At 63.3% G+C, this 222543-nt stretch carries 233 protein-coding genes, 4 tRNA genes and 1 riboswitch (2 of these 238 cut by a window edge); of the genes, 160 read left to right on the top strand and 77 right to left on the bottom strand.

What is annotated here, in order from left to right; translation table 11 throughout:
- The 70 genes from AB6B38_RS01105 to AB6B38_RS01450 all read left to right on the top strand — a co-directional run.
- Positions 1 to 2897, top strand: the 3' portion of a protein-coding gene (locus AB6B38_RS01105) for a TonB-dependent receptor domain-containing protein (RefSeq protein WP_371393813.1). It extends 4 nt beyond the left edge of the window; 2897 of the gene's 2901 nt are visible here — the last part of the coding sequence; the start codon falls outside the window, past its left edge; it ends in the stop codon at positions 2895 to 2897.
- Between the two features lie 118 nt (positions 2898 to 3015).
- The gene (locus AB6B38_RS01110) at positions 3016 to 4824 is read left to right on the top strand and encodes a 2OG-Fe(II) oxygenase family protein (protein WP_371393815.1); all 1809 of its coding nucleotides are present in this window, start codon (positions 3016 to 3018) and stop codon (positions 4822 to 4824) included.
- Complete coding sequence (locus tag AB6B38_RS01115) at positions 4824 to 5792, top strand: class I SAM-dependent methyltransferase (RefSeq protein ID WP_371393816.1); 969 nt, start codon at positions 4824 to 4826, stop codon at positions 5790 to 5792. The genes AB6B38_RS01110 and AB6B38_RS01115 overlap by 1 nt, the downstream gene beginning before the upstream one ends.
- 142 nt (positions 5793 to 5934) lie before the next feature.
- Positions 5935 to 6010: transfer RNA gene (locus AB6B38_RS01120), tRNA-Trp, on the top strand.
- A gap of 10 nt (positions 6011 to 6020) precedes the next feature.
- A complete protein-coding gene (gene secE / locus AB6B38_RS01125) occupies positions 6021 to 6359 on the top strand; it encodes a preprotein translocase subunit SecE (RefSeq protein WP_371393817.1) in 339 nt (112 codons plus the stop codon).
- A 5-nt stretch (positions 6360 to 6364) separates the two neighbouring features.
- Positions 6365 to 6898, top strand: coding sequence for a transcription termination/antitermination protein NusG (gene nusG / locus AB6B38_RS01130; RefSeq protein ID WP_371393818.1), 534 nt, complete (start codon positions 6365 to 6367; stop codon positions 6896 to 6898).
- Between the two features lie 138 nt (positions 6899 to 7036).
- Positions 7037 to 7468 (top strand): 50S ribosomal protein L11, encoded by a 432-nt coding sequence (rplK, locus tag AB6B38_RS01135; protein WP_371393819.1) that lies wholly within the window; start codon positions 7037 to 7039, stop codon positions 7466 to 7468.
- A 6-nt stretch (positions 7469 to 7474) separates the two neighbouring features.
- Complete coding sequence (gene rplA / locus AB6B38_RS01140; protein WP_371393821.1) at positions 7475 to 8188, top strand: 50S ribosomal protein L1; 714 nt, start codon at positions 7475 to 7477, stop codon at positions 8186 to 8188.
- A 330-nt stretch (positions 8189 to 8518) separates the two neighbouring features.
- Positions 8519 to 9034: a 50S ribosomal protein L10 gene (rplJ, locus tag AB6B38_RS01145; protein ID WP_371393823.1), complete on the top strand. Its 516-nt coding sequence runs from the start codon at positions 8519 to 8521 to the stop codon at positions 9032 to 9034.
- A gap of 50 nt (positions 9035 to 9084) precedes the next feature.
- Entirely contained in the window at positions 9085 to 9465 is a 381-nt protein-coding gene (gene rplL / locus AB6B38_RS01150; protein WP_371393824.1) for a 50S ribosomal protein L7/L12, read from the top strand.
- Positions 9466 to 9696: 231 nt separating this feature from the next.
- Positions 9697 to 13776 carry a DNA-directed RNA polymerase subunit beta gene (rpoB, locus tag AB6B38_RS01155; protein ID WP_371393825.1) on the top strand — a complete coding sequence of 1360 codons (4080 nt, stop codon included), beginning with the start codon at positions 9697 to 9699 and terminating at the stop codon, positions 13774 to 13776.
- Between the two features lie 79 nt (positions 13777 to 13855).
- Positions 13856 to 18064, top strand: coding sequence for a DNA-directed RNA polymerase subunit beta' (gene rpoC, locus AB6B38_RS01160; protein ID WP_371393826.1), 4209 nt, complete (start codon positions 13856 to 13858; stop codon positions 18062 to 18064).
- A 354-nt stretch (positions 18065 to 18418) separates the two neighbouring features.
- A complete protein-coding gene (rpsL, locus tag AB6B38_RS01165; protein WP_036512005.1) occupies positions 18419 to 18790 on the top strand; it encodes a 30S ribosomal protein S12 in 372 nt (123 codons plus the stop codon).
- Positions 18791 to 18802: 12 nt separating this feature from the next.
- Positions 18803 to 19273 carry a 30S ribosomal protein S7 gene (rpsG, locus tag AB6B38_RS01170; RefSeq protein ID WP_036512006.1) on the top strand — a complete coding sequence of 157 codons (471 nt, stop codon included), beginning with the start codon at positions 18803 to 18805 and terminating at the stop codon, positions 19271 to 19273.
- Between the two features lie 39 nt (positions 19274 to 19312).
- Positions 19313 to 21388 carry an elongation factor G gene (gene fusA, locus AB6B38_RS01175; RefSeq protein ID WP_371393827.1) on the top strand — a complete coding sequence of 692 codons (2076 nt, stop codon included), beginning with the start codon at positions 19313 to 19315 and terminating at the stop codon, positions 21386 to 21388.
- Positions 21389 to 21444: 56 nt separating this feature from the next.
- Entirely contained in the window at positions 21445 to 22620 is a 1176-nt protein-coding gene (gene tuf, locus AB6B38_RS01180; RefSeq protein ID WP_371393812.1) for an elongation factor Tu, read from the top strand.
- A 120-nt stretch (positions 22621 to 22740) separates the two neighbouring features.
- Positions 22741 to 23493, top strand: coding sequence for a 2OG-Fe(II) oxygenase family protein (locus tag AB6B38_RS01185; RefSeq protein WP_371393828.1), 753 nt, complete (start codon positions 22741 to 22743; stop codon positions 23491 to 23493).
- Positions 23494 to 23731: 238 nt separating this feature from the next.
- The gene (gene rpsJ, locus AB6B38_RS01190; protein WP_371393829.1) at positions 23732 to 24046 is read left to right on the top strand and encodes a 30S ribosomal protein S10; all 315 of its coding nucleotides are present in this window, start codon (positions 23732 to 23734) and stop codon (positions 24044 to 24046) included.
- Positions 24047 to 24068: 22 nt separating this feature from the next.
- On the top strand, positions 24069 to 24869 hold the full coding sequence (rplC, locus tag AB6B38_RS01195) for a 50S ribosomal protein L3 (RefSeq protein ID WP_371395055.1): 801 nt from the start codon (positions 24069 to 24071) through the stop codon (positions 24867 to 24869).
- The gene (gene rplD, locus AB6B38_RS01200; RefSeq protein ID WP_371393831.1) at positions 24866 to 25504 is read left to right on the top strand and encodes a 50S ribosomal protein L4; all 639 of its coding nucleotides are present in this window, start codon (positions 24866 to 24868) and stop codon (positions 25502 to 25504) included. Before rplC ends, rplD begins: the two co-directional genes overlap by 4 nt.
- Positions 25504 to 25797, top strand: a complete 294-nt coding sequence (locus tag AB6B38_RS01205) for a 50S ribosomal protein L23 (RefSeq protein ID WP_127565799.1) — start codon at positions 25504 to 25506, stop codon at positions 25795 to 25797. The genes rplD and AB6B38_RS01205 overlap by 1 nt, the downstream gene beginning before the upstream one ends.
- 27 nt (positions 25798 to 25824) lie before the next feature.
- Entirely contained in the window at positions 25825 to 26661 is an 837-nt protein-coding gene (rplB, locus tag AB6B38_RS01210) for a 50S ribosomal protein L2 (protein WP_371393832.1), read from the top strand.
- Positions 26662 to 26678: 17 nt separating this feature from the next.
- A complete protein-coding gene (rpsS, locus tag AB6B38_RS01215) occupies positions 26679 to 26957 on the top strand; it encodes a 30S ribosomal protein S19 (protein WP_036512026.1) in 279 nt (92 codons plus the stop codon).
- Between the two features lie 4 nt (positions 26958 to 26961).
- Positions 26962 to 27342, top strand: coding sequence for a 50S ribosomal protein L22 (rplV, locus tag AB6B38_RS01220; protein ID WP_127565801.1), 381 nt, complete (start codon positions 26962 to 26964; stop codon positions 27340 to 27342).
- A complete protein-coding gene (gene rpsC / locus AB6B38_RS01225) occupies positions 27342 to 28046 on the top strand; it encodes a 30S ribosomal protein S3 (RefSeq protein ID WP_371393833.1) in 705 nt (234 codons plus the stop codon). Before rplV ends, rpsC begins: the two co-directional genes overlap by 1 nt.
- Before the next feature lie 27 nt (positions 28047 to 28073).
- On the top strand, positions 28074 to 28499 hold the full coding sequence (gene rplP, locus AB6B38_RS01230) for a 50S ribosomal protein L16 (protein WP_127565803.1): 426 nt from the start codon (positions 28074 to 28076) through the stop codon (positions 28497 to 28499).
- Between the two features lie 4 nt (positions 28500 to 28503).
- Positions 28504 to 28707: a 50S ribosomal protein L29 gene (gene rpmC, locus AB6B38_RS01235; RefSeq protein ID WP_127565804.1), complete on the top strand. Its 204-nt coding sequence runs from the start codon at positions 28504 to 28506 to the stop codon at positions 28705 to 28707.
- A gap of 3 nt (positions 28708 to 28710) precedes the next feature.
- The gene (rpsQ, locus tag AB6B38_RS01240) at positions 28711 to 28947 is read left to right on the top strand and encodes a 30S ribosomal protein S17 (RefSeq protein ID WP_371393835.1); all 237 of its coding nucleotides are present in this window, start codon (positions 28711 to 28713) and stop codon (positions 28945 to 28947) included.
- Between the two features lie 46 nt (positions 28948 to 28993).
- Positions 28994 to 29362, top strand: coding sequence for a 50S ribosomal protein L14 (gene rplN / locus AB6B38_RS01245; RefSeq protein WP_371393836.1), 369 nt, complete (start codon positions 28994 to 28996; stop codon positions 29360 to 29362).
- Positions 29363 to 29364: 2 nt separating this feature from the next.
- The gene (gene rplX / locus AB6B38_RS01250; RefSeq protein WP_371393837.1) at positions 29365 to 29679 is read left to right on the top strand and encodes a 50S ribosomal protein L24; all 315 of its coding nucleotides are present in this window, start codon (positions 29365 to 29367) and stop codon (positions 29677 to 29679) included.
- Positions 29672 to 30232 carry a 50S ribosomal protein L5 gene (rplE, locus tag AB6B38_RS01255; protein WP_371393838.1) on the top strand — a complete coding sequence of 187 codons (561 nt, stop codon included), beginning with the start codon at positions 29672 to 29674 and terminating at the stop codon, positions 30230 to 30232. The genes rplX and rplE overlap by 8 nt, the downstream gene beginning before the upstream one ends.
- A gap of 51 nt (positions 30233 to 30283) precedes the next feature.
- Positions 30284 to 30589 (top strand): 30S ribosomal protein S14, encoded by a 306-nt coding sequence (rpsN, locus tag AB6B38_RS01260; RefSeq protein WP_371393840.1) that lies wholly within the window; start codon positions 30284 to 30286, stop codon positions 30587 to 30589.
- Between the two features lie 13 nt (positions 30590 to 30602).
- Complete coding sequence (gene rpsH, locus AB6B38_RS01265) at positions 30603 to 31001, top strand: 30S ribosomal protein S8 (protein ID WP_371393841.1); 399 nt, start codon at positions 30603 to 30605, stop codon at positions 30999 to 31001.
- Positions 31002 to 31015: 14 nt separating this feature from the next.
- Complete coding sequence (gene rplF / locus AB6B38_RS01270) at positions 31016 to 31552, top strand: 50S ribosomal protein L6 (protein ID WP_371393843.1); 537 nt, start codon at positions 31016 to 31018, stop codon at positions 31550 to 31552.
- A gap of 14 nt (positions 31553 to 31566) precedes the next feature.
- Complete coding sequence (gene rplR / locus AB6B38_RS01275) at positions 31567 to 31929, top strand: 50S ribosomal protein L18 (RefSeq protein WP_371393845.1); 363 nt, start codon at positions 31567 to 31569, stop codon at positions 31927 to 31929.
- 9 nt (positions 31930 to 31938) lie between these two features.
- Complete coding sequence (gene rpsE, locus AB6B38_RS01280; RefSeq protein ID WP_371393846.1) at positions 31939 to 32535, top strand: 30S ribosomal protein S5; 597 nt, start codon at positions 31939 to 31941, stop codon at positions 32533 to 32535.
- An 11-nt stretch (positions 32536 to 32546) separates the two neighbouring features.
- Entirely contained in the window at positions 32547 to 32738 is a 192-nt protein-coding gene (rpmD, locus tag AB6B38_RS01285) for a 50S ribosomal protein L30 (protein WP_036512062.1), read from the top strand.
- A gap of 31 nt (positions 32739 to 32769) precedes the next feature.
- The gene (gene rplO, locus AB6B38_RS01290) at positions 32770 to 33246 is read left to right on the top strand and encodes a 50S ribosomal protein L15 (RefSeq protein WP_371393847.1); all 477 of its coding nucleotides are present in this window, start codon (positions 32770 to 32772) and stop codon (positions 33244 to 33246) included.
- Between the two features lie 88 nt (positions 33247 to 33334).
- Positions 33335 to 34684, top strand: coding sequence for a preprotein translocase subunit SecY (secY, locus tag AB6B38_RS01295; protein ID WP_371393848.1), 1350 nt, complete (start codon positions 33335 to 33337; stop codon positions 34682 to 34684).
- Positions 34681 to 35244: an adenylate kinase gene (locus tag AB6B38_RS01300; RefSeq protein WP_371393849.1), complete on the top strand. Its 564-nt coding sequence runs from the start codon at positions 34681 to 34683 to the stop codon at positions 35242 to 35244. The genes secY and AB6B38_RS01300 overlap by 4 nt, the downstream gene beginning before the upstream one ends.
- A 212-nt stretch (positions 35245 to 35456) precedes the next feature.
- Entirely contained in the window at positions 35457 to 35825 is a 369-nt protein-coding gene (gene rpsM / locus AB6B38_RS01305) for a 30S ribosomal protein S13 (RefSeq protein WP_188452987.1), read from the top strand.
- A 12-nt stretch (positions 35826 to 35837) separates the two neighbouring features.
- Positions 35838 to 36227 (top strand): 30S ribosomal protein S11, encoded by a 390-nt coding sequence (gene rpsK, locus AB6B38_RS01310; protein WP_371393850.1) that lies wholly within the window; start codon positions 35838 to 35840, stop codon positions 36225 to 36227.
- A gap of 117 nt (positions 36228 to 36344) precedes the next feature.
- Positions 36345 to 37364: a DNA-directed RNA polymerase subunit alpha gene (locus tag AB6B38_RS01315; RefSeq protein WP_127569311.1), complete on the top strand. Its 1020-nt coding sequence runs from the start codon at positions 36345 to 36347 to the stop codon at positions 37362 to 37364.
- Between the two features lie 45 nt (positions 37365 to 37409).
- The gene (rplQ, locus tag AB6B38_RS01320) at positions 37410 to 37826 is read left to right on the top strand and encodes a 50S ribosomal protein L17 (RefSeq protein WP_127565818.1); all 417 of its coding nucleotides are present in this window, start codon (positions 37410 to 37412) and stop codon (positions 37824 to 37826) included.
- Positions 37827 to 38132: 306 nt separating this feature from the next.
- Positions 38133 to 39575, top strand: a complete 1443-nt coding sequence (locus AB6B38_RS01325; protein ID WP_371393851.1) for a DegQ family serine endoprotease — start codon at positions 38133 to 38135, stop codon at positions 39573 to 39575.
- Positions 39576 to 39608: 33 nt separating this feature from the next.
- Positions 39609 to 40916: a replication-associated recombination protein A gene (locus AB6B38_RS01330; protein WP_371393852.1), complete on the top strand. Its 1308-nt coding sequence runs from the start codon at positions 39609 to 39611 to the stop codon at positions 40914 to 40916.
- Between the two features lie 95 nt (positions 40917 to 41011).
- Positions 41012 to 41389: a TonB-dependent receptor gene (locus tag AB6B38_RS01335; RefSeq protein ID WP_371393853.1), complete on the top strand. Its 378-nt coding sequence runs from the start codon at positions 41012 to 41014 to the stop codon at positions 41387 to 41389.
- An 80-nt stretch (positions 41390 to 41469) separates the two neighbouring features.
- Positions 41470 to 42624: a twin-arginine translocation pathway signal protein gene (locus tag AB6B38_RS01340; protein WP_371393854.1), complete on the top strand. Its 1155-nt coding sequence runs from the start codon at positions 41470 to 41472 to the stop codon at positions 42622 to 42624.
- Positions 42621 to 43079, top strand: a complete 459-nt coding sequence (locus AB6B38_RS01345; RefSeq protein ID WP_371393855.1) for a MarR family winged helix-turn-helix transcriptional regulator — start codon at positions 42621 to 42623, stop codon at positions 43077 to 43079. The genes AB6B38_RS01340 and AB6B38_RS01345 overlap by 4 nt, the downstream gene beginning before the upstream one ends.
- A 54-nt stretch (positions 43080 to 43133) precedes the next feature.
- Positions 43134 to 43517, top strand: a complete 384-nt coding sequence (locus AB6B38_RS01350; RefSeq protein ID WP_371393856.1) for a CrcB family protein — start codon at positions 43134 to 43136, stop codon at positions 43515 to 43517.
- Positions 43514 to 44497 carry a pseudouridine synthase gene (locus AB6B38_RS01355; protein ID WP_371393857.1) on the top strand — a complete coding sequence of 328 codons (984 nt, stop codon included), beginning with the start codon at positions 43514 to 43516 and terminating at the stop codon, positions 44495 to 44497. The genes AB6B38_RS01350 and AB6B38_RS01355 overlap by 4 nt, the downstream gene beginning before the upstream one ends.
- A complete protein-coding gene (locus AB6B38_RS01360) occupies positions 44494 to 45186 on the top strand; it encodes an HAD-IA family hydrolase (protein WP_371393858.1) in 693 nt (230 codons plus the stop codon). The genes AB6B38_RS01355 and AB6B38_RS01360 overlap by 4 nt, the downstream gene beginning before the upstream one ends.
- Entirely contained in the window at positions 45183 to 45923 is a 741-nt protein-coding gene (locus tag AB6B38_RS01365) for an ATP12 family chaperone protein (protein WP_371393859.1), read from the top strand. The genes AB6B38_RS01360 and AB6B38_RS01365 overlap by 4 nt, the downstream gene beginning before the upstream one ends.
- A gap of 56 nt (positions 45924 to 45979) precedes the next feature.
- Positions 45980 to 46426 (top strand): pilus assembly protein N-terminal domain-containing protein, encoded by a 447-nt coding sequence (locus tag AB6B38_RS01370; RefSeq protein WP_371393860.1) that lies wholly within the window; start codon positions 45980 to 45982, stop codon positions 46424 to 46426.
- 93 nt (positions 46427 to 46519) lie between these two features.
- Positions 46520 to 47065, top strand: a complete 546-nt coding sequence (locus tag AB6B38_RS01375) for a TadE/TadG family type IV pilus assembly protein (protein WP_371393862.1) — start codon at positions 46520 to 46522, stop codon at positions 47063 to 47065.
- Positions 47062 to 47853 carry a TadE/TadG family type IV pilus assembly protein gene (locus AB6B38_RS01380; RefSeq protein ID WP_371393864.1) on the top strand — a complete coding sequence of 264 codons (792 nt, stop codon included), beginning with the start codon at positions 47062 to 47064 and terminating at the stop codon, positions 47851 to 47853. The genes AB6B38_RS01375 and AB6B38_RS01380 overlap by 4 nt, the downstream gene beginning before the upstream one ends.
- Positions 47854 to 47911: 58 nt before the next feature.
- Positions 47912 to 48457 carry a prepilin peptidase gene (locus tag AB6B38_RS01385; RefSeq protein ID WP_371393866.1) on the top strand — a complete coding sequence of 182 codons (546 nt, stop codon included), beginning with the start codon at positions 47912 to 47914 and terminating at the stop codon, positions 48455 to 48457.
- Positions 48458 to 48589: 132 nt separating this feature from the next.
- A complete protein-coding gene (gene cpaB, locus AB6B38_RS01390; protein WP_371393868.1) occupies positions 48590 to 49390 on the top strand; it encodes a Flp pilus assembly protein CpaB in 801 nt (266 codons plus the stop codon).
- Entirely contained in the window at positions 49390 to 50862 is a 1473-nt protein-coding gene (locus AB6B38_RS01395) for a type II and III secretion system protein family protein (protein WP_371393870.1), read from the top strand. Before cpaB ends, AB6B38_RS01395 begins: the two co-directional genes overlap by 1 nt.
- Positions 50863 to 50866: 4 nt before the next feature.
- Positions 50867 to 51520 carry a CpaD family pilus assembly lipoprotein gene (locus AB6B38_RS01400; RefSeq protein WP_371393871.1) on the top strand — a complete coding sequence of 218 codons (654 nt, stop codon included), beginning with the start codon at positions 50867 to 50869 and terminating at the stop codon, positions 51518 to 51520.
- Positions 51521 to 51550: 30 nt separating this feature from the next.
- Entirely contained in the window at positions 51551 to 53113 is a 1563-nt protein-coding gene (locus AB6B38_RS01405; protein ID WP_371393872.1) for a CpaE family protein, read from the top strand.
- A gap of 16 nt (positions 53114 to 53129) precedes the next feature.
- A complete protein-coding gene (locus AB6B38_RS01410) occupies positions 53130 to 54620 on the top strand; it encodes a CpaF family protein (protein ID WP_371393873.1) in 1491 nt (496 codons plus the stop codon).
- A gap of 6 nt (positions 54621 to 54626) precedes the next feature.
- Complete coding sequence (locus AB6B38_RS01415; RefSeq protein ID WP_371393875.1) at positions 54627 to 55613, top strand: type II secretion system F family protein; 987 nt, start codon at positions 54627 to 54629, stop codon at positions 55611 to 55613.
- An 11-nt stretch (positions 55614 to 55624) separates the two neighbouring features.
- Entirely contained in the window at positions 55625 to 56602 is a 978-nt protein-coding gene (locus tag AB6B38_RS01420) for a type II secretion system F family protein (protein WP_371393876.1), read from the top strand.
- A gap of 59 nt (positions 56603 to 56661) precedes the next feature.
- Positions 56662 to 56955 carry a hypothetical protein gene (locus AB6B38_RS01425; RefSeq protein WP_371393877.1) on the top strand — a complete coding sequence of 98 codons (294 nt, stop codon included), beginning with the start codon at positions 56662 to 56664 and terminating at the stop codon, positions 56953 to 56955.
- Positions 56956 to 57031: 76 nt separating this feature from the next.
- A complete protein-coding gene (locus AB6B38_RS01430; RefSeq protein WP_371393878.1) occupies positions 57032 to 57403 on the top strand; it encodes a hypothetical protein in 372 nt (123 codons plus the stop codon).
- Between the two features lie 33 nt (positions 57404 to 57436).
- Positions 57437 to 57642, top strand: a riboswitch (cobalamin riboswitch).
- A gap of 112 nt (positions 57643 to 57754) precedes the next feature.
- On the top strand, positions 57755 to 58663 hold the full coding sequence (locus AB6B38_RS01435; protein ID WP_371393879.1) for an ABC transporter substrate-binding protein: 909 nt from the start codon (positions 57755 to 57757) through the stop codon (positions 58661 to 58663).
- The gene (locus tag AB6B38_RS01440) at positions 58660 to 59643 is read left to right on the top strand and encodes an iron ABC transporter permease (protein ID WP_217979606.1); all 984 of its coding nucleotides are present in this window, start codon (positions 58660 to 58662) and stop codon (positions 59641 to 59643) included. The genes AB6B38_RS01435 and AB6B38_RS01440 overlap by 4 nt, the downstream gene beginning before the upstream one ends.
- The gene (locus AB6B38_RS01445; RefSeq protein WP_371393880.1) at positions 59640 to 60395 is read left to right on the top strand and encodes an ABC transporter ATP-binding protein; all 756 of its coding nucleotides are present in this window, start codon (positions 59640 to 59642) and stop codon (positions 60393 to 60395) included. Before AB6B38_RS01440 ends, AB6B38_RS01445 begins: the two co-directional genes overlap by 4 nt.
- A gap of 21 nt (positions 60396 to 60416) precedes the next feature.
- Positions 60417 to 62342: a TonB-dependent receptor domain-containing protein gene (locus AB6B38_RS01450; protein WP_217979608.1), complete on the top strand. Its 1926-nt coding sequence runs from the start codon at positions 60417 to 60419 to the stop codon at positions 62340 to 62342.
- On the opposite strand, the gene AB6B38_RS01455 is transcribed toward AB6B38_RS01450, so the two are convergent.
- Entirely contained in the window at positions 62339 to 62911 is a 573-nt protein-coding gene (locus AB6B38_RS01455; protein ID WP_217979609.1) for a DUF3299 domain-containing protein, read from the bottom strand. The two genes, AB6B38_RS01450 and AB6B38_RS01455, sit on opposite strands and share 4 nt — an antisense overlap.
- 119 nt (positions 62912 to 63030) lie before the next feature.
- Here AB6B38_RS01455 and AB6B38_RS01460 point away from each other — a divergent pair, with 119 nt between their 5' ends.
- Positions 63031 to 64869 carry an ATP-binding protein gene (locus tag AB6B38_RS01460; RefSeq protein WP_371393881.1) on the top strand — a complete coding sequence of 613 codons (1839 nt, stop codon included), beginning with the start codon at positions 63031 to 63033 and terminating at the stop codon, positions 64867 to 64869.
- 265 nt (positions 64870 to 65134) lie between these two features.
- Here AB6B38_RS01460 and cutA read toward each other — a convergent pair whose 3' ends face one another.
- Entirely contained in the window at positions 65135 to 65482 is a 348-nt protein-coding gene (gene cutA, locus AB6B38_RS01465) for a divalent-cation tolerance protein CutA (protein ID WP_371393882.1), read from the bottom strand.
- A 63-nt stretch (positions 65483 to 65545) separates the two neighbouring features.
- Between cutA and queC the strand changes: the two genes are divergently transcribed.
- Positions 65546 to 66274 (top strand): 7-cyano-7-deazaguanine synthase QueC, encoded by a 729-nt coding sequence (queC, locus tag AB6B38_RS01470; RefSeq protein ID WP_371393883.1) that lies wholly within the window; start codon positions 65546 to 65548, stop codon positions 66272 to 66274.
- Entirely contained in the window at positions 66271 to 66900 is a 630-nt protein-coding gene (gene queE, locus AB6B38_RS01475; RefSeq protein WP_371393885.1) for a 7-carboxy-7-deazaguanine synthase, read from the top strand. The genes queC and queE overlap by 4 nt, the downstream gene beginning before the upstream one ends.
- 12 nt (positions 66901 to 66912) lie before the next feature.
- Here the strand turns inward: queE and AB6B38_RS01480 are convergent, their stop codons facing one another.
- The 5 genes from AB6B38_RS01480 to AB6B38_RS01500 form a co-directional block, all read right to left on the bottom strand.
- Positions 66913 to 67137, bottom strand: a complete 225-nt coding sequence (locus AB6B38_RS01480) for a hypothetical protein (RefSeq protein ID WP_371393886.1) — start codon at positions 67135 to 67137, stop codon at positions 66913 to 66915.
- Positions 67138 to 67431: 294 nt separating this feature from the next.
- Positions 67432 to 68130, bottom strand: a complete 699-nt coding sequence (locus AB6B38_RS01485; protein WP_371393887.1) for a pirin family protein — start codon at positions 68128 to 68130, stop codon at positions 67432 to 67434.
- Positions 68131 to 68238: 108 nt separating this feature from the next.
- Positions 68239 to 68793 carry a demethoxyubiquinone hydroxylase family protein gene (locus AB6B38_RS01490; protein ID WP_371393888.1) on the bottom strand — a complete coding sequence of 185 codons (555 nt, stop codon included), beginning with the start codon at positions 68791 to 68793 and terminating at the stop codon, positions 68239 to 68241.
- Positions 68793 to 69338 carry a disulfide bond formation protein B gene (locus AB6B38_RS01495; protein WP_371393889.1) on the bottom strand — a complete coding sequence of 182 codons (546 nt, stop codon included), beginning with the start codon at positions 69336 to 69338 and terminating at the stop codon, positions 68793 to 68795. The genes AB6B38_RS01490 and AB6B38_RS01495 overlap by 1 nt, the downstream gene beginning before the upstream one ends.
- A gap of 59 nt (positions 69339 to 69397) precedes the next feature.
- The gene (locus tag AB6B38_RS01500; protein ID WP_371393890.1) at positions 69398 to 70126 is read right to left on the bottom strand and encodes an exopolysaccharide biosynthesis protein; all 729 of its coding nucleotides are present in this window, start codon (positions 70124 to 70126) and stop codon (positions 69398 to 69400) included.
- A gap of 156 nt (positions 70127 to 70282) precedes the next feature.
- On the opposite strand from AB6B38_RS01500, the gene AB6B38_RS01505 reads away from it, so the two are divergent.
- The 6 genes from AB6B38_RS01505 to AB6B38_RS01530 all read left to right on the top strand — a co-directional run bounded on the left by AB6B38_RS01505 (position 70283) and on the right by AB6B38_RS01530 (position 75947).
- Positions 70283 to 70369 (top strand) — tRNA-Leu (locus tag AB6B38_RS01505).
- Positions 70370 to 70712: 343 nt separating this feature from the next.
- The gene (rfbC, locus tag AB6B38_RS01510; RefSeq protein ID WP_371393891.1) at positions 70713 to 71282 is read left to right on the top strand and encodes a dTDP-4-dehydrorhamnose 3,5-epimerase; all 570 of its coding nucleotides are present in this window, start codon (positions 70713 to 70715) and stop codon (positions 71280 to 71282) included.
- A 5-nt stretch (positions 71283 to 71287) separates the two neighbouring features.
- A complete protein-coding gene (rfbD, locus tag AB6B38_RS01515) occupies positions 71288 to 72175 on the top strand; it encodes a dTDP-4-dehydrorhamnose reductase (protein WP_371393892.1) in 888 nt (295 codons plus the stop codon).
- Between the two features lie 173 nt (positions 72176 to 72348).
- Positions 72349 to 73578, top strand: a complete 1230-nt coding sequence (locus AB6B38_RS01520) for a thiamine pyrophosphate-dependent enzyme (protein WP_371393893.1) — start codon at positions 72349 to 72351, stop codon at positions 73576 to 73578.
- 3 nt (positions 73579 to 73581) lie between these two features.
- Entirely contained in the window at positions 73582 to 74598 is a 1017-nt protein-coding gene (locus AB6B38_RS01525) for an alpha-ketoacid dehydrogenase subunit beta (RefSeq protein ID WP_371393894.1), read from the top strand.
- 2 nt (positions 74599 to 74600) lie between these two features.
- Positions 74601 to 75947: a dihydrolipoamide acetyltransferase family protein gene (locus AB6B38_RS01530; protein ID WP_371393895.1), complete on the top strand. Its 1347-nt coding sequence runs from the start codon at positions 74601 to 74603 to the stop codon at positions 75945 to 75947.
- A 324-nt stretch (positions 75948 to 76271) separates the two neighbouring features.
- Here AB6B38_RS01530 and AB6B38_RS01535 read toward each other — a convergent pair whose 3' ends face one another.
- The 7 genes from AB6B38_RS01535 to AB6B38_RS01565 form a co-directional block, all read right to left on the bottom strand.
- Positions 76272 to 77102, bottom strand: coding sequence for a toll/interleukin-1 receptor domain-containing protein (locus AB6B38_RS01535; protein ID WP_371393897.1), 831 nt, complete (start codon positions 77100 to 77102; stop codon positions 76272 to 76274).
- Between the two features lie 23 nt (positions 77103 to 77125).
- The gene (locus tag AB6B38_RS01540) at positions 77126 to 78625 is read right to left on the bottom strand and encodes a UbiD family decarboxylase (protein WP_371393898.1); all 1500 of its coding nucleotides are present in this window, start codon (positions 78623 to 78625) and stop codon (positions 77126 to 77128) included.
- Positions 78626 to 78837: 212 nt separating this feature from the next.
- Complete coding sequence (locus tag AB6B38_RS01545; RefSeq protein ID WP_371393900.1) at positions 78838 to 79149, bottom strand: GNAT family N-acetyltransferase; 312 nt, start codon at positions 79147 to 79149, stop codon at positions 78838 to 78840.
- A 28-nt stretch (positions 79150 to 79177) separates the two neighbouring features.
- Entirely contained in the window at positions 79178 to 79912 is a 735-nt protein-coding gene (locus tag AB6B38_RS01550) for an HAD family hydrolase (RefSeq protein WP_371393901.1), read from the bottom strand.
- An 11-nt stretch (positions 79913 to 79923) separates the two neighbouring features.
- A complete protein-coding gene (locus AB6B38_RS01555; protein WP_371393903.1) occupies positions 79924 to 80841 on the bottom strand; it encodes an aminotransferase class IV in 918 nt (305 codons plus the stop codon).
- Between the two features lie 3 nt (positions 80842 to 80844).
- Positions 80845 to 81636, bottom strand: coding sequence for an enoyl-CoA hydratase (locus tag AB6B38_RS01560; protein WP_371393904.1), 792 nt, complete (start codon positions 81634 to 81636; stop codon positions 80845 to 80847).
- 11 nt (positions 81637 to 81647) lie between these two features.
- Complete coding sequence (locus tag AB6B38_RS01565; RefSeq protein ID WP_371393905.1) at positions 81648 to 82865, bottom strand: acyl-CoA dehydrogenase family protein; 1218 nt, start codon at positions 82863 to 82865, stop codon at positions 81648 to 81650.
- A gap of 68 nt (positions 82866 to 82933) precedes the next feature.
- On the opposite strand from AB6B38_RS01565, the gene AB6B38_RS01570 reads away from it, so the two are divergent.
- The 3 genes from AB6B38_RS01570 to mutL are packed head-to-tail and all read left to right on the top strand — an operon-like array spanning position 82934 to position 86177.
- On the top strand, positions 82934 to 83710 hold the full coding sequence (locus AB6B38_RS01570; protein ID WP_371393906.1) for a TSUP family transporter: 777 nt from the start codon (positions 82934 to 82936) through the stop codon (positions 83708 to 83710).
- Positions 83707 to 84300: a GNAT family N-acetyltransferase gene (locus tag AB6B38_RS01575; RefSeq protein WP_371393907.1), complete on the top strand. Its 594-nt coding sequence runs from the start codon at positions 83707 to 83709 to the stop codon at positions 84298 to 84300. The genes AB6B38_RS01570 and AB6B38_RS01575 overlap by 4 nt, the downstream gene beginning before the upstream one ends.
- A 32-nt stretch (positions 84301 to 84332) precedes the next feature.
- Entirely contained in the window at positions 84333 to 86177 is a 1845-nt protein-coding gene (gene mutL, locus AB6B38_RS01580; RefSeq protein WP_371393908.1) for a DNA mismatch repair endonuclease MutL, read from the top strand.
- A gap of 177 nt (positions 86178 to 86354) precedes the next feature.
- Here the strand turns inward: mutL and rsmD are convergent, their stop codons facing one another.
- Both rsmD and AB6B38_RS01590 read right to left on the bottom strand, forming a co-directional pair.
- A complete protein-coding gene (gene rsmD, locus AB6B38_RS01585; protein ID WP_371393909.1) occupies positions 86355 to 86915 on the bottom strand; it encodes a 16S rRNA (guanine(966)-N(2))-methyltransferase RsmD in 561 nt (186 codons plus the stop codon).
- On the bottom strand, positions 86890 to 87855 hold the full coding sequence (locus AB6B38_RS01590) for a pseudouridine synthase (RefSeq protein ID WP_371393910.1): 966 nt from the start codon (positions 87853 to 87855) through the stop codon (positions 86890 to 86892). Before AB6B38_RS01590 ends, rsmD begins: the two co-directional genes overlap by 26 nt.
- Positions 87856 to 87893: 38 nt before the next feature.
- Here AB6B38_RS01590 and AB6B38_RS01595 point away from each other — a divergent pair, with 38 nt between their 5' ends.
- Positions 87894 to 88358 (top strand): nucleoside deaminase, encoded by a 465-nt coding sequence (locus tag AB6B38_RS01595; RefSeq protein WP_371393912.1) that lies wholly within the window; start codon positions 87894 to 87896, stop codon positions 88356 to 88358.
- A 134-nt stretch (positions 88359 to 88492) separates the two neighbouring features.
- Here AB6B38_RS01595 and AB6B38_RS01600 read toward each other — a convergent pair whose 3' ends face one another.
- From AB6B38_RS01600 to AB6B38_RS01610, 3 genes are all read right to left on the bottom strand, one after another.
- Complete coding sequence (locus AB6B38_RS01600) at positions 88493 to 89083, bottom strand: glutathione S-transferase family protein (RefSeq protein WP_371393914.1); 591 nt, start codon at positions 89081 to 89083, stop codon at positions 88493 to 88495.
- A 268-nt stretch (positions 89084 to 89351) separates the two neighbouring features.
- On the bottom strand, positions 89352 to 90278 hold the full coding sequence (locus AB6B38_RS01605) for a M23 family metallopeptidase (protein WP_371393916.1): 927 nt from the start codon (positions 90276 to 90278) through the stop codon (positions 89352 to 89354).
- Complete coding sequence (locus tag AB6B38_RS01610; protein WP_371393918.1) at positions 90275 to 91195, bottom strand: hypothetical protein; 921 nt, start codon at positions 91193 to 91195, stop codon at positions 90275 to 90277. The genes AB6B38_RS01605 and AB6B38_RS01610 overlap by 4 nt, the downstream gene beginning before the upstream one ends.
- Positions 91196 to 91343: 148 nt before the next feature.
- On the opposite strand from AB6B38_RS01610, the gene panD reads away from it, so the two are divergent.
- A complete protein-coding gene (gene panD, locus AB6B38_RS01615; RefSeq protein WP_371393919.1) occupies positions 91344 to 91709 on the top strand; it encodes an aspartate 1-decarboxylase in 366 nt (121 codons plus the stop codon).
- Between the two features lie 70 nt (positions 91710 to 91779).
- Here the strand turns inward: panD and AB6B38_RS01620 are convergent, their stop codons facing one another.
- Entirely contained in the window at positions 91780 to 92454 is a 675-nt protein-coding gene (locus tag AB6B38_RS01620) for a protein phosphatase CheZ (protein WP_371393920.1), read from the bottom strand.
- A gap of 49 nt (positions 92455 to 92503) precedes the next feature.
- The gene (locus tag AB6B38_RS01625) at positions 92504 to 92890 is read right to left on the bottom strand and encodes a response regulator (protein ID WP_127565869.1); all 387 of its coding nucleotides are present in this window, start codon (positions 92888 to 92890) and stop codon (positions 92504 to 92506) included.
- Positions 92891 to 93050: 160 nt separating this feature from the next.
- On the opposite strand from AB6B38_RS01625, the gene AB6B38_RS01630 reads away from it, so the two are divergent.
- From AB6B38_RS01630 to AB6B38_RS01650, 5 genes are all read left to right on the top strand, one after another.
- Complete coding sequence (locus AB6B38_RS01630; RefSeq protein WP_371393922.1) at positions 93051 to 93482, top strand: MaoC family dehydratase; 432 nt, start codon at positions 93051 to 93053, stop codon at positions 93480 to 93482.
- A complete protein-coding gene (locus tag AB6B38_RS01635) occupies positions 93479 to 94390 on the top strand; it encodes a bifunctional riboflavin kinase/FAD synthetase (protein WP_371393923.1) in 912 nt (303 codons plus the stop codon). The genes AB6B38_RS01630 and AB6B38_RS01635 overlap by 4 nt, the downstream gene beginning before the upstream one ends.
- 169 nt (positions 94391 to 94559) lie before the next feature.
- Positions 94560 to 97517 carry an isoleucine--tRNA ligase gene (gene ileS, locus AB6B38_RS01640; protein WP_371393924.1) on the top strand — a complete coding sequence of 986 codons (2958 nt, stop codon included), beginning with the start codon at positions 94560 to 94562 and terminating at the stop codon, positions 97515 to 97517.
- Entirely contained in the window at positions 97514 to 98059 is a 546-nt protein-coding gene (lspA, locus tag AB6B38_RS01645; RefSeq protein ID WP_371393925.1) for a signal peptidase II, read from the top strand. Before ileS ends, lspA begins: the two co-directional genes overlap by 4 nt.
- Before the next feature lie 94 nt (positions 98060 to 98153).
- The gene (locus tag AB6B38_RS01650; RefSeq protein ID WP_371393926.1) at positions 98154 to 98693 is read left to right on the top strand and encodes a DUF3035 domain-containing protein; all 540 of its coding nucleotides are present in this window, start codon (positions 98154 to 98156) and stop codon (positions 98691 to 98693) included.
- 142 nt (positions 98694 to 98835) lie between these two features.
- On the opposite strand, the gene AB6B38_RS01655 is transcribed toward AB6B38_RS01650, so the two are convergent.
- The 4 genes from AB6B38_RS01655 to ubiA form a co-directional block, all read right to left on the bottom strand.
- Positions 98836 to 99273 carry a MarR family winged helix-turn-helix transcriptional regulator gene (locus AB6B38_RS01655; protein WP_371393927.1) on the bottom strand — a complete coding sequence of 146 codons (438 nt, stop codon included), beginning with the start codon at positions 99271 to 99273 and terminating at the stop codon, positions 98836 to 98838.
- A gap of 38 nt (positions 99274 to 99311) precedes the next feature.
- The gene (locus tag AB6B38_RS01660) at positions 99312 to 99959 is read right to left on the bottom strand and encodes a methyltransferase (protein WP_371393928.1); all 648 of its coding nucleotides are present in this window, start codon (positions 99957 to 99959) and stop codon (positions 99312 to 99314) included.
- A 40-nt stretch (positions 99960 to 99999) separates the two neighbouring features.
- A complete protein-coding gene (msrB, locus tag AB6B38_RS01665) occupies positions 100000 to 100500 on the bottom strand; it encodes a peptide-methionine (R)-S-oxide reductase MsrB (RefSeq protein ID WP_371393929.1) in 501 nt (166 codons plus the stop codon).
- 72 nt (positions 100501 to 100572) lie between these two features.
- Positions 100573 to 101523 carry a 4-hydroxybenzoate octaprenyltransferase gene (ubiA, locus tag AB6B38_RS01670; RefSeq protein WP_371393931.1) on the bottom strand — a complete coding sequence of 317 codons (951 nt, stop codon included), beginning with the start codon at positions 101521 to 101523 and terminating at the stop codon, positions 100573 to 100575.
- Between the two features lie 83 nt (positions 101524 to 101606).
- Between ubiA and AB6B38_RS01675 the strand changes: the two genes are divergently transcribed.
- Together AB6B38_RS01675 and AB6B38_RS01680 are read left to right on the top strand one after the other, a co-directional pair.
- The gene (locus tag AB6B38_RS01675) at positions 101607 to 102374 is read left to right on the top strand and encodes a 16S rRNA (uracil(1498)-N(3))-methyltransferase (protein ID WP_371393932.1); all 768 of its coding nucleotides are present in this window, start codon (positions 101607 to 101609) and stop codon (positions 102372 to 102374) included.
- Positions 102375 to 102501: 127 nt separating this feature from the next.
- On the top strand, positions 102502 to 103875 hold the full coding sequence (locus tag AB6B38_RS01680) for a glutamate--cysteine ligase (RefSeq protein WP_371393933.1): 1374 nt from the start codon (positions 102502 to 102504) through the stop codon (positions 103873 to 103875).
- A 224-nt stretch (positions 103876 to 104099) separates the two neighbouring features.
- On the opposite strand, the gene AB6B38_RS01685 is transcribed toward AB6B38_RS01680, so the two are convergent.
- Together AB6B38_RS01685 and AB6B38_RS01690 are read right to left on the bottom strand one after the other, a co-directional pair.
- Positions 104100 to 105146, bottom strand: a complete 1047-nt coding sequence (locus tag AB6B38_RS01685) for a deoxyhypusine synthase (RefSeq protein ID WP_371393934.1) — start codon at positions 105144 to 105146, stop codon at positions 104100 to 104102.
- Positions 105147 to 105167: 21 nt separating this feature from the next.
- Entirely contained in the window at positions 105168 to 106418 is a 1251-nt protein-coding gene (locus AB6B38_RS01690; RefSeq protein WP_371393935.1) for a type III PLP-dependent enzyme, read from the bottom strand.
- A gap of 216 nt (positions 106419 to 106634) precedes the next feature.
- Between AB6B38_RS01690 and AB6B38_RS01695 the strand changes: the two genes are divergently transcribed.
- The 4 genes from AB6B38_RS01695 (at position 106635) to AB6B38_RS01710 (ending at position 112124) form a co-directional block, all read left to right on the top strand.
- A complete protein-coding gene (locus AB6B38_RS01695) occupies positions 106635 to 107435 on the top strand; it encodes a phosphonate ABC transporter ATP-binding protein (RefSeq protein WP_371393936.1) in 801 nt (266 codons plus the stop codon).
- A complete protein-coding gene (phnE, locus tag AB6B38_RS01700; protein WP_371393937.1) occupies positions 107432 to 109435 on the top strand; it encodes a phosphonate ABC transporter, permease protein PhnE in 2004 nt (667 codons plus the stop codon). The genes AB6B38_RS01695 and phnE overlap by 4 nt, the downstream gene beginning before the upstream one ends.
- Positions 109436 to 109562: 127 nt before the next feature.
- A complete protein-coding gene (locus tag AB6B38_RS01705; protein ID WP_371393938.1) occupies positions 109563 to 110702 on the top strand; it encodes a substrate-binding domain-containing protein in 1140 nt (379 codons plus the stop codon).
- A gap of 120 nt (positions 110703 to 110822) precedes the next feature.
- The gene (locus tag AB6B38_RS01710) at positions 110823 to 112124 is read left to right on the top strand and encodes a pentapeptide repeat-containing protein (RefSeq protein WP_371393940.1); all 1302 of its coding nucleotides are present in this window, start codon (positions 110823 to 110825) and stop codon (positions 112122 to 112124) included.
- A gap of 96 nt (positions 112125 to 112220) precedes the next feature.
- On the opposite strand, the gene secA is transcribed toward AB6B38_RS01710, so the two are convergent.
- The gene (gene secA, locus AB6B38_RS01715; RefSeq protein ID WP_371393941.1) at positions 112221 to 114980 is read right to left on the bottom strand and encodes a preprotein translocase subunit SecA; all 2760 of its coding nucleotides are present in this window, start codon (positions 114978 to 114980) and stop codon (positions 112221 to 112223) included.
- Between the two features lie 145 nt (positions 114981 to 115125).
- Between secA and AB6B38_RS01720 the strand changes: the two genes are divergently transcribed.
- From AB6B38_RS01720 to AB6B38_RS01730, 3 genes are read left to right on the top strand one after another with little or no spacing between them, the layout of a single operon-like run.
- Positions 115126 to 116169: a peptidylprolyl isomerase gene (locus tag AB6B38_RS01720; RefSeq protein ID WP_371393942.1), complete on the top strand. Its 1044-nt coding sequence runs from the start codon at positions 115126 to 115128 to the stop codon at positions 116167 to 116169.
- A 48-nt stretch (positions 116170 to 116217) separates the two neighbouring features.
- Positions 116218 to 116637, top strand: coding sequence for a (deoxy)nucleoside triphosphate pyrophosphohydrolase (locus tag AB6B38_RS01725; protein WP_371393943.1), 420 nt, complete (start codon positions 116218 to 116220; stop codon positions 116635 to 116637).
- Positions 116634 to 116801, top strand: coding sequence for a Flp family type IVb pilin (locus tag AB6B38_RS01730; RefSeq protein WP_371395056.1), 168 nt, complete (start codon positions 116634 to 116636; stop codon positions 116799 to 116801). The genes AB6B38_RS01725 and AB6B38_RS01730 overlap by 4 nt, the downstream gene beginning before the upstream one ends.
- 25 nt (positions 116802 to 116826) lie before the next feature.
- Here the strand turns inward: AB6B38_RS01730 and AB6B38_RS01735 are convergent, their stop codons facing one another.
- Positions 116827 to 117633, bottom strand: a complete 807-nt coding sequence (locus AB6B38_RS01735) for a DUF2306 domain-containing protein (protein WP_371393944.1) — start codon at positions 117631 to 117633, stop codon at positions 116827 to 116829.
- Positions 117634 to 117747: 114 nt separating this feature from the next.
- Between AB6B38_RS01735 and AB6B38_RS01740 the strand changes: the two genes are divergently transcribed.
- Both AB6B38_RS01740 and AB6B38_RS01745 read left to right on the top strand, forming a co-directional pair.
- Positions 117748 to 118755 (top strand): AraC family transcriptional regulator, encoded by a 1008-nt coding sequence (locus AB6B38_RS01740; RefSeq protein ID WP_371393947.1) that lies wholly within the window; start codon positions 117748 to 117750, stop codon positions 118753 to 118755.
- Positions 118756 to 118758: 3 nt separating this feature from the next.
- A complete protein-coding gene (locus AB6B38_RS01745; protein ID WP_371393948.1) occupies positions 118759 to 119343 on the top strand; it encodes a hypothetical protein in 585 nt (194 codons plus the stop codon).
- 6 nt (positions 119344 to 119349) lie between these two features.
- On the opposite strand, the gene AB6B38_RS01750 is transcribed toward AB6B38_RS01745, so the two are convergent.
- On the bottom strand, positions 119350 to 120276 hold the full coding sequence (locus AB6B38_RS01750) for a methyltransferase domain-containing protein (protein ID WP_371393949.1): 927 nt from the start codon (positions 120274 to 120276) through the stop codon (positions 119350 to 119352).
- Positions 120277 to 120323: 47 nt separating this feature from the next.
- Between AB6B38_RS01750 and AB6B38_RS01755 the strand changes: the two genes are divergently transcribed.
- The 4 genes from AB6B38_RS01755 to AB6B38_RS01770 are packed head-to-tail and all read left to right on the top strand — an operon-like array spanning position 120324 to position 122605.
- Positions 120324 to 121049, top strand: a complete 726-nt coding sequence (locus AB6B38_RS01755) for a ComF family protein (protein ID WP_371393950.1) — start codon at positions 120324 to 120326, stop codon at positions 121047 to 121049.
- Positions 121050 to 121089: 40 nt separating this feature from the next.
- Positions 121090 to 121356, top strand: coding sequence for a glutaredoxin 3 (grxC, locus tag AB6B38_RS01760; RefSeq protein WP_371393951.1), 267 nt, complete (start codon positions 121090 to 121092; stop codon positions 121354 to 121356).
- Positions 121356 to 122180 carry a carbon-nitrogen hydrolase family protein gene (locus AB6B38_RS01765; RefSeq protein WP_371393952.1) on the top strand — a complete coding sequence of 275 codons (825 nt, stop codon included), beginning with the start codon at positions 121356 to 121358 and terminating at the stop codon, positions 122178 to 122180. The genes grxC and AB6B38_RS01765 overlap by 1 nt, the downstream gene beginning before the upstream one ends.
- Positions 122177 to 122605: a DUF1178 family protein gene (locus tag AB6B38_RS01770; protein ID WP_371393954.1), complete on the top strand. Its 429-nt coding sequence runs from the start codon at positions 122177 to 122179 to the stop codon at positions 122603 to 122605. Before AB6B38_RS01765 ends, AB6B38_RS01770 begins: the two co-directional genes overlap by 4 nt.
- Before the next feature lie 58 nt (positions 122606 to 122663).
- Here the strand turns inward: AB6B38_RS01770 and AB6B38_RS01775 are convergent, their stop codons facing one another.
- A complete protein-coding gene (locus AB6B38_RS01775; RefSeq protein WP_371393956.1) occupies positions 122664 to 123335 on the bottom strand; it encodes a class I SAM-dependent methyltransferase in 672 nt (223 codons plus the stop codon).
- A gap of 227 nt (positions 123336 to 123562) precedes the next feature.
- Here AB6B38_RS01775 and AB6B38_RS01780 point away from each other — a divergent pair, with 227 nt between their 5' ends.
- The gene (locus AB6B38_RS01780) at positions 123563 to 125470 is read left to right on the top strand and encodes a peptide MFS transporter (protein WP_371395057.1); all 1908 of its coding nucleotides are present in this window, start codon (positions 123563 to 123565) and stop codon (positions 125468 to 125470) included.
- A gap of 45 nt (positions 125471 to 125515) precedes the next feature.
- On the opposite strand, the gene AB6B38_RS01785 is transcribed toward AB6B38_RS01780, so the two are convergent.
- From AB6B38_RS01785 to AB6B38_RS01795, 3 genes are all read right to left on the bottom strand, one after another.
- Positions 125516 to 127528 (bottom strand): TonB-dependent receptor plug domain-containing protein, encoded by a 2013-nt coding sequence (locus AB6B38_RS01785; protein ID WP_371393957.1) that lies wholly within the window; start codon positions 127526 to 127528, stop codon positions 125516 to 125518.
- 137 nt (positions 127529 to 127665) lie between these two features.
- Complete coding sequence (gene tldD, locus AB6B38_RS01790) at positions 127666 to 129090, bottom strand: metalloprotease TldD (RefSeq protein WP_371393958.1); 1425 nt, start codon at positions 129088 to 129090, stop codon at positions 127666 to 127668.
- A 335-nt stretch (positions 129091 to 129425) separates the two neighbouring features.
- Entirely contained in the window at positions 129426 to 130007 is a 582-nt protein-coding gene (locus AB6B38_RS01795; RefSeq protein WP_371393960.1) for a tetratricopeptide repeat protein, read from the bottom strand.
- Positions 130008 to 130221: 214 nt separating this feature from the next.
- On the opposite strand from AB6B38_RS01795, the gene coxB reads away from it, so the two are divergent.
- The 10 genes from coxB to AB6B38_RS01845 all read left to right on the top strand — a co-directional run bounded on the left by coxB (position 130222) and on the right by AB6B38_RS01845 (position 138380).
- Positions 130222 to 131088, top strand: coding sequence for a cytochrome c oxidase subunit II (gene coxB / locus AB6B38_RS01800; protein WP_371393961.1), 867 nt, complete (start codon positions 130222 to 130224; stop codon positions 131086 to 131088).
- An 18-nt stretch (positions 131089 to 131106) separates the two neighbouring features.
- Entirely contained in the window at positions 131107 to 132726 is a 1620-nt protein-coding gene (gene ctaD / locus AB6B38_RS01805; protein WP_371393962.1) for a cytochrome c oxidase subunit I, read from the top strand.
- A 29-nt stretch (positions 132727 to 132755) separates the two neighbouring features.
- Positions 132756 to 133742 carry a heme o synthase gene (locus AB6B38_RS01810; protein ID WP_371395058.1) on the top strand — a complete coding sequence of 329 codons (987 nt, stop codon included), beginning with the start codon at positions 132756 to 132758 and terminating at the stop codon, positions 133740 to 133742.
- Between the two features lie 6 nt (positions 133743 to 133748).
- Positions 133749 to 133913: a hypothetical protein gene (locus AB6B38_RS01815; protein WP_371393963.1), complete on the top strand. Its 165-nt coding sequence runs from the start codon at positions 133749 to 133751 to the stop codon at positions 133911 to 133913.
- Positions 133914 to 133920: 7 nt separating this feature from the next.
- Positions 133921 to 134505 (top strand): cytochrome c oxidase assembly protein, encoded by a 585-nt coding sequence (locus AB6B38_RS01820; RefSeq protein WP_371393964.1) that lies wholly within the window; start codon positions 133921 to 133923, stop codon positions 134503 to 134505.
- Positions 134506 to 134620: 115 nt separating this feature from the next.
- Positions 134621 to 135499, top strand: a complete 879-nt coding sequence (locus AB6B38_RS01825) for a cytochrome c oxidase subunit 3 (protein ID WP_371393965.1) — start codon at positions 134621 to 134623, stop codon at positions 135497 to 135499.
- Positions 135500 to 135506: 7 nt separating this feature from the next.
- On the top strand, positions 135507 to 135875 hold the full coding sequence (locus tag AB6B38_RS01830; RefSeq protein ID WP_371393967.1) for a DUF983 domain-containing protein: 369 nt from the start codon (positions 135507 to 135509) through the stop codon (positions 135873 to 135875).
- Positions 135876 to 135907: 32 nt separating this feature from the next.
- Complete coding sequence (locus AB6B38_RS01835) at positions 135908 to 136606, top strand: SURF1 family protein (RefSeq protein ID WP_371393968.1); 699 nt, start codon at positions 135908 to 135910, stop codon at positions 136604 to 136606.
- 41 nt (positions 136607 to 136647) lie between these two features.
- Complete coding sequence (locus AB6B38_RS01840; protein ID WP_371393970.1) at positions 136648 to 137226, top strand: GNAT family N-acetyltransferase; 579 nt, start codon at positions 136648 to 136650, stop codon at positions 137224 to 137226.
- A 17-nt stretch (positions 137227 to 137243) separates the two neighbouring features.
- Positions 137244 to 138380, top strand: a complete 1137-nt coding sequence (locus tag AB6B38_RS01845) for an EAL domain-containing protein (protein WP_371393971.1) — start codon at positions 137244 to 137246, stop codon at positions 138378 to 138380.
- Here the strand turns inward: AB6B38_RS01845 and AB6B38_RS01850 are convergent.
- Positions 138366 to 138947, bottom strand: a complete 582-nt coding sequence (locus tag AB6B38_RS01850; protein WP_371393972.1) for a YqgE/AlgH family protein — start codon at positions 138945 to 138947, stop codon at positions 138366 to 138368. The genes AB6B38_RS01845 and AB6B38_RS01850 overlap by 15 nt on opposite strands.
- A 143-nt stretch (positions 138948 to 139090) precedes the next feature.
- Between AB6B38_RS01850 and AB6B38_RS01855 the strand changes: the two genes are divergently transcribed.
- Complete coding sequence (locus AB6B38_RS01855; protein WP_371393973.1) at positions 139091 to 139573, top strand: peroxiredoxin; 483 nt, start codon at positions 139091 to 139093, stop codon at positions 139571 to 139573.
- Positions 139574 to 139750: 177 nt separating this feature from the next.
- Here the strand turns inward: AB6B38_RS01855 and radC are convergent, their stop codons facing one another.
- The 5 genes from radC to AB6B38_RS01880 all read right to left on the bottom strand — a co-directional run bounded on the left by radC (position 139751) and on the right by AB6B38_RS01880 (position 144774).
- A complete protein-coding gene (gene radC, locus AB6B38_RS01860; protein ID WP_371393974.1) occupies positions 139751 to 140434 on the bottom strand; it encodes a DNA repair protein RadC in 684 nt (227 codons plus the stop codon).
- Positions 140435 to 140440: 6 nt separating this feature from the next.
- Positions 140441 to 141250 carry a type I methionyl aminopeptidase gene (map, locus tag AB6B38_RS01865; protein ID WP_371395059.1) on the bottom strand — a complete coding sequence of 270 codons (810 nt, stop codon included), beginning with the start codon at positions 141248 to 141250 and terminating at the stop codon, positions 140441 to 140443.
- Positions 141251 to 141362: 112 nt separating this feature from the next.
- Positions 141363 to 142343 (bottom strand): hypothetical protein, encoded by a 981-nt coding sequence (locus AB6B38_RS01870; RefSeq protein ID WP_371393976.1) that lies wholly within the window; start codon positions 142341 to 142343, stop codon positions 141363 to 141365.
- A 184-nt stretch (positions 142344 to 142527) separates the two neighbouring features.
- Positions 142528 to 144144 carry a M28 family metallopeptidase gene (locus AB6B38_RS01875; protein WP_371393978.1) on the bottom strand — a complete coding sequence of 539 codons (1617 nt, stop codon included), beginning with the start codon at positions 144142 to 144144 and terminating at the stop codon, positions 142528 to 142530.
- Positions 144145 to 144264: 120 nt separating this feature from the next.
- Positions 144265 to 144774 (bottom strand): acyl-CoA thioesterase, encoded by a 510-nt coding sequence (locus tag AB6B38_RS01880; protein WP_371393980.1) that lies wholly within the window; start codon positions 144772 to 144774, stop codon positions 144265 to 144267.
- 108 nt (positions 144775 to 144882) lie between these two features.
- On the opposite strand from AB6B38_RS01880, the gene AB6B38_RS01885 reads away from it, so the two are divergent.
- A complete protein-coding gene (locus AB6B38_RS01885; protein ID WP_371393982.1) occupies positions 144883 to 145635 on the top strand; it encodes a competence/damage-inducible protein A in 753 nt (250 codons plus the stop codon).
- 197 nt (positions 145636 to 145832) lie between these two features.
- Here AB6B38_RS01885 and AB6B38_RS01890 read toward each other — a convergent pair whose 3' ends face one another.
- Positions 145833 to 146693, bottom strand: a complete 861-nt coding sequence (locus AB6B38_RS01890; RefSeq protein ID WP_371393983.1) for a hypothetical protein — start codon at positions 146691 to 146693, stop codon at positions 145833 to 145835.
- 203 nt (positions 146694 to 146896) lie between these two features.
- On the opposite strand from AB6B38_RS01890, the gene AB6B38_RS01895 reads away from it, so the two are divergent.
- The 3 genes from AB6B38_RS01895 to AB6B38_RS01905 all read left to right on the top strand — a co-directional run bounded on the left by AB6B38_RS01895 (position 146897) and on the right by AB6B38_RS01905 (position 147893).
- Positions 146897 to 147070, top strand: a complete 174-nt coding sequence (locus AB6B38_RS01895) for a hypothetical protein (RefSeq protein WP_371393984.1) — start codon at positions 146897 to 146899, stop codon at positions 147068 to 147070.
- A 91-nt stretch (positions 147071 to 147161) separates the two neighbouring features.
- Positions 147162 to 147785: an ATP-dependent Clp protease proteolytic subunit gene (locus AB6B38_RS01900; protein WP_371395061.1), complete on the top strand. Its 624-nt coding sequence runs from the start codon at positions 147162 to 147164 to the stop codon at positions 147783 to 147785.
- A gap of 19 nt (positions 147786 to 147804) precedes the next feature.
- A tRNA-Leu gene (locus AB6B38_RS01905) sits at positions 147805 to 147893 on the top strand.
- Between the two features lie 125 nt (positions 147894 to 148018).
- On the opposite strand, the gene AB6B38_RS01910 is transcribed toward AB6B38_RS01905, so the two are convergent.
- The gene (locus tag AB6B38_RS01910) at positions 148019 to 148924 is read right to left on the bottom strand and encodes a DUF4238 domain-containing protein (RefSeq protein WP_371393985.1); all 906 of its coding nucleotides are present in this window, start codon (positions 148922 to 148924) and stop codon (positions 148019 to 148021) included.
- 369 nt (positions 148925 to 149293) lie between these two features.
- Here AB6B38_RS01910 and AB6B38_RS01915 point away from each other — a divergent pair, with 369 nt between their 5' ends.
- The 4 genes from AB6B38_RS01915 to AB6B38_RS01930 all read left to right on the top strand — a co-directional run bounded on the left by AB6B38_RS01915 (position 149294) and on the right by AB6B38_RS01930 (position 155162).
- Positions 149294 to 152872, top strand: a complete 3579-nt coding sequence (locus AB6B38_RS01915; RefSeq protein ID WP_371393987.1) for a PAS domain S-box protein — start codon at positions 149294 to 149296, stop codon at positions 152870 to 152872.
- A gap of 21 nt (positions 152873 to 152893) precedes the next feature.
- Positions 152894 to 153286: a hypothetical protein gene (locus tag AB6B38_RS01920; protein ID WP_371393988.1), complete on the top strand. Its 393-nt coding sequence runs from the start codon at positions 152894 to 152896 to the stop codon at positions 153284 to 153286.
- A gap of 11 nt (positions 153287 to 153297) precedes the next feature.
- Positions 153298 to 154119 carry a sulfurtransferase gene (locus AB6B38_RS01925; protein WP_371393989.1) on the top strand — a complete coding sequence of 274 codons (822 nt, stop codon included), beginning with the start codon at positions 153298 to 153300 and terminating at the stop codon, positions 154117 to 154119.
- Between the two features lie 83 nt (positions 154120 to 154202).
- Complete coding sequence (locus AB6B38_RS01930) at positions 154203 to 155162, top strand: NAD(P)H-dependent flavin oxidoreductase (protein ID WP_371393990.1); 960 nt, start codon at positions 154203 to 154205, stop codon at positions 155160 to 155162.
- Positions 155163 to 155733: 571 nt separating this feature from the next.
- On the opposite strand, the gene ald is transcribed toward AB6B38_RS01930, so the two are convergent.
- Entirely contained in the window at positions 155734 to 156852 is a 1119-nt protein-coding gene (ald, locus tag AB6B38_RS01935; protein ID WP_371393991.1) for an alanine dehydrogenase, read from the bottom strand.
- Positions 156853 to 157048: 196 nt separating this feature from the next.
- Between ald and AB6B38_RS01940 the strand changes: the two genes are divergently transcribed.
- Complete coding sequence (locus AB6B38_RS01940; protein WP_371393992.1) at positions 157049 to 157555, top strand: Lrp/AsnC family transcriptional regulator; 507 nt, start codon at positions 157049 to 157051, stop codon at positions 157553 to 157555.
- Here AB6B38_RS01940 and AB6B38_RS01945 read toward each other — a convergent pair.
- The gene (locus tag AB6B38_RS01945; RefSeq protein ID WP_371393993.1) at positions 157513 to 159216 is read right to left on the bottom strand and encodes a cation:proton antiporter; all 1704 of its coding nucleotides are present in this window, start codon (positions 159214 to 159216) and stop codon (positions 157513 to 157515) included. The genes AB6B38_RS01940 and AB6B38_RS01945 overlap by 43 nt on opposite strands.
- Positions 159217 to 159276: 60 nt before the next feature.
- Here AB6B38_RS01945 and AB6B38_RS01950 point away from each other — a divergent pair, with 60 nt between their 5' ends.
- From AB6B38_RS01950 to csgH, 5 genes are all read left to right on the top strand, one after another.
- Entirely contained in the window at positions 159277 to 159477 is a 201-nt protein-coding gene (locus AB6B38_RS01950) for a hypothetical protein (RefSeq protein ID WP_371393994.1), read from the top strand.
- Between the two features lie 230 nt (positions 159478 to 159707).
- A complete protein-coding gene (gene queF / locus AB6B38_RS01955; protein WP_371393995.1) occupies positions 159708 to 160172 on the top strand; it encodes a preQ(1) synthase in 465 nt (154 codons plus the stop codon).
- A gap of 167 nt (positions 160173 to 160339) precedes the next feature.
- Positions 160340 to 160852: a curlin-associated protein gene (locus AB6B38_RS01960; protein ID WP_371393997.1), complete on the top strand. Its 513-nt coding sequence runs from the start codon at positions 160340 to 160342 to the stop codon at positions 160850 to 160852.
- A gap of 239 nt (positions 160853 to 161091) precedes the next feature.
- The gene (locus AB6B38_RS01965; protein WP_371393998.1) at positions 161092 to 161613 is read left to right on the top strand and encodes a curlin-associated protein; all 522 of its coding nucleotides are present in this window, start codon (positions 161092 to 161094) and stop codon (positions 161611 to 161613) included.
- A 31-nt stretch (positions 161614 to 161644) separates the two neighbouring features.
- Entirely contained in the window at positions 161645 to 162136 is a 492-nt protein-coding gene (csgH, locus tag AB6B38_RS01970; protein ID WP_371393999.1) for a curli-like amyloid fiber formation chaperone CsgH, read from the top strand.
- A 33-nt stretch (positions 162137 to 162169) separates the two neighbouring features.
- Here csgH and AB6B38_RS01975 read toward each other — a convergent pair whose 3' ends face one another.
- Positions 162170 to 162730: a nitroreductase gene (locus AB6B38_RS01975; RefSeq protein WP_371394001.1), complete on the bottom strand. Its 561-nt coding sequence runs from the start codon at positions 162728 to 162730 to the stop codon at positions 162170 to 162172.
- Between the two features lie 205 nt (positions 162731 to 162935).
- Between AB6B38_RS01975 and AB6B38_RS01980 the strand changes: the two genes are divergently transcribed.
- The 8 genes from AB6B38_RS01980 (at position 162936) to AB6B38_RS02015 (ending at position 172095) form a co-directional block, all read left to right on the top strand.
- Complete coding sequence (locus AB6B38_RS01980; RefSeq protein ID WP_371394002.1) at positions 162936 to 163619, top strand: TetR/AcrR family transcriptional regulator; 684 nt, start codon at positions 162936 to 162938, stop codon at positions 163617 to 163619.
- A gap of 71 nt (positions 163620 to 163690) precedes the next feature.
- On the top strand, positions 163691 to 164830 hold the full coding sequence (locus AB6B38_RS01985) for an efflux RND transporter periplasmic adaptor subunit (protein ID WP_371394005.1): 1140 nt from the start codon (positions 163691 to 163693) through the stop codon (positions 164828 to 164830).
- Positions 164827 to 167931 (top strand): efflux RND transporter permease subunit, encoded by a 3105-nt coding sequence (locus AB6B38_RS01990; protein ID WP_371394006.1) that lies wholly within the window; start codon positions 164827 to 164829, stop codon positions 167929 to 167931. Before AB6B38_RS01985 ends, AB6B38_RS01990 begins: the two co-directional genes overlap by 4 nt.
- 39 nt (positions 167932 to 167970) lie before the next feature.
- Positions 167971 to 168612 carry an NUDIX domain-containing protein gene (locus AB6B38_RS01995; protein ID WP_371394007.1) on the top strand — a complete coding sequence of 214 codons (642 nt, stop codon included), beginning with the start codon at positions 167971 to 167973 and terminating at the stop codon, positions 168610 to 168612.
- Positions 168599 to 169414: a serine O-acetyltransferase gene (gene cysE / locus AB6B38_RS02000; protein WP_371394008.1), complete on the top strand. Its 816-nt coding sequence runs from the start codon at positions 168599 to 168601 to the stop codon at positions 169412 to 169414. Before AB6B38_RS01995 ends, cysE begins: the two co-directional genes overlap by 14 nt.
- A 111-nt stretch (positions 169415 to 169525) precedes the next feature.
- Positions 169526 to 169753: a DUF3126 family protein gene (locus tag AB6B38_RS02005; protein ID WP_188451639.1), complete on the top strand. Its 228-nt coding sequence runs from the start codon at positions 169526 to 169528 to the stop codon at positions 169751 to 169753.
- 12 nt (positions 169754 to 169765) lie between these two features.
- Entirely contained in the window at positions 169766 to 170533 is a 768-nt protein-coding gene (locus tag AB6B38_RS02010; protein WP_371394009.1) for an ABC transporter ATP-binding protein, read from the top strand.
- Positions 170530 to 172095: an ABC transporter permease/substrate-binding protein gene (locus AB6B38_RS02015; RefSeq protein WP_371394010.1), complete on the top strand. Its 1566-nt coding sequence runs from the start codon at positions 170530 to 170532 to the stop codon at positions 172093 to 172095. Before AB6B38_RS02010 ends, AB6B38_RS02015 begins: the two co-directional genes overlap by 4 nt.
- A 115-nt stretch (positions 172096 to 172210) precedes the next feature.
- Here AB6B38_RS02015 and AB6B38_RS02020 read toward each other — a convergent pair whose 3' ends face one another.
- Positions 172211 to 172963, bottom strand: a complete 753-nt coding sequence (locus AB6B38_RS02020) for a PhoH family protein (protein WP_371394012.1) — start codon at positions 172961 to 172963, stop codon at positions 172211 to 172213.
- A 346-nt stretch (positions 172964 to 173309) separates the two neighbouring features.
- On the opposite strand from AB6B38_RS02020, the gene AB6B38_RS02025 reads away from it, so the two are divergent.
- Positions 173310 to 173831, top strand: a complete 522-nt coding sequence (locus tag AB6B38_RS02025; RefSeq protein ID WP_371394013.1) for a gamma carbonic anhydrase family protein — start codon at positions 173310 to 173312, stop codon at positions 173829 to 173831.
- A 126-nt stretch (positions 173832 to 173957) separates the two neighbouring features.
- Here AB6B38_RS02025 and AB6B38_RS02030 read toward each other — a convergent pair whose 3' ends face one another.
- The 3 genes from AB6B38_RS02030 to AB6B38_RS02040 all read right to left on the bottom strand — a co-directional run bounded on the left by AB6B38_RS02030 (position 173958) and on the right by AB6B38_RS02040 (position 175858).
- A complete protein-coding gene (locus AB6B38_RS02030) occupies positions 173958 to 174458 on the bottom strand; it encodes a DUF4339 domain-containing protein (RefSeq protein WP_371394014.1) in 501 nt (166 codons plus the stop codon).
- 172 nt (positions 174459 to 174630) lie between these two features.
- Positions 174631 to 175239, bottom strand: a complete 609-nt coding sequence (locus AB6B38_RS02035; RefSeq protein ID WP_371394015.1) for a PilZ domain-containing protein — start codon at positions 175237 to 175239, stop codon at positions 174631 to 174633.
- A 58-nt stretch (positions 175240 to 175297) separates the two neighbouring features.
- Entirely contained in the window at positions 175298 to 175858 is a 561-nt protein-coding gene (locus tag AB6B38_RS02040; protein WP_371394016.1) for a PAS domain-containing protein, read from the bottom strand.
- A gap of 178 nt (positions 175859 to 176036) precedes the next feature.
- On the opposite strand from AB6B38_RS02040, the gene AB6B38_RS02045 reads away from it, so the two are divergent.
- From AB6B38_RS02045 to truA, 5 genes are all read left to right on the top strand, one after another.
- Positions 176037 to 176912, top strand: coding sequence for a hypothetical protein (locus AB6B38_RS02045; RefSeq protein ID WP_371394017.1), 876 nt, complete (start codon positions 176037 to 176039; stop codon positions 176910 to 176912).
- A gap of 282 nt (positions 176913 to 177194) precedes the next feature.
- Positions 177195 to 178373 carry a pentapeptide repeat-containing protein gene (locus tag AB6B38_RS02050; RefSeq protein ID WP_371394018.1) on the top strand — a complete coding sequence of 393 codons (1179 nt, stop codon included), beginning with the start codon at positions 177195 to 177197 and terminating at the stop codon, positions 178371 to 178373.
- 120 nt (positions 178374 to 178493) lie between these two features.
- Positions 178494 to 179384: a LysR family transcriptional regulator gene (locus tag AB6B38_RS02055; RefSeq protein ID WP_127565946.1), complete on the top strand. Its 891-nt coding sequence runs from the start codon at positions 178494 to 178496 to the stop codon at positions 179382 to 179384.
- 4 nt (positions 179385 to 179388) lie between these two features.
- Complete coding sequence (gene fmt, locus AB6B38_RS02060; RefSeq protein ID WP_371394019.1) at positions 179389 to 180318, top strand: methionyl-tRNA formyltransferase; 930 nt, start codon at positions 179389 to 179391, stop codon at positions 180316 to 180318.
- 2 nt (positions 180319 to 180320) lie between these two features.
- Positions 180321 to 181082 (top strand): tRNA pseudouridine(38-40) synthase TruA, encoded by a 762-nt coding sequence (gene truA, locus AB6B38_RS02065; RefSeq protein WP_371394020.1) that lies wholly within the window; start codon positions 180321 to 180323, stop codon positions 181080 to 181082.
- Here truA and AB6B38_RS02070 read toward each other — a convergent pair.
- The 5 genes from AB6B38_RS02070 to AB6B38_RS02090 are packed head-to-tail and all read right to left on the bottom strand — an operon-like array spanning position 181052 to position 185434.
- A complete protein-coding gene (locus AB6B38_RS02070) occupies positions 181052 to 181636 on the bottom strand; it encodes a hypothetical protein (RefSeq protein WP_371394021.1) in 585 nt (194 codons plus the stop codon). The two genes, truA and AB6B38_RS02070, sit on opposite strands and share 31 nt — an antisense overlap.
- The gene (gene dapE / locus AB6B38_RS02075) at positions 181636 to 182802 is read right to left on the bottom strand and encodes a succinyl-diaminopimelate desuccinylase (RefSeq protein ID WP_371394022.1); all 1167 of its coding nucleotides are present in this window, start codon (positions 182800 to 182802) and stop codon (positions 181636 to 181638) included. Before dapE ends, AB6B38_RS02070 begins: the two co-directional genes overlap by 1 nt.
- A 43-nt stretch (positions 182803 to 182845) precedes the next feature.
- Complete coding sequence (locus tag AB6B38_RS02080; protein ID WP_371394023.1) at positions 182846 to 184618, bottom strand: sensor histidine kinase; 1773 nt, start codon at positions 184616 to 184618, stop codon at positions 182846 to 182848.
- Positions 184575 to 185174, bottom strand: a complete 600-nt coding sequence (locus AB6B38_RS02085; protein WP_371394025.1) for a sigma-70 family RNA polymerase sigma factor — start codon at positions 185172 to 185174, stop codon at positions 184575 to 184577. Before AB6B38_RS02085 ends, AB6B38_RS02080 begins: the two co-directional genes overlap by 44 nt.
- Entirely contained in the window at positions 185174 to 185434 is a 261-nt protein-coding gene (locus tag AB6B38_RS02090) for a NepR family anti-sigma factor (protein ID WP_371394026.1), read from the bottom strand. Before AB6B38_RS02090 ends, AB6B38_RS02085 begins: the two co-directional genes overlap by 1 nt.
- Positions 185435 to 185640: 206 nt before the next feature.
- Between AB6B38_RS02090 and AB6B38_RS02095 the strand changes: the two genes are divergently transcribed.
- Positions 185641 to 186429 carry a response regulator gene (locus tag AB6B38_RS02095; RefSeq protein ID WP_371394028.1) on the top strand — a complete coding sequence of 263 codons (789 nt, stop codon included), beginning with the start codon at positions 185641 to 185643 and terminating at the stop codon, positions 186427 to 186429.
- Positions 186430 to 186558: 129 nt separating this feature from the next.
- Positions 186559 to 186635, top strand: a tRNA-Arg gene (locus AB6B38_RS02100).
- 43 nt (positions 186636 to 186678) lie between these two features.
- Here AB6B38_RS02100 and AB6B38_RS02105 read toward each other — a convergent pair.
- Entirely contained in the window at positions 186679 to 187020 is a 342-nt protein-coding gene (locus AB6B38_RS02105) for a tyrosine-type recombinase/integrase (protein ID WP_371394029.1), read from the bottom strand.
- 162 nt (positions 187021 to 187182) lie between these two features.
- On the opposite strand from AB6B38_RS02105, the gene AB6B38_RS02110 reads away from it, so the two are divergent.
- The 8 genes from AB6B38_RS02110 (at position 187183) to AB6B38_RS02145 (ending at position 194952) form a co-directional block, all read left to right on the top strand.
- The gene (locus tag AB6B38_RS02110; RefSeq protein WP_371394030.1) at positions 187183 to 187335 is read left to right on the top strand and encodes a hypothetical protein; all 153 of its coding nucleotides are present in this window, start codon (positions 187183 to 187185) and stop codon (positions 187333 to 187335) included.
- Positions 187336 to 187441: 106 nt separating this feature from the next.
- On the top strand, positions 187442 to 188296 hold the full coding sequence (locus AB6B38_RS02115) for a sterol desaturase family protein (RefSeq protein WP_371394031.1): 855 nt from the start codon (positions 187442 to 187444) through the stop codon (positions 188294 to 188296).
- A gap of 337 nt (positions 188297 to 188633) precedes the next feature.
- Positions 188634 to 189680: an efflux RND transporter periplasmic adaptor subunit gene (locus AB6B38_RS02120; protein WP_371394032.1), complete on the top strand. Its 1047-nt coding sequence runs from the start codon at positions 188634 to 188636 to the stop codon at positions 189678 to 189680.
- 44 nt (positions 189681 to 189724) lie between these two features.
- Entirely contained in the window at positions 189725 to 190420 is a 696-nt protein-coding gene (locus tag AB6B38_RS02125; RefSeq protein ID WP_371394034.1) for an ABC transporter ATP-binding protein, read from the top strand.
- A complete protein-coding gene (locus tag AB6B38_RS02130; RefSeq protein ID WP_371394036.1) occupies positions 190420 to 191577 on the top strand; it encodes an ABC transporter permease in 1158 nt (385 codons plus the stop codon). The genes AB6B38_RS02125 and AB6B38_RS02130 overlap by 1 nt, the downstream gene beginning before the upstream one ends.
- A gap of 11 nt (positions 191578 to 191588) precedes the next feature.
- On the top strand, positions 191589 to 192767 hold the full coding sequence (locus AB6B38_RS02135; RefSeq protein WP_371394037.1) for an ABC transporter permease: 1179 nt from the start codon (positions 191589 to 191591) through the stop codon (positions 192765 to 192767).
- A 141-nt stretch (positions 192768 to 192908) separates the two neighbouring features.
- Complete coding sequence (locus AB6B38_RS02140) at positions 192909 to 194312, top strand: YfcC family protein (RefSeq protein ID WP_371394038.1); 1404 nt, start codon at positions 192909 to 192911, stop codon at positions 194310 to 194312.
- A 52-nt stretch (positions 194313 to 194364) separates the two neighbouring features.
- Positions 194365 to 194952 (top strand): hypothetical protein, encoded by a 588-nt coding sequence (locus tag AB6B38_RS02145; RefSeq protein ID WP_371394039.1) that lies wholly within the window; start codon positions 194365 to 194367, stop codon positions 194950 to 194952.
- 6 nt (positions 194953 to 194958) lie between these two features.
- On the opposite strand, the gene AB6B38_RS02150 is transcribed toward AB6B38_RS02145, so the two are convergent.
- The 5 genes from AB6B38_RS02150 to AB6B38_RS02170 form a co-directional block, all read right to left on the bottom strand.
- Entirely contained in the window at positions 194959 to 198225 is a 3267-nt protein-coding gene (locus tag AB6B38_RS02150; protein WP_371394040.1) for an error-prone DNA polymerase, read from the bottom strand.
- On the bottom strand, positions 198222 to 199781 hold the full coding sequence (locus AB6B38_RS02155; protein ID WP_371394041.1) for a DNA polymerase Y family protein: 1560 nt from the start codon (positions 199779 to 199781) through the stop codon (positions 198222 to 198224). Before AB6B38_RS02155 ends, AB6B38_RS02150 begins: the two co-directional genes overlap by 4 nt.
- Positions 199696 to 200415 (bottom strand): ImuA family protein, encoded by a 720-nt coding sequence (locus tag AB6B38_RS02160; RefSeq protein ID WP_371394042.1) that lies wholly within the window; start codon positions 200413 to 200415, stop codon positions 199696 to 199698. Before AB6B38_RS02160 ends, AB6B38_RS02155 begins: the two co-directional genes overlap by 86 nt.
- Positions 200416 to 200704: 289 nt before the next feature.
- Positions 200705 to 201727 carry a low specificity L-threonine aldolase gene (locus AB6B38_RS02165; protein ID WP_371394043.1) on the bottom strand — a complete coding sequence of 341 codons (1023 nt, stop codon included), beginning with the start codon at positions 201725 to 201727 and terminating at the stop codon, positions 200705 to 200707.
- A gap of 52 nt (positions 201728 to 201779) precedes the next feature.
- On the bottom strand, positions 201780 to 202511 hold the full coding sequence (locus AB6B38_RS02170) for a GGDEF domain-containing protein (protein ID WP_371394044.1): 732 nt from the start codon (positions 202509 to 202511) through the stop codon (positions 201780 to 201782).
- Between the two features lie 153 nt (positions 202512 to 202664).
- Here AB6B38_RS02170 and purE point away from each other — a divergent pair, with 153 nt between their 5' ends.
- Together purE and AB6B38_RS02180 are read left to right on the top strand one after the other, a co-directional pair.
- Complete coding sequence (gene purE, locus AB6B38_RS02175) at positions 202665 to 203168, top strand: 5-(carboxyamino)imidazole ribonucleotide mutase (RefSeq protein ID WP_371394046.1); 504 nt, start codon at positions 202665 to 202667, stop codon at positions 203166 to 203168.
- 10 nt (positions 203169 to 203178) lie between these two features.
- The gene (locus AB6B38_RS02180; protein WP_371394047.1) at positions 203179 to 204246 is read left to right on the top strand and encodes a 5-(carboxyamino)imidazole ribonucleotide synthase; all 1068 of its coding nucleotides are present in this window, start codon (positions 203179 to 203181) and stop codon (positions 204244 to 204246) included.
- Here AB6B38_RS02180 and AB6B38_RS02185 read toward each other — a convergent pair.
- Both AB6B38_RS02185 and AB6B38_RS02190 read right to left on the bottom strand, forming a co-directional pair.
- The gene (locus AB6B38_RS02185; protein ID WP_371394048.1) at positions 204232 to 205266 is read right to left on the bottom strand and encodes a hypothetical protein; all 1035 of its coding nucleotides are present in this window, start codon (positions 205264 to 205266) and stop codon (positions 204232 to 204234) included. The genes AB6B38_RS02180 and AB6B38_RS02185 overlap by 15 nt on opposite strands.
- A gap of 72 nt (positions 205267 to 205338) precedes the next feature.
- Positions 205339 to 205506, bottom strand: a complete 168-nt coding sequence (locus tag AB6B38_RS02190; protein ID WP_371394050.1) for a hypothetical protein — start codon at positions 205504 to 205506, stop codon at positions 205339 to 205341.
- Positions 205507 to 205736: 230 nt separating this feature from the next.
- On the opposite strand from AB6B38_RS02190, the gene AB6B38_RS02195 reads away from it, so the two are divergent.
- Positions 205737 to 206948, top strand: a complete 1212-nt coding sequence (locus AB6B38_RS02195) for a pyridoxal phosphate-dependent aminotransferase (protein WP_371394052.1) — start codon at positions 205737 to 205739, stop codon at positions 206946 to 206948.
- 128 nt (positions 206949 to 207076) lie between these two features.
- Positions 207077 to 207544: a Dps family protein gene (locus tag AB6B38_RS02200; RefSeq protein ID WP_371394053.1), complete on the top strand. Its 468-nt coding sequence runs from the start codon at positions 207077 to 207079 to the stop codon at positions 207542 to 207544.
- A 223-nt stretch (positions 207545 to 207767) separates the two neighbouring features.
- On the opposite strand, the gene AB6B38_RS02205 is transcribed toward AB6B38_RS02200, so the two are convergent.
- Complete coding sequence (locus tag AB6B38_RS02205; protein ID WP_371394055.1) at positions 207768 to 208838, bottom strand: phosphotransferase; 1071 nt, start codon at positions 208836 to 208838, stop codon at positions 207768 to 207770.
- The gene (locus AB6B38_RS02210; protein ID WP_371394056.1) at positions 208835 to 210139 is read right to left on the bottom strand and encodes an amidohydrolase family protein; all 1305 of its coding nucleotides are present in this window, start codon (positions 210137 to 210139) and stop codon (positions 208835 to 208837) included. The genes AB6B38_RS02205 and AB6B38_RS02210 overlap by 4 nt, the downstream gene beginning before the upstream one ends.
- 225 nt (positions 210140 to 210364) lie before the next feature.
- Here AB6B38_RS02210 and hppD point away from each other — a divergent pair, with 225 nt between their 5' ends.
- Together hppD and AB6B38_RS02220 are read left to right on the top strand one after the other, a co-directional pair.
- Complete coding sequence (gene hppD / locus AB6B38_RS02215) at positions 210365 to 211435, top strand: 4-hydroxyphenylpyruvate dioxygenase (protein WP_371394057.1); 1071 nt, start codon at positions 210365 to 210367, stop codon at positions 211433 to 211435.
- A 6-nt stretch (positions 211436 to 211441) separates the two neighbouring features.
- The gene (locus AB6B38_RS02220) at positions 211442 to 211927 is read left to right on the top strand and encodes a MarR family winged helix-turn-helix transcriptional regulator (RefSeq protein ID WP_371394058.1); all 486 of its coding nucleotides are present in this window, start codon (positions 211442 to 211444) and stop codon (positions 211925 to 211927) included.
- A gap of 11 nt (positions 211928 to 211938) precedes the next feature.
- Here the strand turns inward: AB6B38_RS02220 and AB6B38_RS02225 are convergent, their stop codons facing one another.
- The 13 genes from AB6B38_RS02225 to carB all read right to left on the bottom strand — a co-directional run.
- Positions 211939 to 213681 (bottom strand): cation:proton antiporter, encoded by a 1743-nt coding sequence (locus tag AB6B38_RS02225; protein WP_371394059.1) that lies wholly within the window; start codon positions 213679 to 213681, stop codon positions 211939 to 211941.
- A gap of 91 nt (positions 213682 to 213772) precedes the next feature.
- Positions 213773 to 214270 (bottom strand): hypothetical protein, encoded by a 498-nt coding sequence (locus AB6B38_RS02230; protein ID WP_371394061.1) that lies wholly within the window; start codon positions 214268 to 214270, stop codon positions 213773 to 213775.
- Positions 214271 to 214319: 49 nt separating this feature from the next.
- Entirely contained in the window at positions 214320 to 214802 is a 483-nt protein-coding gene (locus tag AB6B38_RS02235; RefSeq protein WP_371394063.1) for a hypothetical protein, read from the bottom strand.
- A 1-nt stretch (position 214803) separates the two neighbouring features.
- Positions 214804 to 215277, bottom strand: a complete 474-nt coding sequence (locus AB6B38_RS02240) for a hypothetical protein (RefSeq protein WP_371395115.1) — start codon at positions 215275 to 215277, stop codon at positions 214804 to 214806.
- 68 nt (positions 215278 to 215345) lie between these two features.
- Complete coding sequence (locus AB6B38_RS02245) at positions 215346 to 215570, bottom strand: ribbon-helix-helix domain-containing protein (protein ID WP_371394064.1); 225 nt, start codon at positions 215568 to 215570, stop codon at positions 215346 to 215348.
- Between the two features lie 389 nt (positions 215571 to 215959).
- Entirely contained in the window at positions 215960 to 216868 is a 909-nt protein-coding gene (locus AB6B38_RS02250; RefSeq protein WP_371394067.1) for a LysR family transcriptional regulator, read from the bottom strand.
- 31 nt (positions 216869 to 216899) lie between these two features.
- A complete protein-coding gene (locus tag AB6B38_RS02255) occupies positions 216900 to 218159 on the bottom strand; it encodes an ABC transporter permease (protein WP_371394068.1) in 1260 nt (419 codons plus the stop codon).
- Positions 218156 to 218863, bottom strand: a complete 708-nt coding sequence (locus AB6B38_RS02260; protein WP_371394070.1) for an ABC transporter ATP-binding protein — start codon at positions 218861 to 218863, stop codon at positions 218156 to 218158. Before AB6B38_RS02260 ends, AB6B38_RS02255 begins: the two co-directional genes overlap by 4 nt.
- The gene (gene trxB, locus AB6B38_RS02265) at positions 218860 to 219849 is read right to left on the bottom strand and encodes a thioredoxin-disulfide reductase (RefSeq protein ID WP_371394072.1); all 990 of its coding nucleotides are present in this window, start codon (positions 219847 to 219849) and stop codon (positions 218860 to 218862) included. Before trxB ends, AB6B38_RS02260 begins: the two co-directional genes overlap by 4 nt.
- A 61-nt stretch (positions 219850 to 219910) precedes the next feature.
- Positions 219911 to 220411, bottom strand: coding sequence for a hypothetical protein (locus AB6B38_RS02270; protein WP_371394073.1), 501 nt, complete (start codon positions 220409 to 220411; stop codon positions 219911 to 219913).
- Between the two features lie 38 nt (positions 220412 to 220449).
- Positions 220450 to 221385 (bottom strand): mitochondrial fission ELM1 family protein, encoded by a 936-nt coding sequence (locus tag AB6B38_RS02275; RefSeq protein WP_371394075.1) that lies wholly within the window; start codon positions 221383 to 221385, stop codon positions 220450 to 220452.
- A gap of 121 nt (positions 221386 to 221506) precedes the next feature.
- The gene (greA, locus tag AB6B38_RS02280) at positions 221507 to 221980 is read right to left on the bottom strand and encodes a transcription elongation factor GreA (protein WP_371394077.1); all 474 of its coding nucleotides are present in this window, start codon (positions 221978 to 221980) and stop codon (positions 221507 to 221509) included.
- Between the two features lie 88 nt (positions 221981 to 222068).
- Positions 222069 to 222543: the end of a carbamoyl-phosphate synthase large subunit gene (gene carB / locus AB6B38_RS02285; RefSeq protein WP_371394079.1), read on the bottom strand. Its footprint extends 2768 nt past the window's final position; only the last 475 of its 3243 coding nucleotides appear in the window; its start codon lies off the right edge, out of view; it ends in the stop codon at positions 222069 to 222071.

Here is a 222543-nt window from a genome sequence, read left to right on the forward strand (position 1 = left end):
AAAAGTGGAATAGAGAAGCTCTCTTGCGGACCTCGGTCCTCGCAGGCTTCGTGGCGGCTGGTGCTGCTGCGGCTCCCGCGATTGCGCAAGAAGAAGGTGCCGCGCAACGCGAAACCATTCAGGTCACCGGTTCGCGTATCGCACGTCCTGATGCGACCGCTCCGAGCCCGATCGTGTCGGTTGATGCGCCTGCGCTCGAAGTGAACAACACGATCAACATCGAAGACTACCTCAACGACCTGCCGCAGCTGATTCCGGGTTTCGACGCCACGTCGAACAACCCTGGTAACGGCACGGCCAACCTGTCGCTGCGCGGTCTGGGTGCGGGCCGTACGCTCGTCCTGCTGGACGGCCGCCGCATGGTGTCGGAAGGTGCTGGCCAGACGGTCAACATCAACACCGTCCCGGCCGCTCTGATCGAGCGCGTTGACGTGGTGACCGGTGGTGCCTCGGCCGTGTACGGCTCTGACGCTGTCGCCGGTGTTGTCAACTTCATCCTGCGTACCGACTTTGAAGGCGTCGAGCTCGACACCTCGCACCGCTGGTCGGAGCAGGGTGGCGGTTCCAACACGTCGATCTCCGCAACGATCGGTGGCAACTTCGCCGATGGCCGCGGTAACGCCGTGCTGAACATGTCGTACAACCGTCGTGAAGAGCTGTTCCAGGGTGACCGCGAGTTCTCGCGTAACACGCTGATCGATAACGGCTCTGGCACGTTCGGCACGACCGGTTCGGTTCTCATTGAAGAGACCCTGTTCGCTCCGGGCGGCGTCCTGATCGGTGGTCCTTTCGCTAACTTTGACTGGGCTGCCGCTGGTCTTCAGGATCGTTTCGATGATCGCTGCGTCGGCACGCCTGACACCTGCTGGGCATTTGCCGCGCGTATCGACGCCAATGGTCTGGCTCAGCCGTTCCGCACGTCTGGCCCGAACAATGACCGGTACAACTACGCACCGGACAACTATCTCCAGCTGCCGCAAGAGCGTTACAATTTCGCGGCGTTCGCGAATTACGAGATCAACCGGCACTTCGAAGTCTATGGCCGCGCGATGTACTCGAACGTGATCGTGGACAGCCAGCTGGCCCCGACGCCGGCCGCTCTGCGTTTTACCGTCTCTGAAGACAATGCGATCTTTGACGGCCACGCGGACGTGCTGGAGCTGATGCGCACCAACCCGGCGATCAATCTGGGCGACACCAATGGCGATGGCCTGGAAGAGTTCCAGTTCGACATTGGCCGCCGCTTCACCGAGTTCGGTCCGCGTAACAGCCTGCGTGACACCCACGCCATGCTGGTCGGCGGCGGTGTCCGCGGTGATCTGTTCCTGTCGGGCTGGACCTATGATGTCTACGCTCACTTCGCACGCACACGTGCGGACCAGATCCAGACGGGCAACCTCTCGGTTTCGGCCTTTACGGCGGAAGTCGAAGCTGGCCGTGCGCTGATCTTTGGTGGTCCGGGCGCACTGACTGACGACGTGGTGGCAGCCGCTACCCGTACGGGCGCGATCTTCGAAACCAACGAGCAGGTCCAGTTTGTGGCCACGACTCAAGGTGAGATCGAGCAGTTCCGCTTCGGCACGGCCAATACGCCGCTGCAAGTGGTGCTTGGTGTCGAGTACCGTGAAGAGTTCTCGCGCCGTCAGCCTGACTCGGTTCTTGGCCCGGATGTCCGAGGCTTCAACCAGTCGACCTTCATCGAAGGCCGGTTTGACGTGTACGAGTTCTTCGCGGAAGGCGTGCTGCCGGTTATCGAAGGCGGTACCTTTGCCGAGTATCTCGGTCTGAACGCCGCTTACCGCCGTTCGAACTACACGACCGTCGGCAACACCGACACCTTCGCCATCGGCGCTGAGTGGATCCCGGTCAGCGATGTCCGTTTCCGTGCTCAGTTCCAGCGCGCTGTGCGGGCTCCGTCCGTGTCCCAGCTCTTCCAGACGGACACGAATGGCTTCCCGGGCGTGTCTGACCCCTGCGCCAGCGGTCTGGGTGCCTGGGGCAACCTGTCGTCTGCGCAGCAAGCCACGGTTGAGGCTAACTGCGTAGCCAACGGTGTGCCGATGGGTGCCGTGCCGGTTGCCCAGGTCAACTCGCAGGTGGAAACCATTTTCCGCGGCGCTCGTGACCTGGAAGCAGAAGAAGCCGATACGATCACGCTTGGTGTGTCCTACTCGCCGTCCTTCCTGCCGGGTCTGACCGTGCGGGCTGACTACTATGACATCGAGATCGGTAACGCGCTGAGTGGCCCGTCCGCTCAGGAAGTGGTCAATGCCTGTACGCTGTTCGGTGTTCAGGCCGCCTGTGACCTCCTCGTTCGTGGTGGCGGCGGTACGCTGACCTTGATCGACTTCCTGTCGACCGAGAATCAGACCGGCCTCTTCGTCCGTGGTATCGACTATGGCTTCGACTACATTTTCGACGCTGGTGATATGGGTACGTTCGCTCTGGGTCTGAATGCGACCTGGACCGACACGAGCTCCTTCCAGTCGTCTCCGCAGACGACCCGGATCGAGTGCGCCGGCTTCTACGGTGCGGACTGTGGTCAGCCGACCCCGGTTCACAAGTGGCTGGCAAGCGCGTCGTGGATGTACGGCCCGCTGACCGCCAATGTGCGCTGGACCCACGTGGGTGAAGTCACGGACACGCTGACGCAGTTCTATGGCGCCCGCGCCGATCAGCTTGACGTGACCCACATCGGTTCGATCGACTATTTCGACCTGAACCTCAGCTATGACTTCACGGACAACGTGCGGTTCTATGGCGGGGTGCGGAATATGTTCGATCAGAGCCCGCCGATCGTCGGTGACGGCCCGCAATCCCAGCAGGCCAACACCTGGCCGGCGACCTACGATCCGTTCGGTCGTCAGTTCTTCCTGGGCGTGACCGCGCGTTACTAGGTCATCCCGATAACGGAAGTGAAGTGGCCCTCTTCGGAGGGCCACTTTTTTTGTGTAAACCTAGCTCTGAGCTTCAGTAAGGGTGCCCGCTTTCCGGGTATCGGGGAGGAGAGAGGTCATGAACGCAGCGCCGGGCCAGATGTTGCAGGAATCCCTGCGCCTCCTTCAGGCCGGGCAGGTTGATGCCGCTGATGGCCTGCTCGGGCGGTTGCGCGATACATGCCCCCACGAGGCCGATGTGTGGCGGCTGTCCGGCGCCGCCGCGCAGGCGCGCGGCGATTTTCCGGCAGCAGAGACCTATCTGCGCGAGGCTATCCGGCTCCGGCCATCGCACCATGAGGCTTCAAATGCCCTTGGGCTGGTCTTGTCCCGGCAGGGGCGCATAGGGCAGGCGCGGGAGGTCTGGGAACAAACCCTGGCAATGGCGCCCCAGCAAGCGGCAGCGGCGATAAATCTTGCACGTTCCTATCTGGATGCCGGAGAACCGCAAAAGGCAGCCGGGCTGGTGGCCCGTCATGCCGGGCGTGATCCGCTTGCGGCGCTGGTCCACGCGCAGGCGCTGCGCGCCGACGGCGACCCGGCGCGTGCGCTTGAAGCCTATCAGCGCAGGCTCCAGCTGGTGCCGGGTGATATCAAGGCAGCTTTCGGGATTGCGCTGTGCTGTATCGATCTCGGCCGTGCCGAGGAGGGTCTGGAACGGCTCGATAGCCTGCCTGCCGGGCGCGATCCACAGATCGAGTATGCCCGCTTCTCGGCTCTCGCCAGGATGGGGCGCCTTGACGCTGCGGAAAAGGCTGTAGAGACGGTGCTTAGCCTGAATCCTGGCGATCTCTCCGGGCTGGAGGGTGCGGCGCAGCTACTTTGCATGACCAGCCGGCCCGAAAAGGTGCCAGCACTGTTTGCACGCGCGCTGGAGGCGACGCGCTTCGCCGTGCCGGTAGAGCTGCAGTATATTGATACGCTTGTCCGTATGGGTGAGTTTGATGCCGCGCGCAGCGCCGTTGATGCGGCCCACAAAAGGCATGGCGTTCAGCCCGCTTTGCTGGACCGCGCTATCGCCGTTGAAGTCGAAGCGGGCGACAGTTCGCGAGCGTTTACGCTGGCGCGGCAGGCCGGGGAAGTTTTTCCGGCCGAAACCAGCCTGCTCGCAAACCGGGTGCGCGCCGCGTTCATGGCCGGTGATGCCCGCTATGCCGCGCCTCTGATTGACCAGGCCATGGCGACCATGCCGGAAGGACGGTTCTGGACGGCTATGGAAGCGACTTTGGCGCGACTGAGCGATGACGCTGACACGTATGAAACGCTGTGCGGTCCCCAGCTGGTTATGACGTCATCGCTGCAGCCCCCGCCTGCATATGGCGGGATAGAGAATTTCAACATGCAGCTGGCAGAGTTGCTAAGAGGGCTGCACGCATTTTCGGCTGCGCCGCTCGGCCAGTCTCTGCGGGACGGGACGCAAACCTCCTCTGATCTCCGCCATAATGAGAACCGTCTGATCGTGGACTTTTTTTCCATGGTTGAGCAGGCGTTTGACCGCTACCGCGCAAGGCTCAAGCCCATCGCCGGGCATCCGCTGCTTGGCAATATGCCAGACAGGATGCACGTCCAGGGCGCCTGGTCGGTACGACTGGGGCCGAATGGGCGTCATGTGAACCATGTCCATCCCGAAGGGTGGGTCAGCTGCGTCTATTATGTATCCGTCCCGCCGCAGATTGCCGGGTCGTCGAGCCAGGAGGGTTGGCTCAAATTCGGAGAGCCGCCGTTTGCAGTGCCGGGGCTCGGGCCGCATGATCACGTCGAGCCGCGTCCTGGCGAACTCACGATCTTTCCCAGCTATCTCTGGCACGGAACCGTGCCAATCAGCTCTGGCGAACGGCTGACCATCGCTTTTGACATCGCCCCTGGCAGTGGCCGGGGGAATACCTGATGAGCGGGTTGCAGCACCATTGGGATACTTACTGGCAAGGCAAAGGCGGCGAGTCCCAAGCCGTCAATGCACCGGAGATGGCAAGGGAGCTTGCCGCCTTCTGGAACACGCATGCCGGAGCTACCCTGCAGGGGCGGGGGCGCGCGCGTCTGCTTGACCTAGCATGCGGGGCCGGTGTGGTGGCACTGGAATCGGCACGCGCGGCGCAGGCGCGCTCGGTTGGCTTGCAGATCGTGTGCATGGACATAGCCCTTGAGGCATTGCTTGCCGCGCGAGAGGGCCTGTCAGGGGCGGACATTGTGTCGGTCATTGCCGGCGATGCTGGCGCATTGCCGTTCGCTGCAGGCAGTTTCGATCTCGTTTTCAGCCAGTTCGGTGTTGAATATGCGGGCCTGGACGCCTTGTCACAGGCGCCTGTTGTGCTGGCGGACGGCGGAGAGCTTGCTTTCCTGTGTCATTACAAGGACGGCGCCATCTACGCTGAGTCCCGCCGCAATCTGCGGGTTTGGGACGCGGTTGAGACGTCGGGCCTGCTGAACTTAGCGCTGGGCCTGCTTGAGGCGGCCTATAGCGCCGATGAGGGCACGGGCAGTCAGGAGGGCCTGCATGCCTGCGGCGTGGCCTACCGGCAAGCGGCCGAACAGGCCGGGGCGCTGGCTCAAAACTCCGATGGTGAAGCGGCCCAAAATGTCCTGCGTCTGTTGGGTGATCTTGCCCAGCTGATCCGGCGCCGTGCTGCCTATGATCGTGATGATGCTCGCGGCTGGATACGGGCCCAGGCGCGTTCCTGTGCGGCGGTACGCCAACGTCTGCAAGACATGACCGCGGCTGCTCTGGACACCGGGCAGGTACAAGCGGTGCTGGCCGTCTGGCGTGAACAGGGGGTCAATGTGCCCGATCCCGATGCGTTGAAGCTGGGTGATGACACAAGGCCGGGCGCGTGGTTGCTCAAGGCAAGCCGCACCTGATAAGCTGATTTTTCGTTCATTGGGCTTGCTTCGCGGCAGCTTTTTTTGCAGCGCCCTGTTTGCATATCGCTGCAGGCGATGTATTAGCTCCGTCCTCAACATCAAAAGAGGGGATGTGTGTCTCCGCTTTTCTGGTTGGTATAGGGGTGTAGCTCAGCTGGTAGAGCGGCGGTCTCCAAAACCGCAGGCCGGGGGTTCGAGCCCCTCCGCCCCTGCCAGTTGCAGGTTGTGCGCGATGATCCCGCGCACCCGAATTTGAGTTTGAAAGAGGCGATGGCAAAAGCAGGCAAAACCGGTCAGCCGGCACGCACAGGCGCAACCGGGCAGGGCAGCGGAACTGCTTCGGGTGGTTCGTCTGCGCCTGCGCGCAAGAAGACGACCAACCCGTTCCGGTTTCTTGGCGAGGTGCGTCAGGAGGGCCGCAAGGTCACCTGGACGAGCCGCGGTGAGACGATCGTGTCGTCCATCTTCGTGCTGGTGCTCTCGGTGATCGCCGCCATCTTCTTTTTCGGCGTCGATTCGCTGATCGGCCTGATTGTCAATTTCCTGCTCGGCCTGGGGGCCTGATACGCATGCCGGCCAAGTGGTATATCGTTCACGCCTACTCGAATTTCGAGAAGAAGGTCGCCGAGGCGATCCGCGTCGAGGCGGCGCAGAAGGGCCTGTCGGACAAGTTTGAGGACATCGTGGTCCCGACCGAAGAGGTCACCGAGATCCGCAAGGGCCGCAAGGTCAATGCCGAGCGTAAATATTTCCCCGGCTATGTGCTGGTGAAAATGGACATGACCGATGAGGCTTATCACCTCGTCAAGAATACACCCAAGGTGACGGGTTTTCTCGGATCGGGCAACCGCCCGCTGCCCGTTCCGGAAGGTGAAGTGCTGCGTATCATGGGCAAGATGGAAGAGGACGCTGAAAATCCGCGCCCGACCATTTCCTATGAAATCGGCGAGACTGTACGCGTGACGGACGGCCACTTCTCCAGCTTCAACGGGATCGTTGAGGAAGTGGATGAAGGCCGCTCGGTGCTTAAGGTCGCCATCAATATTTTCGGCCGGGCGACCCCGGTCGAGCTCGAATACAGCCAGGTGGAAAAAGCCAGCTGACTGTAAATCTGGTGCGGGAGGGTCCGGGAAAGTCCATTCCGGGTCCGTTCACCGCGCCACCCGCGTCTTGTGTGCCTCCCCAGGGGGCTAGCAAGGCATCTTGAAACCGGGGCAAGCCCCGCAAAGAGTGACAGGGATATGGCCAAGAAAATTTCCGGCTACATCAAGCTGCAGGTTCCTGCCGGAGCCGCTAACCCCTCGCCGCCTATCGGTCCGGCGCTGGGTCAGCGCGGCGTGAACATCATGGAGTTCTGCAAGGCGTTCAACGCCAAGACGCAAGAGATGGAAAAAGGGATGCCCATCCCGACCATCATCACCGTCTATCAGGACAAGTCGTTCACCTTCGAGACGAAGACGCCGCCGGCGAGCTTCCTGCTGAAAAAGGCTGCCAAGATTCAAAAGGGCAGCGCCACGACGGGCAAATCCGGCCCGGTTGGCAAGATTTCGCGCGCGCAGTGCCGCGAGATAGCGGAATTGAAGATGAAGGATCTCAACGCCAACGATCTCGATCAGGCGACGAGCATTATCGAAGGTTCGGCCCGGTCCATGGGCCTGGAAGTGACGGGGTAGGCGGACATGGTGAAAATCGCAAAACGCGTTGCCGCATCCCGTGACGGGCTGGACCGCAACAAGCTGCATTCGATCGATGATGCTGTCGCTTTCGTGAAGTCGAAGGCCAGCGCCAAGTTCGATGAAACCATCGAGATCGCCGTCAATCTGGGCGTTGATCCGCGTCATGCCGACCAGATGGTGCGTGGCATCTGCCCGCTGCCGAACGGCACTGGCCGTACGGCGCGCGTCGCCGTGTTTGCCAAGGGCCCGAAGGCCGAAGAGGCCACCAAGGCCGGTGCGGACATTGTTGGTGCCGAGGATCTGGTGGAAACCGTTCAGGCCGGCAATATCGACTTTGACAAGGTGATCGCCACGCCCGACATGATGCCGCTCGTCGGCCGTCTGGGTAAGGTGCTCGGCCCGCGCGGCATGATGCCGAACCCCAAGGTTGGCACGGTGACCATGGATGTCGCCAAGGCCATTGAGCAGGCCAAGGGCGGCGCTGTCGAGTTCCGCGTCGAAAAGGCCGGGATCGTTCATGCCGGTATTGGCAAGGCCAGCTTCTCTGCCAAGCAGATTTCTGAGAATGTCCGTGCTCTGCTCGACGCGCTGAACAAGGCCAAGCCGTCGGGTGCCAAGGGCCAGTATATCCGCAAGATCTCTCTGAGCTCGACCATGGGTCCGGGCGTGAAGATCGATGTTGCGGAAGCCAGCAGCGGTGCAAGCACTGCTGCGTAACTGAAGACTTGAGTTTCCAGAGCCGGGTCTCACCCGGTTCTGGCGGCTGGTTTGCCGGGTTCGCCTGGTCTGCCAGCCACCTGTCCGAGACCGCAGGGGCGGGAAGGGGGCTTTGCCGCCGGACCGCTTAATCATACGACGGCCCTGCGCAGACGGGAGTACGAAAATACCTGTTTTTCGCGTGTCATGCGCGGCAAGCGGCGTCATTTCGTTCCCCGGACAGGATATATGGCGGGGATGAGCGCGCTCCGGGATGGTCCCGGGGAAGGCGGCGTCCCCATCACCGCAAGATGACCGGATGTTCCGGTCATCGTGTAACGGGAGACCGCAATGGAGCGAGCCCAGAAAGTCGAAGCCGTCGATGCCTATAAGGGCATTTTCGCCGGCGCCGGCTCGGTAGTGATTGCTCACTACTCCGGACTCACTGTTGCGGAAATGACGTCTCTGCGTGCCGAACTTCGTAAGTCCGGCGGGCAGTTGAAGGTTGTGAAGAACCGTCTGGCCAAGATTGCCCTTAAGGGCTCTGCGGCTGAAGGCGCTGCCGACATGTTCACCGGACCTGTCGCCATTGCCTACGCCGAAGACCCTGTTGCGGCACCGAAAGCCACTGCGGACTTTGCCAAGAAGAACGACAAGCTCGTTCTGCTCGGCGGGTTCATGGACGTGACGGTTCTTGATGAAGGCCAGGTCAAGGCTCTTGCCACCATGCCGTCTCTGGACGAGCTGCGCGGCAAGCTGATCGGTCTCATCCAGGCGCCCGCCACGAAGGTCGCAGGGGTTGTTCAAGCCCCGGCCGGCCAGCTGGCCCGCCTGCTTCAGGCCTATGCAGACAAACAGGCTGCATGACGCCGTCTCCGCATCTCTAGTGACAACGCATTCAAACAGGACTGAAAACCATGTCGAAACTCGAACAACTCGTGGAAGATCTTTCCAGCCTGACCGTGCTGGAAGCTGCTGACCTCGCCAAGCTTCTCGAAGAGAAGTGGGGCGTTTCTGCTGCTGCTCCGGTGGCGGTTGCCGCTGCTGGCGGCGCTGCTGGCGGTGACGCCGCTGCGGCAGAAGAAAAGACCGAATTTGATGTCATTCTCGTCGCCGCCGGTGACAAGAAAATCAACGTCATCAAGGAAGTCCGTGCCATCACCGGTCTTGGCCTGAAAGAAGCCAAGGACCTGGTGGAAGCCGGTGGCAAGGCCGTCAAGGAAGGCGCGCCGAAAGCCGAGGCCGAGGCCATGAAGAAGCAGCTCGAAGAAGCAGGCGCTACTGTCGAGCTGAAGTAAGGATCAGGGCCGTTCGCGGTTCCTGACACAACGATCTGACGGGCGTGTGGCGTAGAGCCACGCGCCCGTTGGGGCGTTTCAAGTTTCGTCTGGCATTCCGGTCTGCCCCGGGTGTGCCAGGTCAGGGTAGCAAGCCCCCTCACGCTTGTTGCCACTTTCACCGGGGCGGGCGGGACGCATTCGCGTCCCTGTAGGACGATGCCGGGCTGTAGCCTGGCAAAGGGAGCGGAAATGGGTCTGTCGTTCACCGGCAAGAAGCGCATTCGCAAGTCGTTTGGTCGCATCCCCGAAGCGCTGGAGATGCCCAACCTCATCGAGGTGCAAAAGCATTCCTACGAGCAGTTCCTGATGAAGGATCTGCGCACGGGCGAGCGCCCGGACGAAGGGCTGCAGGCAGTTTTCAAATCTGTCTTCCCCGTCAAGGATTTCTCCGAACGGGCCGTTCTGGAATTCGTGTCCTACGAATTCGAGGCGCCCAAGTACGATGTTGAAGAATGCGTGCAGCGCGACATGACGTTCGCAGCGCCGCTGAAAGTCAAAATGCGTCTCATCGTGTTTGATGTGGACGAGGAAACGGGCGCGCGCTCGGTCAAGGACATCAAGGAACAGGACGTGTTCATGGGCGATATCCCGCTCATGACCGACAAGGGCACGTTCGTCGTGAACGGCACCGAGCGGGTTATCGTCTCCCAGATGCACCGCTCTCCGGGTGTGTTCTTTGACCATGACCGTGGCAAGACCCACGCCTCTGGCAAATATCTGTTTGCCGCGCGGATCATCCCGTATCGCGGTTCCTGGCTCGACTTCGAGTTCGACGCCAAGGACATCATCCATGTGCGTATCGACCGCCGCCGCAAACTGCCTGCGACGACGCTGCTCTATGCGCTGGGTCTCGACAAGGAAGCCATCCTGTCGATCTTCTACGGCCGTGTAGCCTACAAGAAGGTCAAGGCGGGCTGGACGACGCCGTTCGTCAAGGAAAACTGGCGCGGTGTGAAGCCGCTGCGCGATCTGGTGGACGCCAAGTCGGGCGAGGTGATTGCGCCTGCCGGCAAGAAGATCGCCGCGCGCGTGGCCAACAAGCTGGCCGAAGACGGCGTGAAGAATCTGCTGGTGGCGGGTGATGATCTGGTCGGCCGCTTCTTCGCCGAGGATATCGTCAATACCGAAACCGGCGAAATCTTCGCCGAGGCCGGTGATGAGATCACGCTGGAGCTTCTCGAAGAGATCACCAATGCGGGCTATGACGAGATCGAGGTGCTCGATATCGATGGCGTGAATGTGGGCGGCTATATCCGCACTACGCTCGCCGCCGACAAGAACGATACCCGCGAGCAGGCCCTGGTCGACATCTATCGTGTGATGCGTCCGGGTGAACCGCCGACGCCGGAAACGGCCGAAGCGCTCTTCAATGGCCTGTTCTTCGACGCCGAGCGCTATGACCTGTCACCGGTCGGCCGCGTGAAGATGAATATGCGCCTTGATCTGGAATGCCCGGATGATGTGCGCGTGCTGCGCCGTGAGGACATCGTTGAGGTCCTCAAGGTCCTGCACGGCCTGCGCGACGGCAAGGGCGAGATCGACGATATCGACAATCTCGGCAATCGCCGTGTGCGCTCGGTCGGCGAGCTGATGGAAAATCAGTACCGCGTCGGCCTTTTGCGCATGGAACGTGCGATCAAGGAGCGCATGAGCTCGGTCGATATCGAGACCGTGATGCCGCATGACCTCGTCAATGCCAAGCCGGCAGCGGCGGCGGTGCGCGAGTTTTTCGGCTCCTCCCAGCTCTCGCAGTTCATGGACCAGACCAACCCGCTCTCGGAGGTCACCCACAAGCGCCGCATGTCCGCGCTTGGCCCGGGCGGCCTGACGCGTGAGCGTGCCGGCTTTGAAGTGCGCGACGTGCACCCGACCCATTATGGCCGGATCTGCCCGATCGAGACGCCGGAAGGCCCGAATATCGGCCTTATCAACTCGCTCTCCACGTTTGCGCGCGTGAACAAGTACGGCTTCATCGAAAGCCCGTACCGCAAGGTGGAAAACGGCAAGCTGACCGATCAGGTGGACTATCTGACCGCGATGCAGGAGGCCAAGTTCAACATCGCCCAGGCCAATGCGACCGTGAGCGACAAGGGCGAGCTGGCCAACGAGTTCGTCAACTGCCGTATCGGCCCGAACCGTGATGCGACGCTGATCCCGCGTGAAGACGTGGATTATATCGATGTGTCGCCCAAACAGGTTGTGTCGGTGGCCGCGGCGCTCATTCCCTTCCTGGAGAATGACGACGCCAACCGCGCGCTGATGGGTTCGAACATGCAACGCCAGGCCGTGCCGCTGCTGCGCAATGAAGCGCCGCTGGTGGGCACCGGCATGGAAGCGGTTGTGGCCCGCGATTCCGGTGCTGCCATCATCGCCCGCCGTGACGGCGTGGTCGAACAGGTGGACGCGCAGCGTATCGTGGTGCGCGCCACCGGCGATATTGATGCGGCGGCTTCGGGCGTCGACATTTATCGTCTGGCCAAGTTCCAGCGTTCCAACCAGTCCACCTGCATCAATCAGCGCCCGATCGTGAAGGTCGGCGATGTGGTGAAGGCTGGCGACATTATCGGTGACGGACCGTCGACGGATCTCGGTGAGCTTGCGCTCGGCCGGAACATCGTCGTCGCGTTCATGCCGTGGAATGGCTATAATTTCGAGGACTCCATCCTCATCTCCGAGCGTATCGTGCGCGATGACGTCTTCACCTCGATCCATATCGAGGAGTTCGAGGTCATGGCCCGTGACACCAAGCTCGGCCCGGAGGAGATCACCCGCGATATTCCGAACGTGGGCGAGGAAGCCCTGCGCAATCTCGACGAAGCCGGCATCGTGGCCGTTGGCGCCGAGGTTGAGGCCGGTGACATTCTCGTCGGCAAGGTGACGCCGAAGGGCGAAAGCCCGATGACGCCGGAGGAGAAACTCCTGCGCGCCATCTTCGGCGAAAAAGCCTCTGACGTGCGTGACACCTCGCTGCGCCTGCCGCCGGGTACCACGGGTACGATCGTGGAAGTGCGCGTGTTCAACCGTCACGGCGTTGACAAGGACGAGCGTGCGATCTCCATCGAGCGTGATGAAATCGCGCGCCTTGGCGAAGACCGTGATGACGAGCTGGAAATCCTCGAGCGCGATATTTTCTCGCGTCTGCAGACCATTCTCGTTGGCCGCACCGCGGTGTCCGGCCCGCGCGGATTCACCAAAGGCAAGGTGACCGAAGCCTCGCTGGAAGAAGTGCCTGCCTCCCAGTGGTGGAAGATCGGCCTTGAAGACGAGAAGGCCATGGCCGAGGTCGAGGCCCTCAAGAAGCAGTATGACGAGTCCAAGGCCCGCCTGGACCGCCGCTTCGAGGACAAGGTCGAGAAGCTGCAGCGCGGCGACGAGATGCCCCCGGGCGTGATGAAAATGGTCAAGGTGTTCGTCGCGGTGAAGCGCAAGCTGCAACCGGGCGACAAAATGGCCGGCCGTCACGGCAACAAGGGCGTGATCTCCAAGATCAACCCGCTCGAAGACATGCCCTTCCTGGCAGATGGCACGCCGGTTGATATCGTGCTGAACCCGCTGGGCGTGCCTTCGCGCATGAATGTGGGTCAGATCCTCGAAACCCATCTGGGCTGGGCCTGTAAGGGTCTCGGCCAGCAGATCGGCCTGGCCTATGAAGCCTATACGCGTGATGGCGATGCCAATGCGCTGAAAAAGGCTATCAATTCGGCCTATGGTGAAGAGCAGGAACTGCCCGAGGACGAAGGCGATATCGCCGAGCTGGCCCGCAATCTGACCCCTGGCGTGCCGATTGCCACGCCGGTCTTTGACGGTGCGCGCGAACCCGACATTGTCGAGTATCTCAAGCGTGCCGGTATCGACGAGAGCGGCCAGTCGACGCTGTATGACGGCCAGACGGGTGAGCCCTTCAAGCGCAAGGTCACGGTCGGCATCAAGCACTTGCTGAAGCTGCACCACCTTGTCGACGACAAGATCCACGCCCGCTCCATCGGCCCGTACAGCCTGGTTACCCAGCAACCGCTGGGCGGCAAGGCGCAGTTCGGCGGCCAGCGCTTCGGCGAGATGGAAGTGTGGGCGCTGCAGGCGTATGGCGCTGCCTACACCTTGCAGGAGATGCTCACCGTGAAGTCGGACGACGTGGCCGGCCGCACCAAGGTCTATGAGGCCATCGTGCGCGGCGACGACGCCTTCGAAGCGGGCATCCCGGAAAGCTTCAACGTGCTGGTCAAGGAAATGCGTTCCCTTGGCCTGAACGTCGAGCTCGTCAACGAATAGGCCGCTAGCGGCCAAACTGTGATCTGGTGGCAGGGCTCGCCCTCAAGGCCCTGCCGCCGCCACCGTCAAGGAGACGGACATGAACCAAGAGGTCATGAATATCTTCAACCCGTCCGCCGAAGGCCCGGCCTTCGACCGGATCCGGATTTCGCTGGCGAGCCCGGAGAAGATTCTCTCCTGGTCGTTCGGCGAGGTGAAGAAGCCCGAAACGATCAATTACCGCACGTTCAAGCCCGAGCGTGATGGCCTGTTCTGCGCGCGCATCTTTGGTCCGATCAAGGACTATGAGTGCCTGTGCGGCAAGTACAAGCGCATCAAGTACAAGGGCATTGTCTGCGAGAAGTGCGGCGTGGAAGTGACGCTGGCGCGCGTGCGCCGCGAGCGCATGGGCCATATCGAGCTGGCCGCTCCGGTTGCCCATATCTGGTTCCTGAAATCGCTTCCCTCCCGCATCGCCCTGATGATGGACATGGCCCTGAAGGATGTGGAGCGCGTGCTCTACTTCGAGGCGTATATCGTCATGGAGCCGGGCCTGACCCCGCTGCAGCAGCACCAGCTTCTGAGCGAGGAAGAATACTATCAGGCCGTCGACGAGTACGGCGAAGACGCCTTTACGGCTGGTATCGGCGCGGAAGCCATCCGCGAACTGATGGCCAATATGGACCTGCCTGCGCAAGTCGAGCGCATGAAGGAAGAGATGAAGGAGACCGGCTCGGAGCTGAAGCTGAAAAAGCTTTCCAAGCGCATCAAGCTCCTTGAATCCTTCATCTTCTCGAAGAACCGCCCTGAGTGGATGATTATGACGGTGGTTCCGGTCATTCCGCCGGAACTGCGCCCGCTCGTGCCGCTGGATGGCGGCCGGTTTGCGACGTCCGATCTGAACGATCTCTACCGCCGGGTCATCAACCGCAATAACCGCCTGAAGCGCCTGATCGAGCTGCGCGCGCCGGACATCATCATCCGTAACGAGAAGCGCATGCTTCAGGAAGCGGTCGATGCCCTGTTTGACAATGGCCGCCGTGGCCGTGTCATCACCGGCACCAACAAGCGCCCGCTGAAGTCTCTTTCGGACATGCTGAAAGGCAAGCAGGGCCGGTTCCGTCAGAACCTGCTCGGCAAGCGCGTGGACTATTCGGGCCGCTCGGTGATCGTGGTTGGTCCCGACCTGAAACTGCACGAGTGCGGTCTGCCCAAGAAGATGGCGCTGGAGCTGTTCAAGCCCTTCATCTATGCGCGTCTCGACGCCAAGGGCCTGTCCGGTACGGTCAAGCAGTCGAAAAAGCTGGTCGAGAAAGAGCGCCCCGAAGTCTGGGACGTTCTTGACGAAGTGATCCGCGAGCACCCGGTCCTCCTGAACCGTGCGCCGACCCTGCACCGTCTGGGCATCCAGGCGTTCGAGCCGAAGCTGATCGAGGGCAAGGCCATCCAGCTTCACCCGCTGGTCTGCGCTGCGTTCAACGCCGACTTCGACGGCGACCAGATGGCCGTGCACGTTCCGCTGAGCCTTGAGGCGCAGCTGGAGGCGCGCGTGCTGATGATGTCGACCAATAACATCCTCTCGCCCGCCAACGGCAAGCCGATCATCGTGCCGTCGCAGGATATCGTGCTGGGGCTTTACTACCTCTCCATCGCCAAGGACGGCGAGCCGGGCGAGGGCATGGTCTTTGGCTCGATGGCCGAGATTGATGCCGCGCTGGATGCCGGTTTCGTGACCCTGCACTCCAAGATCAAGGCCCGCTATGAGGGCGTTGACGAGGAAGGCGAGCCCAAGGTCAGCGTCATCGACACGACGCCGGGCCGCATGAAGCTGCTGGAACACCTGCCGCGTCACAAGCTCCTGCCGCCGAGCCTTCTTGATGAGCTTCTTACCAAGAAAGCGGTCGGCAACCTGATCGACGAGGTCTACCGCCACACCGGCCAGAAGGCGACGGTCATCTTCTGTGACCGCATCATGCAGCTCGGTTTCCGCGAAGCGGCCCGTGCCGGCATTTCCTTCGGCAAGGACGACATGCTGATCCCGGACGCCAAGGCCACGCTCGTCAACGAGACGCGCACCCTGGTGTCGGACTACGAGCAGCAATACGTGGACGGCCTCATCACGCGCGGCGAGAAGTACAACAAGGTCGTTGATGCGTGGGCCAAGTGCACCGACAAGGTCGCTGACGCCATGATGGACGAGATTTCCAAGCCGATCGCTGCCGAGAACGGCCGCACCGGCGAGATCAACTCGGTCTACATGATGGCCCACTCCGGCGCGCGTGGTTCGAAGAACCAGATGAAGCAGCTTGCCGGTATGCGCGGGCTTATGGCCCGTCCGGACGGCTCGATCATCGAGACGCCGATCATCTCGAACTTCAAGGAGGGTCTGACCGTCCTTGAATACTTCAACTCGACCCACGGCGCCCGTAAGGGTCTGGCCGATACCGCGCTGAAGACGGCGAACTCGGGCTATCTCACCCGCCGCCTGGTCGATGTCGCGCAGGACTGCATCATCACTGAAGATGATTGCGGCACCTCGCAGGGCATCGAACTGTCGGCTGTCGTCGATGGCGGTGAAGTCGTCGTATCGCTGGGTGCGCGCATTCTCGGCCGCACCACCGCGGAAGCGGTGAAGGATCCGTCTTCGGGTGATGTGATCGCTCCGGCGGACACCTATCTGGACGAAGATCTGTGCGCGGCCATCGAGGCTGCGGGCGTGATCTCGGTCAAGACCCGTTCGCCGCTGACCTGCGAAACCCGCTGGGGCGTCTGCGCCACCTGCTATGGCCGTGACCTTGCGCGCGGCACGAAGGTGAATATGGGCGAGGCTGTCGGTGTCATCGCGGCCCAGTCCATCGGTGAGCCGGGTACCCAGCTGACGATGCGGACCTTCCACATCGGCGGTACCGCCCAGGTCTCCGAGCAGTCCTTCATCGAAGCGCTCAATGACGGCAAGATCGCCTTCAATGACCGTTCCACGGTGAAGAATTCCGAAGGCGCTCTCATCGTGATGAGCCGCAACATGCAGGTTGTGGTCATGGACGCCGAGGGCAAGGAGCGCGAAGTCTACAAGCTCCCCTATGGTGCCAAGCTGCGTGTGGATGCGGGCAAGAAGATCAAGCGGGGCGACCGCCTGGCCGAGTGGGACCCGTATACCGCGCCGATCGTCACCGAAGTGGGCGGCCGCGTGAAGTTCATCGATACGATCGAAGGCCTCACCGTACGCGACGAGACCGACGATGCGACGGGTATTGCCTCGAAAGTCGTCATTGACTGGCGTGGTACATCCTCGAAGTCGAGCTCCATCCAGCCTGCCATTGTGGTCACTGACGAGAAGGGTGAGCCGGTCAAGCTCGCCAATGGCTCGCCGGCCAACTACATGCTGTCAGTGGGTGCGATCCTCTCGATCAGCGATGGTGACGAGGTGAAGCCGGGCGATGTGATGGCCCGTATCCCGACCGAAGGCGCCAAGACGCGCGACATCACCGGTGGTCTGCCGCGTGTTGCCGAGCTGTTCGAAGCGCGCCGTCCGAAGGATCACGCGATCATCGCCGAAACCACAGGGCGTGTTGAGTTCGGGCGTGACTACAAGAACAAGCGCCGCATCATCATCACGCCGGAAGGCGACGGGGCAGAGCCGGTGGAATATCTCGTTCCGCGCGGCAAGCACCTGACCGTTCAGGAAGGCGATATCATCCAGCGCGGCGAGTATCTGCTCGACGGCAACCCGGCCCCGCACGATATCTTGCGGATTCTCGGTGTCGAGGCGCTGGCCAAGTATCTCATCAACGAGATCCAGGAGGTCTATCGCCTGCAGGGCGTGCCGATCAATGACAAGCACATTGAAGTGATTGTCCGGCAGATGCTGCAGAAGATGGAGATCCTTGATCCGGGCGATAGCGGCTATCTCGCAGGCGAGCACGTTGAAAAGCTCGACTTCCTCGAGATGAACGAGAAGCTGGAGAAAGAGAAGAAGCGTCCAGCCACAGGCGAGCCGGTGCTGCTGGGCATCACCAAAGCCTCGCTGCAGACGCGCTCCTTCATCTCTGCGGCCTCGTTCCAGGAGACGACGCGCGTGCTGACCGAAGCCTCGATCCAGGGCAAGGTCGACATGCTCGAGGGCCTCAAAGAGAACGTGATTGTCGGCCGTCTGATTCCTGCCGGCACGGGCGGCACGATGCGCGAGTTCCAGGCGGTTGCCGACAAGCGTGATCGGGAGCGGCTGGCCGAGCGCGAGAAGGAAGCGGCCAAGGGTGCCGAAGCCTTGCCGGCGGAGATCGCCGAAGAGGCTGCCAGCGAACAGGGCTGATAGTCCTTACTGGCGCTGGAGCAGAGGCGAGGGCCGCCGGTTATTCCGGCGGCCCTTTCCTTTTGTTCAGGGGCCGGTCTGGCCCATGTGAACGGGGTGTAAAAATCCGGTTGCGCGTCTCTTGACGCGGACAGGCCAGATCAGTAGGTTCCGCGCTCGTTTTCAGGGGTGAGCCGTAACTCCGGCCCGAGGCGAGTGCCAAGGCCAGTTAGACGTCGCCTGAAACAAAGACATAACTCAACACCGTCCGTGGGCGTGAGCAGTGAGGCTCCCGTCCGGCGGTCGGGTTTACGCGCTTGCGGTGTCCGCTACTGGACGCCAATGCGCATTGGGATCAGGAACGGACGTAGCTGCATGCCTACGATTAACCAGCTCATCCGCAAACCGCGGAAAGACAAGCCGAAGCGCAACAAGGTGCCTGCGCTCCAATCGTGCCCCCAGCGGCGCGGCGTGTGCACGCGTGTGTACACCACGACACCGAAAAAGCCGAACTCGGCGCTTCGTAAAGTGGCCAAGGTGCGTCTGACCAATGGCTACGAAGTTGTGAGCTACATCCCCGGTGAGGGCCATAACCTTCAGGAGCACTCTGTTGTCCTGATCCGTGGTGGCCGCGTGAAAGACCTTCCCGGTGTCCGTTACCACATTCTGCGCGGCGTTCTGGATACCCAGGGCGTCAAGGATCGCCGTCAGCGCCGTTCGAAATACGGCGCGAAGCGTCCGAAATAAGGAGAGGCTCTCATGTCCCGTCGTCACCGCGCAGAGAAACGCGAGATTTTGCCCGACCCGAAATTCGGTGATCGCGATCTCACGAAGTTCATGAACTACATCATGGTAGACGGTAAGAAATCCGTCGCCGAGCGCATCATTTATGGTGCGCTGGAAATCGTTGAAGAGAAAGCCAAGCGCGAGCCGGTGCGTGTATTCCACGATGCTCTGGGCAATATCGCTCCGGAGATCGAGGTGCGTTCGCGCCGCGTTGGCGGTGCCACCTATCAGGTGCCTGTCGAGGTGCGTCCCGACCGCCGCAAGGCTCTGGCCATCCGCTGGCTGGCGGCTGCTGCCCGTGCGCGCAACGAAAACACGATGCGCGAGCGTCTGGCCGGCGAGCTTCTCGATGCGGCTTCAAACCGCGGCACGGCTGTGAAGAAGCGTGAAGACACGCACCGCATGGCCGAAGCCAACCGCGCCTTCTCGCATTACCGCTGGTAAATCCGGCTAAACGACCGATCATTCAAGGACCTCTCCCCCATGGCCCGCACCCACAAGATCGAGGACTACCGCAATTTCGGCATCATGGCCCACATTGATGCCGGGAAAACAACGACGACCGAGCGGATCCTCTATTACACTGGCAAGTCTCACAAAATCGGTGAGGTCCACGACGGCGCGGCCACCATGGACTGGATGGAGCAGGAGCAGGAGCGTGGGATCACGATCACGTCCGCTGCGACGACCTGCTTCTGGCGCGACAAGCGTCTGAACATCATCGACACGCCCGGCCACGTGGACTTCACGATTGAAGTCGAGCGCTCGCTTCGCGTGCTGGACGGCGCTATCGCGCTGCTGGACGCCAATGCCGGCGTGGAGCCGCAGACCGAAACGGTCTGGCGTCAGGCGGACAAGTACAAAGTTCCGCGGATGATCTTCGTCAACAAGATGGACAAGCTTGGCGCGGACTTCTTCCGTTGCGTCGAGATGATCAAGTCGCGCCTTGGCGCCACCCCGCTCGTCCTCCAGCTGCCGATCGGCGCGGAGACCGAGTACAAGGGCTGCATCGATCTGATCAAGATGCGCGCCATCATCTGGGAAGAAGAAAATCTGGGCGCCGCGTTCCACTATACGGACATCCCGGCTGATCTTCAGGCGCAGGCCGAAGAATACCGTGAAAAGCTGATTGAGGGCGCTGTCGAGGTCGATGAGGCCGCGATGGAAGCCTATCTGGAAGGCAATATGCCGAGCGAAGAAGAGCTGATGAAGCTCATTCGCAAGGGCACGATCGAGCTGGCCTTCAACCCGATCCTGTGCGGTACGGCCTTCAAGAACAAGGGTGTTCAACCCCTGCTCGACGCGGTTGTCGATTACCTGCCGTCACCGATCGATGTTCTGGCGATCAAGGGTATCGATCCCAAGACCGAGGAAGAAGTGCTGCGCAAGGCTGACGATGGCGAGCCGACTTCGCTGCTGGCCTTCAAGATCATGAATGACCCGTTCGTGGGTTCGCTGACCTTCTGCCGCGTGTATTCGGGCCATGTCGAAACCGGCACGTCCCTGATGAACACCGTCAAGGACAAGAAAGAGCGTATCGGCCGCATGCTGCTTATGCACTCGAACAGCCGCGAAGACATCAAGGAAGCGTTCGCAGGCGATATCGTCGCCATTGCGGGCCTGAAGGACACGACCACGGGTGACACGCTGTGCGACCCGATGAAGCCGGTCATCCTGGAGCGCATGGAATTCCCGGAGCCTGTTATCGAGCTGGCTATCGAGCCGAAGTCCAAGGGTGATCAGGAGAAGCTGGGTGTTGCCCTGCAGCGTCTGGCGGCTGAAGACCCGTCCTTCCGAATGTCGACCGACGAAGAGTCCGGTCAGACGATCATTGCGGGCATGGGCGAGCTTCACCTGGACATTCTGGTGGACCGCATGCGCCGCGAATTCAAGGTCGAGGCCAATGTCGGTCAGCCGCAGGTGGCTTATCGTGAAACCATCGGCGAAGCGTGCGAGGTCGACTACACGCACAAGAAGCAGACCGGTGGTACGGGCCAGTTTGCCCGGATCAAGATCCTGTTCGAGCCGGTGGAGCCGGGCGAAGGCTATAGCTTTGAATCCAAGATCGTCGGCGGTTCGGTGCCCAAGGAATACATTCCGGGCGTTGAAAAGGGCATCAACTCGGTGCGCGAAACCGGTCTTCTGGCAGGCTTCCCGCTGATCGACTTCAAGGCGACGCTGATTGACGGCGCCTATCACGACGTGGACTCCAGCGTGCTGGCGTTCGAAATCGCGGCGCGTGCCGCCATGCGCGAAGCCAAGGGCCGTATGCGCGTGAAACTGCTTGAGCCGATCATGAAGGTCGAAGTGGTGACCCCGGACGAGTATACCGGCTCAGTCATCGGCGATCTGAACTCCCGCCGCGGCCAGATCCGCGATCAGGAGATGCGCGGCAACGCCACCGTGGTGAACGCCATGGTGCCGCTGGCGAACATGTTCGGCTATGTGAACAATCTGCGCTCGGCAACTCAGGGCCGCGCCCAGTTCACCATGCAGTTCGATCACTATGAGCCGGTGCCGCAAGCGGTGGCCGATCAGGTGATCTCCAAGATCGCCTGAGGCGTGAACAATTAGCCCTTCCGGGTTGGAAACGACAAAAAGAGTGAGTTGAGAAAATGGCCAAGGCAAAGTTTGAGCGTAACAAGCCGCATGCGAATGTTGGCACGATTGGTCACGTTGACCACGGCAAGACGACGTTGACGGCGGCGATTACGAAGTATTTCGGTGAGTTTCGTGCGTATGACCAGATTGATGGTGCGCCCGAGGAGAAGGCTCGCGGGATCACGATTTCGACGGCTCACGTTGAGTATGAGACGGATAACCGTCACTACGCGCACGTGGACTGCCCTGGCCACGCTGACTATGTGAAGAACATGATCACGGGCGCGGCGCAGATGGACGGCGCGATTCTGGTGGTGAACGCGGCTGACGGCCCGATGCCGCAGACGCGCGAGCACATTCTTCTGGCCCGTCAGGTCGGCGTGCCGGCCCTGGTCGTGTTCATGAACAAGGTTGACCAGGTTGACGATCCTGAGCTGCTTGAGCTGGTCGAGATGGAAATCCGCGAGCTTCTGAGCTCTTACGACTTCCCGGGCGACGATATTCCGATCATTGCCGGTTCGGCTCTGGCCGCGATGGAGGGTAACAACCCTGAAATCGGCGAGAACAAGATCCGTGAGCTGATGGCGGCTGTGGACGAGTACATCCCGACGCCGGAGCGTCCGGTTGACATGCCGTTCCTGATGCCGATCGAGGACGTGTTCTCGATTTCGGGCCGGGGTACGGTTGTGACGGGGCGTATCGAGCGCGGCATCCTGAAAGTGGGTGACGAGATCGAGATTGTGGGTATCCGCGACACGACGAAGACGACGTGCACGGGCGTGGAGATGTTCCGCAAGCTGCTTGACCAGGGTCAGGCGGGCGACAATGTGGGCGCGCTGCTGCGCGGTGTCGAGCGTGACGGTGTCGAGCGTGGCCAGGTTCTGGCCAAGCCGGGTTCTGTGAAGCCGCACAAGAAGTTCGAGGCGGAAGCCTATATCCTGACGAAGGAAGAGGGCGGGCGCCACACGCCGTTCTTCACCAATTACCGCCCGCAATTCTACTTCCGCACGACGGACGTGACCGGGATCGTGACCCTTAAAGAGGGCACCGAGATGGTGATGCCGGGCGATAATGTGGAAGTGACGGTCGACCTGATCCAGCCGATCGCGATGGAAGAGAAGCTGCGCTTCGCCATCCGTGAGGGCGGACGTACCGTCGGCGCCGGCGTCGTCTCCAAAATCCTCGATTAAGAGGTCAGGCGATCACATCTGTGTAGCCAGAAGGGCAGCTGCGATGCGCAGCTGCCCTTTTTCTTTGCGCGCGTGCAGCTAGAGTGCGGGCACTCATGGCCATCCGCGTTGGAGATCCCCATGGCGAACGAAATTGAACTGCGGTTAAATCCCGGCCTGGACCCGGCGGCATTTGCGCCGGTCTACGCGCGCGACAAGCTTGTGAGGATCCCCGATGTGTTCGCGCCGGAGACGGCTGAGGCTATCGAGCAATTGCTCGCACGCCATCTCAAGTGGCGCCTGGTCTTCCCCGAACCCACGCCTGGCGGGCGCGAAAACGTCGCCATCCTCAGCCAGGAGGACATCGCGTCCATGGGGCGGCAAGCCATGGCTGAGCGGATGCAGGCGGTCATGCAACGCGCTCAGAACAATTATGGCTATCTCTACCAAGCCTATCCGATGATCCAGGCGTATATTTCGGGATGGGATCCGGGCCATCCCATCCATCAGGTTACGGAGTTTCTGAACTCGCCAGAGTTTCTGGAGTTCGGCCGCGCCGTCATTGGCGCTGACACGATTACCAAGGCCGACGCGCAGGCGACGCTATATGCGCGGGGCAATTTCCTGACGCGTCATACCGATGAGGGGCACGACCTGGAACGCCGGGCCGCCTACACGATTGGTCTTACACGCAAATGGGAACCCGATTGGGGCGGTCTGCTGACCTTTTTCGATGAGAATCTGGACATCAGCCGCGCCTTCGTGCCCCGCTTCAATGTGCTGTCGATTTTTGATGGCAGGATGATGCATTCGGTCAGCCCTGTATCGCCGTTCGCCGGCACCGGGCGCTATCAGATCACCGGCTGGTTCCGCGACGATCCGGTAGGGGGCTGAACACCTGCCATACCGGCGCGGTCACGAAGCAGTGCGCGCAGGTGCATAATGGCTTGTGATTGTTGTGCGCAGATGTTGACGGGAGGGTTTGGCCAGAGTATCAACCCGCCCTCTAGCGAGCTGGCTGTGCCCTGTCCGGGTAAACGCGGCTTTTGAAGCGAAGAAAATTTGTGACGCGAATGCTGCGGCGGGCGAGTGAGTCCCTGACGCGGCGTCTGCGTATGTTGGGACCGGAGCGATGGCACAAACGAACATCCGAATCCGCCTGAAGGCGTTTGATCACCGCGTGCTGGACACGTCCACGCGCGAGATCGTCTCGACGGCGAAGCGCACAGGCGCAAACGTGCGCGGGCCGATCCCGCTGCCTACGCGTATTGAGCGTTTTACGGTGCTGCGGTCCCCGCACATCGACAAGAAATCACGCGAACAGTTCGAGATCCGCACGCACAAGCGTGTTCTCGACATCGTCGACCCGACCCCGCAGACCGTGGACGCGCTGATGAAGCTCGACCTCTCGGCTGGCGTGGATGTCGAGATCAAGCTGGGAGCTTAAGCCAATGAGCCAGGCCCAAAACCTGCGCACGGGCGTTATCGCGAAGAAGATGGGCATGACGCGCATCTTCGCCGAGGACGGCTCGCATATTCCGGTGACGGTGCTGCACCTTGATGGTGTCCAGGTCGTTGCCCAGCGTACCAATGATCGTGACGGCTACACCGCGCTGCAGCTGGGTGCCGGCAAAGCCAAGGTAAAGCGCGCTACGAAAGCCGAGCGCGGTCACTTTGCCAAGGCTGCCGTGGAGCCCAAGCGCAAGCTGGCCGAGTTCCGCGTCAGCGAGAGCAATCTCATTGATGCCGGCGCCGAGATCACGGCTGACCATTTTGTCGAAGGCCAGAAGGTGGATGTTGCCGCCCTGACAATCGGTAAGGGTTTTGCCGGTGCGATGAAGCGCTGGAATTTCGGCGGTCTGCGGGCCACGCACGGCGTGTCCGTCTCGCACCGCTCGCACGGTTCTACCGGTCAGCGACAGGACCCGGGCAAGGTGTTCAAAGGCAAGAAGATGGCCGGCCATCTTGGCCAGGAACGCGTCACGACGCAGAACCTCGAAGTGGTTCGCGTTGATGTTGAGCGCGGCCTGGTTCTGGTGCGCGGCGCGGTTCCGGGCTCTGCCGATAGCTGGGTCGAGATCCGTGACGCCGTCAAAGGCGCCGGTGTCGAGGGGCTCGCCTATCCGGGCAGGTTCCGCATGGGTGATGAGCCCAAGCCGGTCGACAATCCCGAGCCCGGCTCTGAAGAAGCTGAAATGGTTGCTGAAGGCGCGCCGGTTGCCGACGCACCGGCAGTGGACGCGGCGGGTGAAGAGGACGCCAAGTCATGAAACTCGATGTAATCACCCTTGATGCCGGCAAGGCAGGCTCGGTTGAGCTCAGCGACGACATCTTCGCCATTGGCGAAGTGCGCGCCGACCTCCTGCAGCGTGCTGTGAAGTGGCAGCTTTCCCTGCGCCAGGCCGGTACGCACCGTGCCAAGGAGCGCGCTGAGATTGCCCGCACGGGCAAGAAGTTCGGCCGCCAGAAGGGCGGCGGTTCGGCCCGTCACGGTTCACGCCGCGCCCCGATCTTTGTCGGCGGCGGCAAGGCGCACGGCCCGAAAGTGCGCAGCCACGCGACCGAGCTTCCCAAGAAGGTCCGCGCTCTGGCCCTGAAGCACGCCTTGTCCTCGAAGGCGGGTTCGTCCTCGCTGATCGTTCTGGACGAGGCGCGTCTGGACGAGCCGAAGACGGCGGCCCTGAAGGCGTCGTTCGCCAAGCTTGGCCTGACCAATGCGCTCATCATCGATGGTGAGACGCTGGACGAGAATTTCGCGCTTGCCGCGCGTAACATCCCGCATGTGGATGTGCTGCCCGCGCAAGGTCTCAACGTCTATGACGTGCTGCGCCGCGACACGCTGGTGCTCACCAAGTCGGCGATCGAGAAGATCAATGAGCGCTTTGCCGCCAAGGAGAGTGCGTAATGGCCTCGCCCAAGCACTATGACACGATTATCGCGCCGGTGATCACCGAGAAGGCGACCCTGCTCTCTGAGGAGAACAAGGTGGTGTTCAAGGTTCCGCTGGCCGCGACGAAGAAAGACATCACCGAGGCCGTTGAAGCGCTCTTCAAGGTCAAGGTGAAAGCGGTCAACACGCTGCGCCAGAAGGGCAAGACCAAGCGCTTCCGGGGCATTGAAGGCCGTCGCGACGATATCAAGAAGGCGGTGGTGACCCTGGAAGAGGGCCATTCCATCGACGTGAGCACGGGCCTTTAAGGGCCGCGCTCTCAAGGAGTTTGAACCATGGCGCTGAAGACATTCAAGCCGACCTCGCCTGGCCGCCGCGCTCTTGTGCTGGTGGACCGGTCCGAGCTGCACGCCGGCAAGCCGGAAAAGACGCTGGTCGAGGGCCTGCGCCGTACGGGCGGGCGTAACAATACCGGGCGGATCACCGCCCGCCGCCGCGGTGGTGGAGCCAAGAAGCTTTACCGCATGATCGACTTCAAGCGCCGCAAGTTCGACGTGCCCGCCACGGTCGAGCGGCTTGAGTATGATCCCAACCGCACGGCGTTCATCGCCCTCATCAAGTATGAGGATGGCGAGCTGGCCTATATTCTGGCGCCGCAGCGCCTGGCTGCCGGTGACCGCGTGGTCGCCAGCGCCAAGACTGATGTGAAGCCGGGCAATGCCATGCCGCTGAAAACCATTCCGGTCGGAACCATCATCCACAATGTGGAGATGAAGCCGGAAAAAGGTGGCCAGATCGCCCGTTCGGCCGGTGCCTATGCCCAGCTGGTCGGCCGTGAAGCCGGCTACGCCCAGGTTCGCCTGATGAGCGGCGAGCTTCGCAAGGTCAACGAGAACTGCATGGCCACGATTGGTGCGGTGTCGAACTCCGACCACCTCAACATCAATCTGGGCAAGGCTGGCCGCAAGCGTCACATGGGCAAGCGCCCGTCCGTGCGTGGTGTTGCCATGAACCCGGTCGATCACCCCCATGGTGGTGGTGAGGGCCGTACCTCTGGTGGCCGCCACCCGGTGACCCCGTGGGGCAAGCCGACCAAAGGCCGCAAGACCCGCCGTAACAAGGCGACCGATAAATTCATCATCCGTTCGCGCCACGAGCGCAAGAAACGCTAAGGGAGCGACCGACCGTCATGCCCCGTTCTGTATGGAAAGGTCCGTTTGTAGACGGATACCTCCTGAAGAAAGCCGATGCCGCCCACGAAGCCGGGCGCAAGCAGGCTATCAAAACCTGGTCGCGCCGCTCGACCATCATGCCGCAATTTGTCGGCCTGACCTTCCAGGTCCACAACGGGAACAAGTTTGTTCCGGTTCTGGTGTCCGAGGACATGGTCGGCCACAAGCTCGGCGAGTTTGCGCCTTCGCGGACCTATTACGGTCACGCGGCGGACAAGAAAGCCAAGAGGAAGTAGCGCGATGGGCAAGGAAACCAATCCCCGCCGCGTGGCTGAGAACGAAGCGCGCGCCAAGCTGCGGATGATCCGCATCAGCCCGCAGAAGCTGAACCTGGTTGCCGCGATGATCCGCGGCAAGAAGGTCGAGCGCGCGCTGAACGATCTGGCGTTCTCGCGCAAGCGTGCTGCCGCTGACGTTAAGAAGGTTCTGGAATCGGCCATCGCCAACGCCGAGAACAATCACGGCCTCGATATCGATAGCCTTGTCGTGTCGGAAGCCTATGTCGGCAAGAACCTTGTGATGAAGCGTTTCCGGGCTCGCGCACGCGGCCGGGGTGCGAAGATTCTCAAGCCGTTCTCCGAGCTGACGATCGTCGTTCGCGAAGTCGAGGAGGCCGCGTAATGGGACAGAAGATTAATCCGATCGGCCTGCGCCTGGGCATCAACCGCACGTGGGATTCGCGCTGGTTCGCGCGTGGTGAGGAGTATGCAAATCTTCTCCACGAGGATCTGAAAATCCGCAAATTCCTTCAGGAAAAGCTGAAAGCTGCGTCGATCTCGAAAATCATCATCGAGCGCCCGCACAAGAAATGCCGCATCACCATCTACACGGCGCGTCCGGGTGTGGTGATCGGTAAAAAGGGTGCCGATATCGAGAAGCTGCGCCGCGAAGTCGCCAAGATGACGGACGCGGAGGTGTTCCTGAATCTGGTCGAAGTGCGCAAGCCCGAAACCGACGCTAACCTGGTTGCCGACAGCATCGCCCAGCAGCTGGAGCGCCGTGTGGCGTTCCGCCGTGCGATGAAGCGCTCCATGCAGTCCGCCATGCGCATGGGCGCGCTGGGCTGCAAGATCATCTGTGCCGGCCGTCTGGGCGGCGCGGAGATCGCGCGTTCGGAACAGTACAATGAAGGCTCGGTGCCGCTGCACACGCTGCGCGCCGATATCGATTACGGCTTCGCCGAGGCGAAAACCGCGATGGGTATCATCGGGATCAAGGTCTGGATCTACAAAGGCGAGATCATGGAACACGACCCGATGGCGTCCGAGCGCCGTATGCAGGAAACCGGCGAGCAGCGGACCCGTTCGGCCCGCCAGAACGCCTAAGCCCAGGGCCAAGAGGGAGTTTGAAAGATGCTTCAACCGAAGCGCACAAAATTCCGGAAGGCCCACAAGGGCCGTATCCACGGAAATGCGAAGGGCGGCTTTACGCTCAATTTCGGCTCGTACGGGCTGAAAGCGGTCGAGCCTGAGCGCGTCACGGCGCGCCAGATCGAGGCCACCCGCCGCGCGATCACCCGTCACATGAAACGGGCCGGCCGCGTCTGGATCCGCATTTTCCCGGATGTTCCGGTGTCGAAAAAGCCGACCGAAGTGCGGATGGGTAAAGGTAAGGGTTCGCCGGAATACTGGGTGGCCCGCGTGAAGCCCGGCCGCATCATGTTTGAGATTGACGGTGTGCCGGATGCGGTAGCGCGTGAAGCGCTGCGCCTTGGCGCCGCCAAGCTGCCGATCAAGACCCGTGTCGTAACCCGTCCGGGCGAGCAGGGAGCTGAGTAGCGCGATGGAAATGCAAGACGTACGCGCCATGACCGATGACCAGCTCCAGGACAATCTCCTGAAGCTGAAGAAAGAGCAATTTAACCTGCGCTTCCAACAGGCCACGGGCCAGCTGGAAAACACGGCGCGGTTCTCCAAGGTGCGCAAGGACATTGCCCGCCTGAAGACCGACATGCGCCGGCGCCAGATCGAAAAGCAAGGGAGCTAGGCGATGCCGAAGCGCGTATTGCAAGGCGTCGTGGTCAGCGACAAGCAGGCCAAGACCGTTGTCGTGAAGGTGGATCGCACATTCCTGCACCCGCTTCTTCGCAAGACGGTGCGGCGTTCGAAAAACTATCATGCCCATGACGAGGCCAACGCCAAGAAAGTCGGCGACACAGTCCAGATCCAGGAATGTGCGCCCAAATCGAAGCTGAAGCGGTGGGAGGTCGTCTCCGACCAGGCGTAAGCCGGGTCTGGAGAGGATCGTTTCCTAGTTCTAACGGAGGATCACGATGATCCAGATGCAATCCAATCTGGACGTGGCCGACAATTCCGGGGCCCGCCGCGTGCAGTGCATCAAGGTGCTGGGCGGAGCCAAGCGCCGTTATGCCGGCGTGGGCGACATCATTGTCGTCTCGGTCAAGGAAGCCACGCCCAAGGGACGGGTGAAAAAAGGTGAAGTGCGCAAGGCCGTTGTCGTGCGCACCGCGCGCGACATCAAACGCCGCGACGGTTCCGTCATCCGGTTCGACACCAATGCCGCAGTGCTCCTGAACAATAATATGGAGCCGCTCGGCACGCGTATCTTCGGCCCGGTTCCGCGTGAGCTGCGGGCGAAGAACCACATGAAGATCATCTCGCTGGCGCCGGAGGTGCTGTAGTCATGGCTGCGAAGATCAAGAAGGGCGACAAGGTCGTCATCCTGGCTGGCCGCGACAAGGGCAAGACCGGGGAAGTCACCAAGGTGGTCCCGTCAGAGAACCGCGTGTTCGTGGGCGGCGTGAATATGGTCAAGCGCCATAACCGCCCGACCCAGACCACGCCTGGCGGTATCGAGGAAAAAGAAGCCCCGATCCACGTGTCCAACGTGGCTCTTGCTGATCCCAAATCCGGCGAAGCGACCCGTGTCGGCTTCGAGGTACGTGATGGCAAGAAGGTCCGGGTTGCCAAGAAATCTGGTGAGGTCATCAATGGCTGAGACCGCGACATATGAGCCGCGCATGAAGACGCGCTACCGCGAGGAAATTCGCGCGCGTCTGAAGGAAAGGTTCGGCTACACGAACGACATGCAGATCCCCCGCCTTGACAAGATTGTCATCAATATGGGCGTCGGCGAGGCTGCACAGGACTCCAAGAAGCTCCAGGGAGCTCTGGCTGACCTGGAAGCGATTGCCGGTCAGAAGCCGGTCGCCACGCGTGCCACGAAGTCCATCGCGGGCTTCAAGCTGCGTGAAGGCCAGCTGATCGGCGCGAAGGTGACTTTGCGCCAGGACCGCATGTACGAGTTTCTCGACCGCCTCGTCACCATCGCCCTGCCGCGCGTCCGCGACTTCCGTGGGCTGAACGGCAAGAGCTTTGATGGCAACGGCAATTACGCGATGGGCATGAAAGAGCACATCGTGTTTCCCGAGATCGACTACGACAAGGTCGAAAAAGTGCGCGGGATGGACATCGTTGTCTGCACCACCGCACGTAACAATGAAGAAGCGAAGGCCCTGCTGGCCGAGTTCGACTTTCCGTTCGCGAACTGACGCAGCAGGAACGCAGGCCCATCCCGGGTCCGCACGCAGGAGATGAATTGAATGGCTAAGAAGAGCGCAACCGAGCGTAATGCCCGCGTCGAGCGTCTGGCCGCGAAGTACCTGGCCAAGCGTCAGGCACTGAAGGCTGTCGCGCGCGACACGTCGCTGCCCGTCGAAGAGCGGTTTGCAGCCCAGCTGAAGCTGGCTGCCCTTCCGCGCAACTCGGCCCCGACCCGCATCCGCAACCGGTGCAAGGTTTCGGGCCGTCCGCGCGGTTACTACCGCAAGCTGAAAATGTCCCGTATCGCGCTTCGCGAACTGGGTAGCCACGGCCTGATTCCGGGCCTGGTCAAGTCGAGCTGGTAGGGAGGGCAAGCCAATGTCGATGATCGATCCGCTCGGTGACATGCTCACCCGCATCCGCAACGCGCTCATGCGCCGGCGCACCAATGTGGTGACGCCCGCATCGAAGCTGCGTCAGCGTGTGCTCGATGTTCTGCTGGAAGAAGGCTATATCCGCGGCTATTCAGAGTCGCTGGATGCTGACGGCTTCAAGCAGTTCGAAATCGAACTGAAATATTATGAAGGCGCGCCGGTGATCTCCGAGATCAAGCGCGTTTCCAAGCCGGGCCGCCGCGAATACTCCAAGGCCAGGGATCTTCCGCTCGTTCAGAACGGGCTCGGGATTGCCATCGTTTCCACGCCGCGCGGCGTGATGAGCGATGCGTCTGCCCGCGCCCAGAATGTCGGCGGCGAGATTCTCTGCCACATCAGCTAAGGGAGGCATGATCCATGTCACGTCTGGGCAAATTGCCGGTCGGCCTTCCTAGCGGAGTGAGCGCGACCGTTGCCAATGATACGGTGAAGGTGAAGGGACCCAAGGGCGAGCTGTCGCTCGTGGTGTCCAACCTGGTTACCATTAGTGAAGCCGAGGACAAGTCGCTGGTTGTAAAGCCGGCTGATGAGTCCACCCGTGCCCGTGCCATGTGGGGCACGACGCGCGCCAATATCGCCAGCATGGTGAAGGGCGTTTCGGAAGGCTTCGAGCAGAACCTCGAACTGGTCGGCGTCGGTTACCGCGCCGCCTTGCAGGGCCGCGACCTCAAGCTCTCGCTTGGCCTCAGCCATGAAGTGATCTACACGCCGCGTCCCGGCATCACGATCACGGCTCCCAAGCCTACCGAGATCAAGATCGAGGGCGCCAACAAGCAGGAAGTCGGCCAGACTGCGGCCGAGATCCGCAAGTATCGTCCGCCAGAGCCCTACAAGGGCAAAGGCATCCGTCTTGCCGGCGAATACGTGCGCCGGAAAGAAGGCAAGAAGAAGTAGGGAACCGTCAGGTCATGAAATCGTCTCGCGAAAAGATGCAACGCCGCGCGCAGCGTACGCGCTCGCGGCTTGCCAGGTTCTCGGGCGGCCGTCCGCGCCTGTCGGTCTTCCGCTCGTCCAAGCATATCTACGCCCAGATCATCGACGACTCCAACGGCGCCACGCTCGCCGCGGCTTCGACCCTCGAAGCCGATGTGCGCGGCGGCAAGCCGGCTGGCGCAAATGTCGAGGCGGCTGCCGCTGTCGGCAAGCTCGTCGCCGAGCGCGCCAAGGCCAAGGGCCTTACCGATGTCGTGTTTGATCGCGGCGGTTACATTTATCATGGGCGCATCAAGGCGCTCGCAGATGCTGCCCGCGAGGGCGGCCTGAACTTCTAGGAGAGCGCCATGGCTCGGGAAGACCAACGCGAAGGCCGGGGCGGACGCGACCGCCGCCGCCGCGACGAGGAGCCGGAAAGCGAACTCGTCGACAAGCTCGTCCACATCAACCGCGTTGCCAAGACGGTGAAGGGCGGCCGGAACTTCCAGTTTGCCGCGCTCGCAGTCGTCGGTGACCAGAAGGGCCGTGTCGGCTTCGGGCAGGGCAAGGCGCGCGAAGTGCCGGAAGCCATCCGCAAGGCGACCGAAGAAGCCAAGAAGACCATGGTGCGCATCCCGCTGCGCGAGGGCCGGACCCTGCATCACGATGCAGACGGCCGCTGGGGCGCGGGCAAGGTGACGCTGCGTGCGGCGCCTCCGGGCACCGGTATCATCGCAGGCGGCCCGATGCGCGCTGTGCTGGAAAGCCTGGGTGTTCAGGACGTGGTGGCCAAATCGGTCGGCTCGTCCAACCCCTACAACATGATCCGCGCCACGTTCGACGCGCTCAAAGGCCAGAACAGCCCGCGTACGGTTGCCTCCAAGCGCGGCCTGAAAGTGGCTGACATCGTCAACCGCCGGAATGACGGTGCCAGCGCACCTGAAGCCGTCGACAGCCAGAGCTAGGAATACCGGCCATGGCCAAGAAAACAGTCATCGTGCGTCAGACGGGCAGCCATATCCGCCGCCCCAAAGACCAGCTGCAAACGCTGACCGGGCTCGGCCTGGGGCGTATCGGCAAACAGCGCGAGCTTGAGGACACGCCGTCTGTGCGCGGCATGATCGCCAAGGTCGCCCACCTGGTAGAAATCGTCGAGGAGCGCGGCTAGGGCCGCGCCATCCTTGATAAGGAGAATAGTCATGCGTCTGAACGAACTGCGGGATAATCCCGGCGCGGTGAAAGAACGCACCCGCGTGGGTCGCGGCATCGGCTCGGGCAAGGGCAAGACCGGCGGCCGTGGCGTCAAGGGTCAGAAATCGCGCTCTGGCGTGGCCATCAAGGGCTTCGAGGGCGGCCAGATGCCGCTTCACCAGCGCCTGCCCAAGCGCGGCTTCACCAAGCCGAACCGTGCAAAGTTTGCCGAAGTCACGCTCGGCCGCCTGCAAAAAGCGGTTGATGCGGGCAAGCTGGACGCGAAAGCGGCTGTCGATGCCGACGCGCTGATCAAGGCCGGCGTTATCCGCCGCGCCCAGGACGGCGTTCGCATCATCGGCGGCGGTGCGTTCAAGGCCAAGCTTTCCATCACGGCGGCTGGCGCGTCGAAGCCTGCCATCGCTGCGGTTGAAAAAGCGGGCGGGTCCATCACCCTGCCGGCACCCAAAGACAGCGAAGCCTGATGCGGTTTTACGGACGGCTCCCCAAATGGGTTGAGCCGTCCAATTCCGTCCTGGCCTAACCGGGACCGCAAGGGAGCGAGACCAGCCCATGGCATCTGCCGCAGAACAACTTGCCGCTAACATGAATTTCGGCGCGTTTGCCCGCGCCAAGGAGCTGCAAAAGCGGCTCCTCTTTACGTTGTTCGTGCTGATCATCTACCGCGTGGGCACCTATATCCCCATGCCGGGTATTGATCCGGACGTATTTGCCGGTGCCTTCCAGCAGCAGCAGCAAGGCATTCTGGGCGTCTTCAACATGTTTTCCGGCGGTGCCGTTGAGCGTATGGCGATCTTCGCCCTCAACGTGATGCCGTATATCTCTGCCTCGATCATCATGCAGCTCATGGCCGCCACCGTGCCCAGCTTGGAGCGCATGAAGAAGGAAGGCGGCGAGCAGGGCCGCAAGCAGATCAACCAGTATTCGCGTTATCTGACCGTCGTTCTCGCCATGCTTCAGGCCTTTGCTATCGCTGTGTCGATGGAAAACCCCGATCCGACGACCGGGGCCACCATTGCGATCGATCCGGGCTGGTTCTTCCGCATTACGGCTGTTGTCTCATTGGTTGGCGGCACGATGATGCTGCTCTGGCTGGGTGAGCAGATTACCGCGCGGGGCGTGGGTAACGGTATCTCACTGATCATCTTCGCCGGCATTATCGCGGAGATGCCGCGTGCGCTCTTCCAGACGCTGGAGCAGGGCCGTACGGGCAATCTTTCTGCAGGGCTCATCATCGCGATGATCCTGGGCATTATCGCGGTGCTGGTATTTGTGGTCTTCATGGAGCGTTCGCAGCGGCGATTGCTCGTGCAGTATCCCAAGCGCCAGGTCGGCAACCGCATGATGGGCGGTGAGTCCAGCTTCCTGCCGCTCAAGCTGAACACGGCGGGCGTGATCCCGGCGATCTTCGCCTCCTCGCTCCTGCTGCTGCCGGCGACCGTTGCGGGCTTCTCGGCCGACACCGGACCCGACTGGCTGCGCACGGTGACGGCGCTGCTTGGCCCAGGTCAGCCGCTCTTCATCATCTTCTATGCGTCGATGATCATCTTCTTCACCTTCTTCTACACCTCCATCGTCTTCAACCCTGAGGACACGGCGGACAATCTGAAGAAGTATGGCGGTTTCCTGCCGGGCATCCGTCCAGGCAAACGCACGGCGGAGTATATCGACTTCGTGCTGACGCGCCTGACCGTGATCGGGGCGGCCTATCTGACCTTCGTGTGTGTGCTGCCTGAAGTGCTGCGTGCGGAGCTGGATATCCCGTTCTACATCGGTGGCACGGCCCTGCTCATCGTCGTGTCGGTTACGCTCGACACCGTCTCCCAGATACAGTCGCATCTGCTGGCCCATCAGTATGAAGGCCTGATCAAGAAGACGAAGCTGAGGGGCCGCAAGCGATGAACATCATCCTGTTCGGACCGCCCGGCGCAGGCAAGGGAACGCAAGCCAAGCGCCTGGTGCAGTCACGCGGCTGGGTGCAGCTTTCCACTGGCGACATGCTGCGCGATGCGCGCAAGGCCGGTACCGAGCTGGGTAACCGCGTTGCCGGGATCATGGATCGCGGCGAGCTGGTGTCCGACGAGATTGTCATCGCTCTGATCAATGAGCGTCTGCCTGAGGCCGAAGCTGCCGGGGGTGCCATTTTTGACGGCTTCCCGCGCACGGTCCCCCAGGCTGAAGCGCTCGACAGGCTGCTGACCGAACGTAGCAGCCCGATCGCGAAAGTTATCCGCCTTGTGGTCGATCAGGAGGAGCTGGTCGCGCGGGTGGAAAAGCGCGCAGCCGAGGAAGGCCGCGCGGACGACACGGTTGATGCCTTCAAGGTTCGGCTGAAGGCCTATAACGACCAGACGGCCCCTCTGATTCCTTTCTACACCGGCCAGAACAAGCTGGTGGATGTAGATGGAATGGGCCCGATGGATGAGGTTTCCGCCCGCATTAACGCGGCGCTGGATGCATGAGGCCCGTGCGCGCGCCGCAAGGCATGTGTGCGGGGGAGTGAGTTTTGTGGAGTGGCGGCGCTAAAGCCCGGTTGACGGGTATGGCATCGGCACTATAAGAAGCGCCCTTCGCTCTGAGGGGCCGGCCACGAGGCAAGGCGCGCGCAATGTGTGTCGCGCCCTGTACGCGCCGGTCTCTTTTGCGCGCGGCATATTGAACAGGGAGTAGCGTTGTGGCCCGCATAGCAGGCGTCAACATTCCGACGAACAAGCGCGTAGAGATTGCTCTTCGCTATATTCACGGTATCGGCCCGGCCATGGCGCGGGAGATCTGTGACAAGGTAGGTATTCCGTCTGAAAAACGGGTTAACCAGCTTACCGATGCTGAAGTGCTCCAGATCCGCGAAACGATCGATGCTGGCTATATGGTCGAAGGTGACCTGCGCCGCGAAACGGCCGTGAACGTCAAGCGTCTTATGGACCTTGGCTGCTATCGCGGCCTGCGCCATCGCCGCGGCCTGCCCGTACGCGGTCAGCGCACCCACACCAATGCACGGACCCGCAAAGGTCCGGCCAAGCCGATTGCCGGCAAGAAGAAGTAAGGACCAGGCGCAATGGCCAAGGAACCGACACGCGTGCGCCGCCGCGAGCGCAAGAATATCACCTCCGGCGTGGCGCATGTGAATGCCAGCTTCAACAACACGATGATCACCATCGCCGACGCGCAGGGCAACGCGATTTCCTGGTCGTCGGCCGGCACGATGGGCTTCAAAGGGTCGCGTAAATCGACCCCTTATGCTGCCCAGATGGCTGCCGAAGACGCTGGCCGCAAGGCGCAGGAACACGGCGTGAAAACCCTTGAAGTCAAGGTGTCGGGGCCCGGTTCGGGCCGCGAGTTGGCTCTGCGCGCGCTGCAGTCTGTCGGGTTCACCATCACGACGATCCACGACGTGACGCCGATCCCGCACAATGGCTGCCGCCCGCCGAAGCGCCGCCGCGTCTAGTTTATCCCGGAGCCGCGCGTCACTCGCAGCGGCTCCGGTGCAGTTTAATTTGTCGCGCGCTGGCATCGGGCAAATCGGCCTGATACCGGGCGCGCCTTTCGCTTGAAGGGACGTTCCGTGATCGAGAAGAACTGGCAGGAACTAATCCGTCCGATGAAGCCCGTCGTTCAGGCTGGCCATGATGCTGCGCGCAACGCCAAGATTGTTGCCGAGCCGCTCGAGCGCGGTTTTGGCATGACGCTCGGCAATGCGCTGCGCCGCGTACTGCTGTCCTCTCTCCAGGGCGCGGCGGTAACCGCCGTCCAGATCGACGGCGTACTCCACGAGTTCTCGTCGATCCCGGGTGTGCGGGAAGACGTCACCGACATCGTGCTGAACCTGAAGCAGGTTGCCCTGCGCATGCATGGCGAAGGCCCGCGCCGCGTGGTGCTGCGCAAGAGCGGCCCCGGCGAGGTGACGGCTGGCGATATCGAGGAAACGGCAGACATTGAGGTCATCAACCGCGATCACGTCATCTGCACGCTGGACGAAGGCGCGAGCCTGCGCTTCGTGCTGACGGTGAACACCGGCAAGGGCTATGTGCCCGCCGAGCGTAACCGCCCGGAAGACGCGCCGATCGGCTACATCGCCATCGACGCGCTCTACAGCCCGGTCAAGCGCGTGGCCTACCGCGTGGAAAACACCCGCGAAGGTCAGGTGCTCGACTATGACAAGCTCATTCTCGACATCGAGACCAATGGCGCTGTGACGCCTGAGGATGCTGTGGCATATGCCGCGCGCATCCTGCAGGACCAGTTCCAGATCTTCGTGAACTTCGAGGAGCCTTCCGAGGCCCGCGGCCCGGAAGACGATGCGCCGTCGCTGGACTTCAACCCGGCCCTCCTCAAAAAGGTGGACGAGCTGGAGCTGTCTGTGCGCTCGGCGAACTGCCTGAAGAACGACAATATCGTCTACATTGGCGACCTGATCCAGAAATCGGAATCGGAAATGCTCCGCACGCCGAACTTCGGCCGCAAGTCGCTTAATGAGATCAAGGAAGTGCTGGCCCAGATGGGGCTGCACCTCGGTATGGAGGCGCCCAACTGGCCGCCGGAGAATATCGAGGACCTGGCAAAGAAATTCGAGGATCAGATCTAGGCAGGCCGCCGCGAGGCGCCTTGCCCGGAGTGAAGGAGACATCCCATGCGTCACGGGAATGGATATCGCAAGCTCAACCGCACCGCGTCCCACCGGCGCGCCATGTTCGCCAATATGGCGGCTTCGCTGATTGAGCATGAGCAGATCGTTACGACCCTGCCCAAAGCCAAAGAGCTGAAGCCCATCATGGACAAGCTCATCACGCTGGCCAAAAAGGGTGATCTGCATGCCCGCCGTCAGGCAATTGCGCAGATCCGCAACAAGGATCAGGTGTCCAAGCTGTTTGCCACGCTCGGCCCGCGCTATGGCGAGCGCAATGGCGGCTATACCCGCGTTCTCAAAGCCGGTTTCCGTCATGGCGACAACGCGCCGATGGCTGTCATCGAGCTGGTTGACCGCGATGTGGACGCCAAGGGCGCTGTCGACCGCGCCCGCGCCGAAGAGTTTGCCGGCGAGGAATAGGCCCTGCGCCTCTACCGCATTTGAAAAGCCCCGGTGGAAACACCGGGGCTTTTTGTTTGCTGGGCCAGTATTCACCCCGCATTTTCCCGACGAAAGTCGGGATCCAGTTCTTGTGGATGTCTTGTCCCTCCAGGCATCATGCCGAGCCGTCGTATGATGATAATGCTGGGCACCGGCTTTCGCCGGTGAAACGCGGAACTGGTGCGGACAAGCCCCCCTTACCGCACTTGTAACCTTCAGCCTCTGTTCAGCCGCATTCGCACACCTTAAATCGGTCGGGAGAGAAGTGTGAGGGAGCACGCATCTATGAACTGGAAACTGCCAGCCATTTGTGTGGCGCTGATCGCCGGGTTTGGTCTTGCCGCCATCGCGGTCAATCCGGCCAATGGCCAGGAAGAGACACTGGCCGGGGCCGGCAGCACAGAGCGCACCCTGCCCCAGTCGCGCGGCGACATGCAGCTTTCCTTTGCGCCGGTCGTGCGCGAGGCAGCGCCAGCGGTAGTGAACGTGTATTCGCGCCGCGTGGTGGCTGATCGCAATCCGTTTGCCGGCGATCCCATGTTTGAGCGCTTCTTTGGCCGCCAGTCGCCGCGCCAGCGCGAGGTCCAGTCGCTGGGCTCCGGCGTGATCGTGGACGGGGCGGGCCTGATCGTTACCAACAACCATGTGGTGGCCGGGGCACAGGAGCTGCGCGTGGTTCTCTATGACCGGCGTGAGCTGGAAGCGGAAATCCTGCTGGCCGACGAGCGCACAGACCTTGCTGTGCTGCGTGTTGTCACCGACGAGCCGTTGCCTGTCCTGCCGTTCGATCTGTCCGGTTCGGCGGAAGTGGGTGATCTGGTGCTGGCCATTGGCAATCCGTTTGGCGTCGGTCAGACCGTGACGTCGGGGATCGTGTCCGCGCTTGCCCGCACCGATGTCGGCATTACCGACTATGCCTTTTTCATCCAGACCGATGCCGCCATCAATCCGGGTAATTCCGGCGGCGCGCTGGTCAATATGAATGGCGAGCTTCTGGGCATCAACACGGCAATATTCTCGCGCTCTGGCGGGTCGCAAGGCATCGGCTTTGCGATCCCCGCAGAGATGGTGCGCAGCGTTGTAAATGCCGCCACGCAAGGCGGCGAGCTGGTGCGCCCATGGCTCGGCGCGCGCCTGCAGCCGGTGACCAGCGATATTGCCCTGTCCATGGGCTTTGACCGGCCGCGCGGCGCGCTGGTGGCCGATATATTTCCGGGCGGGCCGGCAGACCGGGCGAGGCTGCGTCAGGGCGATGTGATCCTTTCGGTGGACGGCGCGGAGGTGAATAATGAGGCGGCGGTCCGCTTCCGCTTTGCCACACGCGCCATTGGCGATGAGGCCGTCTTGCGTGTGATGCGCAATGGAAGCGAGCGCGACCTTACCGTCACCGCCGCAGCGCCTCCCGGTGACCGCGAGGGCGAGCGCGTGGTGCTCACAGGCCGTAATCCCTTCCAGGGCGCAGAAGTGGTCGAACTCTCTCCGGCCTTCAATGAGGCCAACGGGATGGACCCGTTCACCGACGGGCTGGTCGTCACGCGCGTCCAGCGGCGCTCTGCGGCGGAGTTTTTCGGCTTCCGGCCGGGTGACCGCATTCTGGGCGTCAACGAGCGCGCCGTGCGCAGCGTGCGAGAGATCGAGCGTGAATTGGCGCGCCATGATGATGCGCGCGAATGGCCGGTGGAGATTGAACGGCGCGGCGAGCGTTTCGCACGTACATTGCGCCTCTAGCAGGCCGGGCGCTTAGGGGGCATGTTGCCCCCGATGAGCGATCTGTTTCAATCCGCCGGCCTTGAAAGCGACGCCCCGCGTCCGCTGGCCGACCGTCTGCGTCCGCAAAAGCTGGACGAGGTGGTGGGGCAGGATCATGTGCTGGGGCCGGACAGTCCGTTGGGGCGTATGCTCGCGCAGGGGCGGCTCTCCTCGATCATCCTCTGGGGTCCGCCGGGCGTCGGCAAGACAACCATTGCCCGCCTGCTGGCCGAGGCATCGGGACTGGAGTTCCACCCGCTCTCCGCGGTGTTCTCCGGTGTCGCCGACCTGAAAAAAGCCTTCGAGCAGGCGCGTGGCCGCCGCGCGGCAGGCAAAGGCACGCTGCTGTTCGTGGACGAGATACACCGCTTCAACCGCGCGCAGCAGGATGGCTTCCTGCCCGTAGTGGAGGAGGGGGTGGTCACGCTTGTCGGCGCGACGACCGAGAACCCCAGCTTTGAGCTAAATGCCGCGCTGCTCTCGCGCTGTCAGGTTCTGGTGCTCAAACGTCTCGATGAGGCCGCGCTGGAGCTGCTGCTGAAGCGGGCGGAAGCGGCAGAGGGCCATGAACTGCCCTTGTCGCCAGAGGCGCGCGAGGCGCTGATAGCGATGGCGGACGGGGATGGGCGCTACCTGCTGAACCTCGCCGAGGAAGTGCTGCGGCTGGAGCCTGAAGCGCCGTTGTCCACGCCGGAGCTGGGTAAGTTCCTGCAGCGCCGCGCGCCGGTCTACGACAAGGACCGCGAGGAGCACTACAATCTCATCTCCGCCCTGCACAAATCGGTGAGAGGCTCAGACCCCGATGCCGCGCTCTACTGGCTGGCGCGCATGCTGGGCGCGGGCGAGGATCCACTGTTTCTGGCCCGGCGCATCGTGCGCATGGCCAATGAGGATATCGGCCTCGCCGATCCGACCGCCATTCACGCCGCGCTGGCGGCCAAGGAAACGTATGAGTTCCTGGGCAGCCCGGAAGGCGAGCTGGCGCTGGCGCAGGCGGTGGTGCACCTCGCCTGCGCGCCCAAATCCAATGCCGTCTACGTGGCGTGGAAGGCCGCCCAGCGCCTTGCGGGAGAAACAGGTTCGCTGATGCCGCCCGCCCATATCCTCAACGCGCCAACCCGGCTGATGAAGGATCAGGGCTATGGCAAGGGCTATGAATACGATCACGATGCGCCGGGCGGCGTGTCGGGTCAGGACTACTTCCCGGACGCCATGAAAGACCGGCCACGTCTCTACGAGCCGAAGGATTCAGGGCGCGAAGCCGCCATTGCCGAGCGGCTGACGCGCTGGCGGACTTTAAGGGACACGAGGCGGGGGTAGCGGCCCAACTATATCGCAAAGGCGAAAGCCCTTGCGAACGCCCCTGTTTTTGTAATGAATCCTCCTGCTTTTCATTTCAAGGGGAGGACAGGGGAATGAAAGTCGAGAAACTCCATATCATTATTGGCCTTGTGTATGCCCTTGCGGGCATGGTGCTCGGCATGGTGATGGCCGAATCGGGCGATCACACCCAGCACGTAACCCACGCGCACGCCCTTCTGGTCGGATTTGTGGTGTCGGCGGTCTACGCCATTCTTTACCGGGTCTGGGGGGTGGCACAGGGGCTGCTGGCGCTGATCCAGTTCGCCCTGCACCATATCGGCGCCATCATCATGGTGATCGGGCTTTACATGCTCTATGGCGCGATCATGCCTGAAGAGCAGATCGGCCCGATCCTGGGCATTGCCAGCGCGCTGGTAACGGCCGGGATGGCTCTGATGCTGTGGTTTGTGATCCGCCACAAGGATTCCTGATTACGCGATAGCAGGAACCGGCTTGCCAATCGTTTAGCGTTGAACTAAAAAAGGTTCAACGCTAAACGAAAGGGCGGGCCATGACATCGCGCAGACAGGTATTACGGCTAATCGGGGGTTCAGCGGCGGCTCTGGCCGCTATCGGTGCAGGCGGGGCGGCCTTTGTGGCCACGCGCGAGCCAGTGGCGGCCCAGCGCCCGTGGTCCGATGCGGCACGGGGCGGATTTGGCGAGCCACGTCTTGATGCGCTGGCCTGGGCCATCCTCGCTCCCAATCCGCATAATCGCCAGCCTTGGCTGTTCGAGCTGGTGGGCGATGACACCATCATCGTCCATTGCGACCTGAACCGGCGCCTGCCGCAAACCGATCCGTTCGACCGGCAGATCGTCATCGGTTTTGGCTGCATGCTGGAGCTTCTGCGCATGGCAGCAGCAGAGCAGGGCCATCACGCGCATATCGAGCTTTTCCCGGAAGGAGAGCCGCCGCCGCGCCTTGACGGGCGTGCAATCGCCCATGTGCGTTTTGAGGCGGGCGGGCAGGCCGACCCGCTTTTTGCGCATGCAAGCACTCGCCGGTCCAATAAGGAGGTGTTTGACGCCAGCCGTCCGGTCAGTGCGCAGGTGTTGTCGGATCTGGCGGGCCATGCGGGGCCGCTTTTGCGGACCGGGCTGATCGCTGATCCGGCTGGTATTGCGGCGCTGCGCGCGCTGACATGGCGCGCCATGCAGACCGAGCTGACCACGGCCCGCGCCCACCATGAGAGCATCGAGCTGATGCGCATTGGCCGGGCCGAGATCGAGGCCAATCCCGATGGTATCGCGCTGTCCGGCGCGGCCATAGAGCTGATGAACCGGGCCGGCCTGGTCACCCGCGCCAGCCTGTCCGATCCACGCTCACCTGCTTTTCGTCAGACGCTCGCCCTTTATGAAAGCCTGACGCACTCGGCCATGGCCCATATCGCGCTGGTCTCACCGGGCAATAGCCGCGCAGAGCAGATCAGGGCAGGGCGTGACTGGCTGCGGCTGAACCTGGCCGCTACCGCGTCGGGGCTGGGCCTGCATCCGCTCAGCCAGGCTTTGCAGGAATTTCCCGAGATGGCGGCGCATTATGACGAGGCGCACGCGCGCCTTGCCCCTGACGGTGGCACCGTGCAAATGCTGGGACGGGTGGGATATGGCCCACAAACGGCGCCCACCCCACGCTGGCCGCTGGAAACAAGGATTGTGAGCGTTTGAGCAAGGATACCGGACAGGCAGGGCAAGCGATCTTCGCGGCGCTCAACGAGATTGCGATCATCGGCCAGTTGTCCGGCAATGCCTTCCTGAAAGTGATGCCCGACGGGCTGCAGCTTGCCCAGTTCGGCGTACTCAACCACATGGTCCGGCTGGGCGATGGCTGGACGCCAGTGCGGCTGGCGAGTGCCTTTCAGGTCACCAAGGGCGCGATGACCAATACGCTCCAGCGCCTCGAAGCGCGCGCGCTGGTGCGCATCGAACCAGACCCGGCTGATGGCCGCTCCAAGCGCGTGTTCATCACCGATGCGGGCAGGGCGATGCATCAGCGTTGCCTTGCTGCTTTAGGACCGGAGCTGGCAGCGCTGGAAGCCGCGCTTGGCGGTGAGCTCTTTACCCGCCTCCTGCCCGACCTGCAGGCGTTGCGCGTACATCTGGATGCAGCCCGGTCAGGCTGAGCGACCGAGTCCCGGTCTTGCGCAAAGCCGCCTGCGGGCCTAACCCTTCGCGCGATGAACCACCTGTTTCTCATTGCCGCCGGCGGGGCACTGGGCGCGCTGGCCCGGCATGGGCTGAACCAGGCGTCCCTGCGCTGGATCGGACCAGAGTTTCCGTGGGGCATTCTGGCCGTGAATGTGCTTGGCTCGTTCGCCATCGGCCTGCTGGTCGGCTGGCTGGCGCTGGCCGGACGTCCGGATGCCACCGAAATACGCTTTGCCGTTGGCATTGGCTTTCTGGGCGCCTTCACGACGATGAGCGCGTTTGCGCTGGACCTCGTTTTGATGATCGAAAGGCGCGAGTTTCTCACCGCGCTGATATATGGCGGAGGCACGGTGATGGTATCCGTGCTGGCGGTCTTCGCCGGTCTGTTCCTGATACGCGCGGTGATGGCATGAGCAAGGTTGAAATCCGCACCGTGGCCGCTGACGAGGCCGATATACGCCTCGACCGCTGGTTCAGGCGGCACTTCCCCCATGTCACGCATGGCGCGCTGGAAAAGCTCTTGCGCACGGGGCAGGTGCGCGTCGATGGCGGACGGGTGAAGGGTAATCACCGGCTGGAGCCGGGGCAGGAAGTGCGCATCCCGCCACTGCCAGCGCCGGGCGAGGCTGCGCCGCCCAAAACCATCAGTGCCGAGGACAAGGCGTTTGCCCGCTCGATGGTGCTCTATGAGGACGACACGCTGATCGCGCTGAACAAGCCACCGGGCTTGCCCGTGCAGGGCGGCTCGAAAGTGGTGCGCCATCTGGACGGACTGCTCGACGCGTTCGGCACCGGCGACAGGCGCCCGCGCCTCGTTCACAGGCTGGACAAGGATACATCCGGCGTCATCGTGGTGGCCAAGGGTGCGTCGAACGCCGCCTGGCTCGCCTCCCTGTTCAAGGGGCGCGATCTGGAAAAGACCTATTGGGCGATTGCGCTGGGCATCATGGTGCCGCGTGCGGGCGAGATTACCGGCTATATGAAGAAGACGGTCTCCAATCAGGGCGACCGGGAGCTGATGGTGGCTGCCCGCCATGGCGAGGAGGGCGCGCAGTACGCGCTTACCCGCTATGCCACGGCCGATGAGGCGGGCCGCCGCGCGAGCTGGGTTGTCCTGCGCCCGGAGACGGGCCGCACCCACCAGCTGCGCGTGCATCTGGCCGCTGCCGGTCACGCCATTCAGGGCGACGGAAAATATGTGTGTGACGTGCCGCCGCTGGGGGGGGTATCGCAAAAGCTGCACCTGCATGCCCGCAAGCTGGTCATCCCGCGTGAAGGCAAGAAGCCGCTGGTTCTCGAAGCGCCGCTGCCCAAGCACATGACCGACACGTTCGAGGCGCTCGGCTTTGATGCCGGCATGGATATGCGCGCGGTAGAGGCGCAGCTGGGATGAGCGGTCTCAAGCTCGCTGTGTTTGACGTTGATGGCACGCTCATCGACAGCCGGGAGATCATCCACCGGGCGATGGACCGCGCTTTCATGCGCGCCGGGCTTGGCGAGATGCCCTATGACCGGGTGCGCATGATTGTGGGCCTTGAGCTGTCTGAGGCGATTGCCCGGCTGGCGCCGGAGGATATCGGCCATGAGCGCCTGATGCTCCTGTGCAATTACTACAAGGAAGCCTTCGTCGAGCAGCGCGCCGACCCCGGTTTTGAGGAACCGCTCTATGCGGGCGCGCTGGAGACGCTGGTGCGCCTGAGCGATGAGGGCTGGCTGCTGGGCGTAGCCACCGGCAAGGCGCGCCGGGGGCTTGATATCGTGTTTGGCCATCATGGCCTGCACCGGTATTTCCAGACCCTGCAGACCGTCGATCACGGCGTTGGCAAGCCCAATCCGCGCATGGTGCTGGACGCGATGGCCGAGACGGGTGTGCGTCCGCATGAGACCGTTGTCATCGGTGATACCAGTTTTGACATGGCCATGGCCCGCTCGGCGGGCACGACTGCCCTTGGGGTAAGCTGGGGCTTTCATACTGCAGATGAAATTGCCTCTGGCGGTGCCCATGAGATTCACGACAGCTATGACACGCTCAATGGCGCATTGAGCCGGTTTATGCCGGGTGAGGGGATCGCATTACCATGAGCATGTCCAAGGCAAAGGCGGAAAACCGCCCCCTGCCCAAGCGCTTTTATTCCGAAGCCAGCGCGGCCCCTACCGATGCGGGATGGGCCGTATTTCTGGACGGACGGGCGGTGAAGACGCCTGAGCGCCATGTGCTGGCGGCGCCTTGCGAGGCGCTGGCCGTGGAGATGGCCGCGGAGTGGGATGCGCAAGCCAAGGAGGTCGACCCCTTCACCATGCCGCTGACACGTCTGGCCCACGTGGCCATCGACCGTATGGAGGCGGCGCGCGCAGCGGCGGCAGAGGAAATTGTCCGCTTTGCGGGTACCGACCTTCTCTCCCATCGCAGCGATGATCCCGAACTGGCCGCCCGTCAGGCGGCGGGATGGGACCCGCTGCTGGAATGGTCTGCAAAGGCGCTGGAAGCCCCGCTGAAGAGCGCGGCGACGGTGCTGGCGCTGGAGCAGCCGGAGACCTCTCTGGCCGCTCTGAGGGCCCGTGCGGGCGCGCTGGACAATTGGCGTCTGACGGCGCTGACCAGCGCGGTGCCGCTTCTGGGGTCTGCCGTGCTGGGGTTTGCGCTGCTTGAAGCCGAGATCGATGGCGGGCAGGCGTTCGCGCTCTCCAGGCTGGATGAGGACTATCAGGCCGAACGCTGGGGCGAGGATAGCGAGGCCGCCGAGGCAGCCGCCAACCGCAAGCGCGATCTTCTGGCGTGCGAACGCGTCTTCCGCCTGCTGGATGAGGCGGGCGTTTAGACTTCCTTCATCGCCCGCAACGATGCTTGGCGCAGATTTGCACCGGGATAATGGCCATGAAGCCTGTTCAGCTCTTTCTTGCGAGCCTTCTTGCACTGACCTGTGCGGCAGTCGCGCAGGCGCAGTCGCGCGGCTTTGAGGTGCCAGCCGACCATACGGCGCTCATTCGCCTGCCCGGCGATGCGGCCGCCATCATTATCGGCAATCCCAATATCGCCGATGCGACGCTCTATGATGCGCGCACCATCTTCGTGACAGGGCGTGTGTTCGGGCGCACCAACATGATCGCGCTCGATGATAATGGCCGCGTGCTTTACACCTCCGACCTGCTGGTCACCCAGTCGGGCCGGGGCAGCGTACAGGTTTTCCGCAATACCGAGCGTCATAGCTATGTGTGCGCGCCCGAATGTCAGGCCGTGCCGGTGATCGGCGATGCGTCGGACTGGTTCTCCGGGGTTTCCGGCCAGCAGGCCGACCGCACGTCGGCTGGCGGCGGCCGCTAGGTTTAGTCGTTCTTTAACCACGCTTTTTCACCGCGAATTAAGCGCGGTGCGCGATACTCCCCGTTGAACCACACTGCGGGGAGAAGCAAGGCCGTGTTCCTGAAAAGCCCGATCAAGCGCGCTGCCTCGCGCATGGCGAAGGACAAGAAGGGCGCGACGGCGGTCGAGTTCGCCCTTGTCGCCTTGCCGTTTCTGGCGTTGCTGGGTGCCATTCTTGAAACCGCCCTGGTGTTCTTCGCCGGCATGATGATGGAGCACGGGCTGTCCCAGTCCGCGCGTGAGATACGCACCGGGCAGCTTCAGCTGGCGGGCGGGTCGCCGGAGGCGTTTAGAAACTCGGTCTGCAGCCGGTCTGCGGGCCTGCTGCGTTGCAATCGTCTGCGCATTGATGTGCGCACGCTGGAAAGCTTTGGCGGTGCCACCGCCCTGCCGGTCGATGACGAGGGCATGGTGGATCTTGAAGCGGTGAGCTTCCTGCCGGGCAATCCGGGCGAGATCGTGCTGGTGCGTGCCTTTTATGACTGGCCCCTGATCGTGCCCAATCTTGGCCTTGGCCTCTCGAACATGCCCGGCAATCGCCGCCTTCTCACGGCCACGGCTGCGTTCCGCAACGAACCCTTCCAGGAGGCGGTGCAATGAGCGTCCTCAACCGGATCAGACGGTTCGGCTCGGACCGCAGGGGCGTGTCGGCGGTGGAGTTTGCCCTGCTGGCACCTTTGCTGATCGCGCTCTATGTCGGAGTGGTTCAGGCGACGCTTGTCCTGTCGGCTGACCGCAAGTTGACGGCGGCCTCCAGCACGATTGCCGATCTGGTGGCGCAAGCTGACAATGTGAATGATGCGGCGCTGACAGATGTGATCGCCGCGGCTCAGGCGATCATGGCACCCTACGCGCCGGGCAATCTGAGTGTGCGCGTTACCTCGATCAGTGCCGACAGCCTGGGTGTTCCGACACTGGAGTGGAGCCAGGGGCGCGGCCTCGATCCACGGCTGGGCGCTGACCTGCCGTCTCTGCCTGCGGGCATGCTGCTCCCCGATGGCGGCGTTGTCGTCGTGGAAACGGGTTATGCCTATCACACGCCCCTTACCGGCAGCAGCTTTGGCCAGTTCAATCTGAGCGAAACCGTCTATATGCGTCCGCGCCGCGTCGGGTTTGTCAGCGGTGAGTGGCAACATGATGAGCCGCAAGATCCGGGCAATGGTGGCGGGTCGGGTAGCGGATCTGAGAGTAGTCCCGGTACCGGCTCAGGCAGTTCGGAATCCGGTGATGGCGGTAGCGCTGGTGGCGAAACTGATCCCGGCAACGGAAACGGAAACGGTAACGGCAACGGCAACGGCAACGGTAATGGCAACGGCAACGGGAACGGGAACGGGAACGGAAATAGCTGCCGCTTTACCGGCATTCTCGCCGCCTTGCTCTGCCGTTAGCGCGCGTTAGCCTTCGCAGGCCGCCGCGTCCTGTGCACCCAATCTTAAGCCTGTTGTGGTGGGCTGGCCGTCTTGGGAAGCTGAAGATGTGCCGGGCGTGATGCTGATCTATTTTTGCGTGAGTGCTGCAATTCTGCTCACCCTTCTGGCGGCGCTGGAGGATGTGCGCCGCTTCACGATTTCCAACTGGATACCCGGCGCGCTGATTGCTCTCTGGCTGGTATATGCGCCGTTTTCGGGGCTCGGTTGGCAGGGCGCTGGCCTTAACCTGCTGACGGGGCTTGGGGTGCTGGCGCTGATGATGGCGCTGTGGATGCCGGGCTGGCTGGGTGGCGGCGATGCCAAGCTGATTGCCGCGCTCGCGCTCTGGTTCGGCTGGCCATCCGTTCTCACCTTCCTGCTTCTGGCGATGATCTGTGGCGGCCTTCTGGCGGCTATCCTGCTGCTCTTGCGCCGGTTTGCGCCCGCTTTGCCCATGTCTCCGGCCCGTCTTGCGGCCAGTCCGCTGGCCCAGGGTGCGCCTGTGCCCTATGGCGTGGCGATTGCGGGCGGCATGCTATGGACGCTTCCCCACTCGCCGCTAATGGCGGCGTTCGGCAGTTAACGCCTTGGTGACCCAACTGGCACATTCCCTGCGCGGGACACACAACACCTTCGATTATTAACGCGGCCTTGAGGTTTTGGCGGTGAGATCAGGCATAACTGCCTTTTCGCGCCGAGGGATCCGCGAGCTGCCATGAACGCCACCCGTATAGCCATTCTCGCCGCCGCCGGTCTGGCCGCAATCGTTGCGGCTTTCTTCGTGCGCAATGCCATGCAGCCGCAAGTGATCGAGCGCACAGTAGCAGAAGCCCCCGTGGCGGAAGCGCCTTCGGTCAGGGTGCTGGCGGCAAGGTCTGATCTGGCCATGGGCCAGCGCGTGGCACCGGGCGATCTCTACTGGCAGCCCTGGCCGGAAGAAGCGGTTTCGTCCAGCTACATCCGCGAATCAGCTGACCGGGACGCGGTGAACCGGCTGGCCGGATCGGTTGTGCGCGCTGCCATTGCGCGCGGTGAACCCATTACGGACCGCCGGCTGGTGGCGCCGGGCGCCAGCGGTTTCATGGCGGCGGTGATTTCGCCCGGCATGCGTGCCATCGCCGTGCCGACATCGGCGCGTGCGGGCGCTGGCGGGTTCATCCTGCCCAATGACCGGGTTGATCTGATCGTCACGACACAAGGCGAGCGCAACGCCTTCTCCGCACAGACCCTGCTGGAAAATGTACGCGTGCTGGCGATTGACCAGTCCTTCTCCGAAGACGGGTCGGGCGCAGTCGTTGGTTCCACGGCGACGCTGGAGGTGACGCCCCGGCAGGCGCAAATCGCCGCGCAGGCGATAGCGGGCGGCACGCTGACCCTGTCGCTGCGCAGCCTGGCGGATGCTGACGCGCCGTCGGCTGACACTGGCGAGATGGCTGATGGCGGTCAACGCGTCGTGCGCGTGTTCCGTTACGGGCGTGAAGAGCGTGTCGCGCTCAGTGCGCGGGGAGGGGAGTGATGGCGGCGAGACTTCTTGCCACGCTGGCGGCGCTTGCGCCGCTATTGCTGTGTGCGCCAGCCCATTCGCAAGGGGCAGGTATAGAGCGCAATAACACGATGCAGGTGACGATCCGCCAGCCCGGTGACGGGCCGGTATCGGAGCGCATCACCCTGCCGCTCGGCCAGGCCGCCGTGATCCACCTGCCCGTTGATGCTGCCGATGTCATGGTGGCAAGCCCGACGGTGGCCGATGCGGTTGTGCGCTCGCCCACGCGCGCCGTACTGCTGGGGCAGGGCGTGGGGCGCACCAATGTCTTTTTCTTTGACGCCGATGGCGCGCTGATCCTCGATCTGGCGGTGCGCGTCGAGCGCGATATGGACGGGCTGAGCGATGCGCTGCGGCGCTTCGTGCCTGATGGGCGCATCAGTGCTGAATCCATGAACGCCAATATCGTGCTGTCCGGCACTGTGCCCTCTGCCAGTGCTGCCGATACCGCGTTGCAGGTGGCGCGCCGCTGGGCGGATGACCCTGAACAGGTCATCAGCTTCCTGACCGTCGAAGGGCGCGATCAGGTGCTGCTGCGTGTGCGCATTGTGGAAATGCAGCGCACGCTGGTGCGCCAGCTCGGCATCAATCTGAGCGCCAATCTGAACACCGCCAGCCCGACGGTAAACCGCATCGAAACCGAGAACGCGTTCGGTCTGGCGGGCCGCGCGCTTGGCGGGCTGACCGCCCGGGCTGACCTTCTCAACGCGCTCGGTCCCAATACCCGGCTTGGCGCAACGTTTGCGGCGCTGGAGCGCGTTGGACTGGTACGTACGCTGGCCGAACCGAACCTCAGCGCGATTTCCGGCGAGTCTGCGAACTTTCTGGCGGGTGGCGAGTTCCCGGTGCCTGTCGGACGCGATCGCGATGGTAATATCACCATTGAATACAAGCCCTTCGGTGTCGGCCTTGGTTTTACGCCGGTCGTGCTGTCGGAGGGGCGCATTTCGCTGCGCATCTCCACAGAGGTGTCGGAGCTCTCCAATCAGGGTTCGATTACGCTGGGCGGCAGTGCGCAGACGGATGCGGATGGGAATGTCGTTGGCGGCGTCCCGGCGCTGACCATTCCGTCGCTGACCGTGAACCGCGCAGAAACGACGGTGGAGTTGCCCTCTGGCGGCAGCCTGGTCATTGCCGGCCTGATAAAGGAAGAGACCCGGCAGGCCATGGACGGCGTTCCGGGGGTGGAGCGTCTGCCGGTTCTGGGCGCGCTCTTCCGCTCGCGTGATTTCGCCAATAGCGAGACCGAGCTGGTGATTGTCGTCACGCCCTACCTTGTCGACCCGGCAAACCCGAACGCTCTGGCGTCTCCCGGTGACGGGTTCGAGCCTGCCTCGACAGCCTCTCACGTGTTTCTCGGCCGTCTGAACCGTGTCTATGCCGCGCCCGGCGCGCAGGTGGATGGGCAGGGCTGGAACGGCCCTGTCGGCTTCAGCGTGGAGTAGCGCCATGATGATAAGAGCTCTTTGTCTGTCGCTTGCCGCTGCCCTTTCGCTGGCTGCCTGCGCCACGGCTCCGCGCGACCTGCCGCGCGCCAGCGCGGTGCCGGAAACCGTGCGTGTCGAAATGCCTGTCGATCCGCGCGATAACGGCCTTACCTGGGCGCAGCTGGAACTGATCGAGGCGCTGGCGGGCGAGTACAAGGCGCGCGGTCACGGACCTTTCGTGATCTCCTATCCCCAGAATGCCGGCAATGCAGACGCGGCGCTGGGTGCCATCGCCGATGTGCGCAACGCGCTTTACGGACACGGGCTGGACTGGCGCCAGATTGGCGGCGGGGCCTATGAGGCAGGCGGTTACGCTCAGGCGCCCGTGGTCTTTTCCTTCACACGCTACCGCGCTGTAGCGCTGGAATGCGAGAACCGCTGGAGCGATGTTCGCAATGCGCGGCCGGGCGGCGGCTGGGGCGGCTTTGGCTGCGCCACCGAGCAGAATCTCGCCGCGATGGTCGCTGACCCGCGCGATCTCGTGACGCCGCGCACATTTGAGGATCCCGATGCGGCGCGCCGTCAGACGGTTCTCGACCGCTGGCGTCAGGGCCAGTCCACCACAAGCGAACGCAGCGCCAGCGAAAGCGGCACGGTCAGCCGCGCCGTTGAATAATCAGAACGCCCAGCCGGAAACAGACACACGATGACACAGCCCAGACCATACGAAGATGACGGGTTCGATGCCGGGGATGAATTCCTGGGCGACGATTTTTCCACGCCGTCAGACCCGTTTCTGGATGCCGCGACGGTTGAGGCGCGCCTGCGCGGCGAGGTCACGGATACAGATGCGGCCGACACGTTTGACGAGCCTGTTCAGCCCGCGCCCCAGCCAGGTCCGGCTGCAGGATTTGGTGCGAAGCTGGCTGCGGCCAACCGGGTAGCGCCGGATTTCGTCAGCGAGGCTGATCCCGCACCGGCGCCCAGCCAGCCGGAGGGGCGCGGCCATGAATTGTCGGCTGTTTCGCCCGGGCTTTATGGCGAGGTTGATGCCGATGCAGGCGATGTCATCCAGCCTGTCCCGCGCATCTCGATCGAGGCTTTCTGCGAGCGGCCCGAGACGGGCGCTCTCATCCACAATGCCGGCGCTGATCGTCGGCTGGCCCGCGCCCATGTCAATGTCGAGCTTGGCGGGCTGGCGGGCGCTATCGAGCGCTTCCATGACGAGTTGACGCCCAATCTGCTGATTATCGAGACCGGCATGCGCGGCGCGCAGCTTTTCGCCCAGCTGGACGAGCTGGCCTCGGTCTGTGACGGGGATACGCGCATCATCATCATCGGCGCGGCCAATGATATCGGGCTTTATCGCGAACTGATGCGCAGGGGTGTAAGCGAGTATCTCGTGCCGCCGATGACGCCGCTGCACCTGATCCGCACGATTTCCGGCCTGTTTGTTGATCCTGATGCCCCGTTTGCGGGCCGCTCCATCGCCTTTATCGGTGCCAAGGGCGGGGTGGGCTCTTCCACCATCGCCCACAATATCGCCTGGTGCATGGGCGAGCTGCAGCACATGGAAACCGTGCTGGTCGATCTCGATCTGAGTTTTGGCACTGCCGGTCTCGATTTCAATCAGGACCCCGCGCAGACGATCAGTCAGGCACTGGCGGACCCGGACCGGCTGGACGATGCGCTTCTCGATCGCTTGCTGGTCAAGTGCGGGGAGCGCCTCAGCCTGTTCTCGGCCCCGGCAACGCTGGAAAGCGACTGGGATTTCGGCCCTGAAGCGTTCGAGACGGTGCTGGAAAAGGTGCGCCGTCAGGCGCCCTTTGTGGCGCTGGACCTGCCGCACGCCTGGTCGCCCTGGGTACGCCGCACGCTGCTGTCGGCAGAGCAGGTGGTTGTCACGGTCACGCCGGATCTTGCCTGCCTGCGCAATGCCAAGAATCTGTTCGATCTGGTACGCCAGAACCGCCCCAATGACGAGCCGCCCAAGGTCATCGTCAACATGGCGGGATGCCCGAAAAAGCCGGACATCCCGCTTAAAGACTTCTCCGACGCGCTCGGCACGGCTCCCGCCCTGGTGCTGCCGTTCGAGCCGGCTCTGTTCGGGGCGGCGGCCAATAACGGCCAGATGATTGCCGAGGTCGATGCCAAGTCGAAAGCCGCTGACGGATTTGCCCATGTGGCAAGCCAGCTCACCGGGCGCAGCTCCGCGCCTGTCCGCCAGCAGCGCTCGGGTCTGAAATCCCTGTTCGGACGCAAAGGCTAGAGACGGCACGCAAGGCATGTTCGGCAAGCGCACAACAACCCCACAGGCGACACCAGCGGCGGCCACGCCCGCTGCGGCTGCACCAGCGGCTGCGCCGCGGCCCGCACCTGCAGCTGCTGCACAGCCGCGCCCGCGTCCTGCTGCGCCCGCGCCCCAGCCGCGTGCCAGCGCTACACCGCAGACCACCAGCAAACCCAAGCCCCGCCCTGCCGTGCAGGTCGGTCAGGAGCGCTCGGCCGAATACTACGCGATCAAGACGACGATCTTCAATGCGCTGATCGATACGATTGATCTTGGCCAGCTGGCCCGGCTCGACAACGCGACGGCGGCCGAAGAAATCCGCGATATCGTCACCGAGATCATCTCGATCAAGAACGTGGCGATGTCGATTGCCGAGCAGGAAAGCCTGCTGCAGGACATCTGCAATGATGTACTGGGCTATGGTCCGTTGGAGCCGCTGCTGGCACGCGACGACATTGCCGACATCATGGTCAATGGCGCTGGCGACGTGTTTATCGAGGTCAATGGCCGCGTCCAGAAGACCAATATCCGCTTCCGGGATAATGGCCAGCTGATGAATATCTGCCAGCGCATCGTGTCCCAGGTGGGCCGGCGCGTGGATGAAAGCTCGCCTATCTGCGATGCGCGCCTGGCCGATGGTTCGCGCGTCAATGTCATCGCGCCGCCGCTGGCACTTGATGGTCCCACACTGACCATCCGGAAGTTCAAGAAAGACAAGCTGACCATGCAGCACCTGGTCGATTTCGGATCGATCACGCCTGAAGGCGCCAAGGTGCTGCAGATCATCGGCGCATCGCGCTGTAACGTGCTCATTTCCGGCGGTACGGGTTCGGGCAAGACGACGCTGCTCAACTGCCTGACCGGTTTTATCGGCGAGGAAGAGCGGGTCATCACGTGTGAGGACGCCGCCGAGCTGCAGCTTCAGCAGCCCCACGTGGTGCGCCTTGAAACCCGTCCGCCCAATCTGGAAGGCACAGGCCAGGTCACCATGCGTGATCTGGTCAAGAACTGCCTGCGCATGCGCCCGGAACGCATCATTGTGGGCGAGGTGCGCGGCCCCGAAGCCTTCGACCTGCTGCAGGCGATGAATACCGGCCATGACGGGTCCATGGGCACGCTGCACGCCAACAGCCCGCGCGAGGGACTGTCACGTATCGAGTCCATGATTACGATGGGCGGCTACAACCTGCCGACCAAGACTATCCGGGAAATGATCTCCGGTTCGATTGATGTCATTGTGCAGGCTGCGCGCCTGCGCGACGGCACGCGCAAGATCACCCATATCACCGAGGTGTTGGGCATGGAGGGCGATGTCATCGTCACCCAGGACCTCTTCCTCTACGAGATCACCGGCGAGGATGAACAGGGCAATATTGCCGGCCGGCACGTCTCCACCGGCATTGCCCGGCCGAAATTCTGGGACCGTGCCCGGTATTTCGGACTCGAACGCGAACTGGCCGCCGCCCTCGACGCATCGGAGGCCTGACGCGCGATGGGCGACCTCTCCTTCATCATCGCTGCAATCGCCGCCTTCGTGGCCGTGGCCGGTGTGGGGATTGCGTTCACCAGCGGCGGCAGCAAGCGTCAGGCCCAGCGCGTACAGATAGCCGTGGGCGCGCCTTTGCAGGCTGGCAGACGCCAGACAAGCGCGCTCGATCAGACCGCGCAAAAAAAACGTCAGGTCCAGGAGACACTTAAAGAGCTGGAAGAGCGCCAGAAGGCCGCGCGCAAACGTGCCTTTACCTTGCGCGCCAGGCTGGAGCAGGCCGGCGTCAGCTGGACGCCCCAGCATTTCTGGATCGGTTCAGCCGTGATCGGGGTGGTGGCGGCCATTGCCGTTTTCGCCAGCGGCATGAATGTTCTGCTGACCCTGTCGGCGGGCTTTGTAGCCGGGTTGGGGCTGCCGCGCTGGGTGGTGGGATTTCTCGTCTCGCGCCGCCAGAAGCGTTTCACCAATAATTTCGCAGACGCGATTGATATCGTTGTGCGCGGCGTGAAGTCAGGTCTCCCGCTAAACGAGTGCCTGAAGATCATTGCCCGGGAAAGCCCGGAGCCGGTCCGCACCGAGTTTGAAAAGCTCAATGAGGGTATCGCGGTAGGTGTCGATCTCGACGAGGGCATGCGGCGCATGACCCAGCGCATGCCGGTACCCGAACTCAATTTCTTTGCCATCGTGCTGGTGATCCAGGCCAAGACCGGCGGCAATCTGGCAGAGGCGCTGGGCAATCTCTCGACGGTGCTGCGTGCACGCAAGCTGATGGGCGAGAAGATCCAGGCCCTGTCGTCAGAGGCCAAGGCGTCCGCGATGATTATTGGTGCGCTGCCCCCACTCGTCCTGTGCATCGTGATGGTGGTGGCACCCGATTATATGGGCCTGATGTTCACTCACCCGCTGGGCCAGCTCATGCTGCTGGGCGGGCTGATGTGGATGGCCATCGGCATTTTCGTCATGCGCGGCATGATAAACTTCAAGCACTAGGCGGATATGTGATGGTAACCCAGTTCGCCCAGTGGATAACGACCCCGGCCAATCTGTTCGGCCTGCTGGCCTTTTTCCTTGTGTTTGCAACCGTGCTGACCGTGTCCGGCCCGGCCTTGGGCGGCAACAAGCTCGACAAGCGGATCAAGTCGGTGGCCAATCGCCGCGAGGAATTGCGCCGCAAATCGCGTGAAGCCCTGGAGCTTGAAGCGCGTGGCAGTGCGTTGAGGGGCAAGGATACCCGTTCGCTCTACCGCAAGGTGGTGGAGCGCCTGAACCTTCAGACCCTTCTTGAAGACCCCAATCTCAAGAACAAGCTGATTCAGGCGGGCATGCGCGGGCAGGGGCCGGTTTTCGCCTTCTATTTTGCACGCCTGATCGCGCCGATCGCGCTGTTTGCCCTGTCGCTGGCCTATCTGTTTTTGCTGAACGATTTCGGTCTTCCGACCATTCAGCGCGTGGCCATTGTCCTGGGGCTGACACTGCTGGGCTACTATGCGCCAGGCATCTATCTGTCGAATGCGGCGCAGAAGCGGCGCGATTCCATCATGCGTGCCTTCCCTGATGCGCTGGACCTGCTGCTGATCTGCGTGGAAGCAGGCATGTCCATTGAAGCGGCTTTCCAGAAAGTGGCCGCAGAGGTGGGCACCACGTCGATAGAACTGGCCGAGGAGTTGTCGCTGGCAACGGCCGAGCTTGCCTATCTGCAGGACCGCCGGCAGGCGTACGAGAACCTCGCGGTCCGTACCAACCATCCCGGCGTGAAGGGGGTGGCAACGGCTCTCGTTCAGGCCGAGCGTTACGGTACACCGCTGGGGCAGGCCCTGCGCGTGATGGCCAAGGAAAACCGTGATATGCGCATGGCGTCTGCGGAGAAGAAGGCCGCCGCGCTGCCTGCCAAGCTGACCGTGCCGATGATTGTCTTTTTCCTTCCGGTCCTCTTCATCGTCATCCTCGGCCCGGCCATCATCTCCTTCCAGGAGATGTGAGCGCGCCTGATATTCGCGCCTGTGCTGCTCGTGTGTTAGACTTTCCGAAAGGAGAGACGATGGACGCCGAACTCAAATCCTTGATACAGGCAATTGCCACCGACGCCTTGGGTCCGGCTGTGGTTGTTGATGTTCATGTGAGGCCGGAGGCCGATGCAGACGGCGAACCGATCTTGCGCACACATATTATTGTCAACATGCCCAAGGGTGGCGGCGTTCTTCCCTCGGAGAAGACGATGATGATCCCGCGTGCGATCCGCAATGCGCTGGTTCATCGCGGGATCGATGCGTTTCCAATCGTAAGCTTTATCTCAAAAGCAGAGGCAGCGGGGCTCAGCTCTGAAGCCGCTTGATCTGATTGCTTCGGGGCGGCGGTTCCTGGCGGGCAAGAGCAAGCCGGCGCAGGCTGATCTCCGGCGCGCAGTAAGCGTGGCGTACTACGCGCTCTTTCACTGTTTGGCGCGGTCAAATGCCGATCTGCTGATTGGCACGGCAAAAGCCTCCCGCTCCAATCCGGCATGGTCTCAGACTTATCGGGCGTTGGAACACGGGATTGCGAAGACCGCCTGCAAACGCCCGGAAATGACAAAGTTTCCCGCTGACATTCAAAATTTTGCAAGCCGGTTTGTCACCCTGCAAGAGCTGCGTCACGAGGCCGATTATGATCCTGACGCCCGCTTTGCGAAATCGGGTGTGCGGCAGCATCTGGCCGACGCCGAAGCGTCGATTGCAGGATTCATGGCCGCAAGCACCAATGACCGCCGAGCCTTTGCAGCTTGGGTGCTTTTCAAGAAGCGCTGAAGCCAGCGCGCTTGACGCACCCGCAACATTGCAGCTAACCCTGTCGCCGGTGGTGCTTCCGCGAGGAAGCCTAGAGGGAACACCGGTGAGGGGATTTATCTCCAAGTCCGGGACTGTGCCCGCAACTGTAGGCGGCGAGCCTTGATGCCATGAAGCCACTGGGAGCGATCCCGGGAAGGCGGCATCAAAAAGGTGTTGACCCGCAAGTCAGGAGACCTGCCACCGCAGTCGCTTGTGCAGGACCGGGTCCAGTCCTTCGGCACACGGATTTACTCCGTCATAGCGGCAAACAGCCGGGCCGTACGGCCTGCGCATCGCGTTTCGCGATTCGTCGCGAAGAGCGCTGTGCAGTTGCGTCAGCCCGAAACGTTTGTAGCGGGCCGGTTCGCCGTCCCGCATGGGCAGGGCGGGGCATTTGCCATGCGCGTGCGTATATTGCTGACCGTAATCGGGCTGCTGCTGCTCACCAGCGGTGCTTCGGCCCAGCCGCAGCGCATTGTCTCGCTGGATTATTGCGCTGACCAGTATGTGCTGGGGCTGGCTGACCGCAGTCAGATTGCAGCGCTCTCGCCTGATGCCCGCGCAGATTTCTCCTCCCATGCCGACATTGCCGAAGGCCTCCCGCAGGCGCGTCCGCTGGCGGAGGAAATCATCGCGCACCGGCCCGACATGGTTGTGCGCAGCTGGGGCGGCGATCCGCGCATTCTTGCCCTGTTCGAGCGGCTGGATATCCCCGTTCACCAGATTGGCCATATCGCGGACTTTGACGATATACGCCGCGAGACGCGCGGTGCGGCGTCGGCCTTCGGCCAGCCAGAGCGCGGCGACGCCGTGCTCGCGACCATGGACGGGGCGCTGGCCAGCGTGTCCGCCGCCAGTGCCACATCAGCGCTTTACGTCACGCCCGGCGGCGTCACGGCGGGGCAGGGCACCTTTGTTGATGCGCTTCTGAGCGCGGCGGGCTTGCGCAACGCCGCTGCCAGCCAGACAGGCTGGGTCAGCCTGCCGCTGGAAGCCGTTGCCACGCAAACCCCCGCCATCTTCGTCACCGGCTTTGCCAATAGCGCCACTGACCGGGTCGACCGCTGGAGCGCCAGCCGGCACCCGGTGATGCGCCGGGCTTTAAGCGCGCGCCCTGTACTGGCTCTCGATACCGGCGTGATCGCCTGCACCACCTGGCTGGCAGGCGCAGAAGCGGCGCGCCTTCACGCATTCGCCCTGAGGCAGCAACCTCTTTCCGGCACCGGAGCGCAGCCATGATGCCGATCAGGTTCAATCTTGTGATGGCGGGCGTGGCGCTCCTTGCCGTGCTGGCCGCTCTGGCTCCTGCCGGTGGCTGGGCTGATATCGCGTCGCTTGGCCAGTCCGGTGCAGAGGGCGAGCTGGCCCGCATTCTGGTGCTGGAAATCCGCCTGCCGCGCATTCTGGCGGCGTTTGGCGTTGGTGCGGCGCTGGGTCTTGCTGGCGCGGCCCTGCAGGGGCTTTTGCGCAACCCGCTGGCCGATCCCGGCGTGCTTGGCGTGTCCGGCGCCTCCGCGCTGGGCGCGGTGATCGCGGTCTATTTCAACCTTGCTGCCTTGAGCGTCTGGGCGATGCCGGGCCTTGCCATCCTCATGGCGCTGGGCACGACCGTCCTGCTCTATGTGCTCGGTGCCAGCTCGGTCTCGACCACGCGGCTGATCCTTGTCGGTGTGGGCCTGTCGAGCCTTGCTGGCGCGCTGATGGCGCTTTTGATGAATTTCGCGCCCAATCCGTTTTCGCTCTCTGACCTCATCAACTGGCTTCTGGGATCGGTTGCCAACCGTTCCTGGGCCGATATCGGCTTTGCCGCGCCGTTCTGGGTCATTGGCCTTGTTCTGGTGCTGATGGCGGGGCCGGGCCTGCGCGCGCTGACGCTGGGCGAAGAAGGCGCATCGGGACTCGGCGCAAACGTGCCGCGCATACGCCTGCTGGTCATCATTGGCAGCGCGCTGCTGACCGGTGCCAGCGTGGCGGTTGCCGGGATTATCGGCTTTGTCGGCATTGTCGCGCCGCATGTGGTGCGGCCCTTCGTGCGCCATGATCCGGGTGATTTGTTGCTGCCATCGGCCCTGCTGGCGGGGACGGTTCTGGTGCTGGCCGACATGGCGGTGCGCGTGCTGCCATTCGCCATCGAGATGAAGCTTGGCGTCACGGCTGCGCTTATCGGTGCGCCCGCCTTCATCTGGATTGCCGCGCGGGCGCGGGGGATGGGCCAATGAGCGCGCGCCTCGACATCATCGCCGCTAGTGCCGGCCACTCAGACCGTACGGTGCTGCATGCGATCACCATGTCGGTGCAGCCGGGTGAGCTGATCTGTCTTGTTGGCCCCAATGGCGCGGGCAAGTCGACCCTGCTCAAACTTGCCGCCGGGATCCTGCCTGCCCGTGAGGGCGAAGTGCGCCTTGGCGGGCAGGACGTATTCGCGCTGTCCGCGCGCGAGCGTGCGGGGCACATGGCCTGGCTGGCGCAGGAGCGCGGTGCGGCCTGGGCCATGCGCGGGGTGGACATGGTGGCGCTGGGCCGGTTTGCCCATGAAGGGCGGCCCTATGAGCGCCTGCCGCAAGCGGCGCGCGAAAGCGTCAATGACGCGATTGAACGGTGCGGCGCTTCCGGCTTTGCGCACCGTCCGGTCGATACGCTTTCGGGCGGTGAGAAGGCCCGCATCCATCTGGCGCGGGTGCTGGCCGCCCGTGCGCCGCTCCTCTTGCTCGACGAGCCGCTTAACGCCCTCGATCCGCGCCACCAGCTTGACGTTATGGCGCTGCTGCGGGCAGAGGCGGCAAGCGGCACGGCCATCATTCTCGCCTTGCATGATCTGGCGATGGCGCGCCGCCATGCGGCCCGCGTCATTGTGCTGGGTGAAGGGCGGATCGTTGCCGATGGCCCGCCCGCAACCGCTCTGAGTTCCACCATTCTTGCCAACGTGTTTGCCGTCCGGGAGGCCCCGGACGGGGGCTTCTCGCCGGTCTGAATTCAATAAGGAGAAACATTCATGTTTTCGGTCAGTATTCTTGCGCTGTCGGCTGCTCTGGCCAGCGAGGCGGGCGATATCTCCGATGTCGTGACCGTCACCGGCACGCGCGTGCCGGTCGCCGCTGAACGCCTGGCGCTGCGGGTTGATACGCTGGACCGCGACACGATTGAAGTGGAAGGTCTGACCGATCTCGTCAGCGCGCTGACAAGATATCCGGGCTTTTCGGTCGTCCAGTCCGGCGGGGTGGGGGCGACAACGTCCATTTTCGCGCGCGGCACCAATGCCAAGCACACGCTGGTCCTGTTTGACGGCATCCGGGTGAATGACGCCTCGACGCCCGCGGGCCAGTTTGATGCCGGTCAGGATTCGCTGGGTGATCTCGACCGCGTGGAAATTGCGCGCGGGCCGCTCTCCTCGCTTTACGGCTCGGACGCGATTGGCGGCGTGATAAATCTGGTCCCGCGCCGGGGCGGGGACAGCGAATTCTCACCCTATCTCGGCCTGTCGGCAGGCTCATTCAACACGATCCGCCTGCTGGCGGGGGCATCTGGCACCACAGGGTCGCTGGAATACGGGCTCAGCGCAGAGCGCTATCAGAGCGATGGCTTTAACGCGACGCCCGCCCGCATGGCCCTGTCCGGTAATGAACGCGATGGCGGAGCGATCACGACCATCACCGCCAATGCCGCCTATGATCTTGGCAATGGTTTTACCCTGACAGGCATCGTGCGCCACCGGGAATCCACGAGTGATTTTGACACCTTCTCCGGCGGGCCGGGCTTCTCCCAGCGGGCGGATGATCCAGGTCTCGAAGTGTCGCGCAATGACCAGACGCTCTGGCGGGCCGGTCTTGGGTGGCAGAGTAAGGATGCCCGCCTGACCAGCGCGCTGCGCCTTGGCCAGGTGCGCAACGATCGCGAAAGCAGTGATGCCAGCATTGTCACCGACACTTATGGCGCGCGCCGCAGCTTTGTGGAATGGCTGAACACTTGGCAGCCGCAAGGGTTTGCTGCGCTGGAGCCGGTTGTTGCGTTCGGCGTGCAGGCTGAGCGGGACTCCATCAACACGGCCACCGCGTGGGACGATCCGCTCTCGCGCTCGGAAAACAATGTCGGTGCGTATGTGAACGTACAGGCGCTGGCAGCGGATATGTTTGATTTGTCCGGCTCGCTGCGCGTCGATGATTTCGGCGGATTTGGCACACAGACCACCTGGTCGCTGGGTGCCGTCTGGAGTGTTCCGCAAACGCCGTTCCAGCTGTTTGCCCGCTATGCCACCGCCTTCAAGGCACCGACCCTGTCAGAGCGGTTTGTCAGCTCGGCCTTCACCACGCCAAATCCGGATCTGCAACCCGAAGAGGCCGAGAGCTGGGAAGTGGGCGCGCGCGCGGGCTTTTCACTGGCCAGAGACCGGCAGCTAAGCGTGTCCATCAGCTATTTCGAGACCGATATCGATAATCTGATCGAGAACGTGTTCGACTTCGTCACCTTCACCGGCACCAACGAGAATATCGGCCGGGCTGAGCTTTCCGGGGTGGAAGTTACTGGCACGTTCGACCTGATGGCCAATCTGCAGCTTGATGTGGACTATGCCTATATCGAAGCCACCAATGCGGTGACGGGAACGCCGCTTCTGCGCCGCCCGCGCCATAGCTGGTCGGCCGGTCTCGTCTGGCGGCCGGTCGAGGCGCTCTCCCTGTCGGCGCGTTATCAGCGCACCGGCGCGCGGCGCGATGTGACCTATGATGATGACGGCTTCTTCGTCAGCGGCAATGCGCCGGTGGCAGGCTATGAGCTGGTCAATGTCTCAGGCCAGTGGCGGTTCAGCGAACAGCTCAGCGCCTATGTCATTGTCTCGAACGCGCTTGATACGGTTTACGAACAGCCGACCGCCTTTGCCGGTGCGCCGCGCATGGTGATGGCGGGTATTCGCGTCAGCTACTAGCCATCATATGGGCGCACGGAGCGCACAGCCATGGCATAGGCTGCGTCGGCCAAGTCTGTTTCGACGCGCTGTATCTCCATGCGCCCCTCCACCCATACCGGTTCCCAGAGCTGGCTGAACCGGATCGGCTCTGCCGAGCGCAGATAGACAATCTGGTTCGGCGGGGGCGGGGGGTAGTGAATGCAGGCCCCGTGATAGGGCAGGAAGAGAAACTCGCGTGCCTGGCCGCGCTCGGCATAGTCCAGCGGCAGGATATAGCCCGGCATGCGCACGATCAGACCGTCAAGCTCATCAACGACGTTGAACGTACCCATCTGTTCGTCCCGGCGGGTCTGGAACTGGCTCATCAGCGTGGGCGGTGCGATGCCTTCCTCAAGCGCCAGCAGCATTTCCAGCTCCCCCTCGGGCAGCAGGTCGCGCCAGTTGAGCAGCTCGGCCTCGGCGGCGGGATCGACATGCAGATCGCCCTGAACCTCCGCAACCGGCTGCTCGCCCGCGCCGTTTCCGGCAGGCGAGCAGGCTGCGAGGACAAGAGTTGCAATCAGGGCCAGCGGGGTCGTGGTACGCATAAGTCAATGCTCCGGAAGGAAATCTCGCTGCGAGGTTAACGGGCCGCACACTCCGTTTTAACGCACCTTGGCGCATAGTCGCTTCAGAACCGCAGAAAAAAGCGGCTGGAGGGTGTGATATGGGGTTTGCCGAGGCGCGCGCAATTGCGCGTGAGCAAGAGACTGCGCAGCGCGTACGTGAAGCCGCGCGTCTTCTGATAACCAGCAGCGCCAAACAGGCTGTGCCGATGAATATCATCGGCGCTGCGGGCGTGGGCGCTATGCTCTACGGATCGGCTCCGCTGCCGCTTCTGGCTGCCTGGGTCGCCGCGATGGTTGTTGCCTCGGTCCTGCGCCTGCTATCACTAAACCGCGCCCGCAAATCGGGCACCGTGCCGACGCCTGGCCAGATGACCAGCTATATGATCTGCACCGGCTTTGTCGGTATGCTCTGGGGCGGGGCTGGCTTTCTGCTGCCTTCTGATGCGCCGATAGGCGCACTCCTGGCCGTGGCTGTGATGATTTCGGGCATGTCGGCGGGCGCAGCCATGACCTCTGCGGCGGAGCCGCGCGTCGTGCTCGCCTATAATGTGCCCTGCCTGTCGCTGGCGGCGCTGTGGTATGCGTCGTTCGCGTCCGTGACGGGGTTTGTCCTGGCGGGCATGACACTCCTGTTCTTTCTGGTGACAACCCGGCTGGCGGCGACCTATCGCCAGAGTCTGGTCGAAACCGTCGAGGCCAATGCTGATCTGGAAGAGGCGCGTCAGGATGCCGAGGCGCAGCGCGAGGCGCTGGCCCGCCTTGCCGAGCGTCACGAGGCAGCGGCAGGCGCTGCCGAAGGCGAAGCCCGCCACAAGGCCGCCATGCTGGCCAATATGAGCCATGAGCTTGGTGCGCCGCTCAACTCCATTCTTGCCCAGACGCAGATGCTGCAGGATATCGCCCTGCCCGCCGATGCCCGGCGCATGGTCGCCCGGGTAGCGGAATCCGGGGACGCCCTTGCAGCGCTGGTGGCCGAAATTCTGGATGTATCGCGCATCGAGGCAGGCAGTTTTGAGCTGCGTCTGGATGATTTTCCGGCCGAGCGCCTGCGCGAGCGCCTGGAGCGTTTCGGCACCAAGCGTGCGGCGCCCAAGGGGCTGGATTTCCGCGTCGAGATGAATATCGACGAGAAGCTGAACCTGCGCGGCGATCAGGACAGGCTTGTGCAGATGGCCGAAATTTTCGTCGCCAATGCGGTGCGCTTTACCCAGGCCGGTGAAGTCTGTGTCACCTTCAGCGCCTCCGAGCCGGGCGATGATGGCACCAGCCGCTTGCGGATCGCTGTCAGCGACACTGGCCGCGGCGTGCGTGAGGCTCATCGCGCCGGCCTGTTTGACGTGTTTGCCGAAGAGGCGGCCAAGCCGGGCTCTGGCGGCAGCACGGGGCTTTCCCTGCACCTTGCCAAGCGCATCGCCGCGATGATGGGCGGTGAGGTGGGCTACACGCCGGGCAATCCCGGTTCCATCTTCTGGTATGAGGTGCCTGTGCGCACAGCCAACCGGCCTGGCCGGATCGGGGATGAGCGCCTCGCCTTTGCCAATCGCCGCCTGCGCATGCTGGTGTGCGAGGCTGATCCGGCCCGCCGCGCGGTGCTGCTGGGATATCTCAAATCCTTCAACTGCGTGGTCAGCTGCGCCACCAGCATCAGTGAAATGCTCGAAGGTCTGGGTGCGTCAGCCTATGATTGCATCATTCTGGGCATGAACCTTGGCAATATCGAGCCGGAAGACGCGCTGCAGGATATCCGCATGCTGGCCTCGACCGCCTCGCTCACCCCGATTGTGCGCCTCGCGCCGGGCCTTCAGACGCCCGTACAGCGCGCCGGCGGCGAGGTGCTGGTGCGCGCACCGGTGACCTCGGAACCTCTCCTGCAGGCTCTGGAGGAGGCGCTGGCCGAGGATCCGTCGGCTATCGCCTATCTGCGCCGGACGGCCTAGGGCCTGTACTCATAAAGGTTTCGGGCGTGACGCGTAGCGGATTTGGTTGCTGACAAGGAGAGACGCCCGCCGTGGAGCATCCCTCCACAAGGACGGCTCGACGCGGTCAGTGACGAAATCCGCCGCGCTCCGCAGGAGTATGGCGAAAATCGCCCACTCTTGCGTCGCAGCCCCTCGAAAGGGGACAGCCCTTCCGTCGGGCCTGCTCCTGATATTGAACGATTTTCGCGCATATCACGCTCCAAACCCTTTATGAGTACAGGCCCTAGCGGGTTTCTGATGCGACCCACTGGACGAAGCCGGTGGCGCTGAAGTCCGTGTCTGCGGGCAGGGCAAGGATACAGGGTTCGTCATAGGGGTGAAGTTCAGTCAGGCGCGTGCGGGCAGCTCCCGCGCGCGCCTTTGACGTCTTGAACAGCGCCACGGTTTCGGTCTCCGTCCGCACCTCCCCCTCCCAGCAGAAGACAGACCGCCCGGCGGGAAAGATATTCGCGCACGCGATCAGTTTTTCATCCAGCATCGTTTGCGCGACGGTCTGCGCGCCGGCACCGTCTGGCCAGGTGGTGTAGAGCACAACCACGCCATCGGCAGCGTCATCACTGTGCGTTGTCATGGCTGCCTCCCTTGCAGTCGGGGCCGTCTGCCCGGATATAGCGGGTAGCACAGAGGTTAGATCATGGTTGTCCTGACAAGCAAAGCGGCTGCACACGGCGCGAAAGGCGCGCTCGTCCTGTTTTCGGGCGGGCAGGATTCGGCTGTGTGTCTGGCCCATGCGCTGACCCATTATCCGCGTGTGGAAACCATCGGCTTTGACTATGGCCAGCGTCACCGCGTGGAGATGGAGGCCCGGCTGACCGTGCGCGAAGCGATGACCGCGCTGAAGCCGGAATGGGCGGCAAGGCTCGGCGGCGATGTGACGGTGGACATTTCCGGCTATGGCCAGCTGGCCGAAAGCGCTCTGACCTATGAGCGCGTGATCGAGATGGGTGAAAGTGGCCTGCCGACCAGCTTCGTGCCGGGCCGCAATCTGGTATTTCTGGTCATGGCGGCGGCCCATGCCTGGCGGCGCGGGCTGGATGTGCTGGTCGGCGGCATGTGCCAGACGGACTATTCCGGCTATCCAGACTGCCGCGAGGATACGCTTCAGGCACAGGAGCGCGCTTTGTCGCTGGGCCTGGATATGCCGGTCACAATCGATACGCCGCTCATGTTCCTGACCAAGGGCGAGACCTGGGCGCTGGCGCAGACGCTGGGCGGCAAACCGCTTGTCGACCTGATCGTGGAACATTCCCACACCTGCTATATGGGCGACCGGGAGCACCGGCACCCTTGGGGCTATGGCTGTGGCACCTGCCCGGCGTGCGAGCTGCGCGCGGCAGGCTGGAAGGAATGGGCAGGCGCATGAGCTATGCGGTCAAGGAAACCTTCCTGACAGTGCAGGGCGAGGGCGGGCAGGCGGGCCGCGTGGCCGTGTTCCTGCGCTTTGCGGGCTGCAATCTGTGGAGCGGGCTGGAGCGCGACCGGGCAAAAGCCGTCTGCCAGTTCTGTGATACCGATTTTGTCGGAACAGATGGTCCGGGCGGGGGCAAGTTTGCCAGCGCTGAAAGCCTTGCCGTCCATGTGAAAACCTACTGGCAGGGCGGCGGAAAGCCGCTGGTGGTATGCACGGGCGGTGAGCCGCTATTGCAGCTGGATGAGGCGGCGATTGGCGCGCTCAAAGCTGAAGGCTTCGAGATTGCGGTGGAGACCAATGGCACGATTGAAGCGCCCGCTGGCCTCGACTGGATCTGTGTCAGTCCGAAATCCACCGCGCCGCTGAAACAGCGTTCTGGCGATGAGCTGAAACTCGTCTATCCGCAGGCAGACGCCATGCCGGACCTGTTTGAAGGTCTCGATTTCAAGGCTTTCCGCCTGCAGCCCATGGACGGGCCGCAGCAGATGGAAAACGCCAAAGCCGCGTTTGAATACTGCCTTGCTCACCCGCAATGGAGCCTCTCGCTCCAGACCCATAAATGGATCGGGGTGGATTAGGGGAGGGACGACCTAGTCGCGTTCGCGTCTGCGGTTACGGCGCTCTTCTTCCTCGTCGCTGGTCGTCACGGTATCGACCGCCCCTTCCGCGATATCGCCTGCAACGCCAATGGTCGCTCCGGCAGCGCCGACAACAGCGCCGGTGGCCGCTGCCGCCAGACAGCCCGGCAGCATGAGAAGGCTCAAGCCTGCGGCGAGAGCCAGCAGGCGCGGTGTGCAGTTTGTGGAGCGGGGCATGGAGCATCCTTTGGACTGGTCAGCCCTGATCCTGCCCGCAAATGGTTAGCGAAGTATGGTGTAATGCACAGGGCGGTGTTGGGTGCGCAGGCGGCTCTGCGCGGCCTGAGAGGCGGGGTGCCCCGTCGGTGCGGGGGACCCCGGTGGTTTACGTCACTTTCCTCTCAACCGGGTTCCCGGGCTTGACCCGGGATCCAGAGATTACAAGGCGAGGTATTTGCCTGTTGCTCCCCCCTCCGCCTTCTTCGAAGGCACCTCCCCCGTAAACGGGGGAGGACACCTGCGCCATCTGAACTACAAACAATCGACCATCACGACTTCGGATTCCTCCAGAGCAGTGATGGTGATGACCGGCTCGTCCTTGATCGCCGCACCGTCACGCGCGTCGAGGGATACGCCATTGACCTCCACCTTTCCGGTGGCAGGCACCAGATAGGCGTGACGGCCGTCGGCCAGCCTGTATTCGATGCTGTCACCGGCCTTCACGGTAGCGCCGAGGACGCGGGCATTGGCCCGGATCGGCAGGGCGTCCTCATCACCTTCGATGCCGGAAGCCAGCACGACCAGCTCGCCTGCGCGGCTGTCCTTGGGGAATTCGCGCGCATTCCAGTACGGCTCACCGCCGCGCTGATCGGGCATGATCCAGATCTGGAAGATGCGGGTGATTTCATCCTCGCGGTTATATTCGGAATGGCGGATACCAGAGCCTGCGCTCATCACCTGCACATCGCCCGCCACGGTGCGGCCTTCATTGCCAAGGCTGTCCATGTGGGTGATGGCCCCGTCGCGGACATAGGTGATTATTTCCATGTCCGAATGGGGGTGGGGGTCAAAGCCCGTACCCGCCCGGATGGCATCATCATTCCAGACCCGCAAGGCACCCCAGCCCATCCGGTGGGGGTCATAGTAGTGGCCGAAGCTGAAATGGTGGCGGGCATTGAGCCAGGTGTTGGAAAAGCCGCCAAGGCTCGAAAATTCGCGTTTCACGATCATGGCAAGACCTCCTTGTTGAGCCCTTGAACGTTGACCGGAAATGTAGGCATTCGGGCGGGCGGCATAATCATGCCATGCGGCTGCTCAGTGTTGCCGGGCTGGAAACGATCAGATCCGCTCTGTCACCTTGATGGCGATGCGGCAGCCGGTCTTGATGAGGGCGGACAGCAGAGGGTAGCCCCGCGTGTCGTGCGCGCCTTCTTCCACGGCGAGATTCTTGTGGGCGACTTCTTCTTCCTGGTAGCGGGCAAAGTCCGCAGCCAGCTCTGTCTCGCCCATGGCTTCGAGCTCTTTGACCTGCTCGCCATAATGGCCCTCGATCACGCTTTCGACGGCCTCTGTGCAGGCATGGGCGGCCTTCTCGCCCATCAGGGCGGTTGCCACGCCAAGTCCGAAACCCGCGAGCCGCCAGACCGGGCTGAGCGCGGTCGGGCGCACGCCGCGTTCGGCGATATAGCGGTCAAAGGCATCGAGATGGGCCTGCTCGTCGGCTTCCATATGTTCCAGCTGGCGCGCAATGCGGGTCTTGGAAGGCAGGCGGCCAAACACGGCGCGCTGGCCGCGATAGATATGCACCGCGCCATATTCGCCCGCATGGTCGATACGGATCATCCGGGCGATGGCGTCATTATTGCGGGCGGGGCCGGGGCGCCGGATAGCCATTAGCGGGGCCTCCTCATGGCGTTTATCAGGACAAGAAATGAGATCGCGGCAAGACCAAGTGATACAAGCGCGTTCCAGCCCGCCATTGACACACCGAACAGCGACCAGACCACTTCATTGCATTGCGGAATGGTGCGCGCGCTGTCGAACAGGGCTTCCATCTGGGCCAGGCTGACCGGGCCGCTGGAAACGCCCGCGCATGAGGGCGGCAGGTCGAGTATCTCATACTCCACCAGAACATGATGGAGCGCATGCCACGCGCTGACGAGGCTGAGCACGCCGACCAGCCCGACGCCGAGGCGTGCTGACAAATCTGGCAATGGCAGGGCGCGAAGCGCGACAAACACCGTGATGCCCGCGCCTGCGATGGCGGCATGGGCCCAGCGCTGGGTGACGCACATCGGGCAGGGCAGCAGCCCGCCAATATATTCAAACGCGAAGGCACCTGCCAGCAAGGCAAGCGAAACACCCGCCGCGATCAGCGGCCAGTTTCGCGGCTCCAGCGCGATTCGCAGCGGAGCGGGCAGGGGCGCAAACAGGCTCATGGCGTCACCTTATGCGCTTTGGCGGGGACGGGCGAGAGGCCGAACTGCCGCAGGGGCGGTCAGGGTTTTGTGCGTGCCTGCCTGCGCCGCCAGATGACGATCCCGGCAAGGGCCGCCAGACCTGCAAAGGCGAGCAGGACAATCGCCCACACACCTTCATCAAGTGCACGGCGGAGCAGGTCTATCAGCAACTCGATAAAGGCCGGGCCCAGGATGATAAGGCCGCCATAGAGGATGATGAGCCAGCCGGTGCCGATGATCACGCCGGCCAGGACCAGCAGTCCGTCCCGGTTGATAAGGCCAAGAGCGGCCAGCGCCAGCGCCACCCCCGGCGTCGTGTTGGTCAGGGGCAGCGGCACCAGAATCGACAGGCAGAACAGGCAGAACATCGCGCCTGCGATGCGGTGGGCGAGGGCGCCCGACAGGAAGGCAAGACGCGGAGCGGCGAAATGCTCGATCCAGCCGAACCATTTCTTTGCGCCCTGGGCGGTTTTCACCAGATCAGCCTTGGAGAGGCGCCGCGCGGCGAAGCGCTCTGGTAGCCAGAGCGAATCGCGCCCCAGAGCCAGCTGCGCACAGATCGCCAGCATGGGCAGGGCGACGATCTGGGGGATGCCGTAGAGGAAGGGCATGCAGACCGGCACAGCCAGCACGAACAGCACGACACCAAACGCCTGCTCGCCGAGGCGTCCGGTCAGATCGCCGAGCGTCAGACCATCTTCAGGCGCGTCTGCCGCTATCGCCTCCAGACGGGAGATCATGCCGGTGTCGTGCGCCGTGTTTTCCATGGGTAACGGCCTTCGGGGCGGGAGGGGGCTGGAACAAGGATAGACGCGCTGTTTGGCATGGCGGGCGCATTGCGTCCAGCACAGGCCCTGCCTGCCCATTCCCACTCGACGTGAAGCCATGCCTCGCCTATTAGAACCCCCGTTACCAGTCAGGCTGCGGGCGTGGCGGAATTGGTAGACGCAGCGGACTCAAAATCCGCCGGCCGCAAGGCCTTGCCGGTTCGATTCCGGCCGCCCGTACCACTCTTGGTTTCCGCAACGCGGATGCGCTGCGCATCAAGAAAAGCTGGGTCTCCCGTCGGTGCGGGAGACCCCGGCTGTGTAGCCGATTGCGTCATTTCTCCAGCTTCACCACTGACCTATCCTCCGGGGTCCCCCGCCCCGACGGGGGATCCAGATTGCTTTTCCACTGCCTTCTGTCGTCATTCCGGGTGTAGCTGCGTTCTCCCGGCGCAAGCCGGGACCCAGAAAAGGACTGAGCCCCGACTTTCGTCGGGGAAACGAGGGGCGGGACGCCTCGCGCCTTGCCCCTGCACGGCGCAGCCCTGTATGGGTGAGCGCAATGGTAATGGAGTAGCGCACGCTCATGGTTGAACTGGTCGCAGAGGCCCTTGATGGCGTGAAGCTGGTGCGCGCGCGCCGGTTCGAGGATGAGCGCGGCTATTTCACCGAAAGCTGGAATGCGCGCGCCTTCGCCGCCATCGGCATTGATACGCGCTTCGTACAGGACAATCATTCCCGCTCGGTGAAGGCGGGGACGGTGAGGGGACTGCACTATCAGGCCCCGCCCTTTGCGCAGGCCAAGCTGGTGCGTGTCTCTCAGGGGCGGGTGATGGATGTGGCGGTGGATGCGCGCCGTGGCTCGCCCAGCTACGGCCAGCATTTCAAGGCAGAGCTGAGCGCGGACAATGGCCTGCAGCTCTTCGTGCCTGCCGGTTTCCTGCACGGCTTCATGACGCTGGAGGATGAGTGCCACGTCCAGTACAAGGTCGATGCCCATTACGACAGGGCCAGCGATGGCGCGGTGCGCTTTGACGATCCTGATCTGGCCATAGACTGGGGCCTGCCAGCGGCGCGCGCGATCCTGTCGGAGAAGGACGCAGCTGCTCCGCTCTGGCGTGATTTCGCCTCTCCCTTCACATGGCAGGGCGGGTAGGAGCAGTGGCGCGCCTTCTCATCCTTGGCCGTACAGGCCAGCTGGCCAGCGAGCTTGTCGCACAGACAGCTGGCGAAGGCTGGGAGGTGACTGCGCTGGGCCGCGACGGGGCGGACTTTGCCGATCCTGCCGCCTGCGCCGCAGCGCTGGGCGAGCACCTGCCTGCCGACGCCGTCATCAACGCCGCGGCCTACACCGGCGTTGACCGCGCCGAGAGCGAGGCGGCGTTGGCCCACACCATCAACGCCGAAACGCCGGGCAGGCTGGCCGCTTTATGTGCCGGGCGCGGCGTGCCTTTCATCCATGTCTCCACCGACTATGTGTTTGATGGCACCAAGCCCGGCCCTTACATGGAAACCGATCCCGTCGCCCCGCAAACTGCCTATGGCCGCTCCAAGCTGGCAGGTGAGCATGCTGTTCTTGATGCCGGTGGCCGCAGCCTGATCGCTCGTACCGCGTGGGTATATTCCGCGCACGGCCAGAACTTCGTGAAGACCATGCTGCGTCTCGGCGCCGGGCGTGATGAGCTGCGCGTGGTGGACGATCAGCATGGATGCCCGACCGCCGCGCCTGAGCTGGCGCGCTGCCTGCTGGTGGCGGCCAAAGCGATGGCCGGAGGGAGCAAAGCTGGCGGTGTCTACCACGTCGCCGGCGCGGATGAGACGAGCTGGGCCAGCTTTGCCGATGCGATCTTTGACCATGCCACGCCGCACTGGGGGTGCCGCCCGGCGGTAATCCCGATCACGACTGCCGAGTATCCCACGCCTGCGCCGCGCCCGGCCAATTCCCGGCTGGATTCCAGCCGGTTCGAGGCGGCGTTCGGCACGCGCCCCGCTGGCTGGGAGGCGTCTCTTGGCCAAATAGTGCAAAAAATTCTCATATCAGAGAAGTAGCGCGAATGTGCGCGAATGGCCTTGTGGCACCAGCGTGTTTCGCGCTTGCAGCATGTCCTTTGCACCTGCGGTGCATGTAGACAAACCCGCCGCGTGCCGCTAACCCGCCCTCCGGCGCATGCCAATGCGCGAAAACCCTTATGGTACAAGGCGAAAAGGTACGGACAAAGTTCATGTCAAACGGCCAATCACGCTTCCATGTGCCCGCCCCGCCCTTCCGGCCGGGCGACGCGCCCGACTTCTCCCATCTCGACCTGCAAAAGGCTGGTGAGGCGAAACGCCCCGACCCGTTGACGGCTCCGGCGAAGATGACCGATCTGGCTTTCGGCATGATCGGCGTGCTCGACCACAATCATCAGGCGGTGGGTGAGTGGGATCCGCGCCTGTCGCCGGAAGTGCTGCGCGAGGGACTGTCGCACATGGTGCTGACGCGCATCTATGACGCGCGCATGCTCAAGCTCCAGCGTCAGGGCAAGATGAGCTTCTACATGAAGTCGCTGGGCGAAGAGGCGGTGGCGGTGGCTGGCGCGATGGCGCTGGAACAGTCCGACATGGTGTTCCCGTCCTACCGCCAGCAAGGCATTCTGTTCGCGCGCGGACGCAATATCGTGGACATGATGTGCCACTGCATCTCCAACAGCCGCGATAATCTCAAAGGCCGCCAACTGCCCGTTCACTACACCTGGGCGGAAGGCAATTTCTTCTCCATCTCGGGCAATCTGGGCACTCAGTTCCCGCAAGCGGTCGGCTATGCGATGGGCTGCGCCTACAAGGGCGAGGACACGATTGCTGCAAGCTGGATCGGTGATGGCACCACCGCTGCGCCGGACTTCCACGCGGCAATGACGCTCGCCTCCACCTATCGCGCGCCGGTGATCCTGAACGTGGTCAACAACCAGTGGGCTATCTCCACCTATGAGGGCATCGCCAAGGGCGATGCGGCGACCTTCGCCTCTAAAGGGCTGGGCTATGGGCTGGCTTCGCTGCGGGTTGATGGCAATGATTTCCTGGCCATCTATGCCGCCACGAAATGGGCCGCCGACCGGGCGCGCAAGGGCTGCGGGGCGACCTTTATCGAGCTCTTCACCTACCGCGCCGATGCCCACTCCACCTCGGACGATCCGGCCCGCTACCGCCCGAAGAACGAGTTCGAGGTCTGGCCGCTCGGCGATCCGATCGAGCGGCTGAAGAACCATCTCATCGGGCTTGGCGAGTGGGATGAGGACCGTCACGCGAAGCTGGAAGAGCAGATGACGGCGCTGGTGGTGAAATCCTACAAGGAAGCGGAAAGTCACGGCACGCTGCACGATGGCCCGCTATCGCCGACCCACACCATCTTTGAAGATGTCTACGCGACCGAAGACTGGCGCCTGCGCCGTCAACGCCAGGACCTGGGGGTGTAACCGATGCCAGCGATGAACATGCTGCAGGCCCTCAATTCGGCCATGGATGTGCTGCTCGACAAGCACCCGGAAACCGTCATTTTCGGCGAGGATTCCGGCTATTTCGGCGGCGTCTTTGGCGCCACGCAGGGCCTGCAGAAGAAGTATGGCCTCGACCGCGTGTTTGACGCGCCGATCAACGAAGCCGCGATTGCGGCCATGGCCATCGGCATGGCGGCCAAGGGTCTCAAACCCATCGCGGAGATTCAGTTCGCGGACTATATCTTCCCGGCCTTCGACCAGATCGTCTCGGAGATGAGCCGTTTGCGCTATCGCTCTGCCGGGGAGTTCGTGTCGCCGGTTGTGGTGCGCGCGCCCTGGGGCGGCGGCATCCGGGGCGGTCAGACCCACTCGATGAGTCCCGAAGCCTTCTTCACCCATGTGCCGGGTGTGAAAGTGGTGGTGCCGTCCAATCCGTATGATGCCAAGGGCATGCTGATAGCGGCCAGCGAAGGCGATGACCCGGTCATCTTCTTTGAGCCGAAACGCATCTATAACGGCCCGTTCGATGGCGTCCCCGATGCGCCGCTGTCCAGCTGGGCCAAACACCCCAAGGGCGAGGTGCCCGAAGGCCATTACCGCGTGGAGCTGGGCAAGGCGGAAATCGTGCGCGAGGGTGAGGCCTGCACGGTCATCACCTATGGCACGCTGGTCCATGTCGCGGTCAATGCGGCGGCAAAGGCGGGCATTGATGCGGAAATCATCGATCTCAAAACGCTCGCCCCCTATGATATCGAGACGATTACCGCCTCGGTGAACAAGACGGGCCGGGTGGTGGTCGCGCATGAAGCGCCGCGTACTTCCGGATTCGGGGCGGAGCTCGCCGCGCAGATTCAGGAAGAATGTTTCTATGCGCTGGAAGCGCCGATCTTCCGCCTGACGGGCTGGGACACGCCCTATCCCCACGCCCATGAATGGGCCTATTTCCCCGGTCAGGCGCGCTTTATCCGCGCGCTGCAGACGGTCACGGAGGCACGCTGAGCATGAGCGAATACAAGTACAAGCTCCCCGATGTCGGCGAAGGTGTGGTCGAGGCCGAGATCGTCGAATGGCACATCAAGGAAGGTGACAAGGTCACCGAGGACCAGCACATCCTCGACGTGATGACCGACAAGGCGACGGTGGAAATCCCCTGCGCGGTCAATGGCGTGGTGAAGAAGATTGTTGGCGCGCCGGGCGACGTGCTCCCCGTGGGCACCGAAATCCTCGTCATCGAGATCGATGGCTCGCCTCCAACCGAGGAAGAGGCGCCCGCGCCCGAGGTGAAGGAAGAGGCCAAGCCTGCTGCCGACCCTGAAAAGGGCAAGGCGCTCGCCGAAGGGCCAGACCGGACGGCAGACAAGAGCGAAGACCCGGCAGGCGGCAAGCAGGCGGTTCCGCCGGCAAAGCCCGCTGCCCCGGCGCCGAAAACGTCTGCTGCTGCCCCCGCCCGCCCGTCGGGCGAGCGGCCCTTGGCCAGCCCCGCCGTGCGTCAGCGCGCTCTGGAGGCTGATATTGACCTTTCCGCCGTGCCGGGCACCGGCCCGGCCGGCCGTATCACCCATGCGGACATGGATGACTTCATCGCGTCCGGCGGGCGGCTGGCGTCCAAGGTGGGTGGCTCGGCCTCCGGCCCGTCACGTAGCCCCCGCACGGGCGTAAAGGAAGAGAAGGTGATCGGCCTGCGCCGCAAGATCGCGCAGAACATGGCCGCCGCGAAGCGCACCATCCCCCACATCACCTATGTGGACGAGATCGACCTGACGGCGCTGGAGGATTTGCGCGCGCACCTCAATGCAACCCGCAAGGACGGCCAGCCCAAGCTCACCCTCATCCCCTTCCTCGTCGCCGCGATGACGCGTGCTTTGCCGCAATTCCCGCAGGCGAACGCGCATTTCGACACGGAAGAGTCGGTACTGACGAAGTATGAGGGCATCCATTGCGGCATCGCCACAGCCACGCCAAACGGCCTGATGGTGCCGGTGATCCGCCACGCCGAGGCGCTGGACCTCTGGCAGATCGCCGACGAGGTGAAGCGCCTTGCCGATGCCTGCCGCGACGGCAAGGCCACCAAGGAGGAGCTTTCCGGCTCCACCATCACCATCACCTCGCTGGGCGCGATTGGCGGGCTGGTCTCCACGCCGGTCATCAACCTGCCGGAGACGGCGATTATCGGCGTAAACAAGATGCAGGTCCTGCCGCGCTATGACGAGGCGGGCCGCGTGGTGCCGCGCAAGATCATGAACCTCTCCTCCAGCTTCGATCACCGCATCGTCGATGGTTATGAGGCCGCTTTGCTGGTGCAGGCGCTCAAGGGCTATCTCGAAAACCCGGCGACCCTGTTCATGTGAGGTAAGCTTTCTGGGGCCCCGCTCGGGGGCGGGGACCCCGGTGATTTCTGCCCAGACTCTCAACCGGGTTCCCCGGTTTGACCGGGGATCCATTGTTGCCACACTCTCCGGCCTCTCTCGTCGTTCCCGCGCAGGCGGGAACCCAGAGCCGCCTGGCACTGTCTTCGCTCTGCGATCTCTGGACCCCCACCTTCGTGGGGGTGACGAGGGATCGGTATTATTGCGTTTTTCCGGCGCAAGCTAAGGATCCAGAAAAAGACTGGGTACCGGCTTGTAGGCGGTGAAACGGGAAGAGTGTTGCACTTGGCCATTTCGCTGAGACATCTACGAAATGTCGAGTTCAACTAAGTCGAGAAACTTATCGCCGGCGACGCCGCCCACTGCGACTCGCCCTTTGTAGCTAGGTAGCTTAACTGCAAAACGGATAATGCTGTCGAATGGTCCACCCAAAGTGAACACGTCGGATGCAACGCCAAAGACAGTCGCCCTTCTCTCGCCCAGATTCCACATCCCGGAACGTTCCAATGAGCCGTTGGTAAAACGCGTCATCGCTACAACTGGGCGATCTGGCCGCTTTTCCCGCATCGCGGTCGAAGTAAAGACACCTTCCGGGAATGCGATGGCTGCAGTCGGCCAATACCCGATTCTCGGCCAAGCAATTAAGAAGCGTTCATTATCGATGACTTTTAGTTCATAGCCCACAGGGCCAGGGTCATTCACTCTAGGTAGAGGGGCACCGGTCAACGATGCAGCTATGTCTTCGTGCCAGTTCGTGTCACTTAAGTGGACATATAACCTCGTTGCAATTGATGATGGTATAATCTCTCTTGGAAGCCGATCCTTGAATATGCCGATTACGGGAAATGAACCGCCGCGGGCACGAAGTGCTCGGTCCAATGCGTAAGCAAGTTTCTCTTGGCAAGGTTCACTTTCGAGCGCGTTCCGCGTTACGTATATCGCCCAAGCATCGACGCTCGCCGGATAAGATATGAACTTATCAATTTGCGTCCACAGCCTATGGCCTTTACGAAGCTGCTCGCGATCCAAATACACGTCGATGCCGGTACTTCGAAGTTTGCCGACAATATGATCAACGTTTCTGTCGTCGTTGTCAGCCCACGCATAAGTTAACCACAGTTTCGGGCTTGCGATCATAGCAGTCTCCCTATCCGACAACTCTAAAGCCCCAGCTCCCCCCACATCGCGTCTACCTTGTCGATGATATCCTGCTCCATGAAGAGCTTCTCGCCCCATTCGCGGTTCGTCTCGCCTTCCCATTTATTGGTGGCATCCAGCCCGATCTTGGAGCCGAGCCCGGAAACGGGCGAGGCGAAATCGAGATAATCGATGGGTGTGTTCTCGATGATGGTGCAGTCGCGGCCTGGGTCCATGCGCGTGGACATGGCCCACATCACATCCTTCCAGTCGCGCGCGTTGATGTCGTCATCCACAACGATCACCCATTTGGTGTACATGAACTGGCGCAAGTATGACCACGCGCCCAGCATCACGCGCTTGGCGTGGCCGGGATAGGCCTTCTTCATCGAGATGACGGCGATGCGGTAGCTGCATCCTTCGGGCGGCAGCCAGAAATCGATGATCTCGGGGAATTGCTGGCGGATGAGCGGGATGAAGACCTCATTGAGCGCCTCGCCCAGCACGCTCGGCTCGTCTGGCGGACGGCCCGTGAAGGTGGTCAGATAAATCGGGTCAGCGCGCATGGTGATGGCGCTGATCTCGAACACGGGGAAACGCTCCACCGAGTTGTAATAGCCGGTGTGGTCGCCGTAAGGCCCTTCCGGCCCGTCCTCGTCCAGCAGCACATGACCCTCGATGACGATTTCGGCCTCGGCAGGCACTTTCAGCGGCACGGTCTTGCACTCGACCAGCTCCGCCTTGCGGCCTCTGAGCAGCCCCGCAAACTGATATTCGGAGAGCGTGTCCGGCACGGGCGTGACGGCGGCAAGGATGGTCCCCGGATCGGCGCCGATCACGGCTGCCGCGGGCAGGGGGTCAGGCCGCGCGCCCTTCCAGCGCTGATAATGCTGCGCCCCGCCGCGATGTTTGAGCCAGCGCATCAGCGTGCGGTTTTTGGAGAGCTTCTGCATCCGGTAGATGCCGAGATTATAGTCGTCCTGCTTGTCCTCTGACGGGCCCTTGGTGACGACGAGAGGCCAGGTGATCAGCGGCGCAGGCTCGCCCGGCCAGCAGCCCTGAATGGGCAGGCGATCAAGATCAATGTCATCGCCTGTCAGCACGATCTCCTGGCAGGGCGCCTTTTTCACCGTGCCGGGGCGCATCGCCATCACGGTCTTGGCGAGCGGCAGCATGTCGAGCGCGTCTTTCAGGCCGCGCGGCGGTTCGGGCTGGCGCAGGAAGGCCAAAAGCTCGCCGACCTCGCGCAAATCCTTCGCTGTGCGGCGCGGTTCGCCGCCCATGGTGACGGCGCGCGCGACGCGCTCCACCGTGCCGAAGAGATTGACGAGGGCAGGCATCTCGGCTGCCCTGCCGTCTTCGTGAACCGGGTTTTCAAAGAGAACCGCCGGGCCGCCCCTGGCGAGCAGGCGGGTCTGGATCTCCGTCATCTCCAGATGGGTCGAGACCGGGGCGGAGACGCGTTTGAGATCGCCTTCCGCCTCCAGCAGAGCCATGAATTCGCGAAGGGATTTATAGGCCATGGGTGCGCCCCGTCAGTGTGATCGGGTCTGGTTATAACGCCAGTGCGCCCGTCTGCCAGTGCGGCCATGTGCGCAAGATGCGTAACGGAGCGTAAACGTGCGGCGCGTTTCACTCATGGGCGTACCGATACCCCCTTTCGGTGCGACTCCTTGACGGAACGGGCCGGCACCCCCCACCGCCGGCCCGTTTTCGTTTGGGGGTGCGGTAATCGCTATTTCGCCTTGCCGCCCAGCACGTCCTGCCATTCGGGGTGGCGCTCTATCTGCGCTTTCGCGAATGGGCACAGCGGCACGATGCGCACCCCCTCTGCGCGGGCATCCAGCACACCACGCTCCACCAGCGCCTTGCCGACGCCCTTGCCGCGCCATTCATCAGGCACGCCGGTATGGTCGATGATGATCGTCTGCGGGTTGAGGATGGAGAAGGTCATCTCGGCGTCTGGCAGGCCGGGCGCGCGGGCCACATAGCGGCCCTTGGAGCCGGAAACTTCCCTTGTGATGGTGTAGTCGGGCTTATCGGTCATGGCGCGCTCCAGTGCGTTGTGAACGGGTTCAGGCAGGGGTCAGCTTCAGTTCCTTGAGTGCCTGATAGGCTGGCAGGCAGGTCTCTATCACGGCTTTTAGCGTGCCGGGCCGCGGATGGCCCGAAGGCGCGGGCGCTTCAAAGCCTGTCGATGCCTCCACACGGCTATACCAGTGGGGCGCCCACGGGCCGTCGCTGGCGCGCCGTCCTTCCGGCCAGGTCAGCATCGCCTCATCGAACGGTATATCCAGCGCGGCGCACAGCGCGCTCAGCATGCCGCGCGGATCGGCCAGCACATCCGCGCCCTCGATTACGGGCCAGCGCCTTCCGGTATTGGCGGCAATCACCTCGTAGAGTGCGTGCTGGCGCACCGCGCCGAGATCATCGGGGCGCACCTCGCCCATGGTAGCGTTGAAGCTGGCAGCCACATCGGCCGGATCACGGATCAGGAAGACATGCCGGCAGCGCGCCGTCCAGCTCAGCTCCACTTCGTCCAGCATGTGTTGGCACATATGTTTCTGGAAGAAGAGCGGCGAACCTTCGGGCGCTGATCCGGCGCAGCGCGCGGCGATTTTCTTCGGATCGGTCGGCCACAATTCCAGCACCGCCTCGCGGCCGGGATGGTTCAGCCCGGTACGGTCTAGATAATAGCCGTAGAAGGGCTCGTCCCAGACCTCGCAATCGGCCCGGTTTTCAAAGCTGCGCATCATCGCCGTGGAGATGTTGCGCGGGCCTGACCACAGGCAGATGCGGATGGTTTTCATGGGGAGCGGCCTTACGTGCTCTCGCGTTCAATCCGGGCAAGATACAGTTTTTGCAGGCGTTCCACCATCGGTCCGCGTTCCGTGGTTAAAATTCTTCCGTCCACGCTCGAAACCGGGGCAATGCCGGCAAAGGTGCCGGTTACGAAGGCTTCCTGAGCGCCATAGACATCGGTCAGCGAGAAGCGCTTTTCAAAGACGGGTATGCCCGCCTCCTGGCACAGCTCGATCACCACGCCGCGCGTAATGCCGCCGATGCAATACTCGCCGGTGGAGGTCCATACCTCGCCCTTCCTCACGATGAAGAAATGGGTGGAGTTGCAGGTCGCCACAAAGCCGTGCGGGTCCAGCATCAGGGCCTCGTCCGCGCCCGCCTTGGCGGCCTGTATGCAGGCCGTGATGCAGTTCAGCTTGGAGTGGGAATTGAGCTTCTGGTCCTGCACGTCCGGGTAGCCCCGGCGTACATGCACGGTGAAGAGATTCATCCCGCGCGTGGCCGCTTCCGGCTTCGGGTTCTTGTATTCGGGAATGATGACGATGGTGGCCGGGCCGATATTCACCCGCGGATCCTGATAGGGCGTGCGCTTCAGCCCGCGCGTCACCATCAGGCGGATATGCACGCCGTCATGCATGGCGTTGGCTTCCAGCGTCTCATACAGCCGCTTTTCCAGCGCCTCAGGGCTGAGGCCGATATCCATGTCGATGGCCTTGGCGCCCTCGTAGAGCCGCTCCAGATGCCGGTCCAGAAAGACGATGTGGCCATGGTGGACGCGCAGGCCCTCCCACACGCCATCGCCCAGTATGAAACCGGAATCGAAGACCGATACGACGGCCTTTTCGCGCGCGAATAGCTCGCCATTGACCGAGATGAGGATGCCCGCATTGCGCGGATCATCGACGTATTCGTGTGTGCCCTTGCTGGTATTGGTCATGCTTCAATCGAACCGGGAGAAGTCCGGCGCGCGGCGTTCGAGGAAGGCGGTCACTGCCTCCTTGAATTCCTCTGAGGCGAGCTGCGCGGCAAACTCTGCGCCTTCCTCAGCCATCAGCGTGTAGACGCTCTCAACGCCCTTGGTCATCAGCGCCTTGGATTTCTTCACCGCGTTGGGGGCTTTCGCCGCCAGCGCTTCGGCGCGCTTCATCACCTCGCTTTCGAGATCAGCTGCCGGGAAGACGGCGTTGACGAGGTTTTTCGCTTCTGCGCGGCTCGCATCCCAAGTTTCGCCGAGCAGGAGAAGTTCTGACGCCACCACCCGCCCGACAATGCCCGGCAGAACCGCGCTGGAGCCGAATTCCGGCACCAGCGCCAGATCCACGAACGGCGTCTTGAAGGTTGAACGGTCTGACGCATAGGCAAGGTCACAATGCAGGAGCAGGGTCACGCCAATGCCGATGGCCAGCCCGTCCACGCAAGCAATGACCGGCTTTGAGGCACCCAGCAGAGCGCGCATGAAGCGCTCCACGGGCGGCATGTCGCCCCCGCCAATGGTGGGCGGGGCCTCCATGAAGTCGATCAGATCATTGCCGGCGGTGAAGATGCCATCGGTCCCGGCAATTACCACCACGCGGATGGCCTTGTCGGTCTCTGCCGTCTCCAGCCCTTGTGCCATGGCCGAATACATGGCGCGCGTGATGGCGTTCTTCTTCGCGGCGCGGTTGAAACGGATCACACGGACTGCGCCGTGATCTTCGACCAGCACATCGGAAAACCCTGCAGGAGCGTTCATCGCCTGTTTCCTTATGCTTCGTTGAGCCAGCGCTTCATTTCGAGGCGGGCGATAGTGCGCTCATGCACCTCATCCGGCCCGTCGGCGATGCGCAGCGTGCGGATACCGGCATAGGAGGAGGCGAGCGGGAAATCGTCGGACACGCCGCCGCCGCCATGGGCCTGAATGGCATCATCGATGACTTTGAGGGCCATGACCGGGGCGGCCACTTTGATCATGGCGATCTCGCCGCGTGCAGCCTTGTTGCCCACGGTGTCCATCATCCAGGCGGCTTTCAGGGTGAGAAGGCGGGAGGTCTCGATATCGATGCGGGCACGCGCAATGCGGTGCTCCCAGATCGAGTGCTTGATGACCGGCTTGCCAAAGGCGGTGCGGCTCATGGCGCGCTTGACCATCAGTTCCAGCGCCCGCTCTGCCGCGCCGATCGTGCGCATGCAGTGGTGGATGCGGCCCGGGCCAAGCCGGCCTTGCGCAATTTCGAATCCCCGGCCTTCGCCCAGCAATATGTTGGACGCCGGCACGCGCACGTCTTTCAGCTCAACCTCCATATGCCCGTGCGGGGCATCGTCATAACCGAACACGGGCAGGTGACGCAGCACCTTCACGCCCTTGGCGTCGGCGGGGACCAGGATCATGGATTGCTGCTTGTGCAGCTCGGCATCGGGGTCGGTCTTGCCCATGACGATGTAGACCGCGCAGCGCGGATCACCGGCGCCGGAGCTCCACCATTTGCGGCCATTGATGACGTATTCATCGCCATCGCGCCGGATCGAGCATTCGATATTCGTTGCGTCGGAGGAGGCGACGGCGGGCTCCGTCATCAGGAAGGCGGAGCGGATTTCACCGGCCAGCAGGGGTTTGAGCCATTTCTCCTGATGCTCTTTCGTTCCGTAGCGCGAGAGCACTTCCATATTGCCGGTGTCGGGCGCGGAGCAGTTGAACACCTCGCTCGCCCAGACCACCCTGCCCATCTCCTCGGCCAGCGGGGCGTAGTCCGCATTGGAGAGGCCCGCGCCATGTTTGTCGTCCGGATGGAAGAGATTCCACAGCCCTTGCGCTTTCGCCTTGGCTTTCAGCTCCTCGATGATGGGCAGGACCTGCCAGCGATTGGTGCCGAATCCGGCCAGCTGGTCGTGATAGGTCTTCTCGTTCGGGTAGACGTGCTCGTCCATGAAGGCGCGTACACGGGCCAGATAATCTTTGCAGCGGGCCGAGTATTCAAAATTCATCTTGGGTGTCCTCCCTCGCGGTTTTCGCGTGTGCCCGCCATGGGGCGATTTGGTTTGTCCGGACTATCATGGCACTTCCCGCCGCTGATTCCATCTGTGACATGACATCCATCATCATTCTTTTTGCGGTTCTCGCGACCGCCTTCCTGTCGGCCGTGTTTGGTATGGCGGGCGGATTGATCCTGATGGGCGTGCTGGCGGCCATCCTGCCGGTGCCGGCGGCGATGGTGATGCATGGCGCGGTGCAGAGCGTGTCCAATGGCTGGCGGGCCGTGCTTCTGCGCCGCTACATATTGTGGAAATCCATTGGCTGGTACATGGCGGGCTCGGCTGCCGTCGCGCTCATCCTTCTCAGCTTCACCCTCATCCTGCCGCGCCCCTGGCTTTTCATCGTGCTGGGTCTGGTGCCGCTCATCGTGTGGCTGCCAAAATCGGTCTTCGCGCTGGATGCCACAAAACCGGGGCAGGGCATTGCCTGCGGGGTCAGCGTGACGGGGCTCAACGTGATCGCGGGCGTGTCGGGGCCGCTGCTCGATACTTTCTACCAGAATGTGGAGGCTGACCGGCGCTCGATCGTCGCCACCAAGGCCGCGACCCAGGTTGCCGCCCACGGGGTAAAGATCGCTTACTATATCGCCCCCGCACTGGCCGCGGGCGAGGGCGGGTCGTTCTGGCTGATTGCGGTAGCGATCCCGCTCTCCGTGATTGGCACGACGCTTGGCGCAAAAGTGCTCGACCGGATGAGCGAGGATGTGTTCCGCCGCTGGACCAAACGCCTCGTGACGCTCATCGGCGCATATTACTTCGTGCAGGGTGTGTGGTTGCTCAATGGAGGGGCGGGATGAAGCTGGAGCCAGCGCTACTGGAAAACGCTTTCGTGCGCCTTGAGCCGCTGCATGATTCCCATCGTGAGGAGATGCGCATCCTTGCCCGCGAGGCGGAGCTCTGGGAGTGGACGAGTGTGCGCGGTGATGGTCCGGGTTTTGATGCCTGGTTTGATCCCTTGCGGGCCGGCCAGCCCGGCAGCCGCCAGTTCGGCCATGCGGTGAGGATATGCCAGACCGGCGAGCTGGCCGGGCATACCTCCTTCCTCGCCATCGAGCCCGATCATGCCCGCGTTGAGGTGGGCTGGACCTGGTATGGCGCGCCGTGGCGGGGCGGGTTTGTGAACCCGGCCTGCAAGCTGCTCATGCTGGGCCGGGCTTTCGAGGCAGGCGCCCAGCGCGTGGAGTTGAAAACCCATGGCCGCAATCTGCGCAGTCAGCGCGCCATGCTGCGTATGGGCGCCGTGCAGGAAGGCAAGCTGCGCAGCCATATGGTGACGTGGCGGGGCGACCGGCGCGACACGGTGTACTTCTCGGTTCTGCCGGATGAATGGCCTGCCGTGCGCCAGGGGCTGGAGCGCCGCCTGCAGGCATTTGCCCCGGCGGCTTGACCGGCCCGCCCCCAGACCCGACTTTCCCGCCCATGGCCATCATCCGCCGACTCACCCCTGAAACCGTCAATCGCATCGCCGCGGGCGAGGTGGTCGAGCGTCCGGCCTCAGCCCTGAAAGAGTTGGTCGAGAACGCGCTGGACGCCGGGGCCACGCGCATTGATGTGCGCGCAGAGCAGGGTGGGCTGACCCGGCTTATCGTGGAAGATGACGGCCATGGCATGGACCGGGAGAGCCTCGCCCTGTCGGTGGAGCGCCATGCCACCTCCAAACTGCCGGTGGGGGCCGATGGCGCGGATGATCTTCTGAACATCGCCTCCATGGGCTTCCGGGGCGAAGCCTTGCCCTCCATCGGCTCGGTCGCGCGGCTCTCCATCACCACGCAAGGCCCCTCTGGCGATTGCTGGGCGCTGGAGGTGGAAGGTGGCAAGACCGGCGAGCCGCGCCCCGCCCCGCCGCTGGGGCGCACCGGCACGCGCATCGAGGTGCGTGATCTGTTCTACGCTACCCCTGCGCGCCTGAAATTTCTCAAGTCCGAGCGCGCCGAGAGCATGGCCATCACCGACGTGATGAAGCGCCTCGCGCTCGCGCGGGCCGATGTCGGCTTCTTTCTCACGCTTGATGGCCGCTCGCGCCTCGCCTTGCAGGCACCCGGCCTGGTGGACACGCCCGAAGCGCGCCGCTCCCGCCTCGCCGCCCTGCTCGACCGGGATTTCGCCGAGAACGCACTCGCCATCGATACGGTGCGCGAGGGCGTGAGCGTGACCGGCTGGGCGAGCCTTCCCACCTATAATCGTGGCACCAACCAGCACCAGTTCCTGTTCGTGAACGGGCGGCCGGTGCGCGACAAGCTGCTGGTGGGGGCGGTGCGAGGGGCGTATCAGGATTTCCTCGCCCGCGACCGGCACCCCGTGGTGGCGCTCTATGTCGATCTGCCGACCGACGAGGTGGACGTGAACGTGCACCCCGCCAAGGCCGAGGTGCGCTTTCGCGATTCCGGTCTCGTGCGCGGGCTGATCGTTGGCGCGCTGCGTCATGCGCTGGCGGGGGCTGGCCACCGTGCCTCCACCACCGTCGCGGCTGCTACCCTCGGAAGGCTGCAGCCGCAGAGCACGCCCACAGGCTCGCTCTGGGCGCCTTCGCGCGCTGAATACGGCGCGCGGGTATCACCCGCCTATGAAGCGTCACTCGCCGAGCGCCCCGCCCACGATTTCGATGCCGGATTGCCGCGCGCCGACCCCTCCGGCCTGGCTTACGCCGCCCGTGTGGAGGCAGAGCCTGCCCGTGAGCTGGAAGACTTTCCGCTGGGCGCGGCGCGCGCGCAGCTGCACGAGACCTATGTGATCGCGCAGACGGCGGACGGTCTGGTGATCGTCGATCAGCACGCCGCCCATGAGCGCCTTGTCTATGAGCGGATGAAGGCGGCGTTGGCCTCCACCGGCGTTCCCCGCCAGGCGCTGCTGGTGCCGGAGATCGTCGAGATGGACGAGGGCGAGGCGCGCCGCGTGCTCGACCGGACAGACGAACTCGCCGAGCTTGGCCTTGTCATCGAACCCTTCGGCCCCGGCGCGATTGCCGTGCGCGAGACGCCCGCCCTCCTCAAACGCCTCGACGTGCAGGGCCTGATCCGCGATCTCGCCGATGAACTCGCCGAGTATGACGAGGCATTGTCGCTAAAGGAAAAGCTGGAGGAAGTGGTCGGCACGATGGCCTGCCACGGCTCGGTGCGGGCGGGCAGGCGTCTCACGGGCGAGGAGATGAACGCGCTCCTGCGCGAGATGGAAGCCACGCCCCATTCCGGCCAGTGCAATCACGGACGGCCCACCTATGTGGAGCTGAAGCTTTCAGACATCGAGCGGCTGTTTGGGCGGAAGTGAGGGGTGGCCCTCGATCCTTCGAGCGCCACTGCGTCCGCAAGGATGAGGGCTACCAGCTATCACGCCCCTCATGCTGAGGAGGCTTCGTAGAAGCCGTCTCGAAGCACGGGGGCTTTCTGGGTTCCGGGTCTGCGCGCTGACGCGCTCCGCCCGGAATGACGAAAGAGGGGGCTTCAATCACCCCCGCCGCAGATACACCACCCGCGCTGCGCCGTATTCGCCTTCATCGAGGCGGTCCCAGCCGGGTGTTTCGGGGCGCTCCTCAACGCCCACTTCCAGAACCGCGATAGCGCCTTCGGTGAGCCAGCCACCCTCTTTGAGGCGGGAGAGGGCCAGTTCGCCAAGCCCCTTGCCATAGGGCGGATCGAGAAAAACAAGATCGAAGGGGGCGCCGAGATTGGCCGGTTTCGGCCCCAGCGCCGTTGCGTCACGCCGGTGGATGCGCGCGGCGCCCCAGAGCTGCAGCGCTTCCACATTGTCGCGGATCGCGCCGCGCGCGCCCGCATTGGTTTCGACAAACAGGCAGAAGGCTGCGCCCCGGCTCATCGCCTCAAAACCCAGCGCGCCGGAGCCCGCAAAGAGGTCGAGCACCCGCTTGTCCGCAATGCCGTCAGACCAGCTGGCATGGGCCAGCTTGTTGAAAATGCTTTCGCGGGTGCGGTCGGCGGTGGGGCGGGTCTTGCGGCCCCTGGGCGCGCTGAGCGCGCGGCCCTTATGGCTTCCGGCGATGATGCGCATCGGGCTTTCGGGTCTTGCTGTCAGGGCGTTTGCCGGGAGTGGATTTGCCACGCGGGGCACCGGGCGAGGGGCGTGCCGGTCCCTTGCCTGCGGGCGCTGGCGGGCGGGGGCGGTCCGGCTTGGAGACGGCCTTGCCGGTCATGTCGGCCTCGCGTGCGCCCTCCTTCATCGGATAGCCATCCCCATCAAGCGGATAGAGCTTGCCCAGCTGTTCACGCAGGACCGAGCGGCGGATTTCCTCCGTCTTGCCCTTTTCCAGTGCGCCAAGCTGGAACGGACCGTAGGCGGTGCGAAGGAGCCGGTTCACGGTCAGACCGACCGCAGAGAGGACTTTGCGCACCTCGCGATTCTTGCCTTCTTTCAGGCCGACGGTCAGCCAGGTGTTGGAGCCGGTGCGCCGGTCCACCACCACGTCGATGGGGCCGTATTTCACGCCCTCGACATTGATGCCTTTTTTCAGCTTCTCGATGGCCTCTTCGGTGATGTCGCCATAGGCGCGCACGCGGTAGCGCCGGGTCCACCCCGTTGAGGGCAATTCAAGCACGCGTGCCAGCTCGCCATCATTGGTCAGCAGCAGCAGACCTTCGGAGGTGAGGTCCAGCCGTCCGATCGAGATCACCCGGCCCATATCCTTCGGCAGGGCCTGAAACACGGTCTCGCGCCCTTGCGGGTCGGCATGGGTGGTGACCAGCCCGTCCGGCTTGTGGTGGCGCCACAGGCGTGTGGGCGGGCGTTCCGCGATGGGTTTACCATCCACACGCACATCGTCGCCGGGCCCCACTTTTACCGCCGGAGTTTTGAGGATCTTGCCGTTCAGGCTCACCCGCCCGTCCTCGATCATGCGTTCGGCCTCGCGGCGCGAGGCGACGCCGGCATGGGCGAGCACCTTGGCGATGCGCTCGCTGTCATCGGCATTTTTGGGGGCAGGGGGTCTGGCCAAGGCTTGCGGGCGCTCCGGTGAAGGCTTAAGCGGCTCCCATGAGCGACAGCCGCGACATACGCTTTATGGAGCTAGCCTTGGGTCAGGCGCAAGCCGCCGCCGCCGCGGGCGAAGCGCCGATTGGCGCGGTGATCGTCGATCCTCAGACCGATGAAGTGGTCGCTTTCGCCCATAATGCGCCGATTGCGGGCCATGATCCGAGCGCGCATGCGGAAATCCTAAGCCTGCGCCTGGCGGGCCAGAAACTTGGCAATTACCGGCTTACAGGGCTGGAAATGTTCGTGACGCTGGAGCCGTGCGCCATGTGCGCGGGCGCGATCAGCCATGCGCGCATCGGCCGCCTCGTCTATGGCGCATCAGATCCGAAGGGCGGGGCGATTGAGCACGGCCCGCGCTTCTTTGACCAACCCACCTGCCACTGGCGGCCGGAAGTGAGCGGCGGCGTGCTGGCAGAGGAAAGCGCTGCGCTCCTGAAAGGGTTTTTCAGGGCGAGGCGGGGGTAGGACTCTTTTCTTGTGCTCCGCACATCCGTGCGTCGCTCCTCGCATAGGCTCGGGCGCGCGTTCGCGCTTGCGGCGCTGCGCGCCGTTCAGCCAGTTCGGCCCCGCGAGGAGCCGCTAGACCCGTTCCAGCCTGATCATATCTGCGGTTCAGTCTCTCGCATTGATGGTCTGTCGCGCTGCTGTTCAAACCAGGCGGTCAACGCCTTGTTGTTCTTCCAATCGCGGCAGAATTGATGTGCGTCCATCAGGTGCAGGGCTGAGGCCAGTGTTGCGCCCCGGAACTGGCTGACATCGGGTAGCGCCGCTGTAGCTGCCAGAGTGTCGAGATGGTTGAGGCATCGCATCATGCGATCGCGTTCGACCTTCAACAGGACGTCTGACCGGCTTTCCGGTGTTCGGCGTTTCTCGCGCACCCAAAATGCGATGCCTTCGAGGAAGCCGGCAATCTGTCCTTCCTCGGCAACCATCTTCCAGTCCGCCTCCCCGGCATTCCCTCCACCGGCGAAATTCCTGATGTAGGCGAATACGCTCCGGGCTTCGGTTATCACCAGACCCGCGTGAACCAATGTCGGAACCCGGCCTACAGGGCTGAATTCGAGCACCGGATTATCGGCCTCGCGATTGGCAGCAAGCCGCTCCTCTGCGGCCTCCAGAACCTTCCACTCGCGCAACGCTATCCGGGCTGTGCGGGCATAGGGTGAGTTCGGTGTGTAGAAGAGGATCATCTGTACTCAATCCTGTCGGCAGCGCTTGGAGGTGCCGTACTCGAAGTTGGTACCCATCAGAGGCTGGATGTAAACGGCGGCGTGCTGACGGAAGAAAGCGCCACGCTGCTGAAGGCATTTTGCAAGGTGATGTCTCCCCCCGTCTGCGGGGGGAGTGGTCCGAAGGACCGAGGGGGGATAATCGAAACAAGCTCCCCCCTCCGCCTTCTTCGAAGGCACCTCCCCCGTAGACGGGGGAGGACATCTGCGGGTGATGACACGCCAAAACCTAATATGGCTCCGGATAGTCCCCGTCAGGGTCGTCCCCGCGCGCAAGGCGCTCAAAGGATTCGATCAGCGAGGTATAGGGCGGCACGGGCGTCAGGCGTATCTGATCTCCGATGAGCACGCTCTGGCGGATTTCGAAATGCAGGTGGAAGGTGGTCGGTGTGGCGCCGAAATGGTTCCAGATCACGCCGATCCGCTCGCCGCGCGCGACCGTGTCGCCGGTTTCCACATCGAGGCGGGCCGGGTCGAGATGCAGGTAGAGATAGCTGGTGCCATCGTCTGCCAGCAAGGTGACGGTGTGGCTGGAAATGCCGCTGATGACGCCATTGTCGGCCGCCACGGCCCAGAAGCGGTCTTCATCGCCATAGGGGCTGCGCGGACAGCGCGGCGGGCGGATGTCCTGTCCCTGATGGCCGGTGCCGCCGGGGCAGAAGGGCGTAGACCAGCCGCGCGTCTCGCAGAAATTGTCAAACCAGGGATAGTCGTAATTCTCGTCCGCGCACTGGTTCCAGGGCGGGCTGGCATGGATGCCGCCGGGCCGCCAGAGCTGTGTGTTGGGAAAGGCGCGTGGCACCTCAACGGGAAAACGCATGTTGGCGGCGTAGACAGTGGCCGTCTCTACCCCGCTGCCTGAGCCTTCGGGCAGTTCGCCAGCGGGTGTGTAGAAGGGTTCATCGCCCAGCCAGTCCCGTAGAACGACGGGTTCCGGTTCCGGTTCAGGCTCTGGTTCTGGTTCTGGTTCCGGTTCCGGTTCTGGTTCCGGGTCAGGCTCCGGGATTTCTGGTTCGTCCGGCTCCAGCGTTTCGGTTTCTTCGGGCGGATCAGCCGGCTCTGGTGCATCTTCGGGCGCAGACGGCCAGAAAATGGCGGCAATCAGCGCACCTCCGCCGATAATGGCGGCCAGCGTGTAGTCGCGGGTGACACTCATCTTGGCCTCCGCGGATTATTGCGCGGCGGCAGACCTTCAGGCGACCCGCCCGCGACCACCAGCCGTCCGGCAAAGGCGCGGATCGTGTTCTCATCGCGGCATTCGGCATTTTCATCCGGGTTGGAGCACGCGATCAGCAGGGTATAGGCCGCGCCATAGCGATTAAAGCTCAGCTCCTGGCCATATTCGGTGCGGGTCACCAGCTGGCCCTGCGCGTCGGTCATGGCCATGTACTGGCCTGCTATGGCGGCGCTGTTTTCCACCGCGTGGATCACCCGGCTGCCATTGATCTGGTACATGATGCCGCGCCGGTGAAAGCTCGCGCTGTAGAAATAGTCCGAGGCGAAGAACATCATGCCGGCAACGCCGCCGCCCTCTTCATCGCCGCGCGTGGCTGTGGGTTCGGTTTCCAGCGGCAGCAGGACCGGCAGGCGCGGGCGGGCGAGTTCTTCAGGCGGTGTGTTGCGGAAGGGCGGCACGCGCGGCGGCGGCTGGGTAGGTACAAAACTTGCCGGCGTGTCCTGGTTCATCTGCGCCATGTCGCGGCGCATATCGACGGCGGCCGTGTTCCAGTCTATCGGCGCAATCGGCCGGCCCTGCGCGTCATATTCGGGCTCCTGCGTCTGGATGTCTGGCGTGGCGGTTCCAGGAGTTTGCTGCCCTGTCTGTTCTGTTTGCGCACGCTGGGCGAGGGCTTCGCGCAAGGCAGTGGCGTCGAGTTGCCGGATCTGCTCGCGCTGCGGCTGGGCCTCCAATGCCTGAAGGATGCGCTCGCGCGTCAGCGCCTGTTCACGCACCGTTGCCGGCGGCGCGGATTCCTGTTGCTGCTGGCTGAAATGGGCAAGGCCGGGCGCGGCCAGCGCGGCGCTGGCGCCTAACGCCACCAGGATGTGGAAGCCTGATCGTTGCAATTTCATGTCCCTCCCGCCGCAGGGTATGAAAGCCCAGTCTAGCACACCGCGCCCCTTCACGGCAGCAAAAACCGGAAAGCCTGTGCGGGCAGGTCTGTTATTGCGCGCCCTCATGCATTATATGCGGTGCAACATCAGCCAGCCGGGAAACCCCATGCAGCTCACCATGATGAAGGCCAAGCTTCACCGCGCCAGCGTGACGCGCGCCGATCTGCACTATGAAGGATCGATCTCTATCGATGCAGACCTGCTTGATGCGTCGGGCATTCTGCCGAACGAGCAGGTGGATGTGCTCAACATCAATACCGGTGCGCGCTTCACCACCTATGCCATTGCGGCCCCGCGCGGCTCGAAGACATTCGGGATCAACGGCGCGGCTGCGCGCCTGGCACAGGTGGGTGACCGCATCATCGTGGTTGCCTATGCGCAGATGGACGCCGAAACCGCGCGCCAGTTCGTGCCCAGCGTGGTGCTGCTGGATGAAGACAATGAGGTCGTGACCGCGCCCAAGGCCGCGTGAGGCTTCCTGCTCCAAAATAAAAGCCCGCCGGTTGGTGCCGGCGGGCTTTTATTTTGTGTGCTGGCGCGCCCTAGTCGAACAGGGCGTCGATGGCGTTCTGGTCGAGGTCCGAGGCGATCAGCTCGTCAACCGCGTCCTGAGCGACCTCGGGTCCGCCAATGGCCGGGCCATTGAGGTGGAGCTTCTTCTTGCGCTCGGATTCGGCAACCTCATCCTCGTCGGCCTCGGCGTCATGGACCCCCATGGTGGCGGCAAAGCGGCTGACGCGCTTTTCCACATGACGCAGCGATTCCACCACTTTGGAGACACGCTGGCCGGACAGATCCTGGAACGAGCAGGCTTCAATGATGCGCATCATCGCCTCATCGACCTGGGCCTTGTAGGCAGCGATATCATCAGGCTTCTCGCCGAGCAGGGTCTCGGCTTCCTGCATGATGGTCTCGGTCGCCCGCTCGGTGTCGGTGACAACGGCTTCCAGTTCCGCGCCTGCGGTCGGGATGCGCTGTTCCTTGATATCGTTCGGGCGCAGCTTGGAAATCTCGGTGCGCGTCCGGGCGATATAGTCGGCGATATAGACGAATTCCTGATGGATCGAATTGTCGAGCGATCCGAAGAAGAGCTGCATGGTGTCGGTCAGCTGCTGCGCAAGCGACAGCACTTCCATCACCTGACCGTCTTTCAGGTCCTTGGTCTTCAAACTGGCGAGCGACTCGCGCACACGCGCGGCAACTTCAGGGGCGGGCATGACGTCCCTCCTTCATAAAAAGCAGCAATATTCCGGCTGTCAGAGCGGATCAGAAGTCGCCGATAACCGCGACCATCTTCGCTTTCAGCGTGCCGGCATTGAACGGCTTGACGATGTAATTGTTCACGCCGGCCTTTTTCGCCGCGATCACGTTTTCCGTCTTGGACTCAGCCGTGACCATGATGAACGGGACGCTCTTGGTCGCGTCATCGGCCCGTACGCGCTGCAGGAGCTCGTAACCGGTCATCGGTTCCATGTTCCAGTCGGAAATCACGAGACCGTATTTCTGCTTTTTCATCTTCTCGAAGGCTTCTGTGCCATCCGAGGCTTCATCGACGTTCTCAAACCCGATCTGGGTGAGAAGATTCCGGATAATCCGGATCATCGTCTTGTAATCATCTACCACCAGAATCGGCATCGACATTTCGACAGCCATACCCGCACCTCCATCCAGACCTTGTTTGTCATCCCAGTTTCCGGCAGGACAGGGCGGTTTTCCCCGCTCTTTTCTCCTCCCGATGTGGCAAAGCTAGACAAGTGCAGTCAAAATTCGGTTAAACACCCGGCAGAAAAGCGCGGCAATGCGGATGGACCTTATGCAGGGCTTTGGAATCAACGAGTTGGAAGTCGGCCAGACGGCCTTCATCACACGTATGGTGGACGATGAGGCCGTGCGCCGCTTCGCCGAGGTGTCCGGTGACTTCAACCCTTTGCACCTTGATGAGGCGTACGCAGCGCGCACACCTTTTCGCGGGCGCATCGCTCATGGCGCGCTGATCGCCTCCTATATCTCGTGTGTGCTGGGCAATCATCTGCCCGGTCCCGGCGCGGTGTTTGCCGGCATGACGATGCGCTTTGAGCGCCCGGTGCGCCTTGGCGATACCGTGATTGCCCGCGCGACGGTAACCAGCATCGATATCAAGCAGCGCCGCGTCATGCTCGACTGCACCTGCGAGGTCGAAGGCGAGCTGTGCATGAAGGCCGAAGCCGAGGTGATGGTCCGCAAGCGCCGGGCCGCGTCCGAATGAGCGGCGTTGCCGCTTTGGGCAATTTCGATGGTGTGCACGCAGGACATCGTGCAGTGCTGGATGTTGCCCGCAATCTTGCGGACCGTATCGGCTCTATGCCTGTGGCGGCGGTTTTCAGCCCGCATCCGCGCCGCCTGTTCCGCGCTGACGAGCCGCCCTTCCGCCTGATGAGCGATGCCCAGCGTGAGCGCGCGCTGCTGGCCGCCGGGGCCCAGCGCGTGGACACGATCCGTTTTGATGCGCCTCTGGCGGCGATGACGCCAGAGGCTTTCGTGCGCGACGTGCTGGTGGGGCAGCTGGCGCTGGACGGGGTGGTGACGGGGGCGGATTTCTGCTTTGGCAAGGGCCGGGCGGGCAACGCGGAAACACTCAAAAGCCTGGGGGCGCAGTATGGTCTTGCTGTCGATATCGCGCCGACGCTAATTGCCGATGATCTCGAGGAGCATGGCAAGTTCTCATCCAGCGCGGTGCGCAATGCTCTTCGTGAGGGAGATGTGGCGGCGGCCGCGGGCCTGCTGGGCCGTCCCTGGGCCATTGAAGGCGAGGTGGCCCATGGCGACAAGCGCGGGCGCACGCTGGGCTTTCCCACGGCCAATATCCCGCTTGGCGACTATCTACGCCCCAAAGCGGGCGTCTATGCGGTATGCGCAAAGCTACCGGGCCATGCAGAGCCCGTGGGCGGTGTAGCCAACATCGGCAAGCGCCCGACCGTGGAGGGGACAGAAGAACGCCTTGAAGTTTTCTTCTTCGACTTTTCCGGTGATCTTTATGGAAAGACGCTGGAGGTGGAGCTGATCGGCTTTATCCGCGAGGAGCGCCGCTTTGACGGGCTGGACGCGCTGAAAAACCAGATCGCTCTGGACAGCGATGAGGCGCGCGCGCTTCTGGACCGCCAGCGCGCGTCCTGATAGACCGGCAGCCATGAGCACACAGCGCTTTCACATCATCGCGCGTATCCCGCGAATTACCGGCCCGGCCCGCGCCTGATCCCGTTCTCCAACGGGCCGCGCGTCAGCCGGGATTTGTCCAAGCCACGATGATCTGAAACGACCGATACCAGAAACGGGATACGCCGCCATGAGCGACGCGACTGCCACCGACACCCGCGACTACAAAGACACGCTTTTCCTGCCCGCGACCGATTTTCCGATGCGTGCGGGCCTGCCCCAGAGCGAGCCGAAATGGCTGGAGCGCTGGGAGGCGGCAAAGCTTTACGAACAGATGCGCGAAACGGCCAAAGGCCGGGAGCTGTTCGTGCTCCATGACGGCCCGCCTTACGCCAACGGGCATATCCACCTTGGCACCGGCATGAACAAGATCCTGAAGGATTTTGTCGTGCGCACACGGCGTATGGCCGGGTTTGATGCGCCCTACCGTCCAGGCTGGGACTGCCACGGCCTGCCCATCGAGTGGAAGGTGGAGCAGAGTTTCCGCGCCAAGGGCAAGAAGAAGGACGATGTGCCGGTTGCCGAGTTCCGCAAGGCATGCCGCGACTATGCTGCCGAGTGGATCGATGTGCAGCGCGCCGAGTTCAAGCGCATGGGCGTGGCCGGTGAGTGGGACGATCCCTACACCACCATGGCGTTTGATGCCGAAGCCGCTATCGTTTCGGAGTTTCTGAAATTTGTTGACAAGGGCCTCGTTTATCGCGGTTCCTCGCCGGTGATGTGGTCGCCGGTGGAGCAGACGGCTCTGGCCGAAGCCGAGGTGGAGTATCACGACAAGGTTTCCACCACGATCTGGGTGAAATTCCCGGTGCGCGGCGTGAAGATGGATGGTTCGGGCATTGCTCCGGGGATGGCAGGCGCAAGCGTGGTCATCTGGACGACGACGCCCTGGACGATCCCGGCCAACCGGGCGATCTGCTACTCGAAGAAAATTTCCTACGGGCTTTATGAAGTCGAAGGCGCCGACACCGGCGCGGACTTCCTGCCCTGGGCGCGCCCCGGCGACAAGCTGATCGTGGCCGATGCGCTGTGGGAAGATGTCGCGAAAGCCGGTTTCATCGTGAAGGCAAAGCGTCTGGGCGATGCCGATGTGGAGGGGCTGATCTGCTCCCACCCGTTTGCCAAGACCGACAAGTACTGGGATTACCGCGTGCCGTTGCTCGATGGCGATCACGTCACCGACGAGCAGGGTACGGGCTTTGTCCACACTGCCCCCGGCCACGGTGCGGAAGACTATGCCGCCTGGATGGCCAACAAGGTCTGGCACGATCCCAAGGAGCCGATCCCGCACACTGTCGGCCCTGACGGGGCCTATCTGCCGCATATCCCGCTCTTTGCAGGGCTGGAGATCGTGCGCACGGACGGCAAGAAGGCAGGCCAGGACGGCCCGGCCAACAAGGCTGTGGTTGATACGCTGATCGAGGCGGGCAATCTTCTGGCGCGCGGGCGGCTGGAGCATTCCTATCCGCACTCCTGGCGCTCGAAGGCTCCGGTCATCTTCCGCAACACCAATCAATGGTTCATCGCCATCGACAAGGATATGGGCGATGGCACGACGCTGCGTCAGCGTGCGCTGGAGGCCATTGACGCTACCGAATGGACGCCGAAGACAGCGCGCAACCGCATTCATGCCATGGTGTCGGACAGGCCGGACTGGCTGATCTCTCGCCAGCGCGCCTGGGGCGTGCCGCTGACCATCTTCGTCCACAAGGCGACGGGCGAAATCCTCAATGATGCGGCCGTCAATGCCCGCATCGTGAAAGCGGTGGAATCTGCGGGCGCGGATGCGTGGTTCGAGGCCGACGCGCAAGACCTGCTGGGCGATCAGTACGACGCGTCGGAGTACGAGCAGGTCACCGACATTCTCGATGTCTGGTTTGATTCCGGCTCCACCCACGCCTTCGCCCTGCGCGAAGGCGAGTGGCCGGCAGACGTGTACCTGGAAGGCTCCGACCAGCATCGCGGCTGGTTCCAGTCGAGCCTGCTGGAAAGCTGCGGCACGCGCGGGCGCGCGCCCTACAAGGCCGTCGTGACCCACGGCTTCATTGTCGACGAGAAGGGCATGAAGATGTCCAAATCGCTCGGCAATGTGCTCGCACCCAATGCGGTGGCGGAGAAGTATGGCGCGGACATTCTGCGCCTCTGGGCGGCCAGCGCCGACTACTCAGGCGATCTGCGCATTGGCGAGGCGATCCTGCAATCGGCGGTCGATTCCTACCGCAAGCTCAGGAATACGCTGAAATACCTGCTGGGCGCGCTGGACGGGTTCTCTGATGCCGAGCGGGTGGAGCCTGCCGACATGCCCGCTCTGGAGCGCTTCATGCTGCATCGCATGGCAGAGCTCGATGAGACCGTGCGCGCAGCCTATGCGGCCTATGACTTCAAGCGGGCCTGGTCGGCTTTGTTTAATTTCTGCGTCAATGACCTTTCCGCCTTCTATCTCGATATCCGCAAGGACAGCCTCTATTGCGACCGGCCGGATGCGATCCGCCGCAGGGCCGCGCGCACGGTGATGGCCGAGCTGCTGGACCGTCTTGCCCTGTGGATGGCGCCGCTATTGCCCTTCACGATGGAGGAGGTCTGGGCCTCGCGCTATGGCGACGATGCGCCTTCCGTCCATCTGGAGACGTTCAGGGACACGCCAGACAGCTGGCGGGACGAGACGCGCGCCGAGCGCTGGCGGACCATCCGCCGTTTGCGCCGGGGCGTGACGGCGGCACTGGAGATCATGCGCCGCGACAAGGTGATCGGCTCCAGCCTGGAGGCTGCGCCGGAGGTCTATGTCACCGATCCGGCCTACCGTGCCGCGCTGGACGCCGAAGCGCCCGGCGGGGTGGACGATTTCCTCGCCGAGCTGTGCATCACCAGCCAGGCTCATCTCAAAGACGGGGAGGGGCCTGCGGACGCCTTCCGCACCGAAGACGCGCCGGGCGTCGCCGTGGTCTTCAAGCCGGCTGAGGGCCGCAAATGCGCCCGCTCCTGGCGGATCACCACCGATGTCGGTTCGGATCCGCGCTATCCGGACCTTTCGGCGCGCGATGCCGACGCGGTGGCCTGGTATGATGCACGCAAGGGCAATGCCGCATGAGCGCGCTCGCCCGCTATATCCCGTCCAACCGGCTCGCCGCGATAGGCGCAGGGCTTGCCGTGCTGGTGATCGTGCTCGATCAGGCGTCCAAGCTGTGGGTGCTGCACGGGCTTGGCTTCATGGAAGGCGGGGCGGGTACGCGGATTGAGGTGCTCGATCCCTGGTTCAACCTCACCATGGTGTGGAATAGGGGTGTCAGCTTTGGCCTGTTTGCGGCGGAAAGCCTGTGGACGCGGCTTTTGCTCATCGGCTTCTCGCTGGCGATAGCGGGCGTAATTGCCTTCTGGCTGACGCGCGCCGAGCGCAAGCTGCAGGCGCTGGCCTTTGGCCTCATCATTGGCGGGGCCATCGGCAATGTCATTGACCGCATCGCCTATGGCGCGGTGGCGGACTTTCTGGACTTTTCCGGCCTGTGGTTTCCCTACGTGTTCAACGTGGCTGACGCGGCCATTTCGGTGGGTGTCGCCGGGCTGGTGCTGGACGTCATCGTGCATGGCAGTGAGCGCAAGCCCGCCACACCGGCAGACGGGATGTCAGATTAAACTATCCTCATCCCTGCCGCTAAGGGTGGCGTTCCCCGCCAAGCCTCTGTTAGAAGTAAACAAGAGTTTTCCAGTTTCAGGAGCGTCTTGATCCATGCGCATCCAAAATATTCTTGCTGTGGCTGCGATGACCCTTGTCGGGGCGAGCGCCTGCACGTCTGGCGTCCGTCAGGCTCTGGGTACGGAGCGCACCGCGCCGGACGAGTTCCGCGTCGTGACCATCGCGCCGCTGACCGTGCCGCCGGAATACTCTCTGCGCCCGCCGGCCCCCGGCCAGCTGCGCCCTGAAGATATCTTCCCGGATCAGCAGGCGCGCCGCGCCCTGTTTGGTGACTTCTCTTCAGAGAATGCCAGCCGTGGCGAGATCCTTCTGGCCGCCCGCGCCGGCGGTGCGGATGCCAACCCGAATGTGCGCGCGCTCATCGATGGTGAGACGGCGGCTGTCGTCCGGAAGAATGAAGGCTTCGCTGACCGGCTGATTTTCTGGCGGTCGGAAACCATGGTGCCCGGCGCCGACCGTGCAACGCCCATTGATGTGGACGAAGAGCGCCGCCGTATCGCGGAAGTGACCGGCGGCGGTGATGTGACCATCGTGCGTCCGCGCCGTTCAGGCCGGAAGCTGCCGGGGCTTTAGGGCTCACCACTACCAGCCAGTGAATTGAAAGCCCCGGATGGCAACATCCGGGGTTTTTGCTGCAAGACAGTGAACCCCCGGAAGCCCGATGGGCTATCCGGGGCCTCTATCCGCTTCTCCTGCACAAGGTCCCGGCTCTGCGCTACCCCGCCTCGTCCATGTTCAGCCGGCCGAGCAGATCGTGCAGCCGGTCAGCATCCTCTTCACCCAGACGCTCGGCCAGCTCGCCATTGATCTCGCGCAATATCTGATCGGCCTTGATGGCAAGCTCGCGCCCCGCTTCGGTCAGGGTGACGATAGCACCCCTCTTGTCGGCCGAATCCTGGCTACGCGTAACAAGACCGGCTGCCTCCATGCGCGTGACAAGGCCGGTAACGGCAGGCGCGCCCAGCGCCAGCGTCTCGGAGATCGCGCCCATGCGCCGTTCACCGCGCCGCATCAGCAGGAACAGGACGGCAGATTGCGCTGCTGTTACGCCCGCCTCACTGCGCAGGCGCGCATCGGCCTGCCGGTGCAGCCGCCGGGCGGTGATTTCCAGCAAGAGATATAGCCGCCGATCAACGGCGCGAGCGCGTGCCATGTCCCCTGATGGCTTGATTCAACGCCTTTTGGGAAGAACTAGCCGGTAAATCGCCAGACGCGGGCAAGGCGCACATCGCGGTCTTCCAGATCCCGGCTGACCGGCGTGTCATAGCGCGCCAGCGGCTCCAGCTTTTCCTTTGGCAGGAAATGGCGCCCCGGATCACCGATCAGCACCACACAGCCGCGCTGGTGCAGGCTTTGCAGCCAGTCTGCGATGCGCTGTGCGCCGGGGCCTTCGTAGAACACATCCCCGGCCAGCACGACATCCCAGCCCCTGTCGATGCCGACCAGATCGGCTTTCTCGGCCTGAACCGTCACGCTGTTCAGCGCGGCATTGGCGAGAATCGCCTCGACGGCAAACGCGTCTATCTCGCTGGCGTCCACGTGTGCGGCGCCTGCCCTGGCCGCGCCAATGCCCGCAATGCCGCAACCGCTGGCAAAGTCCAGCACATGCCTGCCCGTCACGAGGGCGGAATTGTCCATCAGATAGCGCGCCAGCGCCTGCCCGCCTGCCCACGCAAATGCCCAGAAGGGCGGTGGCAGGCCGGCCTCACCCAGCGCTTCTTCGGTCTGCTGCCAGATGGCTATGGTCTCATCGGCCAGATGAAAGCGCAGCTCCGGCGTCAGCGGCGCGGAGGCGATGCGTGTGTGGGCGGCGATGAAGGATTGCGGATCGGCTATCATGCCTGCCGTCTAACCCCGCGCGAGGCGCTGCGCCAGCGGGCTATGCGTCTCCGGCAGGAATGAAGCGCAGCGCAATGCCGTTATTGCACCAGCGCTGGCCGGTGGGATGTGGGCCATCCTCGAACACATGGCCCTGATGCCCGCCACAGCGTGCGCAATGATATTCGGTGCGCGGCGTCCAGATACGATAGTCTGGCTTTGTGTTCACCGCCCCGTCCAGCGGTTGCCAGAAGCTCGGCCAGCCGGTGCCGGATTCGTATTTGGTTTCAGAGGAAAAGAGCGGCAGGCCGCATCCGGCGCAGGCATAAATGCCCTCACGGGTCTCGTCGTTCAGCGGGGAGGAGCCGGGCCGCTCGGTGCCTTCGCGGCGCAGCACGTTGAACTCTGCAGGGCTCAGACGCTCGCGCCACTGCGCTTCTGTCAGGCTGGCCCAGTCAATGCCGTCCTCGCTGGCGGGTGGCGTGCTGGCAGAGCCTGTGTTGGACGGCCCGCAGGCCGCCAGCGATATGCCGGAGAGAAGGGCAAGGCGGCGCGTCAGCATGGTGGAGCTCCATTGATCGCTCATTCTACCATGTAGTTCGCACCAGCGGCGCCGCCAGTTACGTGCCGCCCATCACATCGGCGCGAGTGCACCCAGCAGCAGGGCCGCCAGCAGGATCAGGCCCGCCTCGCGGTTGGATTTGAAATGGGCAAGGCAGGCCGGGCCGTCATCGGGGCGGAAGCGCGAAGCCTGCCATACGAGGTGCACCGCATAGGCGGCAAAGACCGGCGCAAACACCAGCCCGGCACCGGCCTTGATGGCGGCCAGAGCGGTGAGCACAAGCGAAGCGCCGTATATGGCACCGACTGCCGGCCCGATGGCATGGCCCAGCACGCGGGCGGAGGATTTGACGCCTACAAGCGCATCGTCCTCCATGTCCTGGCAGGCGTAGATCGTGTCATAGCCCAGCGTCCACAGGGCGGCGGCGGCATAGAGCAGGCCGGCGGCGATCCAGTCCGTGCCGCCGAGCGCCGCATACCCCACCAGCACGCCCCAGTTGAAGGTGAGGCCCAGCCATACCTGCGGCCACCAGGTGATGCGCTTCATAAACGGATAGGCGGCCACCAGCAGCAATGCCGCCAGAGCAATACCGATTGCCATGAGCGGCAGGAACACGAGCACCAGAGCGCCCACTGCGCACTGAGCGGCCAGAAAGATGAGCGCCTGCTTTACGGTGACAGTACCGGCGGCCAGCGGACGGTCGGCCGTGCGCGCCACCTTGGCATCAAGATCGCGGTCGGCAATGTCGTTCCAGGTGCAGCCCGCTCCGCGCATCGCAATCGCACCGATGGCAAACAGGGCCGCATATCCGGCCATGGTCGAGCTCACGCCCGTCTCGATAGCCACCAGCGCCAGCCCCTGGAAGCAGGGAATCGCCAGCAGCCAGAAGCCTATCGGCCGGTCATAGCGGGCAAGACGCAAGTATGGCCGCCAGCTTTCCGGCGCGCGGTCCACAAAGGTGCGCGGGATGGAATCGGCGACGCGGCGGTCGCGCGCCTTGTTGTGGGGGCTTTTCGCGTTCATGCCCGACTAGTTATCGCGCCGGATGCCTGCCGCATAGCCCTTGACGCTTGGCGTATGGACGCACCGGCGCTAGAGGGGAGGTCATGGTCACCACACCCCGCCTTTTTGTCGATGCGCCGCTTAGCGAAAGTGCTGAGCTGATCCTGCCGCGCGAGCAGGCGCACTATCTCGTCAATGTGATGCGCCGGGAGGCCGGTTCGCCCGTGCGCGTCTTCAACGGGCGTGATGGAGAATGGCAGGCAAAAGTCGCCGACGCTTCGCGCAAGGGCGCGTCCCTGCAGGTGGAGACCCGTCTGCGAGAGCAGATCGGCGTGCCGCCTTTGCGCCTGTGTTTTGCGCCGGTGAAGAAGGCGCGCACCGATTTCATCGTCGAGAAGGCGACCGAGCTGGGCGTGGCGCGGATCCAGCCCGTCATTACCCGCCGCACCCAGTCCGAGCGCGTGCGTACCGACCGCCTGCTCGCCCTTGCCACCGAAGCGGCTGAACAGACCGAGCGGCTCTGCCTGCCGGAAATGTCAGAGCCGGTGACGCTGGAGCGCCTGCTGGCGGACTGGCCGGACGGCGAGCGCCTGATCTTCTGCGATGAGGCAGGGGACGGCGAGGGTGCCTGGGGCGGGCCGGAAGGCCGCGCGCGGCCCATGGCGGACATGCTGGGGGCCGAGACTGGTCCCGCTGGCCCGTGGTCCATCCTCATCGGCCCGGAGGGCGGATTTGACGAAGCGGAGAGGGCGCATCTGCGTTCCCTGCCCTATGTGCGCGCCGTCACGCTGGGCCCGCGCATATTGCGCGCTGACACGGCAGCGGTGGCGGCGCTCACGCTCTGGCAGGCGGCGCTGGGGGATTGGCGTTGATGCAGTTGCAATCGCTCGCGATCCGCCCCGCGCGGGTAAAATAACGGCAGGCTGGCTCTTGCCGCGCACAAAAAGCCTTCATAAGTCATGCAAACCTAACAAACCGGCGGGAGGCCAGCGAGGCGATATGAGCGGCACCTACACGCCCGGCGGCGAAGGCCCCCCCATTGAATCGAAAGACCAGCTGATCGCCCATCTCGCTTCCGGCGAGAAGCCGCGCGAGAGCTGGCGCATCGGCACCGAGCACGAGAAGTTCGGCTTTACGCTGGAGGGCCATCGCCCGCTTGCCTATGACGGCGACGGGCCGACCGTGCGCAAGATGCTCGAAGGTCTTACCCGGTTTGGCTGGGAGGTGATCGAGGAGAACGGCAAGCCGGTGGCGCTCAAACGCAATGGCGCATCGGTCACGCTGGAGCCGGGCGGGCAGTTCGAGCTATCCGGCGCGCCGCTCGAAACGCTCCACCAGACCTGCGCTGAGGTGAACGGGCACCTGAGAGAAGTGCGCGAAGTGGCCGACGAGATCGGCGCCGGTTTCCTGGGGCTGGGATTCTCGCCGAAATGGTCTCTGGAAGAGACCCCGATGATGCCGAAAGACCGCTACAACATAATGAAGGCTTATATGCCCAAGGTCGGCGGGCTGGGCCACCAGATGATGTTCCGCTCCTGCACCGTGCAGACCAATCTCGATTTTTCCTCAGAGGCCGATATGCGCGCGAAATTCCGCGCCTCCATGGCCCTGCAGCCCATCGCCACCGCGCTGTTTGCCAACTCGCCCTTCGCCGATGGCCGCCCGAACGGCTTTGTCTCCTACCGCGCCCATGTCTGGACCGATGTGGACCCGGACCGCACCGGCATCCTCCAGTTCGTGTTCGATGAGGGCTTTTCCTACGAGCACTATGTCGACTGGGCGCTCGATGCGCCGATGTATTTCGTCAAGCGCGAGGGGCGTTTTCTCGATGCGTCGGGGCAGTCTTTCCGCGATTTCCTCAAAGGCAAGCTGCCGGCCCTGCCGGGTGAGCTGCCCGTCATGGGCGACTGGGAGGATCACCTCTCCACGCTTTTCCCTGAGGTGCGCCTGAAGACCTTCCTGGAACAGCGCGGCGCCGATGGCGGGCCATGGAACAGTCTGTGTGCGCTGCCCGCGCTCTGGGTGGGCCTGCTCTATGACGATACCGCCCTCAACGCTGCGCTGGACCTTGTGAAGGACTGGACGGCGGAGGAGCGCGTGGCCCTGCGCCTCGGCGCGGCCCATTGCGGGCTGAAGACCGCTTTCCGCCGCGGTAAGATGCAGGACCTCGCCAAGGAGGTGCTGGCCATCGCCCGCTCGGGCCTTAAAGCGCGCGCCCGCCTCAACCATCATGGCGAGCACGAGGCGGTCTTCCTTGATGATCTCGATGAGATCGCGGCCAGCGGCATCACGCCGGCTGAACGCCTGCTGGCGCTCTATAACGGGCCGTGGGGCGGGTCCGTGGAGCCGATCTTTAAAGAGGCGGCTTACTAGAACTTTCAGCTGCGCGTTTCACCGGCGTAAGCCGGTGCCCAGTCTTATTTCCTTGAGGCTCGCACGCGCGTTTGCGCTTGCGGCGCTGCGCGCCGACTGGACCCCGACTTGCGTCGGGGAAACGCAAAATTGGTGAACAAAAAAACCCCGGATGGTGCCATCCGGGGTTTTCGCGTTCTGGAGAGCGGCCCCGGGTCTCGCAAGCTCGCCCGGGGTTTCAGCGCCTAATCCTCAAACATGTCCGCAAAGCGCCGGCGCGGACGGTTTTTCCACGCGCCGCGATGGAACACGTCCGACACGATGACCGGGGCCACGGTGGTCGCTTCGGCATAGACCATCTGCTCCAGCGTGACATCGACCTTGCCCCAGGAGCAGGCCTCTTTCAGCGTGGAGGACGAGCACGCACCATCGCGCACATCGGCAACCGTGATCTGCACGGCGTATTCGTGCATCGGCACTTCGTGGCCGAGGATTTCGGCGCAGACAACAGTATCCTGCGCGAAATTTTTCGGCACGCCGCCGCCGACCATGAACAGGCCCGTCTTGCCGGCCTTGATCTTGATGTCGGTCAGCTCGCGGAAATCGGCCACGGCGTCGATGGCGAGATAGGGCTTGTTCGCCTTCATGCGCTCGACCTGGTGCTTGACGAGGCCAAAGCCCGCCGAGCAGTCGGCAAAGGCCGGCACGAAGATCGGGACGCCGTGACGATAGCACTCCTCGATGAGGGAGCCCTCTTTCTTGGCGTTGCCATCGGCCAGCCACTTGCCCATCGCCTTGATGAAGGCACGGCTGGAGATGGGCTTGGGATCGAGCGAGTTGGCGATATCACCGATCGTGTGATCGGTGGTCTGCAGCTCTTCCTCGTCGATATAGGTGTCGTAGATCCGGTCGATATAGAGATCGCGCAAGACCCGGTCGTCCGGGATCTCCTTGGCCTGGTAGTGCTTGAAGCCCAGCGCCTCGAAGAAATCCATGTCCACGATGGACGCGCCGGTGGCCACGATCGCATCGACCATGTTGTTGCGCACCATGTCGCGCCACACATGCATGCAGCCGCCTGCGCTGGTCGAGCCGGCGAGGGTGAGGATGACCGAGCAGTCCTTGTCGGCCACGGCCGCCTGCAGGATGCGGGCAGCGCGCGCGGCATCGCGGCTGGAGAAGCTCATCTTCTCCCACGCATCGATGATGACGCGGCCATCAAAGCTCGCAATATCGATATGCTCGACCGGGCTGGCCAGCAGCTCGGCCTTACGATTGGAATTATCTGTCATTTTCTTCTCTTGGTGACGTTCTTAGCGTCTCTTGATAAGGCGTTGCCGGCGGCGTCGCAGCCGGGTGAAGGGGACGACCGAGCCTTCGCTCTGCTGCTCGCGTTCGGGCGAAGCCAGCACGGGCTGATCGTACAGCGAATGCCAAGGGTAGTCGGAAACCGTGACAGTCTCCACATCCCCGAAGCCATTAAAGCGCGTGGCCATTGCGGTGCCATAGGCGCCCAGCATGCCAAACTCGATGACATCGCCTTCTTTCAGGTCGGCGGGAAGGTCATACGGGCCGGGCATGGAATCGATGGAATTGCAGGTTGGGCCATAGAGGCGGAACGGCGCGGTCTGCGCGCTGGGCTCGCCATTGGCGCGGTGCACACGCATCGGATAGCTCCAGCGTGCATGCACGATGTCAAACAGGCAGCCATAAGAGCCGTCATTCATGTAGACCGCATCGCCCTTGATAAGCTCGACGCGCGTCAGCACGGATACGGCCTCGGCAACCAGCGCGCGGCCAGGCTCACACCACAGATCGGCATTCTCAAGGACCATCATGTCCTCGAAGGCGTGCTCGATGGCGCGCACATAGTCTTCCAGCGGCGGCGGGGTGAGACCGGGATAGATGGACGGAAAACCGCCGCCCACATCCACAATGTCCACCGTCACACCGGCGCGCGCGATCAGGCGCGAGGCTTCCATCATCGCCGCGCGATAGGCGCTGGGCGCCATGCACTGGCTGCCGACATGGAAGCTCACACCAAGCTCGTAGGCATGCGCGCGGGCCAGCCGGATAAGATCGGGCGCTTCGGTCTCGTTCGCGCCGAACTTGCCCGCCAGCGGCAGGGTCGCGCCGTCATTGGACACAGCCAGGCGCACGACCAGCGTCAGATCGCGCGCATGACCTGTTTCCTGCAGGATTTTCTGCAGCTCGGCTTCGCAATCGAGGACGAAGATCTTCACGCCATGGTCGTGATAGGCGGACGCGATGGCGCGCCGGCTCTTCACCGGATGCATGAAGGCCATGGTGGCATCAGGACACCGGCTGGCAATCAGCTCGACCTCCGGCAGGGAGGCGACGTCAAACCAGCGATGACCCGCTGCATACAGCGCATCGATCACCCATGGCGAAGGGTTCGCCTTCACGGCGTAGAGAACTTCACCCGGAAAATGTTCCTGGAACCAGCGGGACGCTACGGCCAGACGGTCAGGGCGCGCGCACGCGACCGGGCCATCGACGGGCCGAAGGCGGACCAGGTCCAGGGGCGTTTGGTGCTCGGACAACTCACGAGACCCCCTGTCAGCAGTTAACCCAATCCGGCATCGTCACCTCCGCCGGGACTGCGCATTTAGGGCCTCGCTGCGGCGCTGTAAAGAGAAAATCCACAGCAGCGCAGCGGCATGCGGCAACCGGTGCCGGAAAGGGTGGCACACGACATTTCGTATGGCATAACACGAACGCGCCAACGGCCAAAAAGTGCCGGGTGGAGGGGATAAAAAATGACCGCGAAGAATCCCGCCTTGTCGGTTGACCAGGTTACGAAGACCTACGGCACGGCGGTCGCCCTTTCCGGCGCCAGCCTGACGGTAGAGCCGGGCGAGATGGTGGCGCTGATCGGCGCTTCGGGTTCAGGCAAGTCCACCCTGCTGCGTCTGGCCTCGGGCCTGGTGCTGGCTGATGCCGGTTCTGGCGCTATCCGCCTGTTTGGCGAGAAGGTGCAGGAGAATGGCAAGCTGTCGGCGCGCGTGCGCCGGGCACGTGCCAGGGTCGGTTTCATCTTCCAGCAATTCAATCTTGTTACCCGCGCCAGCCTCTACGCCAACGCGATGCTGGGATCGCTCGGCCAGATTGCGCCCTGGCGCGGCATTACCGGCTCGTTCCCGGATGATGTACGCAAGCGCGCCATGGAGGCGCTGGAGCGCGTTGGCGTGGCCGGGCATGCTGGCAAGCGCGCGGCCAATCTGTCTGGCGGCCAGCAGCAGCGCGGCGCGATTGCGCGCGCTCTGGTGCAGCGCGCCGAGGCGATTTTCGCCGACGAACCCATTGCCTCGCTCGATCCGGTGTCTGCGCGCCGCGTCATGCGCCTTCTGGCAGAGCTGAACGAACAGGACGGCATGACGGTGGTGGTGACGCTCCACCAGGTCGATTACGCGCTGAAATACTGCCGCCGCGCGGTCGCGCTGAAAGCGGGCCAGATCATTTATGACGGGCCCATTTCCGGGCTGACGCGTGAACGCCTGATCGAGATCTACGGCGATGAATACCGCGATGTGATGGACGAGGAGCCTGTGCGCGCATGAGTCTCCTCCTTCGCCTGCTTGTCCTTCTCGGCATGGCCCTCACGGCCCCTGTAGCGCTCGCACAGGAGCGCGACCGCATTGTCTTCTCCGTCATCTCCACCGAGCAGACAGAGGCCGTAGAGGCCCTGTGGCAGCCCTTCGTGGAAGACATGGAAGAGACGACCGGGCGTGATATCGAGCTGGTCTCGGCGATCGACTATGCCGGCGTGATTGAGGCGATGCGCTTTGGCCAGGTGGATGTGGGCTGGTTCTCCAACCTCTCCGGCCTGCAGGCGATCCGGCTGGCCGATGCCGAAGTGTTCGCCAAAACGCTCTATCCGGGCGGGCAGGAGGGGTATCGCTCCGTCATCCTGGTGCGCGAAGACAGCCCGATCCGTACGCTGGAAGACCTGCTGGTGTGCGATGGCTCAATGTCGTTCGCGCTGGGTGATCCCAACTCCACTTCCGGCACGCTGGTACCGCTGGCCTATATCTTTGCGCCGCGCGGTATCGATCCGCAGTCCTGCTTTGCACAAGTGACAAACGCCAATCACGAGCAGACCGCGCTGGCGGTTGTGAACGGGTTTGTCGATGCAGGCACCAATAACACCACCAATCTAGACCGTCTGGCCCAGACCCGTCCTGAGGCGCTGGCGGGTCTGCGCATTCTCTGGTCCTCGCCGCTGATCCAGACTGACCCGATTGTCTGGCGGCGCGATCTGCCTGAGGAGACGAAAGCCGAACTCCTCTCCTTCTTCCTCACCTACGGGTTCCGCGGAGACGCCGCACAGCGCGAGTACGAGCAGGCGGTACTGGAAGACCTGTTCCTGGGCGGTTTCCTGCCGGCCACTGACGAACATCTGCTGCCGATCCGGCGGCTGGAGCTGATGCGCGATCTGGCCGAGACGCAAGCCAGCGACGCGCTGGAAGAGGGCGAACGGGCAACGCGGCTGGAGCAGGTAGAGCTGGCCATGCGTGAGCTCGCCGCCGAAGAACGGCGTGTCGCCGTGCGCGACCTTGCTGATGACCTCATCGAAGCCCGCGCCCGCATGGAGGCCGAACCGGACGCTGCCAGCGCCGACATCAACACGCTGGTCTCTGCCTTCCTGTCTGCCCAGCCCCGCATCGAGGTCGAGCGCCGCATCCGGCGGGTGACGGCCAGCGAGCTGACGCGTGGCCTTATCGGCCTCGGGGCCGGTCTTGCCCTTTTCACACTCCTGATGATCCGCTCGCGCCCGCCGCGCTTTGGCCCGTCGCGGCTGATGAGCGACCGTCTGATCGATGCAGCTATCTGGTCGGGTCTGTTCGGCCTGCTGATCTGGAGCTTCTGGCCGGCGGAAATGTTCAAGCTGCCGCTTCTGGGCACGAATGCACCGCGCATGGGTGAGTATATCGCCGGCTTCTTCCAGCTCGATCTCGATGGCTGGGAGACCTATGCCCGCCAGACCCTCATCACGGTGCAGATCGCGCTGTGGGGTACGGTGGTGGCCGTTATCGCGGCCATTCCGTTCGGCCTGCTGGCTTCTCGCAATATCGCGCCTGTCTGGATCGTGCAGCCGGTGCGCCGCCTGATGGATGCCTTCCGCGCTATCAACGAGCTGGTCGTGGCGGCGATTTTCGTGGCGGCGGTCGGCCTTGGCCCGTTTGCCGGTGTGATGGCGTTGGCGCTGCACACTACAGGGGTTCTCGCCAAGCTGTTCTCCGAAGCAGTCGAAGCCATTGATGACGGGCCTGTGGAGGGCGTACGCGCTACCGGGGCGGGGCCGATGAATGAGGTGGTGTGGGGTGTGATCCCGCAGGTCATCCCGCTCTGGGCGTCCTATGCGCTCTACCGGTTTGAATCCAACACCCGCGCGGCGACCATTCTGGGCCTTATCGGTGCGGGCGGTATCGGCCAGGTGCTGATCCAGAACATCCGCTCGTTCGAATACGGCAAGACGGCTACCATCCTGCTGATTATCATCGCGGCCGTGACGGCCGTGGACCTGATCTCGCAAATGCTGCGCAGGCGGCTGGTCTAGAGGGAATACAAGGAGCGGCCTTGCAGATGACGCAGACGTGACAAGATGTGCCGGCAAGATGTCACACAGCTGACATCTTGCCATGCGAAGTGCGGTTCAAGTTTGTTCAACCCCGAAGGGTCAAAACATGAAATTTGCTGTCCTGACGTGTGTTTCTGCCGTAGCGGTCTCGTTGGCGCTGAGCGCAGGCGTTGAGGCGCAATCGCGCGATTCCATCCGCATTGTCGGTTCCTCCACCGTGTTCCCGTTCACCACGGCCGCGTCGGAGAATTTTGGTGCCACCTCCGGTTTCCGCACGCCGGTGGTGGAATCGACCGGTACGGGCGGTGGCATGAATCTGTTCTGCGGCGGTGTGGGCCTGCGCCATCCCGATATTACCGGTGCATCGCGCCGCATGCTGCCGAGCGAGTTTGAGCTCTGCCGGCGCAATGGCGTACGCGAGATCACCGAAATTCCGGTCGGCTATGACGGTATTGTCGTCACCCGGGCGGCCGGCACGCCCTCTATCGATTTCCAGCGCCGCGATCTCTTCCTTGCGCTCGCCTTCACCATCCCCATGCCGGTAGATGACGCTGGCGAGCCGGTGTTCAGCGCCAGCGGGCAGATGCTCGCAGACCGCGATTTCAACGATGTTGCCGGTTATTCGTGCGAAGCCTTCATTCCCAATCCGCACCGGCGCTGGTCGGATGTCTCCAATGATCTGCCGTCTGACCGGATCGAGGTGATCGGCCCGCCTCCGACCTCCGGCACGCGCGACAGCTGGATTGAGCTGGCCATCCAGCCGGGCGCGCGCCAGATCGATTGCCTCGATGGACTGCGCAGCAGCGACCGCAACCGGTTTGAGGAAATCTCCAGCCGCCTGCGCGAGGACGGCCCCTGGATTGATGGCGGCGAGAACGACAATGTGATCGTCCAGACCGTAGCCAATTCCGGCACCGCCGTCGGCGTGTTCGGCTATTCCTATCTCGAACAGAATATGGACCGGCTTGTGGCCGCGACCATTGAAGGCGTCGAGCCGGAATATGACGACATTTCCGAAGGCGTTTATCCGATCGCCCGTTCCATGTTCGTCTATGTGAAGAACCAGCACGTTGCGGCCGTTCCGGGTATCCGCGAATGGGTTGAAGAGCTTACCAGCGAAGATGCCTTCGGCCCGTTTGGCTATCTGGCCGATCGTGGCCTTGTCGCGCTGCCGGAAGCTGCCCGCGATGAGGTGCGCGAAGGCGCGCGTGCGCTTACCCCGATGACGGGCATTGACGCGCACTAGAGTGCCGCCCGGCCGGGCGTTTTGTCTATCAACGCGGCGTTAAGCCCGTTCGGGCTATCCTGTAACGCGTAGCCGGGTCCTTTTTGGATCCGGCGAAGCGGCAGGGACTTGACGCGCGCAATGATTGGACGCCCCGTAACCTATCACCGGCTCTCGCAGGACGAGGTCGACAATATCTGCCAGCGGCACGCCAATCTCCTGCAGGGGCGGATGAATGGTGCGCGCGCCAGCTTCGCCTACAAGGTGATTGAGGGGCTGGACCTGTCGGGTCGAAATCTCACCGATGCGGACTTTTCCGGCGCGGTGCTGGCAGGCGCCAATCTGGCCGGCACCAATTTTACCACAGCCAACCTGTTTGCCGCCGATATGCGCCGGGCCAATCTGGCCGGAGCGACCTTGCGCCGGGCCGATATGCGCGGCGCCATATTGCGCGGTGCGAACCTGACCGGGGCCGATCTCAGCCAGGCTGATCTGCGTGAGGGCGCGATAGCCCAGGTGGACCGGGAAAAGGGTCTGGCCATCATCACCCACGAGCAGCGCCCCAACGAGGCCGTGGAGGCCAATTTCACCGGCGCGAACCTCTCCAATTCCAAGATGACAGGCGCCATCGCCCAGCGCGCGGACTTTTCCGACGCGGTGCTGATCGGCGCGCGCATGCAGCGGGCAAACTTGCGCGGTTCGCGCTTTCCCGGTGCCAATCTGGAAGGCGCTGACCTGTCGGGCGCCGACCTGACCGAAGCCGACCTGACCCATACCGTGCTCATCGGCACCAAGCTCGACCATGCACACACGCGCGGCATGCGCACGGACGGCGCACTGACCGATACGCCGACCGGGCCGGAGCTGGCGGCCAATGCCGACGAGACGGCCAAGGCGCTGGAGGCTCATGCGTTGTGGTGCGAGACCGGCGGGACGCAGGGCGCGCCATCGACGTTTGACGGGGCTGACATGCGCGGGCTGAAGACGCTCTCCGGGCGCAATCTCACAGCCTTGCAGGCTCGCGGTGCGACGCTGTACGGGCTTGATCTGGGCGGTGCCCAGCTGCAGGGCGCGCGGCTGGAGAAGGCTGATCTGCGCATGGCGTCCTTGCGCGGGGCCGATTTGCGCGGGGCCGACCTCACCGGCGCGCGTCTGAACAATGCCGATCTGCGCGGCGCGAAGATCGGCGCGCTCCTGCTGCCCAATGACCGCAAGCTGGCAGCGAGCCTTGCCGCCGCCGTGCTGCGCTATGCCGATCTTGAGGGTGCGGACTTGCGCGATATCAGCGCGACAGGCGCGGATTTCTCCTACGCCAGCCTGAAAAGCTGTGATGTGCGGCGCGGCCGCTTTACCGGCTCATGCTTTACGGGCACGGCCCTGCCGGATGATTTCCGCGAGCATGCCGATGATCTTGACGGCGTTGTCGATCTGGATGCGGCCTGACACGGTGAAGCCCCGGACGCTGCGCAGCAGCTAGCCGGGGTCTCTTTCCGCTTTTCTTGCACGAGGTCCCGGATAGCCCTTCGGGCTTCCTGGAGTTCAGGACGCGGGGGATTCAGCCCCGATAGCCCCGTGGCAATGCTTGTACTTCTTGCCTGATCCGCACGGACAAGGAGCGTTGCGTTGCACGCGGCCCCAGGTGGATGGATCGTTCGGGTTCAAGGTCGCGGCAGCAGCACGGCTGACCGCCGGGCCACGCGCCGGTGTCCGGGGCGCACCATCGCCCGAGACAGGCTCGCCGGTTGTCGGATCGACGCGGCTGGCCTGCATGTTTTGCGGCGCGCGCGGCATTTCCGGAGGCGGCGCGGCAGGTTCAACCCGGATCGAGGACAGTATGCGCGTGGTTTCAAAGCGCAGATTGTCCAGCAGGTTTTCAAACAGCGCGAACGCCTCGCTCTTGTACTCGTTCAGCGGATCACGCTGGGCGTAGCCGCGCAGGCCGATTACCGAGCGCAGCGCGTCCAGCTGGTGCAGATGCTCGCGCCAGTTATGGTCGATGGTCTGTAGCAGCATCTGCTTCTCGATCCGGCGCATCAGCTCCGGCCCGGTATTGGCGGCCTTCTCGGCATACGCCTCGTCAGCCGCTTTCAGGATGCGCTCAAGGATTTCCTCGTTGGCGATACCGTCTTCTGACGCCCATTCCTTGATCGGGAGCTGGAGGTTGAAGTGCTTCTCGACCTCTTCCTGCAGGCCTTCAGTGTCCCACTGGTCGGCATAGGCGCGCGGCGGCATGTGGCGCTCGACGAGGTCTTCGGCGCACTGATGGCGCATGTCTTTCACGACGTCGGACACATTTTCCGATTCCATGAACTCGATGCGCTGCTCGAAGATCGCCTTGCGCTGATCGTTCATCACGTCGTCGTATTTGAGAATGTTCTTGCGGATGTCGAAATTGCGCTGCTCGACCTTTTTCTGCGACGTCTCGACCGCCTTGGACATCCAGGGGTGCTGGATGGCTTCGCCTTCCTTCATGCCCATGGTGCGCATGATGGTGTCGAGGCGCTCCGGCGCGAAAATACGCAACAGGTCGTCTTCCACCGAAATGAAGAATTTCGAGCGGCCCGGATCACCCTGACGGCCCGTCCGTCCGCGCAGCTGGTTATCGATCCGGCGCGATTCATGGCGCTCGGTGCCGATCACGTAGAGCCCGCCGGCTTCCAGCGCGGTTTTCTTGCGTTCGGCGACTTCTGCCTCGATGGCTTTGCGCTTTTCGGAAACGGCCGTGTCGTCCGGCTCGCGTCCGGCTTTTCGCTCCTCGGTCAGCCAGTCATTGACCAGAAAATCGACATTGCCGCCGAGCTGGATGTCGGTGCCGCGCCCGGCCATGTTGGTGGCGATGGTCACGGCGCCGGGAACGCCGGCCTGCGCGATGATGGAGGCTTCCTGCTCGTGATAGCGCGCATTGAGGACCTGGTGCTTGATCTTGCGCCTTTTCAGAAGCTCGGAGAGCACTTCGGATTTCTCGATCGACACGGTGCCGACGAGGATGGGCTGGCCGCGCCCGTGCGCTTCCTCGATGCTGGTAATGATCGCGTCGTATTTTTCCTTGGCCGTGCGGTAGAGCTCGTCTTCCTCGTCAATGCGCTGGACAGGGCGATTGGTCGGGATTTCCGAGACGCCAAGGCTGTAAATGCCGGCAAATTCCTCCGCTTCGGTCGAGGCCGTGCCGGTCATGCCTGACAGCTTCTTATAGAGGCGGAAATAGTTCTGGAAGGTGATTGAGGCCAGCGTCTGGTTCTCAGGCTGGATCTCGACATTCTCCTTCGCCTCGATGGCCTGGTGCAGTCCGTCTGACAGGCGCCGTCCGGTCATCATCCGCCCGGTGAACTCGTCGATGAGCATCACCTTGTCCTCGCGGACGATATAATCCTTGTCGCGCTGGAACATCTTGTGGGCCTTGAGGGCCTGGTTCACGTGGTGAACCGTGGCGATGTTCTCGATATCGTAGAGATCACCCTCGTCCAGCAGGCCGTGCTCGCGCAGCAGCTCCTCAATGTGCTCGTTGCCTTCCTCGGTGAAGGTGACGGAGCGGTTCTTCTCGTCGAGCGCAAAATCCTCGTCCTTCAGGAAGGGGATCAGCTTGTCGATCGTCTTGTAGAAATCGGAGCGGTCATCGGTGCGCCCGGAAATGATGAGCGGGGTGCGCGCCTCGTCGATCAGGATAGAGTCCACCTCGTCGACAATGGCGTAGGCATGGCCACGCTGCACCATCTCGCGCAAGCTGTATTTCATGTTGTCGCGCAGATAGTCGAAGCCGAGCTCGTTATTCGTCCCGTAGGTGATGTCACAGGCATAGGCGCGGCGGCGCTCTTCATCGAGCATCTGGTTGAGAATGACGCCGGTTTTCATGCCGAGGCGTTCAAACACCCGGCCCATCCACTCGGAGTCGCGCTGGGCCAGATAGTCGTTGACCGTGACCACGTGCACGCCTTTGCCGGGCAGGGCGTTGAGATAGGCGGCGAGCGTGGAGACAAGCGTCTTGCCTTCGCCGGTTTTCATCTCGGCAATACCGCCCTCGTGCAGTACCATCCCGCCGAGAAGCTGCACATCGTAATGGCGCTGGCCGAGGGAGCGTTTGGCGGCTTCGCGAACGGCGGCAAACGCCTCTACCAGCAGGCTGTCGAGCGTGTCGCCCTTTTCCAGCCGTGCCCTGAATTCGCCGGTTTTGGCCTGCAGGGCTGCGTCATCGAGCAGCTCAAATTCCGGCTCCAGCGCATTGATCTGATGCACCTTGGGCATCATGCGCTTTACGGTACGGTCGTTTGAGGAGCCAAAGAGTTTGCGGGTAAAAGAAAGCATGTTTTATCAGCCGTCGCGGGGCGAAATGGGTGATCAGACGCACCGGGCCAGTGTACAAGGCAAATCCGTACGTGGCCTGGGCGCCTGTGCGGCGCTGGCCCTGAAGCAGCGCGCTTGAGATCAGGGACTTAAGGAGGCAGGCATAGTGTGTCAATCGAACCGGACCGCCAGACGCTGCAGTGCAGCTCTCGCAATCTTCGTCTCTGCCGCTGTGCTCGCCGCGTGCGGCGCTGAACCTGACCGCCAGGCAGAACCTGCCGAACCCGCCGTGCGGGCCGAGGGGCGGGTAGACGTGCTGGCGCGCTTCCTGGCGCTGGAGCCTGCCGGGCCGGACGATTCCGTGGTCGCCGAGGTGGGTACGACTGTCATCTATGCCTCGGATGTGCGCCGGGAGATTGCCGCGCGCAGCCTGCATGACCAGCCAGCCAGCGTTGCGCCGTCAGACCCTGTTTTCCAGCAGGTTTTGTCAGAGCTGACCGAGCAGCGCCTGCTGGCGCTGGAAGCGCTGCGGCGCGGCATGGACCGCGATATCGAGGCGCGCCGCCGTCTGGCCGCCGCCGAGGAGCGCATTCTGGGCAATATCCTGGTCGAGACGGTGGTGGCCAACTCCATCACGGACGAGGCCATTGAGCGGATCTACCAGGAGCAGAACAGGCTGGCCCCACGTGTGGAGGAAGTGCGTGCCAGCCACATCCTCGTCACCACGCGAGAGGAGGCAGAGGAAGTTGCCCGCCTGCTGGCCGAGGGTGAGGATTTTGCGCAGCTGGCCCGGCAGGTCAGCCAGGATCCCGGCACGCGTCTTGATGGCGGGGATCTGGGCTATTTCACGCGCGACGGCATGGTGCAGGCTTTCTCCCGGCAGGCATTTGACACAGAAGTGGGCGTGATCTCCGAGCCCTTCCAGACCGATTATGGCTGGCATGTGCTGCGGGTGACCGACCGGCGCGTACAGCCGCGTCCGGGGCTGGAGTCCCTGCGAGGCAATATCGTGCGCTTCCTGACGCTGGAGGGAATCCAGACGCTGCTCGACACGGTGCGCCAGACCTATCCGGTCACGCGCAGCGGCGTGCCCGCCCCCTCCCAGATACGCGCGCCCGGCCCTGTTCAGCCCGGTGACCCTGAAGAATCCGGCGAAGACGAACCCGATGATGCCGGCCTGGATGATGCCGGCGAGGCATCTGAGCGTTAGGTTCGCGCTAACCGTGTCCACACACTCCGATTTAACGAAGGATCAGGCATGATGCCGGCTGAGAAAGCCCACCTCTTGCTGGTGGCGGCGTGCGCGCTTGTTGATCCCGATGGCCGGGTGCTCATCGCGCAGCGCCCTCAAGGCAAGGCATTTGCCGGGCAATGGGAGTTTCCCGGCGGCAAGGTGGAGGCGGGTGAGTACCCCGAAGCAGCCGTGGTACGCGAGCTGCGCGAGGAACTGGGAGTGGAGCCATGCGAGCGTTGCCTGCAGCCCTTCGCCTTTGCGTCCCATCCGCTGGAGGACGGGCGTCATCTGCTGATGCCGCTCTATGTGTGCCGCAAATGGGACGGGTTCCCGGACCCGAAAGAGGGCCAGGACATCGCCTGGGTGAAACCGCACGATTTGAGCAGGTATGCGCTTCTGCCCGCCGACATTCCCTTGGCCGCCGAGCTGCGCGACCGGCTCTGACCGCCGATACCGGCGGCGCTACCGCCATCGAGTACTCGCTGATTGCTGGTCTGATCGCGCTGGTGCTGATTGGCGCGCTGACGCTTCTGAGCGGGGAGAATGGCGGCATGTGGGCTCACGTCCAGACCGAAGTTACCAGCGCGCTATCGGGCGAGGGGGGCTAACGGCCCCCGCCGCCTTCCACATTGGTCAGACGTGTGGCAGCCACATAATCAAGGCGGCGGCAAACCCTCCAAACGCTGTCAGCCCTGCCAGCGCGGTGATGAGAGCCGCCATGGCGAGCTTTGCTCCCGCTTTGTGTCCATCGCCCGCGCGCAGATAGAGCTCGTACACGGCCAGCGGCAGGAGGAATGAGGCAAAGCCGAAGAATACGCCTGCCGGGCCGTCCAGCCGGTCGCCCAGCCAGAGTGGTGACTGATGGAGCATGATCCAGCCGGAAATCATGATGCGCAGGAACCAGACCCCGCTGACGGCCAGAAAGAGCCGCGTCGCCCAGCGCCGGTGAATATCGATCCGGCGGGCCATGGCGTGGCGCACGGTGAAGGCAGCGAAAATCAGGATCAGCACGCCATTGAGCGAGATGGAGATATCGTTGGAGAGGCCGCTGGCCGCCGGACGCGTCCAGGTCAGGAACAGGCCGGCGAGCGAGATGATAACGGCCAGGGTGAGGTAGAAGCGTCCATTCCAGCGGTGAAAGGCCGGAAACCGGTTGCGTATCTGCGGGGTGAGCTGGGCCAGTCCGCCAATCGTAATCAGGCAGGCCAGCAGCACATGGGCCATCATGGCGGCATTGCCTGCTGGATCGCCCTCGATATGCCCGTTGCGCATGATGAGGTTCCACACCGCGCTATCGCCGCGTAACGTGCCGGTGCCGTAAAGTGCGGCGATGTAGAACGCGAAGAGAAGCTGGAAGGCGGCGGCAATGATGAACCAGAGCGCGGCCGAAGCTTGCAGCAGGCGTGCGGGCAGGCCGCCGGGCGGAGTTTGACGAGTCATGGGTTTGTTATCCTTGAGTTATCGACCTGCCAGGAGCTTATCGCTGCGCGGATGGCGCTCCATGACCGGACGTATCGCGGGCATGATCTGCGGACACAGCACGGGTGGTTGCCGTTGAGCGGGCCTACGGTCGCAGCCGGGTATGCCGCTACGCTGGTGGATTTTGCCCAGCGCAGCGGTGCCAGCCGCCACGCGCTATTGCAGGCTGCGGGCATCGCCCCTGACAGCCTAGCCGACCACGATGCCCGCATTCCGTTCGAGCGCTATGTGGCCCTCATGCGCGCGGCCAAGGCGATGACGGGCGATCCGGCTCTTGCGCTGCGCTATGGCGCGGCAGTGGATCTGTCGGACATCTCGATACTGGGCCTGATCTGCCTGGCGTCGGAAACCATGCTGGACGCGTTCGCCCAGATGAACCGCTATGGTCAGCTGGTGGTGGAGGCGGCCAATACCGATGGCGGCGAGCGCTTTGCCCTGCAACGCAAGGGCGGTGCCTTGTGGCTGGTGGATAACCGGGTGATCCCGCCGGACTTTCCCGAACTGGTGGAAACCAGCTTTGCCCTGATGGTCAGCGGCACGCGCCGTTTTGGCGATACGCCCTTCGTGCACGAGGTGCAGGTCAGCTATTCCGACCCCGGCTATGCCGGCGTGTATCAGGAGATTTTCCGCGCGCCGGTACGGTTTGGAGCGAGCTGGAATGCGATGCGGATCGACGAGGCGTGGCTCTCCCACACCATTGCCGAGCAGCCGCGCTATGTGTTCGGCGTGCTGGCCGCCCATGCCGACCGGATGCTGGAGCGCATCGGGCAGGGACAAAGCCTGCGTGCGCGGGTGGAGGCTGCCGCACTGCCTGCCCTGCACACAGGAGGTGTCTCTGCGGAGACAGTCGCAGGCCAGCTCGGCATCAGCCGCCAGACGCTCTATCGCCGCCTGAAGGGCGAGGGGACCAGCTTTGAGCAGATACTTGACGCCTTGCGCCACCAGCTCGCCCTGCATTACTTGGCCGGACGCAAGGTGTCGGTGAAGGAGACGGCCTATCTATTGGGCTTTTCCGATCCGGCGGCGTTTTCACGCGCGTTCAAGCGCTGGACGGGCGAGCCGCCCAGCATGATGAAGGGTTAGGGCATGCGGTCTGGCCGTGGTGGGCTGGTTATTGCGCTGGCTGGTGCATCGCTGCTGGTTGCCGTGATGATACCGGCGGCAGCCTGGATGTTTTTCAAGCCTATGCGGATCATCGCGCCTGAGCTGAACGGCGTGGTTTGCGCCGGGCCGGTCTGTGTGGACGATATCGCGGCCCTGCCCACGGCAGAACAGCTCTATGGCGAAGGGATGGCGAACGTCGCCGCCAAGCTTACCGCGCTGAACCGTCCGCCGCGCGCCGTCTTCTGCTCGACGCGCGCATGCTATCGCGCGTTCGGGGGCAGGGGCGCCGGTGTAGCCGTGTTTGATCTGGGCATCGTGATCGCGCCCCATGCCTGGCAGACATATATCGTGGAGCATGAGCTGATACACATGTTGCAGGCACAGGAGCTTGGCCTGCTGGGGCGCGAGCGCACGCCTATCTGGTTCAAGGAAGGCATGGCCTTTCATGTCAGCGATCCGCCGCCGGGCGGCCTGCCGGACTATGCGCAAGGCTGGGCCGGGCAGTACCGCGAATGGGAGGCCCGCGTCGGCCGGGAGAATGTGTGGGAGGCCATACGCGCGGACTGAGGCAGGCTAGCCGCCCGCCTTCTCGCCTGCGCCGCGTTCCTTCACGCCCAGAGCATCGGCTAGGCGGACCTTGGCCGAGCCGGGGCGCAAGGGTTTGGGCTGGCTTTCATGGGGCGCCCAGCCGGCTGCGTGCAGGATTTCAAACTTCGCCGGAATACGCCCATCGGCTTCGGCGAAGCGCTCGGCATAGATTTGCGCGGTTTTGACGAAAAACTGACGGTGGACGGGTGTGCGCGGGCGGCTGGCGAGCACGCTGGTCTCGCCCATGCGGCGCAGATCGCGCATCAGCACGAACGCATTGCCATAGCGTACGCTCAGCCGGTCCACGTCCGATACCGGCATGGCAAAGCCTGCCCGCGCCAGCAATCCTGCAAGGTCTACCGTGTCGGCGAAGGGCGAGACGCGCGCCGACACCTGGCCGTATATTTCGTCTTCGGCGGCCATGAGGGACTGGCGCAGTTCGGTCAGGGTCGCTCCGCCCAGCATGGCGCAGGCAAAGAAGCCGTCGGGTTTGAGCGCCCGGTTGATCTGGATCAGCGCGCCGACAAGATCATTCGTCCAGTGCAGGGAGAGGCAGGAGACCACAAGGCCCACGCTTTCATCGGCAACCGGCAGGCGCTCCTCATCCATCACCAGCGACGCGCCTGATGCTTTGGCGGCCATGGCGGGCGATATATCCGCCTCGATCAGCGTTCCGATTTTCGCGGCGAGTTCCGGGCGCGCGGCAATCGCCCGGCCCACCGCGCCTGCCCCGCCAATGACCAGCGCGCGGTCAAACGTGCGGTTCACCGCCATCAGCCGGTCAGCGAGATCATCGGCGGCACGGCTCGCCAGAAAGGCAAATTCCTCATAGCCTCTTGCCGCACGGGTCCGGCGCTGGCGCAGGAGCGTGCGGTCAAACAGTAGAGGCGGGGTGTCAGAGGATGATGCCATGGGGCGGATATGGACCGGCACGCCTCGCGAGGGAAGCCTCGCGGGTGATGAGGGGTTTTGCCGACCTCATATGGCCGCCGGTTTCGCTGCTCTCCTACGAGCCGGTTTCGGCCCATGGCCAGCTATCGCCCGCCGACTGGTCGAAGATTGTTTTCCTTGATGATCCGCAATGTGCCGCGTGCGGGTTTCCGTTCGACTGGCCGCCGGGCGAGGGCGCGGTGTGCGGGCCATGTGCTGCGCGTGCGCCCGCGTTTGATACCGCCCGCTCTGCCTTCGTTTACACGCCGGAAAGCCGCCGCCTCGTCCTGTCGCTCAAACATGGCGGGCGGGTGGACGGGCTTGCCGCCTTTGGCGGCTGGATCCGCCGGGCGGGCAGGGACATGCTGGCAGAGGCCGATTATCTGGTGCCTGTGCCGCTGCATCCGCGCCGCCTGCGCCAGCGCCGCTTCAACCAGTCGCTATTGCTGGCGCAATCACTGGCCAAGCTCTCCGGCGTGACATGCGATCCGCATATTCTCATGCGCCGCCGCGCCACACCCAGCCAGGGCGGACAGAGCGCGAAGGGACGCAGGCGCAATGTCGCCGGTGCCTTCGCCGTGCGCCAAAGCGCAAAAGAGAGGATCAAGGGCGCGCGCCTGATCCTCATTGATGACGTTTACACCACCGGGGCGACGCTGGAGGCGTGCGCGCGTGCCCTGAAACGGGCAGGGGCGGCGCGCGTTGATGCCCTGACGCTTGCGCGCGTTGTCAGAACCAGCGACGTCATTACATAAGCGCCAGACCTGATTTTGCTGATTCACGAAAGCCAAGCCCATGACCACGCCTGCCATCACCATCTACACCCGCCCCTTCTGCGCCTTCTGCTCGCGCGCCCTGTCGCTGTTGAAGGACAAGGGCGTTGCGGTGAAGGAGATCGAGGCGGGGTTTGACCCGGCCCTGCGCGCCGAGATGCAGGCGCGTTCGGGCCGCAACACCTTCCCGCAGATTTTCATCGGCGAGACGCATGTGGGCGGCTGTGATGACCTCTTCGCGCTGGAAGCTGAAGGCAGGCTCGATTCCCTACTGAAGGCTGGCGCGTAATGGCGAAAACAAAAATCGCCCTTGTCCAGATGCGTTCAGGGACCGACCCGGAGCGCAATATGGATGCCGCCGAGGCCGCGATCCGTCAGGCAGCGGGCGGGGGCGCAAAGCTGGTGGCAACGCCGGAAGTGACCAATCTGGTTGAGAAGGATGCCAAGGCCCTGTTCGAGACCCTGCGTGCGCCGGATGAGGATGGGGGCGTCAAACGCCTCGCGGCGCTGGCGTCCGAGCTGAAGATCGACGTGCTGGCCGGGTCAATGGCGCTGAAGGGTTCAGATGGCAGGGCGGTGAACCGCTCCATGCTGTTCGGGCCGGATGGGGCGCTTAAAACCCATTACGACAAGATCCACATGTTCGATGTCGCTATCGGCAATGGCGAAATCTGGTCAGAGAGCACCAATTACGCGCCCGGCAGCCGCGCTGTCATCGCAGAGGCGGCGGGCATGAAGCTCGGCCTGACCATCTGCTACGATGTACGCTTTGCCTATCTCTACCGCGCGCTGGCCATGGCGGGGGCGGTCGCCATCACCGTACCGGCCGCATTCACCCGCCCCACCGGCAAGGCGCACTGGGAGGTGCTCTTGCGCGCCCGCGCCATCGAGACCGGCAGCTTCATCCTCGCGCCTGCGCAGGGCGGCACGCACGCGGATGGCCGCAAGACATGGGGACGCTCCATGGTGGTGGGTCCGTGGGGCGATGTGCTGGGCGTGCTCGACCATGATGAGCCGGGCATTCTCTATGCCGATATCGACGCGGAAGACGCGCTGTCGGCGCGCCAGCGCATCCCGGCGCTCAAAGGCGGGCGGGAGTTCACCGGCCCATGATTCGCTACGCCCTGCAATGCAATGAGGGCCATGGCTTTGAGGGCTGGTTCTCCTCCAGCGACGATTATGAAAGCCAGGAAGCGCGCGGGCTTGTCGAATGCCCGGAATGCGGCTCGGTCGCTGTCACGCGCGCCGTGATGGCGCCTGCGGTGCGTACCAGCAAGGGCCGGGAAACCAGCACTAATGGCGAGCCGGACATGGACGCGGTCGCCCGCAAGGTGCGCGCCCATATCCGCAAAAATTACGACTATGTCGGCCCGGACTTCGCATCAGAAGCCCGCGCCATCCATGAGGGCGAAAAGCCCGAACGCCTGATCTATGGTGAAACGACACCCGAAGAGCGCGCAAAGCTCGCCGAAGACGGCGTGCCGTGCGCACCCTTGCCGGAACCCTTTGCGCCCACCCCGCCGAAGAAGGCGAACTAGGGTTTCACACTCTTTAGTCGTTCCCGCCTGCGCGGGGATGACGCGGGACAGGAACCTCCTACCGACTCACCACCCACTCTACGAGAAAGGGCTTGTCGGCATGGCGTTCGCGCAGCTTTGCCGGGGCGTCCGGTCCGAAATCGCGGCCCTGCCATTCGGTGCAGTCCGAAACCGTCAGGCCGGCATGGCGGAAGGTGGCAAGCCAGTCTGAAAAGCTGTGCGGATGGCTTGGCATGTAGACCTCGCGGTCCCCGTCCGGGAAATGCGCGCCAATGCCGGAGAGCGTCATGAAGGGGTGGATTTCGAGGATCAGCGCGAACCCGCCGGGCCGGAGAATGCGCGCGAGTTCGGCGGCTGGCTCGTCCAGCCTCTCGACATGTTCATAGGCAAGGCTGACCAGCGCACAGTCAAAGCGGCCGGTTTCAACCGGCAGCGGGCGGGTGATGTCGTGCTGGACCAGTGTGGCACCCGGTGCGGTGTCTTTCGCCTTTTCCAGCATGCCAGCGGATAGGTCGCAGCCCCACAGCTCGGTAGCGCCAGCGCGCGTCAGGGCCGCCAGATTGCGTCCGGTGCCGCAGCCCAGCTCTGCTACGGACTTACCGGTGAAGCGCTCGAGCTGCCGCTCCAGCGCCGCCGTGGCGGCATACACCATCGGATTGTCGAGCGCGTCATAGCTGTCCGCCCAGCGATCATAGGCGGCTTCGACGTCAAGGAAGATGCGGGTTGTCATGGGTCTCGTGCTCCATCGCAAACCGGAGACCGTCCGGCGCGGGGCACTTAGTTTTCGCAGGTCACAGCCAGCGGCTCCACCAGAGCGGTGCCACTCATACAGCGGTGCGAACCGCCGTTCAACATCGCCCCCGCCTTGCCGGAAACGCCGGAGCGTGATTCAGTCCTGCTCATCAAAATCAGGGTGGGCCTGTTACAGGCCTGCCCCGCGCGGGGGCAGTCATGGTCATCAATATCGTTGTGCTGGTGGGGATTCTGGTCACGCTGGTGACGATTGTGCCGGTCATCACCCAGATGCGAAAGCACCCCAGGGGCCTGCATATCCTCTTCTTCGCCGAGATGTGGGAGCGCTTCTCCTATTACGGGATGCGCGCGCTGCTGATTTTCTACCTGACCCAGCACTTCCTCTTTGATGACGCCTTCGCCAGCACCCAGTACGGGGCCTATACGGCGCTGGTCTATCTGATGCCGCTTATCGGCGGCTTCCTGGCCGACCGCTATCTGGGCACCCGCAAGGCGATTGCTTATGGCGCGCTATTGCTGGTCGCGGGGCATCTGGCCATGGGAATTGAGGGCCGCCCGTCAGAGGAAGAGCTGCGCTATGAGGGCGCGGCCTACACGCTGGTTGCCGAAGGGCGCGGGGGCCTGCGCACCGTCCAGCTGGAGGTCGATGGCGGGCTTTACAGCTTCTCGGCCAACCGGGAGGGCGATCTCATCATTGCGAACCTGCCCGCAGAGGCCAGCCTGCCCGCCCTTCTGCCTGCCGGCAGCTTCGAGACGGAAGTCACCTATCGCGACGGGCGCGGCCTTGCGATCCTCTACTTCGCGCTCTCGCTCATCATCATGGGCGTGGCCTTCCTCAAGGCGAATATCTCTTCCATCGTCGGCCAGCTCTACGAGGAACATGATCCGCGCCGCGATGGCGGGTTCACGCTCTATTATTACGGCATCAATCTGGGAGCTTTCTGGGCGGCGATTTTGTGCGGCCTGCTGGGCGAGACGGTCGGCTGGTGGGCCGGTTTCGGGCTGGCCGGCCTTGGCATGGCGTTTGGCTGGATCGTGTTCGTGCGCGGGCGCCTCGCCTTCTTCCTGCCCGGCAAGAGCCAGATCGCCGATGTCGGCAATCCGCCCGATCCGGTGGCCCTGAAAGCGCGCGTGCTGGGGCCGCTCAGCCGTGAGACGGTGATCTATCTGCTCGGCTTTCTGGGCGTGGGCGGCGTCTGGTTCCTCATCCAGGCCCACCAGCTCAGCCTGCCGCTGCCCGGTGTTGGCGGGGTGGATGTAATGCTGCTCCTGCTGGTCGGCGGAGCACTGCTTTTCATGGGCTATATCGGCTGGTTCATGCGCGCCAACTGCACGGCCGAGGAGACACAAAGGCTCATCCTCGCACTGATCCTCACCGTGGTTTCGGTCGTGTTCTGGGCGCTGTTTGAACAGGCCGGTTCGTCGATGAACCTCTTTGCCGCGCGCAATACCAATCTGGAGCTGTCGCCAGAGCGCCTGATCGCATTTGGGCCGATTGCGCTGGACATGACGCTGACCGCCTCGCAGACCCAGTCCTTCAATGCCGGTTTCATCCTCGTCTTCGCGCCGCTGTTTGCGGGCTTGTGGGCGTTTCTCGCGAAGTTGCAGCGTAATCCCAACACGCCGCTGAAATTCGGCCTGGCTCTGGTACAGGTGGGGCTTGGCTTCCTCGTGCTGGTCTGGGGGATGCAGTTTGCGGACGATAATTACCGCGTGCCGCTCTTCTTCCTGGCGCTCGCCTATCTCTTACACACGACCGGCGAGCTATGCCTGTCGCCGGTGGGTCTCTCCGCAATCACCAAGCTCTCCCCGGCGGCCGTGGTCAGCTTCATGATGGCAGGCTGGTTCCTGGCGCTCGCCTTCTCGCAATATGTGGCAGGCCTGCTGGCTGCCCTGACTGCCACCGACACCGTGGCCGGGCAGGTGCTGGACCCTGAACGCGCGCTTGCGGGCTATGCGGACGTGTTCGGCACGGTGGGGCTGGTCGGGATCGGGCTGGGCGTCGTGATGGGGCTGGCGAGCTTCTGGCTCAAACGCCTCGGCCATGGCCTTGCCGAGGACCAGATGGCCAGACCTTCAGAGCCGGGACCGGACGTGCCGGTGCGGGACTAGAAGGCAGGCCCGGAGGTGTGACCTCCGGGCCGCATTTTCTGATCCCTAGAACGTCCGGCGCAGGCGGAATTGAAGGAAGTCACGCGGGTCAATGCGCTGCTCTTCGCGGAAGGCGAGCGCCTGCGTGGCGCGGTCCGAATAGACGTCCCGGTCGATGCGGAAATCATCCCAGATCGTCACGGCGAGATAGGCCGCCAACCCGTTATCGAATGTATATTCGGCAAACAGCGTGACGTAATTGTGCAGCTCGAACCAGCGCTTCTGGTCCGGGTTGAATGTGGTTTCGCGGAAATACGGCGTGTAATTCACGCCCCAGCGCAGGTTCCAGTCCGGCACATCGTTTTCAAAGTTGATATAGCCCGTTAGCGGACGCACGCGCGAGATCTGGCGGCTCTCGCCGGTTGTGGGATCGGTCACGCGCGTGTGGTCATACTGCACGTTCACGGTTACCCGCCCGCGCTCCATGCCGAGATCACGCAAGGGCAGGCGCACATTGCCGGCAATGCGCGTCAGGCTGCCATCGCCGATATTGCCAAACGCTGCCAGCCCCCCATCAAGCGGGATCACATCGATAACGTCGGAAATCTCGTCATGGCGCAGGGTTAGCGTGGCAATACCCTCGCCATTGAAGCGCTGTTCAAACACCGCCTCGCTGATCCAGCGTTGCTGGGGTCTCAGTTCCAGATTGCCGCCGCGAACCTGATCGTTCGACAGCGAGGTGGACGCGGCAAAATCGCCGAAATTGAGCTGTCCCAGCTCGCGTTCGAACCGCAGGCGTATCTGGCGATTCTCAACCGGGTCGAAGGTCAGGGCAAGGCGCGGCTTTGGATAGAAAAAGCTGCGTTCGGACGAGGCGTCCCCGCTCTGCCGGAGAGTGGAGTGTTCAAGCCGCAGCCCGGCTTCAAGGCGCAGCCGTTCGGAGCGTCTCCAGCTGGCCTGGCCGAACATCTCACCGCGGATTTCTTCGACCAGCGTGGACGCCAGCGGCAGGGCAACCGGCACGCCGTTATTGGTAAAGCTCTGTGTCGTATCCATGAAATTGTAGGCCAGCTCGCCGCCGCCTTCCCAGGTCAGCGTCTCGCTGCGCTCCCAGCGCAGCACGCCGCGCGCAATCGTCTCGCCGGAGGTGCGGTCCGCTTCGAACCGCTGGTCGAGGCCGGGGCCTTGCGCGCTGTTGGCGAACCCGCCCCAGCGGTAATTCTGGATCAGGCGGGTTTCCAGGTTCAGCGTCTCACCCAGCGCGCGTTCATACCTCAGCCCCAGATCGGCCCGGCTGGCATCATCGTCGAACGTGAATAGCCGTTCAGGCGATCCCGGCACGCTGAACGACAGCTCATCTTCAAATTCAAACCAGTTATAGCCGCCGGTGATTTCCACCCGTCCCTCGCCAACAGGCCCGGACCAGTTGCCGCGCGTGCTCCACCCGCCGCCGTCGAAACGGTTGCGCAGGCGCTCTTCGGAGACAACTGCGCCAGAGGCGTCGCGCCGGGTTGATGTGCCCCAGCCGGTGGAGTCGCTGGTGGCCAGCGTCCGGGCAACCTGGAAGCCCCATTGTGTGCCGTTATTGCTGGAGGAGAACTCGTAGCGCGCGGCCGGCAATGCAGGGCCGCCCTCGAAGATCATTGCCTGCGCCGTAACCGTGTGCTGGCGCGACATCTCGCTGCGCAGAATGACGTTCACGACCACGCTCTGGCCCTGCATGTCGATGCCCGGCGCGCCGCCACGGATCAACTCGATGCGTTCCACCCGGCTTGCCGGGGTGCGCGTCAGCACGGATGTGCCGGTATCGTCCTTGGAGGCCGGCCGCGCCCCGTTTATCAGCACATTGCCGCCCGCGCCCGCAAACCCGCGCACCGAGGCGCCGTCACTCACCGAAAATCCCGGAATGCGATTGACCATGTCCAGCGCATTGGATGGATTGGCGGCCGCGAAGAAGTCCGGCTCGTAGACGAGGATGTTCTCAGCCGCGCCGCTCTGGACGGGCAGGCTTTCCTGCGCGAGCGCAGCAGGGGTGGCTATGGCCAGCGCGATCGCCGCCGAACAGAAAAGATGTTTCACAATATGGTCCCTCCCAAGACATGGAAGGGTGTGTGCGCTTCCTGCGTGTCATTTAATAGTTACGATGCAGAAATATCCCTCACATTTCAGTGATTTAATTGCTTTTCTGTAATGATGCAGCGCAGCGGAGCCAGGTCTTATCCTGCCCCGCCAACGGTAATCCCGGCGATTTTCAGGGTCGGCTGACCGACGCCGACCGGCACGCCCTGGCCCGCCTTGCCGCACGTGCCGATACCGGGGTCCATGGCAAAATCATTGCCGATCATGGAGATGCGGGTCAGCGCGCTGGGCCCGTCCCCGATCAGGGTTGCGCCCTTGATCGGTTCGGCGATTTTGCCGCCGCGCACGCGGTAGGCTTCCGTGCAGCGAAAGACGAACTTGCCAGAGGTGATGTCCACCTGCCCGCCGCCGAAATTGGCGGCATAGATGCCGTCATCAAGGCTTTCGAGGATTTCGGCCGGGTCGTGATCCCCGGCGGTCATAATCGTGTTGGTCATGCGCGGCATGGGCGCGTGGGCATAGCTTTCGCGCCGTCCATTGCCGGTCGGCTCAACGCCCATCAGGCGGGCATTCATCCGGTCCTGCATGTAGCCAACCAGAATGCCGTCCTCGATCAGCGTGGTGCGGCCCGTCGGCGTGCCTTCATCATCTATGGTCAGAGAGCCGCGGCGATTGGGGATGGTGCCGTCATCAATGACGGTGACGCCCGGCGCGGCGACGCGCTTGCCGACCCGACCCGCAAACGCGCTGGTGCCCTTGCGGTTGAAATCGCCTTCCAGGCCGTGACCGACCGCCTCGTGCAGCAATATGGCGGGCCAGCCCGCACCCAGCACCGCTTCCCATTCGCCTGCAGGGGCGTCCACCGCTTCGAGATTGACCTTGGCGACGCGCAGCGCCTCGTCGGCAAGCCCCTGCCAGCTTTCAGCCGAAAGCCATTGGGAGAACTCCGCGCGGCCACCAGCGCCAGCGCTGCCGCTTTCGCGCCGTCCATTGCGCTCGACGGTGACGGAGATGTTCAGCCGCACCAGCGGGCGCACATCATGGGCCATATAGCCATCGGCGCGCACGATGCCGATCACGCGGCGCGAGGCGGCGATGGAACAACCCACCTGCACCACTTCCGGGTCGCGCGCGCGCAGCCAGGCGTCAATCTCGCCCAGAAGGGCGGCTTTCGCCTCGAAGCCCGGCTCGCCGATCACATCGACATCGTCGTAAAGTTTCACATTCGTGCCGTGCGGGGGCGGCGCCATCACCGCATTGCGGCCCTGCCGGGCGGCAGCGGCTGTCTCGCCAGCGCGTTTGAGCGCGGCAAGGCTTACATCATTGGAGTGCGCAAAGCCGGTGGTCTCGCCAAACACGCCGCGCAGGCCAAAGCCGCGCCCGGCATCAAAGCTCGCCGCTTTCAGTCGTCCATCATCGAAGGCCAGAGTCTCGTTGGCTTCTGTTTCAAGGAACAGCTCACCATCGTCCGCTCCGGCAAGGCTGTCGCGCAATACGCGGCCAGCGTCTTCGGCATCGAAGGCAAATCCGTCAAACGGATCGGTGGAAGGCGTGCTGGCCATCGGACTCTCCTACTGGGGCGTGTCACACCCAACATAGGCACGTGCGCCCGCCTTATCGACCCTGCTCTCGCAGGTCTTTTCCTGATGCTCAGCCCATCCCCCGCCTCCGCGGGGGCAGGCCGGGCTTCGCGCCATTTACTGCCCCGCTGGTTCAACCGGGGTCCCCCGCCCCGACGGGGGACCCATGGACAAGCCAGGTGGCTGGAAAAATGGACCCCGGCTCTGGGGCCGGGGACCCGGTGGAGAGGCAAGCGGGATGTCAGACAGGCCGCATAGCGGCCTGAAAAGCGCGATCCCCGGCTACGACCGGGGGATGCGTTGCGGAAGTAACTTCCCTAAGGCTGATGCCTTGCAAAACGGCGGGGCTGGGCGGCGAGCAGGGTATTGTCAGGCGCCAGCCGGGCCGCTTCGCGATAGGCTTCGTAGGCATCGTCATACCGGCCGAGGCGCTCCAGCGCGATAGCGCGGTTGAAATGGGCCAGATGCGATGGCTCCAGCCCCAGCTCCAGCGCGCGCCGGGCCGACGCTTGCGCACCGTTGAAATCCCCGATGCGGATCTGCGCGGCCGACAGCGTCAGATGAAGCTGCGGCAGATCATCCAGCAGGGCGCGCGCCGCATTCAGGTCTGTCATGGCATTGCGGCCATCGCCGCGTGCCGCCGACAGGGCCGCGCGGTTGAGATGCAGGCGGGCGCGTTCCTCGTCACCGAGGCTCGAATCACGCAGCGCAAAGTCACAGGCGCCAAGCGCGCGGGCTGCGTCAGTGCCTGAAAGCGCCGCTGCCTCACATTCGGAAATGGCCGAACGTACGGCGGGTGCGCGCTCCTGGGCAAAGGCTCCGGCACTGCTGGTGACGGCAATTACAAGACCGGCGAGGCAGGCGATCTGACGGCGCGTATGCGCAATTAGGGCGTTCATAACGTCTCCGGCGCTTGAGATTTTCTTCGTGTAAGGCTAGCAGACAGCGCAAGCCCGCATCAAACCGAATGTCCGGGCGGAACTGAATTATGTGGGTGCCTTGCGACAAAAAGGCGCTCATGTCGCACTGACACCGGCGCAGGCCGGTTCTATATTCCGCTGCACGAAGCAGGGCCGCGCCCTGCAGGCTGCCAGAGAAAGTCTTGGGGGTTCCATGCGTTTGAAGCTCATAGCCGGAGCGGGGCTAGCCGCCGTACTGACCGGCGCGGCATCAGCCACGATTGTCGGTGCGCCGGTAGATGGCGGGCTGGGTCTGCAGGAAGCCGTGACACCGGTGATGGAGAATATCGTCTCCTTCCACAATCTGCTTTTGTGGATCATCACGGCGATCTGTCTTCTGGTGCTCGGCCTGATCTTGTGGATCGCCGTACGCTACCGGGCCAAGACGAACCCCGAGCCGAAGAAATTCAGCCACAACACGCTGATCGAAATCATCTGGACGGCGGTGCCGGTGCTGATCCTCATCGTGATCGCGGTGCCCTCCTTCCGCCTGCTCTATTATCAGGACGTGATCCCGGAGGCCGATTTCACCATCAAAACGACCGGCAATCAGTGGAACTGGACCTATGAGTATCCCGACCATGGCGGGTTCGAGTTCGTCTCCAACATGCTGGAAGACGACGACATCACGAGCGAAAGCTGGGAACAGCGGCGCCTTCTGAGCACGGATGTGCCGATTGTCGTGCCGTCTGGCGCAACCGTGCGCGTGCAGGTTACGGCCTCCGACGTCATCCACTCCTGGGCCGTCCCGGCCTTCGGTGTGAAGATTGACGGTATTCCCGGCCGCCTGAACGAGACCTGGTTCTACGTGCCGGAAGGCAATGAGGGTATCTATTTCGGGCAGTGCTCTGAAATCTGCGGCATCCGCCATGCCTTCATGCCCATCGAGGTGCATGTCGTGCCTGAGGCCGTGTTTACCGCCTGGACCGAAGCGGCCAATGCCGATCCTTACACCGCGTCAGACGTCCTTGCTTCCTATTATGCCAGCCAGCGCGCCACCCGCGTCGCGGCGGCTCAGTAATCCCCGGAGAAGATCATCATGTCGGCTCAAGCTGCTGAACATCACGACGATCACACCCCCAGCATCTGGGACTGGAAGCGGTGGGTGTATTCGACCAACCACAAGGATATCGGCACCATGTACCTGGTGTTCGCGATTATCGCGGGCGTCATTGGCGGTGCGATGTCCGGCCTTATCCGCTGGGAGCTGGCCGAGCCGGGCCTTCAGGTCTTCAATAACGGCTTCTGGGGTAATGAGCACAATTACAATGTGATTGTGGGCATGCACGGCCTCATCATGATCTTCTTCATGGTGATGCCGGCCATGATTGGCGGTTTTGGCAACTGGTTCGTGCCGCTGATGATCGGCGCGCCGGACATGGCCTTCCCGCGCCTGAACAATATCTCGTTCTGGCTCCTGCCGTTCGCCTTCGCGCTCATGCTCATATCGATGTTCGTGCCGGGCGCTGGCGGGGACGACGGGTTTGGCGGCGGCTGGGTGATGTATCCACCCTTGTCTACCACCGGCCATGGCGGACCAGCTTTCGATCTGGTGATATTGTCGCTTCACATTGCCGGTATCAGCTCGATCCTGGGCGCGACGAACTTCATCACGACCATTTTCAACATGCGCGCGCCGGGCATGACCCTGCACAAAATGCCGCTGTTCGTGTGGTCGATCCTGGTCACCGTTTTCCTGCTGCTGCTGGCCGTTCCGGTTCTGGCCGCTGCGCTGACAATGCTCATCACCGACCGTAATTTCGGGACGACCTTCTTCGACCCGGCGGGCGGTGGCGACCCGGTCATGTTCCAGCACCTGTTCTGGTTCTTCGGTCACCCGGAAGTGTACATCCTGATCCTGCCGGGCTTCGGCATGATCTCCCACATCGTGGCCACCTTCTCGAAAAAGCCCGTATTCGGTTATCTGGGCATGGCTTACGCCATGGTCGCGATCGGCTTTATCGGCTTCATCGTGTGGGCGCACCACATGTACACGGTGGGCATGGACGTGAACCTGAAGGCCTATTTCGTCGCCGCCACAATGATTATCGCGGTGCCGACCGGCATCAAGATCTTCTCCTGGCTGGCAACGATGTGGGGCGGCTCGATATCCTTCCGCACGCCCATGCTCTGGGCTGTCGGCTTCATCTTCCTGTTCACCGTTGGCGGTGTGACGGGCGTGGTGCTGGCCAATGCGGGTGTGACCACCTCGCTGCACGATACCTATTATGTGGTGGCCCACTTCCACTACGTGCTGAGCCTGGGCGCCGTCTTCTCGATCTTCGCCGGCTTCTACTACTGGTACGAGAAGATTTTCGGGGTGAAGTACAATTCCTTCCTCGCACGGGCCCAGTTCTGGCTGTTCTTCATCGGCGCGAACGTGATCTTCTTCCCGCAGCACTTCCTGGGTCTGCAGGGCATGCCGCGCCGCTATGTCGACTATCCTGACGCGTTCAAGTTCTGGAACGAAGTGTCCTCTTTCGGCTATCTCATCATGGCCCTGGGCATGGTGGTGTTCTTCGTGCTGCTGATCGAATCGATTATCCGCCAGCGCAAGGGCGAGGCCAATCCGTGGGGCGAAGGCGCGACCACGCTGGAGTGGACGCTGTCCTCTCCGCCGCCCTTCCACCAGTTCAACGAGTTGCCGAAAATCAAGTAGGCAGGCGTTGAGCCAAAGAGGTCAGGCACATTACTGTGACTGAGAAATCGTCTGAAACCATCACGGGCGGGGCTGCCAGCGCAGCCTCGCCCGCTGACTATATCGCGCTGATGAAGCCGCGCGTGATGACGCTTGTCGTCTTCACCGGCTTTGCCGGGCTTGTGGCCGCACCGGCGGAGATGAGCCTCATATCGGCGGCGATTGCCATGCTGGCGCTGGCTCTGGGCGCAGGGGCAGCCGGGGCGTTCAATATGGCCTATGACAGCGATATTGATGCGGTGATGCGCCGCACGCGCCTGCGCCCGGTCGTGCGCGGCATCGTGCCAAAATCCGAAGCCTATACGTTTGGCGGCGTGTTCACGCTGGCCTCGGTCACGCTGATGGCGCTGACAGCGAACTATGTGGCGGCCGGGCTGCTGGCCTTCTCGATCTTCTTCTATGCGCTGGTCTACACGGTCTGGCTGAAGCGCTCGACACCGCAGAATATCGTCATTGGCGGTGCGGCAGGCGCGTTTCCGCCGATGATCGGCTGGGCCGCCGCGACGGGCAGTGTCAGCCTTGATTCGGTGATCCTGTTTGCCATCATCTTCCTGTGGACGCCGCCCCATTCCTGGGCGCTGGCGCTCTACAAGTCTGGCGATTATGCGGCTGCGAAAATCCCGATGATGCCGGTGGCAAAAGGCGCAGCTTCCACACGCCGCCAGATCCTGGCCTACGCGATTGCCTATGTGGCGATCAGCCTTGCGCCCCTTGCCACGGGGCTTGGCGGGATGATCTATGCCGGTGCGGCGCTGCTAGGCGGCGCGCTGTTTCTGGTCCTGTCCTGGCGGGTGTTCAATTCGCGCGCCGGTGAAGCCGGTACAGACGAGGACGGGCTATATGAGGTGCGCGCCGGAGACCGCGCTGCACGCGATCTCTTCGCCTTCTCGATTGCCCATCTGGCGCTGCTGTTTGCCGCGCTGATCGCCGAGCACGGCGTTGGACTTCATTTCGCCTTCGCGCGGTTCTGGAGCTAGAGTGAGATGAGTGACGAAACCCCTGAAGCGCCCCGCAAGCTGACCCCGGAAGAGGAAAAGGCGCGCAAGCGTCGCAATGTCGCGATCTTCTGGAGCCTGATCGGGTTTATAGTGCTGATCTTCCTTGTGACGCTGCAGCGTCTCAGCAGCAATATCGCCGCCGGAGGCTGACCAACCGATGAAACTGCCCGTACTGTCAGGCAACGTGAAAGTCCTCGCCATCTGCCTTGGCCTTGCGCTGGGCATGGTGGGCATGGGCTATGCGGCGGTGCCGCTTTACGACCTGTTCTGCCGGGTGACGGGCTATGGCGGGACCACGCAGACCGCGCAGTATGATCCCGACCAGATTCTCGACCGCACGGTGCGCGTGCGCTTCGATGCCAGCCGCGCGCGCGGATTTCCCTGGGAGTTTGAGCCGCTGCAGCGCGACATGACCGTGCAGGTGGGCGAGACGGCGCTGGCCTTCTACCGCGTCACCAACCCCACCGACCGGCCTGTGACGGGCATCGCCACCTACAATGTGACACCGTTCAAGATGGGGCCGTATTTTGCCAAGCTGGAATGCTTCTGCTTTACCGAGCAGACGCTGGGGCCGGGCGAGAGCATGGAGATGCCGGTGGTGTTCTTTATCGATCCGCTGATGGATGAAGAACGGCGCATGGATGACGTGCAGACGGTAACCCTGTCATACACATTCTTCGAGGCTAGCGATTCGCGGGCCCGTAACCTTGCCGAGCGCGCACCGGCCAATACCGGACGCTAGGTCAGGAGAGTTTGCCATGGCGGGCTGAAAACCAGCGCGCCACCTTATTGATCAGGGGGATGGGGGCGGCTATAGCTGCGTCTCAAATCGCCCGAATGAAGAGCAGGAGAGGCCGATGGCTGGCGGCGCTGTCAAACATGACTACCACCTCGTTGATCCGAGCCCATGGCCGTTCGTCGGCTCTGTGGCCGCGTTCATCCTGGCTATTGGCCTTGTGATCTTCATGGCCGGGCTTTCCACCAATGAGGAAAGCTGGGCCTACTTCCTGCTGCGCGAAGGCTCCCCCTGGGTGCTCGTGCTGGGCGGCCTGGGCATCATCTACACGATGATCGGCTGGTGGGGCGACGTCATCAAGGAATCGATGCGCGGCGACCATACGCCTGTTGTCGATCTTGGCCTGCGCTACGGCATGATCCTGTTCATCGTCTCCGAGGTGATGTTCTTTGCCGGCTGGTTCTGGATGTTCTTCGAGGCCGCCATCTTCCACGATGTGCGCGCGGGCGCGAGCTGGGACGGCACGCCAATCGGGGTGGACTATGCGGGCTGGGAAAGCTGGCCGCCGCCGGGCGTTGAGACGTTCGACCCCTTCCACCTGCCGTTGATCAACACCCTGATCCTGCTGCTGTCGGGCACCACGGTGACCTGGGCGCACCACGCCCTGCAGCACGGCGACCGCAATGGCGCCAAGTGGGGTCTGGTGTGCACGGTGGCGCTGGGTGCGCTGTTCACGGTCGTTCAGGCTTATGAGTACACCCACGCCTATTTCGACTTTGGCGGCAATCTCTATGGCGCCACCTTCTTCATGGCGACCGGCTTCCACGGTGCGCACGTCATCATCGGGACAATCTTCCTGGCGGTGTGCCTGCTCAGACTGCTGGCCGGACACTTCACACCACAGAAGCATTTCGGCCTCGAGGCGGCTGCCTGGTACTGGCACTTCGTCGACGTGGTCTGGCTGTTCCTGTTCGCCTTCGTCTACGTGATCTTCCAGTAGACGCGTTATGAACACTCCCCACCCCGTCATCGCAGGGATCAGCGGCCGCTGCCCACGATGCGGGGAGGGGAGACTGTTTTCCGGCTTCCTGAAATTCGCTGATACGTGCGAATCCTGCGGGCTGGACATATCGGCCGAAGATGCCGGTGACGGCCCTGCCGTTTTCATCATCCTGATCGTCGGCTTTATCGTGGTGCCTCTGGCGCTGGCGCTGGAGCTGAGCATGGAGCCGCCGCTCTGGCTGCATGTGGTGCTCTGGCTACCGCTAGCGCTGGGGCTTTGTGTCGCCTTGCTGCGCCCGTTCCGGGGCGTCATGTTCACGCTGCAATGGCATCATTCAGCGCGCGAGGCGCGTCTGGACGAGGACGCCAGCTAGCCCTGAAACGTGTCGGGAAGGACGCAAGGATCATGCACTTCCGCCCCATGCCGCTCCTCACCGTGCTGACATTGGCGGCGCTCGCCTTCCTGCTGACGCTGGGCGTGTGGCAGAGCCAGCGCATGGCATGGAAGCAAGGCGAGCTGGAGCGCTGGCAGGAAGCCAGTGCCAATCCGGCCCGTGATCTCGACGAAGCCCTGTGCGTGGATGAGCCGTTTGAGGGGCGCAGTATTGGCTTCCTGCCAGAGGAACGCGCCGGCAATGTGCGCGTCTATGGCCGTTCGCTGGACGATAACCGGCCGGGCTGGCGCATCTTTGTGCCGGTCGACGCCCCGGCCTGCCTCGATGCCCCGTTAGTGCTGGCCGAAGCGGCGTTCCAGCCTCTGGTGGAAAACTCCGCGCCCATAAGGATGATATCGCGCTGGCGGATTGAAGCGCCACCGGCTCCCGGCGCGTTCACACCCGATTCCGATCCGGCAGAGCGGACCTTCTACGCTTTTGACGGGCCGGGCATGGCCGGGGCGCTGAGCCTGCAGGAGGGCGCGATATCGCCCCTGTGGTGGCTGGCAGAGGATACCGGTGAGCCGCCCGCCTTCCTCACCTCCACCCCGCCGGAGCGCCATTTTGCCTATGCGGTGACGTGGTTTGGCATGGCGATAGCGCTGCTGGTGGTTTATCTGGTGTTTCACGCTGCCAGAGGACGGCTGTCATTCACCGGGCGGAAAGAGTGAGTGTGCCAGTCTGGCCGGCCCTTTGATCTGGAGGCTCCCCCTTGGCGCTGTGGCGTGACGAAATCCCTGAGACAACGCTGGCGGGTGAGGGCATCCGCCTGCGCCATCCCGGTCCTGATGACTATGAGGCGTGGGCGAAGCTGAGAAGTGCCAGCCGCGCCCTTACCGAGCCGTGGGAACCAGCCTGGAGCGAGGATGAGCTGACGCGCACCGCCTACAAGCGCCGCCTGCGCCGCTATCAGCAGGATGTCGAGGCGGGGCAGGGCTATCCCTTCTTCATTTTCCGCGCCTCTGACGGTGTTCTTGTCGGTGCGTGCAATCTCAACAATGTGCGCCGGGGTGTCCTGCAGGCAGCCGATATCGGCTACTGGGTGGGCTCGCCCTATGTGCGCCGGGGCCATGCCCGCGCAGCGGTGCGCCGTGTGGTGACATTCGCCTTTGCCCAGCTCAACCTGAACCGGATCGAGGCGGCAACACGCCCCGAGAACGAAGCATCGCGCTCACTCTTGATGAGCGTAGGCTTCAGCCCGGAGGGCTATGCCCGCAAATATCTCAAGATCAATGGCGAATGGCGCGACCATCTCAAATTCGCCATTGTGCGCGGGGATTTGCTGCGGTGAGTGCGGGCGGCGAGGGCATGCTGTCCAAGGCCGCCGAGGCAGCCGGTGCGCTCGCGATCCAGCTTGATCTTGCGTCCGGCAAGGCCAGTATTTCGGGTGCCGCCGAGGCTTTTGGCCTGACGTGCGACGGTGTTGGCGATTTTCTGGACTGTGTGGCCCCGTCGGACCGCAAAACTCTGGCCGGTCAGGCGGAGGGGCAGGTCGATCTGCGTCTGCGTCTGGCTCCGCCGGGCGAGGCGGTGCGCTATGTCCGCCTGCTGGGCGTGCGGCAGGGCGATGGCGTGACGGCGCTTCTCCTGCCCGCAGGCACCGGCCCCGGCACCACGCTGTCCACGCTTGATGCCGAAGCGGCACTCACCGCAGGGCTGGAGAGCAAGGAGATCATCGCCCATTTCCAGCCGATCATCGCTCTGGATGGCGAGTATCTGGCCGGGTTCGAGGCGCTGGCCCGCTGGCACCGGCCGGGGCTGGGCGTGATGGGGCCTGATGATTTTCTCTTCCTGGCCGACCGGCTGGGCCTGATGGGGCAGGTGGGCGATCAGGTGCGTGGCAGCGCGGCGGACAATCTGGCGCGCTGGTTTGCTGATGCGCAGGCTGCGCCGGATATTTACGTGTCGGCCAATGCCAGCGTTGGCGAGCTGCTCTCGGACGGGTTTGTAGACACGCTCACGGGCGCGCTGGAACAGGCAAAAGTGCCGCGCGGGCGCTACCGGCTGGAGATCACCGAGACCGAGATCATGCGCGATCCTGACCAAGCCGCAGAGATTCTCCATGCGGTAAAGGCGTCGGGCGTGAAGCTGGTGCTGGATGATTTTGGCACCGGGTATTCCTCGCTCTCCCGGCTCGACCGGTTCCCCTTCGATGTCATCAAGATCGACCAGTATTTCGTGCGCTCCATGATTGCGGACGCCTCGGCGCGCGCGATTACCGCATCGGTGGTGAAGCTGGCGCGCAATCTGGGCATGACGATCATCGCCGAGGGCGTGGAAACAGCGGAAATGGCCGATCTGGTCGCCGAGATGGGCTGTGATTTCGCCCAAGGTTTTCACTATGCCGGCGCGCTGGACCCGCAGGCGGCAGCGCTGGCGGTCAGTCAGGGCGTGGCCGGCAGGTTTGCCGCTCCGCGTCCTATCAGGCGGTCAGGCGTGGCCTGACGCCCCGGTGAGATGCTCCGGGTTCACACCCATCTTGCGCAGCGCCATGGCCCATTTTTCCTCGTGGCTGTCGCCAAATACCAGATCCTCATCGGCTTCGGCGACCAGCCAGGCATTGGCGGAAATCTCGTCTTCCAGCTGCCCGGCTTCCCAGCCCGCATAGCCCAGCGCCAGCGTGGAGCGGCGTGGCGGCGAGGGTGACGCCATGGCTTCCAGCACGTCATTGGTGGCTGTCAGGGCCAGGCCGTCGCTGATTTTCAGCGTGGCGGGTTCATGCTCGAAATCATCGGAATGCAGCACGAAGCCGCGATCACGGTCCACCGGCCCGCCATCGAGCACGGCCCGGTCTGCAACCTCTATCTCGCTCTTGACGCCCAGCTGCTCGAACAGGGTGGGCAGGCGCAGGCGCATCGGCTTGTTGACGATGATGCCCATGGCATGATCGTCCCCATGGGCGCACATGAACACGACCGAGCGGTCAAAGCGCGGATCACCGATCAGCGGGCTGGCGATCAGGATCTTGCCCTTCAGATAGGGGCCATCAAAGAGGGGGCGATGGGATGCCATGAACAAAGCATCAGGCCAAAACGGGGGTCTTGTCCAGACAATCCGGCCATCAGCCCGGTTCGCGGCCTTGCAGCAGGCGGCGCAGCGCACTAGCTAGCGCACAAGACATATTGCCCTCAATCAACCCTGCAGGAGCGCATCCAATGACCATCAAGCCCGGTGACCGCCTTCCCGACGCGACTTTCATGACCATGGGCGCTGAAGGCCCCGCTCCTGTGACCACACAGGATCTCTGCCAGGGCAAGACGGTGGCCCTGTTTGCCGTGCCCGGCGCCTACACCCCCACCTGTTCGGCCAAGCACCTGCCCGGCTTTGTCGAAAAGGCCAGCCAGCTCAAGGCCAAGGGCGTTGATACGATCGCCTGCACCTCGGTCAACGATGTGTTCGTGATGAGCGCCTGGGGCAAGGACCAGAATGCCGGTGAAGGCGTTCTGATGCTGGCGGACGGCAATGGCGACTTTGCCAAGGCCGTCGGCCTGACCATGGACGGCTCCAAATTCGGCATGGGTACGCGTTCGCAGCGCTACGCCATGATTATCAAGGATGGTGTGGTGTTAGACCTGTTCGTGGAAGAGCCGGGCGACTTCAAGGTCTCCAGCGCGGATTACCTGCTCGAGAAGCTCTGATTATCCAACGGCCGTTGTGAGATGTGCGGTGTCTCCCCCCGTTTACGGGGGGAGTGCCCCTGAAAGGGGCGAGGGGGGGAATGTTCAAAAAAAAAGCTCCCCCCTCCGGTCCTTCGGACCACCTCCCCCGTGAACGGGGGAGGACATCGGGCCGTCTCGAAGGACGAGGGCTTCCGCCTACATCAGCCCCAGCTGCTTGAAGCTCGCCACTTTCTCCCGCCCGACCACCAGATGGTCATGCACCACGATGGATAGCGGCTTGCCGATCTCGATCACCTGCCGGGTCATCTCGATATCGGCGTGAGAGGGCGTCGGATCACCGCTGGGGTGGTTGTGCACAAGGATGAGCGCGCTGGCATCAAGGGCTATCGCCCGCTTGATGATCTCGCGCGGATAGACCGGCGCATGGTCCACCGTGCCGCGCGCCTGAAACTCGTCGGCCAGCAGACGGTTTTTCTTGTCGAGGAACAGCACCCGGAACTCTTCGGTAGAGGCGTTCTGCAGGGCGGTGCGGACATAATCGAGCAGGGCAGACCACGAGGAAATCACGGCCCGGCCCGTCACCTGCTCGCGCGCAATGCGTGTCGCGACTTCCTGAAACAGGTTCAGCTCCAGCGCGACCTTTTCAGAGACCCCCTTGATCTCGGTCAGCTGGTCAGGGCGGGCCGCGCATACCCGCCCGATATCGCCAAACCGGGCGAGCAGGTCTTTGGCCAGCGGTTTGACATCGCGCTGCGGAATGGCCCGGAACAGGACAAGCTCAAGGATTTCATAGTCCGCCAGCCCCCTGCCGCCCGTTTCAGCGAAGCGTGCGCGCAGGCGGTCGCGATGACCGTGATAATGGGGCTTGCCGGCCTCCATCAGGGCCTATTTCCACGGCGGGCAGTGATAGCCGGCAGGCGAGCTTGTGAATATCTCCACGCCATCTGCCGTCACGCCCACCGAGTGCTCGAACTGGGCGGACAGGGATTTGTCGCGGGTCACGGCGGTCCAGCCATCGGCGAGGATTTTCACGTGCGGTTTGCCATCATTGAGCATTGGCTCGATGGTGAAGATCATGCCGGGCTTGAGAACCTCGCCCGTACCCCGGTCGCCGAAATGCAGCACGTTGGGCGCATCGTGGAAGAGCTGGCCGATACCGTGTCCGCAAAAATCGCGCACCACGCTGCAGCGCTGGGTCTCGGCATATTCCTGGATGGCCGCGCCGATATCGCCAAACGTATTGCCGGGTTTCACCTCGGCAATGCCGCGCATCAGCGCTTCATAGGTCACCTCGATCAGGCGCTCTGCCTTGCGGCGCACCTCGCCCACGGTGAACATGCGGCTGGTATCGCCATGCCAGCCATCGACTATGCAGGTCACGTCGATATTGAGGATATCACCGTCCTTGAGCGGTTTGTCATTGGGAATGCCGTGGCAGACCACATGGTTGAGCGAGGTGCACGAGGACTTTGAATAGCCCTTGTAGAACAGGGTGGCCGGCACCGCGCCATTGGCAATGAAATTGCGCCGCACGATGTCATCGATCGCTTGCGTGGTCACGCCGGGTTTCACGAAGTCGACCAGCAGGTCGAGCGTTGCCGCCGCCAGCTGGCCAGCCTTCCGCATGCCCGCGAACGCTTCGGGGCCGTGCTGGCGGATATGTCCGTCGCGGATCAGTTCCACATCGTCAATCATGTCTGTTTCAGTCACGTACACTTCCCGATTGTCTGTCCAACCCTCCATATAGCGCCGCCCGGAGCGTTAGGAAACGCTCCGGGCGGTAATAGTCAGGCAATGGCTCTGCTGGCTACTCGGTATAGAGCTCGGAGATGTGGAGCACGGCATCGCGCAGGGATGTGCTGGCCCAGGTCCCGACCCAGATATCGTACTGGCCCGACTGCGGGCGGTCCCAGCGGATGGACGGATTAGTGCCCTGCCCGCTGTCATCATCGCAATACCACCTGCCATCGGGCGCGTTGATGACCAGCGTGGTGTCCGAGCTGGACGCCACTGAAATGATGAGCGGCAGCGAGCCCGGTGTGAAATTCAGGCGGACATCGGGGGCGTCGGCGATATGGCCGGAGCAACGATTGTCCCTGCGGGCGTCGCCAGACCCTGTATCACTGATCGTGTCGCGCACTCGGTTCGGTCCGCCCGACTGCAGATCGACAGTATAGGGGTCGGGTACGAAGCCGCCGCGCAGGTTCACCGTTTCGTAGCTTGGATTGAGGCGCCAGTCCGGTCCGGACGCGCTGCTGCCGCCACCGCTGCCATAGCCGACCGAGCTGGCGGTCACACTGCCGAGCTCGGAGATAAACAGCCGGGCATCGGCCAGCGAGGCGCTGCCGAACGTGCCAACCCAGATGTCATAGCGCCCGCTGGACGGGTTGTTGAACTGGATGAGCGGGTTCAGGCCGTTGCCGCTATCGTCGTCGCAATACCAGCTGCCGTCCGGTCCGTTGATGACGAGGGTCGTATCAGAGCCGGAAGCTGCGCCGATGCGCAGGGGAAGCGCGCCGCTGCCAGAGCTGAACTGCAGGGAGAAATCTGGCGCATCGGCGATATAACCACGGCAACGCCGGTCCCTGTCGGCATTGCCTGAGCCGGTGTCATTCAGAGTGTTGGCGCGGACAGGTCCGCCCGATTGCAGGTCGACCGTGTAGGGGTCCGGCATGAACCCGGCCCGTAGCGATGTATCGCCATAGCTTGGTGACAGTGTGAAGTCCTGTGCGGCGGCCATGCTGGTGGCAAGGCCGAGCGAAATGGCGGCGGCGAAGGCGTATTTCATATCCCAGTCTCCTGACTTGCTTTTGTCAGGTCCCGCCCGATCAATCCCAGCGCGCCTGACCCCCAAAGGCTTCTGATAAGACTTCAGCGAGTCTGCACGCAGGATGAACACGGCTCAATAAAAACCGGCCCTCTGATCCGAAATTCAGAGGGCCGGATAGAGTAATTGCTGCTATATCAATATGTTATTGCATGAAAAAACTGTCATCGTTCCAGCGCGGCGTTTCGCTGGTATTGGCGACGGCGCTGATGATTTCGTAATTTATCAACGCAAACTTCGCGCCCTGATCGAAGCGCAAGGGCTGCGACAGGTCATCGCCCGGCGCGTGGTAGTTACCGCCCAGGAAGCGCAGGAAGGCCGCGCCCTCATCGTCTTCCGGATCAGGTGAGGAGAAGCCGGTCATCAGGAAGATGGACGGCACGCCTTCACGCACGAAATTATAGTGGTCGGAGCGCACGAAGAGCGATTGCTCGGGGATGGGATCGGGCGCGAGCGATACGCCCGCGCGCGCCACGGCCTGCGCCGTGACCGGTCCGAGCGTGGAGTGCTCCGCGCCAAACGCGATCACATCACTGAACTCGTAGAGCATGACCGGCATGTCCAGATTGATATTGGCCACCATCCGGCCCATGGCCGGTGTGGGGTTGGCGGCCACATGGGCCGACCCCAGCAGGCCCTTTTCCTCAGCCGTCAGGGCGATGAAGACTACCGTGCGGGCCGGGCGCGGCCCCTCAACTAGCGCGCGCGCGGATTCCAGCATGGCGGCTGTGCCGGACGCGTTGTCGAGCGCGCCGTTGCAGATGGCGTTTTCGGCCATTGGCTGGCAGATGCCGATATGGTCGAGATGGGCTGTGACCACGACGGTCTCTGCCGACAGCGCCGGGTCTGATCCGGGCAGTACGCCGATCACGTTCGCGCTGACGACCGGCTCGCGGGTGGTGGCTTGCGCCACTTCGATATGCGTGTTGAGCGCAAAGCTTTCCAGCTCTTCACCGGCAAGGGCGGCGTCCACAATCTGGCTGAAATCCCGGCCTGACCCTTCAAACAGATGCTCGGCGCTCGCCGTGCCCACCACCGCACTGACCTCGATGGAGGCCGGTGAGGCTGCGGCCGCAACCGTCATGGCAGGGCGCGGATTGGCGGCCATGGCGGCGAGGCGGGAGAAGGGAAAGCGCGTCAGACCGTCCGCCATGATCACGATGACACCGCTGGCGCCACGCTCGGCGGCAAACTCGGCCTTGGTGCGGTTGTTGGACAGATGGGCAGCCACATCGCTGGGCAGATCGCCGGGCGCGCCGGCGAGCACGACCACGATGCGTCCTTCCACGTCCAGACCGTCATAGCTGTCCAGCCCCAGCCCCGGAGCCACGATGCCGTAGCCAGCGAAGACCGCGTCGGCGCTGATGGCGCTTTCATCGCGCGTTGCGTGGGCGCTGATGATGAAATCGGTGCCGTGTTCCAGCGCTTCACCATTGATGGCCAGGCGCGCCCGCGCGGGGTCGGCCATCATGTTCTGCAAAGGCACCGGCTCGTGATAGCTGCCGTCTGATGCGCCCGGCTCCAGGCCCAGCAGGCGGAAATGGCTTTCGACGTAAGCAGCGGCGATGTCATAGCCACGCGTCCCCGTATCGCGCCCTTCGAGCAGGTCGTCGGCGAGGAAGCGGATATGCGCCTCGATTGCGCCTGCGGTGATGATGCTGGACGCTGCTGGCGGCTGCGGTGCCGGCGCAGAGCCAGTTGTCGCGCAGGCGGACAGGAGAAGTCCGGCGCTGGCGGCCGCGGCGAGATAGTGACGGATCATGTTTTTGTCCCCGATTATGGCGTCATGCGCCCTCTGCCCGAAGCCCTACAGTCTGGCGGGAGACGGCTCAATCATGCAGGCCAGAACATGGCCAAACTTTCATCTTGGAACAGATGGCCCCTAGTCCTGGAGCACCCACAGGGATGAGCGCTCATGGGCGGCGCGTACCGCGTCGGAGAGATCGGGGTCAGGCACATGATAGTGCCGGGCAAAATCGCGCGTCATGCGCGCCGGCTTGCCCGTGGAGAGCTGGAAGCATACCAGCCAGGTGCGCGCCCGGAATACCGTCTCGCCGGTGTCGCGATTGCGGAACTGGTACCAGCGCTCGGCGCGCAGCCGGCCATCGCTCTGCGCGATCCATACCGCGCAGGTGAGCACGTCGCCGGCCCGGCAATGGCCTGAATAGTCCGCCAGAGTGCGTATCACGGCCATGCCGCGGTCTGCGTCACGGCAGCCCTGCCGGGTCAGGCCATCAGCCTCCCAGTGCGCCCAGGCGGTCTCGTCGGCCCAGCGCAGATAGGCCGAGTTGTTGGCGTGGCCGAAATCATCAATCTCCGCCTCGTCCACGCGCCGGTTGCGCACGAAGGGGAAGGGCAGGTCCCAACCGCTATCGGTAGGCGCTATCGGCATGCTAACTCCTGTTTTCGTGTCACAGGCGGCTGTCCGCCTGTACTGACCGCGATATGTCATGGTCCATGATGACGTCAACGCGCACCATGGCAAAAAGGATGAGCGCAAATGAGTGAACGACCCGTCAAGGCGGCCGTGCTGGTGATTGGCGATGAAGTCCTTTCGGGGCGCACGCAGGACGTGAATGTCCGCCAGATTGCCGAATTCCTCAGCCCGCTTGGCATCACGCTGGGCGAGGCGCGTGTGGTCAGCGATGTGCAAGATGACATCGTGGAGGCGCTGAACGCGCTGCGGACCCGCTGGGACTATGTATTCACGACTGGCGGTATTGGTCCCACACACGATGATATCACCGCAGATGCGGTCGCTGCCGCTTTCGGGCGCCCAATCGATGTACGTGCCGATGCGCTGGAGATTCTCAACACCTGGTATGCCAACTCCGGCACGCAGCTGACACCGGCCCGCCTGCGCATGGCGCGCATTCCCGATGGCGCGGAACTGATCGCCAACCCCGTTACCGGCGCGCCGGGCTTCCAGCTCGAAAACGTGTTCGTGCTGGCGGGGGTGCCGAAGATCGCGCGCGGCATGCTGGAAGACATTGCACACCGGCTGAAGGGCGGGGCGGTCACGCAATCGGCCAGCATCCGCCTTGAGGGCGTGCGCGAGGGCGATATCGCGGAAATGCTGGGGCAGGCTGCCGTCAGCTTTCCTGCCGTCTCCATCGGTTCCTACCCCTGGTTTGAGGAGCTGGCAGGCGGCGGGCTTTCGCGCGGCGTGGCGGTGGTGCTGCGTTCGGCAGATGGCGCGGCGCTCGCAAAGGCAGAGCAGACACTCAGATCACAGCTGCCCGCACAGCCCTGACTGGCACTCGCCGCGTGCGGTTGGATTAGCAGCAAGCGCGCCCAACCGTTGCTTCACCGCTCCTCCTCCCCCGCCACCAGCTAAACGGCGCGTAGGGAGGGCGATATTGTTGGGCGTTGCCGTTGCCAGTGCCAACTGGATCCCGGCAGGGTTAGTCATTTAAGCCTTCAGGCTCTTAGGTTTCCATATCGTACAGCTCACGTGTCAGAGTTATACTCCCAAGCGATGCAGTATCGCCTGCCAGCCCTTCTTTTTATCTTCCGTTCAAACACCTGCTGTTGTGCTGCGTTATGGGGCAGCCGCACAATGCGGGTGTCATCTAACGGAGCTTCTTGTTCATCAATCGCCCATGTAAACGACATCGACGAACTGAACGTTAAAATTTTCACCGCCCTAACGTCCACACTATCGAGGAATTTAACATAAAACTCCACATTTTTCGGCAGCCAAGGGTTAAGTATTATCGAAAATACCGGCTCGGGAGCATTTTTTACTGAACGCGCGATGATCGAGAATTTGAAGGCACGTTCGCGTCCGGGAATGAGCGCTTCGCCGAAATCAATTTCCATGAAGCTCATTAGCCTGCCGCGAAGGTTAAGCGGCCTGAATGTCAGGCCTTCATCGCTTACAAATTCTAGCGGTGAATCTCCAGTCCATTGGTACCCAAACAGATAGCTTCGAACGCCGGACTTCAGTGCCACTATATTATTCTCAAAATTAAATTCTTGATGCAGCCTGCCTTTTACAATGCAATGCCGCTTTTGAGAAATGATCCTTATGGATTGATTCTCACTGTGCTGAAAATATCGAGTCTTTTTGTACATATCTATTATTGCAATAAAAAATACAGAGGTAAATATAGATGTTATTAATATAACTGTCAGCAAAACTGGAAGAATTTCACTAGTAGTTAATGTGTCATCAATGGATATTAATGCAAGCGCCCACGTAAGCGCAATAGTTAGGATGCTAAATAATGATACACCTATGAGCTCGCTTATGCTTGCAAGAACATGAGTTATTTGTAGGATTCGGTTCGTGAGTGCTGAAAATTTCATATTTATTATTTCAGGTTATGATTAGCTTCATTCGAAGGGCGAAGCATATTTTAATGAATCGATTGAAACCTTGAGTATTCTGATCGAACGAGTCAAGTGTAAATTTGGTGCGTTCACTGCCTCTGGAATATTTCAAGGCGGTGATGCCAACGATTGCGATTTGGTGATGCGAAGCGTTTGATAAACAAGTTGAAAAGTTTGATTTGATTTTGGACCGTGCCACCCCCTCCGTCTCCATCGGTTCCTACCCCTGGTTTGAGGAGCTGGCAGGCGGCGGGCTTTCGCGCGGCGTGGCGGTGGTGCTGCGTTCGGCAGATGGCGCGGCGCTCGCAAAGGCAGAGCAGACACTCAAATCACAGCTGCCTGCACAGCCCTGACCGGCACTCGCCGCTTGCCCCGTCTGGCGGGCATGCCTAACTTGACGGGCAACACATGACGCATTTCCGCGAGACAGGATATTTCCCGATGATGGCTGACGGCTTCCGCGCTCACCCGATCCGCAATGATGATGAGGACGCTCCTGAAAAGGACGCCGCCCCGGCGGGGGAGGACTTTGTCGGCAAGGCCCTCTTTGAAAGCCGCACCATCCTCATTACCGGCGGTATCAGCGACAAGGTGGCCCGCTCGGTCTGCGCGCAGCTTTTCGCGCTGGCGGCCAAGAGCGATGATCCGATCCTGGTGGTGATTTCCTCGCCCGGCGGGCATGTCGAGTCTGGCGACATGATCCATGACACGATGAAGTTCATCAAACCGCGCGTGATCGTGCTGGGGTCGGGCTGGGTGGCGTCTGCGGGCGCGCTGATCTTTGTCGGTGCCGAGAAGCAGGATCGCTACTGCCTGCCCAATACGCGCTTCCTCATCCACCAGCCTTCGGGCGGCGCGGGCGGCGCGGCCAGCGATATCGAGATCCAGGTGCGCGAAATGCGCATGATGCGTGACCGGCTGAACCGCATCTTTGCCGAAGCCACGGGCCAGTCGCTGGAGCGTATCGAGAAGGATACTGACCGCGATTTCTGGCTGACGGCCAAGGACGCGATCGAATACGGGCTGTGCCACAAGATCGTGACGCGTCAGGACGAGATCAAGCGCTAGGCGTATCAGGCGCACATTAGCGGGCGTGGCGGAACTGGTAGACGCACCGGACTTAAAATCCGTTGGAGGGCAACCTCCGTGCCGGTTCGAGTCCGGCCGCCCGCACCACTCTTGGTTTCCGCAGCCCATCCGGGCTGCGATGTTCCGCGAAAAGTCGCGGGCGCGCGGTTGCGCTCTTCGGACGGCGGAACGCCGTCCGCAAGGCCAAATGCATATAAAACAATGGCCTACAATTAGGCGTAGCCTTCCGCCTCCGCCTTGCGCAGTAATTCGTCCATGATGTAATCCGGGTGGCGATGAGTGAACATGTATTCTATAGCGCTGCGCCATATGAGTAGATTTGTGGTCACATAACACTCATCATCACAAGGATAGTATTGATTGGCGGGCTCGCTGTGAAAATTGTCCATGTTTAAAACGCGTGTTGGGCTAATAGGGAAATGAATGGTAGTTTCAGGGTCATTTATACCACTGAATTCCAGAGACGGATGGCAGAACGTGATCGGCGCATCCGAGGTAATGAAAGCAGGGCGTGGGGCCATCATCATTGACCAACGCATGTTCATGAAAATTTTTGCAAAAATGACAGCGCTTTCAATCTGCCGGAACCAGATTTTCTTAACGTCATCCGTATCAGCGGCACGAAAAGTTTCCCATGACGTATCGTCGAAATCGAATGTGCGGTCGCCAACTGTGACCCGATCAGGCGGCTCGTTGAACTGGGAAAACAGCTTCACCAAATGCTCGTGCATCTTGCTGTGTTCTTCAAGTGTGCGTGGGTTGCGAAGAAACATTGTTGCTGCCAAGAGCGACACTATCTTCCGTAAAGGTTGCCAGCTCAGATCAACAACATCTCGTTGAAGTGTCCGCCAAATTGGACTGCCGAACCATTGTTCTAAGTCTGCAAGCTTTTTTTCCAAGGCATCGTTAAGACTGCCAGTGGTGTCATCATGGGTGGAATAAAGGTGACGCTTGTAAGCTACCTTTTCGATAAGCTTCAATTGGGCATCACCTTTTGTATGGCTGAACCGCCAGATCCGCTCTGCATCGTGTTCTGCCGCGAATGCGCGCAGATAAGCTTGAGGTACCCAATGGCTATTTTTAGTCCGTTGACGGTTGTGGTTTTGCTTCTGGCTCATCTGAGCATATTGGCACAAATCAAGAACAGCGCAATCGGCTTTCGCGGCAGTCTTTTTCCCTGAATTGCTGGTTTCCAGATAGGCCTCCGGGCTTCTGGAATGACGAATTGGAGGGGGCGAGATATCAGCGAAGCCGGACCACGCTTGTACGGCGCTTGTACCCGGCAGGCCGCGCTACACCTGCACGGGCTCACACCGCAGCAGCGAAAAAGTTTGCCTGAAAGGTAAGGATATCGCCGGGAATCCCTTGCGTTGGCGGCCTGCGCGCATAACGCTATGCGCCATGTTCGGGGATATGGGCGCACTCTGCATTGACCGGCCGGGCTGCAATGACCGGGCCTTGCCTGTTTTTCAACGGGTTAGGCTGTCATGAGCGGCGATATCACGCGTGACATCTTCTTTCAGAATCACCCCGACCCCATGCTCATATACGAGCTGGCGACGCGCCGTATTCTGGTGGTCAACCAGACCTTCCAGATCCGCTATGGCTACACGCAGGATGATCTGAAAACCCTGCGCCTTGATGATCTCCACCCCGATGAGGAGCTGGAGAAGCTGGAATCCAACGTGGCAGCGGTCAGCGAAGGTCTCGATCGGGCCGGGATCTGGCAGCATCGGCTCAAATCCGGCGAGTTCATCCATGTGGAGATCACCTCCCATACGATGGAGTACAAGGGCAAGGCGTGCGAGCTGGTCGTAGCCCGTGACATGACCGAGCGTGTACGTTTCGAGAAGGAACGCGATCAGGCGCTCAAGCGCGAGGAAGTTCTGCGCAGCCGTGCCGAGGCTGCGGCCTATCATTTCCAGTCGCTGTTTGAATCCGCGCCGGGCATGCTGCTTGTGCTGGAGCCGGAGGACTACACCATCGTGGCGATCAGCGACGCCTATCTGAACGCCACGAAGCGCCGCCGGTCCGACATTATGGGCAAGCCGCTTTTCGACGTGTTTCCCGATGATCCTGATGACCCTGAGGCCAATGGTGTTGCTGCCGTCACCGCTGTTCTGGAACGGGTGAAGGATAGCGGGCTGTCGGAGGCCCTGCCGCTGGTGCGCTTTCCCATTGAACGGCCAGAAGAAGAGGGCGGCGGGTTTGAGGAGCGCTGGTGGCTGTCTGTGTTTTCTGCCGTCAATGGCCCCGATGGCCGCGCGCAGTATGTGATCTGCCGGTCTGAGGACGTGACGGGGCTGATTGCCGGTCAGAACCGTGATGCCGACCAGCTGGCTGCCGAGCTGGCGGAGCGGCCGCTCGAGCTCGACCTGATGGTACATTCACGCGAGCTGCGCGAAGCGACGCTGCGGCTCAATGAGCGCGAAGCGAGTATACGCACGGTGGAGCGCCTGCTGGCTCTGGGCCAGTGGCGGTTCGACCTGCAGACCCAGAAGCTGGAATGGTCAGACAGCACGTTCCGGATGTACGGGCTGGACCCGGAGACATGTGAGCCCGATTACGATCTCTATGTCAGCCTGGTTCACCCTGATGACCGCGCAAGGATGGAAAGCTGGTTTGCCGATTTCATCGAGTCCGGTGAACGCAGCGGCGAGTTCTGGCACCGCATCGTGCGCCCTGATGGCCGCGTGATTACGGTTCGCGGTGTCGCCGAACGTGCCATAACCCCGGAGGGCGAGGCGACCACCGGGTTCGTTCAGGACATTACCGGCCAGCTGGAAACCGATGCGCGGCTGAGCGAAGCAGACCATTTGCTGCGTCTGGCTGGCAAATCGGCCCGTTTTGGCGCCTGGCGGGTGGATCTGGGGCGTGGCGTCGCCGAGTGGTCTGAAGAAGTGGCGGATATCCACGACATGCCCGGCACGCGGGAACTGCCGGTGGATGAGGCTATCGGCTTCTACGCACCGGAAAGCATTGACCGGCTGCGGGAGGTTTATGAGCACTGTATCAATACCGGAGAACCCTTCGACGAGATGCTGGTCATCATCAGCGCGAAGGGAAGGCGGGTCTGGTGCCGCTCGATCGGTGAAGCTGAACGCAATGCTGCTGGGGAGGTGATCGCGGTACGCGGCGCGTTCCAGGACATCTCCGAACTGGTGTCGGCCCGCCTTGAAAGCGCGGAGCTGGCCGAGCGCCTGCAGAACACACTCAACACGATGAGCGATGCCTTCTACCTGCTTGATGAGGGGATGTGTTTTTCCTTCGTCAACAAGGAGGCGGAGCGGGCGCTGCGCACGCCGCGCCAGGACCTGCTGGGCAAGCATGTCTGGGAGGCGTTCCCCGGCGCACGTGAAGCGCTGGAGCCCTACTACCAGCAGGCGGTTGATACGGGCGAGAGCGCGAACACATCCTTCTGGTACGATGAGCTTGGTGTGTGGTTCCGGGTGAGGGTGCATCCCGGCCCGGACGGTCTGGCCGTGTATTTTCAGGACATCACCGAGGAGCGGCAGGCACAGGAGCAGCTCTATCTTCTGGAAAAGGCGGTCGCGCGCGCCAATGATGTCGTAGTTATCGCCGACAGCAAGGTCACTGATGAAGGGCCCAGAATAGTTTATGTCAACGACGCATTCGAGCGGGTGTTCGGGTATACCCGCGACGAGGTGGTTGGCCAATCAACCAGCATATTGCGTGGTCCCCTCACAGACCCGGAGACGCTAGAGGAGATATTTGCAGCGTTCAGGGCCATGGCGCCGGTACGGACCGAGATTGTGCACTATACCAGGTCCGGCGAGGGGCGCTGGATGGATGTCGCCGCGGTGCCGATCACCGATACGGAAGGGCGTCACACGCACTGGCTGGGCGTGCAGCGCGACATTACCGAGCGCAAACGTGACGAGGAAGCGCTCCGGATCGCGCGCGACGAGGCCGAAGAGGCCAACCGGCTGAAGTCGGAGTTTCTGGCCAATATGAGCCACGAAATCCGCACCCCGCTCAACGGCGTGCTGGGGATGTCGCAATTGCTGGCCCGTACGGACCTTGATGCCCGCCAGACACGGATGATCGAGACGGTGCAGACCTCTGGCAAGGCGCTGTTGTCGATCATCAACGACATTCTGGACCTGTCCAAGATTGAGGCCGGCCTGATGACCATCGAACCGGAGGCGGTTGAGGTCGACGCCTTGTGTGAACAGGCTCTGTCGTCGGTCAGGGGTACGGCACAGAACAAGGCGCTGGCGCTTGATCTTGCCATTGATGAAGCGGTTCCCGGACACATAACGGCCGACCGGCGGCGCCTGGCCCAGGTTCTGATTAATCTGCTGGGCAATGCGGTAAAGTTCACCGAGGCCGGATCGGTCTGGCTGAACGTGGACTGCCCGGACGCGCAAACCATCCGTTTCGAGGTGACCGATACCGGGCCGGGGATCAGCCCGCAGCAGGCGGAGCATATTTTTGACCGCTTCCGGCAGGTGGACGCCTCCTATGCCCGCCGGCATGAGGGTACGGGGCTCGGCCTGGCGCTGAGCAAGGAGTTCACCAGCCTGATGGGCGGGCATATTACCCTGCATTCCCGGCCCGGCGAGGGTTCGCGCTTTGCCGTTCATCTGCCGCTGGTGACGACCAGGGCCGGGGCGGATGGCGGGCATGAGGCGGCGAATGTCGTCAGCCTGCCCAAGGACATGGGCCGTATTCTCGTTGCGGAGGACAACGCGACCAATCGCGAGACGCTGGAGATGTTTCTTGATGAGCTGGGCCTGGCCCGCCCGGTCTGCGTTACCAATGGACGCGACGCGGTGGAGCGCGCGCTGGCGGAAGATTTTTCGCTCATCATCATGGATATTTCCATGCCCGTCATGTCAGGGCTGGACGCGATCCGCGCGATCCGGGCCAGCACGTCGCGCCGGCGCGACATACCCATTCTGGCGTTGACGGCACACGCCGCGCTGCAGGATCGCGAAGAGTGTCTGCAAGCAGGCGCTAACGATTATCTCGCCAAACCTGTTGATCTCGCGGCGCTGGCGAGCGCATTGTCGAAACTGGTGAGCAAGCGGGCTGCAGGCTGACAGCCTTTGAAAGGATGTTGAATGGGGCAGGCATCAAATGGCGAACTGAGCGTAGCCATTATCGATGACGATCCGGTCGAGACCGAAATCCTCTCCATCCTCATGGACGAGGTATTTGAGGCGGTCGAGATTTCGAGCTTCGGGACGGTCAGCGAGTTTCTGGATGGCAGCCGGCATGCGAGCTTCCAGCTTGTATTCCTCGACCGGCGCCTGCCGCCTTATTCCAGCTTTGATGAGACCTTGCCGCTGGTTGTGCCGGCCGCGCCACAGGCGGCCATCCTGCTGATTACGGCTCATACATTCGAGCGGGTGGATCTCTCGGCCTATCCCAATGTGGCCGGGCCGTTTGCCAAGCTGGATCTGATGACGCCGGACGATCTGCGCGCGCTTATCGGCAAGCATCTGCCCCATTGAGGCAACACGCCATGCTGGTGTCCCCACAAGAGGCCATGGTCCGCGAGCAGGCGGTGTTCATCGATGCGAGCTGGTTCATGCCGGCCAGCGGCAGGACCGGGCGCGATGCCTTTGCGCAGACCCGCATTGCCGGCGCGCTCTTTTTCGACATTGATGCGGTGGCAGACCTGACCAGTCCTCTGCCCCATATGGCACCGGGCAGCGCCACGCTGTCGCGCTGGTTCGCGGCACATGCCCTTCAACCTGGCCAGACGCTCATCATCTACGATCAGAATACGGGCTTTGCCGCGCCGCGCGTCTGGTGGACGCTGCGCCGGTTCGGCCTCTCGCCCCTGATCCTCGATGGCGGGTTTGCCGCCTGGAGTGCCGCGGGCGGGGCGGTGGAGACCGGCCCTGCGCCGGAGCCTGCTGTCACGGCAACAGGGCCCGACCTGCACCTCATCAATGATGATGCCATGCGCTGGAACGATGTGCTCCACCACATTGAGGCGGGCGACGCTCTGATCGTCGATGCCCGCCCGCCCGGACGCTTCGCCGGCACCGATCCTGAACCGCGCGCTGGCTTGAAGTCCGGCCACATGCCGGGCGCGGTGAATCTGCCCTCTGGCCGCCTGCTGGACGGGGAGGGGCGGTTTCTGCAGGGCGAAGCGCTGGCGGCTGCATTGCCAGCCACGGACCGTCACCAGCGCATCATCTGCACGTGCGGGTCCGGTGTGACGGCCGCCATTCTCCATGCCGGGTTCACGGCAGCGGGTTTCAAGGATGTCTGGCTGTATGACGGCTCATGGACCGAATGGGCGGGCCGGGGTGATCTGCCGATTGTAAAAAGCTGAACAGCGTTCACTTCCCCATCTCGACACCGCGTCAAACCGCGCTAGCTTGCGGTGCAGCAAACATGTTTCAAGGGGAGGGCCAGATGGCCGGACTGGACATTCTCGAAGGACGCCTCAGCGTGCCTGTCATTGGCGCGCCGCTTTTCATCATTTCCCATCCTGATCTGGTCATCGCCCAGTGCAAGGCAGGGGTGGTGGGGTCCTTCCCGGCGCTCAATGCCCGCCCGCAGAGCCAGCTCGATGAATGGCTGGATCAGATCACGTCAGAGCTGGACAGCTATAACCGCGCCAATCCGGACAAACCGGCTGCGCCCTTTGCCGTGAACCAGATCGTCCACCGCTCAAACGAGCGGCTGGAAGCGGACATGGAAACCTGCGCGAAATACAAGGTGCCGCTGGTCATCACCTCGCTGGGTGCGCGTGAAGACCTCAATAATGCCGTCCACTCCTGGGGCGGCAAGACGCTGCACGACATCATCAATGTGCGCTTTGCCAACAAGGCGCTGGAAAAGGGCGCGGACGGCCTCATCGCCGTGTGTTCGGGCGCGGGCGGCCATGCCGGCACGCTTTCTCCCTTCGCGCTGATCGCCGAAATCCGCGAGTTTTTCGACGGCCCGTTGCTGGTCTCCGGCGCGATCTCGACCGGCGCTGGCGTGCTGGCTGCGCAGGCCATGGGCGCGGACTATGCCTATATCGGCTCAGCCTTTATTGCGACGGCTGAGGCGCGCGCGACCGAGAGCTACAAGCAGGGCATTGTGGAGGGGCGGGCGGACGATATCGTCTACACCAACCTCTTCACCGGCGTGCATGGCAATTATCTGAAAAAATCCATTACGGATGCCGGTCTTGATCCGGATAATCTGCCTGAAAGCGATCCTTCGAAGATGAATTTTGGTTCGGGCAGCAATTCGGCCGCCAAGGCATGGAAGGATATCTGGGGTTCCGGTCAGGGCATCGGCTCGGTCGACAAGGTGCGCTCGACGGCAGACTATGTGGACCTGCTCAAGGCCCAGTACGCAGCCGCGAAAAAGCGGGTTTGCTGAGCGGCCATTTATTTGGCGTTTCACCGGCGCAAGCCGGTGCCCAGTCTTTCTGGATCCCGGCTTTCGCCGGGAAAACGCGGATGTGGAGATTGTAGGAAGCGATACAACCACACGTCACCCCACACACCAAAACCTCCGCCAGGTTTACCTGCGAGAGTATGGAAGGGGTGCGGACGGCCCTTCGGGGCCGGATAGGGTAGTCGGGGCAGTTCATGCGTGGCCTTTAAGGGCCGTCCGCACTGCGAAGGGCTTTGTCTTCCCGTATCCCCATTAAGCCCCATGAGGGGCAGTGAAGGGCGCGCCATCGTCGACCATGACCGCCAGACACCTGGAGCGGGGGACATTTGTCCCTCGCGCCGGTCTGCATGTGAGCGTGCCGCGAACATGCCCTTCCACCAGACCGGCAAGACACATCATACGGGCAGGCGAGGGGGAGGGGGATAAGTTGGGGAATTAGTTGTAGCTGAAACCCCGGAACGCCGCAGGCGTATTCGGGGCCTGTCTCAGACCATCCTGCACGAGGTCCCGGCTCTGCGCTGCGCTTGGCCGGGATTTCAGTGTTGGAGAGCCTCTAGATGCTCGTCAGCCAGTCGGGCTTTACGTATTTGTGGCCGAGATCGCGGGCGACCGGCTCATAGGTGACATGGCCTTCGGCCACGTTCAGCCCGCGCGCCAGATGCGGATCGTCATTCATCGCCTTCTTCGCGCCCTTGTTGGCGATGGCCAAGGTAAAGGGCAGGGTGGCGTTGGTGAGCGCGATGGTTGAGGTGCGCGCCACCGCGCCCGGCATGTTGGCGACGCAGTAATGGACCACGCCGTCGACGATGAAGGTCGGGCTCTGGTGGGTGGTGGGTTTGGATGTTTCGAAACAGCCGCCCTGATCGATAGCGATATCGACCAGCACCGCGCCATCCTTCATTTTCTTGAGCATCTCGCGGGTGACGAGCTTGGGCGCTGCCGCGCCGGGGATCAGCACTGCGCCGACCACAAGGTCAGCCCCGATAATGGCTTCTTCCACCGAGGCTGCGGTCGAGAACGCCGTTTTCGCGCGACCCTGGAACTGGGTGTCCAGCTCAGCCAGACGCCGAATCGAGCGGTCGAAGATCGTCACGTCCGCGCGCATGCCCACGGCCATTTCAGCTGCGTGGGTACCCGATACGCCGCCGCCGAGAATGACGACTTTGGCAGGCTGCACGCCCGGCACACCGCCCAGCAGCATGCCGCGCCCGCCATGGGATTTTTCCAGCGCCGTTGCACCGACCTGGATCGACATGCGGCCCGCAACTTCCGACATCGGCTTCAGGAGCGGCAGGCGGCCTTCATTGTCGGTCACCGTCTCGTAGGCGATGGCGATGCAGCCGGAGTCCATCAGCCCCTTGGTCTGCTCAGGATCGGGCGCGAGGTGGAGATAGGTGAAGAGGGTGTGATCGGGGGTAAGGCGCGCATACTCGATGGCTTGCGGCTCTTTCACCTTCACGATCAGCTCACCCGTCTGGAACACCGCGTCCGCGTCGGGGAGGATTTTCGCACCCACCGCCTCATAGGCGCTATCGGCAAAGCCGACACCGTCACCGGCTTTGGTCTCGACAAACACTTCATGGCCGGCCTGCACCAGCTCGGCAGCGCCCGCAGGCGTCAGGCCGACGCGGTATTCGTGAACCTTGATCTCTCTGGGTACGCCAACGCGCATGAGGGTCTCTCCCGGTGTTTTCTGACTGTCAGGTGTGTCCCTGAAGTTGCGGTGAAGCTACCGGAAACGGCAGGTATCTGCAATCTGGATGATAATCATGCAATAATATTGCAGATTTGTGGAATAAATCGGAGAGTCCTGCCATATTGGGTGTGCCGGGCGGGCCGGAAATCGCAAACTCTTCGAGAAATGGGCCATGAACCTTGATGATACTGATCGCGCCCTGCTGACCCTTCTGCAGGCCGAAGGACGTCTGACCAATGCGGAGCTTGCCGAGCGGGTGGGGCTGTCGCCTTCTGCCTGTCACCGGCGTGTCCGGGCACTGGAGGCGCGCGGCGTCGTGATCGGATATGCTGCCCTGCTGAATGCCGATGCAGTAGGGCGGGGGCTGACTGTGCTGGTGCTGGTCACGCTGGAGAATCAGCGCCGCGAGACGATGCAGGCTTTCGAGACGGCGGTGGAGAAGGTGGAGGAGGTGATGGACTGCTACCTCACCACCGGCGCGGAAGATTATCTGTTGCGCCTGATGGTGAGCGATGCGCGCGATTATGAGCGCGTGCACCGCGAGCGGCTGTCCGGCCTGCCGGGTGTGGCGCGCCTCATCTCCAATATCGCCATGCGCAAGGTTTTCACGCGCACGGCCCTGCCGCTGGCTGGCGGTCAGGCCGGCTCGGCCACCCGGAAAGCCGGGTCCGGGGTGTAAGCCTCGATCACATCCTGCATCCATTCCTGAATGTCGCTTTCGGGTATCTCGGCATAGCGCAAAAGGGCCAGCGCGAAGTCGAGCCCTTCAGGCTGGCTGCGGTTGAGAATGGCGTGAATGCCGAGCGCCTGATGGCGGCGCTGATCGTGTTCGTCATTGACCACCACGAAGCGTTCCAGCTCGGGGAAGTGCTCGCGGATATAGGGCGTGATCTCGGCAGAGATTTCATAGCGCGGCTGGCATACCGCCAGCGCACGTGCCTCAGTAACATCGATGGCCTTTAATAACCGCGTATCGGAAGGATCGCCGAACGTCACCGCATAGCCGTCCGTAATGGCGGCGAGGAACCGGTCCGGGTCGTTCTCCACCGCGATCACGGGTATGCCAAAACGCGTCAGGGCGTTGTAGGCCATCCGGCCAGACGGGGTCATGGCGTAGATGAGGACCGGGCAGTTCATCTCTTCGGGCGCGCTGACCGGTTTGCGGCTGGCAGTGGCATCGGCAATGCGCCGGGCCAGCTTCAGCCCCAGCGATGCCCAGGCCGGCGTCAGCGCCAGTGACAGCGCGCTCGCCGCGACCAGAATCCCTGTCAGTTCTGCGCCCAACGCCGCCGCAATGCCCGGCAGGGCCAGGATGACGAGGCCGAACTCCGACCCCTGCGCCAGCGAAAACCCCAGCTGCGCGCCGCCCGCCAGGCTCCATCTGTTGATAATGGCGGCGGCCCACGTAAGGGCTGTCTTCAGCACGAACAGCACGGCGAGCGCGGCGAGGATCCAGTGGGCCTCGGCCACCATCATGCGCCAGTCCAGCGCCATACCGACCGTGATGAAGAAGAAGCCGAGAAGCAGCGCGCCAAAGGGTCTGGCTTCGGTGCGGATCAATGTCTTGAACGGCGTGTCGGCGATAATCATGCCGGCCAGGAAGGCACCCAGTGTCAGGGAGAGCTCCAGCGCGCCGGTCGCCGCCGCCGTTGCCAGCACGAGAAACAGGGCCGCAGCGGTGAAAATCTCGTCATTGCGGGTTTTCGACAGCAGGCGAAAGAGCGGCCCGATCACGAACCGTCCGGCCAGCAGGGCGGCGGCAACGGCCAGCAGGGCTTTGAGTGCCGACATGCCCAGAATGGCGCCAAGGTCTCCGCCCCCGCCTTCGGACAGGGCGACGGCGATGACAAGCAGGAAGATGCCGGCTATGTCCTGAAACACCAGCACGGCGGTCGCAGAGCGGCCCAGTGGACAGGTGGCAATGCCGCGCTCGGCAAGTGTCTGCGTCACCACGGCCGTTGCCGAAATGCCTGCCGCCGCCCCGATCAGCAAAGCCAGCAGCCAGTCCATGCCGGCCAGCCAGCCGACAAGGCCGAAACCGACCGTACACAATATCATCTGCAGGGGCGCAAGGCCGATCAGGTCGCCCTTGCTCTCGCGCACGGTCTTCAGCGAGAAGCCCAGCCCGATATCAAACAGCAGGAAGACCACGCCTAGCTGTGCCAGCAGGCGCGTGGTGCCGTTCTCCTCGATCATTCCGAGGCCGAACGGTCCGATCAGCAATCCGGCCGCGATGAAGGTGACGATGGGCGAGGTTTTCAAGAGCCGCGCCAGCATGATGGCGGCGATGCCGACGCCCAGCAGTTTCACCGCCGGCAGGATGGCTTCCACTTCGCTCATTATCTCGCCTTTGCGCCTTTAAGGTGTATTGTCCGGTGCCGGGACAGGGGAGTTTGCCGAATGATAGACCGGACAGATAGTGCTTTTGCAGCCGTTTCGCTCAGCATTGGCGGCGGGTTGGTATCAGGTGGCGTCATCGGTTCCGTGACCTTCAAAGATGGAACCCAGATTGTGAGTGTCATGCTGGGGCTTATTGCCGTGTTCGGCCTCGCCCTCTGCGCCGCCGGGGCGTTCCTTCACTGCCGTTCGCTGGCGCACTGAAGATATGGTATGGTGAGGGCATGGAACTTCTGTTGCTCGTCATAAACATTTTTGCCGGTGCCCTTCTTCTGGCGGCACTGGCGCGCATAGCGTGGCCGCATTTTTCTGGTGGCCGCAAGCAAGGCCGTAGAGGCACTGACGGGGGGGCGGATCGGGATACTCTGCACACATCTGCCGAATAGGGTGAGCCTGCCCTCGCCAATCGGCTTCACAGGCGCTACATCCCCGCCATGACCGAAGAACGCTATACCAGCCTTGAGCAGCTCGGCGCCCAGACCGGCGCGCCGGAAAGCCCCGAAGCGGCTCGTCTTGAGCGGGTCTCCAACCCCGCGCAGGGCAATGACTTTCTGATCCGTTTCACCTGCCCGGAGTTTACCTCCATCTGCCCGGTGACCGGCCAGCCGGACTTTGCTCATCTGGTGATCGACTATGTGCCCGGCGAGTGGATCGTCGAATCAAAATCGCTCAAACTCTTCCTGACCAGTTTCCGCAATCACGGTGCCTTCCACGAAGCCTGCACGATGATGATCGGGCAGCGGCTGGTGGACGAGATTGCGCCCAAATGGCTGCGCATTGGCGGCTACTGGTATCCGCGCGGCGGCATCCCGATTGACGTGTTCGGCCAGTGGGGCGAATGCCCCAAGGGCGTGTGGGTGCCCGATCAGGGTGTCCAGCCCTATCGCGGGCGCGGTTGATCCCTGTTCTGGCCGTTCATCTCGATAAACCAGCTATTTATCTGGCGTTTATGACAATGAGCGGAGATTGAACGTGCCGCTCTGACGGCGTTCAGCCTGACCACTCTAAACCTCTCACTACTGACGGCGCACTGAAGCGCCCAGCGACGAGATTTGGAGACAAGCAGATGAAATTTCGCAGCACCCTCGCCCTCGGCCTCAGCGTTCTTGTCCTTGCCGGCACCGCGAGCGCCGCAGAGGCTCAGCAGCGTAACCGCGTGAATGTCAGCCAGACCGGCTATAGCCACGAGCTTGCCGCCCGCCAGCAAGGCTATCAGAACCGTCTCGCGATCGAACAGCGCGGTGCCTACCACTACGTCCAGACCATTCAGGCCGGTTCACGCAACGGTGTGACAGTGGGTCAGGGCGGGTATGCCAACGACGCCTATGTCGATCAGCTCGGCCGCCGCAATACCGCAGTTGTCGGTCAGGAAGGCGCGTTCAACCGCGGCACCGCGATCCAGACCGGCACGAACAATGCCGTTGGCATCGCCCAGATCGGTTCGGGCAACACGGCCAACACCAATCAGAGCGGCAATAGCAACACGCTCGGCGTGATCCAGGTCGGCAACGGCCAGAGCGCCAATGTCCGCCAGTCGGGCTCGGGCAGTGTTGCCGTCGTCATCCAGGGCAGTCACTAACATTTCTGCCTGATCCGCATTAGCGGCCATTGACCAGAGCAGCGGGGTACGTATGCGCCCCGCTGCTGTGCCGTGTCCGCCTATCGCGGCAAGTTCTTGTTTATATACGGTTTATCTAGGTGAGCGGAGCTTGAATGGCGCGCTCCGCAACCGTTCACGCGGCGGGCTCTAGAACAGATGCAATGGCCAGCGCCTTCGGGCTGCCTTGCCAGCAACTGAAGACGCAAAAGGAGACCGCCATGACCCTTCGCAACACTCTCGCCCTTGGCCTTTCCGCGCTGGTTCTGGCTGGAACCGCCAGCGCCGCCGAAGCCCAGCAGCGCAACCGCGTTGATATCCGCCAGGCCGGGCAGGCCCATGAGCTCGCCGCGCGCCAGCAGGGCTATCAGAACCGGCTTTCAATCAGCCAGCAGGGCCGCCACCAGTTCGTCCAGACCATTCAGGACGGGCTTCGCAACGGTATCGAGGTGCGCCAGTCGGGCAGTGCCAATGGCGCTTTCGTCGACCAGCTGGGACGCCTGAACGAGGTGCTGGTCCGCCAGCAGGGCTACAACAATGTGGCCGGCTCGACCCAGACCGGCACAGGTAACACGGTCGGTTTCTACCAGTTTGGAAACAACCAAACCGCCGTGACCAACCAGACCGGCAATAACAACACGCTCGGTGTCATCCAGTTTGGCAATGGCGCCCATGCGGCCATCGACCAGACCGGCAATAACCGCAATGCGCTGGTGATCCAGGGTAGCTGGGTCATCAGATAGCGGCGGCCCCTTCTCAAAAAGGAGCATGACCATGAAACGCTTTAAAGGACTGCTTGTCATTCCCGCGCTGGTCGCTGCAGGGGCGTGCGCGCCGCCGCCAGCGGCCGGGCCGGACTACTATTACCAGGCGGACGCTTCCGCGCTGGCGGCCTGCTGGGTCGAGTTCAATTACGGCCCGTCCGGCCAGCTCTTGCTGGAGGCTTACGCCGCCCCCGGCCTTGAGGGCAGCTACGAGCTCGACATCGATCAGGTCTCATCCAGCGGCAACGCCCAGATCAGCCAGTCTGGTGCATTCAGCGCCGCCGGTGACATGCCTGAGCGCATCCACCAGATCACGCTGGGCGGCAATGCTGCGCGGCGCGGTGCCTCGCTTGGCGAGATGATGGCCTCCATGCGCAGCGCCGAGCCGGGTACTACCGTGATCTCTTCAGGTAATGGTGATGCCGGCGTGTACGAGGTGCGCTTGCGGCTGCTGGACCCAAGGGGCCGCCAGATCTGCGCTGTCGAACGCAGCGGCCCGTGACTGGCGGCAGACCACTGGGCTGGTAGGGCGTTCTTACGCTTTACCGGTCCAGCGCGTGACTTGAGGTGGCTTGCGGGGGCGTTCCACTGCCGCGACGGCCTGTGTGCCCACATAGATGAAACCCGCCACGCGCTCATTGTCAGCCAGGCCGAGCACGGCTCTCACCCGCGCGTCAAACGCGTACCATTCAGTCAGCCATTGCGCGCCAAAGCCCATCGCGTCGGCGGCCAGCAGCAAGTTCTGGCACACCGCGCCAGCCGACATGATCTGCTCCCATTCGGGGATTTTATGGGGCACGGTAACGTGGGAAATTACCGCGATCACCAATGGCGCGCGCTCAAACCGGCTCCGCTCCAGCGCGAAGCGCTCCTCGCTTCCATCGGGTATGTCGGCGCGCGCGAATGCTTCGAGTTTTTCGCCGAAGCGTGAGCGGGCCTCGCCCTCAAACACCATGAAGCGCCAGGGGAAGAGTTTGCCATGATCGGGTACACGCGCGGCGAGCTTTAATAGCGCCTCCAGCTGTTCTGGTGACGGGCCGGGCCCGCTCATGTCGATGGCGCGCGTGGAGCGCCGTCTGGCCATCCTGTTGAGCATGTCATGCGATGGCCTGGGAACGTTCAGAACATCGTTGTCAGCGGGGAAGGCGGGCGGTGAAAAATGGGTCATGGAAGGGGAGGGTCCGATTGCTGAGGGTGCAGGCGGCTTTGACGGATTGGTAAAGCCGGACTTATATCATGGGTATGGTGTGACAGATTCACGTATGGTTGAAACTGGCCGCACTCAAGCCAAGGAAGTCCGAATGGCAGTGGATGCAGAGCTGGATGATGATCTGAGCCCGGCCGAGCGCCGCAGGCGCAAGGTGCGTGACGCTATTGTGGAAGCGGCCGAAGCCATCTTCACCGAAGAGGGCGAGGCAGGCATTTCCATGCGCCGCATTGCCGAGCGGATCGATTATTCACCGGCTGCGCTCTACAAGTATTTCGATTCCAAGGAAGCCCTGTTCGATGAAATCCGCGAGCAGTTCTTCGAGCGCCTCTACCGGCGCATGCAGGCCGTAGCCGATACCGTCACCGATGGGCCGCAGGTGAACGAGGAATGTCTGCGTGCCTATGTAGAGACCGGGCTGGAGCAGCCGGCCCATTATCGCCTTGCGTTTTCAAGCTGGTTCGAGACCGATTTTGACGACCGGCAGGACTCTTTTGGATATGCCGCCTCGGAGCGCCTGGAACTGATGATCCAGAAGGCGATCGCCGATGGCTGGTTTCGCGAATGCGATCCCACGGTTGCGGCGATGTCTGTGTGGGCCGGTGCCCACGGTCTGACCATGCTTGCGGTTACGATCCCTGACTTTCCCGGTGCCAAGGAAAAGTGCGCGCATCTGACGCTGGACGACCTCATCGCCTTTCATGCCGAGGCGACGGGCCGCGGATTTGCTACACCGAAGCTCAATGCGTGGCTGGACGCGAAAAAAGCAAAAAAGTGAACGACGTTCACTTTTCAAACGCCGTTAATTGAATTATATGTGATCCCGCCTCTAGCGCGAGGGATCGCTTCATGTCCGGCTCACAGATAATCCGGCGGCACGCATTCGCCACCAGCGTTGTCTCGCTTGCCATTGTTATCGCCGGGATTGCCGTGCTGGTCAGTGCCCTGCGCGGCGGCCCTGCGCAGGCCGATCTGGCGTTTTCAGAGGCAGCACCGGTTACGGTGGAAACTCTTCCCGTGCGCTATGTGGCGTCGGCAGAGATCGAGGCGCGCTTCCCGGGACTTGTCGCGGCGCGGCGCGAGAGCGCTCTGGCCTTCAGCGGAGGCGGGCGTCTGGATGTCATTCATGTGAATGTCGGCGACAGGGTGGTAGCAGGTGATGTCCTGGCTGCGCTGGATACGCGGACGCTGGAGGCTCAGCTGGCCGCCGCTCGCGCCGACGCCAGCGCCGCTGCTGCGCAGGCTGCACTTGCGCGCACTACGCTGACGCGTCAGGAGCGGCTGGTGGAGCAGGGCCATGTCTCGGCCCAGCGTCTGGACGAGGCCGGAGCAACCGCCCGCGCCGCCGAGGCACAGGCCAGCGCCGCCAACGCTGCGGCGCGCGCGCTGGAAGTGCAGCTGGAGCTTGCCCGTCTGGAAGCGCCATTCGACGGCGTCATAACGCGGCGCCATGCCGATGAAGGTGCGGTTCTGGGCGCTGGCACGCCGCTCTTTCATCTGGTCGAGGATGGGGTGCTGGAGTTCCGGGTGGGCGTGCCGGTTGCCGATGCGGCGCAGCTGACCCCCGGCCATGACTACACACTGGATGCGGGCAGCCGGCAGGTTACGGCCCGCCTGCGCGCACTTACCGGCGTGGTTGATGCCAGTACGCGCTCTGTCGAGGCGGTGTTCGAGCTGGAAGGCGGGCAGGGCGTGGTGCCGGGCGAGGTGGCGCGCCTCGTACTGCCCGGCAATTTGCGCGAGCGCGGCTTCTGGGCGCCGCTGACGGCACTGGCTGAGGGGCGCAGGGGGCTGTGGACGGTTTACCAGCTGACCAATGGCGCTGAGGGCTATTCGCTCGAACCGCGCAGCGTGGAGTTTCTGCATACGGCAGGCGGGCGGGTCTATTTGCGCGGCGCGGTCGATGACGAGGCCCTGATACTGGCTGCCGGGGTGCAACGCGTCACGCCCGGACAGCGGGTGATGCCGGTACGGCGCAGCCAGCCATGACCACGCTGTTCTACCGCTTTCCGCGCCTGGCGGGCCTGGCGCTGTTCCTGATGATCGTGGCCGGGATTGCGGCGCTGACGACCATGGGGCGTCAGGAAGACCCGTATCTGGCCGAACGGTTTGGGCGGGTTGTCACGCTCTATCCCGGCGCCGACGCCGAGCGGGTGGAATCGCTGGTATCGGAGCGTATCGAACGCGCACTGATGGAGCTGGCCGAGATCGACCAGACGACGGCTGTCTCGCGCGCAAATATCTCTTCGGTCAGTTTTGGCATCCGCGAGGACATCACCGGAGCGGCGGTGGAGCAGGCGTGGACCAAAGTCCGCGAACAGGTGGCGTCCGTGCAGGCGGGCCTTCCCGCCGAAGTCTCCCCGCCGCAGGTCATACGCGAATATATGGGCGCTTCCAGCATTATCATTGCCCTGTCCTGGCCGGAGGGCTCTGATGCCAGTATCGGCGCGCTGGGGCGGCTCTCGCGCGAGCTGGAAGACCGGCTGCGCGGACTGGAGGCAACTTACCGGACGGAGCTCTTCGGCGCGCCGGAAGAGGAAATCCGCGTCGTGCTTGATCCTGAAGCGGCGGCGGCCCTTGGCATCACGGCAGGCGAGGTGGCTGCGCTGCTTGCGCGGTCTGATGCACGTACGCCGGCCGGACGGATGGCCGGTGACGATTATGACTTCATTGTCGAGGTGGATGGCGCGTTCGACACCCTTGAGCAGGTGCGTGCGGTCACGCTGAGCGGGCGTGAGGGGCGGGGCTTTGTACGCCTTGGCGATATTGCAACTGTCGAGCGCGCGCGGCGCGAGCCGGACGCCACACAAGCCTGGTTCAACGGCACGCGCTCGGTGTTTGTGGGGGCGTTCATCCTGCCTGACCGGCGGGTGGACAACTGGGGCCGTCAGGCCGAGCGCGTGGTGGAAAGTTTCCGCGCTGCCACGCCGGGCCTCGATGTCGATATCGTGTTTTCCCAGAGCGATTATGTCCAGAAGCGGCTGAACGGGCTGGCGGTCAATCTGGGCTATTCGGCCCTGATCGTGTTCGGCGTGCTGTTTCTGATGATGGGCTGGCGCTCTGCGCTGATCGTCGGGTCGGCGCTGCCGCTAACCGTTCTTCTGGTCCTGTTCCTGATTAATGCCTACGGCCAGCCCTTGCACCAGATGTCGGTGACGGGCCTTGTCGTGGCGCTCGGCCTGCTGATCGATAACGCGATTGTGGTGGTGGATGATTACCGCCTGCTCCGGCGGCGGGGCCTTGAGCGGCTGGCAGCCGTCGACAAGGCGGCGCGCACGCTTTTCGTCCCCCTGCTGGCGTCCACGGCTACGACCGTGTTCGCCTTCGCGCCGATTGCGCTGATGCCGGGTGCTGCGGGCGAGTTCATCTCGATGATCGGCGTGTCGGTGATCTTTGCCGTTGTCAGCTCTTTCGCGCTGGCCTTCACGATCATTCTGTCGCTGGCGGCGTGGTTTGACGACACGGAGAGTGCAGATGAGGGGCCGCGCCCGTTCTGGCGCGATGGCCTGCGCTCGCGGCCTCTGGCCTGGGCCTATCGCAAGCTTCTCAATGCGGTGATCGCCCAGCCGGCCATCGGCATGCTGCTGGCGGTGATCCTGCCGGTCACGGGTTTTCTGGCCGCCTCCACCCTGCCATCACAATTCTTCCCGCCGACCGACCGGGACATGTTCGAGATATCGATCACCCTGCCGTCCGGTGTTTCCATGGAAGAAACCCGCCGCCGCACCGAGGCCGTGACCGCGATGCTGCGCGAGTATGACGGTGTTGAGGATGTCGGCTGGGTGCTCGGCGGCTCCTCTCCGCGCGTTTACTACAATATGCGCCGGGGACAGGCCGGACGGCCCAATTACGCTGCCGGATGGGTGCGCACACTCTCGCCTGTCCACACCCGCGCCATCACGCAGGACTTTCAGGCGCGCGCACGCGAAGCCTTCCCCGACACGATGGTGCTGGCCACCCCCTTCGAGCAGGGACCGCCCACGCCCGCCCCTATCGAGTTGAAGATTGTCGGCCCGGAACTGGCGGTACTCGATGCGCTGGGGCAGGACATACGCCGCGTGCTCGCCTCGACGCCGGGCGTTACCTATACGCAGGCCCAATTGCTGCTGGGTGAGCCGGTGGCCCGCCTGTCGACGGATGAAGCTTCGGCCGCGCTGGCAGGTTTGCGCCTTACCGATGTGGCAGGGCGTATCCGGGCGGATCTGGACGGCGTGCTTGGCGGCACCGTGGTGGAAGGCGTGGAAGTATTGCCTGTGCGGGTCGTCGGGCCGGCAGACAGGCGAGCGGCGGCGGGCAGTATCGCGGCCACGCCCTTGCCCGGCCAGGGCGGCGGCGCGATGAGCACGGTCGGCGCGCTGGGCGCGATGACGCTGGTACCGCAGACAGCTTCGATCATCCGGCTGGATGGCGAGCGGGCCAATCCGGTCTATGGCTATCTCTCCCCCTTCGTGCTGCCTGCGCCCGCGCTGGAGAGCTTCTTTGCCCGGCTGGATGCGTCCGGCATCGAGATGCCGCCCGGCTATCGTCTGGTGGTTGGCGGCGAGGCCGAAAGCCAGGGCGATGCCATGGCCGATCTCATGTCCACCGCGATACCCCTGCTGATCCTGATGATCGGATCGGTGGTGCTGGCCTTCAACTCGTTCCGGTATGCAGGGATTGTCTTCACCGTCGGCGCGCTATCGGTGGGGCTTGCCCTGTTCGGGGTGTGGCTGTTTGGCATGCCTTTGGGCTTTAACGCGATTGTCGGTTCGATGGGGCTGGTGGGCCTGTCGATCAATGGCACGATCGTGGTGCTGTCGGCCTTGCGCAACAACGCCGCGGCGCTGGCAGGCGAGGCGCTGGCGATCCGCGAGACGGTGGTGGACTGCACCCGCCACATTATCGCAACGACCCTGACCACGATGGGCGGGTTTGCGCCGCTTATCATTGAAGGCGATTCCTTCTGGCTGCCGTTTGCGGCGGCTGTGGCTGGCGGTGTGGCCGGCTCTGCCATGCTGGCGCTGATCTTTGCACCTGCCGCCTTCGTGATGCTGGTGCGTTTCAGAGGGGCTGGCGCGCAGGTCTTGCCCGAAACGGCCCCGGCGTCGTAAGCGATGGCCGGTCTGCTGCTGCACGAAGGACCGCGTCCCATGACCTCACGCAAGCGCCGCGCCGGGACTGAACGCGGCCCGTGGACTGTTCACGGCGAGAAGCTGGCCTATCAGAACCCGTGGATGAAGGTGCGCGAGTACGACGTGACGCGGCCAGACGGCAAGCCGGGCCTTTATGGCGTCATGGAGCCGGAAAACCTCGCCATCGGCATATTGCCGCTATTTGCCGACGGCACGGTGATGCTGGTTGGCCAGTACCGTTTTGCGCTCGATTGCTGGAGCTGGGAGCTGCCCGAAGGCGGCGGCCCGCTGAATGAACCGCCTTTGGACAGCGCAAAGCGGGAGCTGGCCGAGGAGACCGGGCTGGAGGCCGCAAACTGGCTGGAATTTCTCCAGCTGGACATGTCCAACTCCATCACCAATGAGCGCGCGGTGGCCTTTATCGCCTGGGATATCAGCCAGGGTGAGGCGGAGCCGGAAGGCACCGAGGACATCGAAACGCGCCGCGTGCCGTTTGCCGCAGCCTTGCGCGAGGCGATGGATGGGCGCATTCGTGATGCCTTCACACTGGCAATGCTGCTGAAGGCTGACTACATGGCACGCCATGGCGAGCTGCCAGAGGCGGTTTCCAGAGCGATACTGAACCCGGCCGGAAAGGAAGAGCCCCATGGCCCAAGCTGACGCTGTAGCCCCGATCCGGCAGGACACTGATCTGCGCGCGCTGTGGAACCGGCTGCGCCTGGAGGCGGCATCGGTCGCTGCCGAGGAACCCATGCTGGCCGGTCTCGTCAATGCCGGGGTATTGCGCCATGGCAGCTTTGCCGAGGCGCTGGCCCATCGTATCGCGCTAAAGCTCGCCGACGGGCAGCTTGACGCCATGCTGGTCCATGATGTGGTCAGCGAGGCGCTGGGCGCTGACGAGGCTATCGTGCTGAGCGCGGCGGCTGACATGCTGGCGGTGGACGAGCGCGACCCGGCCTGCAGGTCGCTGCTACAGCCCTTTTTCTACTTCAAGGGCTATCAGGCGCTTCAGGCTTACCGCATTGCCCACTGGCTGTGGAATGAGGGCCGCGAAACGCTGGCCTTCCATCTGCAGGGGCGCATGAGCGAACTGTTCGGCGTGGACATCCACCCGGCCGCGCGCATCGGCAGGGGCATTATGATCGATCATGCCAGCTCGGTCGTGATCGGCGAGACGGCGGTGGTGGGCGATGATGTGTCGATCCTGCACGAGGTGACGCTGGGCGGCACGGGCGCTGAGGAAAGCGACCGCCACCCGAAAATCGGCAATGGCGTGCTGATCGGGGCCGGGGCCAAGGTGCTCGGCAATATCAGTGTCGGCGACCATGCCCGCATCGCCGCCGGTTCGGTGGTGTTGAGCGATGTGCCGGCCCGCTGCACGGTGGCCGGTGTGCCGGCCAAGCCGGTGGGCGGGGCCTGCGCAGAGCCGGCACGCACCATGGATCACAGCCTTCCTGATTGATCCTTTCCGGCAGACCGCTAGTTTGCGGCTGAACGCGCATTCCCGCGCGAATCCCCGCATCTTCCAGACCGGTTCCGGTCCGTTCATCATCAATTGAGGCGAGACGCCCCCATGTCCCAGACCGTTTTCAATCACACCGAAGCCAGCAAGGTTGAGGCTTTTCTGCGTCAGCGCCTCAACCCGGAGCTGAAAGTCCAGATGCGCCAGCGCCCGGATGAGTGCGCCGAGATCTATCTGGGCTCGGAATGCCTTGGCGTCGTCTCGAAGAATGTCGATGAGGGCGAGACCTCCTATTCCTTCGAGATCACCATTCTCGATATCGATCTCGACGATCTGTAAGGCGCTGGTGGCTTGGTACTTGATGTCCAGGCACTGACCAAAACCTTCCCCGGCGGCACGCTGGCCGTCGATGCGGCAAGCTTCACCGTGCGCGAAGGCGCGTTGCTGGCGCTGGTGGGCGAGTCCGGTTGCGGCAAGACGACCACGCTGAAAATGATCAATCGCCTGCTGGAGCCGAGCTCCGGCACGATCAGCTTCAAGGGCGAGGATGTGACCGCGCTGGACGCCGTCACCCTGCGCCGCCGCATGGGCTGGGTGATGCAGGGCGACGGGCTGTTTCCCCATTTCACCGTGGCGGAGAATATCGCGGTCACGCCGCGCCTTGCGGGGTGGGATGCCGAGCGGACACGGGCGCGCATCAGTGTGCTGCTGGAACTGGTCCAGCTTGACCCTGCAGAGTTTGAAAACCGCTATCCCGCAGAGCTGTCCGGTGGCCAGCGCCAGCGTGTGGGCCTTGCCCGCGCGCTTGCCGCCGAGCCGCCCCTGCTGCTGATGGATGAACCGTTTGGCGCGCTGGACCCGATCACGCGCGACAGCTTGCGCGAGGACGTTCAGGCTTTGCGCGCCCGGCTGGGCTTTGCGGCTGTCATGGTGACGCACGACATGGCGGAGGCGCTGCTGCTGGCCGATGAGATTGCCGTCATGCGTGACGGGCGCATCATCCAGCTTGGCACGCCCTCGCAGCTTCTGTCCGATCCGGCAGACCCGTATGTGGAGACCCTGCTGGCCACACCACGCCGGGAGGCTGAACGCGTGGCGGCTCTGTCGGGGCAGGGATGATGGAGGCGCTCGCCCAGCCCTTTGCCCTGCTGCCGGAATATCTGGGCGGGCATTTGCGTCTGTCTCTGGGCGCCATGGCGTGCGGCCTGCTCATCGCCTTGCCGCTGGGCGTGCTGGCGGCGCGCAACCGGGTGATTTCCGGGCCGGCGCTGGCCGTTGCAGGCGTGTTTCAGACCATTCCTGCCCTGGCGCTGCTGGCCCTGATGGTGCCGCTCCTTGGCGGGCGTATCGGCTTCCTGCCAGCCTTCACCGCGCTCACGCTCTATGCCGTCCTCCCGGTCCTGCGGAACACGATAGTGGGGCTTCAGGGCGTTGATCCGGTGGTGCGCGAGGCGGCGCGCGGTGTCGGCATGACGCGCCTGCAAAGCCTGCTGCGTGTTGAGCTGCCGCTGGCCCTGCCGACCATGATGGCGGGCGTGCGCACGGCGTCGGTCTGGGTTATCGGGGCGGCGACGCTGGCCACGCCCGTGGGGGCAGCCTCGCTGGGTAATTACATTTTCTCCGGCCTGCAGACCCGCAACTGGACGCTGGTCGTGTTTGGCTGTGTGGCTGCCGCCCTCTCGGCGCTTGTTATCGATGGACTTTTAAAGCTGATGGAAAGCGCCGCGGCGCGCCGGAAGGCGGGCAGGGCGCTTGTTGCCGGGGCGGGGCTGGCGATGATTGCCGCGCTAGCGCTCGTGCCTGCGGGCGTATTGGCAGGGCCATCAGGGGCGAATGGCGCGCGCGCTGACCGGGGTGTGCACGCAGGCGGATTTGGTGAGCAGCCCGTCACGGTCGGCGCGAAGGCTTTTACCGAGCAGTATATTCTCGCCGGCCTGTTCGAAGAGGTGCTGGGCGATGCGGGCGCGCAGGTGCGCCGCCGGGACAATCTGGGCTCCACCGTGGCCTTTGATGCCCTCATTTCCGGCGAGATTGATGTCTATGTGGATTATTCCGGCACGCTATGGGCCACGATCATGCAGCGCGAGGACATGCCCGGACGTCATGTCATGCTGGCGGAGATCACCAGCTGGATGTGGACGCGCCACCGCGTGCTGGTTCTGGGCGCGCTGGGCTTTGAGAACGCCTATGGCATCGCGGTAAGCCAGGCGGCGGCAGAGCGTCATGGCCTTGCCTCCGTAGGCGATCTGGCCAGGATTGACGGGCTGTCCATCGGCGCAGACTCAGAGTTCTTCGCCCGCGCCGAATGGACGGGCCTGCGCGACACGTATGGGCTTGGCTCTGCGCGTACCCGCTCCATGGATTCCACCTTCATGTACGGCGCGGTCCGTGATGGCGAGGTGGACGCCATCACCGCCTACACGACGGACGGGCGGATATCGGCGTTCGATCTGGTGATACTGGACGACCCGGCGGGGATATTGCCGCCCTATGACGCGCTGGTGCTCATCAGCCCGTCCGCTGCTGGCCGGCCTGCCATTGCTCAGGCGCTGGCACCCTTGCTCAACGCGATAGACGCCGATGCCATGCGCGAGGCGAACGGTGTGGTCGATCTGGAGCGGCGCTCCGTCGGCGAGGCGGTGGAGCGTCTGCGCGCGCGCCTGGAGCGTTCCTCACCCTGATACGGTGTGGTAGCCGCGCCGGTGCAAATTTCCGCTTCTAGGAATGCACTGCCGTCAGCAAAAAGGCCCCGGCTGTCCTCTGGCCGGGGCCTTTATGTGCCTATGTACTGCCCGCTTACAGCACGTCGAGCATCGAGGCGACGAGCGGGTGACGCACGATGTCCTTGGCTTCCAGCCGGACAACCGCGATATCCTCCACCTCTTCAAGGCGCTCGCAGATATCCTTCAGGCCGGACATTTCCGGCAGCAGGTCGGTCTGCGCCGGATCGCCTGTGACGACCATGGTGGAGTTCCAGCCCAGACGGGTCAGCAGCATTTTGAGCTGGCCGTAGGTGCAGTTCTGGGCCTCGTCGACGACGATATAGGCGTTGTTGAGCGTGCGCCCGCGCATATAGGCAATCGGCGCGATCTCGATCAGCCCCTCGGCCATCAGCGCTTTCAGGCGCTTGGGGCTCAGCCGGTCTGCCAGCGCGTCGTAGAGCGGGCGCAAATAGGGCGCGAGCTTTTCTTCCAGAGCGCCGGGCAGGAAGCCGATATGCTCGCCTGCCTCCACCGCCGGGCGTGACAGCACGATGCGCCCCACCTGGCCGCTCTCCAGTGCTTCCACCGCCTTGGAAACGGCCAGATAGGTCTTGCCGGTACCGGCCGGCCCCATGGCCATGACAAGATTGTGGTCGTCTATCGCCGTCATCAGCCGCGCCTGCCCCTCAGAGCGTGGCTTGACGTTCTTGATATAGCGCTGGTCCCGCATGGGTTCATTGTCGTCAGGTGACCAGTTCGTGCCGGGGAAGAGGGCGCGGACCTTCTCTTCCTCATAATGCTCGGCATTGAACCCGCCCTGACGGCGTTTTGCGGTGCGCTTGCTCATGTTGGCGTCCTCCGGACAAGAAAAAACCCCTCGCGCGGGTGCACAAGGGGCGGACAAAAGCGATGAAGGCTGGACAGGGCAGATGCGGAGCGCGCGGTGGAACCGTCCGGGTCTGGCGTTGGCGGTGCATACGGCATGGTGCCGCGGGCCTCCGTGCAAGAAGCGTCTATCCCTCACGATCGATCCGAAGACACCACCTTGGCGGCTGTTCCCCTCTCGAATCGCATCTACAGTCTCATGCTAAGACAGTGAACGAATTATGAGTCAGTCCGTCGCTGAAACTTCACATCCAACCGATGCAGTTTCGCCACGCAATGCTGACGCAGCGAGCAGGAAGGAACACATTATGGGCGTTTACGAGCTGGACGGGGTTCGTCCGAAGATCGGCGAGGGTGTGTGGATCGCGCCGGGCGCCACGGTGCTGGGCCGCGTCACGCTGGGGCGCAATGTGTCGGTCTGGTTCGGGGCGGTGCTGCGCGGCGATGTGGAAGACATCGTGATCGGCGATGACACCAATATCCAGGACGGCACGGTCATCCATGCCGACCCGGGCAAGCCAACCATCCTTGGCAAGGGCATCACGGTTGGCCATCAGGCCATGCTGCATGGCTGCCAGATTGGCGATTACTCGCTGGTGGGCATTGGCGCGACCATCCTCAATGGCGCGAAAATTGGAAAGAACTGCCTCATCGGCGCGCATGCCCTCATCACCGAAGGCAAGGAGGTACCGGACAATTCCATGGTGCTGGGCTCACCGGGCAAGGTGGTGAAAACGCTCGAAGAGGGTATGGGCGACATCTTCAAGGCCAGCGCCGACCATTATGTCGCCAATGCGAAGCGCTTTGCGGAGGGGCTGAGGGAGGTTTGAGGGGGTAGGGCTAGGCCCTCGTCCTTCGAGACGCTCACTTCGTTCGCCCTCAGGATGAGGGCCTAACGTTTTTCCCTCATCCTGAGGAGCGCGTAAGCGCGTCTCGAAGGACGAGGGAAAACAAATCTACTGCGGCCGGCCCCAGAGCTCGCGGATGCGCTGGTCGGTCTCGCGTCCGAAATTGAACCAGGCGGTGCGGTCGCGTGAGGCATCCACCACGATCAGCTTGTCATCGCGGGCCAGCAGATGACTGAGCTCGTTGCGCAGGGTGGCGGCTGTGGCGGGCGCGCGCAGCAGCCATACGCCCGGCGCAATGCTTTCTGCGTCGCCGAAATCTTTTAGCGCGGCCTCGAACCCGGCACGGCTGTCATCGGCCAGCGTGGCAACAACGACGAAATTGGCCGTGCGCGCATCGGTGGCGGCAGGGCGTTTGGTGCCGGGGCTGCGGCGGGCTTCGTCCAGCCATGCCTTGAACTGCGCGACGTCGGATGCGTTTTCCCAGCCGTTCTCGCGGTCCTGCGAGACGACCGAATGGCCCGCTATGCGTCCCTCGCTGACGAAGGCGCGCATCTGCGCCCCCGTATAGGGTCCGTACACACGGCCATCGACTTTCACAAACCAGGACATCGCAATTCCATCATCCCGCGGCATTGGGGTCACACTCCATCCAAGCCCTCTAACGAAGAGACTATGCAGGGGTTACGGCAAGATTCAGGCCGGTTGGCGCGATTATGGGCCACAAACATGACTTTTTCTGCCGCGTGCGCAGACAAAAGGCAGCCTCGCCGGAAACCTCACCTCAACCCCGGGGCGGATCGAACGACACCGCGAAGCCGTTGTCCAGCCAGCGAGTCACACGGCCTGTCAGGTCGCCCACGCTGACCGGCTCGCCAACGCGCGGACGCTCCAGACAGGCAAAGGCGGCCCCTGAAATCGACACGTCTACAAGGTCTGCCTGGATCAGCACGCCGTCCTTCAGGCGGATTTTCACCCGTCCTGTTCCGGGCTTTCTGGGCGCGGCGCGGTCTTCTTCAAGGCCCAGGCGCTCCATATTGAAACGCCAGGTGATCGCATCGCCCAGCCGGTCGCGCTTGCGCTGTGTTGCATTGAAGCGCACGGCAAAGCCGCGCGCACCGGCGCGCACCACATCACCCTCCACACGGCCCAGCCCGTCAAACAGCATGACAACGCGTTCGCCGAGCGCCGGCGGGGCCTCGGCGGCGACTTTCGCGCCGCCGGGGGACACATCGATGAGCGTGCAGGCAAATTCACCGCGTACGGGATCGAGAAACCGTCCGGGCAGGCGCAAGGGTACACGGCGGTGGCGGCGCTGCTCCTGCGCGCCGGCGGCCGCTATGCGTATCTTGCGCTTGTCCAGGCGCGTGCTCAGATCGGTGACGGGTCCCATGCCTGCCTCATATTTCAGGCGGGCAATCTAGACTGGTGCTGGTTAAAATTTGGCCAAGCTAGAAGTCATTTGCGGCGCGGGCCGGTACGCGCCCGTCGCGCAGGCCGCGAAATACCTGCACGGAGCTTTCCGGCTCTACTGCCGGGCGCAGCTCTTTCAATATGTGGCGCACGGCCGGACGCCCCTCCAGGCTGCGCCCCTGCAAGGGCTGGTAGAGGCCGAGACACCGGTCCACCCACCCTTCAGGCCCGCGAAGCGGAAGGAGCGCGATTTCCACCTCTACCGAGCGGCCATCAAGCGAGGCCGCATCAGCCAGCGCACAGGCAGGGGCCGGTACGCTCATTGCGCCTTCCAGCAGGGCCGTCATGTGCTGGCGGTCATGGCCGCGCCACAGGCCCAGAAAGTTCTGGTCCTTGAACTCGCGCGCATGCATCTGGCACAGCGAGGTGCCGGCCAGGCGGAAAATATGATGGTCACGGTCCATCCGGCGCAGGATGAACAGATGGCTGAGCAGCCCGGCCAGATCGCGCGGGGCAATATCGCCGCGTGTGGGGGCGGAGCGGCCAAGCCTTCTCGCATCCCAGTACGCAAACAGCGTCTTTGTGTTCTCGTGGCGCATCGGCAGCCCGTCCTCTTTAGTCCCTTTAAGGGGAGCGCGTTGTCAGTCCTGCTTTTGGACAGGCGTGCTCCGGTCGGGCCGGTGGACTGCAAGCGGCTTGCCAAGTGCTTTTTTGCGGCCCCTCCTGAAACCGGCATCCTTCTTGCGGGGAAGCGCGCAAACAGACGGGAGTGACCCCATGGGCGTTTCAACTCGATACGCAAAAGCGTTCGGCGCGGTGATCGCGGCGACCTTTGCCAGCGCAGCGGCCGCCGCTGCGGCACATGCCGGGCCGACGCCGGTATCACCGCCGCCGCCCAGCCATCATTGCTGCCAGCACGGGCACGGGCCGCAAGTGCGCGCGCCCTCGATCCGCATTGGCGGACCATCGGTTCATATTGGCGGGCCGCGCATCAATATCGGCGGCATCTATCTGAATAATCAGGTCAATGTGAATGTGAACGCACAAGCCTCTGCCATGGCGTTTGCTGGCGCGCAGGCCAGCAGCAATACAATCGTGTATGGCGGGGGCGGTTTCATCTCGCGCGGTGCCGCCCCGGCAGCGACCGCCATTGCGGGCCTGGCGCTCGCCGATGAGTATGAGATGGAAGAGGAAAGCTATTCGCGGATGGTAGAGGGCTGGCGCGTGGTGCGTGCGGTCTGCATCGATGACCGGGGTACGCCGCACCCGGCCTCCCGCCCGGAACGCGATGAGCGCGTGCGCGAAGGCTTTGAGGGCGAGATTTTCCGCTGCATGGCCGGCACCACGCTGCAGGCAACGCTGGGCCATCGTCTGGAAAGCGGCGATGACAGTTTCGAGGATGGTCAGGTCATCCAGTGCCAGCGCGGCGATGCGCTGCGTTACGGGCGCGGCGGGGAGGTGTTCTGCGCCCCCGCAGAGGCCATGCGCGACTGTAACGAACGCTCCCTGCTACGCCTTTACGGGCCGGGCGTGCGCCTTGTCTATGTGCGCTTTGAAGAGCGCTACACGGCGATGCGCGAGCGCCGCAGCGCGCGCCGCACCGCCACCAGCCTCAACCTGATGCTCGATGGCGGCGTGGGCGGGTATCACTAGGGGTAGCCAAGCCCCGTGCTTCGAGACGCTTTCTTGCGAAAGCTCCTCAGCATGAGGGCTTGGTGATCTTCCCCCTCATCCTGAGGGCGAGCGAAGCGAGCGTCTCGAAGGACGAGGGGGGAGTTCCCCTCATGCCTTGCACACCAACACACCCCACCTGACCGGCCCCGGAGCTTTCCGGGGCCATTTTTTTGCGTGGAGCGCTCCACCTCGCCCCCGTAATCCCCGGCCAGAACCGGCAACACGCTTGACGTGCGCCCGAAACCGGGGCGCAGTCGGGATATGGATGGGTGGGTTTTCGATTTGGGCTTCTGGCTGGCTTCTGTGTTGCCGCAACTGATAGTGCTGGCAGCGGTTCTTTGGGGCTTATGGCTCTTGGTGGCGCGGCTTCGCAAGAAGCCGGTGGTGTGGTCTTGGCAATGGGCCATTGATCACGCCATCAAGATATTCGTTCCTGCATGGCTGATACTGTCCGGCATCGCCGTCTGGGTAGTCATGCAGCTTGCCGATCCGTGTGCGGGTACGACGCGGGTGTGTCCGCCCGTGCAGTGGATCAGGCCCGGCTATCTCGCCGAGGATTTCCGCAATCTCTTGTGGGCCGCCAGCCTTGTGTTCGGTGGTGCGGGTGCCGGAGCAGCGCTAATTAACGCCTTGCGCCGCACACGGCTGATGCAGGACGAACATAGCCTCAAGCAAGCTGAGCATCGCCTCGCGGAACGCGGACGAGATGCTGAAACCTTTTCCCGCGCTGTGGATCAGCTTGGCAGTGACCAGACTGCTATCCGCCTCGGTGCCATCTACGCGCTGGAAGGACTGATGCGCAGCGCCTTTGCAGAAGGCGGTGACAAGATATTTGGCCGCCAGATCGGTGAGACCCTCGCTGCGTTTGTTCGTGAGCAGTCCGTGTCGATGGCTCAAATCGTTTCGGAGTGGGATAGTGAAGCTCAAGAAGAGCAGGAAAAGGGAAGGTTGAAGGGCCATAGGTTAAAGGTCGATTTGGAAGCAGCTGCTGTTGTTATATCAAGGTCGTGGCCGTACGAGTATCGCCCTGATCTGGACAGCGATGGCGGTGTCGATCTTTCCTGGTCTTGTCTGTTTCGCCTTAGAATGCCCACGAAGGCTGATATGAGAGGGTTCAACTTAGTTTGTGCTGATCTTCGAGGTTGCAAGCTTGACTCGGTCGATTTGCGGGGAGCTTGGCTCTTCGAAGCCGATTTTCGACTGGCTCAAATAAAAGGCGCTGATATTTCTTCCACCGTTTTTTATGCACCGTCCGGCGCGGTATCAAAACCGAGTGTTACGTCGAAGCAAATAAAGCTGGCCCGTTGGAGGTTTGGTGAGCCTCCGATATTGCCTCCCGAGGTTGATCTTTCTCACCGCGGCGATGGCAAGCCGTTCGACAACCCATCACCCTTCGACGAGTCGTGGATGAAGGATGTGGGGCCAAACGGGATTTCGTGATTGAACCAGGTGGGCAGCCCCCCCCACCCCCACACTTTTTCACACACAACAGATGACTTGACCGATTCATTTCGCTAATGGACGTGAAATTCTTTCACTTATTCCATAGCGGAAATTTCCATGGACCGTATCGATGCCCTGCGCCTGTTTCAGGCCGTTGCCGAGCTGGAGAGCTTTACCCGCGCCGCCGAGCGTCACTCGCTGACCCCCGGCGCGGCGTCCAAACAGATCTCAGCGCTGGAGGAGCGCATGCAGGCGCGCCTCCTGGAGCGCACCACGCGCTCTGTGAGGCTCACCGATGCGGGCCGGGCATTGCTGGAGCGGGTGCGGCCCTGGCTGACCGAATATGAGGCGATCGAGCACGGGCTGGCGGCTGACAATGCGGCGGCGGCGGGTTTTCTGCGCGTGGCCGCGCCGGTGGATTTCGGTTCTGCCCGCCTGATCGAGCCGGTGACGGCCTTCATGGAGCAATGGCCCTCGGTGGAGGTGCGCCTCGATCTTTCCGACCGCATGGTGGACCTGGTGGATGAGGGCTATGACCTCGCCGTGCGGCTGGGCCATTTGCCGGATTCCAGCCTGATCGCCAAGCGCCTCGCCGATGCGCCGATGACCACGATTGCCAGCCCCGCCTGGCTGGAGGCGGAAGGCACTCCCGTCCACCCGTCAGACCTCGCCCGCCATTCATGCATCATTGACCGCAACCGGCCCGCGCCCAATCTGTGGCGGTTTGAAAAGGACGGGGTGAAGACCGATGTGAAGGTGGACGGGCGGCTATCGCTCAACGGAGCCAGTGCGGCGGTTGCCGCCGCCTGCGCCGGAGCGGGCGTGGGGTGTGTACCCAGCTGGGCTGCGCGCGCGGCCATTGCCGACGGGCGGGTAGTGTCCCTGATGGATGACTGGACGCCCGAAGCGCGCGAATTGTGGGCCGTGTTCCCGTCCAACCGCTATCTGGCCCACCGGGTGCGATTGTTCGTGGATTTCCTGGCTGGCTGGTTCAAGGGAACAGTTTAGAAATATGAGTTTACGCATAGCCTTCATGGGAACGCCGGAATTTGCCGCGCGCTCGCTGGCCACAATCGCCGGTGCGGGCCACGAAATCGTGCGCGTCTACACCCAGCCGCCTAGGCCCGCCGGGCGCGGACAGGAATTGCGCAAAAGCCCGGTGCATGCGCTGGCCGAGGCCTTCGGCATCGAGGTGAAAACGCCCGAACGCTTCCGCGAGGCGGACGTGCTGGAAGACTTTGCCAGCCTTGATCTCGATGTCGCCTGCGTGGTCGCCTATGGCCAGATATTGCCGAAAGAAGCGCTGGAGGCACCGCGCCTTGGCTGTCTGAACCTGCATGCCTCCCTCCTGCCGCGCTGGCGCGGCGCGGCGCCTATACAGCGCGCCATACAGGCGGGCGATGAAGTGACGGGCGTGCAGATCATGCAGATGGAGGAGGGGCTGGATACCGGCCCGGTCCTGATGAGCGAGATCGTGCCGATTGCGCCCGACGACACCGCCGGCAGCCTGCACGACAAGCTGATGGAGACGGGTGCCGAGCTGTGGCCGCGTACGCTCGCGGCCCTCGAGCGTGGTTCGCTGCAGGCGGTGGCGCAGGTCGACGAAGGCGTTACCTACGCAAAGAAAATCTCATCGGCAGAGGCGCGTATCGACTGGTCCCGCCCCGCTGGCGAGGTGTGCGACCATATCCGCGGGCTGTCGCCGTTTCCCGGTGCCTGGTTCAGCCTGGACACGCCCAAAGGCGCGGTGCGCGTGAAGGTGCATTTTGCCGAGCCCGAAAAGGGCGAGGGCGAGCCGGGCGAGGCGCTGGACGGCGGCCTCCTCATCGCCTGCGGGCGCGGCGCGGTGCGCCTGAAACGCCTGCAGCGCGAGGGCAGGGGCGTGATGGGCGCGGACGAGTTCCTGCGCGGTACGGCGGTGCCTGCGGGGACGCGGCTTTAGCCATGCCCCGCTATCTCCTCACTATCGAATACGACGGCGGACCGTTTGTCGGCTGGCAGAAGCAGGACAATGGCCTCTCCGTGCAGACCGTGATGGAGCGCGCCGCCGATGCGCTCGAAGAGGGCCGTCACGAGGTCTATGGGGCAGGGCGCACGGATTCGGGCGTCCACGCCCTTGCCATGACGGCTCATGTCGATTTTGCCAAGGACTGGCCGGCGGACGTTGTGCGCGATGCGCTGAACCATCATTTGCGCCCGCACCCGGTCTCGGTCCTGTCGGCGCGGGCGGTGGAGGATGACACCCATGCGCGCTTCTCTGCGGTAAAGCGCGGCTATGTCTACCGCATTGTAGACCGGCGCGCGCCGCTGGCACTGGATGCCGGAAAGGCGTGGCAGGTGCGTGTTCCACTTGATGTGGATGCGATGAACATTGCCGCGCAAAGCCTTGTAGGCAGGCATGATTTTACCACCTTCCGCGATGCGCAGTGCCAGGCGGACAGCCCGGTTAAGTCCATCGACGCGATCAGCGTGGAGCGGCGCGGCGAAGCGATAGAGCTGAAAGTGGAAGCGATCAGCTTTTTGCACCGGCAGATACGCTCCATCACCGGCTCGCTGGTGGAGGTGGGGCGCGGGCGCTGGAGCGTGGATGATTTCCGCGATGCGCTGGAGGCGGCAGACCGTACGCGCTGCGGACCTGTCGCGCCGCCTGACGGCCTCTATCTGGCGTTTGTGGACTACCCGCCAGAGGCGCTGGCAAACCCGTAGACGATCAGCGCGTCGATGACGAGCGGGATGCAGGCCGCGCCCGCCGCCAGCCCCCAGTGCAGGCCCAGAGTGCCCGCTGCGACGCGCCAGTGCACGAGAAGGCGGAGGATCTGGTAAAGGGCCAGCATCAGGCCCAGCGCCTCCGCATTGGCGATACCGGCCGCGGCCAGCAGCCAGAACAGGGCCTGCACGTGCAACAGCACGAAAACGGCCCAGTTATGCACCACCACCCAGGCGGAAAAACCGCCCTTCAGGCCCATCACTTTCACCACCACAAAGGCGATGACGGGAAAGAGCAGCCAGATGCGCGCATACTGGCCGATCGCGTCGGTGAGGCTGACATGCGCATCGGGATTACCGGAGAATTCCGGCAGGACGTGATTGGCCGATATTATCAACAGGATAAAGGCGGGCAGGGCGTAGAGGACGGCCATGAAGGAGCGGACAAACCCGTCCACCGACACGTCGAAATGCTGACGCCAGCCCTCCTTGAAGGCCAGCATGGCCCAGACGCCGCGCGTGCCGGACCGGATATCCGCAATCGCGCCGCCCATCAGGCGAAAACCTCGAAGTAGCGTGTCAGGACATCATGGTAAATTTCTGTTAACACTTTGATATCGGCAACAGGCGTCTGCTCGTCAATCTGGTGCATGCTGGCGCCGACCAGCCCGAATTCGGCGACCGGCGCATAGTCCTTGATGAAGCGGGCGTCCGAGGTGCCGCCGCTCGTGCTCAGCTCCGGTGCGATGCCGGTGCGGGCCTGGATGGCCTCGGCCAGCAGCGCCGTGAACGGGCCTTCCGGGGTCTGGAAGGCATCGCCGGTCACGGTGAGATCAGCTGAAATTGTGCCGCCAAAGCCTTGCTGCACCCTGGCAATTTCATCACTGATCCAGCTTTTGAGCGCCTCGCCATCCTGCTCGGTGTTAAAGCGTATGTTGAACTTGGCCCGCGCCTCGCCCGGAATGACATTGTGGGCGGGATTGCCGACATCCACGCTGGTGACCTCCAGATTGGACGGCTGGAAATGTTCATTGCCCTCGTCCAGCCTGCGGGCGGTCAGGGCGTGCAGCACCTCCATCAGCGCCCCGATGGGATTGATCGCGCGGTCCGGATAGGCGACATGGCCCTGCCTGCCCGTGACGGTGATAATGCCATTGAGCGAGCCGCGCCGGCCAATCTTCACCATATCGCCCAGCACGGCCCGGTTGGTCGGCTCGCCGACAAGGCAGTGCGTGAAACGTTCGCCTTGCGCCTCAAGGGCTTGCAGCATTTTCTTCGTGCCGTTGATGGCCGGGCCTTCCTCATCGCCCGTAATCAGGAAGGCGATGGAGCCTGCGGGTTTACCCTGGGCTTCCAGATAGCGCGCCGTTGCGGCCACGAAGGCGGCAATCGCGCCCTTCATGTCCACCGCGCCGCGCCCGATCAGCGCCTCGCCATGGATTTCTCCGGCGAAGGGAGCCGCGCTCCATGCCGCTTCCTGCCCGGCGGGTACCACATCGGTATGACCTGCAAAGCAGAAGACCGGCTCAGCCGTGCCAAGGCGGGCATAGAGATTGTCCACCTCGCCAAACGGCATGCGCTGGCAGGCAAAGCCCAGCGTGGTCAACGCGGCCTGCAACGTGTCCAGAGCGCCCGCGTCCAGCGGCGTTACCGAGGGCGCGCGGATCAGGGCCTGCGCTAGCGCCAGGGGATCAGTGGGAGTGGTATCAGGCTGGGTCATGGCGCTGACATAATGCCAATCGCGCACCCGCGCCAGACAGGTGTCACGCTTCGGCGGGGCCTTCATCGTCCAGTAGCGGGAATATAATGGACACGCCATGTCCGCCATCGGGGCCTGTGCCTGCTTCGGCCTTGCCGCCAAGCTGGCGCGCGAAGGCATCAAACAGCGCCCCGCCAACGCCTCTGCGGCCCGGCTCTGGCGACCCGGCTGCGCCTACGCCATTATCGGTCACGCTGGCGGTCAGATTGCGCGCTTCGTCATCCATTTGCACCGAAACGGTCAGCGTCCCGCTATCACGCCCCTCAAACGCGTGCTTGTAGGCATTGGTCATCGCCTCGGTGACAAACAGGGCCAGCGGAATGCACCGCTCGGCGCCCAGATGTGCCGGGGCGATCTGCGTCACCAGATCGAGCGTGCGCTCCTCGCCGCCCACGGCCGCATGGGTGAGTGTGCACAGCTCTTCAAAGAAGGGCTTCAAGTTGATCTTCGCAAAATCGCCCGCCTCATAGAGGCTGCGATGGACCAGGGCGAGCGCATTGATACGCGATTGCGCATCGCCGAGCACCTTGGCCGCTTTGGGGTCATCGACGCTTCGCATCTGCAGATTGATAAGGCTGGTAATGATTTGCAGATTGTTCTTCACCCGGTGATGCACCTCTTTGAGCAGCATTTCCTGATAGGCAAGGCTGCGGGTGAGGGCTTCGTCGCGCTCGGCAATCGAGCGGGCCATGGTGTCAAAACCGGCTGCCAGTTCGCGCAATTCGCCCGGCGCGCGCCGGGCGCGGTGGGGACGCACCGAATAACGGCCTTTTCCATAGGCGGCGGCCACACGCTGCAGATAGCGCAGCCAGCGCAATATCATCACATCGGTGGCGATCCAGATAACCGCGCCCGCCAGCACCAGCATGAGAACCGGCAACACAATGGTGCCGGTGATATCCACCAGAGCAAATTCAAGAAATTCCGGCGCGCTTTCGGCCAGCAGCGCGTAGAGCTCTGTCGATAACAGGGGGACCAGCACGAACTGGCGCGGCGCGCCATCGGGTCCTGTGCCGGTAAAGCGAGCGCTGCCGGCCTGTGCTGCCTCGGCCATCAGCGCGGCATCGACGCGCGCCAGTCCCATATCGCGGCTTTGCGTGAGTACACGCCCTTCGCGGTCGACAAGGGCGGAGCGCGCTTCGCCGGCTCTCTCGCGGCCCAGATCCTCCAGAGCACTCAGGCGGATGCCGGTCGCCAGCGCGCCGGCAAAATCGCCTTCGGGATCGAAAACCGGGCTGACCGCGCGGATGACCGCCTGGCTGGTGATCGGATCGATCTCCAGCGCGCCGACGATGAACTGGCCGCTATCGCGTGCCTCGGCAAACCAGCGCGCTTCGTCAAACCGGACAGCATCATCAAGGGGTTCTGCCGAGCAGGCCACCACGCCGCGCGCATTGACCCGCACCAGATTGGAATAGGCCGTCTGGTCGGCCAGTGCCTGTGCCAGGGCGCGTGCGCATAGCGCGCCGCCCAGCCGCACCGGTGCCTGCCGGGCCAGTGCACTCATCATGCTGCCTGCGCCCATAATCAGCTGACGCTGGCTCTGGGCGGTGATCTGCGCGCGTGCCGCCAGCAATTCGCGCTGGTTGTCGCGGGCGGTTTCAAAGCGCGACTGGGTGTAAAGGCCGCTGAGCGTCAGTATGGGGATGAGGGCCAGCACGATGACGGCCAGCATCCGCACCCGCAGGCCGGCGCGCCAGCGCGATCGGCTCCTCAAGCCTGAGCTTTCATCGTCAGCCGGTGAGCCGTTCGGCGCTGGCGTTGCGGATGTGGTCAACAATATCCTCCGCCGCTTTCGCTGCCCCGCCCGGAGACGCTTTCAGGCAGACCCCGGTGCTCATGCGCTTTTCCAGAGCGGCCCGCGCGCGGCTGACCCGGCTTTTCACCGTGCCGACCGCACAGCCGCATATCCCGGCTGCTTCCTCATAGCTCAATCCCCCCGCGCCGACGAGTACCAGTGCCTCGCGCTGCTCATCAGGGATATCCAGCAGGGCCCGGCGGACATCGTCCAGCTGCAGCGCCCAGCTCTGGCGCTCATTGGTCACAGCGGCGTTTTCGTGGATTTCGCCGCCCTGTTCCTGCTTGCGCCAGGCCCGGCGGCGTTCCGAATAGAAATGATTGCGCAATATGCGGAAGGTCCAGGCGCGCATGGACGAACCATCCTCGAAGCGCTCGCGGTGGGTCCACGCCTTGATCAGGGTTTCCTGAACCAGATCATCAGCTTCGGACGGATTACCGCACAGCGAGCGTGCAAACGCGCGCAGGTGCGGAATGGCATCGGTCAGCTCCTGCTGGAAAGCGGCCGTGACGGCCGCGTCATCATGCGCGCTCATTACCCGTCCCGTCCGCTATCGCCGCCCTCGGCAGGATTGGTTTGAGGTCCGCTGGCGGCGTCCTTCCGGTCTGCGGATTTGCGCGCCAGCTCGGCCATCAGATCGGTCAGCGTGTCCGGCACCGGCTCGCTGGTCACCGAGTCGTAATAGGCGCGCAGCTGGTCGCCGAGCACACGGCGGCGCGCGCTTTGACCCGCCTCGGCCCGGTCCGGCCTGTTGTGCTGACGGTCTGGCATGTCGTCCTTCGCATTCTGGGACATCGGATCGGCATCCATGCATTCGTGTTGAAACGGGTCTTTGCTGCGTTAGCTCAGATGTCCAACGCATCACGAAATCATGCGGTTCCCTGCATTCGGCATGTCCGGCAGCTGTATCCCGCCGGAACCGGAGCCCGTGCGTGCGCGTATTCGGGTACTCGTGCGCCCTGTCACACGGGCGGGTAGTGCGTGGAAAAAGGACGGGACTGATGAAGATCGATGGTGTTTTCGCCCATCTGCCCTATCTGCGCCGCTATGCGCGCGCTCTGGCAGGCGAGCAGCAGCGCGGAGATAAGCTGGTCCAGCTCGCCCTCGAAAAGGCGGTGGCTGGCGAGGTGACGCTCAATACCGCTCTGGCACCGCGCATTGCGCTGTTCCGGGTCTTCCACGATGCGTCGCCAGAGGCGGACATGGTTGGAGCAGACGCGCAGCGCGGACCGGATTCGCGCCTGCAGCGGCTGGAAGCGCGCAGCCGTCAGGCCCTGCTGCTGACGGCGATGGAAGGGTTCACACCGCAGGAGGCTGGCCAGGTGCTGGCCCTGCCCGAGGCCGAGGTGGAAAGCCTTGTCGCCCGCGCGCACGGCGATATCGAGCTCGCCTTGAAAACGCGTGTGCTCATCATCGAGGACGAACCGGTCATTGCCGCCGATATCGAAGCAATTGTGGGTGATCTGGGCCATGAGGTATGTGCCATCGCCACAACCCGGTCTGAAGCGATTGCCGAAGCGGCCCGCCATCAGCCCGGCCTCGTGCTGGCCGATATCCAGCTGGCCGATAATTCCTCGGGCATTGATGCGGCCAATGATATTCTCGCCAGCCTGTCGGTGCCGGTGATCTTCATCACAGCCTATCCTGAACGCCTGCTGACGGGGGAGCGGCCCGAACCGGCCTTCCTGATAACCAAGCCCTTCCTGCCCAATGCCGTGAAGGCGGCCATCTCCCAGGCGCTGTTTTTTGAAGAGGCCGCGCAGCCCGCGCCGCGCCTTGCTCAAGCCTGAAACGGGAAGGCTGCGGGCCCTGCATAAAGGCTCTGCCATTTTCACGGAGCAGACGCTTGCCAAGGCTGCACCTCGCGGCTAGTTTCGCGCGCCTTGACGAGAGGGCTTTTCCTCGCCGGTCAGGACAGCGCGCCCGTAGCTCAGCTGGATAGAGCACCAGACTACGAATCTGGGGGTCAGGAGTTCGAATCTCTTCGGGCGCGCCATTACTTAGCTCATTTCTCACAGGGCCGGTTTACAGCGGCGGCGCTATGTGTTGCCCGCCTGTTCCGCTTTGGCGCGGTTCAGACGCTCGACGCCGGACAGGATGATGGCCTCCCGGCTGACATAACGCCGGCGCATGTCGGCCACCCGCTTTTCGCTCCAGCCGAGAATTTCTGCCACCTCCCGGTCATCAAGCCCGGCCAGGCAGAGCGTGGTGGCCGCCGTGCCGCGCAGATCGTGAAAGCGTTTGCCGCTGATCTTCGCCTTCTCCTTGGCTTTGCCGAACTGTGTCTTGAAGCCGCTCGCCGTCCACGGATGGTCGCGGGTATTGAGCAGGATCTGCACGCCCTTCTTCGGCGTGGCGTCCAGCAGATTGCCCAGATTCAAGCGGCTACCGGTGCGGTAGGCGAGGCGGTTCGCGAGATGCGCACTGTCATTGATGAGATGTCGTCCGTCTCAGCGGCCATTTCCGCGGCTGTAAGTCAGTAGCGCCAGGCCGCCGGCGAGATTGCCAGCTCTGCTCAGAACGCCGCTGGCGAGACCCGCCGTGTGGCGGCGAATATTGAGTCGGTCACGCAATCGTCAGGAGAGACTCTGGGCCAGGCCGGGTCGGTCAGCGAGACGTCTGACCGCCTGCGCGAAGAGGCGGACGGGCTCGCGGCCAGGGTGAGAGACTTCCTCGCCGCCGTACGCGCAGCCTGATCGTCCTGGCATAGCAGGCATAATGTGTGGCGACATGGGTGCCTGATCCGGTATTGGATGGGCGCGCCGCGTTTGTCCCATCTATTCCAGCCTGCCGGGTCTGTTCATGCCCGAGACCATTCTTGCCGCCGAGCCTGTGCTGCGCCTCGCCGCGTTCGGCGGTGTGCTGGGCGTGATGATGGTGTGGGAGCTGGCCGCGCCGCGCCGCCGGCGCGAGATTCCACGCCTTGTCCGCTGGAGCAATAATCTGGCGCTGGTCGTGCTGGACACGGCGATTTTGCGCCTTGCCTTTCCGATGCTGGCGGTGGCGTTTGCCCTATGGGCTGAAGGGGCGGGCTGGGGCCTGTTCAATCTTCTGGGCGCGCCGCTCTGGCTGTCCCTTCCATTATCAGTCCTGCTGCTGGATCTGGCGATCTATGGCCAGCACGTGATGTTCCACAAAGTGCCGCTTCTTTGGCGCTTTCACCGTATGCACCACGCGGATCTGGAGTTTGACGCCACCACGGGCCTGCGCTTTCACCCCGGCGAGATCGTCGTGTCCATGCTTATCAAGCTGGCGCTGGTAGCGCTGCTCGGCGCACCGGCTCTGGCTGTCCTGGTGTTCGAGGTGCTGCTGAACGCCACCTCCATGTTCAACCACTCCAATATCCGCCTGCCGCTGGGCCTTGATCGGGTGCTGCGCCTCATAGTGGTCACGCCCGATATGCACCGTGTCCATCATTCGGTCCTGCGCCATGAGACCGACAGCAATTACGGTTTCAACCTGCCCTGGTGGGACAGGCTGTTTGGCACCTACCGCGCACAACCCGAAGCCGGACATGACGCGATGACCATCGGCATCGGCCAGTTCCGGACGCCGCGTGATCTGTGGCTCGACCGCATGCTGATGCAGCCCTTCCGGGGGAGAACCAATGACGCGGTGCCCGGTAATGACAGGAGAGGTGCGGCAACGGACGGGTGACCAGACCGCCTGATCCGCATTGCTCGCGCACACCACGCCAGCATGGGCCACAGTGTCACCGTGCCATCGCGCGCCGCACACCACGCCGCCACCTCACCACGGCACCGGCTACAATGTCACCATATCTCCGGCCACCCTGTCACCACGCTCCCGGCCACCCTGCATCTTCACCTGTTGACTCCATAAACTTTGCAAAGCAAAGTAATTTGACAATATGGGATCAACCGGAACATTACAAAAATGTATCGTAAAGGGTGCTTTACAGCCGGTGGCGGAACTTCTACCCCTTGTGCCAGCGTGGCGCATCAGGGCGCCGGACGGGCAGGGGACAGCACAGATGAATGATGATCGCCGGGACAAATTGCGGTCCCTGAGTATTGACCGTGAAGATGAGCGCCGCGGGGGCGGCGTTTCGCCGGTCATGCTGATCGGTGCCATGCTGGTAGCGGCGGCGCTGGCCGCAGGCGCGGTATGGTTCCTCACCGGTAATGATGGCGGCCAGGACGCGCCTGCACAGCAGACAGCTGCCAGCTCGCAGCCTGCACCAGCGGACAATGCGGCAAGTGCGCCGGGCGAGACAGCGGCTGCTCCGGCGCCGCGTGCACCGCGTGCATCGGGTCTTGTCGCTTCGGGCTATGTGGTGGCGCGCCGTCAGGCGACGGTGTCTGCCGAGATTACCGGGCGGATCGCCGAAGTGCTGGTGGAAGAAGGCACCGAGGTTGAGGCGGGTGAAGTGCTGGCCCGGCTGGACGATACACGCGCGCAGCTCGATCTGGAGCTGATCGATTCCCAGATTGCCGCCGCCGAGGCGCGTGTGCGCTCTCTGGAGTTTCAGGCGCGCGAGGCGCGCACGGTGACGGGCCGGGCGTCCAGCCTGTTTGAGCGCGAGATTGCCTCCGAAGCGGCACTGACCGCGGCGCAGGCCCAGCAATCGAGCCTTGAGGCGCAGCTACGCGCTGCGCGCGCCGAGCTGGACAGCGCGCGCGTGCGCCGGACCAGCCAGGTGGACCTGATTGCCCGCCATATCGTGCGCGCACCGTTTGCCGGCGTCGTGATCGCGAAGAATGCGCAAGTTGGCGAGATACTCTTTCCCGGCTCTGCCGGGGGCGGGTTCACCCGTACCGGTGTCGCGACGCTGGTGGACATGGCCTCGCTGGAGATCGAGGTCGATGTGAATGAGGGCCAGATCCAGCGCGTGTCGCCCGGCCAGCGTGTCGAGGCGGTGCTGGATGCCTACCCGGACTGGCGCATACCCGCCCGCGTAGAGGCGATAATACCCACTGCAGACCGCAGCCGCGCGACCATCAAGGTGCGTGTGGCCCTTAATGAGCGCGACGCCCGCGTCCTGCCGGACATGGCCGCCCGCGTGACCTTTATCGAGTGATGACGGCCTCCGGCCGGGACTGAATTTTCAAGGGACAGGACATCATGGCAGACGCATCGGGACTTTACGAACTCAAGGGCCTCTCCAAGCGCTATACGCGCGGCAAGGAGAGCGTCGCGATCTTTGACGGGCTCGACATGACGATCTCGCAGGGCGATTTCATCGCCATCATGGGGCCGTCGGGTTCGGGCAAGACGACCCTCCTTAATCTGCTGGGCGGGATCGACAAGCCAAGCTCTGGCGAGGTCCTGTTCGAGGGTCAGCGCATTGATAATCTCAGCCAGGGCCGCCTTGCCAAATGGCGCGCCAAGAATGCCGGCTTCATCTTCCAGTTCTACAATCTGATGCCGACGCTTACCGCCGCGCAGAATGTGGAACTGCCCCTGCTGCTGACGAACCTGTCGGGCAAGGCGCGTAAAGAACGGGTGAAAACCGCGCTCGATATCGTCGGCATGGTGGAACGGGCGGGTCACCGTCCCGGCCAGCTTTCCGGTGGTCAGCAGCAGCGCGTGGCCATCGCCCGCGCCATCGTGGCTGACCCGAAAGTCCTGCTGGCTGACGAGCCGACGGGTGATCTGGACCGCACCACGGCCGATGAAATCCTGCAGACGCTCCAGCTGCTCAACAAGGAGCTTGGCAAGACCATCATCATGGTCACGCACGACCCGGAAGCGGCGAGCTATGCCGCGCGTGAGCTGCACCTGAACAAGGGCCGCTTCGAGGAGAAGGGGAAAGCCTGATGAATGACGCAACCCTTATCCGCAAGAACCTGTTCCGCAAGCGGTTGCGGGCCGTTCTTCTCACGATCTCGATCCTTATCGCCTTCCTGATCTACGGCATGCTGGGTGCCATGCAGAACGCGTTCTCCATGGGTACGGAGGGTGCGGCACAGGACCGGCTGGTGACGGTCAACCGGATCAATTTCACCGTCGCCCTGCCTTATGCCTATTGGGGCCGTATCCAGCAGGTGGAGGGCGTGCGCACGGTCGCCCCGGCCAGCTGGTTTGGCGGGTATTATCAGGAGCCGCAGAACTTCGTGCAGAGCTTCGCAGTTGATCCGGAAAGCTATATCGAAGCCTATCCCGAATTGGTGTTCCAGGACGATCAGCGTACCGCCTTCATTGAAGGGCGCACGTGCGCTGCGGTCGGTCAGGCACTGGCCACCCAATATGGCTGGTCAGTGGGTGAGCGCATCCCGCTCATGTCCAATATCTGGCAACAGCAGGATGGCAGTCAGGCCTGGGAACTGGATATCTGCGCCATCTTCGATGATGCCGATGGCACGTATCCGACCAACTATCTCATGCTCCATTACGAGTATTTCAATGAGAGCCTGGCCTTTGGCCGCGACAGCTTCCACTGGATTGCCATCACCACCGAAGATCCCGGCCAGAATGACCGGATCAGCCGGGAAATCGACGAGCTGTTCGCCAACTCTCCGGCTGAAACCTCCACCACCACGGAAGCGGCCTTCAACGCCGCCTTCATGGAGCAGTTCGGCAATATCGGCCTCATCCTGAGCTGGGTTATCGGGGCGGCGTTCGCGACCATTCTGATGATTGTCGGAACCACCATGGTGATGGCCGTCAATGAGCGCACACGCGAGATTGCCGTCCTGAAAACGCTCGGCTTCACCGCGCCGCGCATTTTCCGCATGGTGCTCTGGGAAGCCCTGCTGCTCAGTTTTATCGGCGGGCTTATCGGTCTGGGGCTGGCGGCTCTGGCGGCCCAGGGCGCAAGTGCGGCGCTGGCGGGCTTCCTGCCCAGCTTCGGCCTTAGCTGGACGAACGCGCTGACGGCGATTGCCTTCATGGTGGCCCTTGGCCTCATTACCGGCATGCTGCCGGCCTGGAATGCCATGCGGGTGCGTATTTCCGAAGCGCTCGGCAAGATCTGAGGAGAGATGTCATGTTAAAGCAAACAACAGCGGTGACGCTTCTCAATCTGCGTTCCATCCCCCAGCGCTGGGGCATGTCGCTGGCCACGGTGCTCTCCATCGCTCTGGTGGTGGGTGTGCTGCTCGGCTTCATGGCCATGGCTAGCGGTTTTCGCGCAACGGTGGACGGGGCAGGCTCTGACGATGTGGCCATCATGCTGCGCGGCGGAGCGATGGCGGAGATGAACTCCAATATAAGCCGTGACGAGGTGCGCCTTCTCGAAGTTGCGCCGGGCATCGCAGCCAGCCCTGGAGGCGAACCGCTGATCTCGTCGGAGCTCTATGTCGTTGCTGACGGGATCAGGCGCGCCAGCCAGACCCCGGCCAATCTTGCCTTGCGCGGGCTGGGCCTGCATGGCCCGGATATGCGCCCGCAATTTGACCTGGTCGAAGGCCGCATGTTCCAGCCCGGCTCGGCTGAGCTGGTGGTTGGCGAAAGCGTGCCACGCGAGTTTGAGGGCTTTGCGCTCGGCGACAGTGTCCGGCTCGGTAATAATAACTGGACGATAGTGGGCGTGTTCTCCACTGGCGGATCGGTGTTCGATTCCGAAATCTGGACCGATCTCGGCGTGGTGCAGAATCTCTATCAGCGCGGTTCCAGCGTGCAGACCGTACGCGCCCGGCTGACCTCGCCGGACGCCATCGAAGTCTTGCGCGAATATGTCGAGAACGAGCCCCGGCTCAATCTCGAAGTGTTGTCTGAGCGGGCCTATTTCGCCCGCTCGGCGGGGGGCACGACCAATCTCATCATGTTCCTGGGCTGGCCTCTGGCCATTGCCATGGCGATCGGCGCTCTGGCAGGTGCCTGGAACGCGATGTACGCCTCGGTCGATGCCCGTACGCGAGAACTGGCGACCCTGAGAGCCATTGGCTTTGGCGGCTTCCCGGCCTTCATCGCCGCCATGGTTGAAGCAATCGTTCTGGCCTTCTTCGGCGGGCTGGTCGGCGCGGTGGCGACCTGGATCCTGTTTGACGGGGTCAGCGCCTCCACGCTCGGTTCGGGCTTCACCCAGATCGTGTTCGCCTTTGCGGTAACGCCTGAAGCGGTGGTGCAGGGTGTGATCCTGGCCATGATCGTGGGCTTTCTGGGCGGGTTTATCCCGGCCCTCCGCGCGGCGCGCATCCCCTTGCTGGCGGTGCATAACGACTGATACCGGCCCGGTCTGGCGGGGGCGTTGCCCTCACCAGACCGGGACCGTCCATCCCCTGCATTTAACGCGGTTGTGCGCTTGACCTTCGCGGCGCGCCCATCACCAATGGCAACCGGACGAAGACAATAAGAGGGGATAGCGATGACCGGACAGGAAGGCGCAGGCACGCGCTCTTGGCTGCGGGTACCGCATACGCTGGTCTTGATGGTCATTATGATGGCGCTGGCGCTGGTGCTGACCTGGATACTGCCGGCCGGCAGTTTCGAGATGCAGCCCAATGAAGCCGGGCGGATGATGGTGGTGCCCGGCACCTATGAGGTGGTCGAGGACGCGCAGACACTGGCGCCCTGGCACCTGCTCAGCGTGGTGCCACGCGCCATGGCTTCGGCATCTGATGTCATCTTCTTTGTCTTCCTGATTGGCGGCGTGCTGGGCGTGGTGCGCTCCACAGGCGCTATCGATGCGGCGATTGGCGGCATGCTCCACCATTTCCGTAACCGGTTGGCGCTGCTGATCTTTGCTGCCATGTTCGTGTTTGGGACGTTCTCTGCCACGTTTGGCATGGCCGCAGAATACATCGCCTTTGTGGGCATACTGGTCGCGCTGTGCGCCGCGCTGCGGCTCGATTCCATGACGGCAGTCGGGATGATGGTTGTCGGCTATGGCGTCGGCTACGGCATTTCGTTCATGAACCCGTTCACGGTGATGGTCGCGCAGGACATTGCCGAACTTCAGCCGCTATCGGGCTGGTGGTACCGGCTTGCTATCGCCGTGCCGATGTTCGCCATCGGTTTTCATCACGTCTACAGCTATGCCCGCAAGGTGAAGGCCGATCCGTCCAAAAGCCTGATGGCCGGACTGCCCGCGACCGTCGCGCCGCCGGCGGAAGACTATCCGAAGATGAACTGGCAGCGCCGTCTGGTCCTGCTCTCGCTCGGCGCAACGATTGTCGGCCTTGTGCTGGGCGTGATGCTGCAGGGCTGGTGGCTGACAGAGCTGGCAGCCATCTTCCTTGCTCTGGCCGTGGCCGCCATCATTTTCGGGCGTCTGCGCCTTGATGATGCCGCCGAGAGCTTCATCACCGGGGCGGCGCAGCTGACGGCAACGGCGCTGCTGGTCGGCTTTGCGCGCTCGATCTCGCTCATTCTGGAAGACGGGCTGGTGCTGCACACCATCGTCAACGCGCTGGCAACGCCGCTTGAGCAGGTTCGCGCGGAGTTTTCCGCCGTCGGCATGTTCCTGCTGCAGAGCCTTCTGAACCTGTTTGTGCCGTCGGGCAGTGGTCAGGCTTTTGCCACCATGCCGATCATGGCGCCCATTGGTGATCTGGTCGGGGTGAGCCGTCAGGTGACGGTGCTGGCCTTCCAGTTTGGCGACGGCTTTTCCAACATGATCGTGCCGACCAATGCGGTGCTGATGGGCATACTCGGCCTTGCCGGCATTCCCTATGACCGCTGGCTGCGCTTCGTGTTTCCGCTGATGATCAAGCTGACCATAGCCGGGGCGCTGGCTCTGATGCTGGCGGTCTGGATCGGCTATACCTGACCCGTATGCGCCTTTTGCGGGGGCTTCCTGTCAATGATTGAGGATTGAGCCGATGAAAACCCTGATCGCTGCCAGCGCCGCTGCGCTGATGAGTTCGACGCTCGCGAACGCGCAGGAGCTGCGCCTGCCGCAGTCCGACTTTGAAATGACGTTGCGCATCCATGACCGCTCCAACGACCAGGAGCAGGAAATCGAAATGGAAATGCGTCACCGCGCCGGCGATTTCCGCATGGAAGGCGAGTTTCAGGGGCACTCGGCCATCCTCCTTGCCAGCCCGGCAGATCGCATGCTGACGGTCCTTGCCGATATGGGAGGCGCGCGCATGGCCATACAGATGCCGATGGACGATGATGTTACCCTGCCTCTGGCCGATGAACGCTTCGGCGAAGTGGTGGGCAGTGACCGGGTTGCAGGAGAGCCTTGCACGATCTACCGCGTCGAGGACGAGGATATTCCCGGCGGCGAGGCGCTGGGCTGCATGACAGACGACAATATCGTCCTGCGCGTTACCGATATGGACAATGTGCCCATGCTGGTGGCGACGCAATTCGCGCGCCGCGCCCAGGATGCCAGCCTGTTCACCGTTCCGGCCGGGTACCAGATCATGCAGATGCCGGCCGGCATGAGCTTTCCGCGTTAGGCCCCTTTAGTGAAAATCCCGGCTTTTGGGGATGACGCGTACATCGCGCGGATGGCGGGCGTGTGAGCGGTCTCTGGCTGGCGGGCCGCGCCGCGCCATGACGGGGCGGCGCACCTCATCGACCGGGGCCATGGCGCCGTCGAGCATCTCGCGCTGGGCATCCTCGCTCAAATAAAGCAGGTCGCCGGAGCGGTCCTCCAGCCTTTCCGCGATGATGTGGGTGACATTGTCAGCCGTCTGCACCCGGCCCGTCACGGCGAGGATGCGCGCGCCCATCACGACCGGGCGGAAAAGCTCGGCCACCTTCTTCCAGACGATGAGATTGGCGATGCCGGTTTCGTCCTCGATGGTGATGAAGAGCACGCCCTTGGCGGTGCCGGGTTTCTGACGCACCAGCACCAGCCCGCCTGTACGCACCCTGCGGCCCGTTGGCGTGGCGCAGGCCTCTTGCGTTGTCGCGAGGCGCTCCTCGCGCCACAGCCCCCTTAAAAGCGCCATGGGATGACTTTTCAGCGACAAGCGGAGCGTCTGGTAGTCCTGCACGACATGCTCAGACAGCGGCATTTGCGGCAGCTCTGTGCGTGTCTTCTCCGTCCCATCGCCCGCAAGCGCCAGCAGCGGAGCCGGGGCCTCCACTGTCTCGCCGCGTATCGCCCACAGCGCCTCGCGCCGTGAAAGCCCTAGCGAAGTGAAGGCATCGGCGCTGGCGAGCTTTTCCAGCGTGGCGCGCGGCAGGCGCGTGCGGACGCGGAGGTCCGCCGGACTGGCATAGCCATCACCGCGCAGGGCCGTCAGCCGGGCCATCTCCTCTTCTTTCAGCCCATCGATCTGACGCAGACCCAGACGCAGCGCGAAGGGCCATTGGCTGCCTTGCGCGGGTTCCAGCGTGTTGTACCAGGCCGAATGGTTGATGTCAGCGGGGCGCACCTCCACGCCATGTTCCTTGGCATCGCGCACGATCTGGGCGGGCGCGTAGAAGCCCATGGGCTGGGCGTTCAGCAGGGCGGCGGCAAACACCTCCGGGTGGTGGCATTTGATCCATGAGGAGACATAAACGAGCAGCGCAAACGAGGCGGCATGGCTTTCGGGAAAGCCGTACTCGCCAAAGCCCTTGATCTGGTCAAAGCAGCGCGCGGCGAACTCCGGCGCATAGCCGCGCTGCACCATGCCCTGCACCATCTTCTCCTCGTAATTGCGGATCGTGCCCACGCGCCGGAAGGTCGCCATGGCGCGGCGCAGGCCATTGGCCTCGTCGGGCGTGAACTTGGCCGCGTCGATGGCGATCTGCATGGCCTGCTCCTGAAAGAGCGGTACGCCGAGTGTACGTTTCAGAATGCTTTCCAGCTCGTCTGCCGGGCCGTGCTCCGGGGCGGGCGAGGGGAAGGTGACATCCTCAATGCCTTTGCGGCGGCGCAAATATGGATGGACCATATCGCCCTGTATGGGGCCGGGGCGCACGATGGCGACCTGAATGACGAGATCGTAGAAGGTTTGGGGCCTGAGGCGCGGCAGCATGTTCATCTGCGCGCGGCTTTCCACCTGGAACACGCCCAAACTGTCGGCCCGGCACAGCATGGCATAGGTGGCGGTGTCATCGGGCGGGATGCTGGCCAGCGTGTGGCGGATACCCTTGTGCTGTTCCAGCAGGTCAAACGCCTTGCGGATGCAGGTCAGCATGCCCAGCGCCAGCACATCCACCTTCATGATGCCCAGCGCATCGATATCGTCCTTGTCCCACTCGATGAAGGTGCGGTCCTCCATCGCGGCATTGCCGATGGGGACGGTCTCGGTCAGCAGGCCCTTTGTCAGCACGAACCCGCCTACATGCTGGGAGAGGTGACGCGGAAATCCGATCAGCTGGCGGGTGAGGATGATCGCGCGGCGGATCATCGGGTTTTGCGGGTCGAGGCCCGCCTCTCTGATGTGCTGGTCCTCGATCGTGCGCCCCCAAGAGCCCCAGACCGTGCCGGCGAGCGCCGCCGACACGTCCTCGGTCAGGCCCAGCGCCTTACACACCTCGCGTACGGCCGAACGCGGGCGGTAGGAGATGACGGTGGCGGTGAGGCCCGCCCTGTGGCGGCCATAGCGGGCATAGACATATTGCATCACCTCCTCGCGCCGCTCGTGCTCGAAATCCACGTCAATGTCAGGCGGTTCGCGGCGCTCCTTCGACAGGAAGCGCTCAAACAGGAGACTGCTGGTGGCAGGATCGACGCTTGTGATGCCAAGGCAGTAGCAGACAGCGGAATTGGCCGCAGAGCCGCGCCCCTGACACAGAATGCCTTGCGCGCGCGCCCACGCCACAATGTCATGCACGGTGAGGAAATAGGCCGCGTAGTCCAGCTCCGCGATGAGGGCGAGTTCCTTCTCCAGCAGCGCCTTCACCTTGTCCGGCACGCCTTGCGGATAGCGCCACTCCGCCCCTTTCCAGGTGAGGTATTCCAGATGACCTTGCGGGGTGGAGCCAGGCGGCACCGGCTCGTCCGGGTATTCATAGCGCAACTCATCAAGGCTGAAATTGCAGCGCGCGGCGATGTGCTGCGTGCGGGCGATAGCGGCTTCAAACCCGGCAAAAAGCCGGGCCATCTCGGCTGGGCTTTTCAGGTGCCGCTCGGCATGGGGTTCGAGGCGGAAGCCGGCCTCTTCAATCGTGCAATGCTCGCGTATGCAGCTCATCACGTCCTGCAGGGGGCGGCGCTCGGGCGCGTGATAGAGCACGTCATTGACGGTGACAATCGGCACGCCTGCGCGCCTGCCAAGCGCGTCCAGCGTCGCGATCCGCTCCCTGTCCCGCCCGCGGTATCGCCACGCAGCAGCCAGCCATACCCGCCCCGGCCAGCTTGCGCCCAATCTGGTCAGTAGCGCCTCGAAGGCGGCATCGGGTTCCTCCGGCGGCACCACGATGAAGCACTGGCCGTCAGCCGCCTCCATCACATCCTCAAGGGTCAGATGGCATTCGCCCTTGGGGGCTTCCATCTTACCCAGCGAGATGAGGGCAGAGAGGCGGCCATAGGCGGCGCGGGTTTCGGGATAGCAGAGAAGGCTTAGCCCGCAGGCCAGGTCGAGGCGCGCCCCGGCCAGCAGTTTCAGCCCGTGTTCCTTGGCCGCGATATGGGCGCGCACCACACCGGCCAGCGTGTTGCGGTCCGCCACGCCAATCGCAGAGAGGCCCAGCGCCTTTGCCTGCTCCACCAGTTCGGCGGCATGGCTTGCCCCGCGCAGGAAGGAGAAGTTCGTGGTCACCTGAAGCTCGGCATAAGGCGGCGCGTTCATGGGAACAGCCCGCACACATACCAGCGCGGAGTGCCGCCGCGCTGGTCATCATAAAGCCCTTCGCGCATCAGCCAGTAGCGATGCCCGTCCTCATCCTCCACGCGGTAATAGTCGCGCGCGCGCACGCCATCCGCGCTGCCCCGCCACCATTCCGGGCCGATCCGCTCCGGCCCGTCTGCACGCGCCACGCTGCGTGTCACCCGACGCCAGGTGAAGCGGGCAGGCGGACCGTCGGGCAGGATCGCGATTGTTTCCACCGGCTCTGGCCGGTCGAGCACGATGAGCGGGCGCGGGCCGGTGCGATGGGCTGTGACAGGCCAGGGTTTCAGCGCGCCGGGAAAGACTGTCAGAGCCTCGCTGCGTCCCGGCATATGGCTTTCAAACGGGGTGAAAACGGCGACCAGATCATCGCCCAGCCTTGCATTCAGCCGGTCCACCAGCGCGGCTGTCTCGGCCGGGTCTGCGCCCGGCAGGGCCGCGCCATCGGGCAGGGCAGAGGCAATCGCTTCCAGCGGGCCAGTGCCATGGGCGGTGAGCGTCATCAGATCGATGCCAAATCCCGGATCCATCGCCTCAAGACGCGGCGCGAAGAGCTTCGCGATAGCGCCCGCATCACGCCCCGGACGGGAGAGGGCAAGGCTGGCGCTGGTGCGCGTGCCGTCAGAGCGATAGCCGGTCAGGATGAAGCGGCGCGCGCCCTTGCCCGCCTCTTCCAGCTGGCGCGTCAGTTCGGCGAGCAGCTTGGAGAGCGCATCCTCGATTCCCTCAGGGCTAAGGAGCGGTTCCGGGCCGGAAATCCGCGCGGTGAAGCGTGCAGGCGCTTTAAGGGGTATGAGCGGCTCAGGGCGGACCCCAAGCGCCTGATCGAGCCTTAGAAGCACGTCCTGCGCGGCCTCACGATTGCGGAAACGGCGAGCAAGAGCGGTGCGCTGAATCGCGAAGAGCTGGCCGATGCGCGTCAGGCCGAAGCGGCGCAAGGTCTGCACCGTTCCAGCCTCCAGCCGCAGGGCGGCTATCGGCAAGGGCGTCAACGCCTCGCGCGCCTTTCCCGGCCCGCTGATCTGCACCGCGCTGTCACCAAACCGGGCGAGCGCCCATGCCGCGCCTGCGCTATCGGCGAGGCCAAGGCGGGCGGTAAGCCCCAAGGCTTCCAGCGCGCGCTTCATGGTGGCCAGAAAGGCGTCCTCCCCGCCGAACAGGTGCGCGCAGCCCGTCACGTCGAGGCGTATGCCGTCCGGCCCGTCCATGGCGGTGAGAGGGCTGAAGCGCGTCATCCAGAGGGTGAGGCGTTTCAGGGCGATATGATCCGCCTCCCGGTCTATCTCTTCGGCCACCAGCTCCGGCACGCGGGCGCGCGCATCGGTGAAGCGAAGGCCCGGCTCCAGCCCCAGCGCACGTGCGCCATCGTTCACCGCCGCCAGCGTGCGGCCATGCAGGCAAGTCTCCGTCAGCACGAAGGGCGCGCCGTCCTCAACCGGCCAGGGCGTGGTGCGGGCGCGTTTCAGGCGCTCCATCGGCCAGTGCGGGAACCAGACGCACACGAAGCGGCGCATCATCCATCTCCATCAGGAATGTCTCTCCGGCCCTTTGCGCAAACTCGCGCGAGCGCTCCAGCGTGACCTGCCAGCGCGGCCGTCCGGGCGCGCGTGGGTCAAACGCATTGGGCGTAGAAGGCGCCGCCGCCACCCGCCAGCGATTATGCGCAGCGGTCGCCCCTTCGGTGCGCCATGAGCGCACGAGGATGACGGGCGTGGCGCTTGCCTCATGGGCCAGCGTCAGGCGGCGGGTGAAGGTGAAATCGGCGCTTTCAACCTCCGCGATGACGGCCCCGATGGCGCGCGAGCGTGCGGCCTCGTCAATCGCGCGCAAGGCTGCATTGTGATCGCGGGTTTCCACCAGCATTACCCGTCCGGGATCTGCGCCGAGTGCCGCCAGTCCGCGCGCGCTGATCCGTCCGAGATCAAGGCGCTGGCGGCGCGTGCGCACCCACAACCAGCCTCCGTGGCCCCTTGTCTGCGCAAACCCCACCGCCAGCCCCAGCGCCGCCGCCATGTCGGCAAAGGCCGCAGGGGCGATCTCGTGTACGCCCTGCAAGGGTGCGCCGAGCCTCTCCTCCAGACGTGCAGCCTCACTCTCCACGCGCGTGGAGAGACGCTTCAGGGGCAGGTCGGTGAGGATCGCACGGGCCATATGTTCTTATTTTGTTCTTGAGGCCAAGAGTCAAGAGGGGTGATTCGGTCATCCTCTCTCCTCGTCATCCCCGCGCAGGTGGGGATCCAGAGATCATAGGGCTCTGTCGGTGCAAATGGCTCTGGGTTCCCGCCTGCGCGGGAACGACGAAGTGGAAGCCAGGACCTATGAAGTGGAAGTCGGGACCTATAACACGCAACTCATGCGTTTCACCGGCGAAAGCCGGTGCCCAGTCATTTCTGGGTCCCGACTTGCGTCGGGAAAACGAAGGGTGGAGAGCTGAAAAATCTTACCCCCGCGCGGCCTTCACCACGCGCGCCACGTCTTCTGCCTTCGTCTGCCAGCTGGTGACGAAGCGATAGCCGCCATGGGGCCAGGGGTAGAAGCCGGCATTGACGGCGTTCAGCGCATCCGCGGCTTCTTGCGGCAGGTCGATAAAGACCTCATTGCCTTCCACCGGGTGGAGCAGTTTCGCGCCGGGAACAGCGGAAAGGCCCTCGGCCAGTTTTGCCGCCATCGCGTTGGCGTGACCGGCCAGTTCCAGCCAGCGCCCATTCTCCAGCCAGGCCTCGAACTGGGCGGCGACAAAGCGCATTTTCGGCAGCATGTGCCCGGCGCGCTTCTGGCGCGCCTGCAGGGCAGCGAAGCGGTCCATGACGGACGGGAAGAGGATCACGGCCTCCGCCGCCAGCGCCCCGCCCTTGGTCGCGCCGAGGCTGAGCACATCAACGCCTGCGCGCCATGTAATGTCTGCCGGGTCGCATTTGAGAGAGCTGAGCGCATTGGCAAAGCGCGCCCCGTCCATGTGAACGCGCATCCCGCGCGCCTTGGCGAGACCTGCCAGCGCCTTCACCGCCGCCACGTCATAGGCGGTGCCGGACTCAGTCAGGTTGGACAGGCTCAAGACCGAGGGCGGGGTGGTATGCACGAAGTCTGACGGCCATTCAGCCAGTGCTGCTTCCAGCGTTGCAGGCGTCAGGCGGGCATGGTCGCCGTGCAAGGCGATCAGCTTGGCCCCGCCGGTGAAGAATTCGGGCGCGCCGCGCTCGTCGCGGTGAATATGCGCCTCGTCATGGCAGAGGATCGCCGTATCGCCCGGCGCCAGTACAGACAGCGCCAGCGCGTTCGAGGCCGTGCCCGACACGGTAAGCACCAGTTCCAGATCGGTGGAAAATATCTCTTTGAGCTGCGCCTTCACCCGCGCCGAGACGCTATCACTGCCATAGCTGGCCTGCGCCCCCTCATTGGCGCGAACCATCGCATCGAGAAGAGCGGGATGGGCGGGGGCGGTGGTATCTGACAGGAAGCTCATGGGCGCGCAGCTGACACGAGAAAAGGCGCGCGATCAACGCCTTGAAGCGGTGTCAGGCAACGGCCTGCTTGCGCGCATACATGGCGGCATCGGCTTCGGCCATGGCGGTTTCCGGCGTAATGCCGCGTTCCAGCGCCTGCACGCCCCAGGCGGCCCTCAGGTTGAGGGTGTGCCCTTCAAAATGGATTGGCGCTGCTGCGATAGCCTCGGCCAGTTCCTCGGCCTTGCGTTCTGCGGCTTCGACAGCGGTCAGCACCAGAACCACGCCAAACTCGTCGCCGCCGAGACGGCCCACTGCATCGGTGTCGCGCAACCGGGAGGCAAGCGTATCGGCAACGACTTTCAGGGCCTCGTCCCCGGCGGCGTGGCCGTGCGTATCGTTGATCGCCTTGAAGCCGTTAAGATCGAAATAGACCAGCGCTGAAGGGGCATCATGGCGCTCGGCGAGGGACAGGGCTTTCGACACCTCACGCAGGAAGGCACGCCGGTTGAGAACGGGCAGCAGCACGTCACGGTCAGCGAGGCTTTCCAGATCGCGTACCTTGGCGCGCAGCGCATCGGTTTCCTTGCGAAGCTGGTCAACCTCTCCCATCAGGGTGAGGAGCGCGCGCTGGACGTTCGGGGTCAGTTCCGCTTCCGGCACGCCCATGATGGAGGCTGTGTCGCTGGCGCGCCGCACCGGAGAGGGGGCAGATGCCGCGCTTGCGGCCTCGCTGCGCACAGTGCCGCCAACCGGCCCGGTAGACGCCAGACCGCCCGCTGCTCCACTGGATCGTACCCGCATATCCCCGATCCTTCCCAATCGACTCAGAGGCGCAGTCTTGGTGATCGTGGTTAATAAAGGCTCAAGCGGGTTTGCCAGGGTGGTTCACCTGCCGCTTGACGCGCAAACGCTTATGGCTAGGCTCGCGCGCTTTCCGCTGCCCGGAGGCTGCGTATGGCGACCCGTTTTCCTGATCCCTCACCGCCCGTCGCGGTCATTATGGGCTCGCGCTCGGACTGGCCGACCATGCAGCACGCGACCGAAGCGCTGGATGCTCTGGGCGTGGCGCATGATACGCGCGTGATCTCCGCTCACCGCACGCCGGACCGGATGGTGGATTTCGCCAGGTCGGCAAAGGCGCGCGGCGTGAAAGTCATCATCGCCGGGGCAGGGGGCGCAGCCCATCTGCCGGGCATGGTCGCCTCGCTGACCGAATTGCCGGTGCTGGGCGTGCCGGTGAAATCGAAAGCGCTCAAAGGTCTCGACAGTCTTTTGTCCATAGTCCAGATGCCGGGCGGTGTGCCGGTCGGCACGCTGGCTGTGGGGGAGGCCGGCGCGCGGAATGCGGGCCTTCTGGCCGCCTCCATCCTCGCGCTGTCCGACACTGGCCTTGCAGACCGGTTGACCGCCTGGCGGGCCGGCCAGAGCGATAGCGTTCCCGACAGTGTAGAGGACTAGGCCCGCCATCATGCTGAAGCCCGGCGCGCGTATCGGTATTCTCGGCGGCGGCCAGCTGGGGCGCATGCTGGCGATGGACGCGGCGCGTCTGGGCTTTGACGTGCACATCTTCACGCCCGAAGACAACAGTCCTGCCGCGCGCGTGGCGGCGGCCTGCACGGTTGCGCCCTATGAGGATCTGGATGCGGTGGCGCGCTTTGCGGCCGATGTCGATATTGTCACCTACGAGTTTGAAAATGTACCCGTGGAAACCGCGCGCAAGGCGGGTGAACATGCACCCCTGCGCCCCGGCGTAAAGGCGCTGGAGGTCTGTCAGGACCGCGTGACGGAAAAGCGCTTCGTCAACGATGCCGGTATCGAGACGACACCCTGGCGGGCGGTTTCCAGCGCTGCGGACGCCGTAGAGGCGATAGACGCGCTTGGCACGCCTGCCATCCTGAAAACGCGGCGCATGGGCTATGATGGCAAGGGCCAGCAGGTCATCCGCAAGGCCGAAGACGCTGCTGCTGCCTTCGAGGCACTGGGCGGCGTGGCCTGCATTCTGGAAGCCTTTGCACCGTTCACGCGGGAAGTGTCGGTTGTCGCTGCGCGCAGCGTTGAGGGGCAGATCGCGGCCTACCCGCTGGCCGAAAACCACCATGAGGGCGGAATTCTGCGCACCTCCATAGCGCCCGCACCCGGCGCCGGCGCGCTGGCCGGGCAGGCCCTTCGTATTGCCTCTGCTGTCCTTGAAGGGCTGGACTATGTGGGTGTACTGGCGGTGGAGCTGTTCGTGCTGGAAGACGGACGGCTGTGGGTGAACGAGATTGCCCCGCGCGTCCACAATACCGGCCACTGGACGATGGATGCCTGCGCGGTCAGCCAGTTTCAGCAGCATGTCCGCGCCGTGGCGGGCTGGACGCTGGGTGATCCGGCCCCCCATACCGCCGCGCGCATGGACAATCTGATCGGCGAAGATGCAGAGCACTGGCAGGTATTGTCGGCAGAGCCGGGGGTGTGCCTGCACCTCTATGGCAAGGGCGAGGCACGGACGGGCCGCAAGATGGGCCATGTAAACCGGCTCTCACCGCTCCCCTGACGGATCGCGTGCGCGCTGCGGGGTAATGGACGGGCCGATACCCAGATGATCAGTGCGGGTAGACCGGTCACGTTCCATCGCGTTCAGCAGCGGCGAACGGCGTGTCTGTTCGCGGTGCTCACTGGCCATATGCACGCGCAGCATCTGAAGTGTGGACGGGCTCACCCCCAGCTGAGCCAGTTCGAACTCCAGCCGCGACATGTTCTCGGCGAACTCTAGCGGTCCCCGGCTTATAGCCCGGAGGTGATAGACCGCCAGTTCAGCCTGGGCGGCATTGGGGCCATCGCCGCAATCGCCGATTTCCCGGTTGGCATCACCCGATGACAGGCAGAACACCTCGGCTATGACCGCGCTTACACCGCCCTCGATAGGGCTGACCTGAAAATCTTCCACGCGCAGCCCGGTTTCGGCGCGCGCGGCGATTGAAGCAAAGGTCGGTATGCGCCGCTCGACGATGGCGGCGTCTTCTTCTTCAGGCAGGATGGTGTCTACCGGCGTATCGGGCGGTGTGACGGAGAATGCGCGCCCGGCGGTATCGGTCCGGGGCTGGGCAGGGCGCCGGGGTGTTTCGGGCGCGTCCGGGTCCGCAGGCCGGGTGCCGGTTTCAGATACTGGCGCGGGCGGTGTGTTGTCAGGCTCCGCTTCCACGGCCGTATCGGGCGGCGTTTCCGGTTCTTCGGGTGTCAGCTCTTCGCCTTCGGTGTCACTGGCCGCGTCGGACTGGCTTGAGTTTGCGTTGCCGGTATCGGCGCCGCTGTCAGCGCCCGCTTGTCCCCTGTCGGCCAGCAAGGGGGCGTTGAGCGGCAGATCGCTCTCGGCATCGCTGGCGCTGATGGTGAAGAAGCGCACCTCTACGCTGGTGCCGGTGCTGACGAAACGCTCAAGAGCTTCCGGTGGCAGCGCGGCAATCGCGCCGATAGCCCCTGCATGGAGAAGGCCCGCGCAGATATAGGCGCCCAGCCGCAAGCGGCTGAACGCGGGTGCCGATGCACGGGAAAGGGCCGGTCCACGAACGCTCACGATTATGAGAGATGGCCGCTGGTGGCGGCCGGTTCAAATTAAATCGGCAGCAATGTCAGTGGCGTCTGCGCGCTAGCCTTCGCTGCCTTGAGCGATGAACAGGCTTGAAGACGTATCTCCCAGCACGCCAGACGCATGAGCCAGAACCAGGCAGGTACCAAACATGGCAATCGCGATGAGAAGGGCGCCCAGGTTGATCTCCCGGCCCGGACGGCCATTGCCAGCAGAAAAGTCAGCCATGATCCCCTCCCTCTTTCTCAGAGCCCACGCTCTGCGCTGATCCGATGAATGCCTGATGAACAGATTTCCTGCGCTTCGCGGCCCGGAAAGGTTCAAAATCGGGCGAACTCAAGATCAATTACGGCACAAAGAAGGCCCTATCTCAGTGCCGCAGCGCAACACGTATTGCGGTTTACGGTAAACGGACGGTAGTTTCCCTCCGCCTTCCATCACCCGCATCAGGAGTGTCCATGTCCGCCCCGTTCGAGGTTTCCAGAGCCCTGTCCCGCGTCCAGCCCTCTGCCACCATCGCAGCGACCCAGAAGGCGCGTGAGCTCAAGGCCAAGGGCATTGATGTGATCTCGCTGGGTGCGGGCGAACCGGACTTCGACACGCCTGACCACATCAAGGAAGCGGCCATTGAGGCGATCCGGCGCGGCGAAACCAAATACACTGCCGTAGACGGTATTCCGGAGCTGAAAGAGGCGATCTGCGCAAAGTTCAAACGCGATAACCAGCTTGAATACAAGCCCTCGCAGGTGAATGTGTCGCCGGGCGGCAAGCCGGTGATCTACAACGCCTTTGCCGCCACGCTGAACCCCGGAGACGAGGTGATCGTGCCTGCGCCTTACTGGGTCAGCTATCCCGACATGGCCTTGCTGTGCGGCGGCACGCCCGTGTTTGCTGAGGCCACCGCGAAGGACGGCTACAAGCTGCGCCCCGAAGCACTGGAAGTGGCCATCACGCCGCGCACGAAATGGCTGGTGCTCAACTCGCCGTCAAACCCCACGGGCGCTGCCTATTCGGCCGATGATCTCAAAGCGCTGGCAGAGGTTCTGGAGCGTCACCCGCATGTCTGGATCCTCACCGACGACATGTATGAGCACCTCGTCTATGACGGGTTCAAGTTCGCCACCATCGCCGAGGTCGCGCCGTCGCTATACGACCGCACGCTGACCATGAATGGCATGTCCAAATCCTACGCCATGACGGGCTGGCGCATCGGCTATGCAGCCGGACCGGAACCGCTCATCAAGGCGATGGCCAAGGTGATGACGCAGACGACATCCAACCCGTGCTCGATCAGCCAGTGGGCGTCCGTGGCGGGGCTGAATGGCCAGCATGATTTCCTGAAACCGCGCAACGAGGCGTTCATGCGCCGCCGCGATCTGGTCCTGCGTCACATTGCGGCCAGTGACGGGCTGGACGCGCCGACGCCGGAAGGGGCGTTCTATGTCTTCGCCAGCTGCGCCGGACTCATCGGAAAAACCTCTGGCAAGGGCAAGGCGCTGAAAACGGATGGCGATGTGTGTGACGCGCTGCTGGAAGAGGCACATGTCGCCGTCGTTCCAGGCACTGCCTTTGGCTCCGGCCCGGCTTTCCGCATCTCCTATGCAACGTCCGATGAGGCGCTGGAAAAGGCTGGCACACGCATAGCGGAGTTCTGCTCGTCGGCGCGCTAGTATAGAGGATCTCTATAGATTGCAGTCGGCGTTCCAGTTGGATTGGAACGCGCAGCTCCCATATACGTAAGGCAATGAGACCTTACCGGGCGGCCCCCCCGCCGCCATTTCGCAGACAGGAGTATGTCATGCAGATCAATATGGGACTGAGCCAGGCGCAGCGCGAGGAAATGGCCGAGGCCGTGACGCGGCTGCTGGCCGACACCTATGCGCTATATTTCAAGACACATGCCTATCACTGGAACGTGACGGGGCCGCGCTTTCACGACCTCCACGCCATGTTCGAGACGCAATACACCGAGATGTGGACGGCGACCGATGACATTGCCGAGCGTATCCGTGCGCTGGGCGTGATGGCCCCGATCTCCTATGACGAGATTGCCAATTCCGCCTCGATCCGGCCCGACAGCAAGACGCCCAAGGCCGACGAGATGGTCGCCAACCTGCTCGCCGGTCACGAGACGGTGGTACGCACCGCGCGCGCTGCGCTGGAACTGGCCAATACCCATGGCGACGAGGCAACGGCGGACATTGTCGCACCGCGCGTGACGGCGCATGAGAAGATGGCCTGGATGCTGCGGGCGACCTTGGGGTAGGAGATTTGATCCCTCGTCCTTCGAGACGGCCTTCGGCCTCCTCAGGATGAGGGATCAAACGTTACGCCCTCATCCTTTCGGACGCAGTGGCGCTCGAAGGACGAGGGCGAGAGTTCTCAAGTCTCCCCCACCTTGAAATCCCGGCCAAGCGTAGCGCAGAGCCGGGATCTGGTGCAGGACTAGCGGAACAAGGCCCCGGATAGCGCTTTGCGCTTCCGGGGTTTCAAGCCTTCTCCGCTATCGTCCAGGCGTATTCGGCCATCGGCTCGACAAGGGCGCCAAGTTCCTTCGCGCGCTCGTTGGAGGCATTGCCCTGCAGCGCGCGCGCATAGACGCCCTGCGCGATGCCGGCCAGGCGGAAGATGTTGTAGGCAATATAGAAATCGAGCTTCGGGATGCCGCTGCGCCCGGTGCGTTCGCAATAGGCCGCGACATATTCTTCTTCCGTGGGGATGCCGAGCGATTTCAGGTCCACACCCAGAAAGCCGGAGCGTATTTCCTTGGGCGTTCGCCATTGCATGAGCTGGTAGGTGAAGTCGGCCAGCGGATCGCCGAGCGTTGAGAGCTCCCAGTCCAGCACCGCGATAACGCGGGGCTCGGTGGGGTGGAAGATCATGTTGTCGAGGCGATAATCGCCGTGGACGACGCTGGTGCGCTCCTGTGCAGGCGCATTGGCTGGCAGCCACTCGATCAGCCGGTCCATCGCCGGAATGGCGCGGGTTTCAGCGGCCTTGTACTGCTTGGTCCAGCGGCCGATCTGACGCTCGAAATAATTGCCGGGCTTGCCATAGTCAGCCAGGCCCGCCTTCTCCACATCAATCGCGTGCAGCTGGGCCAGTGCGGCGTTGGACGCGTTATAGAGCGCGCGGCGCTCTGATGGTTCCATGCCGGGCAGATAGGCATCCCAGAAGATGCGTCCCTCGACGAATTCCATCACGTAGAAGGCCGTGCCAATAACTTCCGGGTCTTCGCACAGGCCAAACATGTGCGGCGCAGGGAAGCCCTGTTCGCCCAGCGCCTTCATCACCGTGTACTCACGCTCCACGGCGTGGGCAGACGGCAGAAGCACGCCCGGAGGCTTGCGCCGCAGCACGTATTGGCGCCCTGGCGTCACCAGCTTGTAGGTCGGGTTGGACTGGCCGCCCCGGAACTGGCTCACCTCCAGCGGACCGGCATACCCGTCCACCTGGGCTTTCATCCATTTTTCCAGCGCGCCTTCGTCAAAGCGCAGCGCGTCCGCGACGGATTTGGTGCCGGAAAACTGGGCGTCGAGTTCGGATTGTGTATCGCTCATGGAGCCTTGTGTATCACGCCGGCGCCCATGACAAAGTCCACATCGCGCAATTGAGAGATATTTTCCAGTGGATTGCCGTCCACCGCGATGATGTCGGCGTGGAAGCCCGGTGCGATGCGGCCGATCTCGCTTTCCATCTGCAGATGGCGTGCACCATTGATGGTAGCGGCGATGATGGCCTGCTCAGGCGTCATCCCGGCTTCCACCATCAGCTCGAACTCGCGCGCATTGTCGCCATGACGGCTGACGCCTGAATCCGTACCGAAGGCGATCTGGACCCCGCCCCGGTGGGCGCGGCGCAGCATGTCCACCATTTGCGGGCCGACCTGCAGCGCCTTGGCGCGCTGGAAGGGCGTCATCCACGCCGCATTGGCTTCGGCTTCCAGCGTGACGAATTCACCGGCCATGACGGTCGGCACCAGGAAGGCGCCAGAGCTGCGGAAAAGCCGGATCGACTCATTGTCCAGAAACGTGCCGTGCTCGATGGAGTGGCCGCCCGCAGCCAGGAAGGCGTTGACGCCGGTGACGCCGTGGGCGTGGGCGGTAACGCGCCGCCCCATCATCTCTGCGGCCTGAACGATGGCGCGCAGCTCATCATCCATGAACTGGACTTCAAGGCCCGCTGCCGTGTTTGACAGTACCCCGCCGGTGGCCGTGATCTTGATCGTGTCCACGCCTGCCTGGATGAGCGAGCGCACGGCGCGGGCGCAGTCGGAGGGGCCATTGCACGCGCCGGGGCTGGAGAAGTTCTCGATTACGCGCTGGTTGAAGCCGTTGATATCGCCATGCCCGCCAGTGGGCGTGATGGAGGGACCAGCCACACGCATGCGCGGACCCACCGCATCGCCATTCCGGATGGCATTGCGCAGGGCCAGGATCGCTTCAAGATCGCCGCCGACATCCTGCACGGTTGTAAAGCCTGCCTCCAGCGTGCGCCGCGCGTGGCGTACGCCGATAAAGGCGCGGTCGGCACTGGACAGGGTGAAGGGCTGAATACGGCTGTCCGGTCCGCGCTCGCTGAGCAGGTGGACGTGTGCATCGATCAGGCCGGGCAGAACCCAGTGCGAAGAGAGATCAACGATCTCTGCGCCGTCGCGGGTGACATATCCGTCCTCGATGGAATCAATGCGTCCGTCGCGCACGATGATGGAGGTGCCATTGCGCATCCGCTCGCCGGGAACGGCGATGAGGTGGCCGGCATGGATGATGGTGACGCTTGTCTCACTGTCGGCTCTGTCTTGCGCCAGCGCCGTTCCGGCCAGCGCGATGCCGGCCAGCAGGGCCGTAAATATGCGTGTCATGTCAGCCTCCCCGTATGGTCTCATTGTTGCGCGCTATTTCGGCGGGCCGGGGCATGGCTGTCAAACATGTGATAACATTACATGTCCCCTCCAGCGCACACCAAATTAGTTGCAAATGATACTATTTTCCGGCAGAAAGGCTGGGAGTTCGCCGGACGGGCGGAGCGGCTGAGTGCTCTGCCCCGGTTCCGGCCCACCCCCTTTTGCTGTGAAGGAGCCTTCGCCATGGCTGATCTGTTCGAGAACCCGCTGGGTACTGATGGTTTCGAGTTTGTCGAGTACACCAGCCCGGAGCCGGAAAAGCTCGACCAGCTATTCACCCTGCTCGGCTTCACCGCCGTCGCCAAACACAAGACGCGCGACATTGTCCGCTACAAGCAGGGCGATATCACCTTCCTGGTAAACCGCGAAAAGACCGGCCAGGCGGCTGATTTCCGCGCCGAGCACGGCCCGTCTGCCAACGCCATGGCGTTCCGGGTGCGTGATGCGAAGAAAGCCTATAAGGACGCGCTAGCGCGCGGGGCGGAAGCCTATGGCACGCCGCTCTGGGGCGATGACCAGAACCTGCCGGCCATCAAGGGCATTGGCGGTTCGGTGCTCTATCTGGTCGACCAGTATGGCGAGAACACCATCTACGACGAGACATTCGAGCCGATCCCCGGCGCCGAGGACAAGGGCGGGGCGGGGCTGGAAACGCTCGACCATCTGACCCACAACGTGTTCATGGGCCGGATGAATCACTGGGCGGGTTTCTATGAGCGCGTCTTCAACTTCCGCGAAATCCGCTATTTCGACATCAAGGGCGCCCATACGGGCCTGCTCTCGCGTGCCATGACCGGCCCGTGCGGCAAGCTGCGCATCCCCCTGAATGAAAGCTCGGACGACAAGTCCCAGATTGCCGAATATCTGCGCGAGTATAATGGCGAGGGCATCCAGCACATCGCCCTGACCACCAGCGATATCTACACCACGATCGAGAAGCTGCGCGCCGCCGGCGTGGAGTTCCAGTCCACCCCGCCGACCTATTACGAGCTCGTTGATGAGCGCGTGCCGGGCCACGGGGAAGACCTTGAGCGTCTGAAAAAGAACTCCATACTGGTCGATGGTGACCCGGAGAGCGGGCAGGGCCTGCTTCTGCAGATCTTCACCACGACCAATATCGGACCGATCTTCTTCGAGATCATCCAGCGCAAGGGCAATGAGGGCTTTGGTGAAGGTAATTTCAAGGCGCTGTTTGAATTGATCGAACTCGATCAGATCCGCCGCGGCGTGCTCAAGCCCGACGCTGCCGAGTAAGAGAACATGACGGGGCGGGCGAACCGGGCGGACCTGCCGCCCGCCCTCATTCTTTCAGACTATCTGCCCTACCGGCTCTCGGTCGTCTCCAACAAGGCGTCCGGGCTCATCGCGCGCGCCTATCAGGCCCGCTTCGGCCTCACGATCTGGGAATGGCGCGTCATCGCGGTGCTGGGTTCTGGCGAGGCCATCACCGCGCAGGCCATCTGTGAAGCGACCGCCATGGACAAGGTAACGGTCAGCCGGGCCTTGCGCGCGCTGGCCGAGCGCTCCCTTGTGGACCGGCGCACCAGTCCGACCGACAAGCGTGCATCCCTGGTGTCACTCACCGGCGATGGCCGGTCGATCTATGAAGAGATCGCCCCGCTGGCGCTGGAATGGGAACGCTCCCTGCTGGCCGGTTTCAGCCCTGAAGAGGCCGACCAGCTATCGCGCCTGCTGGAAAGGCTGGAGGCTCAGGCCGATGTGCTGGGCAAGGACGCGGCGCTGTAAGCGCCGCGCCCCTAGATCCCCTTCGTTTCCTCGATCAACTTCTGATCGTCGCTGTCTTCGGGCGTTTCGATGCGTTGCGGCTCAGGCGCATCGCCGGTGAGCAGCTCCACCGCCTGATCGGCGGCGTCCTGGAAGGGGAAGAGGATGAGATCTGCACCCGCCTCTTTCAGCCGCTCCAGCGCCGCGCCGCGCTGGCTGGTCACGGCGATTTTGCCTTCATATCCATGCTTGCGCAGGGTTGAGATCATCGGGATGCGGGTATCCTCATGGGTGACGCCCGTTTCATGGTCGGACGTCGTGGAGATGATCCAGCGCACGCGGTTGAGCGGCAGGTGGGTGAGAAACTCCTGATCGGTCAGATCGCCGTAGATGGCGTCCAGCCCGCGCTCGCGCCACAGCCGCACTGCAGAGGGGTTGAAGTCCACGCCCAGCGTCGACACGCCCCGGTTTAGAAGCCGCTGCGCGATGGCTCCGCCATAGCGGCCCAGCCCGAACAGGATGACGTCGTGATGCTTGCTGGCATCCTCCCCGCCATTTTCCGTCTCGGCGTGGTTGATATTGCGCCGCTCGAACGGGGAGAGCAGGGGCTCGACCAGTGGATAGAGCCGGTGGGAATAGGTGATCATATAGGTGGAGGCGGCAATCGTGATCAGCCCGACCAGCGTGACCAGTCCCAGCGCCTCGTTGCTGACATGGCCGATGGCGAGGCCCATCGCCATGAAGATGAGCGAGAACTCGCTGATCTGTGCCACGGTGAGGCCGGCCAGGAAGCCGGTGCGCCTGCGATAGCCCATCACCCCCATGATGATCACCACAATCAGCGGATTGCCGATCAGCACGAAGAGCGAGAACACGGCCGCCGCCGGGATGTTCTCGCCCAGCAGCGACAGATCGAGCCGCGATCCGAGCCCGATGAAGAAGAAGAGCAGCAGGAAGTCCCGCAAAGGGGCGAGGCGCGCCGAAATAGCCTCCCGGTAGGGCGTTGACGCGAGCGCGACGCCCGCCAATAGCCCGCCCAGCTCCTTGCCGAGGCCGAATATGTCACCCAGCGCGGCAAACATCGCTGCGAGCGCAATGCCGAAGGAAATCAGCAATTCCGGCGAGCGCGCCAGAATGGTGGTCAGCGGGTTGGCGATATAGCGGATGAAGAGAATAACGGCAGCCACCATGGCGATCCCCGCGACCAGCACCATCAGAAGGTCGCTGACGCCGCTATCTTCGGCTCCGCCAATGCCGATGGCGGAGAGCACGATCATCGCCAGCACCACCACGAGGTCCTGCACGATCAGGAAGCCCAGCGCGATGCGGCCATGCAAGGAGTTGATCTCGCGCTTGTCGGAGAGCAGCTTCACGATGATGATCGTGGAGGAGAAGGTCAGCGCGACCGCGATATAGATGCTGGTGATAGGGTCAAAACCCAGCGCCAGCGCGATGAAAAAGCCGATGATCGAGGTGAAGGCGACCTGACCGAGACCGGTCGCGAGCGATACCAGGCCCAGAGACCGGATCAGCTTCACATCCAGCTTGATGCCCACAAGGAAGAGCAGGAGCGCGATGCCGAGCTGGGAGAGCAGGTCGATATGCTCGCTGGAGTGGACGATATCGAGCCCGGCCGGGCCTACCGCGATGCCCACGATGATGAAGCTGACGATCAGGGGCTGGCGCAGCACATGGCCGAGAAGGCCAAGCGCCGCCGCGATTACCAGCAACAGCGCAATCTCGTAGAACACAGACTGGGTGATCAACTCTGCCACGTGCCCGCCCTTCCGTTCGCCGGTCCGTCACGGATCGCGCGCGATCACAGTGTCATGGTCTGTGCGTAGCTCCAAGGGAAACCGGTCAGGGCTACCCCACGGCCGCGATCAGCGAGCGGGCGTCATAGGTGTTGGCGTATTCGTCTGCCGGGCCGGAGCGGGCAATGATCTCGATGCTGACAATGGTGCGCCGCTCCTGACCGGGGCTGAGGCTGACGCCAAGGCCCACGCCAGAGGCGCGATAGCCGCCTGATCCGATCGTCGTGCCCGCTGATCCGCCGACGCGGACAGGACTGGAGCCGCTGCCGCGCGTTTCCACATGGCGGTCAACCAGCTGGAACCAGTCATAGCCGTTTTCGAGGGTCAGCTCGGCGGCGCGGCGCAAGGCCAGGCGTTCGGCGTAGGCCGCTGTCGCGTCCGGGCCGGCGGTAAAGGTCACGCGCCAGCGATTATCGGTGATCCTGAGCGAGTCAAAGCCAATTGCCTGTCCTGCTGACCCGGTAGCAGGTCCATAGGTGGTCTGGGTGGGGGCGCAGGCGGCGAGCGCCGCACCGGACAAGGCAGCGAGAATGGCAAGACGAGCGTTCATGGCACGACTCCGGGCAACTCAGATGGCAGAACAGCCACCCTAGCAGAATTTACGTCTGTGCGGCGGAAACGGTTTCATCCGGAGCCATTTCATACCCCAGGTTTCCGATTGCCCAGCCAGCGAGAAAGCCTGCTGCGAAACCACAGGGCAGGGTGGCGAGCACGATCAGCGCGCCTTCATCGATATATTGCTCACCGCCCAGACGGCCTGAGAGGAAGAACAGAAAGGCAAAAACCACCCCCGCGACGCCGATAGCCACGCCCATCTGCGCAGGTGATCGCCATTTCATGAAGTGCGCGATGAGCCAGCCGGCCAGTATCACCGGCGCGCCGAGCGCATAGGTGACGATCACGCCCACGAATACGGCCGCAATGCCGCCCACAATAATGACGGTCGCAACGTCCTGGGCCGGATTGTCAGGCAATAGCTGTAGTGACAGGGCCAGCCAGACCAGCGCGCCACCTACGGTGCCAGCGATTGCGGGCGCCAGCAGGAGAGCAAAAACGAGAGGGGTCGTGCGAGCCTTGCGCATGCTAGCGTCCGGCACGTTCCAGGCTGGTGAAGACCAGCCCGCCTATCGCACCGGCCGCGGCACCGATCAGCGGCAGGGTGAGGCTGAACAGGCTGTCTGCCAGCGGGAGTTCGCCGAGCGGTACGCCGCCCGTCAGCCCAAGTTCCAGATCCGCTCCGTGAACGCGATAGAGATAGGTCAGCATGGCCGCCAGCCCTGCAGCTGCGCCCGTCAGAAGGGCGGTAAAACCACCCCAGAGACGCAAACTTCTCAGGATCAGCCATAGAGGCCCGAACAGCGCAAAGGCCACCGGGTAGGCAAACATCAGGGCTGAGATCCACACGCTGACCGCCATGGAGGCATAGTCGGCCAACGGCACGTCAGCCGCCGCCGGGTCGGTGATGTAGAGATGCGCGATCAGACCCAGCACGGCCAGAGCGGCCGCGAAGGCGGGCGCGATCACGAACGCGGCCAGCGCTCCGCCCGGCCCTCTCATGTCAGCATGCCTTCATTGCTAGGGTGTTTCATGTCGTTCCCCCTCAAAAGCCCCGACCCAGATGCTACTCAAGCGCGTGACTGGACGTGACGCAAGACCCAGACCCGGCAGGCACTGGCCAGCCCGCCTTCATCACCGGACGTGACGCGCGCCTCATCGATCTGTGCGATCAGGCTTGCCAGCGAACGCGCCTGCTCCTCGCAGGCGGCGTCCAGCACCGCCCAGAATTCCGCCTCCAGCGCCAGGCTGGTGCGGTGTCCGGCAAGGGACAGGGATCGCTTTATCTGGCTCATCGTTTGAAGAAGATCACCGCTGCGCCCGCCGCAATCAAGGCAAACCTGGTCGGCAGGATGACCGGAAGGATGTGCGGCCAGGATATGGTTGGCATGGCAGGACCGGGGCAGGGGCGGCAAGGAATGCTATTGCTCAGCAAGCGGCGCACCTGTCCATAGGCAAAAAAAAGAGCCGGAAGGCGCAGAGGCGCTCTTTCCGGCTCAGTCTTGCATATCCGTTCGGGGAGGAGACGGTATGCGAACAAGAAACGGGGAAAACCGTTCGCGTCTGATATGACGCTAACGTCCGCCCGCTTCAAGGCGTTCCAACGAATATCAGCTATGCAAAAATGCAGCGTTACGGGTTTGCGAAGAATATGTGACGCAAGGCTAAGGGCGGAAAGCCGAAATTATTCAGCGGCCTCCGCTTTCCAAGCTTTGGCGGTGTCCACCAGAAACTCGCGGAATGCGGCAACTCGCCGCGATCCTTTCAGCTCGTCGGGGAAAACGACATACACATCAAATGTCGGACCGTCAGTGTCGGGCAATACCCGGACCAGGCCGGGGTTTTCCAGCGCGACATAATCGGGCAGGCCGCAAATGCCGAACCCGGCTTCGGTGGCGCGCATCATCGCCTTGATGGTGTTGGCCTCGAGAATCGCCTCGCGCGGCTGCGCGCCCGGCTCATGGCCGATGGTCAGCTGCCAGTTGAGATTGGGGATCGGGGCGAGCTTTTTCGGCCCGTAGGCGATGAACTGATGGCCCTTGTCGAGATCGGCCAGCGTCTTCGGTGTGCCGTGTTTCTCGAGATACTCAGGCGCGGCGTAGAGGTGCTGCTCCACCTGCATCAGGCGGCGCTGTACCAGCTCGTTCTGGGTGGATGGCCATGGGCGGATGGCGATATCGGCCTCCAGCCCGGCCAGATCCAGCTCATGGTCGGCCAGCAGCAGTTTAAGCTGTATCTTCGGGTAGAGGGCCTGAAACTGTTTCAGGCGCGGGATCAGCCAGATTGAGCCCAGCGCGGTCGGTGCGGTGATGCGCAAGGCCCCTGTCGGCTTGTCGCGGCTGTCCTGCACGCGCGCTTCGGCCACGGCCACGCGGTTTGAAATCTCGCCCGCTGCTTCAAACAGGAGCCGCCCCGGCTCCGTCAGCAGCAGGCCGCGCGCATGGCGGTGAAACAGCTTGATATCAAGCTCGGCCTCCAGCGCGGAGATTTGCCGGCTGACCGCTGATTGTGACAGGCCGAGCGCATCGGCTGCGCCGGTCAGCGAGCCCGCATCGGCGGCGGCGTGAAAGGTTTTCAGCTTGTCCCAATCCATCCGCTGACGTTAGAGCGCTTCGCCGCCCCCGTCAGGTGCGAATTGTCATCCCGTCTGCCAATGAATTGCGGAAGGCCGCCCATGCCGGGATGACGCCCAGTATCGCCGATGCACCGGTGACTACGCCGATGAGTGCGAGATCATAAAGGCCGGGCAGGGTATCGCTTAAATGCACGCCATAGCGCTGTTCCAGCACAGGTGCGCCCAGGGACAGCGCCCCGTAGGTGAGGCCGGTGCCGATGATCGCGCCCGCCAGCGCCAGCAGCGCGCTTTCACTGACCAGCAGCACGAATATGTGCCTCGGCCTCGCGCCCAGCGCCCGCAATATCGCCATTTCCCGGCGCCGTTCATTGAGGCTCGTCAGGATGGCGGTGAGGATGCAGATCAGGCCCATCAGCACCACGAAGGCAGCCACAGCGGCTAGTGTCCGCTCGGCGACACCGACAACGCCCCAGAGCTGGGACAGGGCGACGCCGGGAATAATCGCCTGCAGCGGCTCCACCCGGTAGGTATTGATCTGGCGTTGCAGACGCAGCGCCGCGACCGGCGTCTCGAGCCCGACAAGGAAGGCTGTGATCTGGTCGGGTGACAGGTCCATGGCCCGCAGCTCGTCCATGGAGAGGCTCGTGCCTGCGCCTGTTGGCCCTTCCAGATGGATCGCCTCGATGGCTTCCAGGCTGACAAAGACCGAGCGGTCCACGGGCGTGCCTGTCGGTTCGAGAATGCCGACAATGGTGAAGGGGTTATTGTCGTGTTCGACAAAGCTGACCCGGCCCGTGCCGTGGGCGACGACGATTTCCTGATCCAGCGAATAGCCGAGTTCCCGCGCGACGCTGGCGCCCACAACCGTGTCGAACAGATCATCGAGCGGGCGGCCAGCGGCAAACTCCAGATGCCGCCGCCCGGCATAGCGGTAGTGCTCGAAATAGCGATTATCCGTCCCCACCACGCGGAAACCGGCATGGGAATCGCCCAGCGATATCGGCACCGTCCAGGCGACGCCGGGTGCATTGGCGACCTGCTCATAGGTTTCCCAGGTGATGTTGTTGGTCGCATCGCCGATATGGAAGATTGCGTAGAGCAGCAAATTGACCGGGCTGGAGCGCGCGCCGACGATCAGGTCCGTCCCGGAAATCGTGTTCTCAAAGCTCGCCCGCGCGCCGTGGCGTACCTTCTCGACGCCCAGAAACAGCGTCATCGCGATGGCGACGGTGAGGATGGTCAGGAGCGCCGTGCCGCGCCGGTTGGCGATGGAGCGCCAGGCGAGGGAGAGGATCGGGAAGCGGGTCATGCGCTGACCCCCGCCGTATTGAGCTCTGACAGATCGACGGCGCGGTCAAACTTCGAGGCCAAAGAGCCATCATGGCTGACAAAGAGGAGCGCCGCGCCGCTGGCCGCGCATTCCTCGATCAGGAGCGACAGGAAGGCATCGCGTGCATCGGCATCGAGCGCCGAGGTCGGTTCATCGGCCAGCACCAGACCGGGGCGGCCAATGAGCGCGCGCGCAGCCGCTACGCGCTGCTGCTGGCCCACGGACAGTTCGGTAGGCGGGCTGGACCAGTATTGTTTGGGATCAAGCTGCAGGCGGGTCATCAGGCGGCGTGCTTCGGCCTCCGCTCCGCCTGCCGCTTCACACGCTTTGGCCCGCTGCGCAGAAAAGCGTGCAGGCAACATTACGTTCGCACCGGCCGGTAGGTAGGGCAGCAGGTTGAACATCTGGAAGATGACGCCCAGCCGCTCGGCGCGCAGCGCGTCACGCTTGCCGCCGGAGAGCTTTGACATCGGCTCGCCCAGCACCTCGATATCTCCGGCAGTGGGCGCCATGATGCCTGCAATCAGGCCCAGCAGGGTGGATTTGCCTGATCCGCTCGCGCCCTTGAGGAAGACTTTCTCACCGGCCGCGACCTCGAACCGGTCCATATCGAGCACGACGGGGCCTCTGCGCGCATAGGAGAAGCGCACGCCGGTCAGGGATATGGCAGGTGCTTCGCTCACGCGGCGTCGGACTTGGCGGCTTTGCTTTCGCTGGCGGCGTGGTGCTCCATCTCGGCCAGCCAGCGTTCAGCCTCCAGCGCGGCCATGCAGCCCATGCCGGCGGCCGTGATCGCCTGACGGTATATGTCGTCGGTCACGTCGCCTGCCGCAAACACGCCGGGAACAGAGGTGAGGGTGGAGCCGGGCTTCGTCACCAGATAGCCGCCATCCTTCATCTCAAGCTGGCCCTCAAAGAGCGAGGTAGCCGGTGCGTGGCCGATGGCAACAAATACGCCGTCGGTAGGCAGTTTCGTTTCCTCACCGGTTTTCAGGTTCTTCACGCGCACGCCGGTAACGCCGGGGACATCGCCTTCGGCGAGGATTTCCTCCACCACGCTGTCCCAGATCACCTCGACCTTCTCGTTATCGAACAGGCGCGCCTGGGCGATTTTTTCGGCGCGCAAGCTGTCGCGGCGGTGGATGAGGGTCACCTTGCTGGCAAAGCGCGTGAGGAACAGGGCTTCCTCAACGGCGGTGTTGCCGCCGCCAACCACCACGACTTCCTTGCCGCGATAGAAAAAGCCGTCGCATGTCGCGCAGGCTGACACGCCAAAGCCCTGTAGGCTCTGCTCGCTTTCAAGGCCCAGCCATTTGGCGCTGGCGCCCGTGGCAATAATCACGCTGTCAGCGGTGTAGATCGTGCCGCCATCGCCCTTCATCGTGAAGGGGCGCTTGGAGAAATCGGCCTCCACGATGATGTCGGCGATGATCTCCGCGCCGACATTCTCGGCCTGTGCCTTCATCTGCTCCATCAGCCACGGGCCTTCGATGACGCTGGCAAAGCCGGGGTAGTTTTCCACCTCGTGCGTGATGGTCAGCTGGCCGCCCGGCTGCAGCCCGGCAATCACGATCGGCGAGAGCATGGCGCGCGCGGCATAGATGGCAGCGGTGTAGCCGGCCGAACCCGAACCGATAATGACGACTTTGGAATGGCGGGTTTCGGTCATGGCAGGCTGATATCCTCTGGCGTTTACGATACAGGCTTGTTCGCGGGCGGGCGATGAAAGGTTACTGCGTGGATTCGGCCTCTGGCGTCTCGCCGAGCAGGCGGTTCAGCCAGCCTTCATTCCATTCGCGGCCCGGATAGGCTTCATCAAGCTCGTCGCGGGTGATTTCGCCCGCGCGGATGCGGGCGGCAGCGTGAATGTGGGACGCGCGCACGGCGCCTGCACACATCACAACAACAGGGCCGTCTGTCTGGGTCAGAATATGGGCCACAGTGTCGGTGGCTTCCGGGCCGGTGGAAAACCAGACCGGCACATGAGCGTAGATCATGCCGTTTTCCATAACACTGTCTGCAAAGCCGAAGCCGAGTGCTTCCATTTCCGCTTCGGTCAGCAGATTGATGACGGTGGTCTGGCCGTCACTGGCCCAGGACCGGGCAGAGCTGGCGTCGGGCCGCGCCTCAAAACGCACCTCGTCGTGAGTTGCCGGCATGGGCGTTTGTTGTGCAATGGCGGCTGCGGCTGAAGTGGCCAGCAGGGCAGCGGCGAGGGCGTAACGGAGCATTTGGGGTCTCCTTCAGACGCGTGGATATTATCCAGCGTTCAGATGTCGCCTTTGCGGGCCATGATTTCAAGCACCCGGCCTGCCGCCCTCTCGGTTTCGTGAAGAGGCGGGTAGGTCCAGCTATCCAGCCGCCCCAGGAAGGGCCGCACCGCGCCATGAGCCTCAAGCGCGCTGTAGAGCCGGGCGAACTTGCCGGGCTTTCCCTCCAGCATCAGCCGGTAGACAGGCGTGCCCGTCGCCGCGGCCTCCGTGAGCATGTTGGTGGAGTCCTCGGTGACGAAAATCCAGTCCGCACCGCCCAGAAAGGCAAAATAGGGATTGGGTCCGTCTCCGGTGTGCAGCCAGACCCCATCATCATCGCCAAACGCCTCTTCAAGAGCCGCCACGAAGCTATCGGGCGTGCGGCGCGAGGTGGTGACCATCAGGCCGGCACCCTCACTGCGCAGATGCTTGAGACGGTCCAGCAGCGCCCCGGCAATCGCGGGCGTGAAACGGTGATGTCTGGAATCGCCGCCAATCAGCACAGCTGCCCGCGGGGCGGGCAGGGCGGCGATCTGTCCGGCAAAGGCCCGCTCTGCCTCGTCCAGCCGTTCGCGCGTTATCCGGTTGGGCGAACCTGTGATCTCAAACACATTGCCGCCGCGCATCCGGTCGTGTTCAGGCGGGATGATGAGGTCGAAGCGGTGCCGGGCCATTTTCGGGTCCTGCACATAGACAAAGACCGCGTCTGGAAAGGCTTTGCGATGTTCGCCTGCTGCGCGGACTGCCGCCATGCCGCATCCAATCCACAAATCTGGCGCGATGGAGCCGGGATCAGGCAGATCGCCTGTACGCGGCACCTGAACGGGCAGGATACGCATGGGCGTCAGCCGGGCGACGGCTTCCGCCAGTCCCAGCGCCTGATTTTCCATGCCCCGCCTGCCGTCAGTGACGACGAAACAGGCGCGTTCGGCTGTGGCAGGGCTGGAATCCATGTGCGCCAGTTAGCCCTTCATGCGGCCGGAAGCCAAGGGGGGCTATCGGCGGGGCAGAAACGTGAGAAGCCGGCGGAGGGACCCGCCGGCTTCGGTCATTTCGAGAGGGCCGTTAAACGGCTTACTTCCACTCGACTTTCAGGATCTCGTAGGTCTTCAGCCCGCCGGGCGCGTTGACCTCGACGACATCGCCGGTTTCCTTGTTGATAAGGGAGCGCGCGATGGGCGAGGACACGGAAATCTTGCCCGATTTCACGTCGGCCTCGTCGTCGCCGACGATCTTGTAGGTGGCTTCCGCCTCGGTATCCTCGTCGATCAGAGTCACGGTGGCGCCGAATTTCACCTGGTCGCCGGACATGCGCGAGACGTCAATAATCTGCGCGCGCGCCAGCTTGTCTTCCAGCTCGACAACGCGGCCCTCAATCCAGCTCTGGCGTTCCTTGGCCGCGTGATATTCCGCGTTCTCTGACAGATCGCCATGGTCGCGCGCTTCGGAGATCGCCTGGATCACCGCCGGGCGTTCAACCGATTTAAGATGCTTCAATTCATCGTCGAGGGCCCGGTGACCCTCGGCGGTCATAGGGATTTTTTGCATAGGGAAGGACTCGTTTCTTTTTACGCCTGCGAGCGTAAGACCCAAATGATCCCGCTATCAAGCGCTGTTTGCGTTCTCCTCGAACGCACTAATAACGATAGGATTGCAAGGCGCGCGGTTCAAGCTCCCCTGCATCAATGGTCGCAATCGCCTTTACGGCGGCGCGGCTGGCCGATGCCGTGGTGTAGCACGGGATTTTCAGTTCCAGCGCTGTGCGCCGGATCGAGTAGCTGTCAATCTGGCTCTGGCGGCCTTCGGTCGTGTTGAAGATCAGCTGGACCTCGCCGTTCTTGATGGCGTCCACGATGTGCGGGCGGCCCTCAAACACCTTGTTGATGCGCGTTACCGGCACACCGGCCTCTTCCAGCGTCTTGGCAGTACCGCCCGTGGCCAGAAGCGAGAAGCCCAGCTGCGTCAGCTGGCGGCAGGGTTCGATCATCTGCGCCTTGTCGGATTCTTTGAGCGAGACAAAAACGGTGCCTGAGCGCGGCAGGCGCACGCCTGCGCCCAGCTGTGCTTTTGCAAATGCGGCCTCAAAGCGCATGTCGATGCCCATCACCTCG

This window comes from Glycocaulis abyssi, from assembly GCF_041429775.1.
In the GTDB taxonomy this organism is placed as follows: domain Bacteria; phylum Pseudomonadota; class Alphaproteobacteria; order Caulobacterales; family Maricaulaceae; genus Glycocaulis; species Glycocaulis abyssi.

Excerpts from the sequence above, each read along its gene's own strand:
- AB6B38_RS01110 (WP_371393815.1), top strand. The coding sequence starts at position 3,016 with ATGAACGCAGCGCCGGGCCAGATGTTGCAGGAATCCCTGCGCCTCCTT.
- AB6B38_RS01115 (WP_371393816.1), top strand. The coding sequence starts at position 4,824 with ATGAGCGGGTTGCAGCACCATTGGGATACTTACTGGCAAGGCAAAGGC.
- nusG (WP_371393818.1), top strand. The coding sequence starts at position 6,365 with ATGCCGGCCAAGTGGTATATCGTTCACGCCTACTCGAATTTCGAGAAG.
- rplK (WP_371393819.1), top strand. The coding sequence starts at position 7,037 with ATGGCCAAGAAAATTTCCGGCTACATCAAGCTGCAGGTTCCTGCCGGA.
- rplA (WP_371393821.1), top strand. The coding sequence starts at position 7,475 with ATGGTGAAAATCGCAAAACGCGTTGCCGCATCCCGTGACGGGCTGGAC.
- rplJ (WP_371393823.1), top strand. The coding sequence starts at position 8,519 with ATGGAGCGAGCCCAGAAAGTCGAAGCCGTCGATGCCTATAAGGGCATT.
- rplL (WP_371393824.1), top strand. The coding sequence starts at position 9,085 with ATGTCGAAACTCGAACAACTCGTGGAAGATCTTTCCAGCCTGACCGTG.
- rpoB (WP_371393825.1), top strand. The coding sequence starts at position 9,697 with ATGGGTCTGTCGTTCACCGGCAAGAAGCGCATTCGCAAGTCGTTTGGT.
- rpoC (WP_371393826.1), top strand. The coding sequence starts at position 13,856 with ATGAACCAAGAGGTCATGAATATCTTCAACCCGTCCGCCGAAGGCCCG.
- rpsL (WP_036512005.1), top strand. The coding sequence starts at position 18,419 with ATGCCTACGATTAACCAGCTCATCCGCAAACCGCGGAAAGACAAGCCG.
- rpsG (WP_036512006.1), top strand. The coding sequence starts at position 18,803 with ATGTCCCGTCGTCACCGCGCAGAGAAACGCGAGATTTTGCCCGACCCG.
- fusA (WP_371393827.1), top strand. The coding sequence starts at position 19,313 with ATGGCCCGCACCCACAAGATCGAGGACTACCGCAATTTCGGCATCATG.
- tuf (WP_371393812.1), top strand. The coding sequence starts at position 21,445 with ATGGCCAAGGCAAAGTTTGAGCGTAACAAGCCGCATGCGAATGTTGGC.
- AB6B38_RS01185 (WP_371393828.1), top strand. The coding sequence starts at position 22,741 with ATGGCGAACGAAATTGAACTGCGGTTAAATCCCGGCCTGGACCCGGCG.
- rpsJ (WP_371393829.1), top strand. The coding sequence starts at position 23,732 with ATGGCACAAACGAACATCCGAATCCGCCTGAAGGCGTTTGATCACCGC.
- rplD (WP_371393831.1), top strand. The coding sequence starts at position 24,866 with ATGAAACTCGATGTAATCACCCTTGATGCCGGCAAGGCAGGCTCGGTT.
- AB6B38_RS01205 (WP_127565799.1), top strand. The coding sequence starts at position 25,504 with ATGGCCTCGCCCAAGCACTATGACACGATTATCGCGCCGGTGATCACC.
- rplB (WP_371393832.1), top strand. The coding sequence starts at position 25,825 with ATGGCGCTGAAGACATTCAAGCCGACCTCGCCTGGCCGCCGCGCTCTT.
- rpsS (WP_036512026.1), top strand. The coding sequence starts at position 26,679 with ATGCCCCGTTCTGTATGGAAAGGTCCGTTTGTAGACGGATACCTCCTG.
- rplV (WP_127565801.1), top strand. The coding sequence starts at position 26,962 with ATGGGCAAGGAAACCAATCCCCGCCGCGTGGCTGAGAACGAAGCGCGC.
- rpsC (WP_371393833.1), top strand. The coding sequence starts at position 27,342 with ATGGGACAGAAGATTAATCCGATCGGCCTGCGCCTGGGCATCAACCGC.
- rplP (WP_127565803.1), top strand. The coding sequence starts at position 28,074 with ATGCTTCAACCGAAGCGCACAAAATTCCGGAAGGCCCACAAGGGCCGT.
- rpmC (WP_127565804.1), top strand. The coding sequence starts at position 28,504 with ATGGAAATGCAAGACGTACGCGCCATGACCGATGACCAGCTCCAGGAC.
- rpsQ (WP_371393835.1), top strand. The coding sequence starts at position 28,711 with ATGCCGAAGCGCGTATTGCAAGGCGTCGTGGTCAGCGACAAGCAGGCC.
- rplN (WP_371393836.1), top strand. The coding sequence starts at position 28,994 with ATGATCCAGATGCAATCCAATCTGGACGTGGCCGACAATTCCGGGGCC.
- rplX (WP_371393837.1), top strand. The coding sequence starts at position 29,365 with ATGGCTGCGAAGATCAAGAAGGGCGACAAGGTCGTCATCCTGGCTGGC.
- rplE (WP_371393838.1), top strand. The coding sequence starts at position 29,672 with ATGGCTGAGACCGCGACATATGAGCCGCGCATGAAGACGCGCTACCGC.
- rpsN (WP_371393840.1), top strand. The coding sequence starts at position 30,284 with ATGGCTAAGAAGAGCGCAACCGAGCGTAATGCCCGCGTCGAGCGTCTG.
- rpsH (WP_371393841.1), top strand. The coding sequence starts at position 30,603 with ATGTCGATGATCGATCCGCTCGGTGACATGCTCACCCGCATCCGCAAC.
- rplF (WP_371393843.1), top strand. The coding sequence starts at position 31,016 with ATGTCACGTCTGGGCAAATTGCCGGTCGGCCTTCCTAGCGGAGTGAGC.
- rplR (WP_371393845.1), top strand. The coding sequence starts at position 31,567 with ATGAAATCGTCTCGCGAAAAGATGCAACGCCGCGCGCAGCGTACGCGC.
- rpsE (WP_371393846.1), top strand. The coding sequence starts at position 31,939 with ATGGCTCGGGAAGACCAACGCGAAGGCCGGGGCGGACGCGACCGCCGC.
- rpmD (WP_036512062.1), top strand. The coding sequence starts at position 32,547 with ATGGCCAAGAAAACAGTCATCGTGCGTCAGACGGGCAGCCATATCCGC.
- rplO (WP_371393847.1), top strand. The coding sequence starts at position 32,770 with ATGCGTCTGAACGAACTGCGGGATAATCCCGGCGCGGTGAAAGAACGC.
- secY (WP_371393848.1), top strand. The coding sequence starts at position 33,335 with ATGGCATCTGCCGCAGAACAACTTGCCGCTAACATGAATTTCGGCGCG.
- AB6B38_RS01300 (WP_371393849.1), top strand. The coding sequence starts at position 34,681 with ATGAACATCATCCTGTTCGGACCGCCCGGCGCAGGCAAGGGAACGCAA.
- rpsK (WP_371393850.1), top strand. The coding sequence starts at position 35,838 with ATGGCCAAGGAACCGACACGCGTGCGCCGCCGCGAGCGCAAGAATATC.
- rplQ (WP_127565818.1), top strand. The coding sequence starts at position 37,410 with ATGCGTCACGGGAATGGATATCGCAAGCTCAACCGCACCGCGTCCCAC.
- AB6B38_RS01325 (WP_371393851.1), top strand. The coding sequence starts at position 38,133 with ATGAACTGGAAACTGCCAGCCATTTGTGTGGCGCTGATCGCCGGGTTT.
- AB6B38_RS01330 (WP_371393852.1), top strand. The coding sequence starts at position 39,609 with ATGAGCGATCTGTTTCAATCCGCCGGCCTTGAAAGCGACGCCCCGCGT.
- AB6B38_RS01335 (WP_371393853.1), top strand. The coding sequence starts at position 41,012 with ATGAAAGTCGAGAAACTCCATATCATTATTGGCCTTGTGTATGCCCTT.
- AB6B38_RS01340 (WP_371393854.1), top strand. The coding sequence starts at position 41,470 with ATGACATCGCGCAGACAGGTATTACGGCTAATCGGGGGTTCAGCGGCG.
- AB6B38_RS01350 (WP_371393856.1), top strand. The coding sequence starts at position 43,134 with ATGAACCACCTGTTTCTCATTGCCGCCGGCGGGGCACTGGGCGCGCTG.
- AB6B38_RS01355 (WP_371393857.1), top strand. The coding sequence starts at position 43,514 with ATGAGCAAGGTTGAAATCCGCACCGTGGCCGCTGACGAGGCCGATATA.
- AB6B38_RS01360 (WP_371393858.1), top strand. The coding sequence starts at position 44,494 with ATGAGCGGTCTCAAGCTCGCTGTGTTTGACGTTGATGGCACGCTCATC.
- AB6B38_RS01365 (WP_371393859.1), top strand. The coding sequence starts at position 45,183 with ATGAGCATGTCCAAGGCAAAGGCGGAAAACCGCCCCCTGCCCAAGCGC.
- AB6B38_RS01370 (WP_371393860.1), top strand. The coding sequence starts at position 45,980 with ATGAAGCCTGTTCAGCTCTTTCTTGCGAGCCTTCTTGCACTGACCTGT.
- AB6B38_RS01380 (WP_371393864.1), top strand. The coding sequence starts at position 47,062 with ATGAGCGTCCTCAACCGGATCAGACGGTTCGGCTCGGACCGCAGGGGC.
- cpaB (WP_371393868.1), top strand. The coding sequence starts at position 48,590 with ATGAACGCCACCCGTATAGCCATTCTCGCCGCCGCCGGTCTGGCCGCA.
- AB6B38_RS01395 (WP_371393870.1), top strand. The coding sequence starts at position 49,390 with ATGGCGGCGAGACTTCTTGCCACGCTGGCGGCGCTTGCGCCGCTATTG.
- AB6B38_RS01400 (WP_371393871.1), top strand. The coding sequence starts at position 50,867 with ATGATGATAAGAGCTCTTTGTCTGTCGCTTGCCGCTGCCCTTTCGCTG.
- AB6B38_RS01405 (WP_371393872.1), top strand. The coding sequence starts at position 51,551 with ATGACACAGCCCAGACCATACGAAGATGACGGGTTCGATGCCGGGGAT.
- AB6B38_RS01410 (WP_371393873.1), top strand. The coding sequence starts at position 53,130 with ATGTTCGGCAAGCGCACAACAACCCCACAGGCGACACCAGCGGCGGCC.
- AB6B38_RS01415 (WP_371393875.1), top strand. The coding sequence starts at position 54,627 with ATGGGCGACCTCTCCTTCATCATCGCTGCAATCGCCGCCTTCGTGGCC.
- AB6B38_RS01420 (WP_371393876.1), top strand. The coding sequence starts at position 55,625 with ATGGTAACCCAGTTCGCCCAGTGGATAACGACCCCGGCCAATCTGTTC.
- AB6B38_RS01425 (WP_371393877.1), top strand. The coding sequence starts at position 56,662 with ATGGACGCCGAACTCAAATCCTTGATACAGGCAATTGCCACCGACGCC.
- AB6B38_RS01440 (WP_217979606.1), top strand. The coding sequence starts at position 58,660 with ATGATGCCGATCAGGTTCAATCTTGTGATGGCGGGCGTGGCGCTCCTT.
- AB6B38_RS01445 (WP_371393880.1), top strand. The coding sequence starts at position 59,640 with ATGAGCGCGCGCCTCGACATCATCGCCGCTAGTGCCGGCCACTCAGAC.
- AB6B38_RS01450 (WP_217979608.1), top strand. The coding sequence starts at position 60,417 with ATGTTTTCGGTCAGTATTCTTGCGCTGTCGGCTGCTCTGGCCAGCGAG.
- AB6B38_RS01455 (WP_217979609.1), bottom strand. The coding sequence starts at position 62,911 with ATGCGTACCACGACCCCGCTGGCCCTGATTGCAACTCTTGTCCTCGCA.
- AB6B38_RS01460 (WP_371393881.1), top strand. The coding sequence starts at position 63,031 with ATGGGGTTTGCCGAGGCGCGCGCAATTGCGCGTGAGCAAGAGACTGCG.
- cutA (WP_371393882.1), bottom strand. The coding sequence starts at position 65,482 with ATGACAACGCACAGTGATGACGCTGCCGATGGCGTGGTTGTGCTCTAC.
- queC (WP_371393883.1), top strand. The coding sequence starts at position 65,546 with ATGGTTGTCCTGACAAGCAAAGCGGCTGCACACGGCGCGAAAGGCGCG.
- queE (WP_371393885.1), top strand. The coding sequence starts at position 66,271 with ATGAGCTATGCGGTCAAGGAAACCTTCCTGACAGTGCAGGGCGAGGGC.
- AB6B38_RS01480 (WP_371393886.1), bottom strand. The coding sequence starts at position 67,137 with ATGCCCCGCTCCACAAACTGCACACCGCGCCTGCTGGCTCTCGCCGCA.
- AB6B38_RS01485 (WP_371393887.1), bottom strand. The coding sequence starts at position 68,130 with ATGATCGTGAAACGCGAATTTTCGAGCCTTGGCGGCTTTTCCAACACC.
- AB6B38_RS01490 (WP_371393888.1), bottom strand. The coding sequence starts at position 68,793 with ATGGCTATCCGGCGCCCCGGCCCCGCCCGCAATAATGACGCCATCGCC.
- AB6B38_RS01495 (WP_371393889.1), bottom strand. The coding sequence starts at position 69,338 with ATGAGCCTGTTTGCGCCCCTGCCCGCTCCGCTGCGAATCGCGCTGGAG.
- AB6B38_RS01500 (WP_371393890.1), bottom strand. The coding sequence starts at position 70,126 with ATGGAAAACACGGCGCACGACACCGGCATGATCTCCCGTCTGGAGGCG.
- rfbC (WP_371393891.1), top strand. The coding sequence starts at position 70,713 with ATGGTTGAACTGGTCGCAGAGGCCCTTGATGGCGTGAAGCTGGTGCGC.
- AB6B38_RS01520 (WP_371393893.1), top strand. The coding sequence starts at position 72,349 with ATGTCAAACGGCCAATCACGCTTCCATGTGCCCGCCCCGCCCTTCCGG.
- AB6B38_RS01525 (WP_371393894.1), top strand. The coding sequence starts at position 73,582 with ATGCCAGCGATGAACATGCTGCAGGCCCTCAATTCGGCCATGGATGTG.
- AB6B38_RS01530 (WP_371393895.1), top strand. The coding sequence starts at position 74,601 with ATGAGCGAATACAAGTACAAGCTCCCCGATGTCGGCGAAGGTGTGGTC.
- AB6B38_RS01535 (WP_371393897.1), bottom strand. The coding sequence starts at position 77,102 with ATGATCGCAAGCCCGAAACTGTGGTTAACTTATGCGTGGGCTGACAAC.
- AB6B38_RS01540 (WP_371393898.1), bottom strand. The coding sequence starts at position 78,625 with ATGGCCTATAAATCCCTTCGCGAATTCATGGCTCTGCTGGAGGCGGAA.
- AB6B38_RS01545 (WP_371393900.1), bottom strand. The coding sequence starts at position 79,149 with ATGACCGATAAGCCCGACTACACCATCACAAGGGAAGTTTCCGGCTCC.
- AB6B38_RS01550 (WP_371393901.1), bottom strand. The coding sequence starts at position 79,912 with ATGAAAACCATCCGCATCTGCCTGTGGTCAGGCCCGCGCAACATCTCC.
- AB6B38_RS01555 (WP_371393903.1), bottom strand. The coding sequence starts at position 80,841 with ATGACCAATACCAGCAAGGGCACACACGAATACGTCGATGATCCGCGC.
- AB6B38_RS01560 (WP_371393904.1), bottom strand. The coding sequence starts at position 81,636 with ATGAACGCTCCTGCAGGGTTTTCCGATGTGCTGGTCGAAGATCACGGC.
- AB6B38_RS01565 (WP_371393905.1), bottom strand. The coding sequence starts at position 82,865 with ATGAATTTTGAATACTCGGCCCGCTGCAAAGATTATCTGGCCCGTGTA.
- AB6B38_RS01570 (WP_371393906.1), top strand. The coding sequence starts at position 82,934 with ATGGCACTTCCCGCCGCTGATTCCATCTGTGACATGACATCCATCATC.
- AB6B38_RS01575 (WP_371393907.1), top strand. The coding sequence starts at position 83,707 with ATGAAGCTGGAGCCAGCGCTACTGGAAAACGCTTTCGTGCGCCTTGAG.
- mutL (WP_371393908.1), top strand. The coding sequence starts at position 84,333 with ATGGCCATCATCCGCCGACTCACCCCTGAAACCGTCAATCGCATCGCC.
- rsmD (WP_371393909.1), bottom strand. The coding sequence starts at position 86,915 with ATGCGCATCATCGCCGGAAGCCATAAGGGCCGCGCGCTCAGCGCGCCC.
- AB6B38_RS01595 (WP_371393912.1), top strand. The coding sequence starts at position 87,894 with ATGAGCGACAGCCGCGACATACGCTTTATGGAGCTAGCCTTGGGTCAG.
- AB6B38_RS01600 (WP_371393914.1), bottom strand. The coding sequence starts at position 89,083 with ATGATCCTCTTCTACACACCGAACTCACCCTATGCCCGCACAGCCCGG.
- AB6B38_RS01605 (WP_371393916.1), bottom strand. The coding sequence starts at position 90,278 with ATGAGTGTCACCCGCGACTACACGCTGGCCGCCATTATCGGCGGAGGT.
- AB6B38_RS01610 (WP_371393918.1), bottom strand. The coding sequence starts at position 91,195 with ATGAAATTGCAACGATCAGGCTTCCACATCCTGGTGGCGTTAGGCGCC.
- panD (WP_371393919.1), top strand. The coding sequence starts at position 91,344 with ATGCAGCTCACCATGATGAAGGCCAAGCTTCACCGCGCCAGCGTGACG.
- AB6B38_RS01620 (WP_371393920.1), bottom strand. The coding sequence starts at position 92,454 with ATGCCCGCCCCTGAAGTTGCCGCGCGTGTGCGCGAGTCGCTCGCCAGT.
- AB6B38_RS01625 (WP_127565869.1), bottom strand. The coding sequence starts at position 92,890 with ATGGCTGTCGAAATGTCGATGCCGATTCTGGTGGTAGATGATTACAAG.
- AB6B38_RS01630 (WP_371393922.1), top strand. The coding sequence starts at position 93,051 with ATGCAGGGCTTTGGAATCAACGAGTTGGAAGTCGGCCAGACGGCCTTC.
- AB6B38_RS01635 (WP_371393923.1), top strand. The coding sequence starts at position 93,479 with ATGAGCGGCGTTGCCGCTTTGGGCAATTTCGATGGTGTGCACGCAGGA.
- ileS (WP_371393924.1), top strand. The coding sequence starts at position 94,560 with ATGAGCGACGCGACTGCCACCGACACCCGCGACTACAAAGACACGCTT.
- lspA (WP_371393925.1), top strand. The coding sequence starts at position 97,514 with ATGAGCGCGCTCGCCCGCTATATCCCGTCCAACCGGCTCGCCGCGATA.
- AB6B38_RS01650 (WP_371393926.1), top strand. The coding sequence starts at position 98,154 with ATGCGCATCCAAAATATTCTTGCTGTGGCTGCGATGACCCTTGTCGGG.
- AB6B38_RS01655 (WP_371393927.1), bottom strand. The coding sequence starts at position 99,273 with ATGGCACGCGCTCGCGCCGTTGATCGGCGGCTATATCTCTTGCTGGAA.
- AB6B38_RS01660 (WP_371393928.1), bottom strand. The coding sequence starts at position 99,959 with ATGATAGCCGATCCGCAATCCTTCATCGCCGCCCACACACGCATCGCC.
- msrB (WP_371393929.1), bottom strand. The coding sequence starts at position 100,500 with ATGCTGACGCGCCGCCTTGCCCTTCTCTCCGGCATATCGCTGGCGGCC.
- ubiA (WP_371393931.1), bottom strand. The coding sequence starts at position 101,523 with ATGAACGCGAAAAGCCCCCACAACAAGGCGCGCGACCGCCGCGTCGCC.
- AB6B38_RS01675 (WP_371393932.1), top strand. The coding sequence starts at position 101,607 with ATGGTCACCACACCCCGCCTTTTTGTCGATGCGCCGCTTAGCGAAAGT.
- AB6B38_RS01680 (WP_371393933.1), top strand. The coding sequence starts at position 102,502 with ATGAGCGGCACCTACACGCCCGGCGGCGAAGGCCCCCCCATTGAATCG.
- AB6B38_RS01685 (WP_371393934.1), bottom strand. The coding sequence starts at position 105,146 with ATGACAGATAATTCCAATCGTAAGGCCGAGCTGCTGGCCAGCCCGGTC.
- AB6B38_RS01695 (WP_371393936.1), top strand. The coding sequence starts at position 106,635 with ATGACCGCGAAGAATCCCGCCTTGTCGGTTGACCAGGTTACGAAGACC.
- phnE (WP_371393937.1), top strand. The coding sequence starts at position 107,432 with ATGAGTCTCCTCCTTCGCCTGCTTGTCCTTCTCGGCATGGCCCTCACG.
- AB6B38_RS01705 (WP_371393938.1), top strand. The coding sequence starts at position 109,563 with ATGAAATTTGCTGTCCTGACGTGTGTTTCTGCCGTAGCGGTCTCGTTG.
- AB6B38_RS01710 (WP_371393940.1), top strand. The coding sequence starts at position 110,823 with ATGATTGGACGCCCCGTAACCTATCACCGGCTCTCGCAGGACGAGGTC.
- secA (WP_371393941.1), bottom strand. The coding sequence starts at position 114,980 with ATGCTTTCTTTTACCCGCAAACTCTTTGGCTCCTCAAACGACCGTACC.
- AB6B38_RS01725 (WP_371393943.1), top strand. The coding sequence starts at position 116,218 with ATGATGCCGGCTGAGAAAGCCCACCTCTTGCTGGTGGCGGCGTGCGCG.
- AB6B38_RS01735 (WP_371393944.1), bottom strand. The coding sequence starts at position 117,633 with ATGACTCGTCAAACTCCGCCCGGCGGCCTGCCCGCACGCCTGCTGCAA.
- AB6B38_RS01745 (WP_371393948.1), top strand. The coding sequence starts at position 118,759 with ATGCGGTCTGGCCGTGGTGGGCTGGTTATTGCGCTGGCTGGTGCATCG.
- AB6B38_RS01750 (WP_371393949.1), bottom strand. The coding sequence starts at position 120,276 with ATGGCATCATCCTCTGACACCCCGCCTCTACTGTTTGACCGCACGCTC.
- AB6B38_RS01755 (WP_371393950.1), top strand. The coding sequence starts at position 120,324 with ATGAGGGGTTTTGCCGACCTCATATGGCCGCCGGTTTCGCTGCTCTCC.
- grxC (WP_371393951.1), top strand. The coding sequence starts at position 121,090 with ATGACCACGCCTGCCATCACCATCTACACCCGCCCCTTCTGCGCCTTC.
- AB6B38_RS01765 (WP_371393952.1), top strand. The coding sequence starts at position 121,356 with ATGGCGAAAACAAAAATCGCCCTTGTCCAGATGCGTTCAGGGACCGAC.
- AB6B38_RS01770 (WP_371393954.1), top strand. The coding sequence starts at position 122,177 with ATGATTCGCTACGCCCTGCAATGCAATGAGGGCCATGGCTTTGAGGGC.
- AB6B38_RS01775 (WP_371393956.1), bottom strand. The coding sequence starts at position 123,335 with ATGACAACCCGCATCTTCCTTGACGTCGAAGCCGCCTATGATCGCTGG.
- tldD (WP_371393958.1), bottom strand. The coding sequence starts at position 129,090 with ATGGCCAGCACGCCTTCCACCGATCCGTTTGACGGATTTGCCTTCGAT.
- AB6B38_RS01795 (WP_371393960.1), bottom strand. The coding sequence starts at position 130,007 with ATGAACGCCCTAATTGCGCATACGCGCCGTCAGATCGCCTGCCTCGCC.
- coxB (WP_371393961.1), top strand. The coding sequence starts at position 130,222 with ATGCGTTTGAAGCTCATAGCCGGAGCGGGGCTAGCCGCCGTACTGACC.
- ctaD (WP_371393962.1), top strand. The coding sequence starts at position 131,107 with ATGTCGGCTCAAGCTGCTGAACATCACGACGATCACACCCCCAGCATC.
- AB6B38_RS01815 (WP_371393963.1), top strand. The coding sequence starts at position 133,749 with ATGAGTGACGAAACCCCTGAAGCGCCCCGCAAGCTGACCCCGGAAGAG.
- AB6B38_RS01820 (WP_371393964.1), top strand. The coding sequence starts at position 133,921 with ATGAAACTGCCCGTACTGTCAGGCAACGTGAAAGTCCTCGCCATCTGC.
- AB6B38_RS01825 (WP_371393965.1), top strand. The coding sequence starts at position 134,621 with ATGGCTGGCGGCGCTGTCAAACATGACTACCACCTCGTTGATCCGAGC.
- AB6B38_RS01830 (WP_371393967.1), top strand. The coding sequence starts at position 135,507 with ATGAACACTCCCCACCCCGTCATCGCAGGGATCAGCGGCCGCTGCCCA.
- AB6B38_RS01835 (WP_371393968.1), top strand. The coding sequence starts at position 135,908 with ATGCACTTCCGCCCCATGCCGCTCCTCACCGTGCTGACATTGGCGGCG.
- AB6B38_RS01845 (WP_371393971.1), top strand. The coding sequence starts at position 137,244 with ATGCTGTCCAAGGCCGCCGAGGCAGCCGGTGCGCTCGCGATCCAGCTT.
- AB6B38_RS01850 (WP_371393972.1), bottom strand. The coding sequence starts at position 138,947 with ATGGCATCCCATCGCCCCCTCTTTGATGGCCCCTATCTGAAGGGCAAG.
- AB6B38_RS01855 (WP_371393973.1), top strand. The coding sequence starts at position 139,091 with ATGACCATCAAGCCCGGTGACCGCCTTCCCGACGCGACTTTCATGACC.
- radC (WP_371393974.1), bottom strand. The coding sequence starts at position 140,434 with ATGGAGGCCGGCAAGCCCCATTATCACGGTCATCGCGACCGCCTGCGC.
- map (WP_371395059.1), bottom strand. The coding sequence starts at position 141,250 with ATGATTGACGATGTGGAACTGATCCGCGACGGACATATCCGCCAGCAC.
- AB6B38_RS01870 (WP_371393976.1), bottom strand. The coding sequence starts at position 142,343 with ATGAAATACGCCTTCGCCGCCGCCATTTCGCTCGGCCTTGCCACCAGC.
- AB6B38_RS01875 (WP_371393978.1), bottom strand. The coding sequence starts at position 144,144 with ATGATCCGTCACTATCTCGCCGCGGCCGCCAGCGCCGGACTTCTCCTG.
- AB6B38_RS01880 (WP_371393980.1), bottom strand. The coding sequence starts at position 144,774 with ATGCCGATAGCGCCTACCGATAGCGGTTGGGACCTGCCCTTCCCCTTC.
- AB6B38_RS01885 (WP_371393982.1), top strand. The coding sequence starts at position 144,883 with ATGAGTGAACGACCCGTCAAGGCGGCCGTGCTGGTGATTGGCGATGAA.
- AB6B38_RS01890 (WP_371393983.1), bottom strand. The coding sequence starts at position 146,693 with ATGAAATTTTCAGCACTCACGAACCGAATCCTACAAATAACTCATGTT.
- AB6B38_RS01900 (WP_371395061.1), top strand. The coding sequence starts at position 147,162 with ATGGCTGACGGCTTCCGCGCTCACCCGATCCGCAATGATGATGAGGAC.
- AB6B38_RS01910 (WP_371393985.1), bottom strand. The coding sequence starts at position 148,924 with ATGAGCCAGAAGCAAAACCACAACCGTCAACGGACTAAAAATAGCCAT.
- AB6B38_RS01915 (WP_371393987.1), top strand. The coding sequence starts at position 149,294 with ATGAGCGGCGATATCACGCGTGACATCTTCTTTCAGAATCACCCCGAC.
- AB6B38_RS01920 (WP_371393988.1), top strand. The coding sequence starts at position 152,894 with ATGGGGCAGGCATCAAATGGCGAACTGAGCGTAGCCATTATCGATGAC.
- AB6B38_RS01925 (WP_371393989.1), top strand. The coding sequence starts at position 153,298 with ATGCTGGTGTCCCCACAAGAGGCCATGGTCCGCGAGCAGGCGGTGTTC.
- AB6B38_RS01930 (WP_371393990.1), top strand. The coding sequence starts at position 154,203 with ATGGCCGGACTGGACATTCTCGAAGGACGCCTCAGCGTGCCTGTCATT.
- ald (WP_371393991.1), bottom strand. The coding sequence starts at position 156,852 with ATGCGCGTTGGCGTACCCAGAGAGATCAAGGTTCACGAATACCGCGTC.
- AB6B38_RS01940 (WP_371393992.1), top strand. The coding sequence starts at position 157,049 with ATGAACCTTGATGATACTGATCGCGCCCTGCTGACCCTTCTGCAGGCC.
- AB6B38_RS01945 (WP_371393993.1), bottom strand. The coding sequence starts at position 159,216 with ATGAGCGAAGTGGAAGCCATCCTGCCGGCGGTGAAACTGCTGGGCGTC.
- AB6B38_RS01950 (WP_371393994.1), top strand. The coding sequence starts at position 159,277 with ATGATAGACCGGACAGATAGTGCTTTTGCAGCCGTTTCGCTCAGCATT.
- queF (WP_371393995.1), top strand. The coding sequence starts at position 159,708 with ATGACCGAAGAACGCTATACCAGCCTTGAGCAGCTCGGCGCCCAGACC.
- AB6B38_RS01960 (WP_371393997.1), top strand. The coding sequence starts at position 160,340 with ATGAAATTTCGCAGCACCCTCGCCCTCGGCCTCAGCGTTCTTGTCCTT.
- AB6B38_RS01965 (WP_371393998.1), top strand. The coding sequence starts at position 161,092 with ATGACCCTTCGCAACACTCTCGCCCTTGGCCTTTCCGCGCTGGTTCTG.
- csgH (WP_371393999.1), top strand. The coding sequence starts at position 161,645 with ATGAAACGCTTTAAAGGACTGCTTGTCATTCCCGCGCTGGTCGCTGCA.
- AB6B38_RS01975 (WP_371394001.1), bottom strand. The coding sequence starts at position 162,730 with ATGCTCAACAGGATGGCCAGACGGCGCTCCACGCGCGCCATCGACATG.
- AB6B38_RS01980 (WP_371394002.1), top strand. The coding sequence starts at position 162,936 with ATGGCAGTGGATGCAGAGCTGGATGATGATCTGAGCCCGGCCGAGCGC.
- AB6B38_RS01985 (WP_371394005.1), top strand. The coding sequence starts at position 163,691 with ATGTCCGGCTCACAGATAATCCGGCGGCACGCATTCGCCACCAGCGTT.
- AB6B38_RS01990 (WP_371394006.1), top strand. The coding sequence starts at position 164,827 with ATGACCACGCTGTTCTACCGCTTTCCGCGCCTGGCGGGCCTGGCGCTG.
- AB6B38_RS01995 (WP_371394007.1), top strand. The coding sequence starts at position 167,971 with ATGACCTCACGCAAGCGCCGCGCCGGGACTGAACGCGGCCCGTGGACT.
- cysE (WP_371394008.1), top strand. The coding sequence starts at position 168,599 with ATGGCCCAAGCTGACGCTGTAGCCCCGATCCGGCAGGACACTGATCTG.
- AB6B38_RS02005 (WP_188451639.1), top strand. The coding sequence starts at position 169,526 with ATGTCCCAGACCGTTTTCAATCACACCGAAGCCAGCAAGGTTGAGGCT.
- AB6B38_RS02015 (WP_371394010.1), top strand. The coding sequence starts at position 170,530 with ATGATGGAGGCGCTCGCCCAGCCCTTTGCCCTGCTGCCGGAATATCTG.
- AB6B38_RS02020 (WP_371394012.1), bottom strand. The coding sequence starts at position 172,963 with ATGAGCAAGCGCACCGCAAAACGCCGTCAGGGCGGGTTCAATGCCGAG.
- AB6B38_RS02025 (WP_371394013.1), top strand. The coding sequence starts at position 173,310 with ATGGGCGTTTACGAGCTGGACGGGGTTCGTCCGAAGATCGGCGAGGGT.
- AB6B38_RS02030 (WP_371394014.1), bottom strand. The coding sequence starts at position 174,458 with ATGTCCTGGTTTGTGAAAGTCGATGGCCGTGTGTACGGACCCTATACG.
- AB6B38_RS02035 (WP_371394015.1), bottom strand. The coding sequence starts at position 175,239 with ATGGGACCCGTCACCGATCTGAGCACGCGCCTGGACAAGCGCAAGATA.
- AB6B38_RS02040 (WP_371394016.1), bottom strand. The coding sequence starts at position 175,858 with ATGCGCCACGAGAACACAAAGACGCTGTTTGCGTACTGGGATGCGAGA.
- AB6B38_RS02045 (WP_371394017.1), top strand. The coding sequence starts at position 176,037 with ATGGGCGTTTCAACTCGATACGCAAAAGCGTTCGGCGCGGTGATCGCG.
- AB6B38_RS02050 (WP_371394018.1), top strand. The coding sequence starts at position 177,195 with ATGGATGGGTGGGTTTTCGATTTGGGCTTCTGGCTGGCTTCTGTGTTG.
- AB6B38_RS02055 (WP_127565946.1), top strand. The coding sequence starts at position 178,494 with ATGGACCGTATCGATGCCCTGCGCCTGTTTCAGGCCGTTGCCGAGCTG.
- fmt (WP_371394019.1), top strand. The coding sequence starts at position 179,389 with ATGAGTTTACGCATAGCCTTCATGGGAACGCCGGAATTTGCCGCGCGC.
- truA (WP_371394020.1), top strand. The coding sequence starts at position 180,321 with ATGCCCCGCTATCTCCTCACTATCGAATACGACGGCGGACCGTTTGTC.
- AB6B38_RS02070 (WP_371394021.1), bottom strand. The coding sequence starts at position 181,636 with ATGGGCGGCGCGATTGCGGATATCCGGTCCGGCACGCGCGGCGTCTGG.
- dapE (WP_371394022.1), bottom strand. The coding sequence starts at position 182,802 with ATGACCCAGCCTGATACCACTCCCACTGATCCCCTGGCGCTAGCGCAG.
- AB6B38_RS02085 (WP_371394025.1), bottom strand. The coding sequence starts at position 185,174 with ATGAGCGCGCATGATGACGCGGCCGTCACGGCCGCTTTCCAGCAGGAG.
- AB6B38_RS02090 (WP_371394026.1), bottom strand. The coding sequence starts at position 185,434 with ATGTCCCAGAATGCGAAGGACGACATGCCAGACCGTCAGCACAACAGG.
- AB6B38_RS02095 (WP_371394028.1), top strand. The coding sequence starts at position 185,641 with ATGAAGATCGATGGTGTTTTCGCCCATCTGCCCTATCTGCGCCGCTAT.
- AB6B38_RS02115 (WP_371394031.1), top strand. The coding sequence starts at position 187,442 with ATGCCCGAGACCATTCTTGCCGCCGAGCCTGTGCTGCGCCTCGCCGCG.
- AB6B38_RS02120 (WP_371394032.1), top strand. The coding sequence starts at position 188,634 with ATGAATGATGATCGCCGGGACAAATTGCGGTCCCTGAGTATTGACCGT.
- AB6B38_RS02125 (WP_371394034.1), top strand. The coding sequence starts at position 189,725 with ATGGCAGACGCATCGGGACTTTACGAACTCAAGGGCCTCTCCAAGCGC.
- AB6B38_RS02130 (WP_371394036.1), top strand. The coding sequence starts at position 190,420 with ATGAATGACGCAACCCTTATCCGCAAGAACCTGTTCCGCAAGCGGTTG.
- AB6B38_RS02135 (WP_371394037.1), top strand. The coding sequence starts at position 191,589 with ATGTTAAAGCAAACAACAGCGGTGACGCTTCTCAATCTGCGTTCCATC.
- AB6B38_RS02140 (WP_371394038.1), top strand. The coding sequence starts at position 192,909 with ATGACCGGACAGGAAGGCGCAGGCACGCGCTCTTGGCTGCGGGTACCG.
- AB6B38_RS02145 (WP_371394039.1), top strand. The coding sequence starts at position 194,365 with ATGAAAACCCTGATCGCTGCCAGCGCCGCTGCGCTGATGAGTTCGACG.
- AB6B38_RS02150 (WP_371394040.1), bottom strand. The coding sequence starts at position 198,225 with ATGAACGCGCCGCCTTATGCCGAGCTTCAGGTGACCACGAACTTCTCC.
- AB6B38_RS02155 (WP_371394041.1), bottom strand. The coding sequence starts at position 199,781 with ATGATGCGCCGCTTCGTGTGCGTCTGGTTCCCGCACTGGCCGATGGAG.
- AB6B38_RS02160 (WP_371394042.1), bottom strand. The coding sequence starts at position 200,415 with ATGGCCCGTGCGATCCTCACCGACCTGCCCCTGAAGCGTCTCTCCACG.
- AB6B38_RS02165 (WP_371394043.1), bottom strand. The coding sequence starts at position 201,727 with ATGAGCTTCCTGTCAGATACCACCGCCCCCGCCCATCCCGCTCTTCTC.
- AB6B38_RS02170 (WP_371394044.1), bottom strand. The coding sequence starts at position 202,511 with ATGCGGGTACGATCCAGTGGAGCAGCGGGCGGTCTGGCGTCTACCGGG.
- purE (WP_371394046.1), top strand. The coding sequence starts at position 202,665 with ATGGCGACCCGTTTTCCTGATCCCTCACCGCCCGTCGCGGTCATTATG.
- AB6B38_RS02180 (WP_371394047.1), top strand. The coding sequence starts at position 203,179 with ATGCTGAAGCCCGGCGCGCGTATCGGTATTCTCGGCGGCGGCCAGCTG.
- AB6B38_RS02190 (WP_371394050.1), bottom strand. The coding sequence starts at position 205,506 with ATGGCTGACTTTTCTGCTGGCAATGGCCGTCCGGGCCGGGAGATCAAC.
- AB6B38_RS02195 (WP_371394052.1), top strand. The coding sequence starts at position 205,737 with ATGTCCGCCCCGTTCGAGGTTTCCAGAGCCCTGTCCCGCGTCCAGCCC.
- AB6B38_RS02200 (WP_371394053.1), top strand. The coding sequence starts at position 207,077 with ATGCAGATCAATATGGGACTGAGCCAGGCGCAGCGCGAGGAAATGGCC.
- AB6B38_RS02205 (WP_371394055.1), bottom strand. The coding sequence starts at position 208,838 with ATGAGCGATACACAATCCGAACTCGACGCCCAGTTTTCCGGCACCAAA.
- AB6B38_RS02210 (WP_371394056.1), bottom strand. The coding sequence starts at position 210,139 with ATGACACGCATATTTACGGCCCTGCTGGCCGGCATCGCGCTGGCCGGA.
- hppD (WP_371394057.1), top strand. The coding sequence starts at position 210,365 with ATGGCTGATCTGTTCGAGAACCCGCTGGGTACTGATGGTTTCGAGTTT.
- AB6B38_RS02220 (WP_371394058.1), top strand. The coding sequence starts at position 211,442 with ATGACGGGGCGGGCGAACCGGGCGGACCTGCCGCCCGCCCTCATTCTT.
- AB6B38_RS02230 (WP_371394061.1), bottom strand. The coding sequence starts at position 214,270 with ATGAACGCTCGTCTTGCCATTCTCGCTGCCTTGTCCGGTGCGGCGCTC.
- AB6B38_RS02235 (WP_371394063.1), bottom strand. The coding sequence starts at position 214,802 with ATGCGCAAGGCTCGCACGACCCCTCTCGTTTTTGCTCTCCTGCTGGCG.
- AB6B38_RS02240 (WP_371395115.1), bottom strand. The coding sequence starts at position 215,277 with ATGAGAGGGCCGGGCGGAGCGCTGGCCGCGTTCGTGATCGCGCCCGCC.
- AB6B38_RS02245 (WP_371394064.1), bottom strand. The coding sequence starts at position 215,570 with ATGAGCCAGATAAAGCGATCCCTGTCCCTTGCCGGACACCGCACCAGC.
- AB6B38_RS02250 (WP_371394067.1), bottom strand. The coding sequence starts at position 216,868 with ATGGATTGGGACAAGCTGAAAACCTTTCACGCCGCCGCCGATGCGGGC.
- AB6B38_RS02255 (WP_371394068.1), bottom strand. The coding sequence starts at position 218,159 with ATGACCCGCTTCCCGATCCTCTCCCTCGCCTGGCGCTCCATCGCCAAC.
- trxB (WP_371394072.1), bottom strand. The coding sequence starts at position 219,849 with ATGACCGAAACCCGCCATTCCAAAGTCGTCATTATCGGTTCGGGTTCG.
- AB6B38_RS02270 (WP_371394073.1), bottom strand. The coding sequence starts at position 220,411 with ATGCTCCGTTACGCCCTCGCCGCTGCCCTGCTGGCCACTTCAGCCGCA.
- AB6B38_RS02275 (WP_371394075.1), bottom strand. The coding sequence starts at position 221,385 with ATGGATTCCAGCCCTGCCACAGCCGAACGCGCCTGTTTCGTCGTCACT.
- greA (WP_371394077.1), bottom strand. The coding sequence starts at position 221,980 with ATGCAAAAAATCCCTATGACCGCCGAGGGTCACCGGGCCCTCGACGAT.